At 45.2% G+C, this 230686-nt stretch carries 192 protein-coding genes, 2 pseudogenes and 3 riboswitches (2 of these 197 running past the window's edge); of the genes and pseudogenes, 53 read left to right on the forward strand and 141 right to left on the reverse strand.

What is annotated here, in order from left to right:
• The 14 genes from opp4C to ABIC22_RS24725 form a co-directional block, all read right to left on the reverse strand.
• On the reverse strand, positions 1–462 hold the 5' end (the start) of the coding sequence (gene opp4C, locus ABIC22_RS24660) for an oligopeptide ABC transporter permease (protein WP_354484510.1). 477 nt of this gene lie to the left of the window's left edge; only the first 462 of its 939 coding nucleotides appear in the window; its start codon is at positions 460–462; the stop codon falls past the left edge of the window.
• Positions 463–475: 13 nt separating this feature from the next.
• A complete protein-coding gene (locus tag ABIC22_RS24665) occupies positions 476–1432 on the reverse strand; it encodes an ABC transporter permease (RefSeq protein ID WP_127540206.1) in 957 nt (318 codons plus the stop codon).
• A gap of 74 nt (positions 1433–1506) precedes the next feature.
• Positions 1507–3234, reverse strand: a complete 1728-nt coding sequence (locus ABIC22_RS24670) for an ABC transporter substrate-binding protein (RefSeq protein ID WP_354484512.1) — start codon at positions 3232–3234, stop codon at positions 1507–1509.
• A 316-nt stretch (positions 3235–3550) separates the two neighbouring features.
• On the reverse strand, positions 3551–4117 hold the full coding sequence (locus ABIC22_RS24675) for an ArsR/SmtB family transcription factor (RefSeq protein ID WP_354484514.1): 567 nt from the start codon (positions 4115–4117) through the stop codon (positions 3551–3553).
• Between the two features lie 478 nt (positions 4118–4595).
• Positions 4596–5912 (reverse strand): hemolysin family protein, encoded by a 1317-nt coding sequence (locus ABIC22_RS24680; protein ID WP_127540212.1) that lies wholly within the window; start codon positions 5910–5912, stop codon positions 4596–4598.
• A 433-nt stretch (positions 5913–6345) separates the two neighbouring features.
• A complete protein-coding gene (locus ABIC22_RS24685) occupies positions 6346–7923 on the reverse strand; it encodes a sigma-70 family RNA polymerase sigma factor (RefSeq protein ID WP_354484517.1) in 1578 nt (525 codons plus the stop codon).
• A 185-nt stretch (positions 7924–8108) separates the two neighbouring features.
• Positions 8109–8633 (reverse strand): spore coat protein GerQ, encoded by a 525-nt coding sequence (gene gerQ / locus ABIC22_RS24690; protein ID WP_419719979.1) that lies wholly within the window; start codon positions 8631–8633, stop codon positions 8109–8111.
• An 18-nt stretch (positions 8634–8651) separates the two neighbouring features.
• Positions 8652–9074, reverse strand: coding sequence for a cell wall hydrolase (locus ABIC22_RS24695; RefSeq protein WP_095287120.1), 423 nt, complete (start codon positions 9072–9074; stop codon positions 8652–8654).
• A 159-nt stretch (positions 9075–9233) separates the two neighbouring features.
• Positions 9234–10925: a hypothetical protein gene (locus ABIC22_RS24700; protein WP_354484519.1), complete on the reverse strand. Its 1692-nt coding sequence runs from the start codon at positions 10923–10925 to the stop codon at positions 9234–9236.
• Between the two features lie 204 nt (positions 10926–11129).
• Positions 11130–11879: an SDR family NAD(P)-dependent oxidoreductase gene (locus ABIC22_RS24705; protein ID WP_110822147.1), complete on the reverse strand. Its 750-nt coding sequence runs from the start codon at positions 11877–11879 to the stop codon at positions 11130–11132.
• Positions 11880–12059: 180 nt separating this feature from the next.
• Positions 12060–12452 carry a DUF2500 domain-containing protein gene (locus tag ABIC22_RS24710; RefSeq protein ID WP_095287123.1) on the reverse strand — a complete coding sequence of 131 codons (393 nt, stop codon included), beginning with the start codon at positions 12450–12452 and terminating at the stop codon, positions 12060–12062.
• Positions 12453–12930: 478 nt separating this feature from the next.
• Positions 12931–14196, reverse strand: coding sequence for a collagen-like protein (locus tag ABIC22_RS24715; RefSeq protein ID WP_354484522.1), 1266 nt, complete (start codon positions 14194–14196; stop codon positions 12931–12933).
• Between the two features lie 404 nt (positions 14197–14600).
• Positions 14601–14810 (reverse strand): hypothetical protein, encoded by a 210-nt coding sequence (locus ABIC22_RS24720; protein ID WP_127535694.1) that lies wholly within the window; start codon positions 14808–14810, stop codon positions 14601–14603.
• A 136-nt stretch (positions 14811–14946) separates the two neighbouring features.
• Positions 14947–16227, reverse strand: a complete 1281-nt coding sequence (locus tag ABIC22_RS24725; protein WP_354484524.1) for a VPS10 domain-containing protein — start codon at positions 16225–16227, stop codon at positions 14947–14949.
• Positions 16228–16541: 314 nt separating this feature from the next.
• Between ABIC22_RS24725 and ABIC22_RS24730 the strand changes: the two genes are divergently transcribed.
• A complete protein-coding gene (locus ABIC22_RS24730) occupies positions 16542–17471 on the forward strand; it encodes an L-lactate dehydrogenase (RefSeq protein WP_354484526.1) in 930 nt (309 codons plus the stop codon).
• Positions 17472–17737: 266 nt separating this feature from the next.
• On the opposite strand, the gene ABIC22_RS24735 is transcribed toward ABIC22_RS24730, so the two are convergent.
• From ABIC22_RS24735 to ABIC22_RS24755, 5 genes and pseudogenes are all read right to left on the reverse strand, one after another.
• Positions 17738–18670 carry a tyrosine-type recombinase/integrase gene (locus ABIC22_RS24735; RefSeq protein ID WP_354484528.1) on the reverse strand — a complete coding sequence of 311 codons (933 nt, stop codon included), beginning with the start codon at positions 18668–18670 and terminating at the stop codon, positions 17738–17740.
• An 88-nt stretch (positions 18671–18758) separates the two neighbouring features.
• Positions 18759–19832: a hypothetical protein gene (locus ABIC22_RS24740; RefSeq protein ID WP_354484530.1), complete on the reverse strand. Its 1074-nt coding sequence runs from the start codon at positions 19830–19832 to the stop codon at positions 18759–18761.
• A gap of 263 nt (positions 19833–20095) precedes the next feature.
• Complete coding sequence (gene bcaP / locus ABIC22_RS24745) at positions 20096–21547, reverse strand: branched-chain amino acid transporter BcaP (RefSeq protein ID WP_354484532.1); 1452 nt, start codon at positions 21545–21547, stop codon at positions 20096–20098.
• A gap of 738 nt (positions 21548–22285) precedes the next feature.
• Positions 22286–23659: pseudogene (locus tag ABIC22_RS24750) on the reverse strand (amidohydrolase family protein).
• Positions 23660–23833: 174 nt separating this feature from the next.
• Entirely contained in the window at positions 23834–24406 is a 573-nt protein-coding gene (locus tag ABIC22_RS24755; RefSeq protein WP_127535701.1) for a CGNR zinc finger domain-containing protein, read from the reverse strand.
• A gap of 161 nt (positions 24407–24567) precedes the next feature.
• Here ABIC22_RS24755 and ABIC22_RS24760 point away from each other — a divergent pair, with 161 nt between their 5' ends.
• The 3 genes from ABIC22_RS24760 (at position 24568) to ABIC22_RS24770 (ending at position 28067) form a co-directional block, all read left to right on the forward strand.
• Positions 24568–25071, forward strand: coding sequence for a DinB family protein (locus ABIC22_RS24760; RefSeq protein ID WP_354484535.1), 504 nt, complete (start codon positions 24568–24570; stop codon positions 25069–25071).
• A gap of 82 nt (positions 25072–25153) precedes the next feature.
• A riboswitch (FMN riboswitch) is annotated at positions 25154–25304 on the forward strand.
• Between the two features lie 144 nt (positions 25305–25448).
• Positions 25449–26429, forward strand: coding sequence for a DMT family transporter (locus ABIC22_RS24765; RefSeq protein WP_354484537.1), 981 nt, complete (start codon positions 25449–25451; stop codon positions 26427–26429).
• 141 nt (positions 26430–26570) lie between these two features.
• The gene (locus ABIC22_RS24770) at positions 26571–28067 is read left to right on the forward strand and encodes an amidase (RefSeq protein WP_354484538.1); all 1497 of its coding nucleotides are present in this window, start codon (positions 26571–26573) and stop codon (positions 28065–28067) included.
• Between the two features lie 561 nt (positions 28068–28628).
• Here ABIC22_RS24770 and ABIC22_RS24775 read toward each other — a convergent pair.
• The 5 genes from ABIC22_RS24775 to ppsA all read right to left on the reverse strand — a co-directional run bounded on the left by ABIC22_RS24775 (position 28629) and on the right by ppsA (position 36856).
• Positions 28629–29756 (reverse strand): Ger(x)C family spore germination protein, encoded by a 1128-nt coding sequence (locus tag ABIC22_RS24775; RefSeq protein WP_354484540.1) that lies wholly within the window; start codon positions 29754–29756, stop codon positions 28629–28631.
• Positions 29753–30847 (reverse strand): GerAB/ArcD/ProY family transporter, encoded by a 1095-nt coding sequence (locus ABIC22_RS24780; RefSeq protein WP_354484542.1) that lies wholly within the window; start codon positions 30845–30847, stop codon positions 29753–29755. Before ABIC22_RS24780 ends, ABIC22_RS24775 begins: the two co-directional genes overlap by 4 nt.
• A 3-nt stretch (positions 30848–30850) precedes the next feature.
• Positions 30851–32344, reverse strand: a complete 1494-nt coding sequence (locus ABIC22_RS24785; RefSeq protein WP_354484543.1) for a spore germination protein — start codon at positions 32342–32344, stop codon at positions 30851–30853.
• Positions 32345–32858: 514 nt separating this feature from the next.
• Positions 32859–33992 carry a serine hydrolase domain-containing protein gene (locus tag ABIC22_RS24790; RefSeq protein WP_354484545.1) on the reverse strand — a complete coding sequence of 378 codons (1134 nt, stop codon included), beginning with the start codon at positions 33990–33992 and terminating at the stop codon, positions 32859–32861.
• 239 nt (positions 33993–34231) lie between these two features.
• A complete protein-coding gene (ppsA, locus tag ABIC22_RS24795) occupies positions 34232–36856 on the reverse strand; it encodes a phosphoenolpyruvate synthase (RefSeq protein WP_354484547.1) in 2625 nt (874 codons plus the stop codon).
• Positions 36857–37307: 451 nt separating this feature from the next.
• On the opposite strand from ppsA, the gene ABIC22_RS24800 reads away from it, so the two are divergent.
• Positions 37308–38621: an erythromycin esterase family protein gene (locus tag ABIC22_RS24800; RefSeq protein ID WP_354484548.1), complete on the forward strand. Its 1314-nt coding sequence runs from the start codon at positions 37308–37310 to the stop codon at positions 38619–38621.
• A 99-nt stretch (positions 38622–38720) separates the two neighbouring features.
• Here the strand turns inward: ABIC22_RS24800 and ABIC22_RS24805 are convergent, their stop codons facing one another.
• The 9 genes from ABIC22_RS24805 to ABIC22_RS24845 all read right to left on the reverse strand — a co-directional run bounded on the left by ABIC22_RS24805 (position 38721) and on the right by ABIC22_RS24845 (position 53234).
• Positions 38721–40847 (reverse strand): galactose-binding domain-containing protein, encoded by a 2127-nt coding sequence (locus ABIC22_RS24805; protein ID WP_354484550.1) that lies wholly within the window; start codon positions 40845–40847, stop codon positions 38721–38723.
• Positions 40848–40925: 78 nt separating this feature from the next.
• On the reverse strand, positions 40926–43982 hold the full coding sequence (locus tag ABIC22_RS24810; RefSeq protein WP_354484552.1) for a glycosyl hydrolase: 3057 nt from the start codon (positions 43980–43982) through the stop codon (positions 40926–40928).
• A gap of 17 nt (positions 43983–43999) precedes the next feature.
• A complete protein-coding gene (locus ABIC22_RS24815) occupies positions 44000–45001 on the reverse strand; it encodes a glycoside hydrolase family 130 protein (protein WP_354484554.1) in 1002 nt (333 codons plus the stop codon).
• Between the two features lie 31 nt (positions 45002–45032).
• A complete protein-coding gene (locus ABIC22_RS24820; protein WP_095358066.1) occupies positions 45033–45860 on the reverse strand; it encodes a carbohydrate ABC transporter permease in 828 nt (275 codons plus the stop codon).
• 12 nt (positions 45861–45872) lie between these two features.
• Positions 45873–46775 carry a carbohydrate ABC transporter permease gene (locus tag ABIC22_RS24825; protein ID WP_354484556.1) on the reverse strand — a complete coding sequence of 301 codons (903 nt, stop codon included), beginning with the start codon at positions 46773–46775 and terminating at the stop codon, positions 45873–45875.
• Between the two features lie 75 nt (positions 46776–46850).
• Positions 46851–48221, reverse strand: coding sequence for an ABC transporter substrate-binding protein (locus ABIC22_RS24830; protein ID WP_354484558.1), 1371 nt, complete (start codon positions 48219–48221; stop codon positions 46851–46853).
• A gap of 190 nt (positions 48222–48411) precedes the next feature.
• Positions 48412–50052 carry a response regulator transcription factor gene (locus ABIC22_RS24835; protein ID WP_354484560.1) on the reverse strand — a complete coding sequence of 547 codons (1641 nt, stop codon included), beginning with the start codon at positions 50050–50052 and terminating at the stop codon, positions 48412–48414.
• A complete protein-coding gene (locus ABIC22_RS24840; protein ID WP_354484562.1) occupies positions 50049–51851 on the reverse strand; it encodes a sensor histidine kinase in 1803 nt (600 codons plus the stop codon). Before ABIC22_RS24840 ends, ABIC22_RS24835 begins: the two co-directional genes overlap by 4 nt.
• 339 nt (positions 51852–52190) lie before the next feature.
• Complete coding sequence (locus tag ABIC22_RS24845; protein WP_354484564.1) at positions 52191–53234, reverse strand: NAD(P)-dependent alcohol dehydrogenase; 1044 nt, start codon at positions 53232–53234, stop codon at positions 52191–52193.
• 220 nt (positions 53235–53454) lie between these two features.
• Between ABIC22_RS24845 and ABIC22_RS24850 the strand changes: the two genes are divergently transcribed.
• Positions 53455–53988 carry a GNAT family N-acetyltransferase gene (locus tag ABIC22_RS24850; RefSeq protein ID WP_354484566.1) on the forward strand — a complete coding sequence of 178 codons (534 nt, stop codon included), beginning with the start codon at positions 53455–53457 and terminating at the stop codon, positions 53986–53988.
• A 21-nt stretch (positions 53989–54009) separates the two neighbouring features.
• Positions 54010–54828 carry a MerR family transcriptional regulator gene (locus ABIC22_RS24855; RefSeq protein ID WP_354484568.1) on the forward strand — a complete coding sequence of 273 codons (819 nt, stop codon included), beginning with the start codon at positions 54010–54012 and terminating at the stop codon, positions 54826–54828.
• A 65-nt stretch (positions 54829–54893) separates the two neighbouring features.
• Here ABIC22_RS24855 and ABIC22_RS24860 read toward each other — a convergent pair whose 3' ends face one another.
• The 3 genes from ABIC22_RS24860 to ABIC22_RS24870 form a co-directional block, all read right to left on the reverse strand.
• Positions 54894–55082, reverse strand: coding sequence for a hypothetical protein (locus tag ABIC22_RS24860; protein ID WP_110822176.1), 189 nt, complete (start codon positions 55080–55082; stop codon positions 54894–54896).
• A 37-nt stretch (positions 55083–55119) separates the two neighbouring features.
• A complete protein-coding gene (gene tlp / locus ABIC22_RS24865; protein WP_095358074.1) occupies positions 55120–55347 on the reverse strand; it encodes a small acid-soluble spore protein Tlp in 228 nt (75 codons plus the stop codon).
• Positions 55348–55434: 87 nt separating this feature from the next.
• Complete coding sequence (locus ABIC22_RS24870) at positions 55435–56271, reverse strand: AraC family transcriptional regulator (RefSeq protein ID WP_354484571.1); 837 nt, start codon at positions 56269–56271, stop codon at positions 55435–55437.
• Positions 56272–56409: 138 nt separating this feature from the next.
• Between ABIC22_RS24870 and ABIC22_RS24875 the strand changes: the two genes are divergently transcribed.
• Positions 56410–57507, forward strand: a complete 1098-nt coding sequence (locus ABIC22_RS24875) for a glycoside hydrolase family 88/105 protein (RefSeq protein WP_354484573.1) — start codon at positions 56410–56412, stop codon at positions 57505–57507.
• 83 nt (positions 57508–57590) lie between these two features.
• Here the strand turns inward: ABIC22_RS24875 and ABIC22_RS24880 are convergent, their stop codons facing one another.
• A complete protein-coding gene (locus ABIC22_RS24880) occupies positions 57591–58511 on the reverse strand; it encodes a DMT family transporter (protein ID WP_354484575.1) in 921 nt (306 codons plus the stop codon).
• A gap of 175 nt (positions 58512–58686) precedes the next feature.
• On the opposite strand from ABIC22_RS24880, the gene ABIC22_RS24885 reads away from it, so the two are divergent.
• Positions 58687–59586 (forward strand): LysR family transcriptional regulator, encoded by a 900-nt coding sequence (locus tag ABIC22_RS24885; RefSeq protein WP_354484577.1) that lies wholly within the window; start codon positions 58687–58689, stop codon positions 59584–59586.
• A gap of 92 nt (positions 59587–59678) precedes the next feature.
• Here ABIC22_RS24885 and ABIC22_RS24890 read toward each other — a convergent pair whose 3' ends face one another.
• The 4 genes from ABIC22_RS24890 to ABIC22_RS24905 all read right to left on the reverse strand — a co-directional run bounded on the left by ABIC22_RS24890 (position 59679) and on the right by ABIC22_RS24905 (position 62143).
• A complete protein-coding gene (locus tag ABIC22_RS24890; RefSeq protein ID WP_127535726.1) occupies positions 59679–60551 on the reverse strand; it encodes a YitT family protein in 873 nt (290 codons plus the stop codon).
• Between the two features lie 235 nt (positions 60552–60786).
• Positions 60787–61383 carry a YdeI/OmpD-associated family protein gene (locus tag ABIC22_RS24895; protein ID WP_127535727.1) on the reverse strand — a complete coding sequence of 199 codons (597 nt, stop codon included), beginning with the start codon at positions 61381–61383 and terminating at the stop codon, positions 60787–60789.
• A 17-nt stretch (positions 61384–61400) separates the two neighbouring features.
• Positions 61401–61817: an SRPBCC family protein gene (locus ABIC22_RS24900; RefSeq protein ID WP_154893130.1), complete on the reverse strand. Its 417-nt coding sequence runs from the start codon at positions 61815–61817 to the stop codon at positions 61401–61403.
• Positions 61814–62143, reverse strand: coding sequence for an ArsR/SmtB family transcription factor (locus tag ABIC22_RS24905; protein WP_127535729.1), 330 nt, complete (start codon positions 62141–62143; stop codon positions 61814–61816). The genes ABIC22_RS24900 and ABIC22_RS24905 overlap by 4 nt, the downstream gene beginning before the upstream one ends.
• A 510-nt stretch (positions 62144–62653) precedes the next feature.
• Between ABIC22_RS24905 and ABIC22_RS24910 the strand changes: the two genes are divergently transcribed.
• Positions 62654–63064: a collagen-like protein gene (locus ABIC22_RS24910; protein WP_354484580.1), complete on the forward strand. Its 411-nt coding sequence runs from the start codon at positions 62654–62656 to the stop codon at positions 63062–63064.
• 132 nt (positions 63065–63196) lie between these two features.
• Here the strand turns inward: ABIC22_RS24910 and ABIC22_RS24915 are convergent, their stop codons facing one another.
• The 9 genes from ABIC22_RS24915 to ABIC22_RS24955 form a co-directional block, all read right to left on the reverse strand.
• Entirely contained in the window at positions 63197–64291 is a 1095-nt protein-coding gene (locus ABIC22_RS24915; protein WP_354484582.1) for a GerAB/ArcD/ProY family transporter, read from the reverse strand.
• Between the two features lie 13 nt (positions 64292–64304).
• On the reverse strand, positions 64305–64532 hold the full coding sequence (locus tag ABIC22_RS24920; RefSeq protein WP_127535732.1) for a hypothetical protein: 228 nt from the start codon (positions 64530–64532) through the stop codon (positions 64305–64307).
• Between the two features lie 12 nt (positions 64533–64544).
• The gene (locus ABIC22_RS24925; RefSeq protein ID WP_354484583.1) at positions 64545–65747 is read right to left on the reverse strand and encodes a Ger(x)C family spore germination protein; all 1203 of its coding nucleotides are present in this window, start codon (positions 65745–65747) and stop codon (positions 64545–64547) included.
• 4 nt (positions 65748–65751) lie between these two features.
• Positions 65752–67197: a spore germination protein gene (locus ABIC22_RS24930; RefSeq protein WP_354484585.1), complete on the reverse strand. Its 1446-nt coding sequence runs from the start codon at positions 67195–67197 to the stop codon at positions 65752–65754.
• 163 nt (positions 67198–67360) lie between these two features.
• Positions 67361–68218, reverse strand: coding sequence for an aldo/keto reductase (locus ABIC22_RS24935; protein WP_354484587.1), 858 nt, complete (start codon positions 68216–68218; stop codon positions 67361–67363).
• Between the two features lie 666 nt (positions 68219–68884).
• The gene (locus ABIC22_RS24940) at positions 68885–70633 is read right to left on the reverse strand and encodes an allophanate hydrolase (RefSeq protein ID WP_354484589.1); all 1749 of its coding nucleotides are present in this window, start codon (positions 70631–70633) and stop codon (positions 68885–68887) included.
• Positions 70630–74253 (reverse strand): urea carboxylase, encoded by a 3624-nt coding sequence (uca, locus tag ABIC22_RS24945; RefSeq protein WP_354484591.1) that lies wholly within the window; start codon positions 74251–74253, stop codon positions 70630–70632. Before uca ends, ABIC22_RS24940 begins: the two co-directional genes overlap by 4 nt.
• Entirely contained in the window at positions 74246–74914 is a 669-nt protein-coding gene (locus tag ABIC22_RS24950) for an urea amidolyase associated protein UAAP2 (RefSeq protein ID WP_354484593.1), read from the reverse strand. Before ABIC22_RS24950 ends, uca begins: the two co-directional genes overlap by 8 nt.
• A 1-nt stretch (position 74915) precedes the next feature.
• Positions 74916–75638, reverse strand: a complete 723-nt coding sequence (locus tag ABIC22_RS24955) for an urea amidolyase associated protein UAAP1 (protein ID WP_354484595.1) — start codon at positions 75636–75638, stop codon at positions 74916–74918.
• 70 nt (positions 75639–75708) lie between these two features.
• A riboswitch (guanidine-I (ykkC/yxkD leader) is annotated at positions 75709–75816 on the reverse strand.
• 259 nt (positions 75817–76075) lie between these two features.
• On the opposite strand from ABIC22_RS24955, the gene ABIC22_RS24960 reads away from it, so the two are divergent.
• Positions 76076–77407 carry an APC family permease gene (locus tag ABIC22_RS24960; protein ID WP_354484597.1) on the forward strand — a complete coding sequence of 444 codons (1332 nt, stop codon included), beginning with the start codon at positions 76076–76078 and terminating at the stop codon, positions 77405–77407.
• A gap of 141 nt (positions 77408–77548) precedes the next feature.
• On the opposite strand, the gene paiA is transcribed toward ABIC22_RS24960, so the two are convergent.
• Positions 77549–78067, reverse strand: coding sequence for a spermidine/spermine N(1)-acetyltransferase (gene paiA, locus ABIC22_RS24965; RefSeq protein WP_354484599.1), 519 nt, complete (start codon positions 78065–78067; stop codon positions 77549–77551).
• Positions 78068–78230: 163 nt separating this feature from the next.
• Here paiA and ABIC22_RS24970 point away from each other — a divergent pair, with 163 nt between their 5' ends.
• The 3 genes from ABIC22_RS24970 to ABIC22_RS24980 all read left to right on the forward strand — a co-directional run bounded on the left by ABIC22_RS24970 (position 78231) and on the right by ABIC22_RS24980 (position 81232).
• Positions 78231–78851 (forward strand): YczE/YyaS/YitT family protein, encoded by a 621-nt coding sequence (locus ABIC22_RS24970; RefSeq protein WP_354484601.1) that lies wholly within the window; start codon positions 78231–78233, stop codon positions 78849–78851.
• A gap of 110 nt (positions 78852–78961) precedes the next feature.
• The gene (locus ABIC22_RS24975) at positions 78962–79843 is read left to right on the forward strand and encodes a helix-turn-helix domain-containing protein (RefSeq protein WP_354484603.1); all 882 of its coding nucleotides are present in this window, start codon (positions 78962–78964) and stop codon (positions 79841–79843) included.
• A gap of 108 nt (positions 79844–79951) precedes the next feature.
• Positions 79952–81232 (forward strand): glycoside hydrolase family 27 protein, encoded by a 1281-nt coding sequence (locus ABIC22_RS24980; protein WP_354484605.1) that lies wholly within the window; start codon positions 79952–79954, stop codon positions 81230–81232.
• Positions 81233–81782: 550 nt separating this feature from the next.
• Here the strand turns inward: ABIC22_RS24980 and ABIC22_RS24985 are convergent.
• Both ABIC22_RS24985 and ABIC22_RS24990 read right to left on the reverse strand, forming a co-directional pair.
• A complete protein-coding gene (locus ABIC22_RS24985) occupies positions 81783–82253 on the reverse strand; it encodes a GNAT family N-acetyltransferase (protein ID WP_127535750.1) in 471 nt (156 codons plus the stop codon).
• 90 nt (positions 82254–82343) lie between these two features.
• Entirely contained in the window at positions 82344–84605 is a 2262-nt protein-coding gene (locus ABIC22_RS24990) for an ATP-binding cassette domain-containing protein (protein ID WP_354484607.1), read from the reverse strand.
• A 272-nt stretch (positions 84606–84877) separates the two neighbouring features.
• Here ABIC22_RS24990 and ABIC22_RS24995 point away from each other — a divergent pair.
• Positions 84878–85745: pseudogene (locus ABIC22_RS24995) on the forward strand (amino acid permease); the annotation flags it as partial.
• Between the two features lie 101 nt (positions 85746–85846).
• Here ABIC22_RS24995 and csaA read toward each other — a convergent pair.
• Together csaA and ABIC22_RS25005 are read right to left on the reverse strand one after the other, a co-directional pair.
• A complete protein-coding gene (gene csaA, locus ABIC22_RS25000; protein ID WP_354484609.1) occupies positions 85847–86179 on the reverse strand; it encodes a chaperone CsaA in 333 nt (110 codons plus the stop codon).
• A gap of 43 nt (positions 86180–86222) precedes the next feature.
• Complete coding sequence (locus ABIC22_RS25005; RefSeq protein WP_354486086.1) at positions 86223–87128, reverse strand: DMT family transporter; 906 nt, start codon at positions 87126–87128, stop codon at positions 86223–86225.
• 162 nt (positions 87129–87290) lie between these two features.
• Between ABIC22_RS25005 and ABIC22_RS25010 the strand changes: the two genes are divergently transcribed.
• Together ABIC22_RS25010 and ABIC22_RS25015 are read left to right on the forward strand one after the other, a co-directional pair.
• On the forward strand, positions 87291–88175 hold the full coding sequence (locus tag ABIC22_RS25010) for an AraC family transcriptional regulator (protein ID WP_354484611.1): 885 nt from the start codon (positions 87291–87293) through the stop codon (positions 88173–88175).
• Positions 88172–89050 carry an aminoglycoside phosphotransferase family protein gene (locus tag ABIC22_RS25015; protein ID WP_354484613.1) on the forward strand — a complete coding sequence of 293 codons (879 nt, stop codon included), beginning with the start codon at positions 88172–88174 and terminating at the stop codon, positions 89048–89050. Before ABIC22_RS25010 ends, ABIC22_RS25015 begins: the two co-directional genes overlap by 4 nt.
• A gap of 98 nt (positions 89051–89148) precedes the next feature.
• Here the strand turns inward: ABIC22_RS25015 and nspC are convergent, their stop codons facing one another.
• The 6 genes from nspC to ABIC22_RS25045 form a co-directional block, all read right to left on the reverse strand.
• Positions 89149–90276 carry a carboxynorspermidine decarboxylase gene (nspC, locus tag ABIC22_RS25020; protein WP_354484614.1) on the reverse strand — a complete coding sequence of 376 codons (1128 nt, stop codon included), beginning with the start codon at positions 90274–90276 and terminating at the stop codon, positions 89149–89151.
• Position 90277: 1 nt separating this feature from the next.
• Positions 90278–91516, reverse strand: a complete 1239-nt coding sequence (locus ABIC22_RS25025; protein WP_127535759.1) for a saccharopine dehydrogenase family protein — start codon at positions 91514–91516, stop codon at positions 90278–90280.
• A gap of 939 nt (positions 91517–92455) precedes the next feature.
• On the reverse strand, positions 92456–92806 hold the full coding sequence (locus ABIC22_RS25030) for a DUF3221 domain-containing protein (protein WP_354484616.1): 351 nt from the start codon (positions 92804–92806) through the stop codon (positions 92456–92458).
• Between the two features lie 118 nt (positions 92807–92924).
• Positions 92925–93638 carry an SDR family oxidoreductase gene (locus tag ABIC22_RS25035; RefSeq protein WP_354484618.1) on the reverse strand — a complete coding sequence of 238 codons (714 nt, stop codon included), beginning with the start codon at positions 93636–93638 and terminating at the stop codon, positions 92925–92927.
• A gap of 26 nt (positions 93639–93664) precedes the next feature.
• Positions 93665–93835, reverse strand: a complete 171-nt coding sequence (locus ABIC22_RS25040) for an NADPH-dependent FMN reductase family protein (RefSeq protein ID WP_246058048.1) — start codon at positions 93833–93835, stop codon at positions 93665–93667.
• A 199-nt stretch (positions 93836–94034) separates the two neighbouring features.
• A complete protein-coding gene (locus ABIC22_RS25045) occupies positions 94035–94613 on the reverse strand; it encodes a TetR/AcrR family transcriptional regulator (protein ID WP_127535762.1) in 579 nt (192 codons plus the stop codon).
• A gap of 309 nt (positions 94614–94922) precedes the next feature.
• Here ABIC22_RS25045 and ABIC22_RS25050 point away from each other — a divergent pair, with 309 nt between their 5' ends.
• Positions 94923–95474: an alpha/beta fold hydrolase gene (locus ABIC22_RS25050; RefSeq protein WP_354484620.1), complete on the forward strand. Its 552-nt coding sequence runs from the start codon at positions 94923–94925 to the stop codon at positions 95472–95474.
• 767 nt (positions 95475–96241) lie between these two features.
• Here the strand turns inward: ABIC22_RS25050 and ABIC22_RS25055 are convergent.
• Together ABIC22_RS25055 and ABIC22_RS25060 are read right to left on the reverse strand one after the other, a co-directional pair.
• On the reverse strand, positions 96242–96859 hold the full coding sequence (locus ABIC22_RS25055; protein ID WP_354484622.1) for a hypothetical protein: 618 nt from the start codon (positions 96857–96859) through the stop codon (positions 96242–96244).
• A 178-nt stretch (positions 96860–97037) separates the two neighbouring features.
• Positions 97038–97787 carry a gamma-glutamyl-gamma-aminobutyrate hydrolase family protein gene (locus ABIC22_RS25060; RefSeq protein WP_354484623.1) on the reverse strand — a complete coding sequence of 250 codons (750 nt, stop codon included), beginning with the start codon at positions 97785–97787 and terminating at the stop codon, positions 97038–97040.
• A 247-nt stretch (positions 97788–98034) separates the two neighbouring features.
• Here ABIC22_RS25060 and ABIC22_RS25065 point away from each other — a divergent pair, with 247 nt between their 5' ends.
• On the forward strand, positions 98035–98724 hold the full coding sequence (locus ABIC22_RS25065) for a DUF421 domain-containing protein (protein WP_354484625.1): 690 nt from the start codon (positions 98035–98037) through the stop codon (positions 98722–98724).
• Positions 98725–98808: 84 nt separating this feature from the next.
• Here ABIC22_RS25065 and ABIC22_RS25070 read toward each other — a convergent pair whose 3' ends face one another.
• Positions 98809–100008 (reverse strand): MFS transporter, encoded by a 1200-nt coding sequence (locus tag ABIC22_RS25070; protein ID WP_354484627.1) that lies wholly within the window; start codon positions 100006–100008, stop codon positions 98809–98811.
• A 234-nt stretch (positions 100009–100242) separates the two neighbouring features.
• Between ABIC22_RS25070 and ABIC22_RS25075 the strand changes: the two genes are divergently transcribed.
• The gene (locus tag ABIC22_RS25075) at positions 100243–101112 is read left to right on the forward strand and encodes a helix-turn-helix domain-containing protein (protein WP_354484629.1); all 870 of its coding nucleotides are present in this window, start codon (positions 100243–100245) and stop codon (positions 101110–101112) included.
• 121 nt (positions 101113–101233) lie between these two features.
• Here the strand turns inward: ABIC22_RS25075 and ABIC22_RS25080 are convergent, their stop codons facing one another.
• A complete protein-coding gene (locus tag ABIC22_RS25080) occupies positions 101234–103285 on the reverse strand; it encodes a methyl-accepting chemotaxis protein (RefSeq protein WP_354484631.1) in 2052 nt (683 codons plus the stop codon).
• A 300-nt stretch (positions 103286–103585) separates the two neighbouring features.
• Positions 103586–104509 carry an ArsR/SmtB family transcription factor gene (locus ABIC22_RS25085; protein WP_354484633.1) on the reverse strand — a complete coding sequence of 308 codons (924 nt, stop codon included), beginning with the start codon at positions 104507–104509 and terminating at the stop codon, positions 103586–103588.
• Positions 104510–104683: 174 nt separating this feature from the next.
• On the opposite strand from ABIC22_RS25085, the gene ABIC22_RS25090 reads away from it, so the two are divergent.
• Positions 104684–106174, forward strand: a complete 1491-nt coding sequence (locus ABIC22_RS25090; RefSeq protein WP_354484635.1) for a glycoside hydrolase family 43 protein — start codon at positions 104684–104686, stop codon at positions 106172–106174.
• 145 nt (positions 106175–106319) lie between these two features.
• Here ABIC22_RS25090 and ABIC22_RS25095 read toward each other — a convergent pair whose 3' ends face one another.
• The gene (locus tag ABIC22_RS25095; protein ID WP_127535770.1) at positions 106320–107360 is read right to left on the reverse strand and encodes an NAD(P)-dependent alcohol dehydrogenase; all 1041 of its coding nucleotides are present in this window, start codon (positions 107358–107360) and stop codon (positions 106320–106322) included.
• A 296-nt stretch (positions 107361–107656) separates the two neighbouring features.
• Between ABIC22_RS25095 and ABIC22_RS25100 the strand changes: the two genes are divergently transcribed.
• The gene (locus tag ABIC22_RS25100; RefSeq protein WP_127535771.1) at positions 107657–108070 is read left to right on the forward strand and encodes a MerR family transcriptional regulator; all 414 of its coding nucleotides are present in this window, start codon (positions 107657–107659) and stop codon (positions 108068–108070) included.
• A gap of 97 nt (positions 108071–108167) precedes the next feature.
• Here ABIC22_RS25100 and ABIC22_RS25105 read toward each other — a convergent pair whose 3' ends face one another.
• A complete protein-coding gene (locus ABIC22_RS25105) occupies positions 108168–109691 on the reverse strand; it encodes a response regulator (protein ID WP_354484638.1) in 1524 nt (507 codons plus the stop codon).
• An 18-nt stretch (positions 109692–109709) separates the two neighbouring features.
• A complete protein-coding gene (locus tag ABIC22_RS25110) occupies positions 109710–111473 on the reverse strand; it encodes a cache domain-containing sensor histidine kinase (RefSeq protein WP_354484640.1) in 1764 nt (587 codons plus the stop codon).
• A 209-nt stretch (positions 111474–111682) separates the two neighbouring features.
• Between ABIC22_RS25110 and ABIC22_RS25115 the strand changes: the two genes are divergently transcribed.
• The 3 genes from ABIC22_RS25115 (at position 111683) to ABIC22_RS25125 (ending at position 114770) form a co-directional block, all read left to right on the forward strand.
• On the forward strand, positions 111683–112996 hold the full coding sequence (locus tag ABIC22_RS25115) for an ABC transporter substrate-binding protein (protein ID WP_354484642.1): 1314 nt from the start codon (positions 111683–111685) through the stop codon (positions 112994–112996).
• Between the two features lie 69 nt (positions 112997–113065).
• A complete protein-coding gene (locus ABIC22_RS25120) occupies positions 113066–113938 on the forward strand; it encodes a carbohydrate ABC transporter permease (protein ID WP_095287215.1) in 873 nt (290 codons plus the stop codon).
• A 1-nt stretch (position 113939) separates the two neighbouring features.
• On the forward strand, positions 113940–114770 hold the full coding sequence (locus tag ABIC22_RS25125; protein ID WP_095287216.1) for a carbohydrate ABC transporter permease: 831 nt from the start codon (positions 113940–113942) through the stop codon (positions 114768–114770).
• Positions 114771–114889: 119 nt separating this feature from the next.
• Here ABIC22_RS25125 and ABIC22_RS25130 read toward each other — a convergent pair whose 3' ends face one another.
• From ABIC22_RS25130 to ABIC22_RS25145, 4 genes are all read right to left on the reverse strand, one after another.
• Complete coding sequence (locus ABIC22_RS25130; RefSeq protein WP_354484644.1) at positions 114890–115243, reverse strand: MmcQ/YjbR family DNA-binding protein; 354 nt, start codon at positions 115241–115243, stop codon at positions 114890–114892.
• A 209-nt stretch (positions 115244–115452) separates the two neighbouring features.
• On the reverse strand, positions 115453–116706 hold the full coding sequence (locus ABIC22_RS25135; RefSeq protein ID WP_127535776.1) for an MFS transporter: 1254 nt from the start codon (positions 116704–116706) through the stop codon (positions 115453–115455).
• Between the two features lie 158 nt (positions 116707–116864).
• Positions 116865–117974 carry a threonine aldolase family protein gene (locus tag ABIC22_RS25140; protein WP_354486088.1) on the reverse strand — a complete coding sequence of 370 codons (1110 nt, stop codon included), beginning with the start codon at positions 117972–117974 and terminating at the stop codon, positions 116865–116867.
• 150 nt (positions 117975–118124) lie between these two features.
• Positions 118125–118466, reverse strand: coding sequence for an iron chaperone (locus tag ABIC22_RS25145; protein WP_371859914.1), 342 nt, complete (start codon positions 118464–118466; stop codon positions 118125–118127).
• A gap of 248 nt (positions 118467–118714) precedes the next feature.
• Here ABIC22_RS25145 and ABIC22_RS25150 point away from each other — a divergent pair, with 248 nt between their 5' ends.
• Both ABIC22_RS25150 and ABIC22_RS25155 read left to right on the forward strand, forming a co-directional pair.
• Positions 118715–119161, forward strand: coding sequence for a hypothetical protein (locus ABIC22_RS25150; RefSeq protein WP_354484646.1), 447 nt, complete (start codon positions 118715–118717; stop codon positions 119159–119161).
• Positions 119162–119208: 47 nt separating this feature from the next.
• A complete protein-coding gene (locus tag ABIC22_RS25155; RefSeq protein ID WP_127535780.1) occupies positions 119209–119664 on the forward strand; it encodes a hypothetical protein in 456 nt (151 codons plus the stop codon).
• Positions 119665–119797: 133 nt separating this feature from the next.
• Here the strand turns inward: ABIC22_RS25155 and ABIC22_RS25160 are convergent, their stop codons facing one another.
• The gene (locus ABIC22_RS25160) at positions 119798–120214 is read right to left on the reverse strand and encodes an Lrp/AsnC family transcriptional regulator (protein ID WP_127535781.1); all 417 of its coding nucleotides are present in this window, start codon (positions 120212–120214) and stop codon (positions 119798–119800) included.
• A 214-nt stretch (positions 120215–120428) separates the two neighbouring features.
• On the opposite strand from ABIC22_RS25160, the gene ABIC22_RS25165 reads away from it, so the two are divergent.
• Complete coding sequence (locus ABIC22_RS25165; protein ID WP_154893195.1) at positions 120429–121190, forward strand: MBL fold metallo-hydrolase; 762 nt, start codon at positions 120429–120431, stop codon at positions 121188–121190.
• A gap of 63 nt (positions 121191–121253) precedes the next feature.
• On the opposite strand, the gene ABIC22_RS25170 is transcribed toward ABIC22_RS25165, so the two are convergent.
• The 4 genes from ABIC22_RS25170 to ABIC22_RS25185 all read right to left on the reverse strand — a co-directional run bounded on the left by ABIC22_RS25170 (position 121254) and on the right by ABIC22_RS25185 (position 123784).
• Positions 121254–122267: an ABC transporter substrate-binding protein gene (locus tag ABIC22_RS25170; protein ID WP_354484649.1), complete on the reverse strand. Its 1014-nt coding sequence runs from the start codon at positions 122265–122267 to the stop codon at positions 121254–121256.
• 228 nt (positions 122268–122495) lie between these two features.
• Positions 122496–122768: a hypothetical protein gene (locus tag ABIC22_RS25175; RefSeq protein ID WP_354484651.1), complete on the reverse strand. Its 273-nt coding sequence runs from the start codon at positions 122766–122768 to the stop codon at positions 122496–122498.
• Between the two features lie 334 nt (positions 122769–123102).
• Positions 123103–123378 carry a barstar family protein gene (locus ABIC22_RS25180; protein ID WP_154893198.1) on the reverse strand — a complete coding sequence of 92 codons (276 nt, stop codon included), beginning with the start codon at positions 123376–123378 and terminating at the stop codon, positions 123103–123105.
• Positions 123379–123394: 16 nt separating this feature from the next.
• The gene (locus tag ABIC22_RS25185) at positions 123395–123784 is read right to left on the reverse strand and encodes a ribonuclease (RefSeq protein WP_354486090.1); all 390 of its coding nucleotides are present in this window, start codon (positions 123782–123784) and stop codon (positions 123395–123397) included.
• A 174-nt stretch (positions 123785–123958) separates the two neighbouring features.
• Positions 123959–124040: riboswitch (ZMP/ZTP riboswitch) on the forward strand.
• A 51-nt stretch (positions 124041–124091) separates the two neighbouring features.
• Here ABIC22_RS25185 and ABIC22_RS25190 point away from each other — a divergent pair.
• Positions 124092–124946, forward strand: coding sequence for a bifunctional 5,10-methylenetetrahydrofolate dehydrogenase/5,10-methenyltetrahydrofolate cyclohydrolase (locus ABIC22_RS25190; RefSeq protein ID WP_354484653.1), 855 nt, complete (start codon positions 124092–124094; stop codon positions 124944–124946).
• Between the two features lie 143 nt (positions 124947–125089).
• Here the strand turns inward: ABIC22_RS25190 and ABIC22_RS25195 are convergent, their stop codons facing one another.
• Together ABIC22_RS25195 and ABIC22_RS25200 are read right to left on the reverse strand one after the other, a co-directional pair.
• On the reverse strand, positions 125090–125713 hold the full coding sequence (locus ABIC22_RS25195; RefSeq protein ID WP_354484655.1) for a hypothetical protein: 624 nt from the start codon (positions 125711–125713) through the stop codon (positions 125090–125092).
• 101 nt (positions 125714–125814) lie between these two features.
• Entirely contained in the window at positions 125815–126660 is an 846-nt protein-coding gene (locus tag ABIC22_RS25200) for a helix-turn-helix domain-containing protein (RefSeq protein WP_354484657.1), read from the reverse strand.
• 120 nt (positions 126661–126780) lie between these two features.
• On the opposite strand from ABIC22_RS25200, the gene ABIC22_RS25205 reads away from it, so the two are divergent.
• Entirely contained in the window at positions 126781–129144 is a 2364-nt protein-coding gene (locus ABIC22_RS25205; protein WP_354484659.1) for a beta-galactosidase, read from the forward strand.
• Positions 129145–129393: 249 nt separating this feature from the next.
• Positions 129394–130443: a Gfo/Idh/MocA family protein gene (locus tag ABIC22_RS25210; RefSeq protein ID WP_354484661.1), complete on the forward strand. Its 1050-nt coding sequence runs from the start codon at positions 129394–129396 to the stop codon at positions 130441–130443.
• A 419-nt stretch (positions 130444–130862) separates the two neighbouring features.
• Here ABIC22_RS25210 and ABIC22_RS25215 read toward each other — a convergent pair whose 3' ends face one another.
• The 3 genes from ABIC22_RS25215 to ABIC22_RS25225 form a co-directional block, all read right to left on the reverse strand.
• Complete coding sequence (locus tag ABIC22_RS25215) at positions 130863–132338, reverse strand: DUF4179 domain-containing protein (protein WP_354484663.1); 1476 nt, start codon at positions 132336–132338, stop codon at positions 130863–130865.
• Positions 132325–132852, reverse strand: a complete 528-nt coding sequence (locus tag ABIC22_RS25220; protein WP_154893204.1) for a sigma-70 family RNA polymerase sigma factor — start codon at positions 132850–132852, stop codon at positions 132325–132327. Before ABIC22_RS25220 ends, ABIC22_RS25215 begins: the two co-directional genes overlap by 14 nt.
• Positions 132853–133009: 157 nt before the next feature.
• A complete protein-coding gene (locus tag ABIC22_RS25225) occupies positions 133010–135076 on the reverse strand; it encodes a beta-galactosidase (RefSeq protein WP_354484665.1) in 2067 nt (688 codons plus the stop codon).
• Positions 135077–135255: 179 nt separating this feature from the next.
• Between ABIC22_RS25225 and ABIC22_RS25230 the strand changes: the two genes are divergently transcribed.
• Entirely contained in the window at positions 135256–136122 is an 867-nt protein-coding gene (locus tag ABIC22_RS25230) for a helix-turn-helix transcriptional regulator (protein ID WP_354484667.1), read from the forward strand.
• Positions 136123–136165: 43 nt separating this feature from the next.
• On the opposite strand, the gene ABIC22_RS25235 is transcribed toward ABIC22_RS25230, so the two are convergent.
• Positions 136166–136399, reverse strand: a complete 234-nt coding sequence (locus tag ABIC22_RS25235) for a helix-turn-helix domain-containing protein (RefSeq protein ID WP_154893207.1) — start codon at positions 136397–136399, stop codon at positions 136166–136168.
• 9 nt (positions 136400–136408) lie between these two features.
• Entirely contained in the window at positions 136409–136885 is a 477-nt protein-coding gene (locus ABIC22_RS25240) for a DUF2975 domain-containing protein (RefSeq protein ID WP_354484669.1), read from the reverse strand.
• 167 nt (positions 136886–137052) lie between these two features.
• Here ABIC22_RS25240 and ABIC22_RS25245 point away from each other — a divergent pair, with 167 nt between their 5' ends.
• From ABIC22_RS25245 to ABIC22_RS25280, 8 genes are all read left to right on the forward strand, one after another.
• Positions 137053–137970: a helix-turn-helix transcriptional regulator gene (locus ABIC22_RS25245; protein WP_354484671.1), complete on the forward strand. Its 918-nt coding sequence runs from the start codon at positions 137053–137055 to the stop codon at positions 137968–137970.
• 83 nt (positions 137971–138053) lie between these two features.
• Positions 138054–138569: a DinB family protein gene (locus ABIC22_RS25250; protein ID WP_354484673.1), complete on the forward strand. Its 516-nt coding sequence runs from the start codon at positions 138054–138056 to the stop codon at positions 138567–138569.
• Between the two features lie 43 nt (positions 138570–138612).
• Positions 138613–139182, forward strand: a complete 570-nt coding sequence (locus ABIC22_RS25255) for a YdeI/OmpD-associated family protein (RefSeq protein WP_354484675.1) — start codon at positions 138613–138615, stop codon at positions 139180–139182.
• Positions 139183–139273: 91 nt separating this feature from the next.
• On the forward strand, positions 139274–140023 hold the full coding sequence (locus ABIC22_RS25260; RefSeq protein ID WP_354484677.1) for a YqcI/YcgG family protein: 750 nt from the start codon (positions 139274–139276) through the stop codon (positions 140021–140023).
• A 112-nt stretch (positions 140024–140135) separates the two neighbouring features.
• Positions 140136–140780 (forward strand): LysE family translocator, encoded by a 645-nt coding sequence (locus ABIC22_RS25265; RefSeq protein ID WP_354486092.1) that lies wholly within the window; start codon positions 140136–140138, stop codon positions 140778–140780.
• A 339-nt stretch (positions 140781–141119) separates the two neighbouring features.
• Entirely contained in the window at positions 141120–142043 is a 924-nt protein-coding gene (locus ABIC22_RS25270; protein WP_127536573.1) for an ABC transporter permease, read from the forward strand.
• Between the two features lie 19 nt (positions 142044–142062).
• On the forward strand, positions 142063–142944 hold the full coding sequence (locus ABIC22_RS25275) for a carbohydrate ABC transporter permease (protein ID WP_154893213.1): 882 nt from the start codon (positions 142063–142065) through the stop codon (positions 142942–142944).
• A gap of 42 nt (positions 142945–142986) precedes the next feature.
• Entirely contained in the window at positions 142987–144498 is a 1512-nt protein-coding gene (locus ABIC22_RS25280; RefSeq protein WP_354484679.1) for an extracellular solute-binding protein, read from the forward strand.
• Between the two features lie 100 nt (positions 144499–144598).
• Here the strand turns inward: ABIC22_RS25280 and ABIC22_RS25285 are convergent, their stop codons facing one another.
• The 3 genes from ABIC22_RS25285 to ABIC22_RS25295 all read right to left on the reverse strand — a co-directional run bounded on the left by ABIC22_RS25285 (position 144599) and on the right by ABIC22_RS25295 (position 149668).
• Positions 144599–146872 (reverse strand): helix-turn-helix domain-containing protein, encoded by a 2274-nt coding sequence (locus ABIC22_RS25285; RefSeq protein ID WP_354484681.1) that lies wholly within the window; start codon positions 146870–146872, stop codon positions 144599–144601.
• 514 nt (positions 146873–147386) lie between these two features.
• On the reverse strand, positions 147387–148679 hold the full coding sequence (locus tag ABIC22_RS25290) for a UDP-glucose dehydrogenase family protein (protein ID WP_354484683.1): 1293 nt from the start codon (positions 148677–148679) through the stop codon (positions 147387–147389).
• Positions 148676–149668 (reverse strand): sugar phosphate nucleotidyltransferase, encoded by a 993-nt coding sequence (locus tag ABIC22_RS25295; RefSeq protein ID WP_354484685.1) that lies wholly within the window; start codon positions 149666–149668, stop codon positions 148676–148678. Before ABIC22_RS25295 ends, ABIC22_RS25290 begins: the two co-directional genes overlap by 4 nt.
• A 265-nt stretch (positions 149669–149933) precedes the next feature.
• Between ABIC22_RS25295 and ABIC22_RS25300 the strand changes: the two genes are divergently transcribed.
• Both ABIC22_RS25300 and ABIC22_RS25305 read left to right on the forward strand, forming a co-directional pair.
• The gene (locus ABIC22_RS25300) at positions 149934–150944 is read left to right on the forward strand and encodes a glycosyltransferase family 4 protein (RefSeq protein WP_354484687.1); all 1011 of its coding nucleotides are present in this window, start codon (positions 149934–149936) and stop codon (positions 150942–150944) included.
• A gap of 5 nt (positions 150945–150949) precedes the next feature.
• Positions 150950–151696, forward strand: a complete 747-nt coding sequence (locus ABIC22_RS25305) for a glycosyltransferase family 2 protein (RefSeq protein ID WP_354484689.1) — start codon at positions 150950–150952, stop codon at positions 151694–151696.
• Positions 151697–151810: 114 nt separating this feature from the next.
• Here ABIC22_RS25305 and ABIC22_RS25310 read toward each other — a convergent pair whose 3' ends face one another.
• From ABIC22_RS25310 to ABIC22_RS25355, 10 genes are all read right to left on the reverse strand, one after another.
• Complete coding sequence (locus tag ABIC22_RS25310; protein WP_354484691.1) at positions 151811–152311, reverse strand: PIG-L family deacetylase; 501 nt, start codon at positions 152309–152311, stop codon at positions 151811–151813.
• Between the two features lie 19 nt (positions 152312–152330).
• The gene (locus ABIC22_RS25315) at positions 152331–153407 is read right to left on the reverse strand and encodes a glycosyltransferase (RefSeq protein ID WP_354484693.1); all 1077 of its coding nucleotides are present in this window, start codon (positions 153405–153407) and stop codon (positions 152331–152333) included.
• Between the two features lie 341 nt (positions 153408–153748).
• Complete coding sequence (locus ABIC22_RS25320) at positions 153749–154885, reverse strand: glycoside hydrolase family 76 protein (RefSeq protein ID WP_354484695.1); 1137 nt, start codon at positions 154883–154885, stop codon at positions 153749–153751.
• Positions 154886–154918: 33 nt separating this feature from the next.
• Positions 154919–155806 carry a carbohydrate ABC transporter permease gene (locus ABIC22_RS25325; RefSeq protein WP_354484697.1) on the reverse strand — a complete coding sequence of 296 codons (888 nt, stop codon included), beginning with the start codon at positions 155804–155806 and terminating at the stop codon, positions 154919–154921.
• A gap of 10 nt (positions 155807–155816) precedes the next feature.
• Complete coding sequence (locus ABIC22_RS25330; RefSeq protein WP_483312566.1) at positions 155817–156764, reverse strand: ABC transporter permease; 948 nt, start codon at positions 156762–156764, stop codon at positions 155817–155819.
• Positions 156765–156879: 115 nt separating this feature from the next.
• Positions 156880–158517: an extracellular solute-binding protein gene (locus tag ABIC22_RS25335; RefSeq protein ID WP_354484699.1), complete on the reverse strand. Its 1638-nt coding sequence runs from the start codon at positions 158515–158517 to the stop codon at positions 156880–156882.
• Positions 158518–158729: 212 nt separating this feature from the next.
• On the reverse strand, positions 158730–160385 hold the full coding sequence (locus tag ABIC22_RS25340; protein ID WP_354484701.1) for a sensor histidine kinase: 1656 nt from the start codon (positions 160383–160385) through the stop codon (positions 158730–158732).
• On the reverse strand, positions 160354–161106 hold the full coding sequence (locus ABIC22_RS25345; protein WP_354484703.1) for a response regulator transcription factor: 753 nt from the start codon (positions 161104–161106) through the stop codon (positions 160354–160356). The genes ABIC22_RS25340 and ABIC22_RS25345 overlap by 32 nt, the downstream gene beginning before the upstream one ends.
• A gap of 248 nt (positions 161107–161354) precedes the next feature.
• Complete coding sequence (locus ABIC22_RS25350; RefSeq protein WP_354484705.1) at positions 161355–161861, reverse strand: GNAT family N-acetyltransferase; 507 nt, start codon at positions 161859–161861, stop codon at positions 161355–161357.
• Between the two features lie 107 nt (positions 161862–161968).
• Positions 161969–162883, reverse strand: coding sequence for an arginase family protein (locus ABIC22_RS25355; RefSeq protein ID WP_336780005.1), 915 nt, complete (start codon positions 162881–162883; stop codon positions 161969–161971).
• A 105-nt stretch (positions 162884–162988) separates the two neighbouring features.
• Here ABIC22_RS25355 and ABIC22_RS25360 point away from each other — a divergent pair, with 105 nt between their 5' ends.
• Positions 162989–163327, forward strand: coding sequence for a winged helix-turn-helix transcriptional regulator (locus tag ABIC22_RS25360; protein ID WP_153978407.1), 339 nt, complete (start codon positions 162989–162991; stop codon positions 163325–163327).
• A gap of 38 nt (positions 163328–163365) precedes the next feature.
• Here ABIC22_RS25360 and ABIC22_RS25365 read toward each other — a convergent pair whose 3' ends face one another.
• From ABIC22_RS25365 to ABIC22_RS25410, 10 genes are all read right to left on the reverse strand, one after another.
• Entirely contained in the window at positions 163366–164397 is a 1032-nt protein-coding gene (locus ABIC22_RS25365; RefSeq protein ID WP_354484708.1) for a phosphotransferase enzyme family protein, read from the reverse strand.
• Between the two features lie 197 nt (positions 164398–164594).
• Positions 164595–165071 carry a GNAT family N-acetyltransferase gene (locus ABIC22_RS25370; RefSeq protein ID WP_354484710.1) on the reverse strand — a complete coding sequence of 159 codons (477 nt, stop codon included), beginning with the start codon at positions 165069–165071 and terminating at the stop codon, positions 164595–164597.
• Between the two features lie 59 nt (positions 165072–165130).
• Positions 165131–165454 (reverse strand): hypothetical protein, encoded by a 324-nt coding sequence (locus ABIC22_RS25375; protein WP_354484712.1) that lies wholly within the window; start codon positions 165452–165454, stop codon positions 165131–165133.
• An 82-nt stretch (positions 165455–165536) separates the two neighbouring features.
• Positions 165537–166052, reverse strand: coding sequence for a nucleoside deaminase (locus tag ABIC22_RS25380; protein ID WP_354484713.1), 516 nt, complete (start codon positions 166050–166052; stop codon positions 165537–165539).
• A 799-nt stretch (positions 166053–166851) separates the two neighbouring features.
• Complete coding sequence (locus ABIC22_RS25385; protein WP_354484715.1) at positions 166852–167553, reverse strand: ankyrin repeat domain-containing protein; 702 nt, start codon at positions 167551–167553, stop codon at positions 166852–166854.
• Positions 167554–167562: 9 nt separating this feature from the next.
• Entirely contained in the window at positions 167563–169071 is a 1509-nt protein-coding gene (locus ABIC22_RS25390; RefSeq protein WP_354484717.1) for an S-layer homology domain-containing protein, read from the reverse strand.
• Positions 169072–169190: 119 nt separating this feature from the next.
• A complete protein-coding gene (locus tag ABIC22_RS25395) occupies positions 169191–169883 on the reverse strand; it encodes a response regulator transcription factor (protein ID WP_354484719.1) in 693 nt (230 codons plus the stop codon).
• Positions 169884–169888: 5 nt separating this feature from the next.
• Positions 169889–171358 (reverse strand): sensor histidine kinase, encoded by a 1470-nt coding sequence (locus tag ABIC22_RS25400; protein WP_354484721.1) that lies wholly within the window; start codon positions 171356–171358, stop codon positions 169889–169891.
• A 208-nt stretch (positions 171359–171566) separates the two neighbouring features.
• Positions 171567–172154 carry a sugar O-acetyltransferase gene (locus ABIC22_RS25405; protein WP_354484723.1) on the reverse strand — a complete coding sequence of 196 codons (588 nt, stop codon included), beginning with the start codon at positions 172152–172154 and terminating at the stop codon, positions 171567–171569.
• 37 nt (positions 172155–172191) lie between these two features.
• Positions 172192–173190 carry an ROK family protein gene (locus ABIC22_RS25410; protein WP_354484725.1) on the reverse strand — a complete coding sequence of 333 codons (999 nt, stop codon included), beginning with the start codon at positions 173188–173190 and terminating at the stop codon, positions 172192–172194.
• 261 nt (positions 173191–173451) lie between these two features.
• Between ABIC22_RS25410 and ABIC22_RS25415 the strand changes: the two genes are divergently transcribed.
• On the forward strand, positions 173452–174063 hold the full coding sequence (locus tag ABIC22_RS25415; RefSeq protein WP_354484727.1) for a TetR/AcrR family transcriptional regulator: 612 nt from the start codon (positions 173452–173454) through the stop codon (positions 174061–174063).
• Between the two features lie 41 nt (positions 174064–174104).
• Positions 174105–176420 carry an MMPL family transporter gene (locus ABIC22_RS25420; protein WP_354484729.1) on the forward strand — a complete coding sequence of 772 codons (2316 nt, stop codon included), beginning with the start codon at positions 174105–174107 and terminating at the stop codon, positions 176418–176420.
• Between the two features lie 177 nt (positions 176421–176597).
• On the opposite strand, the gene ABIC22_RS25425 is transcribed toward ABIC22_RS25420, so the two are convergent.
• Both ABIC22_RS25425 and ABIC22_RS25430 read right to left on the reverse strand, forming a co-directional pair.
• Positions 176598–177071, reverse strand: a complete 474-nt coding sequence (locus tag ABIC22_RS25425; protein ID WP_354484731.1) for a GNAT family N-acetyltransferase — start codon at positions 177069–177071, stop codon at positions 176598–176600.
• Positions 177072–177188: 117 nt separating this feature from the next.
• Positions 177189–177392 (reverse strand): DUF6366 family protein, encoded by a 204-nt coding sequence (locus tag ABIC22_RS25430; RefSeq protein WP_127535831.1) that lies wholly within the window; start codon positions 177390–177392, stop codon positions 177189–177191.
• A 229-nt stretch (positions 177393–177621) separates the two neighbouring features.
• Here ABIC22_RS25430 and metE point away from each other — a divergent pair, with 229 nt between their 5' ends.
• On the forward strand, positions 177622–179916 hold the full coding sequence (metE, locus tag ABIC22_RS25435) for a 5-methyltetrahydropteroyltriglutamate--homocysteine S-methyltransferase (RefSeq protein ID WP_354484733.1): 2295 nt from the start codon (positions 177622–177624) through the stop codon (positions 179914–179916).
• Between the two features lie 92 nt (positions 179917–180008).
• Here metE and ABIC22_RS25440 read toward each other — a convergent pair whose 3' ends face one another.
• From ABIC22_RS25440 to ABIC22_RS25475, 8 genes are all read right to left on the reverse strand, one after another.
• Positions 180009–180845, reverse strand: coding sequence for an alpha/beta fold hydrolase (locus tag ABIC22_RS25440; protein ID WP_127535833.1), 837 nt, complete (start codon positions 180843–180845; stop codon positions 180009–180011).
• A 232-nt stretch (positions 180846–181077) separates the two neighbouring features.
• On the reverse strand, positions 181078–182163 hold the full coding sequence (locus tag ABIC22_RS25445) for a YhgE/Pip domain-containing protein (protein WP_127535834.1): 1086 nt from the start codon (positions 182161–182163) through the stop codon (positions 181078–181080).
• 99 nt (positions 182164–182262) lie between these two features.
• Positions 182263–182694 carry a MarR family winged helix-turn-helix transcriptional regulator gene (locus ABIC22_RS25450; protein ID WP_181429953.1) on the reverse strand — a complete coding sequence of 144 codons (432 nt, stop codon included), beginning with the start codon at positions 182692–182694 and terminating at the stop codon, positions 182263–182265.
• Between the two features lie 176 nt (positions 182695–182870).
• Positions 182871–183545 (reverse strand): bacillithiol biosynthesis deacetylase BshB2, encoded by a 675-nt coding sequence (bshB2, locus tag ABIC22_RS25455; protein WP_127535836.1) that lies wholly within the window; start codon positions 183543–183545, stop codon positions 182871–182873.
• 23 nt (positions 183546–183568) lie between these two features.
• On the reverse strand, positions 183569–183913 hold the full coding sequence (locus ABIC22_RS25460) for a YojF family protein (protein ID WP_354484736.1): 345 nt from the start codon (positions 183911–183913) through the stop codon (positions 183569–183571).
• A 162-nt stretch (positions 183914–184075) separates the two neighbouring features.
• Positions 184076–185461, reverse strand: coding sequence for an ATP-binding protein (locus tag ABIC22_RS25465; protein WP_354484738.1), 1386 nt, complete (start codon positions 185459–185461; stop codon positions 184076–184078).
• A gap of 195 nt (positions 185462–185656) precedes the next feature.
• Positions 185657–186343 carry a hypothetical protein gene (locus tag ABIC22_RS25470; RefSeq protein ID WP_354484740.1) on the reverse strand — a complete coding sequence of 229 codons (687 nt, stop codon included), beginning with the start codon at positions 186341–186343 and terminating at the stop codon, positions 185657–185659.
• Between the two features lie 92 nt (positions 186344–186435).
• On the reverse strand, positions 186436–186690 hold the full coding sequence (locus tag ABIC22_RS25475) for a hypothetical protein (protein ID WP_354484742.1): 255 nt from the start codon (positions 186688–186690) through the stop codon (positions 186436–186438).
• A 241-nt stretch (positions 186691–186931) separates the two neighbouring features.
• On the opposite strand from ABIC22_RS25475, the gene ABIC22_RS25480 reads away from it, so the two are divergent.
• Together ABIC22_RS25480 and ABIC22_RS25485 are read left to right on the forward strand one after the other, a co-directional pair.
• Entirely contained in the window at positions 186932–187711 is a 780-nt protein-coding gene (locus ABIC22_RS25480; RefSeq protein WP_354484744.1) for a DUF817 domain-containing protein, read from the forward strand.
• 129 nt (positions 187712–187840) lie between these two features.
• Positions 187841–188395 (forward strand): hypothetical protein, encoded by a 555-nt coding sequence (locus tag ABIC22_RS25485; RefSeq protein WP_354484746.1) that lies wholly within the window; start codon positions 187841–187843, stop codon positions 188393–188395.
• A 111-nt stretch (positions 188396–188506) separates the two neighbouring features.
• Here the strand turns inward: ABIC22_RS25485 and ABIC22_RS25490 are convergent, their stop codons facing one another.
• The 5 genes from ABIC22_RS25490 to ABIC22_RS25510 form a co-directional block, all read right to left on the reverse strand.
• A complete protein-coding gene (locus ABIC22_RS25490) occupies positions 188507–190390 on the reverse strand; it encodes a pectinesterase family protein (RefSeq protein ID WP_354484748.1) in 1884 nt (627 codons plus the stop codon).
• The gene (locus ABIC22_RS25495) at positions 190341–194201 is read right to left on the reverse strand and encodes an Ig-like domain-containing protein (RefSeq protein ID WP_354484749.1); all 3861 of its coding nucleotides are present in this window, start codon (positions 194199–194201) and stop codon (positions 190341–190343) included. The genes ABIC22_RS25490 and ABIC22_RS25495 overlap by 50 nt, the downstream gene beginning before the upstream one ends.
• A gap of 229 nt (positions 194202–194430) precedes the next feature.
• A complete protein-coding gene (locus ABIC22_RS25500; protein WP_354484751.1) occupies positions 194431–195576 on the reverse strand; it encodes a glycoside hydrolase family 88/105 protein in 1146 nt (381 codons plus the stop codon).
• Between the two features lie 32 nt (positions 195577–195608).
• Positions 195609–197108, reverse strand: a complete 1500-nt coding sequence (locus ABIC22_RS25505) for an extracellular solute-binding protein (RefSeq protein ID WP_354484753.1) — start codon at positions 197106–197108, stop codon at positions 195609–195611.
• 64 nt (positions 197109–197172) lie between these two features.
• Entirely contained in the window at positions 197173–198030 is an 858-nt protein-coding gene (locus ABIC22_RS25510; RefSeq protein ID WP_246058089.1) for an ABC transporter permease, read from the reverse strand.
• A gap of 414 nt (positions 198031–198444) precedes the next feature.
• On the opposite strand from ABIC22_RS25510, the gene ABIC22_RS25515 reads away from it, so the two are divergent.
• Positions 198445–199329: a carbohydrate ABC transporter permease gene (locus ABIC22_RS25515; RefSeq protein WP_095358198.1), complete on the forward strand. Its 885-nt coding sequence runs from the start codon at positions 198445–198447 to the stop codon at positions 199327–199329.
• A 112-nt stretch (positions 199330–199441) separates the two neighbouring features.
• Here the strand turns inward: ABIC22_RS25515 and ABIC22_RS25520 are convergent, their stop codons facing one another.
• Positions 199442–201685 (reverse strand): helix-turn-helix domain-containing protein, encoded by a 2244-nt coding sequence (locus tag ABIC22_RS25520; RefSeq protein ID WP_127535843.1) that lies wholly within the window; start codon positions 201683–201685, stop codon positions 199442–199444.
• Between the two features lie 171 nt (positions 201686–201856).
• Between ABIC22_RS25520 and ABIC22_RS25525 the strand changes: the two genes are divergently transcribed.
• On the forward strand, positions 201857–202651 hold the full coding sequence (locus tag ABIC22_RS25525; RefSeq protein WP_127535844.1) for a helix-turn-helix transcriptional regulator: 795 nt from the start codon (positions 201857–201859) through the stop codon (positions 202649–202651).
• A gap of 62 nt (positions 202652–202713) precedes the next feature.
• Here ABIC22_RS25525 and ABIC22_RS25530 read toward each other — a convergent pair whose 3' ends face one another.
• Positions 202714–203460, reverse strand: coding sequence for an SDR family NAD(P)-dependent oxidoreductase (locus ABIC22_RS25530; RefSeq protein WP_127535845.1), 747 nt, complete (start codon positions 203458–203460; stop codon positions 202714–202716).
• Positions 203461–203786: 326 nt separating this feature from the next.
• Between ABIC22_RS25530 and ABIC22_RS25535 the strand changes: the two genes are divergently transcribed.
• On the forward strand, positions 203787–204233 hold the full coding sequence (locus ABIC22_RS25535; RefSeq protein ID WP_127535846.1) for an Lrp/AsnC family transcriptional regulator: 447 nt from the start codon (positions 203787–203789) through the stop codon (positions 204231–204233).
• A gap of 77 nt (positions 204234–204310) precedes the next feature.
• Here ABIC22_RS25535 and ABIC22_RS25540 read toward each other — a convergent pair whose 3' ends face one another.
• From ABIC22_RS25540 to ABIC22_RS25600, 13 genes are all read right to left on the reverse strand, one after another.
• The gene (locus tag ABIC22_RS25540; RefSeq protein ID WP_354484756.1) at positions 204311–205864 is read right to left on the reverse strand and encodes an acetamidase/formamidase family protein; all 1554 of its coding nucleotides are present in this window, start codon (positions 205862–205864) and stop codon (positions 204311–204313) included.
• A 237-nt stretch (positions 205865–206101) separates the two neighbouring features.
• Positions 206102–208672 carry a glycosyl hydrolase family 95 catalytic domain-containing protein gene (locus ABIC22_RS25545; RefSeq protein WP_354484758.1) on the reverse strand — a complete coding sequence of 857 codons (2571 nt, stop codon included), beginning with the start codon at positions 208670–208672 and terminating at the stop codon, positions 206102–206104.
• Positions 208669–209772, reverse strand: coding sequence for a glycoside hydrolase family 88/105 protein (locus tag ABIC22_RS25550; RefSeq protein ID WP_354486095.1), 1104 nt, complete (start codon positions 209770–209772; stop codon positions 208669–208671). Before ABIC22_RS25550 ends, ABIC22_RS25545 begins: the two co-directional genes overlap by 4 nt.
• 127 nt (positions 209773–209899) lie before the next feature.
• Positions 209900–211957: a glycoside hydrolase family 65 gene (locus tag ABIC22_RS25555; RefSeq protein WP_354484760.1), complete on the reverse strand. Its 2058-nt coding sequence runs from the start codon at positions 211955–211957 to the stop codon at positions 209900–209902.
• 37 nt (positions 211958–211994) lie between these two features.
• Positions 211995–214286 carry a helix-turn-helix domain-containing protein gene (locus tag ABIC22_RS25560; RefSeq protein ID WP_354484762.1) on the reverse strand — a complete coding sequence of 764 codons (2292 nt, stop codon included), beginning with the start codon at positions 214284–214286 and terminating at the stop codon, positions 211995–211997.
• 160 nt (positions 214287–214446) lie between these two features.
• A complete protein-coding gene (locus tag ABIC22_RS25565) occupies positions 214447–215772 on the reverse strand; it encodes a Gfo/Idh/MocA family protein (RefSeq protein WP_354484764.1) in 1326 nt (441 codons plus the stop codon).
• Positions 215769–217301, reverse strand: coding sequence for an extracellular solute-binding protein (locus tag ABIC22_RS25570; RefSeq protein WP_354484765.1), 1533 nt, complete (start codon positions 217299–217301; stop codon positions 215769–215771). The genes ABIC22_RS25565 and ABIC22_RS25570 overlap by 4 nt, the downstream gene beginning before the upstream one ends.
• 23 nt (positions 217302–217324) lie before the next feature.
• Positions 217325–218194 carry a carbohydrate ABC transporter permease gene (locus ABIC22_RS25575; RefSeq protein WP_095287290.1) on the reverse strand — a complete coding sequence of 290 codons (870 nt, stop codon included), beginning with the start codon at positions 218192–218194 and terminating at the stop codon, positions 217325–217327.
• Positions 218194–219072, reverse strand: coding sequence for an ABC transporter permease (locus ABIC22_RS25580; protein ID WP_354486096.1), 879 nt, complete (start codon positions 219070–219072; stop codon positions 218194–218196). Before ABIC22_RS25580 ends, ABIC22_RS25575 begins: the two co-directional genes overlap by 1 nt.
• A 354-nt stretch (positions 219073–219426) precedes the next feature.
• Positions 219427–220119 (reverse strand): hypothetical protein, encoded by a 693-nt coding sequence (locus ABIC22_RS25585; protein ID WP_354484767.1) that lies wholly within the window; start codon positions 220117–220119, stop codon positions 219427–219429.
• A 145-nt stretch (positions 220120–220264) separates the two neighbouring features.
• Positions 220265–220993, reverse strand: a complete 729-nt coding sequence (locus ABIC22_RS25590) for an amino acid ABC transporter ATP-binding protein (RefSeq protein ID WP_127535854.1) — start codon at positions 220991–220993, stop codon at positions 220265–220267.
• Positions 220986–222434, reverse strand: a complete 1449-nt coding sequence (locus ABIC22_RS25595; protein WP_154893257.1) for an amino acid ABC transporter substrate-binding protein/permease — start codon at positions 222432–222434, stop codon at positions 220986–220988. The genes ABIC22_RS25590 and ABIC22_RS25595 overlap by 8 nt, the downstream gene beginning before the upstream one ends.
• A 380-nt stretch (positions 222435–222814) precedes the next feature.
• Positions 222815–224050, reverse strand: coding sequence for an MDR family MFS transporter (locus ABIC22_RS25600; RefSeq protein ID WP_127535856.1), 1236 nt, complete (start codon positions 224048–224050; stop codon positions 222815–222817).
• A gap of 140 nt (positions 224051–224190) precedes the next feature.
• Between ABIC22_RS25600 and ABIC22_RS25605 the strand changes: the two genes are divergently transcribed.
• Positions 224191–225963: an ABC transporter substrate-binding protein gene (locus ABIC22_RS25605; protein WP_354484769.1), complete on the forward strand. Its 1773-nt coding sequence runs from the start codon at positions 224191–224193 to the stop codon at positions 225961–225963.
• Between the two features lie 114 nt (positions 225964–226077).
• On the opposite strand, the gene ABIC22_RS25610 is transcribed toward ABIC22_RS25605, so the two are convergent.
• The gene (locus tag ABIC22_RS25610; protein ID WP_354484771.1) at positions 226078–227799 is read right to left on the reverse strand and encodes an ABC transporter ATP-binding protein; all 1722 of its coding nucleotides are present in this window, start codon (positions 227797–227799) and stop codon (positions 226078–226080) included.
• Between the two features lie 452 nt (positions 227800–228251).
• Between ABIC22_RS25610 and ABIC22_RS25615 the strand changes: the two genes are divergently transcribed.
• Positions 228252–229064, forward strand: a complete 813-nt coding sequence (locus ABIC22_RS25615; protein ID WP_127535859.1) for an undecaprenyl-diphosphate phosphatase — start codon at positions 228252–228254, stop codon at positions 229062–229064.
• A gap of 186 nt (positions 229065–229250) precedes the next feature.
• Here the strand turns inward: ABIC22_RS25615 and ABIC22_RS25620 are convergent, their stop codons facing one another.
• Both ABIC22_RS25620 and ABIC22_RS25625 read right to left on the reverse strand, forming a co-directional pair.
• The gene (locus tag ABIC22_RS25620) at positions 229251–229877 is read right to left on the reverse strand and encodes a spore coat protein (protein WP_127535860.1); all 627 of its coding nucleotides are present in this window, start codon (positions 229875–229877) and stop codon (positions 229251–229253) included.
• A 161-nt stretch (positions 229878–230038) separates the two neighbouring features.
• Positions 230039–230686 carry the 3' end of a glycoside hydrolase family 2 TIM barrel-domain containing protein gene (locus tag ABIC22_RS25625; protein ID WP_354484774.1) on the reverse strand. It continues 2187 nt past the right edge of the window, so 648 of the gene's 2835 nt are visible here — the last part of the coding sequence; the start codon falls outside the window, past its right edge; its stop codon occupies positions 230039–230041.

Below are 230686 nucleotides of genomic sequence, written 5' to 3' on the forward strand. Positions count from 1 at the left end.
AATAAACAACAACGGCAATCCCGGAATTGTGAGCAACAAGTCTGCGATCCGCATGATAACTTGATCCACAATCCCGCGGTAGTAGCCCGCAATAGCTCCGAGTAAAGAACCAATAAATACGGACAGGACCATCGATGCCAATCCGACCGTCAGCGAGATTCGACCAGCCATTAATACACGGGTCAACACATCTCTGCCCAAAGCGTCTGTTCCCAGCCAGTGATGAATATTCGGTCCTTGTTTCATGGCTGCCATATTAATCTTGTTATCAGTATAAGGAGAGAACAAGGGTCCAATAAAACAGGCGATAAACATGAACAAAACGACAACAAACCCACCGACGGCAAGTTTATTTTTGAGAAGGCGTTTAATCGATAACCTCCACAAAGATGATCTGGGTGCAACCCGAACAGGCACGACGGCTTCTGCGGCGTTTCTAGTAACAGATGTTGAAGATGTCATGGTTACAGCCTCCCTATTGCAGACGGACACGCGGATCTGCAATGTGATACAGCACATCGGACAGAAGCGTTCCAATAACGGTCAGAATTGCGATAAACATCGTGAAACCCATAAGAAGCGGATAATCCCGCAGTGAAAAAGATTGCATGTATAGTTGACCGATTCCGGGCCAGCTGAATATCTTCTCAATAATCAATGATCCCCCGAATAGAGATGGAAGCTCAAATCCGATCAGAGTGATTGCAGGCAGCAGAGCATTACGCAGAGCATGGGTGTAAAGGACCTTGCTTTCCTTTAATCCCTTGGCCCTTGCCGTGCGAATGTAATCCTGCTTAATGACATCAATCATGTTGCTGCGGAAATAACGGGTAAGTGATCCTACACCGAGCAGAGTCATGACGATCACAGGCAGGGTCATGTGCTGAATCACCTCTTTGACATAAGCCAGACCGGTTGCGTTGCTGCCCGTGGTGATCATTCCGCCTGGCGGGAGCCACTTCAGGTCAACGGCCAGCATTTTGATCAGGAATAGTCCGATAAAAAATGAAGGCACAGACATGGCGGCAAATATGCCAATCATCACTAAGGTATCAAACCACGAATATTGCTTGTATGCGGCAATGACGCCGACGATTACGGCGATAAACCAGGTGAGGAAAGTGGTTACTGCAGCAAGCAGGAACGAGTTCCAGATGTATTCATTGAACAATGCCAGCACCGGCTTCTGCTGTGCCAGGGAATAACCAAAGTCCCCGTGGAGCGCATTTTTCATCCAGATGAGATAGCGCTCTATAACAGGCTTGTCCAATCCGTACAGTTCCCGCAGCTCGGCTTTCCGTTCAGGACTCAGTTTGATATTGCTGGAGATATAGTCACCCGGTGTGAGAGCGTACAGACTGAAGATTAAGACGGATGCTGCCAGCAAAATGACGACCATGTACGTCATCCGTTTCACAATATAAGTACTCATATCTGTCTCCTTATCAATGCGTCCCCTGTATCTGCGATTTCGCAAACACAAGGGACGATTTGTTTAGTTCCTATTTACTTCAGAGACCATTCCGGCAAGCTGGTTGCAATGCCTCGGTAAGGACTGACAGACAGCCCATCAATCCGGCCGTTATAGGCGTAGACTGTCTTTTTGTAACTTGTGAAAATGACGGGCAGCTCATCATTCAGCATTTGATATAATTCTTGGTATACCGCCTTGCGTTCTTCAATGTCCGTTGTCGCCAGGCCTTTGTTGTATAGTTCTTTTACCTTGGGATTGTCATATCCCTTCAGTTCTCCATCGACGAATTGTTGAAGTCCATCTGAAGGGTCTGTCAGCATCGGTGTGGAGAATGAAGCAACATCATAATCACCGCTCTCTACTTTGGACACAAGCGAGTTAAAATCGGCGAATACTTCAGGCTGGAACTCAACTCCAATTGCTTCAAAGTTCTCCTTGGCTACAGCGATGAAGATATCGGTGGCAGGGCTCTTGGTTCCGAGAAAATGAAGAGAGAGCTTCTTCCCGTTTTTCTCACGAATACCATCGGCACCCTTGGCCCATCCTGCTTCGTCCAGTATTTGATTGGCTTTGTCTGGATCATATGCATATGGATTAATGCCCTCTTCTGTATAGGACCAGGAGATTGGCGAAGCGGGAATGTTAGCTACGGCACCTGCACCCTGATTGGCATCCACATAGATGGATTGTCGATCAAGACCATAAGTAATGGCTTGCCGAACTTCTTTTTCCTGCAATTGTTCATGTTCCAGATTAAGCTGTAAGTAGCCATATGTGCTAGGTGTGTAAGGCAGCAGATTAAGGTAAGGGATATTTTTAAGCTTGTCGATGTTTTCCTGGGTAGCCGTAAAAGAAGTGAAGTCGATCTCTCCCGTTTCGATAAACTGCCAGGTATCCCCTTCGGATGTTTTGTAGATAAACTGCTCTGTTTTCGGCTTGCCTTTGTAGTAATATTCATTGGCTACGAAACGAACCTCTTGACCTGGAATGAACTTTTCCAGTTTATAAGGACCGGTGCCTACCGGATTGGAGTGAAGATTTTTGATATAATCCAGCTTCCCGAATTGATAGTCCTTGCCGTAATAGGCTTTGGAAAGCACTTCAGAACCAAGGGTAAGCAGCGCAGTAGCGTTGGGCTTCTCCAGTGTCACGGAAATGGTCTGTGGATCAATCACCTTGATGCCCTCAATATGGTCCGATTTTCCTTCGGTATACGCTTTGCCACCTTTAACCTGTGAAGAGAAAATATCGAATCCGCCGTCATAGGACTTGTCATGCAGAATCGTCCACGTAAAGGCAACATCGTCAGCCGTAAGCGGTGAACCATCACTGAATTTGGAATCCGGTCTCAGGTGAAACGTGTATGTAAGCTCATCATCAGATACATCCCAGCTTTCGGCCAGATCTGCGATAGGCAATCCCTTCTCATCCACTGTAACAAGCGAAGCAAATAACAATGATGCGACATTGCCGTCATAGCCACTCTGATGAAAATAAGGTGTGAAGGCGCCGCTTGGATCTGTAAGCCCCACAATAATCGTATCGGTTCTCTTCTTCGCTGTGTCGGGCAGTTGATTCAGATCTGTTGCCTGAAATGGTGCATCCAAAGCAGACGCTGCGACTGGTGTTGCCTGTGAGCCTAAAGGCGTTGTTCCGCTTGCGGAAGATGTTGTCTCTGTACCCGCACCGCCGGAGCATGCAGACAACAATAGTGTGCTGCTGATTACCAACGATGCCCAAGATAATACTTTTAATCTCATAATGCCCTCCCTAATTGTCATCACTCATATATTTCTCACTCAGCCGATCCTAATTTCAGAACCATTTAAATATGTATAATTCCTATGAAATTAGTAAGGTATAAGTTCGATAAGCCCTATTATAAGAACGCGAATTAGTTCTGTAAATAGAGAACCACAAAAAAATATTTATATTAAACCCATTAATATCCACTTTAAAGCAATAAAATAGCCGTATGATTGCGCGGAAAACCTGAAAAATGTTCAGGCTCATTGCAGCAATCTTACGGCTTTTTGAAAAGCTAATTTTTTTGCAAAAACCACATTTTGATAAAGGTCATTGCTTCAAATAATTCATGACATTAGGCAGAATTTGCTCAAGTGCACGAGGTCGAAGCGTATATTCGACCAGACTTTCACCTTCGAAGTGTGCATACACCAATCCGGCCCCGCGTAGTTTCGAGAGATGATCATGGGTGATTCCTTTAGACAGTTTCAAATGACGAACAATTTCAATGAATGTGCGAGGTCCCTGGTACAGATAACGCATGATTTTCAACCTGTTTTTCTCTCCCAAACTGCGAATTACCCGCAATTGATGGGTAGGAATATACTCCTGATCTCCGGTATACATTCTCGCAGAATAATGGCATACGATTGTATCTCCAAAAGACAAAATGACATTAAGTGGTTGAAAATGAAATTGCGGCACAAGCAGTAATTTCTCGAGTCCATTAAATGGGCGAAACATCAAACCGTTCGTTGCGTCGTCCAGCACCTCATCTTGAGGAGAATGATTCAATTGCTCTCTTCGATGTTGAGCCTCCTGCTGCAAATGTTCCAAAATTGAAAGGTCAACCGAACGGAAATATTGCTGATTCCACTCCGTTAATACATAGGTCATCCTGTTCCTATATGCACTCAAGTCTTCTGGAAAAGGAAAAGGATACCGACCAAGAATAGTTTCTAACTCATCTTCTGTAAGACCGCTGAACCAGTCTATAAACGCTTCTGGCTGTTCAGCCTGTGACTGTAAACAAACAAGTAAATAGGTCCATTTCCAATCATCATCCACTTTCATGTCTTGTAGAACAGTTATAAGATCGGATGATAGCTTCTCTTCTGTTTCCTGCGCCCAGCTTGATGTTAGATCGATCTTTTTATGTGATTTCCGGCATATGTATGTATGCAAACTGGCCATGAACTCAAATACGGGTGTGAATCCCACTTCAATGTGATAGCTAATGATGGTCCCTCCTCACTTGCAAAGTTGCTTTATTATACCCTGTTTCCAGTCATGCACGCCAATGATAGACAGATAAAGGGCCGTACAGTTATTTACTGCACAGCCCTTTACAAAGACCTAAACTTTTATATTGGCTTTAAGCCCCTTCTTCCTCAACCAACATTTCAAGCTTAATGACATTTACCCGTGAAATCCGCTTATGCTCCGTCTCCTGAATGACGAATACATATCCTCCATATTCAACGGATTGACCGACTTCAGGCGGAATCGTCTCCACTCTGGAGTACAGCCAGCCACCAATCGTGTCATAGTCGCTCCGATCCATATCCAGTTCGAATCGCTCACTGACTTCTTCAATCAGCATCATGCCATCAATGGAGTATTCCATCTCATCCACTTTCTCTATGGCAGGACGCTCATGATCGAACTCATCCTGAATCTCGCCCACGATCTCTTCCATAATATCCTCCAGCGTTACCATTCCAGAAGTTCCGCCGTATTCATCAATCAGAATGGCAATCTGTGTCTTGCTACGCTGCATACGCTTCAGCAGATCACTGATTGGCGTCGAATCTGGAACAGCAAGAATTGGTCGGATTACAGAAATGGTATCTGTGAGCTGGGACCGCATCAGATCTTTAATATGAATAAAGCCGATAATGTGGTCCTTGTCACCGTTATAAACCGGATAGCGGGTTCGCATGCTTTCACTGGCGATTTCCAGATTTTCTAGCATGGACTGATTGGCGTTCAGACAGATCATTTCCGTCCGCGGAATCATAATTTCACGGGCAGTTGTTGCCGTAAAATCAAATATATTATCAACAAGCGCCAATTCAGTGTTGTCAATTAAACCGCTCTTATTGCTTTCTTTCATCAGAATGCGTATTTCATCTTCACTATGTGCCGAGTCATGCTCCGAAGCAGGTGCCATTCGAAACAATCTCAGCAGGCTGTTCGCCATACCATTCAAAGCCCAGATAAAGGGATACATCAATTTGTAAAAGAACGTAAGCAGTACCGCAGACCATAACGTGACCGTCTCCGATTTGCGGATTGCCATCGTCTTGGGAGCAAGTTCCCCGAGTACAATATGCAAAATCGTAATAATAACAAATGCAATCACAATCGAAATTCCGTGTACATATACCGGGCCGAGTCCAAACGCAGTAAACATGGGCTCAAGCAAGTGTGCAATGGCAGGCTCTCCGAGCCATCCGAGTCCCAGGGAAGCCAGCGTTATGCCCAATTGGCACGCAGACAGATAGGCATCCAGGTTACGTACAATATTAGAAGCATAGATGGCTCTTTTGTTACCTGCTTCCACCAAAGCCTCAATTCGGCTGCCGCGAACTTTTACCATCGCGAATTCTGCCGAGACAAAAAAACCGTTCATCAATACAAGCAAAGCAATTAAAAATAAATTTAATATACTCGGTAAGGGGTCACTCAAATTGTCATCCTATTCGCCGTCATTCTTCGGCAAATAGGTCCACCTCCTTCGAAAATGTAGGATATTAGCCATTCTGCCGCTCATATGCAGGTTCAACTTCCCAATGCTTCCACCTCCTTCTGGATTGTGTCGAATAAAAGGATATGCTTCTTTTATTATATAACTCTAAACTACACAGTCAATCCGTGTCCTATGACAACGAAATGATGCTAACCAGCAAATTACTTTACAAAGGTAGCGAATACGCCGTCTTATTTACATTTGCTAACTGACTATGTTGAACAGATCCCAAACGGGTTTATTGTTTATATCTCGTGCTCGTTGGGTGTCAAAATTGAATTCCAAGTAAAATGTAAAACGTAAAAAGAGTATTCCCGTTGATATCCAAATTCAGGAATACTCTTTGATGGTAATTCGAGATAAGGACATAACCTTATGTGCTTATTTTGACAGGGAAACGGGACTCCGTATCCCATCGCCATTGCGGTTCTTCGCCTTGTGCGTTCCACAAACCTCCAATCCACATTTCGTCTCTTCGTAATTCCGCATAGTCTGCTTCTTCAGCGAGTACCTGGATACCGAGCTCAGTCAGAGACAAGACTGCATTACGGAAATGTTCATGGTGCTGGGTGAAATCAGGGAACGTATCTGCTCCGCTAATCTGTAGTAGGGCATAGGGCTTCATGGTCATTCTTCTCAGATGTGCCCAATATTCCAAGTCTCCCATTCCCAAAACATGCAGCCGCTCACTCACATGTTTAAAGAGTTGATATGGATGATCGACACCTTGACTCACAGCTTCCAGAGTCGCTTGTTCAATTACACCCAGACCATTCGACTGTGAAGGCAGACGGGTCAAGTGAGCCTCAAATGCAGCATGCGCAAATGGGAGAACCGTACTGTTTTGTTTTAAATAATCCATGTGATCCTGAATATCGGAAGAGGTATACGCTTGCCAGAACTGACTTCCCGCCTGAAGCTCCTCCGTTCCCATTACATGCCACGTACCAGACAAACGTCCGATCTGTCCGGGTGTAAGCTGTCCCAGCCCCCGAAAGTTCTCTATTTCCGGATACGCATCAATACATAACAGATTCAGCTTGGTATCCCCAAGCGATTGACCATTAAAATAGTGCAGCAGATAAGACAACATCGCCTGATCATAGAGATCATATTCAAACCAGAGTACAATCTCCTTGTACTGATGAAACGCATGCAGTTTTCGCTCCAGCTCCGCAATTTGCAGATATTCCGTCTGGGGAATCCCTAATTGCTGTTCCAGATAGGCAGCGCGCTTCCTTCTCTCCAACTCGTTCCCCATATCTTGGACAACAGGACCAAAGGTGTAAAGTTCCCGCCAGACCATAACCTCTCCTTCGACCCCGCTTTGCCGTAAACGATCTGCAGCATGATCTCCATTGGTAATATGCAGCATGCCTTTGCCTCCTTCATAAAGTTCATTAATTACGGTTATAACGTCCGCTACAGGTAATGTACGCCTCAGCTTCGCCCTGGCATCGAACAGCCTTTTCTTCAATGCCGGAACAGATACGCTAAGGAAATCGGAAATTTCCTTAAGCGAATATCCCTGAAAGTAGAACATGTCCACTACATGCTGCATGGATAACGGCAGATTGGATATGGAATCGCGAAGAATCCGATACCGTTCCTTTTGCAAAACAAGCTGTTCAGGGCTATCCCCCTCTTCGCTCGAATCGATGTTGTACAGTAACTCCTGTTCAGGGGAAGTGCTGTGCTGCTTGCGCCTTAACCAACGATAGCACTGTCGTTCAACAATTACTTTAAACCATCCTGGAAAGGCTTCGGCTGTCTCCAGCTTCGACAGATTAGCAAATGCTTCTGTAAACGCCTCCTGTACAATATCTTCAGCCCAGAAACCGCCCTCCAGTTTGTTATAAGCTACAGCAAGCGCCATTCCGCGGAACTGTTTCATTAACTGCTCATATGCCTCAGGCTCGCCCCGGATGGCTCCCTCAATCCACTCGTTCAATGATGTAAACTCCTCTCTGTGAGCGTCTTGCTCAGCTTGTATATGTATAAGTGCCATGATTGCGAGTAAAGGTTACTACAATCTCCATTATAACGAAAAAAACTGTCCCACTTGCGGATTTGATTCCACATGCGGGACAGCCTAGTTAAACATTCTTTCTACAGAAACCCCCGTCTAATAACGAATTAGAATCTGCTTGGAGCTTGAGGATAGTTTCCGACAACGCCCGGATATTGGTACAACAATGGCTCATCAAACGTAGCATAATCGAAGTTAACCATTAACAGCATAATACGTCTTCCTGTCTTAGGATCGCTGATAATGATGTGATCACGACCTGCAGCTTCAATAATTCCTTGGAAAATGCGAGCATTCCATTCTTTGTTACCTTCATATGTCATGTAGAATGTACCAAATTTGCCGAGGTTCAGGCGCAGGATATTTTCGATGTATGATTGTTCAAACTGCGGCGCAGTTGTCGTTACAACTCCACCTGTTGGTGTCATTGGACTGCCGCTGGATACAAGCGGTGGTACGCTTGTGGAGCTTGGTGATACCATGCTTGGAGAAACCATGCTAGGTGATACCATGCCTGGTGTAGGCGACGTCGTAGGCATGCCATTACCGATTTTATAGGATGTTCCTTGAACTTGCGAGTTGGCCTGTTGACCCAGTGCCTGTGTTGTTGGTTGATATGGTTGATTAATCATTGTAATTCCTCCTAAAATTTAATAAACTTCCGGACAATCTTCACCTGTCGGACTGAAGAAACAGTGCGCTTTGAAACGGCCCGTATTTTGCTGGTTATACCAGGTTGGAGGACAATCGCCCACGGGCCTGAAAAACCATAGGGAATTGCTGGCCGGCCAGATCCGTTCTCCATTAATTACACGTTGTGCCAAGCGAATCTCGGATTGTCTCGCCCGCTGATAGAAATAGCCTTTTTGGGTCGATTCGAACCCACCGGGATTCTGGAATACCATACGGTTAATGTCACGAATGTCCCCAAAATCCAAACAGTCCACCAGCACACGGTTCACACCCACATTACCTACGAGCAGCATGCCCTGTTCGCCGTCACCTTCAGCCTCTGCCCTCATCAGTCTTGCCAGCAGCTTGACGTCTTCTGAGTTGGCTTTAATAACAGCCATATTCTGTTTCCTCCCTTGCTTCAGCTCTTCATCACCGTACATCGTATTGTGCAGGAGCCTATTCGGTGACACGAATCCAGCTTTTTTCCACAAAAAAATCCCGGAACCTCACCCCATGTGAAGTCCCGAGATAAAACATTTCCTATATAACCAGCCTAATTAAGGCTTGGCATTAATCCAGTAATCGTAAGCATGTACCATGTTACCTTGGTAGGCTTCATAATCCTTCAGCAGTTCAGGCAGCTTCGCAAGCTGCTGTTCCATCTCGGCAGCACCTTTTTCATAAAATGAGATATGGGCGCCTTCGTGATTCTCTTTCATTTCTACCGAAATCAGCAGCGGCTTGCCCAAACGGTCGGCGATCTCCATCTCCTGTCTGACCACTGCGGCTATGCCATTGGACCCTTCGGCCGAGTTACGGAAAGCCATGAGAGAGACATGATCCAATGTGCGGATCATAAATTCAGTAACAGACATGTCCTGTCCTGGCAAAGGGAAGCTATCCAGCCATACAGCGAGATCGGCACTGGTCTCCAAACTGCTGTCCTTTTTCGTTTCTTCCTGGAAAAAGGAGATATTGGAAGCCCATTCTGTCAAAAGTGCATCCCGGTCGGAATTCCATTCCGGCAGTGTGTAGGGCTCGATATCCAGGTGAATGCCTTTGAATCGTTCTTCGGGTTCAACTTCAGCATTATAATTTTTCACATAATTGATCAGTCGCTCGATCCGTGGTCTGTTCTCGGATCTACCCCAGATGGGATGACCGCCCATGGCGTGAATTTGAATCCCTTGTGCCTGGGCTCGTTTAACAAAACTGCGATAACTTGAATAGGGTTGGTCCAGATCAAGCCGGACATATAAAAAGTTAATATGCTGTTCTGCGGCGAATTCAAGAATATGCTGACCGCCATCATTCGTTACCTGCGAGGCCTCCCAGATGTAAGTTCCGCGAATCTCAGGCTGAGGGGCTGGTTTCTCCGGGGCAATCTCTCCATCCGGTTCAAGCTGTCCCCAATACACGATATCATGTACGGCAGAACCGGCATATGAAGCATGATTACGTAAGGATTCCGCAACCTCTGCCAAGACACTCTCCAGCTGCGCTGCTCCCTTTCCGGCAAAAGTCGTAAATTCTTCACCAGGCATCGGCTTCGTATTCACCCCAACGGTGACTGAAGCACCGCTGGTATCAGCCCAATTCATTTCCTGTTCAATGAGTTGAATAATGCCGTTATTCCCTTGTGCGTTATCGCGGTAAGCCAGTAAAGTAACATGATTAAACTGTTCCATGAACCAGCGTGATAACGGCAGGTTATCTGTATCATCTGTTGTTTTTGTACCTGCGATCGTATAAGAATCCAGCCAAAATGGCAGATCCACATTAATGTCGATGGCACCATTCGCCTCGACCTGTTCAAGCAACAATTTCATATTCGCTACCCATGACTGAACCAAAGGCTCTGAATCGTCTTTCCATGCAGGCAAAACGTAAGGTTTGACATCCAGATGGATGGCATCAAATCGTTCTTCTGCAGCAGCTCCCTGATTATAGTCAGAAACCCACGCAGCCAAACGGAGCATTGGGGCCTCCCGGTCACGAACAGCCCAGGACGGGTCCCCTCCTAGTGCTTCAACAGCAATACCCGCTTTACTGGCTTTGGATATGAACGTGCGATATACCTCATCGGATAAATTCATATCCACGTTGACATAGAGTCTGTTGATCTTATGTTTAGCTGCGTTAGCCAGCAGCTCGTCTCCTCCATCATCTTGGACAGACTTGGCCTGCCATACCCAGGCTGCCCGTATGTCGCCCGTGTCTGCCTCCACAGGCGAAGCCATTCCTGTCATTATGATCCCTCCAATCAGCAGTAATAGGCCAAAGATCTTCCGGGATGAATTCCCGAACATATACTCCCTCCATTCTTGTTCTGTTGTAAAATCACATTCATTATAGCAACCGATTTCTGAATTTCAAATAAGCCCAAGTGCTTAACTTGGGCTTACGGATGCTGGAGCATTCAATTTGTACAACAGAAAGAGGGAATCCCGGTTCTAGTCCTCATATATCATTTTTCGAGTCATGCCCCCATCAATCATCAGATTGGTCCCAGTGACAAAGGTATTGCTTGGATCCGACAAATATAAACATGCGCGGGAGATATCCGAAGGGACGCCTACGCGTCCTGCAGGATGCTGTTCATGATCTTCCGGCTTCAATTCGTCCACATTGCCTGTCTCAATCCATCCCGGACTGATACAATTGACCCGAATACCGTCCTTGCCAAGTGAGACCGCCATCGCATGTGTCAGGGCCACAATGGCACCCTTGGACGCTGCATAGGCCTCTGTCTCAGGTTCAGACATAAACGCACGTGTCGATGCCATATTGACGATAGCGCCTCCATGTTCATTTTGTTTCATATGTTTGGCCGCTTCACGGCTCGCGAGAAAGCAGCTTCTTACATTCGTATTAAGCACATCGTCCCATTCCTCCAAGGTCAGCTCGTAAGGAGACTTCCACCTGGCTACGCCGGCATTGTTCACCAGGATGTTGATCTGTTTGAATTCTTCGATGGTTGTGCGAATCAAATTCGTAATATCCTGCTCCTTGCGAACATCGCACTGAACGAAGATGGCTTCGCCGCCTTCATTGCGAATCGAAGCAGCAGCAGCGGCGCCTTCTGCCTCTTGGTAATCGGCAAGTACAACTTTGGCACCAGCAACCGCGTAAGCTTCGGCTACGCTGCGTCCGATCCCCTGAGCTGCTCCCGTAACAACAACGACTTGATCTGTAAATGACATCATGAACTCCTCCTCTATTAATACGCTTCTGTCATCACATACGAATATGTCGAATCAAGAAACCTTATTGTTATAAAGACCCTCTCCTTATATAAAAACACGATACCACCTTTAAGAAACGCTTGTCCAAGAAAATTAACATTAAAAAAAGCTTACGCACTATGGCGCAAGCCAGCCGGATTATCCGCGTACACGTTCTGAATACAGGCGGTTGTAGCGCTCGAAGCCTATATACCGTGTTCCCTTGAAAGAAAGACGGCCTTCATCTCCTTCGGAGCACAATCCGTACTCTTCTCCGTTCACCTTGAACTCGAGCCGATCTCCGCTCTCTACTTCAAAGGTAATGTAATACAGCGTACGGGCTGAACTGCCTGGTTCAGCTTGCGACTGACTGATCTGCATCCTTCTGCCCGTTATTCGCGAAGGTACGGTAAGCAGTGGCTCGGCGTTGTTGCGCCCCCATCTCCATACTTCTTTCCCCACAGACAGAAGAACAATACCTATAATCAGAACAAATACGACTGGAAAGACGGTTCCGAAAAAGTCAAACATCCAGGATGATTCAATGCCCATGTCTCTCCCCTCCGTTCTTACACCTAGGACAGCCAGAGTCTTGACCCGTCTCCTGTACATGTATATGCGCGAGTAATATGGAACTTGTTATCCGATTCAAAATCCCAAAGCAATGTGTGGGAACACCGCCCGGAATAGGATCCTTGAACGTTATTGCTAAACAGAAGATGACCCTATGTAACGAAAACTTCGTTTTCCGCGTGCAGTGTTTTCACATCCAGGAATGTTCTCTTCTTCATTTTATAGATGTGGACCATATCCTGATTACATTACTATATGCCGAAATCATGATCTCCTCGAAACAAAATCAGCTCCACAACGCGTGTACATCTACCTTTTCTCCTAATATGAATACACGGCTCCAACTGAGATAGCACTCTCAAACGTGGGTGCTATCCCAGTTAAAGATACCTTGCTTCACCTTTTTATTTTTAGGTATTGAAACCCAAAAAGGTGAAAGATGAGATTTCATTTCTTGTTAGGCCAATTGTGTGATTACAAGATGTGCCGAAACAGGTCTTGTTCCACCAGCAAGAGGTGTAATCGTTAATGCAGTAGCATTACCAGCCGGATTTCGCACGGTTAGGATTGAATTAATGACAGTCGTTTGTACCAAGGCTACCCCTACAATCTGAGACGTTCCTGTTGCCCTCCCAACTACGGTCGGAGCCAAATCAGCACCATTGAGAGTTAAAATAAGTTGGCCTGCTTCATTGATGCTCACTTGAAACAGCACTTGATACGTGCCTATTGCTGCCAGATTGAATGAACTGGGTCCTGTTCGACTTATAGTTGTTCCGCTAGTTGGTCCATTTTGTGGAAAACTTACATCAGTGCCCGGAGCAACAGTAGCTGCATTATCAGGAGGCATCAGAGCAAAAAAATCGGCGAATCCCAGGACCCCGCCGGCAGCACCAGTGGCACCCGTCGGGCCCGCTACTCCGGCTGGACCTGCTGCTCCAGTGGCACCCGCCGGGCCTGCTACTCCGGCTGGACCTGCTGCTCCAGTGGCACCGGCCGGGCCTGCTACTCCGGCTGGACCTGCTGCACCAGTAGGACCCGCCGGGCCTGCTGCACCCGCTGGACCTACTGCACCGGCTGGACCTACTGCACCGGCTGGACCTACTGCACCGGCTGGACCTGCTGCTCCAGTGGGACCCACCGGGCCTGCTATACCAGCTGGTCCAGGGAAACCTTGTGGTCCAATGGCTCCCGCTGGTCCAGGCTCGCCTTGCGGTCCTTGAGGTCCTATTAGCCCTTGTGGTCCGGGGATGCCCTGTGGTCCCATCGGACCTGCCGGACCAGCCTCACCCCGAAGGCCTTGTGCACCGGCTGGGCCAGGCTCGCCTTGAAGGCCTTGAGGTCCAATGAGGCCTTGCTCTCCAGGGGTACCCTGTGGCCCCATCGGCCCTGCAGGGCCAGCTTCGCCTTGTGGACCTCTTGCACCAGCTGGGCCAGGTTGCCCTTGAGCTCCTTGCGGACCTGAAGGTCCTCCTGCTGGTCCCGTTGGTCCAGGTGGTCCTTCAATACCTTGTTTCCCTTGAATTCCCTGCACACCCTGAGGACCAGGTTGCCCCTTAGGACCAACAACAGTTGGAGTAGAAACATTAACTTCAGGTGGAGGACATGTTACTCGTACTACTTTTTTAACAACTTTTACTCTCCGTTCTTTTCTTTTTCCTTTTGGCTGACATACAGATATGACTTTTTTCTTGCGCCTCTTTTTCTCTTCCGGACTACCCAAGTGTGGACACCTCCCTATGAACATAGATTACTGTACGTAGGTAGTTAGTTTGACGTATGGACGAACATCTATATTTAGCTAAACGGGAACCTAACTTTAAGAAAAAGGGCTACTTCACATGGAGGCTCTGTTCGTGAAATGCTGGAAAAGCCTTTATGAAGTAACCGATCTCCTGCCTTGGTAATACCTAAGTGTACACAAATAGACTCGAAAGATTGATTTGTAAGAAACACTACAGCAAATAGGATTGATACTCTCCTAAATAAATATTGCTTTTGGATTCAAATTGAAGTTCAAATCGTATTAGGTACTTGGAGTGCGTTAAGTATAATTATTTCAAATAAAAATCGCCCCCAATCGGGGGCGATCCGTTGATCTACCTACTTTTTCAGCTTGTTTGTTATTTATGCATACATCAGGTTCATGAAACCGCGAGTTGCTTCTGCTCCCTCCGCTTGTTCGGGTTCTTCTGGCTGTGCGTATTGTGCCATGCAGGCCTTCACTTCTTCTTCGGTTGTGCAACGGTTGGCATCATCGCAATTGTAGCATAAGTGAAGCATGTATCTCGTTAATTCGTCCGCCTGCGTGAATTGAGTTTGTTCATTGGTTCTCATCTTCATCACTCCCATCTCTTCTTGAATTCAATATAACATCATTTAATATAAGTTATTGTGATTTATTTCACAAAGTAGATAAAAAGAAAAGAAACACGACGGTTTCTCTTCTAAATAACGTCTATATTTAGCTTACCTACAGCACTTTCCACTGCATACCACCATCCACAGTCTGCAGGAGCAAGGATCTCTTGGTATCCGTATTCTCTACCAGAATCCAGCCCAGTTTCGAGGAAACCATCTGCAGCTTCACGATCTCCGGATAATCCTCCAGAATACCGTCCAGGACTTTACTGCCCGGAAGTGCCTTCCAGCTTTTTCCCGAATCCTTGGTCTGGTATGTTGTGCCCGACTGAACTACCCATCCTTCTGATGCATTCAGGAAAGCGGGAGTCAGATTACGATTGATTCCCTTCTGCTTATTCAGGCCGAAGGTCGATAATGTCCAGCTCTTACCTCCGTCATCAGTGAAGTATCCGTTGAACTTGGTATAATCTCCGCTGGAACAGGTTAAAGGCATCCAGGCCCCTTTCGCTTCCCGACCAAAAAACTGAGGTGAACCAATGTTGAAATTGCCACACCCATTGAAGTCGTTCCGGTCAAAAAATGTTGGTCCGGTCTTCCAATTCTCTCCGCCATCTGTTGTGACATACAGCTTCGGAGTTCCAAATTCAAGGGCTGTCAAGAAGCCGTGTTTCGGATCAGAAAAAGTCAAGCCCGTTGTATATCCACGTGTCGGAATCTCGGCCGAAGCCGGCTGAACGTCCTCATCACTGGATGACATCTCCTTCCAGGTGATGCCTCCATCCTCGGTAACATACAGCTTTTTATCTTGCTTCCCGATGGAGGTATCCACCGTAGTCAGAATCCAGCCTTTCTCCGGGGATACAAAGGATATGGCAGTGACTTTGTCCGTCTGGGACAAGGAAGACAAGCTCCAGCTCACTCCCCCATTATTGGTGCGCAAGACCATCGTATCGGTTCCGCCCAGCCCTTCACGAACGATCCATCCATGGGTACGATCCACAAAATAAATACTTTGCCCATACTGCGGGTTGGCCGGAAATTGCACGTTCTCTGAAGGAGAAATATTCGTCCAGGTTACGCCCTGATCCTGAGTGTAGTATAAACGCAGTGCGTTTCTCGTAACACCCCACGCCAATCCTCCGTTGTCATTAAGCAGCTGGAAGTCGGTCAGACGTGTCTGGATCTGGTATTCCGCCGTATCCGTAGTCGCTTGCGTACTGTTATCAGGAGGAACAACCGTTAATGTCTGTCCGGTATTTCCGATCTCTTCCTGCTCTTGGGGCGGTTCTGCCACCGGGGTCTGACCTGTGTCGGTGCAGGCAGCCAGTAGGGCAGCTATTCCTATAGACAGCAATGCTGTCTGCGCGATTTTGGTCCATTGCAAACGCAAGTGGAGTTCACCTCTCTCATCCAATAGCAGGCGCGCATGCCTGTCCGATCGGTATACATTTTACGATTCATTCGAATCCACTTCTCCCATTCTACCACAAACCATGTCGAAAAGGCTCATCTTGGGTAACAGGGTGTCAAAAGGGAACCCGTATCAAGTACTCGTTCCATAGTTGGATGCCCATGCCATACTTTCGACTCAATCTTCCTTAAACAGACAACGAAAGTGAAATATTTTATAGACATCGCTTTCTTTTCAAACATTTATACCTTAATATGGATGGAAGTCTACCCCAAAAAGGAGAGGATATGAACATGGTAAACAGTGCTTTGCTCAAGCCGAGTCGCGTAGTCATTATTGGCATGGGCGCGGTGGGAACAACAACGGGATATACGCTGATGTTAAGACAGCGCTCATCCGAGTTGGTATTTGTGGATGTGAATCATGATAAGGCTACAGGCGAAATGCTGGATATGAACCACGGGCTTCCATTTACCGGAGGCGTCAAAGTATGGGCTGGTGACTACTCGGACTGCAAAGACGCGGACATCATTATTATTACAGCCGGGGCCTCCCAGAAGCCTGGTGAAACCCGCATTGATCTGCTGAAGAAAAATGCCAGCATATTCAAAGATATCATTGAACGTATTACCGAAGTGAACTCTCATGGTATTTTGCTCATAGCCACCAATCCTGTAGACATCTTATCTTATACGTCCTGGAAACAGAGCGGCTGGCCTGCTTCACGGGTGATTGGCTCCGGTACCTTGCTCGACAGCGCCCGCTTCCGCTACCTGATTGGTAAAAACAAAGGCATTGATCCCCGCAGTATTCATGCACACATCATTGGGGAACATGGTGATTCCGAAGTACCTGTATGGAGTTTAGCCAACGTGGCGGGAATAGATCTGGATCTCGACGAGGAAACGCAGCGGGATATCTTTGATCGCACCAAAAATGCGGCTTATGAGATTATTAATGCCAAAGGAGCCACTTCCTATGCAATCGCACTTGCTTTGGATCGTATTGTAGCAGCCATTTTGGGCAATGAAGGATCGGTCCTAAACGTATCTACATTGCTGGAGGACTACAATGGCGTTTCCGATGTTTATCTCGGAGTTCCATGTGTGGTGGATCGCAACGGAGTACGTGAAATATTACCGCTTCCACTGAATGAGACAGAGAAAGTCGCTTTCCAGGCTTCAGCAAACAAATTAAAGGAACAGATTGCAGGATTGGAATAATGTCATTATTTTAATATAACCAAAGGACCATCTGGATCGCATATCATGCTGATTCGGATGGTTCTTTCGTATGAAATCTATAATCGGTGGGCATATGATATGGTTCATTATCAATCGGTTTACATAACATTAGTTTCGTTAACCAAATGGATGTATTTGTCTTTAACCACACCCCGAACGAATACTGCGATTCATTGAATTGTTGATGTTGCACTCCTCGAAAATAAAAAAACCTGCCCTCATGGACAGGTCTGGATTGATACACGTTACTTTTCACTTGCAAACTCCGGAAGTTTGACGTCCAGCAGAGCCATCGCCTCTTCCTTCTCCCGACTGGTAACGTGCGTATAAACGGTTGTGGTTTGAATCGATGCGTGACCGAGCAATTCCTGAACCGTACGCAGATCGGCGCCGCGCCGCAGCATCATGGTTGCGAATGAGTGTCGCAGCTTATGGCTTGAATAGTGCAGACGCTGATGAGTCGGAGACTCCAGTTGAAAACGTTCGAAGGTTTCCGTCGATATGAGCTGAATACTGCGAATGGATAATCGCTTCCCTTTTTGCGAAACAAACAAAGCTTCTTCCTTCGCCCGCCATGGAGATAATCTCTCTTCTACCGCTAAGGTTAACAGCTCAGCAACCATCTCCGGAACAGGGAGTGTACGCCATTTACGGCCTTTACCGAAGACGTCCAGCGTGCGCCGCTCCGCATTATAGTCTTTACAGTTTAGCGCATGGACTTCACCAACCCGCAATCCCATATAACCCATTAACAGAAAGATCGCAAGATTGCGTGTACGGTACTTTCCTTCTACCGATTGCAGGAATCGTTCCAGACCGCTCTCATCCAGAAAGACGGGGGCCCGATTTTTCTCGGTTTTGGATTTTTTGATTCCTGACGCAGGATTATTCGTTAACACTTCCAATTCAATGAGCGACTTGAAGAAGCAATTTACCGCTGCATGTTTACGATTTCTCGTCGCATCACTAACTCCACGTTCGCGGGCACGTGACAGAAATGATAAGACATGCAGCTTCTTCACCTGCTCCAGTGACTTTCCTAGAATAGAAGAGAGAAATTCGGCGACGTCACCCGTATATGATTTTACAGTGTGTCCCGTGTAACCGGCGTCTTTCATCCATATGTGAAAAGCTTCAAGCTCATCAGCGTATTGCTCCTGAATTTCCTCGCTTATCATCGGTATTCGTCACCACAATTCATTCTAGTGTATAAGTAAGGCGAGCCATTTCGCTCACTTTATGTTCCTGAAATAAACTTTGTTTCATTTAATCAACAATGACGACATCAATGAGTGGGCTGATCTCCTTCGGACGACCTTCGCTGCGCGTTAGCACAAAGGATGGCAGCGGATTTTCATACAAACCGTTAACCGATTCGCAGATCTGTACATACAGGTCCATATGCAACGTCTCCCCTTCCCCTGATACATCGATCACGGGCCAATCCTTCGTGGTACATGCTGGCCAGTTGGCCAGTTCATGAGCAGGTACGATGCTTAACTGCTGTACAGCCGGTGCAATCCGGTAAACGCCTCTGAACTCAGGCTCCTCACCAAGCTTGTCCACTGCAAGTATGGAAGCCGCTTGCTTGTCGGGTGCTGAGTATATTGAGTAACACCACGGAGATACGCCCCACGCCATAGCCATGAGTCCTTCCTCCAATAAAGTGTCCGAGAGGTCACCCTCTCCGAATTGTTCAATTAAATTGTGATTACCAGAACCAATCAGCTCTTCCACTCGTTTTGACATGTGCGGCAGATCTGCCAATATAAATCCACCACTGCCATACCCGTCAAATACATGATGATCTCTGCTCCATGTGGATGAAACGGCAGATGAATGCCGATTTGCTTCTGCTGGAAATAAATTCATTAATACCGTAAGGACCTGAGCGTATTTTACCATAGCTTCTTGTTCAGGTTCCAGAGGACCTTCGGCAATCCGGGGCGTCTTCAGGTGCAAGGAAATCCGAAGCTCGTAATTACCTTCTGCAAAATCGGTCCATCCCCACTGTATAGGCTGCTGGATCCCATCTATGGTGTCTAAGAAAATCGTGCTTTCAGGTTTCAAAGAAACAGGATATTGAACGTAACCCAGTTCCTGACCATATATGATCGCAGCGTCATCCCGGTGAATCGGCGCATCAAGCTGCTGTGCAATAACGGATACTTTGCGTCCATCTTTCAACTTGCGATCCGGGTCAATTTCCAGCTGAGAGGCATCCTTCCCCTCAGGATGTGAGATATTCACTTTTGCCTCTGCAAGTACGACAGAGTCTGCTAGTGCAAACCCGAAATTCGGATTCAGGTGAAGCTGATTCGTATGTATTGGTGTGTTCATGATACATCCCCTCTCCTATGTCTGATGGCATGTCACATCCCTCAATATATGTCATATTTGGACTGGCCGCAACCCCGAGCTGGGTATGGTCGAGTATGGACATGTACTTTAATAGATACCCGAATATAGGTCTTAAGCCAACTTTCTTTTTTTATTTCTACCTTCGCTTTATATAGAAAACCCCATATTGCTCTAGTCTAAGCTAGGCAGTATGGGGTAGTGAGTGCATCAGGAATATCTAGTGATACAAAGCCATTTATTTATTATTTATTTCCCTTTGGCTTGACCGGCTGTTGATCAACGGTTTTTGATCCCCGCCGCAGAGGATTCAGGTGACTGTAGTGACGTCCATACATGAAATAAATGATCAAACCGATAACCAGCCAAGCGAAAAACGTGATCCATGTCAAAGCAGCTAGGCGGGTCATCAGATATACACAACCAATTGCACTCAGTATCGGAATCCATGGAACAAAAGGCACCTTGAAGCCGCGTTTGAGATCAGGGTTGTTTTTTCGCAGAACGATAATGCCCAGACTTACGACTGCGAATGCAAACAATGTACCGATGTTGGTAAGCTCAGCCAAATGACCGAGTGAGATGAACCCTGAGAATAGCGCAATGATGATACCTGCCACCCATGTACCTGTCGCTGGCGTTTGACTTTTACCACTGATTTTTGAGAATACCGGGGAGAGCAATCCGTCACGTGACATGGAATACAATAGACGGGTCTGCCCATACATCATAACGAGCAGAACGGTTGTTATCCCGGTGATTGCACCAAGAGCCACAATCCAGGACAGCCCATGCAGATTCACGAATTCAAACGCAAAAGCAACCGGATCACTAACATTCAGCATGTGGAAAGGCACGATGCCTGTCAAAATCAAGGATACAACGATATACAGCACGGTGCAGATCGCCAAGGAAGCAATAATACCAATCGGCAAGTCCCGCTGAGGTCGCTTCACTTCCTCCGCTGCCGTGGAAACCGCGTCAAAACCAATATAGGCAAAAAAGACCGTCGCCGCACCAGCGGTTACTCCTGAGATGCCAAACGGCAAAAACGGCTGCCAATTGGAAGGCTGTACATAAAACACGCCCACTCCGATAAAAATCAGCACAACAATAATTTTGATCGCCACCATAATGCCATTGGCACGGGCTGCCTCCTTGACTCCACGGGTGAGCAGAAAGGTGATCAGTAACGTGATGGCTGCTGCGGTAACATCGAAATAGGTCCCCTTTTCAGGATTGTATGCACTGCTGAGTGCATGCGGCAGCTGTAATCCGAAGCCTGACAGCAGCGACTGAAAATAACCGGACCACCCGCTGGCCACGGCCGCACTGGCGAATCCATACTCCAGAATCAGATCCCAGCCTAGAATCCAGGCAATGACTTCACCAAAGGCAGTGTAACTATACGTGTATGCACTCCCTGAAGCAGGTACGCTGGATGCGAATTCGGAATAGCATAGTGCAGCGAATGCACAGATGATGCCTGCAAGCAAAAAAGAGAGCACCAATCCAGGACCAGCATAATTTGCCGCTGCGACTCCTGTTAATACAAAAATCCCTGTACCGATAATTGCTCCTACTCCAAGCGTTGTTAAGTCCAAAGGACCTAGCGCTCTTTTTAACGCACTATTTTCTTCTCCGAAGGCAATTGGTTTTTTCCGAAGCAGCGAAGATTGTTTCTGATTCTCTGACATAGACATGTTCCTCTCATTACAAATGTAGAATGAAGTATACCTTCCAAGCTGCTTCATCTCGATCTGTTCTATAAAAAAGTCGTTTGTTCTATATTACCGATCACCTACAAAAATCTATCGTATTCTACACGTTGTCGCGTTGCTATACTAAATTTATTTTTGATCACTGTACTATTTTGTGCTTTCTAGGCGAATAATATCATGAACTGATGGATTGGTCGCATAATGAAAATCGATTTAAAACAAAACTGCGTATAATTTATATTATGCGCAGTTTTTTGAGTGCTTTTACAAAGGCATAAACCACTTTAACTCGTTGTTATAAGCACTTTCGTAAATAAAGGGTTTTTTCGTCTTTTTCTGCTGTCACTTCGCGCCATAATTCGTCTGAGGGCTACGTCTCCATCCCCCTGCTCTCGTCTATAGTTAACTTCTTTTTGTTTAGATATAGAAAAAAGCCGCTACATTTAGCGGCTCCTTTCAATACAATTTATTCTTGTGTCAGACAGGTGTCTCTCGACAAATGATTTGGCTATACGATTTATATCATCTTTACTCCCAGCTTAAATCTTGCCCATTGGTTTCAATCACCTTTTTATACCAGTAGAAACTGTTTTTGTTATTTGTCAACAACCCTTGCTTTAACACCGATTGGTTCTGTAAATACGACGAAATGGATTCAACAAAAATGAGCCGTGCTTAAGTAACGGCTCTTTTACTTTACTTCTGCCCGATCCTTTAAGAAAATACAATCCGATCCGCATCAGACATCCGATACTGTGTTAATAAATATTCCTTACTTTCCATCGCTTTGCTTCGAATGTCGTCCAGGTTCACATGCAGCAGCTTACCATTTTGCTTCACAAGTTTTCCTGCAACAAAGACCGTGTCCACATTGGATGGATTGGCGAATTGCACAACAGCACCGATTGGATCGTGAACGGGGAACAAATTCAGATCGGTTGTACGAATCATAATTAAATCCGCTTCTTTTCCCGGTGTGACTGAGCCTGTTTTTCGCTCCAGCCCTAAAGCCTGTGCACCAGCCGAAGTTGCAAACCGCAGTACCTGACTCGCTTGCAAACTCAGCTCTCCCGGCATTTCACCTTGCGCCAGCAATAACTCGTTCGTTCTGGAACGCTCAGCTTGCAACGCAAATTTCATCTGTGAAAACATGTCTCCACCTGTCGAAGTCACCACATCCACTCCAAGCGTTGGCGTGCCACCATGTTCCAGAAAATATCCTGTAGCAGGATAACCATGTCCCATCATCATCTCTACTTCAGGCGTAACTGACAAAGATGCTCCAGTGTCTGCCAGCATTTTGAATTCATCCATGCCCATCGTATTGCCGTGAACGACATTAATTCGCGGGGTAAGCAGCCCTGCCTCGTACATTCGGTTAATGGAACGATCTGCAGATCCCCAGCTGCCAAACCCGACATGCATCGAACAAATTGCGTCCAGTTCTTCTGCGAGCTGAATGTCCTGCACCGTTGTATCCCAGTGGCTAAACTCTGGGCCGCGAATAGCAAGTCCATACGTGACCAATTGGTCACTAGAGGAGAAATAACGCTCCTTCACCCCTCTGATATTCTCCGGGTATGAAAGGGTACTTTCTCGATTCCAATAGTCGGTTTCCCCTGGAACACCGTGAGCAAAGACAGCCCGGATCCCTGCATCCTGCAGCCCACGAATAAGTCCATCGGTATGATCAGGTGAATATGGCATACTCCAATCAAGTACCGTCGTCACACCCGCGTTAAGCGCTTCCAAAGAACCCAGAAGATTGGCAATGTAGCTGTCCTGTGGTCGAAGCTTGCTTCCCATGGCACCATAGTACAGATTTTACAGATACACGGGCAGCGACCAGTTCGTTCCAGCCGTTTTCACAAGAGATTCCCACATATGCCGGTGTGTATCCACGAGTCCAGGCATGACAATCATGTCTGATGCGTTGATCACCTCAACATCTGCATCTGACACCTCGATATTCGGTTGCACGGCTGCAATCAACGAATCCTGAATAAGTACATCTGCCCTATTAAACTGACCAATACGAGCATCCATCGATAATACACAACCGTTTTTCAATAGATAACCTGTCCCCATGAGACACCTCTCCAATCGTAATGGTTTGTAAAATGATCTGATCCGCATTGCTTGTCCTTACATATAATTTATGACTATATTTTCGCTAGTATATATATATTATATATCAGGTGTTAATATTTATCAAATCTGGACACCAAACTCCTATCTATAGTGATAACTAGTCTTACATCGTTAAACTTCATTCTTATCTCCGTTGGATTCCAGCTTACGTTTCGCTCGAAAACGTCTCACCTTCATTAGATTACCGCACATTTTATCATCGCAATATTTCTGTGTCCTACTGCGAGTATCGTCATAGAAGATCCAGCGGCAGTCCGGGTTGTCACAGCATCGAATTCTCTTTCCATCGCCCTCCACCAGTGTAGTTGCAAAGTCAGCAGCGACTTCTGCCATCACCTGAAACCAATGCGCATGGATGGGAACCAGCTTAACATCCAGTCTTTGATCCTCTGAAATTAGTTGTCTGATTACCCCACCACACCGCATAGAGTCATTTAACCATGCTTGATCCTTCTCCGTTAGGGGCGTTCCCGCTGACAAACGGATAGCCAGAAACTGTAACTCATCTCTAAAGCTTCTCATGGCGGATTCCTCTTCAGTCGATGCCGGAACTTGTGCTTCTAATTGCCAACGATTCAAGAAATCCTGCTGCCAGCCTGCTTTTCCCAGTCTGTCTTCAGATCGATCCCCGCCACGCCAATCATGATAGTCGCTATTTACAAAATCTGTCCATAATCTATCCATCTATACCTCCGGCATTGTAACTATCTAATTTTAAAAAAGATGGTTACTTTCTTTTGAATTGTGTTATATTAATTGTAACCATTTCAAACCATATTAGCTAGTTACAAGCATGAAGACGCAAGTCATGAGATGAGTTCCACAAGAGAGGAATGAACTTAAAGATGACGTCTGTTACAACTGCATTAGATGTGTTGGTTATTCAAAAAGAAGACACCTGGGATCAATGTAACTGGATCGTCCCATTGTCAAAGGCGATTGAAGGGCTGACCGCAGAGCAAGCAGGTTGGATCCCTCCTTCAGGAGGACTAAGCATATGGCAGCTGGTCAATCATATGTATTATTACAACGAGCGGATCTTAGAGCGTCTTCAAGGTCATGCTCCATCTGTACCCGCAGCCGAATCGAATGAAGCTACGTTTGGCAAACCGGGTGACCCCTTGGACCAAATTGGCTGGAGCCAACTAGTGGAGCGAACCACTAAGCTGGCAGAGCAGTTGCACGATAACCTGGTTACGTTACAGGTTTCCAGACTTGAAGAAGCCTATTTGGATTCCGAACAAAATTGGGCTCAAACGCTTGCCCGCTGGGTTCTTCACGACGCTTATCACGCGGGTCAGATTGTACTTCTTCGCAGGCAGCAAGGAAGCTGGAACATCATTTTCTAAAAAAATGCTTGAACTGCTAGCGCTTACAGGAATAAGATGAACTTATTAATGTTACAACTTGTACTATAACCTATAAATTGAATAGGATCTTCGGGGTAGGGTGCAATTCCCGACCGGCGGTGATGTTCCAATTGGAACCAGCCCGCGACTCGCTGTTGACTGCTTAGGACAACAGCGACTGACTTGGTGTGACTCCAAGGCCGACGGTACAGTCCGGATGAGAGAAGATCAACACATGACATACCGCCTATGGGAAGGTTTCTTTCCTGACGATATGTTCATGGATGAGCCCCCGTTTATTTGGTGTATGCCAAAACGGGGGCTTTTGTCGATTTTGCCAACTGAAGATTCCGTGTTCTGACGAAGGAGTCCTGAATATGGAAAAGACACAGCATGCATCAACCGTTTATCGCAAGGAACGAAGCAATACCGGATTTTGGCTCGTTGTTCTCGGTGCAGCCCTATGGGGCGTAGATCCATTGTTCCGCATCATTTTGCTGCAAACGATGACCTCTACTCAAATTGTACTGGTGGAACATATTATCGTGAGCTTAGTCGCTATACCTGTCTTATGGAAATTCCGCGCCGACCTGAAAAACCTTCGAGCCCGTCACTGGATCGCCGTTATCTTTATCTCATGGGGCGGCTCTGCACTGGCAACGGTATTATTCACGCTCGCACTGACACACAATGATCCGAATACCGTTTTGTTGCTGCAAAAAATGCAGCCCATCTTCGCGATTGTTTTAGCTAAGTTCTTACTGAAGGAAACACTGCCCCGCCGCTTCGGCTGGTTATTCGTTGTTGCTCTTATCGGAACTTATCTGCTTACATTTGGGTTTACGCTTCCGCTTGGAAACTGGAACAATTGGATTCATGCGGGCAGCCTGTTGTCACTTGGCGCTGCTGCCTTATGGGGCGGTTCTACGGTGATGGGCCGACTGATGCTGGGGCAAACCCGTTATGAGACGGTCACCTCCCTTCGTTTCGTCGTAGCTCTGCCCTTGCTGATCTTCATGACCTGGAACGAAGGTGCAGCGTGGACCTTGCCATCCGGTGCAGGAGAACAGGCAGCTGTTGCGCTCAACATTCTGGGGCAGGCGCTACTGCCAGGTTTACTGAGTCTATTGTTATACTATAAAGGTCTCTCGACCACCAAAGCTTCCGTAGCCACACTGGCTGAGCTGAGCTTCCCAATGGCGGGTGTGCTTGTGAACTGGATTGCATTCCGAACGCTCATCACATGGGAACAGCTGCTTGGATTCATTCTCATCTGGATTGCTTTGTTCGCTATATCCAAACAGCAGGAACGATCTACCACAGCTGCTGACGCAGCTCCTAAGCTTCGGACAGAGTAAGAAAGATCTTATTTATATCTTAAAGGCATTGCACATCCTTCTGGATCGGCAGTGCCTTTTGTCTTTTTATAATTCCAGTGGTACGATGACATATGGACAGGTATTTATACTATTTCATATTTTCGGAGAGGAACGATCGTCATGTCTTCATTTTCATATACGTCCTATGATGCCATAGGTCTGGCTGAACTGGTTCGCTCACGGGAAGTTTCCCCCGTTGAATTGCTGGAAGCGGCTTACGCTCGCCTAGAAGAAGTTAATCCGCTGCTTAATGCGGTCATTCGTACATATGAAACACGCGCACGCGAGGAAGCCGGCTATGTTCGTCCTGGGGAACAGCCTTTTGCAGGCGTTCCATTGCTCCTCAAAGACATCTCGCAATCGCTGGAGGGGGAAATTCTGACTTCCGGCTCCCGCCTTCTCAAGGATCATCGAGCTTTGCGCAATTCTAACTTTGTATCCAGACTTCGGGATGCAGGCTTCGTTATTATCGGACATACGAACACACCGGAATTTGGCCTCAAAAATATTACCGAGCCACGTCTTCATGGTCCGAGTCGCAATCCATGGAATACGAATCATTCACCCGGGGGTTCAAGCGGCGGTGCAGCTGCAGCTGTTGCTTCGGGTATCGTACCCATGGCCGGAGCCAGTGATGGTGGGGGATCGATCCGGATCCCCGCCTCCTTCAGTGGACTATTCGGACTAAAACCTACTCGGGGACGGACTCCTGTTGGACCAGGTGTAGGCCGTCAATGGCAAGGTGCATCCATCGACTTCGCGCTGTCCCGGACTGTGCGAGACAGTGCCGCCTTACTGGATACCCTGCAGGTCATTCAGCCTGAAGCCGCGTTTCATGCCCCGCTCTTTCCGGGCAGTTACTTGGCCGATATGAACTATCCGCACCAACGCAAACTAAAGATCGCTTATACCACGGACTCACCAGTAGGCACCCCTGTTAGTGATGATGCGAAGGAAGCAGTGTACAAGCTGGTTCGGTGGCTGGAGGAACAAGGTCATCACGTGGAGGAAAAATTGAGTCCGGTGAACGGTGTTCGGTTGATGGAGAATTATTATATGATGAACAGCGGTGAAATGGCGGCGATGATCGCCTCCATGGAGCATGCTATGGGCCGATCTTTGACTTCGGGCGATATGGAGATTGAATCCTGGGTGCTGGCTGAGGCAGGCAAAAAGGTATCGGCTGCAGAATTCGTTCACAGTCTTGCCGAATGGGACGTGGCTGCCGCACAGATGTCTACGCTCTTCGAACGATACGACTTCTATATCACACCCGTTAATGCCTTTCCTGCACCAAAGGTTGGAGAGCTAACTCCTCATGAGGAGCAAATTCAGCATCTGATGCAGATTAGCGAATTGGATAAGGTGCATCAGCAGCAATTGATTTATGAAATGTTTGAACCAAGTCTCACCTACACTCCCTTCACCCAACTCGCCAACCTGACAGGCCAGCCTGCAATGAGTGTTCCGCTGCACCTCACAGCTGATGGCTTGCCGATGGGCGTGCAAGTTATGGCAACCAAAGGGCGTGAAGACTGGCTGCTCCATCTGGCTGGCCAGTTGGAAGCATCCGGACTGTGGATCGGAATGAATGGAAACCCTCTTTTCCCTGCCTAAGTTAAAGAAAAAGGACAACGATCTAACTCCGTGACCACTTGAGTATATCAAGAGTCACGGAGTTAGTTGTGTGTTCGCTTTTATGGTAACAATAACATTGCGTTATGGATGTGTGTTCAATTTTCAGTTCCGAATTACGCACACCTATTCAGGGTATCCATTTTAGTATCCAATTGGTTTACATAATATATATTACGTAACAAAATGAGAATTTCTTAAATTTCAATGTCACATCCGTCAAAAGGTACATCTCGTTCAATGAGCTTAACGGCATTATCGATTGCGTTTAGTTGTTCCTCTGAAAGTAGATTTTCATCTCCATCCCAATCACCTAACCACCAGAAGAACGAGCTAATATTGCGGTATTCCATAAACATAGGAATAGTCTTGATCCATCGTTAGCGAGAGCATGTATATGCTGTGTAAGTACCAAGCCTCTTGGATGAGGGTTCTCGATATCATATTTCCCTGTGCACCAAGCCTTAACCGAAACATGTAAATCTACTAATCAGAACATTATTTATAGTGGTTATTACCGCGCACTAGCAAGTTATTATTAGATTACTCTACTGCCCCGGTGGCGGCGATCCGAAGATCAACTTCGACATCAAACTGGGCACGGGATAGCTCTTTTCCCCAATTGTCCTGCACTTCCTTGTACAACGGGTACTGATATGCCCGTGCATAGAACCCGAAACCGACAGGGTCTATTTCATGCTGCTGGAATTTTTCAATGAGCTTCTCAATCGCTACTTTCATTCCCTCGCTCAATTTTTTTTCCATGCCATCGAAATCATCCCGGAGTTCAAATTCAAGAAACTTTTCCGTGATGGCAATAATTGATTTTACTTTTACCTTGTATCGGAATTTCCCGTTCTCATAAGAAGATTTAATCTTTACTGAGGTGCCTCCTAGAGTAAAACTTACTTTATCTATGTTATACGGAACCGTTTGTTGTAGTTTATCCACTGGAAAAGTGAGACTGATTCCGGGTACCGCCTCCTTTTTCAAAATTTGAAGGAGCGACGTTTCCTGATAGGTTAGGGACGTTCGGTACTGGCCTTTCCGGGAAAGGAGAGTCGTTCCTTTAAGTAGGATCTTGTTATTCTCAATCTTGATTTCCGAGATGGCAGGGGTCATCGCCCGGTCATACAATTGTCGATGCAGCTCTTGCGCAGTTGTTGAGACCGTAGTCGAAATTTTGCTTCCTGATTCGACAATCGCTTTTAAAAAGAGGAGTATTGGCGGCTGATCCTTCGATTGGAAGTTAAAAATATCCGAAACTGGACCATCAACTGCGATGATCTTGTCGGTAATTGTATTTCGCGGATCACGGAAAGTAACATCCAATACTTTAAACCAATCCTTGTATTTAAGTAGTTCTTTCCCTACAATAATAACCTGAAAATTCCGTCCTCCTACCGAACCTGGAAATTGAGCATCCTGCTGATTCTTGGACGATCTTAATCCCTCAGCTAACCCTTCCGCTTCGCGGCTTTTCTTTTGAATGTCTTTGCTGAATACAGGCGCGGAGACATAATAATGGAGCTTTTGGTCTTCGACATCCAAGCCCAATGCCAATGGAACGGTAGCATCTTCCAAATTGGTTTTGCCACTTCCGCACCCTGTGATTGAACACAGCCATATGCAAAGTACAATAGAAATACCGGTTTTTTTAATCCATTTCATGTTCGTTTCCCTCCCTTCCATTTGTTGAAAATAACGACGTACAAAAGAATGGCTGCAGGCAATACGAATTCCATCACAAATCCGATAAGATTGAGTGAATTGTTGATTTGTGCAGCTGCCATAAAACTCGGGCGATAGATGAAAAAACTGACCTGTATGACAATACACCATATAGCAAGGTGAATATTGTCCTTACCTTTTCCCAGCAACGAGGCAGAGCATCTGGAAACAATGTGCATGGAGGGAATCCAAATACATGAGAAGATAAACAAATAAAATGCAATAAACAACACTTCGACCCGTTCGATAAATTGAAATTCAATAGACTTCAAAATACTGATCACCGGATCATTGTATTCTCCGATCTCATCAGGACTAAAATAAACAAAGCAAATAATGGTGATCCCCAAATATGCCAGGCAAGTAAGGGAATTGGAGATTACCATAGCCGTCATAGCCTTTTCCTTTTTCACTAAATGAGGGTACAGAAACAAAACTAGTACAATGCCAAGCAAGGGATAGATCATGATTTTTATGGAAGTAAATATGGGAAGCCAACCCTCTTTAAATAGTGGAAGCAAATAAAGCCAATGAGCACGATTCAGCGTTGAAACATAAACCAGGGGAATCCACATGGAGAGCATCGAAACAATTTCGGTGTACCGCCCGATCACCTGAAACCCATGCTGCGCAATCTGATAGGTGGGAATCAGAAGCAGAAAGGCCAGAATATAAATTAACGTCGTCGGCAGCAACCAGAGTTTAATGACCAGCGTAGCAACCGCGTAACCGTCATATGCGAGCAGCAAAAAATAAATCATAAATAGAAAAGTAACCAGTTTTGCCGCCCATCGGCCCATATAACGCTGAACTAATTCAAGTATTGTACTGTCCGGATTATGTTTCATTAATTTCACCATTGCCATAGAGGCTAACATCGCGAGCCCCCATCCTAAAAAGACCGTCATCCAACCATCCGTTCCAGCATGTCTTGCAAGCTCTTTTGGAAGAGCCAGGAAGGCAACACTGATCTGGAAAGTAGAAATGATAAGGATGAATTGCAGCGTCGTTATCGGGCGATATGTCTTCATGTATTACTTCTTCTCCTTCCATTCCCTGCTATTTCCTTGTCGTCTTGTCTGGCGTGACCGCGTACTGATCGGGCGCGTGTTCATCATCCATAACGGCAACCGGAGTAAGGTATCCTTCCAATCTACAGGTCTGAATGGAGCAATAGGCGTACTATACGAAGTGTTAAGCGAGTTTATCGTTATTAATCTGCCAATTATGGTCATCATGCCGACTACCAGTCCAATGAACCCGAACCAGGTGGCGAAAACCATCATCATAAAACGCATTAATCGTACAGCAGCAACCATATCCTGATTCGGAATAATAAATGAGGAGATCGCCGTAAACGCAACAACGATAACCATGACATTGCTGATCAAACCAGCCTGTACAACCGCTTGACCAATGACAATACCCCCGACAATGCCCACCGTCTGACCAATTGGAGCCGGAAGTCGAACCCCTGCTTCCCTTAGCATTTCAAGAGTCAGTTCCATGATGATCGCTTCCACGAAAGGAGGAAACGGAACCTGACCCCTTGATTCACCAAGCGTTAACAACAGCTTCATGGGTATAATTTCATAATGAAATGAAATAACGGATATGAAAAAGCCCGGCAGAAAAATGGCGATAAAAAAAGCAAAAATTCGCAATGTTCTAAGAAATGAGGAGATGGACCATCGGGAACTGTAATCATCAACCGTTTGAAAAAAGGACATAAACGTAACTGGAGCTACCACTACACTCGGCGAACCATCAACGACAACGACACACCGACCTTGCAGTATTTGCGAGGCAGCAGTATCCGGTCTTTCTGTCGTGATGATCTGAGGAAGCAAAGCTAGCGGTTGGTCTTCAATAAACTCAACTAATTCGCCCGTGTTAATAATGGCGTCTACATCAATGGATTGAATGCGTTCTTCAAGAACTTTTACGACCTCAGGGTCAATCACATCCTCCAAATAAAGCAGGGATACGGCCGTCTGTCCTCGTGTTCCAACGATATACCGTTTCAACTTTAGTTCTTTGTCTGCGACATAACGTCGAATCATGGCTATATTTTGAGAACCGTTTTCTATAAATCCCTGATGTGCTCCTTTCAATGAAGGCTCTTGCTGAGGGTCTTCAATTGCACGCTGAGGAATACCTTTGGTATCCAGTACATAGGCTTCACTTCGCCCTTCAATAAAAAGCACACTATAGCCGATCATAATGGAAAGTTTGAGATCCTCCCATTTGGAATAAGGCTTTACATACCCGACTGTTGTGATGAAGTCTTCAGACGGGTTACCGGACTCTAGCTGAAGTGGAGCAAGGACATCATGATTAAGTATCGTTTTGTCAGTCATTTCGTCCATGTATATGATGGCAGCTTGTTCACCGGTTTGTTTAATGTACAGCTTCCGAATGATCAAGTCGGGAGTATTCGTAAAGATTTCTTGAATTCTGGCGGTGGATTCGTTCAAACTTGGTGTGATGTTATCATCTTTCGAGATTGTTCCAGATGGTTCCTTCATTTTTTCACTTCACTCCCTTCTTCAAGCAGCATTTCCTTATTATGACGATTATTCTCGTGTATATGCATTTTGCTTTGGAATAAAGACACACTCCAAAGTTGAAACAAAAAAGCCGCTAAACATAGCGACTTGTAATTGTGTACATTATTTCCTGGTCTGGCCGCTTCACCCGGATGATTAGTGCAAGCAAATTAGTTTGCCTTGAGATGTCGGTGATCACTTTAATGATCTGTCCCATCTCTTGCGAGATCCGAACCAGATGATTGATGCCATCCTACACATGGTTGACGTACTGATGGATGGTGCTCATTGGAGACCAACTTCAGATTCAATTCCAATGTAGATGCTAACTACAGTTACCAATTAGACAATAAAATAAGAAACAGGGACACGTCATTACACGCGTCCCTGTTTCTTTCGTTATAGGGAAATATCTAAAATACGATGATTTTGTAGAATTACACTTTCCAGTAAACTTGATTTGATTACTGATGCCCTGCCTTCGCCGTTCAAATTATAGGCAGGAGTACACAACATTGCGCAAACGTCTCTGAACGTAAGGCTCTTGGCTATTAAGCAGATGCTGCGCATACATGACGGTGAGCCCGGAGTCGGGATCAATAATCGCCATGCATCCGGCAGCTCCGCTCCAGCCAAATTCGCCATGAGGGCTTAGTGAACCGCTCTCTGACTTGGATATATGCGTACGGACACCGAGTCCAAAACCATATCCGCCCATATGATCCCAAGAGTAATCAGGGCGCGTCATCTCATTCAGATGATCTGTCCGCATCAATTCCACGGATGCCTGCGACAAAATCCGAACACCTTCAGGACTGGTACCACGACCAGTGAGTGCGTTCAGGAACAACGCATAATCACGTACGGTAGATAACAGTCCTGCACCCCCACTCTCCAATTCCGAACCAACACGGAACCCGTTACCGTCCATGCGGATGGCTTTTTCGAGTTCATCATTGTATGCGTATTGCGGAATCAGACGTGACTGCTGCTCGTCGTTCAGATCGAAAGCTGTGTCGTTCATGCCGAGTGGTCCGGTGATTTCTTCCTGCAGATATGTCCCGAAACGTCTGCCGCTTACCACCTCAATTAATGCTCCCAGCACATCGTGACACATGCTATAGTTCCAATGCGTGCCTGGCTCAAACAGAAGCGGTTCCTTCGCGAGCGCTTTCGCAAACTCGCGAGTTGGCAGTTTTCCATCGGTGCTCTGTACGGCTTCCTTGATAGATGGCGCACCAACGTCATACGAGAAGCCCGCGGTCATTGTAAACAAATCTCGTACCGTAATGGCTCTTGTGGCTTTCTCCAATCTGATCTCACCATTCGGCATTATTTTCTTCACATTCATCTCTGCAAACTCCGGCAGATAGTCGGACACTGGATCACTGAGCAGCATATGCCCTCTTTCTACAAGTTGAAGTGCTGCAACGCAGGTCATGATTTTGGTCATGGAATAGAGATTGAAGATGGCCCCATCGGCGATTGGTGTGTTCTCCTCCAGATTAGCGTAACCATTACGATAGTGGAAAACGGTATCATTTTGATGGATGACCATCACCTCAGCCCATGGAATTCTCCAGGATGTGATTCGATCAATAAATGAAGCAAGCGGTTTAAAGTCCATGTTTATCCGTCCTTCTATGTAGAATCTTTTATTATTGCACACTGTGAACCATGGTCACGCCACGAATCACATATTACTACTATACGACCATTTGTAAGCGTTGACTACCTTCCGAAATAACTTGTTCCACAAAAACAAAAAAAGCCGCTAAACTAGCGGCTTGAAGGTAACATACATGTCTCTAACTGCAACTAACTCTGTCTTAAACTCAATCTCATGCTGCCTTTTTGATGTTGTAATTACAACGATAAGATTTCAATATATCCTTCTGTTCCATGCACACGAATTCGCTGCCCGTCTTTTATACGTTTCGTTGCGTTCTCCACGCCAACCACTGCTGGCAAGCCGTACTCACGTGCAATAACGGCTCCATGGGTCATCAGTCCACCTACTTCGGTGACTAGCCCTTTGATGGACACAAATAGTGGTGTCCAGCTAGGGTCTGTAAAAGCAGTAACGAGAATATCTCCATCTTCCAGCTCAGCTTCCTCCATGTCCAGAATCACACGTGCACGCCCTTCGATAACACCGGAAGAGACAGCGAGACCCACTAATGCTTCGGCTGGGAGGTTATCTCTTTTATACTTACCTGAAATGATTTCGCCATCTGACGTGATCACACGTGGAGGAGTCAATTTTTCATATAGTTTATATTCGTCTTTTCGCCTGCGGATCATCTGGTCATCCACTTTACGGGTACTCACCACTTCACGAAGTTCTTCAAAAGTAAGATCATATATATCTTCTTTTTCCCGCAAAACACCCGCTTGAACTAGTCGCTCGGCTTCCTTGAGCAAAGCTTTCTTATAAATGAAGTAACGATGAACCATGCCGTATTTGGGGTACTCTCTGTACCCACTCAAATTACGAATGATGTCGATCTTTTCTTTTGTTTCTTGTGCTTTCTGCTCTCCATCAGGCAGCTGCTTCAATCGCTCTAATAATTCCTCTTCTTTTCTCAAAGCCTCCTGTCGCCCTTGCTCAAACTTGCGGCTCCCTTCATTTGGTTTAAAGTTTTTAATATTACCCAGAATCAGTGGAACAAGTGTCAAAGGTTTTTCAATCCAGCGAGTTCGGGTTAGATCAATCTCTCCGGCACAGCGCATTCCATATCGCTCTAGATAGGCAATGATCGCTTCTTGTACTTCCTGGCCACCAGTGAACTGAACAAGATCATCCAGGAATTGATCCTTTTGTACATGTTGTAAGTATTGAACGACCTCAGGATAAGGACGAATCACATCTGCGACATCCAATAAGGCGAGCCCCATTTCGGAAGTGATATTGTTTGGAACAGACTGGGAGATCGCATCTGCTGCGTTTTTTTCACCTAACCATTCGTTCATCTTGTCATTGAGACAGAATGAAGCATTCATACCCGTTGTTATTACAGCTGAACTTCGCGGGTCAAATAATATCTTTCTAAGTTCCTGGATATCTTCCTGAATAAAATCAATCAGGTCAGATCCTGATTTTGTTTGAATCTTTTGTTTCAATTCTTCTATAGATGCTTCATTGTTCTTGATCAAATCCCCAACGATGGACGGATCTTGTTCATCGACTGGTATTTGAGTGCCTGCTGGGGGCAAACCTCTATTACCTTTATCGGAATTCTCTACTGGATTGTCGTTCGGTATTGATTTCACAAAATCTCCTCGCTCAATTACCGTCATTAAAGCGTCTTTGATAAGCGGATCGGATTTCCCAAGGGCATTCACAATGTTTTCTCTGGTGACAGGTGAGGCTAGCATAGGCGTTACATCCACGAACAACCTCCCGCCAGCTACACGCATGGGTGCAGGAGTTGTCATGAGATAAAATGAAAGTCCGAGTGGTTTGATGGGATCAGTCATCATTTGTTGATGGGCAACAGAAACATACACATGATTTTCTTGATCATTCACTTCAGGGATCGGAAATAACGTTGTAATTGGTCGGCTCTGGACAATGTAGAAGGTGCCATCGGACAAGCACCACTCAATATCCTGCGGGCAACCAAAGTAAGCTTCAATCTGTCTTCCTATTCGAGCTAACTCCAAAATGTGATGATCCGCGAGTGTTTGAGCTTTTTGCTGATCAGATTGAATTGTCCGCGTCTCAGTCCCGCCTTCTTTTCGAGCATAGATTGCGAGTTTTTTGGTTGCAATTCTTTTATCGACAATTTCTTCTTCCCTTACCTTATAACCATCAGCAGATACCAAGCCGGAAACCAGTGCTTCTCCCAAACCATAGCTGGCATCGATCGATAAGAGTTTTCGGCTGGACGTCATGGGATCGGCAGTAAATAAAATTCCTGAAGCCTGCGGGAAAATCATCTTCTGAATAATAACAGCCAAGTATACCTGGTTATGATCGAATCCGTTCTGCATACGGTAGATTACAGCACGATCCGTGAAAAGGGACGCCCAACATTTGCGAATATGCTCCAGTATGGCTTCCTTGCCGATGATGTTCAAATAAGTATCCTGCTGACCTGCAAAAGAAGCATGTGGCAAATCCTCGGCAGTTGCACTGGAACGCACCGCATATGCATGTTCATCTCCATACTGGCTGAGGTAGCGGCTTACTGCCTCGACAACCTCATAAGGAATTTCTGAATTCATAATGATCTGCCGAATCTCTCTGCTTAATTCACCAATTTGATCTCGCTCTTCTACATGAAGCATGGTTAGTCGACTGAGCAAAGAGTGGTATGTCATGTTTTGTTCGATGGCTTTCTGGTATCCCAACGTTGTCACACAAAATCCCTCAGGAACCCGAATCCCTTCCCTCTTGGATAATGCTCCTAGATTCAAACCCTTCCCACCCACAAGCCAAAGCTGTGACTTTTCGATCTCCTGGAAACTGAGAACCATAGAACTCATTCAACATCTCTCCTAATCATCAAATTGAGAAAAAAATCCTTTGACAAGATATCAGCGGCATGCTAAAATAAAAATATAAGATAGACTATCTATGCGTAAATACATAAATATACTCGTGAACTGATCATACCATCGTGTTACTTTATATGCAATAATTTTAAAAGGACCTGACTAAATGTCAGGTCCTTTTTTTTGCTATTTCGTTCAATTGTTCCTTCTTCATTTCCTTCCCCATGTGCCCCCTCTCAGACCTTTTTCAATACTCCCGAAAAACCTCACTCGACTTATTCAGTCTATATCAACAACCGCTTATATTTCGCGTTTAGAATCATTCCTCGTTTAGGGCGGTGAACAATTATGTCTTCAATTCTTTTCAAGCAGCTTGATTCGGTTATTCATTGAACAATTCGGAAATAATTTTCTCATACCGCCTATAGGAAGGAAGGACTTCATGAATTCCAACTCTCAATCAGAGAATGATGCTTATTTAAAAGAACTGGGTGCCTTATTTATCCCTTTGGACGAAATGGAGAATCTGGATCGAATGGTTGATGCAATCGGGGATGCAGATATTGTGCTCCTTGGGGAATCAAGTCATGGGACAGCCGACTTCTATCGATACAGGGCTGAACTTTCGAAAAAGCTGATTACAAACAAAGGATTTAACATCATCGGTGTTGAAGGAGATTGGCCCGCTGCTTATCGGTTGAATCGGTATATAAAAAGAGCACCGGGTGCCGATTCTTCGGCAGCAGACGCACTGGGTGATTTTACTCGCTGGCCGAATTGGATGTGGGCGAATACAGAAATTCGTAATTTTGCCGAGTGGCTAAAAGAATATAATGCAGCTGAAATCAGTGGCAGCTGTGAGCGTTCTAAGGTCGGATTTTATGGGATCGATATGTACTCCTTATGGGAATCGATGGAGGCCATTATTGGGTATTTGGAGAAAACCAAATCTCCTCAATTGGAACAGGCCCGCCGCACCTATGCATGCTTCGATCCATACAACAAGGATCATCAGAGTTATGGTATTGCAGCAGGGTTACTCTCCGAGAGCTGTGAGAATGAAGTGGTCGGACTACTAAAGCAGATGCAGAAACAGCATGTGGTGCACCCGGGTAGTGAAGAAGAATTGAACGCAGAGGTTAACATGCTGGTAACTTCCAGCTCAGAAGCCTATTATCGAACGATGGTCCGCGGTGGCCCGGATTCCTGGAATGTACGTGACAGGCATATGGTGGAATCACTGAAGCGTATCATGTCATATTACGGGTCCTCTGCCAAAGCCATTGTCTGGGAGCATAATACACACATTGGAGATGCGCGAGCAACAGACATGCTGGAAGATGGCATGGTGAATGTTGGTCAGCTGCTGCGTGAGGATGCACAGCATCAGGTGTTTGCCGTTGGCTTCGGAACCTATAAAGGAGAAGTCCTTGCAGGAAGAGGCTGGGGAGATCCTGTTGAGAAAATGGTCGTTCCACCCGGGCAGCCGGGAAGCTGGGAGGATTACATGCATCAGGCAGGAGGTGGCCGTAATGGCATGGTCATGCTCTCCGAAGCGTCCTCGTTACTGCATAAAGTCATTGGTCACCGCGCCATCGGTGTGGTATATGATCCGAAGCTTGAACGCTACGGCAATTATGTACCTTCCAGCATGGCGGACCGTTATGATGCGTTTGTCCATATTGATCAATCAACCGCCCTTCAGCCACTCCCGATCCATAAGCCAGTTGCAACAGAAGCACTTTTTTCGTCGTAACTCTGCTTGGATAAAGATCACATCTCAAAATAATATAAAAAGCGGCAGTCTCTGAATGCATCGATTCAATGATAGAGACTGCCGAAATGCTATTGGATTCTACTCGGGACCGTAAACCTCAAACTCCCAGATCGAATATCCGTATATGGTTGCCCGAACGGTTCCATACATTCGAACATACCGTGCTTGAACTTCGTCAAAGGTTATGGTCTCAATACCACCCTGACCTGTTGTGGTACTGTAAACATCTCGCCAATTCCCTTCATGACTCGGATCTTCGGTAACCTGTATTCGATAACTTTTGCCATAAGCAGTTTCCCAATACAACCTCACTTCATCTATCGTTTTACTCTCGCCTAAATCCACATATACCCAACCTGGATCCACTCCCCGTTTTGAACCAAAGCGTGTAGAAAAATTCCCATCATTTACGTATGGGGCGGTATCTTCAACTCCATCACGAGATGAAGCTACTGCGGGACGATGAAGCGCTAAGTTGGTTCTGGGAAGTGGTTCCTCATCTTGAACTGGCCTGATTGTAATATCATCGTAATGTTCCTTGCTCAAAAAGTTCATCTCGTGAAGTGTAGTGGCCGGCTGGCTTGCTCCAGGCATATATATATTATCAAAGGTCACATCCGTGATCTTCGCACCTTCCATGCCTTTCATTTTCGCAAAACTTTCGCCAGCGTCACGTACCGTAATATCCTTAATCTTGATATCACTGATGGGCCCAACACCGTTATTGCCAGCATTCACCGTAAATAGGGTCATCCAGGCACTATTGTCTTCGTTCTTCCCGCTAATGTCTTCCACATCCATGGATTCAAAGCGAACATCGCTCACCGTACCGGTGCCGTACTTGTGATGGATTGCGAACCCGACTGCTGCTTTATAAACAACGCCATTGCGAAATACGATATTGGACTGATTTTGCATAACACCTTGGCCTACCTTGTATCCATAGCATAACGTCCATGCAATCGTGTCCTCGAATAGCACATCGCGAACAGGCTCAGGACTACCCGGCCATGGCACTCTTCCGGAAGCGATATCCGTATCCGATTTCCATGATTTTGTGGAGAATGGATCATCAAGCGAGATACCAATGCTATTCTGTACAATGACATCTTGAGATTCACAAATATCGATACCATCGTTCTCCCCCATACCCAAACTGTTAAAGAGCTTTAGATTTCGGAAGACAAGATCATCTGAACGCACCGTAACCACAGCCCAGCCCGCTGATTCTCGGATGACAATGCCTTCCATCTCAAAGTGGGTCGTATCGATCGGAACAACCAGGTTATTAATCATTCCTTTTCCATTGGTACTTTTGTCATCATGCAGTGCTTGCCCATTGCCATCAATTGTACCTCGTCCATATATTTTAATGTTCTCGGATTGGAAGGCAGTAGAGATCCACCAGGTTGCCGGTCGTCCCATCGAATCCTTGAACCAGTGCTCCGTATAATCTGAAGTTTTGCCCGTACCTACCAGGGTGGCTCCGGGTGCCATATAGATCGCCGTATTACTTTTTAAGACCAGGTTGCCAATCAAATAAGTTCCTGCAGGTACATAAACTATCCCTTGAGCCCCTCCGCCTTTTAAAGTTCCGTAATGGCTGGCATCTTCTATGGCCTGTTGAATGGCCTGGGTCCTTGCTGAAACTCCAGTGGCTGACGAACCTGAGGATGCCACATGATACGGCGCCGCTCCGATATTAAAGATTCCCTCGCCACTTGAAGCAGGGACATCCGTTTCGAGTGGATCTGCAGCGATGACCATGCGGGTCTTGCGATTATTCATCATTACGATAAGGTATTCATCAGATTGAGTCGTAAAAGTGATGGTTCTGCCCTCGATCTTGTCGGCTTGGATTCCGAGTTTCTTCGGACTTATCGAATACTCATGCACCTTGTCCGTGTTCAGGATCGTTAATTCGTAAGTGACGGGGCCATCTGACATCGAAAAATGCGCATAGTCATAATCGCTGAACCCCTTCACAACAGGAACAGGCACTCCGTTTGCCTTAAGCGTGTAATTCACGGAACGTGCATACCGGACCGATGGCTCGTAGGTTGTAATTGTCGCTGAACTCCCCTGAAGATGCTGTTCTTCACTCTCCAATGCGTTAACGTGAGAATTCGAATAGGGTGTCAGCAGTAAAGCAAAAACTATAGTAAGCATAATGGTTGCACGAAAATGCGTTCTAACCCATGCCATTTCATATCGCCTCCAGTCATTTCATCACCTTAGAAAGCGCATACAATAATTCTTCAGCAAAATTATCCTTAGTTCTAATCATTCAGGAATACGAACCAATCTGGGAGTGGCAGAGAGTCCAAAAGGTACAAACGCATAACGCTCCTGGTAAATAGAAGTATTCGGATCCAGATCCTTATCCGTCCATCCCGGCTTATCCTTAAAGCTGTCTGGGCCTACTTTAACTGGCTCCCCTTTTATATGATGATGTGGCCCGAGCAAGTTCCTGCAGCTTCCGGTCAATTCCAGCTCAATGTGATTTTCTCCTGGTCTAAGAAAATCCGTGATATTGGAGACATACGGCTCCCATAAGAAAAGACGAATCTCTACTCCGTTAATCCTTAACCTGGTGACTGTTGCATCTGGTTGTGAACCAAAATCCCAAAGCCAGGAATCTCCATCACCGAATTGTATTTGGATCGTCTGCGCAACTCTAATGCTTCCTGCGAAGAACGGTAAACCCTGACTTACCAAATCGTCTTCCAGCGAGCATATTTGCAGAGAATCGGCGAGTATAAATGGTCCCTCCGTACATCTCACTCCATGTTCATGACCCACATAACCAGATTGGGAAATGACAGCAAAATCACCGATAATATATATGCTTTCAAGTTCCGTATCCAGTGTAAGCTTATTCGCTTCGGATTCGAATTGGTTTGCCCGAGCCATCGCTGCATACGTTTCAGGTGAATTCCAGAAGTACAGGCTGAACCTGATCTTGTTTCGTCCTTTGAATAGGCATCCTCCGATATTTATCTTTTGGAAAGAGATATCCCTCCACCAACCACTGCTGATTGATTCAACATCTATTTCATTCACTACAATTTGCAGTTTTTCCGGGTTTTCCACGACTAAATACATCTCTTGCCCGTCATCAGGTTCGAATGCAAGGTTAATGCTGAATTCCAACTCGATATGAACGGGGGAACCGATCTGCAGCAGCTTTTCCTGAATAAAAATAAGGGGCATTTCCGTAGACCATTCCCCATTCTTTACGCGATACCTGCAGGTATCCAGCGTGATGCTATTCACATCGATTTGCTCGATTTGCCACTGGTTATCCAGATGATAAATATGACTATTGCTTAGGTCCGTTTGAAGCAGATTTATTGGATCGGAGTGACTTTTCACATCATGCTGTGTAAGCAGGAACATATAGGACTGAACAGGATAGAGCGTCAATGCAACCCGCGTACCGCCATCAACCGTTCTTTGGTTCACTGATTTGAGGTCACCGCTTTCCAAATCAATAAGACAAAGCTTCCCCTTTTGATGAATGGTTATTTCAATATCAGAATATGACTCGTCACCTGAATTCACCAAATAGTATAGGTAAGAGTCGTCAAGCTTAAGTATCTGGACGTTAACCATATCAGATGCAATGGAGTTTCCCCACCTGTCATGTAATGAGATCGACGGCGCAACCTGACCGGATATCATCTCGGCTATGGATAAACGGGTATTGGCGGGTTTTAGGGCAGTATGGATCAAACGATTGATATCTTCATTCTGTTCTCCATCAATCAACCGTGGGTAGGGTTCAAGTGCAATTAACATCCCCCCCTGGAGGATAAACTGATGAAGCAAATGGACTGTCCTGCTGCTTAATGTGACGCATGGAGGTATGACTACAACCGAGTAGCGGGCTTCCCCTACAACGAACTGTCCACCATCAATATTTCCATGTCGCTCCAACATCCCTTCACTTCCGTAATCATGTTCAATGAACGATTGACACAACCAGCGAGACAGCTGCGCAAACGATTGATGATACGGCTCTATCCCTGCTGAATCTGAACCCTGTTGTTCCACCCAAGCGGTGCTGATGGGATGCAGCAACAATACCTCCGCTTGCCTGGAGCCTTCGACCAGAAGCATCGATAACCGGGCAAAGTAATCGTTAAAGCGATGATAGTGTTCCCACCAAGGCTGCTGATAGAAGAGAGAAGGCGGATAATCCCGCTTTCGCAGACCTCTTAGCGAATATGCCTGCAAGTGCTGGCACATGAGATTCATTCCATGAACAAATTGCCACTCGCCGATTCGTTTCAGATCCCGAAAGCTGATATTCCACCCCGTACAACCGTAACTTTCAGTGATGGCCTTTTTTTGGCCGAGTTGACGTACAACAGAGCTGACCTGCTTGGGAACCAGCGGATCTTCGCCAACAGATCGGCCCAGCCAGTCACACCCTGGAATATGCAGGTACTCATAAAAGCAAAGAGGGTCGCCTACCGAGGTAACTTGACTCATAAGCGTTTGTTCGTCTACGACATGACCAACAGACATCCACCCTCTCTCACCGCACCACGTACCCACCTGCTTGGCATAGGCTTCTGTGAACATAGTAGTAACGCAAGACCAATAATCATACCTCATTTTGCGACAGTTATCCGTATCCAGAAACAGTCCTGGAAGAGCTTCAAGAATCGAATAACCGTAACGGCTCTCGAAGACATCCGCTAGCTCCAGTGACCACGGTAGATCACCTCGACCAAACTGCGGTTCATCCGTGAATATTCCCTTGATTGCAGAACCATATTTTGGCCCAAGCCTTAGCCAGTAAGCATCGTAAATCATCTCAATAAATGTGCTCACTACACGCTTGCTTAGCGTATCAATATAATACGGATTGACCTCGTAATACACGCGGAAGTCAGGTCTGCGTGGATCATCTTGTTTAAGGAGATGCAGCTGATCTTCAATCTGAATATAGCTGGCAATCGTCACTTTTTCTTCTTGATTAAAGGGTGTCCACTCGTACGACAGACGCTTTTGCTGATAGGAATGACCGAGGGCAGGCAGCTTTCCGTCTGCGTAACCGCTGGGCCAGCCATTTTCATCATACAGCCACACCTCCATCCCGAGTTCTTGGCACTTCTCGATACAGTATTGGTTTAAATCCATCCACTCCTCACCCATGTATGGTACCGTTAAGCCTCCTCGGGCGTGAATAAAAAAACCCCCAATGCCTGCCTCATGCATTGCTTCGATCTGCCTTAATAGCTCGTGCTTATTTAGATCGTCATTCCATGACCAGAATGGTTTTGTTCGATAACGAGCAGGCGGATCCTTTAGCAGGTTCCATACTGTCATAGTTTATCCACCTCGTTTTAATCGTTTAGGCATAGCTTGATCAGATCATCGATATGTGCCGTGGCCAAACATTCCACCGTATCTGCTGAGCCGTAATAGATTTTCACTTCACCATCAGATTCAAGGATCATCCCGCCAGGAAAGATCACGTTATTCCGGAACCCTCCCTCGATCTCGTAACTTACTTCAGGCGCCATTAAGGGTTCCTTGGCCCTGCCAATGATTTTCTTCGGATTATTTAAGTCAAGCAGCATCAAGCCAGCCGAATACCGCTTCTTCCAGGATGATTCCCATCCATTCTTCCCCCTTGCTGGATCAATATCTACGACATGGAATGTGGTAAGCCACCCATGCTTCGTCTTGATTGGTGGAGCGGCAGGGCCGATCTTGTCATTGGCAAAAGCAACGTCTTCAACAGCCAGCAGCAAGTCGGAATTGCCCCAATATTTCAAATCCGGAGATTCGGATATCCACATATCAAACCGGTCCATTCCTCCTCGGCTGTACACGGTGAATGGCCGTTCAAGTCTCACGTAGTTTCCTCCGATTTTCTCGGGAAATAATACCATGTTGCGCAAATCCGGCGTGGATAGACTCAAAATTTCAAAGTTCTCAAAATCGTCCGTAACAGCAACTCCACCGCGAATACCATGCTTCGTATCCACGGCGAAACACATATAACAACGACCGTCTAGCACCGTAAGTCTCGGGTCATATGCCCGAATGATCTCTTGATCGCACAGCTTAAAACAAGGCTTAGGCCGTACTTCCCAATGGATACCGTCTCTACTGAAAGCGACTCCAAGGTCCGTGGTATGATGTGGTTCAAGTGTCATCTGTTCGGTGGAGCCGTAATCGTTGCGAAACACCATCACATACAACCCGTTGAATTTAGTTACGCCTGCATTAAACACAAGTGCAGTCGGATACGGAACCCGGGATGCATCCAGAACCGGGTTATCCGGATAACGTTGAATGACAGAACTTGAGGTCAAATCTCCGATATGAAGTGAATTCATGGCATATGCCTCCTCGTTAGATCGATTCCTGCTACCCCTTCAAGGAACCGGCGGTCATTTGCATAAAGGATTTGTTAGCAAAAATATACGCGATTAGAATCGGCAGAATAGAGAGGCACGCCCCGGCCATCATGAAGTGTGTCTGTGAAGCGGCGGCGACCCCGTATTTCAGATTGGCCAAACCGACGGTCAACGTCTGCAATTCAGGCTTGCTAAGCGTAAATACAAACGGGAGCAGATACTCGTTCCACGCGCCTCGGAAGGCAAACAATGCGCATACACCCAGCCCTGGCGTAAGCAAGGGAATGATGATTCTCCAAAATGTCCTTCCCGGTGAGCAGCCGTCGATCCGAGCTGCTTCGTCCAGCTCCCTGGGAATCCCGTTCATGAAACTAAGCAGGATAAAAAAGGCTGAAGCATGGGCGCTGATCAGAATCAGAATGACTCCCCACAGCGAGTCATGTAGATGAAGCTTAACCATAAGGTCAAATTGGGGTCGAAGCACAACAGCGCCAATGGCTACAAACATCGTGAATGCCTGAAGGCTGACGTAGATCTTTTTACCGATAAAATCCATGCGGTTCACGACATACGCTGCCATGGAAGCCACGAGTAATGTCCCGAGCGTCGAGGCACTTGCAACGAAGAGGCTATTCAGCGTGTACGTTGAAAAATTGGCCTGTTTCCATGCCTCAAGGTAGTTGGAGAACTGCCAATCAGCCGGCAGAAATGTGGCCCCGGCCGTTAGCTCGGCATTGGTTTTGAAAGAACCGAGAAAGGTGATTGCCACAGGAAACAGGGTCAGGAATGCAACGACGATCAGAAACGTCCATAGTGCGGTATTCCAGGCGATCTTCATGAACGTTCCTCCTTAATCGTTCTGACTCATTCTACGAGAGCCGTAGAAATAAAGTATTGTAATCACGCCGACAATCAAGGCCGTAACAAAGGCTACGGCGCTCCCATACCCAAACTCCTGAATTTGCGTCGCCGCGGCCCCGCCAGCCGGCGGGAAAAATAATTTGTACACGTAGAGGAACATGACATTCGTTTTCCCGATCGGACCTCCATCGGTCATGACCATGATGCTTTCATAACCTTTGAGTGCATTAATGATGGCGAGCATGATAATCATCTGCATGACAGGACCAAGCATTGGAATGGTGATGTATCTGAACTGCTGGAATTTGTTAGCCCCATCCAGTGCAGAGCTCTCGTACACATCTTGGGGAATGTTTTGGAGACCCGCCAGAAATAAAAGCATGTAATTTCCAATCGCTCCCCATACCGCCACAAGAATAACGGTCAGCATCGCATAATCCACGCCGAGCCAGTCGACGGCATTTTGAATAAAAAGATACTTCATCAGAAATTGATTCAGAATGCCATTATACGAGTTGAAGATTGTAAAAAAGACGACTGCCATGACCGCCGTACTTATAATCGTCGGCATGAAGAAAATGGCTCTAAGCAGATTCTTTCCTTTGATATTCCAGTTCAGAATCACAGCTAGGATCAAGGCAAGCGGAATCGATAGCAGAATTTTGCCTCCGGCGTAAATAAACGTATTGGCAGCGGACTCCCAGAACTGCTGATCTCCCATAATGCGTTTGAAATTGGCCAAACCAACAAATCGCTCGGTGCCAAATCCTTTGTAGTCGTAGAACATATATCTCAGCGCCCATACCATCGGGTAAATGCCTAAAACCATGGTCAGAATAAAGCTAGGCAAAAGAAAACTGTATGAGAAGGCAGCATTCTTCGCTTTATTCATATCCTCTCAACTCCCTGTATTTCTTTCACTTTTTTTAATGGTAAAGATGGTATAAGCACCATCCCCGGTCTGCTTCTACTTAGCATATTGCCCCGCAAGATCAAGAGGATTAAAATCTGCTATTGGTTCCGCCTTCACATCCCCGCTTGCGATGGCAGCATCCAATGCGGCGTTATAACGAGTGTTCAAATCGCTAATGATGGAATCCAGATCGCCACCACTCAGCATATAACTGAAAAACGCATCATCCGACTTCATGCCTTGAACTGCTACAGACGGATATACTGGCCAGACACCGTCGTATTGATTTGGAAGGAATCCGTCAATCCCTTTCACTTCCGGCTTGGCGGCGACCGCACTAACGGAAGGAACCATGGATATGCCAAATCCTTTTTCCTGGTACTGTTTCAGGATGGATTCGTCGTACATGTACGTGAGAAATTTCCAGGCAGCTTCTTTATGTTCAGACTGAGAGCTGATGGCCAACCACTGGCCACCCAAGAAACCAGAGGCGCCATTGAATTGTCCATTAATGGATGGTACGGGTGCTGCGGCCCAGTCAATCTTCGCCGGGAATTGCGATTGATAAACTCCTGCCTCTGCGGAAAAGGATAAATACATGCCAATTTTACCTTCTGCGAATTGTGCGCGCAGTGGGTCAATATCCAGCGACTCCACACCCGGCAGCATGCTGCCATCATCTTTGATTTTTTTGAAAGCCTCTATAATGGGCTTAAAACTACTGAAATCGTAGCGTGCGGTCTTAAAATCATATCCAAATCCCCCGTACCCGCTAACCTCTGCGATCACTCGCGCGGAGCGACCAAATGCACTCGAAGGACTCTTGAAATTCTGAGCGAATCCATAGGCTCCGCTGGCCTTCCCCACTTCGGTTATTTTCTTAGCTGTTTCGACCAGCTCATCCAAAGTGGTGGGGGGTTGCTTAATGCCTGCTTTGTCAAAAAGTTCTTTGTTATAGATCAATCGCATCGTCGTACCATAGTTAGGCAGGCTATAGCGTTTACCTTCAAAACTGTTCAAGTCCTCCATGACCGGGAACTTCTCCTTCATCTCGTCCGTCAAAAACTCATCAATGGGGGCAAGAAATCCTTTTTTATAGAACGTCTGGATGGTATTTTCCTTCACGCGAATAATATCCGGCGGCTCTGAGGTCTGATAGGACATATCCAGTGCCTGATCGAAATCGTCTCCCTTGATGACCAGCTCAACCTCGATGTTGTCTTTATTCGTTTGGTTGAATGTATTAATCGTTTCTTTGACATACTCGGAATCATGGCGATCTCCCGTCCAGTATGTGATTTTTGTCTTGGCATCCGCTTCTGTTCCCGAGCCTTGTTCCGAAGGTTTTGGGCTGCTGCAAGCTGCCAAACTCCCTGTAAGCACCAAAAACATCACCGAGATGAGAAATTTTTTGCTTATTTTCATCTACCTAACCTCCTCATCATATCTGCAATCTCGTTCTTTCTCCTTTAGTATAGGGGGTGCACTTCACTTACATAATGCGGGTAACCACACATCAAGGGCAGGTTTCTTCATCAATGTGCCATCATTCAAAAAAATAAGCCCTGCATCCAAATATCGTTCGGAAACAAGGCTTAATCTATAATGAGCAACTCTAGACCAGATCGGCAGGCGTACTGATTTTCCCAGTACTATATAGCTTGAACTCGGATGGAGTCATATTAGTATGCTTCTTAAACATTTCACTGAAATAGCGGCGATGCTCGTAACCAAGGCTTTGAGCGATCTCCTGAACCTGATAATCGTCGATCAGCATCTCTTTGGCCCTCTCCATCCGCTGGTGAACAACGAATTGTTGGAAGGATATATTCAGTACTTTTTTGAATAGATTTGAAAAATATCCGGGGCTGATATTAAACTCCTTGGCACAAATATCAAGGGATAGATTCGTATGCAGATTTGCACATATATATTCTTTTGCCTGATAGATCAGTTTCGTGGATTCGTCGGATCGTTCATGTTCAATCCATGAACAAGCTTCAAGGCATATTCCCTTTACCGTCTCCCTCATCAATTGAAATGAAACATGACCTGAACGCCTTACTGCATTCCATTGATCTTCAAGCTTTTTTACCCGATCCGGTGGATAGTGCTCCGACATCACCCTACAGATTTTGGAGGACAGCTCATAGCATATGTTTTCGACTTGCTGCGGTTTCAGGAGGGGATCCCGCTGTAATAGATCATTAAAAATCTGCTCCAATATGAGCCGGCACTTTTCGCGGTGCCCCGAACGCAAGGAGAATAGCAATTCCTGTTCCGTCGAAACCGTATAATTCAAGAGCGATTTCTCATCCTCCGAAGTGCTTATATAACTATTCATACCATGGGTATAGAATTGATACTCCAGCGCATTTAAGGCCTTTTGGTACGAATCAGGCAGTTCATCAATCGTATCCACACAGGTTCCAACCCCAATGGAAATCGTTGAATGCGTGAATTGATACATGTTTGTTCGGCACGCTTCCGATATCCGTTCAGCCAGCTCGATGTCCCTGCAATTGATAAGACATACAAAACGGTTTAATGCCTCGCCAAAAACGACACCACGAGTGAAACCTCGAATCGTTTCCTCCAGAACATTTCGCAGACTGAAGCGAATGAGCTCCACTTCCCGCGCAGGCTGCTGTTTATATTTGTCCATGAAACGATCCAATTCCACGATAAAGAGATTGAAGTCCCTAGAATCAAGCTGAATGCCGAGAGTTTGCCATCGGAGATAGGCAGTCGTTGCATTAGTTCGATGATGAATCAGGAGAGACAGGTGCTCTTGTTGCAGAGCGGGCATGCTTTGCATCATATTTTGCTTCAGTTCCAACACTTTGCTATGTTCCTGCCGTTCCTCTATATAAGCCTTCTTCGCCTTCAATACGACTTGCACAATCTCGTCGATCGAGAACGGCTTCTTCACGAAGTCAAATGCACCTAAACGAATGGCCTGTCTCGTAAATGAAAAATCCGTATATGCACTTAGGATAATGATCTTGGTGGAAGGAGATTTTTCGAGGATTTCTTGAGTCATGGCGAGACCATCCTTTTTGGGCATGCGGATATCGGTTAGCACAATTTCGGGCCTCTTTTCTTGCACAAGGCGAATACCTTCCTCACCATCCAGTGCTGTACCAACCACCTCAATGTGATGCTCCTCCCAAGGGGGCTTTCGTGCGATCATATCGACCACGCTTCGAATGTCATCGATGATGCATAACTTTATAACAGGACCTTTATCGGTCATGCTTCCACCTCTCCTTCAACAATCGGCATCCATATTTCCGTTTTTGATCCCTTCCCGGGCAGGCTGCTCAATTTAATTCCAGCGTCTTCCCCATAAAAAAGGTTAAGACGGTTCACAATGTTGTGCAGCGCAAAACCTTTGTTGGAGACACGGGGTTGCAGCATGCCTCTGGTTACTTGTTCTACGTCCATGCCTTTCCCATTATCCTCAATGGTCAAATGCAGGAGATGATCTCGGATGGTGACATGCAATTGAATTCGACCACCTGAGCCCATATCCTTGAAGCCATGTAAAATGCTATTTTCCACAATTGGTTGAAGCAAAATTTTTGGCAGTAGTGATGCCAGCAACGAATCGTTTGTCACCGTGACATCAAAGTCAAACAAATCCTCGTAACATTTTTGCTGAAGGAGGCAATATTGCTTAACATGAAGAAGCTCCTCGTCCAGTGTGTTCCAGTCTTTCCCTCCGCTTAAACCTAACTGGAACATGGTGGACAAGGACATAATCATCTCGCTGACCTCATCATTTTCACCAAGTATGGATTTGCAATATATTGTGTTAAGGGTGTTGTATAAAAAGTGAGGTTCCATCTGTGCGGTTAACGCTCGCATCTCAGCCTTCCTTTTCCCGGATTCGCTGAGTTTCACATCATCGATGAGACGATTGATCTCATCCAGCATTCGGTTAAATTGATAGCCCACCTGGGCTACTTCATCGGTAGAACGACTTATGAAGCGGACATTCAAACGGTTCTGCTCCACCTCCTTCATAAGCTGCTGCAGTTTATACAGCGGATTTAATAGGAGTGCTGTTAATTTCGTGGAAAGAAACCAAGTCAGGAGTAAAAAGAAAATCATAATGAAAAAGGTGGTTCGTTTGACATTATTCATTTGCTCAAGCAGTTTATCCTTTTGCTGAATACCGAACAAACTCCAGTCATCCATAACGGAAGAACGGGTATAGTTCACCAGATAATCGGTATTGTCGAATGAATGAAAAAAGGAGCCCTGTGTGTCTTCGGATAAATTCATCAAAAGCATGCTGTCCTTCATCAGATTATGGCTGGAGGACCAAGCGGTTCGAATTACTTCCTCCCCTTTTGAATCAATGACAAAATAGTCACTGTCATCATTCAAGGAATGTTTGTTGACCGTACCAATCAATCCGCTCTCGTTCACGTTTACGACGATAAACACATTCGTATTGGAATTGTTATCTAGTGTTCCCTTCGTCACAAAGGATAGTGCGCGACTGTTACCAGTAAAAAACTTGTCAATGTGCCCCTTGATCCATATCCCCCCGTAGTTTTCCTTTACATCGTAATACATGCTGGACTCATAGAAGGAATGGTTTGGCGTACGCCGCTGCGATATTGGATAAAAGTCTCCGATGGGTGTAGCAATAAGGATGCTGTCGATTAGTGGTTCATTAAAGGAAACTTGGGAGAATACATACTGAAGTTCGGACAAGTGCACATAATAGTTCGATATATCTTTGCTCTGAACATCCAGCATCATGTCCTTAAAAGCGTAACTGAACATAAGAGAACGAACCGAATCGGAGATTCCCGACAGCTTATCGTCTAAGATTTGGTTCGTTTTGTTTACCGTCTCTTGGCTGGATTCAAACGCGTTCTTTTGAATTTCTTTGGAAGCAATCCAATACGTCGTCATGCCAACCGAACCTATTGCAAGCGTTATCATAATTATGAAGGCGAATCGAACTCTTTGTTTAAATGAGATGCCGTGAAGCCACCGGCTGAACGTTCCGGGTTCGAATTGAATTCGTTTAATCAAACTTCATCAACCTCTCCTGATCTACAAGACTTACCTTTCACCTTAAACTAATCGTTGCGAAAATATTGTACAATAGAATGCCATTTTAGCAACAGGTAAGTTTCCTCCAGAGCAACTTGGCCCCATGAACCTCCCATACAGCTAAAATCCTCCCAACATAGGATTTTTTTTGTTTGTACATGGTCATTCATTCGAACCAGTACCTCAAAATTAAAAAAAGTCGCAGAAATCGCGACTTGGTCATCCTACTCTGCTTAACTATGACGAAAAAATCTCTAATAACATAAAATGCGTGTTTCCTGTCTTTTGAAAAAACGTTGTGACAGCATATTGCCATCATCAATCATCACTTTTAGCTTTCTTCAAGCAGACAACGGCTTTTCCGTTTACCCGACCTTCTCCCAGGTCACGAAGGGCCTGAGATGTTTCACTTAAAGTATATTCCCGACCAATACGTGGAGTAACCTGGCCTGATTCAACAAGCTCCTTCCAGATCATCTGGTCTCTATGGTTCGGTTTATGGATTAGAAGGCTTAATTTCTTCTTTTCCAGCCAAGAAACGAATGGACTCCCTACTAAGTTCAGCAAAATGTGCGGCATCAGTCCCCCGATCATGACATAGGTGCCTCCCTTCACTAACGCCCGCTTTAGTGCGAACGCAGAACGGTTGCCGACGACATCAAGAATCAGATTATAGCTTGGTCCGCTTGCCGCGAAGTCTTCTTTGGTATAATCCAGCACATGATCGGCACCTATTTCAAGCAGCATATCCAGTTTCTCACCACGATCAACCGCGGTCACTTCTGCTCCCAGCAATTTAGCATATTGAATGGCAAACGTCCCAACTCCGCCCCCTGCACCATTAATCAGAACATGTTCTCCCTTTTGCAGATTCCCCTGATTTCTCAGTCCTTGCAGAGCCAAAACGGCTGCCTGTGGAATGGATGCAGCTTGCACATATGTGATCCCCGCTGGCTTGGGAGTCAGCGCATCTTCGCTCGCGCACACATACTCTGCGAATCCGCCCCAGCCGCAGCCGGACAGATCTCCGAACACTTCGTCACCCGGTTTGAATCGTTTGACACCCGATCCCACCGAGATCACTTTCCCTGCGATGTCTGCACCGAGAATCCGGTAACGCGGGTGACGAAAGGCACCTATCCGGTTAACAAACGGTTTCCCGCGAAGGAGATCCCAATCCCAGGAATTAACCGAAGTCGCATGGACTTCAATTAATACTTCGTTGTCCATCGGCGCCGGAATGTCTACCTTTTCTACTCGCAGGACCTCTGGCGTTCCGTAGGTATCATAGACCACCGCATTCATTACTGTCGCGTTTAACTTTTCGGATATTCCGGTGTCAGTTAACCTCATTCCACTCATGGGCATTCTCCATTCAATAGAGATATCTTAGGCCTTCCAACAACTGATACGCTCGGAAAAAAGTGTCGTTTCATTTTGTGGATGCAGATGCCGATTTCATGTATAGATTTGAATGGTCCGGTTTAGAACAGCTATTCCAGCCGGCTTGACTCTGGTATTGTACCAGGGTTTATCGTAATCCATAGCAGATATGTTTTTTTACGAATCAGGAGGAATAATAATGTTTATCGATCCATTTGATCAAATATTTGAAATGATGAAGCAGTCATTTCCTGAATCAGAATACCGGGAATACGCGCAGCAGAAGAGATTGCTGGCTAATTCGCGTTATCAACTACTTATTGAGAAGAACGAGCAGAATGAAGTGATTGGCTTCCTCGCAGGATGGGAGTTCGAAAAATTCAGGTATATTGAGAATGTAGCTGTCTCCCCAGCTATTCGCGGTGGTGGCATCGGCAGACGGATGATGGAACGATTCATCAAGCAGTCCGACAAACTCGTTATATTGGAAGTTGAGTTGCCAGAGGATGAACTGAAACGCAGAAGAATCGGTTTTTATACACGACTGGGATTCCACTTGGAAGACTATGCATATGTTCAGCCGGCACTCCGTGAAGGGCAGCGGTCCTTTCCTCTTCAGATCATGAGTTATCCGGACCCTTTGACTTCAAGTGAGTTTGAAACGGTTCGAGACATATTGTATAAGGAAGTGTACGGCGTCTATGATTCTTACACGTACGTATTGAATAGATAAGTGCAGATAGAAGGGAAAACCATGAAAACCGATTATAAAATTAATGAAATTGCAAAGCTCTACGGCATAGGTGTTGATGCGCTTCGTTATTATGAGAAATTGGGGTTACTGTCTCCTGCGCGAGATAGCAACGGATATCGCCTGTATCGTCTTCAGGATATGTATAAACTGAACATCATCCGTGACCTGCGTCAGCTGGACTTCACCATGCAGCAGATCAAAGCGTATCTGGATGATCAAAGTGTTGAAAATACGCTTGAATTGTTGTTCAAGGAACAAGAGTTGATCCTGGCGCAGATTGCTAAGCTTGAAACGACGCAGCAGATCATCCAGAGCCGAATCAAGGTACTGACCGAAGCGATGCAGATCAAGACGGGCGTTTTTACCATCAAAACCTACTCCGATAGACCATGCTTGCAATTGAATACACGGATCACCAGAGATGAGGAGATGGATTATGCGGTTAAGAAGCTGCACCAGAAGCATAAAATTCATGTCTTGAATTTTGGTAATCAGTTGTACGGGGCATCAGTTTCTCTTGAGGACTTGAAGCATGGTATAAAAGATGTATTTAATTCAGTCTTCTTCATATTCAATTCAGATGAAGCAGAACGGATTGATTCTGATTATACGCTGCCTGCTGGTGATTATTTATCACTCTACTATCGGGGTCATTATCGTCAAAGTCACGAGAAAATGCTGGACTTGATTACGTATGCAAGCGAACAAGGGCTGAACATATCCGGAGATCCTTTTGAAATTTATGAAATTGATAATCGGGATACCATCGTTTCCGATCAATTCTTGACGGAAATCCAGGTGAGAGTCACAACCGGATAAAATTAAGGTGAAGAGACAAATAAGCCGATCCAATAATGGATCGGCTTATTTGCGGGTTTCATCCGTTAAGCACGCTTGTTCTCAACAGATTTCATGCGGTTTTGATCGTCATCCTGCCGGTCATGACTGAATTCTTGCCCGGCTTCTACTTCGCCTTGACCTGAAACGCTTCGGGCAAAATTGGTGAACTGCCTTTTATGCTCATCCAGCTCGTGTTTTTGTTTAAGAAGTTCTTGTGGATCCTGATTCGTCATCTGCTAACCCTCCTACAAAATCAAAATGATCTCCACATTATGAGTTTTGCTGATGCTTGGATTCATCTTGAATTTCTTCACGGAATCCGGAAATGCTATGTTTACGGCGCTCATTCTTTTCCTCAATCTGACCTTTTTCCCGAGCTGGAATTTCATCTCCGAATTCTTCGAGATAATCCTCTGCTTCCCGGTAATTTTCGATTGTGTTTTGAACCGCATTTTGCAAATGCTGCACGTTGTCTTCACGGTTATCCGGTTTGCTCATACATCTCACCTCCCCAAAAATGGAATCCGTGCTGTTTAGTCGCACTACAGAAGTGTTCCATAAGAGAGCGAAGCTTATGCATGAAATTCAGTCTCCTATCCTTCGATAATGCAATGGCGAATGACCAGTGACTGCTTTGAATACCCGACCGAAATGGGTTACACTCCCGAATCCTACCTTCCTCGCAATCAAATTGACCTTGAGATTTGAGCTCTCAAGCTGCTTTTTTGCCTCCTTGATTCGCACACTATTGACGTATTCTACAAAAGCGAATCCTGTCGCTTCTTTGAACGATCGACTTAAATAAAAAGGACTGATATAGAACTGATCTGCCAGCAAATGAAGCGACAGTTCCTCCATGTAATGGTCGTTAATATAACGGACAATCTCTGAAATACGTTCATGCATGGGACTTGGAGATACCAGCTGTTCCGCATCATGCTGCCTGAATTGTCTACAGCACATGATAAGCAGCTGCACGGCAAGTGTCTGGACATACAATTCGAAGCCGCTTCCGCGCTCCTTCATCTCCTGCATAATGGCTCTTGTGTGCATTTCAATCAGCTCTCTACTGCGCAGGGAACCTTTCAAAATCAAATAATCCCGCTGAAGTAGAGGTTGAAGCACTTCTTCATGGGAACCGTCCACCGAAAAATACTGTGCATGCATATTAATAATAAGCCGCTCATGCTTTGGCCGTTCCGCATTGGTCGTGCGATGCAGAACGTTGGGAGCAATAATAACCACGTCGCCTTCCGCGATGGTAATGGTCCGGTCCTGGATGAAAAATTCCCGCTGCCCAGACATCAACACATAGATTTCATACGTGCTGTGAAAATGGCTTACCGGCATATGATGGCTTAATGCTTTTCGGTGGGATACCAGAAATGTACTCTCTGAATTTTCAAAGTAAAGATTCCCCATAAAGTCATGCTCCCTTCCGTTCCGTCCTTGATGTTTATATTATATCGCAAGAAATAAGAAGAAATAGGCAATTTCCGCAAATCATGTACATAATCTGTTGGTAAAATGGGAGTACAACCAACCAAGGAGGAAGGAACCATGCAAACCACTTCATCTACCATGACGCCAATTCAATGGGCGTTAAAAGCTTGTGAGGCAATTATGGATACATTCGAGCCGGAGCATCTCCCGCCAGACCGATTCCATTATCATCAGGGTGTCTTTTTATCCGGGATGGAGAAATGTTGGCGACAAACCGGAGAACAAAAGCTCTATGATTACATGAAAGGCTGGGTCGATAGTCAGATTCTGGAGGATGGCAGCATCAAAAAGTATAAGTCTGACGAACTCGACGACATCCAGCCCGGTGTTCTTCTCTTCACTCTCTACGAGCAGACGGGAGATGAACGGTACAAAAAGGCGCTTCACACCTTAGTTCCTCTGCTAAAATCCTGGCCCACAAATGCATCAGGCGGATTCTGGCATAAGGGACATTATCCGAACCAAATGTGGTTGGACGGCTTATATATGGCTGGACCTATCGCGGTGCAATTCGCCAAAACATTTGGTGAGAGAGATTACATCGATATGATGACCTATCAGGCGCTGCTTATGGAAAAGCATACAAAAGACCCTGTCACTGGCCTGCTCTACCACGGATGGGATGAGACAAAAGAAGCCAAATGGGCTGACCCTGTTACGGGTCTTGCTCCGGAATTCTGGGGCCGGGCCATTGGCTGGTATCCGGTAGCACTACTTGAAATGTTCGAATACATGCCTGAGGATCATCCGGACAAAGATAAACTCGTAACGATCGTACAGGATCTGCTGATCGCTCTGACAAATTACCAGGATCCTGCCACCGGATTATGGTATCAAGTCATCGACAAAGGTGATCATCCGGATAACTGGCATGAGAATTCCTGTACGGCACTCTTTGCACATGCCATTGCCAAAGCCGTTCGATTCGGCTATCTGGACCCAAAATATTTGCAGTATGCATGGAAAGGTTACCAAGGCGTTATTGATACATTACACTTTGACGAGAACGGGAAGGTTATCATCGGTAATATCTGTATTGGCACAGGAATTGGCGACTATGATCACTATATTGCTCGGCCAACCAGTGAAAACGATCTACACGGGGCAGGTGCCTTCATACTCATGTGCGTCGAGATGAATTTGGCAGCAAAATAGGCTAAAACGCAAAGAAGACAGGGACAACAGTCTCTGTCTTCTTTATTTTCTTTTGTGTCTGAAGAAGGTAAACCATGACTATATTAAGCGGTCCTTCCTGTGCGTTTCCAAAATGCTCTGGACGTTGCTTTCCGGCGCATCAAGTTTGCTGATAACAACATTCCCGCAATGACGATAATACCACCAACCATTTGGGAAATCAGCAGCTCCTGACCAACCATAACGGATAGAATGGCAGTGAAGATGGGCATCAAATTCATTGTTATACTGGCTTTCCCCGGCCCTAGCTCCTTGACGCCCTGGTTCCAGAACAGAAATGAGCCGATGGAAGGGAATAAGCCCAGATATATAATACCGGTCATGCCAAAGGTCGTGATGTTATCCATACGCAGCGGCTGGAAAAATAACAACGGAATCATACATATAACACCGATAAAAGCTGTAAAGGCAACGAACGTAATTGGCGGGAGATGCTGTCCTCTTTTGCCCACTATCGAATAGATCGCCCATAAAAATACGGCCACCAGCATAATACCGTCTCCTTGGTTATAATGCGTATTGAATAACCCGAGTAAATGGCCTTTCGTTAGCACAGTCAGGACACCGAGGAACGATAATACCAACCCTGCGCCCTGCCATCCTGTTATTTTTTCTTTCAGGAAAACCAGGGACAACACGATCATCACGGCTGGAGTTAGACTGTTAATCAAGCTCCCGTTTGTAGATGATGTGTGCTGCAATGCCGTGTATGTGAGAAGTGTATAGGACACAACGCCTACCAGGGATAAGAATAGCAGAATGCCCCAGTTATTCTTCCATACTTTCAGCCAGTTTGGTTTCTCCACCAGCTGCGCGAGCGGAATCAATACAATTGCCGCAATCACCCATCTTAGAAAAGACGCCCAGATCGGTGGAAAGTCGGACGTAACGGCCTTTCCAAACATCAGGTTTCCCGCCCAAAATAAATTAGCCAAGATCAAAAACAACCAGGCTCTTACTTTCATATCATCTTCCTCCTATCCGCTTGTATTCCAGATTCCGGATCTTTAGTGTGATGTGTCAGTGGAATCCGATACGTTTAGTTACTGCCTCTCTTTTCTGCTTTGCTATAAACATGATACAATACACTCGAATATAAATAAAATGAATATAACTTATGAGGGAGTTACCAAATTTGATATGAACAAATCTCTTCTGCAGTTAATCGTCACGATATCGGAGACCCGCAGTTTTACACTCGCCAGTGAAAAAATGAACATGACACAGCCCGCAGTCAGCCGTGCAGTCACAACTCTGGAGCGTGATCTCGGAGTTACACTACTTATCCGTGACCGTCGTCGCGGTGTTGCACTCACGCCGATCGGTGAACGTATCGTCCGGATCTTCCGGGAAATTCTGCAAGGTTATGAGAAGATTGATCAAGAAATCTCGAGTGAAAAAGGATTGGAGATTGGCTCTGTCCGGATTGGTGCCTTCCCGGTAGCTTCGTCCTACTTTGTCCCAAAACTGATCCGTTACATGAAGCAGCAATACCCTAACCTGGAGTTCAGTATCGTGGAAGGCACGATTGCGGAGGTGCAGGATTGGTTGGATAATCGACAGATTGATGTTGGCCTGCTCATTCCTTCCGAAGAGACGACAGATTCGTTCCCCCTGTATCGTGAAGGCATATATGCTGTCATGAGAGAGGATCATCCTTTAACATCTAAAGACATCATTCACCCTGAAGATTTGCGGGAGGAGCCCATGCTTCTCTGGAAAGCCGGATACGAGCCGCCTGTCCTGAAGTGGTTTGAAAGTGCCGGAGTCACGCCACAAGTCGAATACATTCTATACAACTACAGAACGTCACTTCAGATGATTCTTGCCGGTGAAGGATTGGCTGTCATGTCCGAGTTGTCCCTTCTGGATTTGCCGCCGGGCATTTGTCTGAAACGCCTGTCACCTGAAGCCTATCGGGATATTCATGTTGCCACGAGTCCTGAGAATGAACGTACCCTTGCAGTAAATGCCTTTATTGAGGCTGCACAAGCCTTATTTCCATTTGAAGCGAATCGGAAGCCTTTGATTGACGTTTGAAAATACAAAATATAAAGAGCATTAAAAAAGGCCGCTATATTTAGCGACCTTTTGTTGTACCTATGTTTATGTCTTTCCATCATGCTTAAGTATTAGTGAATATCTTTCTTTTTGAAGCTGCCGCCCTTCACTTCTGCTACATCATACACAACTACAAAAGCATTCGGGTCAATTTCATGAATGATCTCTTTAATTTTGCTCTCTTCCATACGGTTGATTACACAAGTGATTTCTTTGAACTGTTCATTGGAGTATCCGCCATATGCATCCGTATAGGTTGCTCCACGACCTAATCGGTCACGAATGGTTTCGACCATGATTTCGGGTTGATTGGTGATGATTTTAAACGTTTTGGAACCGCTCAAGCCTTCTTCAACGATATGAATAACTTTGGAAGCAATGAAATAAGCTAGCCCCGACAAGATGGCGCCTTGCAGACCAAACACAGATGAAACGACGATAAATACAAACATGTTTAGGAACAAGATTAGATCACTGGTACCAAAAGGAACCTTTCGTGAAAGCAGTACTGCGAGCATATCTATTCCGTCCAACGCCCCGCCATTACGAAGTGCCAGACCCATACCGAAACCGATGATAATCCCGCCGACAACGGTAACCAGCAAGGTGTCCCCTTCAATAATTGTAGGTACATGGTGCATCAGACTGGTACTTACTGCGAGTGAAGCAATACCGATAATGGAATAGAGAGCGAAGCTTTTACCTATTTGCTTATATCCCAGCCACACAAAAGGAATGTTGATTATACCGATCAGCATCCCCAGTGGCAATCCAAACAATTGTGAACCAACGATACTCAGTCCTGTCACACCACCGTCCGAGACATTGTTGGGAATCAAAATGGCTTCAAGACCATATGCCGTAATAAAAGCCCCGATGATGATCAATATAACTTTTGAAAAAATTCTTGCCTTATTCGATTTTGGTTTCTTTCTTTGATGCATTCAATTTCCTCCTTGGATAAGAACTCATAAAATATAGTTTATATTAATAATCACCATCTTGACAAATTTTTCGCATTAGTTATGACTGTTAGTATTGCTTTTTTTCGTTCTTGTTACCCGTTGTATCCCCTGACAAACCTTAAAAGTACGGTCATGAAATTTTCTAAAAAAACACAAACAAGCCGCTATATCAGCGACTTAAGGTGTGACGCATTTTATACCCACAAACACGCAATTACTTGTCATTAAGCCCCTTCCCATCAAGAATATGCGGGATGTACTTTTCAACTCTCGACTCTCGGGTCTTGGATTGTTTGGGTGAAGAAAAATGCATAATATATGCTCTCTGGCGTCCTGGTGTCAGTCCTTCGAAAGCTGTTTTCAGATCGGGTATTTCAACAAATTTGTTGGCTAATTCCTCAGGCAGGGTATACTCGTCATGCTTTTTAAGTTCAACTTGCAGACCCGCTTTCTCAATCTGAACGGCTTCCTCGATATAATCCTGGATGATCAGCTGCATTTCTTGAATCGTCTGAGCATTGGTGAACCGAAGCTGACGTGCTGCCTGTACATTCTCCGTTTGCTGAATCAGGATTCCATGAGGGTCTTTTAGCAGCGCCCCTTTGTGAAACAACAGGGCACAATACTCCTTAAAACCATGGATCAGAACGATATTTTTACCGTCCAAAGTATAACAGGGATGCATCCACTTAAAATCTTCTGTCAGCCCGCAATCCAGAACGATCTCCCGCAGCAGCTCGAATTCTTCTTTCCAATTCTTCAGCTTGTTGAAATAGGGATCAATTTTTGTATTTCTTTCACCTTTTAGCATCGATGTCCCTCCTTAGATTATGCCAAAAGCTTCTCAAGCTCATCGCACCATTTACTCCAGCCATACTTGGCACCAGCCAGTGCTTGAGGATTGGAAATTCCGGTTTGTTCAAGGTGAAGGTTTACTTTACCGTTTCCTAAATCTTGTAATGTCCATGTAACCGTATGTTTCTCTCCGCTTTCCCAGGTATAGGACAGGCGATGTGGTTCTTCTACGATCAGGACTTCTCCTTTAATAATTCCGTCCCAGTACTCCGTTGCCTGCGTTCGAAATTGAAAACGGTGACCAACGACTGGTTTGAAATCATTCTCCATCCCTTGACCGGTATGAATATTGGCTACCCACTTGGCAAGCTTGCTTGAATCCGTTAAGGCTGACCAGAGCTTCTCGACCGACGTCGTATACTGATAGTCCAATTCCAATGTTAAACTCATTCTTCTTCCTCCTTTAATAGTTGGTCCAGGCGCATCAGATTTATACTCCAGAACTTGCTGTAGAAAGCCACCCAATCTTGAACTTCTTGTAATGGTGAAGCATTGAGCCTATACCTCGTTTCCCTGCCGACTTTTCGGTCAACGACCAGATTCGCCTCTTTAAGAATGGTAAGATGCTTGGATACCGCTGTACGCCCCATTTCAAATTGTGAGGTTAATTCATGAAGCGGTACCTCCTCTGCTTCGGTTAACATCTGCATGAGTCGACGTCTGGTTGGATCTGCAATGGCATCAAATACATCACGTGATCTTTGGTTCTCACTCACACCACTTCCCTCCAATCTGCTGTATCGGAACATGGATGATACGGAGGATTTGTTTTTAATGTCACTTTATATTTTTTGATTATTTTATTAAGACACCATTTGGTGTCGAATTGATTATATGACACCAAATGGTGTCGTGTCAACACATTTGAAAATTAGTCTATGAAGAGACTTCCTTCTCTGCCAACACCAAATCTTAAATAAAAAACACCTCGTACGAGGTGTTTTTACGTGTTCTCAGTTAGCCAGTAGTTTTTTTATGAACCGGAAGATCCCAACCTGATTTGAACAGCTCCTAAAATTGTCTTATTCAGCGGGCATGCGTAATGCCTCTGTCTCATAGGCTTGAAAAGCATTTTCCAAACCCAATCATGTATTATACTCTTACATTCTTTTGTATCCATAGAACGAACAGCCTACAAAATTTCCGCATCTATGGGCTTCAACCCATTCCCCCTGTTTAAGTGCCTACATACAATACCCTAGACTAATGAACAGGAGTGATGATGTATGACATTTTTACCTCCCTTTGGACCTGGTGGCGGGTTTGGTGGTCCAGGCGGACCAGGCGGTCCTGGTGGAATTTTCGGGCCGGGTGGTCCAGGAGGTCCTGGAGGACAATCAGGTCCACCTTCGTTCCCCGGAGGTGGGGGCGGTGGACCGCAAGGCGTGCAACCTCCTCCCGGACCGCCGCCTTCTTTTGTTCCACAGCAGTCGCCTTCATTGTATGCTGTAGATCCAAGAGCAATATCCGGTTGTCTGTTCCGGTACACGTATATTTGGCCGAATCAAGGTCCTGGCTTCTGGATGTACCCCGTATTTGTCGGCAGAAATTCGGTAGCTGGCTTCCGCTGGACTGGATTCTTCTGGGTGTACAGCGGCATTGACCTGCAGCGGATTAGCTCATTCAGCTGTTTCTAATACTTAAACACCCTGATTGTGGTTATTTGCACAATCGGGGTGTTTTACATTGAATCCAGACCATTGAGATTGCAAGTGACTCTTCAATAAAAACAATCCTTCTCATTACATGTTCTTGAAGCCAGAAGTTTTCTACTTGTGATTGGAATCCATTGAACCCTTCAATTTACTCATCGACCAGAGCACGATCGGAAACCCAATGCCAAAGATCATGGCGTAGTAAGGCCAAACCTGATTTATTTCAATGATATATGAAACGTTGGGCCAGATAAAATTGGCCATGGCCAACATAATCAGTATCAAAGGAACGAATAGTGAATTTATGCTTCGAAGACGAAAAGATTCTGCAAGACCTTGTGCTGAAACATATAGAAGCAATGCAAGACGAAAAAAAATCGTGACGAACCAGACAATGGCAAGGATGATTTCAAACCGCTGAAGAAACTCCCCAATACTGATGGTCCGATCAATAAAAAAAGTAGGAAACGTCAAGTCCGCTACGACACCAGCGCTGATTACAGTGATGATCTGCATAACCATGAAAAAGTACATGGCTCCGCTAATCAGAGCACTTGTAATCACCGATTTTCTCCACTTTTTCGGATCCGGGAAGTGATGTGCAAAGAAAAGAAACAAAACTGCCTCCAGATATGGAAATGCAAAGAGATTGATGGATGCGAGAATAACAGGCTTCAATCCGTTCTCCAACATCGGCAGCAGGTTTTTGATATCTGCCTCTGAAAAAAGAGTAATCCTGACTAAGAAGTATAGGGCCAGAAGAAAAAAGATAAGAATCTCCGCACAACGCCCGATTACAACCGGACCCGAGCGAACAGCAAAATAAACGGCCAGGAGCATAATAAAATATACTGCATCATAGGGAGTTTCGGGCATAATTGAGGTCGTCACAAAGTCTCCCAGATTTCGAAGTGTCATGATGCACTCCAGAAAGGGAAAGGCAAGTATAAAGAGGATGCTAATCGTCCCGCCCAAGGGACCAAACACGCTTCGGAGATACGCAACAAAGGATCTGCCTTTCATTTGCCTGACGATAGAAGTATATAACGGTATCAAAAGCAAATGAAAAGCCAGGGAAATGGGAATGGAAAGCCAGGCATCCTGTTTAGCAACAGAACTTATGGCAGCTGGAAGCACCAAATACGCACTTCCAATCTGATACAATACAAACCAAGTGATGGCTTGTCGAACAGTTAATTTGCTCCCCACTTCCGTCCCCCCTTTAAGATAAAATACGTGCAATGTACTGGCTTACCGGTTGGAAAACCCACCGAATACCTGTTAATGGACTCGGAAGTTCAACGTGTACTAGCTCCAGAATGATCAACGTCGTCCCTACGGTGAACAATGTTAAACTAACCACCATTTCACGCACACGATGCTTCTCCTTCAATTGACGAAACTCATAGAACATGGTCAGAATCGAGATGATTAGTACCGCATACAGCATATACATTCACTCCTAATGTTGCGGTTCAGAGTCGATAGGATTGGTAATTTTCCCAACCCGGTTTAAATGGAAACGGATATCCAGCTTTACCTCAAGCTTTTGAAATTTTTGCTTCCAATCCCCTCTCCATTGGTGCCATTGTCGAGGGAACCTTTGATGAAAGGCTTCTCCGAATCCGAATATGTCGGAACCGATCTGCTGCGCCTTTTCAATACCCTCCTTCAGGATCTGGTCTTGTTCTTCTCTGGCTGCTGCCTGAAACTCATTAAATGTCTTGTCATCCTTCAGGTCAGCATCACATCCAACCTCGCCGATGTTGGCTTCAGTTTCCACGACAAGAGAGACAATCGGTTCATTGTTTTTTATGCCTGGTTTCATTTTGACGTTGTTACGTATGACTTCAAAAGCAAATTCCCCTTCTGAATTCGGACACGTGACGGAAGCTACAGAACTGGAAACACGGTTTGATATATAGGTAAACGCCTTGCTTTTGGATTCTTCTATCCAGCCGATCAGACGATCTCCCTGAAAGACACCAATGCCGGTAAATAAATAGTTCGCGTGTTGTGGCGATTTAGTCACATTATCCACCTTTAATCCTTTGTCTAGATTGTTCAGCCGAATGCCAGTCAAGACCGGCTCAATGCCATCCTTCTTTAAACGCTGCAGAAGGTCTTTGACATTGACCGCGGAAGTGGGCGCCCATGTCTTTTCAGACACATTCAGTGCTTTATACATATCCATTGCAGGCAAAACCTCGGTTGGTGCCACAAACGTAACAGCATCCTTTGCTGAACTGCCTCTGACAACAGCCAAATGAAAATCAGGACGAACTTCATGATCACGAAACAAGAAATCCAGCGGCTTCTTGATTCCTTTTTTTGCTGTTTCTTCGTCAAAGATGACAAACTTTAGGTGAGACAGATACATCTTCCTTGATGATTCCGTGGTGAGTTTTCGAAGAGCTTCAAACAGCGTGTTTGCTCTGCTGGAAAAAACGATTGTAGGTGACCGTTCCATCGCTCGATTACGAGACATCTGAGACGGGTCAACCACTTGCAGACTAATCTCATACTGGTCATCTACGGTATCAATGCCCATAGCCATCACGACGGATATTTCGTTTAACTCCTTACTACTCCAACAACCCGTTACAATGACCATAAGCAAAATGTACACTATCAATGTAGACATGATGGATCGGTACGAGTTCATCGGCTTACTCCCTTGGTTTGTTGTGATGATTTGCTTTGTTCTTAAAAGGAAACCGCAGTAAGGCATCGCTTTGTTTCGACGATTGAAAATTGGCTACTGGACTCATATATGGCACACCGAATGAATGAAGACTATTCAAATGCACAAGGAGTATGAGTATGCCTACCGTCAATCCGTATACGCCAAACATGGCGGCCATTCCAATAAAAGCAAACCGTAATATCCTGATGGGAATAGCCATGGTGTAGGACGGGATGACAAAGCTTGAAATCGCTGTAATCGCAACAACTATGACCATAACTGGCGAAACGATGTTAGCTTCTACAGCGGCCTGGCCGATGACAATGGATCCAACAATCGAAACGGCCTGACCGACCGTTCGCGGCATTCGTAGACCAGCTTCTCTCAGGATCTCGAATATGATCTCCATAATCATTGCCTCAACAAATGCAGGAAAGGGCACACCCTCACGTTGCGCAGATAAACTCAGTAATAGAACCGTTGGGATCATGTTCTGATGAAATGTAGTTAGTGCCACATATATAGCTGGAGCCAGCAAACATATTGCCAGGGAGATGTACCTTAAGACTCGAATGATGCTGCTGTAAATAAAAGATTGATAATAATCCTCCGCGGATTGAATGAAATCAACAAATACTGCTGGCGCAAGTATGACAAAGGGAGTTCCGTCGATAAATATCGCGATTTTTCCTTCCATCACACCTGCTGCAATAGAGTCTGGGCGATCCGAATTATAAAATATAGGGAAAATGGTCAATTGCTTGTTCTCCACTAAACATTCTTCGAGGTACTCCCCTTCAAGCACGCGATCTACTTTCATATTTTTCAGTCTAGATATCACGTTTCGTACCAATTCATCATCAGCAACTCCATGCATATACATAACCGATATGTCTGTCTTTGTTTTTTCGCCAACCTTGACGTTTGTTAGGCGAACTCTTGTGTCCTTCACTCTGCGACGGACCATCGTTGTATTGGTACGAAGATTCTCCGTAAACGATTCTTGAGGACCTCGGATCACAGGCTGCGTCTTCGATTCCGTTATACTGCGTTCTTCCCAACCAGGTATGGAAACGACTAACCCTTCCCCCATCCCGTCGATTAGCAGGAGCAGTCCGCCTGATAGAATCTGATCCAACGCATCTTCATAGTTTTGAACCAAACTTGCTTCTCCGACATCTAGTATGCTATTTTTCAAAAATGGCAAAGACAACTCATTGGAATCGGAAAAGGTGAATTCATGCAATGGACGAATCACGCTGTCCTGAACCTTTTGCAAGTCAACCATTCCATCCAAATAAAACAGAGCCGCTTGATTCCTCCCAATTGTGATCTCACGAACAACAAAATCAGAACTGTTTCCCATGAAGTCACAAATGAGATCGATATTCTCGCGAATTTGTTTAGAAAATTCAGGTTGTAACTTCATTTCCACAATCCCCCTTGGATATGTAGTATTGGTACTAATTCAAATATTAAAACAAAACGTTCTAAACTTCGTGCTGGTAGCTTTACTGGTGCAATCATAGTGACAACAAAAAAGACCGTCCTGTTGGACGGTCTTTTTTGTTGTCACTATTCGTTTTTGAGGTTCATTCCAACCCTTTTTTGCCGTAGTCTGTCAGGAATTCAACGGTTTGCGGATCATAGTGGGAGAAAAATGCACTTTGCTCTGTATCAAGAGCAGTTATTTTTTCCATATCCTGAGCAGTTAATTGAAAATCAAAAACGTTTAAGTTCTGTTCCATCCGATCTTTATTGACCGTCTTCGGAATTACGACCACACCGCGTTGAATGAGGAAACGCAGAGCGACTTGTGCAGTCGACTTATTGTATTGATTTCCAATCTCTTGCAAAGTAGCGTTCGTGAACAGGTCATTTCTTCCTTCTGCAAAAGGACCCCACGATTCCATCTGCGTATTGTATTTCTTCATAATCTCATGTGCTTTAGCTTGCTGGTTAAAAACATGCGTCTCGACCTGATTGACTGCAGGTACTATTTCACTGAACTGTACCAGGTCGATATATCTGTCCGGATAGAAATTGCTGACCCCGATGGCTCTAATCTTACCGGCCTTATAGTATTCTTCCATTGCCCGGTATGTCCCATAGTAATCATTGAATGGCTGATGGATCAGGAGCAAATCCAAATAATCAAGCTGGAGTTTTCTCAGTGATTCCTCAATTGAAGCTTTCGCTTTTTCATAACCTGCATTGGATATCCAGACTTTTGTCGTGATGAAGAACTCCTCTCTCGGCACTCCACTTTTCTTGATGGCACGTCCTACAGCTTCTTCATTACGATACGCCTGTGCAGTATCAATGGAACGGTATCCAACACTTATCGCATCTAGCACACATTTTTCACATTCGTCCTGATCTGGAATTTGATAAACTCCATATCCGAGAATCGGCATCTGTACCCCATTATTTAATGTTAAATATTCCATTCTTCATTCCTCCTATTCAAGCTATAGATAATCCACGAAACGCCTAATCCTATTATGCAACAAATGAAATAATATCAGTTATCTCATTTGTCTCATATGTTTGCCTATTCCTCTTACGCAGATGGAAAAGTGTTGTTATCTCTATTACAGAAGAGACCGCTGTCCTTATGTTTAATGTGTATACTTCTATTCATTTTGTGAATGATCGTATAAATTTTTTGGAAAATGAGGCTGCTAGGTCACTTGATTTAGATACCATCTCAAGGGTCTTAAACTATTTGAATTTGATTATTCAACAATTCAATAAGGCGCAGACATGTTAATCGTTCAAAATGTACAGAGATGAATATATCCCCCAGTGTATTTATCAAATCCATTGATGGGGATCTACCAGCTGTAGAATTTATAGAATCAGTTATCAATATAAATATAAATATAAATAATAAAGGTTTACATAATAAATACTATGAATACTCCTTGATTTGAAGATGTGTTTTCTAAATAAAGTCACTCTCTCTTGTCTATACTAATATCCCTATAATGTTCAAACAAAAAAAGAAAGCTATACAAAAAAAGCCGCTAAAAATAGCGACTCTAATGTGAGATGTGACCCATGAATGATTAATCAACATTTTAGCCTTACTTATCCTCCGTAAAGAAAAACAACTATTTCGTGCCTACTGCATCACCAGCAACGATGTTTCTCCACCCTCCGAGATGAGACATATCCACCGCATTCTGAGCAGCCGAAGCTTCGCATATGAATCCGGATACCACCCTGCCGTCCTGCAGCTTAATCTTCCCTATACCTAATGGAGCAGGTATGGTTGCAGTGAATGAACCAAAGGAGGATAGCGGCATGCTCCACAATTCCAGATCAATGGATGTCCCCTCTTCAAGAGAGTGCACTAACCCCGGTTTTGCAGGATTTGTGTTCAGTTTGTACAGACGATATTCTGGAGCGGTTCGGGTTTCCTCCACAAAAAAGGCTCCTAACCCGGTCATCTGGGGTTCCAGTGACATGCCTCTCATATGCAGTCCGCAGACAGCAACCAAAAGACGTTTGTGATGCGGCTCAAGTATTCTTGCTGCTTCAACCATGGAAGCTTCCTGCTCAGGCAATGTGAACAGGGTTATTCCAAAAGGCATATCCTCTGCAGCCTTGCCTGCCGGAACAGCAATGGCACTCAAATCAAGCAAATTGCAATGATTCGTGTACATTCCCATGTGGCTGTTGGTTTGAATCGGATCCTGCTGCACTTGTTCTCTTGTCCATGTTCCTCCGCAGGTTGGCAATACAAGAACGGCGTTATGCAGCCATTCTGCCGTGCTTCGCCGAATTTCGGCTAGTCGGTGCTGTGCCCGGAATAGTGCAGCAGCCGTAAATGTTTCCTTGCTGCCTGTTCGGAGCACTTTCTCCGTTACAGGAAACAACGCTCCTGGATGCTGCAGGGCGAACATCTCCAGATCCGCCCATCGTTCTGCAACAAGCGGTCCTTCATACAGAAGTGCTGCGGCCTCTTGCAGCATGGATATATCGACCTCTTCGACATGTACTCCTGACTGCAGCAAGGTTTGTTTGGCGGCTTGCCAAGCCGTCTCGTATGCTTCTGTAAAGGGACCAAAGAAAGTTAACTCTCCCTTAGGTAACAACCATTTGGCAGGTGCACTGGTTGGTCCCAAAGGACGGGTTTTGGAGAAAGCATCTTCGTCATGTGGGCCTCGTACGATCCGGTCAACGGAAACAGCATCTTCGAGCTCATGGGTAAACACGGTAATGCAATCAATGCTGCGGCATGCAGGCACCAAACCAGCGGAAGGCCATGCGCCTACTGCAGGTTTGTAACCAACCAGACCATGCAGTGCAGCCGGAATTCGGCCCGACCCGGCGGTATCTGTCCCAAGTGAGAACGCTGCTTGCCCAAGTGCCACCGCTACGGCCGAGCCTGAACTGGATCCTCCGCTGATCAGTTCGGGCCGCAATGCGTTCCGTGTCTCCCCATAAGGACTTCTCGTACCGACCAATCCTGTGGCGAATTGGTCCAGATTGGTTTTACCGACAGGTATGGCACCTGCAGCTATAAGTCGCTCCACAACAATAGCATGTTTTTCCGAAACCGATGAGAACTCAGGACAACCAGCCGTTACCGGCCACCCTTGAACCTCGATGTTGTCTTTGATGGCAAAAGGAATGCCCCACAGCGGATATTCGGTAATGGACAAGTGCTGAAGTTTCTCCAGGTACGGCGTAATTCGTTCCCTAGACGGCGGCGTGATCCAGACATGGTAATCCTCCGTATCCTTTGCCCGCTCGATGATGCTCTCCACCACTTCCGCAGGTGTGAAGCTTCCTCGTAGATATCCTGTACGCAGAGCACTGATCGACATCAATTCCGGGATGGCATTTACCGTCATTGTGCAACCTCCTCCTTAATTGTTGGAATAATGGCAGCAATCCAGTCTCCCGACTTGATCTGATCACCCGGCGAGACGTAAATGGAAGCAATTATTCCATCCGTTGGAGCGAGCTGCGGAAACTCCATTTTCATACTTTCTTCTATTATAATAGTGTCTCCCTTTCGCACTTCCTGGCCGGGCTCAACCAGTACCTTCCATACACTGCCCGACATAGAACTGCTCATGGCCTGACTCCCTTCCGGCATCTCCACCTCTTCCAGCGCTGCCGCGGCTTCAGGTTCGGATACATACTCCGCAATACCGAGTTCCTTCCAGTAATTTCGTTCAGCCTGGAATGCACTCTGCTGCTGCTGACGAAAAGTTCCGGACTCGTTCTCAATCGTTTTCAACCAGTTCAGATAGGACCCCAGATGGAATGTGGTTTCCTCTACTTGAAGTTCAAATCCTCCTCGCGGGAATTCTTCACGCATGTTCAGCAGTTCAGCTTCCGAAACAGGATAAAATTGAAGCTGATCAAAGAACTGCAGCAGCCAAGGTTTTCCTGCCTCGAAATTGCTTGTTTCCCTGAACGAGTTCCACATTTGCACTGTACGACCAACAAATTGATACCCACCCGGGCCTTCCATGCCATACACGCAGAGGTACGCGCCGCCTATGCCTACGGCATTTTCCGGAGTCCATGTCCGTGCAGGATTATATTTGGTGGTTACGAGCCGGTGGCGCGGATCCAGTGGTACGGCAACTGGTGCTCCCAGGTACACGTCACCAAGTCCCATGACGAGATACGAGGCGTTGAATACAATTTCCGCTACCTCCTCCAGCGAACCGAGTCCATTCATACGCCGGATAAATTCCAGGTTGCTGGGACACCAAGGTGCATCAGGTCTAACGTTTTGCTGATATCGCTCAATGGCGAGCTGCGTCGCTGGGTCATCCCACGACAATGGTAATTTGACAATTCGCGAGGGTACCTCAATCGTTTCCAGCTCAGGAAGCTGCAGGTCCAGCTCCATGATTCGTGCTGCCGCTTCTTTTACCGTCATGCGGGTAGCATCCAGGTGGATCTGCAGAGAGCGAATGCCTGGTGTCAATTCGATATAAGGAATGCTTCCATTCTCCTTGATTGCTTCCATAAGTACGTATGCCTGGAATCGGTATAACAAGTTCAATTCGCGTTCTCCGTATTCGACCAGAATATTTTCATCACCAGAGCAGCGTACAGTAATGGAGAAACGTCTGCCTTCCACCGCTTGGGCCAGAATCGGCATATACTCACCAGTTGATGTTTCGACTAAAACCGGTAACTCATGCGGAACGTCCAGTTCCCGCAAGTACAACTCTTGTTCTGCTCTTAACTGCTCGGCTTCCTCAACGGTAATGAGTCTGAAACGGACTTTATCACCAGGGCTGAGTTGACCCAGCTTCCATAATTCAGCGGTGGCCGTTGTCACCGGACAGACAAAACCACCAAGACTGGGACCATCCGGACCGAGCAGGATCGGCATATCGCCTGTCAGATCCAGTGCACCGACGGCATAGGCGTTGTCATGAATGTTGGAAGGGTGAAGTCCTGCATCTCCACCGTCGGTTCTTGCCCACAGCGGAGCCGGACCGATCAATCGGACACCTGTTCGGGAACTGTTGAAATGCACTTCCCATGTCGTCTCCGTCAGCTGATTCAGATAAGCCGGAAGAACATATTCGTCCGTACAATGAGGTCCCGGTATCACACCAATCGTCCATTCATTGTTGTATTGTGGTCTGCGTTCTGTACTGAGAGGAGCAAGCAGAGCCGGAGCATTTCCTCCTTTTTCATGCACGCGGAGAACTGCACCCGTTCGCAGCGCACTCCCACGGTGCCCACCGAATCCCCCCAATGTGAAGGTTGCTGAGCTGCCAAGTGTGATCGGCATATCGAGCCCCCCGGATACGAGCAGGTACGTTCGCATTCCCTGTTTGGCTTCACCCAGAGTCAGCACTGCACCAGGAGATGCATTTGTCGGTGTGTAGGGTTCCACGTGAACGCCATCCAGTTCGGCTTTCATATCTGCTCCTGTCAGGCAGAAGGTCATTTCATCCCGGAAGCGATAAGTTCCCCCACGCAGCGTCATTTCCAGTCCGGCCGCTTGTACGTCATTGCCGAGCAGTCTGTTGCCAATGCGGAAGGCAAGCTGATCCATCGGGCCGGACGGCGGTACGCCGATATCCCAGTAGCCGATCCTGCCGGGACTATCCTGTACAGTCGTTTGAACACCTCCGTCCAGAACTTCAATCGCATGCTCCATTGGTTTAAAGCCCGAAAGCATTCGGGTATATACTTCTCCATTAGCGAAAGCATCGTTATCCAGAAATGCTTCGATATAAGCCTGATTGGTGGTGACACCGTATACCCGGAGTTCACGAAGAGCACTCTTCATTTTGTTTATAGCTTCCATGCGCGTGCTCGCGTGCACAATTAATTTTGCCAGCATCGGATCATACAAGGTAGTTACGTTTAATCCAGGCTGAATCCAGCTTTCAACACGCACGTCATCAGGCCAGTGAATGGCATCAATGCGTCCATCGCTCGGCCGAAAATCATTCATGCAATCCTCAGCATACAGACGTACCTGGAGACTGTGTCCTGTTGGTTCGGGAACCGTAACGTTCAATGAATCGCTCTCGTGAGCTGCCTCCTTGACCATCCATTCCACCAAATCAATGCCAAGTACCTCTTCTGTCACCCCATGCTCCACTTGAAGTCTGGTGTTCACCTCGAGAAAATAAAACCGCTGCTCATCAGGGTCGTACAGAAACTCAACCGTTCCCGCGTTACGGTAACCTGCCGAAATCGCCAGTCTGCGGGCACACTCATGCATCTCTTGCCGGATTACATCCGGCAGGCATGGCGCAGGGGTCTCTTCAATGATTTTCTGATTACGCCGTTGCACCGAACAATCACGCTCTCCCAAAGCGACTGCTTCACCGTTACCTGTGCCAAAAATCTGAACCTCGACATGACGTGCACGTGCAATATACTTTTCAATGAACACGCCCCCGTCATTAAAATTGGCGGATGCCAAACGTGTTACGGATTCAGATGCCTCCCTAAGCACATCCTCGTGTTCACAGACCCGCATGCCGATTCCACCACCACCGGCAGTGGATTTCAACATGACGGGATAACCGATGATTTCAGCTTGTTTAACCGCATCATCCAGAGACTGTATCAGGCTTGTGCCTGGCAGTAAGGGTACTCCAGCTTCTGCAGCCATTGCTCGTGCCGTATGCTTCAAGCCGAAGAGCTCAATATGTTCAGGAGAGGGACCGATAAACGTAATACCTCGCTCAGCACACGTTCTGGCAAAAGCCGCGTTCTCACTCAGAAATCCGTACCCGGGATGAATCGCATCTGCCCCTGTCTCTGCTGCTGTCTGGAGTACCAATTCGGCGTTGACGTAACTCTCTCTGGCGGTCCCTTCTCCGATCAGTACTGCTTCGTCGGCAAGCTCAACATGTAGGCTGTCTCGGTCTGCTGTAGTGTAGATGGCTACACTGGAGATACCCATCAAACGCAAAGTCCGAATAATGCGTACCGCAATGGCACCCCGATTCGCAATCAGTACCTTTTTAAACATTGGCGCTCACTCCTTCTGCATCCCATATAAGGACTTTGGCTGGTGTTGGGTTGTAGGCATTACATGGATTGTTTAACTGCGGGCAGTTACTGATCAGCACGGTTACCGGTGCCAAAGCAAGGAGTTCAACATAGCGACCCGGTGCAGATAGACCATCGGCGAAGGTTAACTCTCCTTCCGGTGTCACTGGCACGTTCATGAAAAAGTTGACGTTTGGGGCGAGATCCCGCTTGGTATATTCATCTCGCTGAGAGAGCATTAACATAAAGGTGTCACGACAGTTGTGCATGGGCAATTTATCATGAGCATAGCGGACGGTATTGCTCTGAGCTGAGCAAGCGCCACCGATTGTGTCATGCCTTCCGCAGGTATCGGCTGTTATCCGCAACAACTCTCGGCCTGATTCAGCGAGCAGCGTTGAACCTGTTGTCAAATACAGATTGCCCTGGCGGGTAATCGTTCTCACTGCACTATAATGATCTGACGGATCCTCCGTGGAATAAAACAGCGTATCAACAGCTTGATTGCCTTCCATATCAACAATGCGAAGAACCTGGCCTGGGAGCAAATCATGTATCCAGCCATCACCCGCAGCGATGACTTGCTCATACGAAGCTTTTTCGGTCAGTAATGGACTCTGGACAGGTTGAAATGTACTCATATTAGTTGGCTCCCTTCAGCAAAGCATATGCGTTCCACGTATTTTCAAAGGCTCTCCGATTCTCATCACAGTGCAGTACACACGGGTCCATGTCAGTGACAGGTTCAGCATCTGCAACGGAAACAACGATGGATGCGTCCGGGTATTGTCCCGAAGGATCAAGTGGATGAGGTGTGTTCGATAACACGAGCAGCATATCCATTTCTGTGCGGATGGTCACTGAGCGTTCTGCCGTTTCCTGCAGCGAGTAATTCATCGTTCCGTCCAGCTCACAAACGACTTTGGAGAAAAAGTTGACCGTAACCCCGATATCGCGTGGTGACAGATTGTTCCGGAACAGTTCAACCTTTAAGTTCTCTTCCCCGCTTCTAAGCCAGTCATTGCGGTGATCCTGATATGTGGTCTTCCCATACTTTTCATCCGTACCCTCTCGGGTTGTATATCCCGATAAAGGATCATGCCAGCCTACCGAATCCTCCGTAATGGAAGCAAGCGCCTTTCCCTGATCCGTCATCAATATATTGCCTCTTGTCAAAAAAGCGGTGTGTTGGGCTTTGAGCGTATCGGGCATGTTGTACCGTTCCGCTGGATCATGTGCATGGAAGAACAATGCCGACACATTGGCTCGATCCCCTGTTGCCTTTAATGTAATGGATTTTCCTCTTCCTACATGAGCAGACCATTTGCTTCCAGGCTGCATCGTCATTGTAAATAAGGCTGTCATTGTTCATTCCTCCTGTAGAAAAGTATAGAAAAAAGCCCGGGAGAAACATCAAAGATTGCTCTTTGATCGATTCTCCCGGGCTTTTATCCCGCCGTGTACATCAGGTTTTAATCTCCCAATGCGTTTTCTCTCGGACCAGTCAGCCAGTGGACGGCTCGGAACCCTAGAAAACATTTTATTTAATTGATGTTATGAATACTAACACGTAAAATTACATTTCACAATACTTTTAAAAAAATATGCGATAAAAAACCAATTACACTTGCACTTTTTTCATATTCTTCGCAAAAAAACGAAATACCTACTATTAAAAATGAACTAATGTTCGTGTATCTCTAAAAAAATAACTTGATTTTTGATAAAACCCCTGTAAAAATGTGAAGTGTCATGACATAGCATTACGATGTATCATTCTCGATTCTGAAGGAGGTTTTATAATGTCACAAAATATAACACTAAAAAGAAATCTCTCCTTGAGCCATGTGGTGACCTTGGGGCTGGCCTGGATGTCTCCCATGATTTTTTTCACAAGTTTCGGCGTGCTGCATGAGGGTTCACATGGTATGCTCCTGGCTGCCTATGTTCTTGCTTTTGTAGCCATTCTATTTACAGCTGGCAGCTACGGGCAGATGGCCAAAGCTTTTCCAGTGTCTGGTTCGGCGTATACCTATGTAAGCCAGGCCATGAATCCGTTTATCGGTTTTCTGGTGGGCTGGGTGATTCTGCTTGATTATCTGTTTTCCTGCATTGTAGCTGTCCTCATGTTTGGCATTAATCTACATGCTCAGTTTCCCTCCATCCCTTCTCCTGTCTGGATTGTGCTTCTAACCCTAATTGTGATGACTATCAACATCATCGGCATCAAAACGTCAGCAAACGTCAACAAAATCTTTGTTCTGATGCAGATCATTTTTATAGCAGGCTTCTGTGCATTTCTCGTATACAAAGCAGTGACACAAGGAGTATCCGCAGGATTTAATCCTCTTCATTCCGTAGATGGAGTTCCTTTCTCCGCCGTAATGGCGGGTGCATCTCTTGTTTGTTTCTCTTTCCTTGGTTTTGACTCCATTACAACGATGGCGGAAGAAACGCGAAAACCCGAAAAAACGATACCTCGGGCCATCCTCATTATCGTTAGCGTCGCCGGGATCATGTATTTTGCAACAGCATATTTAATTCAACAAATGTATCCCTCGTTCACTTTTACACATATGGACGCTGCAGGATTCGAATTAATGCAGGTTATAGGCGGAGGAACGCTTGCATCCATCTTCACCTTTGTCGTTATTTTCTCCGTTCTCGCACAGGGCATGTCCTCCATGACTACCGTTTCAAGGCTGCTGTTTGTCATGGGTAGATCCTCCTTGCTTCCTCGGAAATTCAGTTCTGTTCACCCCAAATTCCGTACACCTGTGTTCAACATTGTGCTGGTCAGCATCATCTCCCTGGCTGCCTTATTCATTAGTCTGGAGACCGCCATCATGTTTGTCAGTTTCGGTGCGCTAACGGCCTTCCTGTTCGTTAATCTTTCCGTCATCTGTCACTACATCATTCGCGAGAAAAAACGCAGTGTGCAGGACTGGATTGTGAGAATGGTCTTTCCCTTGTTAGGCGCCTTGTTCATTCTATATCTCATCACTCAACTTGAAGCTTCCTCTTTGCTTCTTGGTACGGGTTGGATCGCTCTTGGCCTCGTTCTGTATGTGAATCAACGAATGAGATCCTCTTATGTATCCAAGGCATTGCCAGAGATTGAAGAGGCCATGTGAGTGAAATCAATCATTCATTTATCAGTAAGCTTTCTCTCCCTGCGTGTACCATAAAAAAGAACCTGAATGCAGTATTCAGGTTCTTTTTTTCTGTACTCATCTTTTGATTTCACAATGCATGAACTGCGATGTATTGCTATGCTATACGAGAGTTTTACTCATCATAAAATCGGTCTGCTCTTCATCCCCCATATAAAAGGAATGGGCTCCTGTCTGGATAAATCCCATCTTGTAATAAAAATCAATGGCCTTCCTGTTTTTCTCCCATACCCCTAGCCAAACTTTGCTTTTGTTCTTGTCCATCGCTATTTCGATTGCTTTATTCAATAAATGCTTACCCAGCCCATGGTTTTGGAACTGGCTTCTAATATAGATCCTCTCAACCTCAAGGAACTCTTCCCCCATTTTCTCGGATTGTGCATCATCGACATTGACCTTTAAATAGCCAGCTAGTTCTTCGTTGAAATATACAAAATAAATGTCTGAAGATGGATTAGCCAACTCCCTTTCCAGTTGTTCCGAGTAGAATGCTTTTGCCAAATATGCCTCCATATTCTCAGGCGTATTCTGATCTTTAAATGTATCATGAAACGTGTCTATACTGATTTTTTGGAGTGTCTGCAGATCTTCACGACTGCACTTTGTAATTTTTATTGTCATGTTAAGATATCGCCCCTTTATGAAATAAACAGTTTTTTCGTAGTTCTATTTCCGCTTTGAACCCTCACTTTTTTGTTGCAAATGCAATAAAAAGTGGTTATATTAAACCTACTCCAAACATGTTGTATTTGCAACAAAAAAACATAAAAAGAGGTGGATTAAGTTGAAATATGTATTTTTTTGCGTTGGAATCTTGATATTGACTCTTGGTATCTCACTCACAATCCATTCCGATCTAGGGACATCCCCGTTTGACGCTCTTTTGGTAGGTTTATCTGTTCAGGTGGGGCTCTCTGTAGGCAGCTGGGAGATTATCATAGCGTTACTTCTGTTATGTTGTAATTCGCTCATACGGAGAAGCAGACCGGAAGTTTTAGGATTGTTGACCGCATTCGTTACGGGAATTGGCATCGATATTTGGCTATTTCTATTGCATAGCTGGACTGTACCTGAGTTATGGCTAACTAAATGGGCATACATGGTCATCGGCCTGATCCTCATCGGAATAGGAACTGCCACATACTTATTGACCCATTTTGCACCGATCCCTTTGGACCGATTAACATTAATTGTACAGGAACTTATGCGAACGAATCTCTTTGTAGCCAGAACGTGCATTTATCTTATTTTTCTTGGATTAGCGTTGATCCTAAAAGGACCCATCGGGATGGGAACGATCCTAACCGTTTGTTTAGGCGGATTCATATTGAATATCTTCATGCCTTTGACCAAAAGAATTTTGGAACGTTTCATCTATCAGTCCAGCTCATGGTCAGATTCATGAAATACTCCCGTGCGAACAGTAAACATAACAAACGGCCACGATTTTTATTATAATCATACTTATTCCACAAGCTAGATCGCATATATTCTTAGACCCATAAGGAGATATTCATGGACATACCAAAAGGTACATATGGCTTTCGATTCGTTGAAGATCCGGAACTGCAACTATGTATATTATATGCCGCAGGCTCTGATAGCATCAGCAATCCTTCCTATCATTGGGATGGATTGACACGAAGCGATGGGCCTCTCCTTCTTTTCCAGTACACGCTTTCTGGTCAGGGAGTATACGAATCAAGAGAACAGCAGCACCGTGTCTCTGCCGGACAGGCTTTTCTTGCCGAAATCCCTGGACCCCATCGCTACTACTATCACCCTGAATCCAGAGAACCGTGGGAATTTCTGTTTTTGCTTTTCCGGCCGAATCTAATTCTGCCTCACTGGCGTAAATTTTTGCGCGAAGCAGGGGAAGTCCCCTATCTCCCTGCAGACTGTGCACCAGTTAAGTTGTTGCGAATGATTGTAAATGATGCAGCAGCAGGCCGAATCTCCGATCCCTTGATCGCATCCTCTTCGGTATATCAATTCATGACGGAGCTGGCCAGATTACAGGTTACGACTCTGCGGAACAAGCATACATGGCCGGATAACGTCAAGCGTGCAGCTGAATTTATAGAGCAGCATTATTCACAAATGATTAGTATCGATCAGTTAGCCGAACATGTCTCTTTGTCCAAATATCATCTGATTCGGCGCTTCTCGGCCAGCACGGGACTTACTCCCGTAGCTTATTTAACTCGCATTCGCATTGATAAAGCCATGGAACTGCTTCGGGGAACCGAGCATAGCATTGACATGATTGCCGAGCGTATCGGGTATTCCAGCGGAAGTTATTTTATTAAAGCATTTCGTACCATGACCGGACTTACACCAGGGGAGTTCCGCAGCGGAGGCGAGAGCCTTGCTTATCGTAAACTGTTCTATGATTAACAGCAATATAGTACTATTCAGCTTCCAAGATTACCATAGATATTGCTAGTCTCCTTGATTAATATGAACTTAACCAGAGCAATAATTAATCAGTAAAGGAGATTTCCCATGAATCACAAGCATGCAGCACCCAAACCACCGCTTGGTTGGAACAGCTGGGATTGTTACGGTGCGGCCGTAACGGAAGAAGAAATTCGCGGGAACGCGGAATACATGGCTGAACATCTCAAACCCTTCGGCTGGAACTACATTACCGTCGACATCCAATGGTATGAACCTTATGCAAATTCCTCTCAATACCGGGCTTTTGTTCCTTTGGTGATGGACGAATATTCCCGGCTTATGCCTGCTGAGAACCGCTTTCCTTCTGCTGAAGGCGGTCAAGGATTCAAGCCATTAGCCGATTACGTACATAGTCTTGGATTAAAATTCGGCATTCACATTATGCGCGGGATTCCAAGGCAGGCTGCACATGCAGCTACCCCTATTCTGAATACCACCGTTACAGCACGTGATATTGCACATACCAATTCGATCTGTCCATGGAATACGGACATGTATGGTGTTGACGCATCGAAGGAAGGTGCGCAGGCCTATTACGACTCTCTTTTTGAACTCTACGCCGAATGGGGCGTGGACTTGGTCAAGGTAGACGACATCGCTGCATCCAGGCTGTATGATACCCATCAGCCTGAGATCGAGCTAATCTCCAAAGCCATCGAACGCTGCGGCCGGCCTATGGTACTGAGTCTCTCTCCTGGTCCAGCTCCTGTGGAATACTCCGCGTTCTTCGCTGAACATGCCAATATGTGGCGGGTCACGGATGACTTCTGGGATCAATGGCCTCTGCTGCTGGATATGTTTGATCGCTGCCGAACCTGGCAAGGTATCCCTGAGGCGGGATGCTGGCCGGACTGCGACATGCTCCCGCTCGGCCATATCGGCATCCGGTCCGTTGACGGAGGTGGCGCGGATCGCTGGACTCGTTTCACACGGGATGAGCAGCTGACCATGATGTCGCTCTGGAGCATCTTCCGCTCTCCGCTCATTTTCGGCGGTGAGCTTCGCGACTGTGACGAATGGACCCTATCCCTGTTAACCAACAAGGAAGTGCTGCGTTTGAATCAGGATAGCCATGGAGCCAAGGAAAGGCTGCGTCAAGGCAATCTCATTGTCTGGACAGCAGAAGCCGCTGATCAATCCCGTTATGCTGCATTATTCAATGTAGGTGATTCAGAGCTCCCGGTAAGTCTGTCTGTTGATGACATCGGTCTTACGGGCTTCACCTCGGGCACCGAGCTGTGGAATGAAACGCCAGCCGAACTTACTGAAGACGTTCTACAGATGAATATTCCTTCGCACGGCGTACGACTCTATCAATTCTATTGATCATGGGTTACCTGGTTTAGAGCATCTCCATACCTAAATGAGCCAGTCGCGTGAATTATTTTGGCAACTGGCTCAATTTAGTATTTTCATCAGTTTTTATTGCCCTATAGTTAGTTAATAAATTCTTATAAAACATCCTCTTACTATGTAGCAATTCTAGACTGACGCAGCTACTTTATTGACATGATAAGAGTTGCAGAGCCCTTTGCATTCGGGTTCACTGCAATCTACTCTCATTACTCCGTTTTTTGATCCAAGACCTCAACTATTCTTTCAAGCTTCATATAGATCGCACGCAAGTACACAACAATAAAGAGCAAACCCAAAATTAAGATGATAGCGAGCATATATTCCCTCCTCCATTAAATTCTTAATTATTAGTTACAAGCTCATGGATAAACCATTTCACACTCTGATTATACATAAAAAGGTAAATGTATGCAGGTAGCTATTGTTGACCTGCCTGCAGTGGTTTATAAAGATAAAAAACCGATAAACCCTATCCCTCAGAGTCTATCGGTAAAGCACATATCCGAGCTAATCAGATCACTTATAATGTTTTCAAATACCAAGTATCACATGCATAATGTTCAGATCCATTCAAGGGCTTGTCTAATGCAATAAATCCATTTTTGGCATAGAACTTGTTGGCTGCCGTCATATTGCTCAGGGTTTCCAGGTAACATTGTTCATAATGATCTTTCGCATAATCAAGGACAACCTGCAGTAATTCACTTGAGATCCCTGTACCTCTGGTTTCTTGGAATGCATACATCTTTTGCAGCTCACAAATCTGAGGATAACCGTCAATCGGACCAATACCGCAGCCCGCTACGACCACAGCATCTTGCTCAACTACCCAATATTTAGACCCCGCATTCTGGTACAGATTATAGAAGTCTCCCAAATGTGGATCTGTCCAGGCTGTCCCTGGTTTGTTCGCACCAAATTCGATCAAACACGTTCTGATCAGATGTTCCACCTGTTGATTATCTCTTTCTTCAATCTCTCTGATCAACATAGAAGTAAACCTCCGTAAGTATGTTTCTGTTCCATTAAGTAAACAGTCATTAGACGTTCTCAATCATATGGCTGGACAGCCAATAATGTTTCAATTCATAGACAAGTATCGCCCAGTAATCGACTGTTCTGCACGGATGATCTGTGAAGGAATACCTTCATATACAACTTGTCCCCCCTTGCTTCCTCCATCCGGTCCCATATCGATAATCCAATCGGCCTGGCTGATCACATCGAGATTATGCTCAATCACAATAACCGTGTTGCCTGCATCCACGAGACGGTTCATGATCTCCAGAAGATGACCGATATCCGACATATGAAGACCTGTCGTTGGTTCGTCCATTACATAAATACTACCTTTTTTGTGCAGTTCACTTGCGAGTTTGATTCTTTGGCATTCCCCGCCTGAGAGTGTGCTTAACGGCTGGCCAAGTGTAATATAGTTCAATCCGACATCGCTCATCGCCTGAAGCTTGCGTACCACTTCTTTTAATTGAAAAAACTCGAGTGCTTGCTCAACGGTCATCTCCAGCACTTCAGCAATCGACTTGCCACCAAGTTTGTATTCCAACACTTCGTCTTTGAACCTTCTGCCTTCGCATACATCGCATGGCAGCTTCACGCTGTCCAGAAAGGAAAGGTCTGTATATAAGACACCAAGTCCTTGGCAGTTGTCACACGCTCCCTTGGAATTGAAGCTGAACAAGCCCTGATTCACCTTATTTTCCTTGGCAAACGCTTTGCGCACGTCATCCATAATGCCCGTGTACGTTGCCGGGTTCGACCGTGTGGATACACCGACTGCTGACTGGTCGATTACTATTGCATCTGCATGCTGACTGAGAAACACCTCGTTGATAAGCGTACTTTTTCCCGATCCGGCAACACCTGTGACGACAGTAAGCACTCCGGTCGGAATATCAACACTTACATTCTGCAAGTTATGCAAAGTTGCATCTTTAATATGCAGTTTGCCAGATGGCTGCCTGCAGTCGTGTTTTAATTGCAAAGGCCGCTTCATGTGTCTGCCAGTCAGAGTGCCAGATTCCAGCAATCCACTGAAACTTCCTTCATATATAATGGTACCACCGCGTTTACCAGCGTAAGGTCCGACGTCCACGATATGGTCCGCAACCTTGATGACATCCGGATCGTGCTCAACAACAATCACGGTGTTACCTTTGTTGCGCAGCTTTTGAAGCAATTCATTCAATCGGTGTACGTCACGAGGGTGCAAGCCAACACTGGGCTCATCGAAGATATAGGTGACATCGACAAGGCTGCCGCTTAGGTGCTTCACCATTTTGACACGCTGCGACTCGCCGCCGGATAACGTATCTGTCTCACGATCCAATGTCAGGTAGTCCAGTCCGATATCCACTAGATGCTGCAGTCGTTCCAACAAAGACTTAATGATCGGTGCTGCAACTGCATCATTCATTTCCCGGATGGTGCGAATAAGCTGGCCCACTTCCATGGCAGACATCTCCGCAATATTCAGTCCATGAATTCTGCAACTGAGTGCTGCCTGACTAAGTCGCGCACCGTTACAGCTGGAGCAAGGACCTTCAGAGATAAACGGCATAACCGCTTTTTGAGTACGTTCCGATTTCGTCTTCACATCCTGCTTGATGTACTTGTTCGTGAATTTCTCAATAACACCTTCTACGGTAATATTCGTTGCTTTACCAGCGAAATCCATCTTTACTTTTCTTGCCTTACCATATAAAAGAAGGTCCAATTCCGCTTCCGAGTATTCACTTAACTTCTTATTGGGATCAAAGTCTCCTGATTGCAGCACCATGTTCCAATCCCAGCCATCCACGGCATAATCCGGGAGCATCAGCGCCCCTTCGTTTAGAGATTTCTCCATGTCCACAGCCTTGCTCATATCCACGCCAAGTCTGCGTCCGATTCCGTTGCACTCAGGACACATGCCTTGCGGATCATTAAACGAGAACATGTTTACTGGCCCGACATAAGGCTGTCCAACGCGAGAGAATAGAAGACGAAGGATAGGTGAAATATCGGTGATTGTTCCCATTGTGGAGTGAGATCCGCCGCCGAGCCGCTTCTGATCCACAATCACCGCCATGCTCAGATTTTCAATGGCATCGGTATCTGGCTGGGGAACACGAGGCAGAAACGTACGAACGAACATACTGAAGTTTTCGTTCAACAATCGAGTGGATTCTGCCGCAATTGTATCAAAGACAATCGATGACTTGCCGGATCCGGATACTCCGGTGAAGATCGTAATTTTACGCTTGGGGATGCGCAAAGAAACGTTCTTGAGGTTGTTCTCCCTTGCACCAGTGAGTACGATGTACTCCTGATTAGATTCGCTCATGCGTTAGAACCCTCCGATTTATTTATTCATAGAATACAGCCATAACTTGGACATTCAAGTTCAACTTTTATTGAGACGGATCCATCTTGATTTTCTATGGGGGTAGACGGTTGTGGGATTAGACACCATGTAATGACGTTTAGATTGTAAGACACCATTTAGAGCTGTGTCAACGAACCCGTATTCTTTTCCCGAAAAAGCGTACGTAACAAGTTGAGGCATATTTTATCTCCTATTGGTTCACCTTATCTGAGAAGAGAGGTGTACCTACTTTGACGGATTTAAGTTGTGCTGCACAAGATGCTTCCTCTTCATCTGAAGGTAAGGAGAAGGGAAACTTAAAATGGTGGCAGCTATCCCTGCTTGGCATCGGCTGTACGATTGGTACCGGATACTTTCTGGGTTCGGGAATAGGGATCAACAGACCGGACCTTCAATGGTGTTATCCTTTTTGATCGCCGCTCTGGGTACCTACATTGTGTTTCACTTCCTGGCCAAAATGACGACTGCAGATCCTCAGGAAGGTTCGTTCTGTTATTATGCAGGCAAAGCCTTTGGACGTTGGGCTCGCTTTGGCTGTGGATGGAACTATTGGAGTACCAAAATTTTAATTATGGGAAGCCAGCTGACGGCTTTGTCCATTCTCTCCCGATTTTGGTTTCCTAATGTTCCACTCTGGGTTTTTGCGGCGGGGTATGCCGTACTCTCCATTTTTGTTGTCCTACTTGGGACACAATGGTTTGACAAGATAGAGAATGTTCTCGCTGTGGTCAAAACCGCAGCTATTGTCATGTTTATTCTGCTAGTTGCAGCAGCACTATTAGGCTGGATCCATGGGGGAAGCAATGAACGGCCAGGCATGCCAAGTTCAGCCGCAGAACTGTTCCCAGGCAAGTTTCCAGCCTTCTGGTCTTCACTTCTCTACGCGTTTTATGCATATGGCGGTGTAGAGACCATTGGACTCATGTCCATCCAGTTACAGGATAAAAAGGATGCCCCAAAAGCCGGAAAGGTGATGTTAACCGGCCTTTCCATCCTTTACATGTTATCGATTGGCATGGCAGTGTTCATGGTGCACTATACGAAGATGAATGAAAGGAAAGCCCGTTTGTTACGGCTCTATCGTCGTATCATTTTTCACAGACAGATAAACATGTCTAGAAATAGCCTCTATATAACGTCGTTATTTGATGCTTCTACTTCGTACGATTTTTAGTTTGATCGATAAACCAAAAATCTTTTTACGCTATAGGTGTTCCTGGTGGTAATTCAGTATCCGGTTTTAACAACACGACATCCCCTTTTTCGGGTACCCCTCCTAGAACCAATACCTCCGACTTGAATCCGGCGATCCGGCGCGGAGGGAAATTAACAACAGCAATAACTTGTTTCCCTATGACCACTTCCGCTTCATATCTTTTCGTAATTTGTGCACTCGATTTCTTGATACCAATCTCTTCTCCAAAATCAATCTCCAGCTTGATCGCCGGCACTTTTGCCTCTGCAAAAAACTCAGCATGAAGTATTGTTCCAATGCGGATATCCAGCTTCATAAAATCATCAATGGTTGCCATGTATATAATCTCCTCATCTTTTGTTTTATTCCAATATCATACACTAAATCCATTCTTGTTTAGCTGCGAAATGACTTGAGGAGCGGATCCAAAAGTACATGCCCATGCCGAACAATGTAATCAATCCGCCTGTTAATTGAAATGCAGATATCGTTTCTCCCAAAAATAGATAAGCCAGAAGAATTGCCAGAACAGGTTCCCCAATAATCCCTACAGAAACTGTCGTAGCGCCGATCGTTTTTAATAGCAGGTTAAAAATATTCTGACCAAAAATGGTTGGAATTACGGCGAGCAACAAGAAATAGGTCCAATCCGAAGAGCGGTATCCCACTATAGGGATTTGATTGAACAAGCAATAAACCAGCATCACGGTCCCGCCCAGGAAAAAAACAAGGATACTATATAAATTCGAATCTATTTTACGACTGACCTTCTGTCCTGCAAGCATATAAGCAGAAACCAAAATGGTTCCCAACAAGGATAGTCCGTCTCCTAATATCGCCTCTCGCGAAATCCCCAGATCCCCCCAAGCTATAATGATTGAACCAATGAGGGCAGCAATTAAACTAAAGATCGTTAGCATGCTGTTTTGTTCTCTAAACATAAAATAAGAGCCCATCATTACGAATAAAGGCTGCAATGACAAGATGACCATAGAACTCGCCACCGAAGTATGGACCAAGGATTCCATCCAAAATAAAAAATGTAATCCAAGAAATAGCCCTGCTACCCCTACGGTAACCCAGTCTTTCTTGTTCATCTTAGAGATCAGAAGGGCTTTCCAGGGTACAAAAGGAAGCATAATGATTACGGATATGTACAATCTGTACATTCCAGCCACAGCGGTTGCCGTATCTGATGATTTGATCATAATCGATGAGATCGAAACAGACAGGATGCTGATCAAAAGCAATATATACGGATGGAGCGGTAACGACGATTGTTTCATTTTCACATGTAAATCCTCCAGGATGTTTTATCCAATCGTCTGTGCACAGGATGTATTGATAACCTTAAGATCTGATATAATAATATCACCGCTTATCGATCATTAGTGCAATAATATCTTTCATTTATATCGATATATCGTCAATTGAAAGGAATCAACTCCATGGAGAAACCCTTGCATGAGACCATCCAATATCCCGATACTTCCTTCCCTTATTTCATGTACACGCATACGGTCCACGATAGCATCCCTGAAGGAAGAGGGTTCAACGACCTGCATTGGCATGAAGATCTACAGATCACATTGGTTACCAAAGGAACACTGGTGATCCAGGTTAACGGGATGGATCATGAATTACATACAGGTCAGGCCATTCTGATCAATAAAAGCATTCTTCATGTTACGACCCATTTGACGCATAACGGACAGTATGTCAGTTTTAATTTTCCGGAGAAACTGCTGGCTTTCTACTCTGATAGTGCCATGGAGAAAAACTATGTCCTCCCCTATACCAACTCGTCCTTTGTATCCCTTGTAATCAAAGGCGAAGTTACATGGGAAATTCAAGTACTTGAAATGCTTTGGGATATGAAAACAAAATTTGAGATGACCAAACAATGGGGCTGGGAGTACGAGGTTTCCATTCAGACGGTACAGCTGTGGCTGACTATAATCTCCAATTTTTCGCTATCGACAGAGGAAGCATCAGTGAACGTGAAGCGTCAACAGGAGAGACTTCAATTCATGCTCAGTTTCATCCACCGTCATTATGCAGATCCGATTACATTACAAGAGATCGCCGATGCATCTCATCTGAGTGTTTCGGAATGCACCCGAAGTTTTAAGCGTACAATTCATATGACCCCTTATGCCTACTTGATTAAGTATCGAATTAAAAAAAGCTGTGAGTTATTAAGCTCGACCGACTATACTATAACGGAGATAGCCCATAGAGTGGGCTTCAATCATGTGAATCACTTTATTCAGTCTTTCAAAAAACAGCATCAACAAACACCTAACGACTTCCGCAGGGGGCGAGTGAAATGATTGAAATTACGACTGAACTGGTACGTCAGCTGATCCAGAGTCAATTTCCCGAGTGGAAACACCTAACCATAGCACCCGTGGACAAAAGTGGACACGATAATCGGACCTATCGATTAGGAAATGAGATGACTGTTCGTTTACCGAGTCATGAGCGATATGCCTCTGCTGTTCAAAAAGAATTGACGTGGCTGCCCATTTTCAAGCCTTATCTCTCCTTGCCGATTCCGGCACCGATTGCAAAAGGTGAGCCTACGGCAGCATATCCTCTTCCCTGGTCTGTTAACCAATGGATTGAAGGCAGCACAGTCACAGTTGAAAATATAACGGATCTGAACACATTTGCTGAGGATCTCGCTGGTTTTCTAATTGAACTGGAAGCGATTGATGCAAGCCAAGGTATTCCCGCAGGCATCCAAAATTTTCATCGCGGCGGAAACCTGGCTGTTTATGACCAGGACACCAGATCCGTCATTGACGTTTTACCCAGTCCGTACGATCCAAAGCTGTTATTGGAAATATGGGAGCTTGCCCTTGCCACAAAATATGATGCCACACCACTCTGGCTGCACGGTGACGTTGCTGTAGGAAATCTGCTCGTACAAGACGGCCGATTGTGCGGCATCATTGATTTCGGAACGATGGGCGTAGGTGATCCTTCCAGCGACCTGGTGATGGCATGGAACTTTTTTGATGATAGGAGTCGTGATATTTTCCTCCGCCGAATGAATGCTGACCAAGATATGATTAACCGTGCGAGAGGATGGGCATTATGGAAAGCACTTATCACTTATGCCTGCAATGAACCAGGTTCGGAGTCATCCAACTGGGGAAAACGGGTTATAGATGTGATCATCCGAGATTATAAATCACTATAGTTCATATCGTCCTTGTAGTACTCCTAAGATAAAACATAAAAACCGGATTCCTATTCGTGGAATCCGGTTTTATTATTAATGATATACATAATAGCTAACTAAGCCAGTCTCATTTTGAAATCCTGATATCCGAATTCACGGACAACTTCACAATCGCCATCTTTGCGTTTTACAGCGATGGCTGGCAATGGCATTCCGTTGAATGTATTCGTTTTGACCATGGAATAGATCGCCATATCTTCAAAGACCAGACGATCGCCTTCTTGCAAAGGCTCATCAAACGAATAATCTCCAATGACATCACCAGACAAACAAGTTTGACCGCCAAGACGGTACAGGTGAGGCTTCTCTCCTGCTTCTCCGGAGCCAACGAGCGGCGGACGATATGGCATTTCCAGTACGTCTGGCATGTGACAAGTGGCCGACGTATCCAGAATGGCAATATCCATTCCGTTTTTGTGGAAATCCAGCACAGAAGTCACCAGATAACCCGCGTTAAGCGCAACAGCTTCCCCTGGCTCCAGATAAACTTCCAGGCCATATTTGTCCTGCATGCGTTTGATGCATGCTTCCAGTCTTGGAATGTCATAATCCTCACGTGTAATGTGGTGTCCACCACCGAAGTTAATCCACTCCATTTGAGGCAGCCATTGTCCGAACTTCTCTTCCACTGCGTTCAGCGTCGTTTCCAGATCGTCGGAATTTTGTTGACATAGTGTATGGAAATGCAAACCGGAGACGCCTTCCAGCAGCTCTGCACGGAAATCCTCCTGTTTGGCACCGAAACGTGAACCTGGAGAGCACGGATCATAAATCTCGTGCCCTTCTTGGGTCGAACATTCAGGATTGATACGCAAGCCAATCTTGCGGCCAGCCTGAAGTGCTTTATCCTTAAATTTCGCAAGCTGCGAAAAAGAGTTGAAAATAATGTGATCGCAGATTGAAATAATCTCATCGATCTCGTCTTCACGGTAGGCTGGTGCAAATACATGATTCTCTTTGCCCATTTCCTCGTGGCCCAGACGGGCTTCATATAACCCGCTTGCCGTTGCCCCGCTCAAATATTGTCCGATTAGTGGATACATCGCTGTCATGGAAAATGCCTTTTGAGCCAGCACGATTTTGGCACCTGTACGCTGCATGACACCGTTAAGGATCTTCACATTTTTCTCAATAAGCGCCTCATCAACAACAAAGCATGGTGTCGGTAATTGCTCAAACCGCATCTTAACGAACGAGCTCCGATTCTTTCACTTCTTCTGGCAGTTCGTCAACAAGAACCGGGTTGAAGTCTTCTACCCATGGAAGTCCCCATTTGTTCAGCTCTTCCATGAACGGATCCGGGTTGAACTCTTCCACGTTGTATACGCCTGGTTTATTCCATTTGCCTGTCATAACCATAGCTGCGCCGATCATTGCTGGAACGCCTGTTGTATACGAGATAGCTTGGGAACCAACCTCTTTGTAGCACTCTTGGTGATCACAGATGTTGTAAACGTAGTACGTTTTGTCCTTGCCGTCTTTTTTGCCTTTGAAAATGCAGCCGATGTTCGTTTTGCCCACAGTACGTGGTCCAAGGGATGCCGGGTCAGGCAGTACCGCCTTCAGGAACTGCAGCGGGATGATTTGTTTGCCTTCGAATTCGATAGGTTCGATGGAAGTCATGCCCACATTCTCAAGTGCTTTCAGGTGAGTCAGGTAGCTTTGGCCAAATGTCATGAAGAAACGAATCCGTTTCAAGCCAGGAATGTTTTTCGCCAAAGATTCCAGCTCTTCATGGTACAACAGGTACATGTCTTTTTCGCCAACTTCTTTGAAGTCGTAGACACGTTTGATTTCCATCGGTTTAGTTTCGATCCATTCACCATTTTCCCAGTATCTTCCGTTTGCCGAAACTTCGCGGATGTTGATTTCCGGGTTAAAGTTGGTTGCGAACGGATAGCCGTGATCGCCGCCGTTGCAGTCCAGGATGTCGATGTACTCGATTTCGTCAAAGTAGTGCTTCAGGGCATAGGCAGAGAATACCCCAGTTACGCCTGGGTCAAAACCGCTGCCCAGCAGTGCAGTGATTCCTGCTTTTTCAAAACGCTCTTTGTAATCCCATTGCCAGCTGTATTCGAATTTTGCAGTATCTTCTGGCTCATAGTTAGCTGTATCCATGTAGTGCGTTTTGGTTGCAAGGCACGCATCCATGATCGTCAGATCTTGATAAGGCAAAGCCAGGTTCATAACGATATCCGGTTTAACTTCGTTGATCAAAGCAATCAATTCGTCTACATTATCCGCGTCCACTTGTGCTGTAGTGATTTTTGTTTTGCCACCGTCCAGCTTCGCTTTGAGATCATCACATTTGGATTTGGTACGACTCGCAATACAGATTTCCTCAAAAACTTCGCTATTTTGAACGCATTTGTGTACTGCCACAGAAGCCACGCCGCCGGCGCCGATGATTAGTGCTTTTCCCATTTTTACATTCTCCTATCCCATATGTAGATTTTTTTGGTTTTTGATTCAAATGTCCGTTTCAAGGTCTTCTCATTGTTCAACTTCCGTCAATTCCTGACAACAAAAAAAGCAAGGTGAATAAATGCCGCAACCCGCGCATCATCACACTTGCTTGTCGATATACATCGTGAAAAAACGTAAAGTCTCCATAACCAAAAAAGTTCAAAGAACTCCTCTGGTGGAAAGCTCCCTCATGTATATCAATATCAGATCAGAGTCTATATAGCAAATAATTCGCCTTTACCACTCTTATTGACCGTTTCACAAGTTGATGTGCAATTGCACTGGTTGTAAAGTAACCAACTTATAAAATTTGAGCTTTTAACTCAATCAATAAGGCAACATAAGTTGCCAATCGGCGTTTGACCCGGCTGTCCGTATGGCCTTGACTCCCTCATGGAAGTGGTCAAAAATTATCTGCTGGAAAGTGCTCGTTCCAATTGATATAACTGCTTTCCAAAATCACAGGTTAAACAATAACAAACACTTTTAAAAAAATCAAGGGATAACTCAAAAAAACTTTTTTCCTCATTCTGGTCCAGACATTCCTTTAATCAGATATAGCTTTTCCGTTTAGCTTTCCGAGCTGGTTCATGACATTCATTATGGTTTCACTTCTGCTCCGATGCTTACTTGTAGTTTGCACAATGTAACAGTAACATATGAGTGATCATCTTTTTCACTGAGGAAAGAACATTTTTATAAGGTCACGAACCATTTTCGCAAGAATTGCAAGTCCTTTCTGCATTCCCAGATACAATAAGTTATTTATGGAATCAAGATTATCAACAGACATTAGTATAGTTACTAAAGTTATTGAAACTTTACACCTTTACCCATTTATATTGTTCTCCCTTTTCTTTGTACTTATTTACTTTAGGATTCATTGAAGATTATGGTTCATTCTTCTCTCTCAATCTTGCCCGCTATAATCTGAGGTGGATCAGATTGTCTGACATGATAGAACCCCTCTTCATTCACTTTGGGAGTAATTTTAACTTTGTCCCCTACTTCTAGCTGCTCAAGGAGCTCAGAATCTTCAACAAAATAATGGATTAGGGTGACCTTTTTTTCTCTAAGATCGCCAAAAGGTTGATTCGCATCTTCTCTAGATATATTTTCCGCTACAAGAATTCGATCTTCTTCCTTCTGAAGGATGTAATCCCCAACTTCACTTGTCGAGAATACTTGGCATCCATTAAGAGTACATAGAAGAACGAGTAGCGTCACACCTATGACCGATTTTCTCAATTATATTCCTCCTCACAACACAGCTACCTCCTATATTAGACGTTTGGATTAAAACGTTTGTTGCTTCTTCATCTAACATCCATCAACAAAAAAAGCCGCAATATGCGGCTTTAATGAGTTACCAAGGAAGCTGACTATCCATATAGTAGAAGCTGCCTGTTGGACCGTCTTCAGACAAGGTAGCCAGACGCACAGCCGTTTTGGCACCTTCCTCTGGGGATAGCTCTGCCTTTTCACCGCCCATTTGTGTTTTAACCAAACCGGGATGTACGGAATTCACTTTAAGATTCGTTACTTGCGCTTTTTGAGCCCAATATGCTGTCAGCATGTTTAATGCTGCCTTGGATGCAGAATATGCAGGTGTGGCAATCCGCTGCGCAAGCTCATTGGTCAGCAGAAATTGTATGGAACCGAGAGCACTGCTCTGATTAACAATTCGACCAGCCTCACTTTTCAGAAGCAGAGGCATTAATGATTCTGTGAGATGATAAGGACCGAATGTATTGACCTCAAACGTATCACGCAGTGCATCGCCTTCGTAATCCTCTTTTTCAGCCCACACCCCTGCATTATTGACCAGGATATCCAATCGACCATACGTGTCACTAATCCATCTGGTTACCTTCGCAATATGCTCCGGGTTTGTCACATTCAGCTCCACACCCACGGCTTCGATGCCTTTCTTGCTTAGTTGGTTTGCTGTTTCATCAGCTATTGCTTGATTGCGTGCGGCTACCAAAACCGTAATGCCTAATTCCCCGAGCTGTCTTGCAACCTCATACCCAATTCCTTTATTTGCTCCAGTTATCAATGCAATTTTATTGTTTGTCATTTTTTGTTCCTCCTCAGATTTTATGATTATTTGTTAATGGTGATCAAACCTGATGTTTGCACATGTTTTACACTTCTTAGATGATCCACGTAAGCCTCTTGGCTAATGGCGATCTGCTCATCCGTGATATGATTGGTGTTATGGATAGCAACTGGCGGCAGATAATGGGCACCGACGTAGTTGGCGAGCGCCTCCATTGGTTTTGCAATATCCCGAATTGTAAACAGAATTAAACACTCCTTAATTTTTATATGAGAATGATCGTTCTAAAAACGGTGCACAAGAATGCTCTGTATTTGGTTAAGGCAGGAGCTGGCTCCTGCACTTAACTATCCGCCATTGCTTTTATTGAGTATGACCATTCTAAATATCACGTCAAGACGACACCACTTCATCTTATTTTTCTAACAAAAGCATGCTCATTGTGGAAATACGCTCTAGCTTTTCCTTAGGCACTGATGTCCGGGCCATTACCCTGATCCCGATTAAAGCATTATGCAAGTACTCCGCTAATTCTTGCGCGCCATACTGGCTTGAGAACTCCCCATTTTCTTGCCCCCAGGTGACGATCTCCACAAGAAGATGCTCCATTTTTTCAAAGGCCCCAACCGCTTTGGCATCTACAGCTTCATCCCGGCAAGCCATTTCCACTGCAGAATTGACAAACATGCATCCAGATGGCTCGCCCTCTTCAGTGCTGCTCATATAATCAAAGATAAAATGAAGAGCTTCCTTGGCTGTTTTGGCTTGCTTGACGCCTGCTGACATTTTGGCATCGGTACGATTACCGAACCGTTCCATTGCTTTGAAGAACAAGGTACGTTTATCGGTGAACGTATCATAAATGCTTCTGCGATGAATACCCATGTGCTCAACGAGATCACTCATTGACGTTTTCTCATATCCCTGCTCCCAGAACAGCTTCATGGCTTTATCTAAAACTTCATTTTCCTCAAATTCTTTGCTTCTCGCCATCTCAGGTTCCCCCCTTCACCAATTGTAATGTGTTTATAACGATTTAAAGAATATTCTACAGATGCTCATAGGTTTTTTCCTGTAAAATCATCCTAACAGAATGAGAACGATCAGTAAAGAATTATTTTTACCAATCGTTCTCATATTTCGTTTTCGCTTATTCCCTTGTCTTTTCAAGCCATTTATAGATTAATCGCCCTGATCACAATTTCATTTATTTGCTGCTCATTAACATTCATGAAGATGTTACTTTATGGTTTGCCCAAACAGACATGCGTTTAATAGTGATCAAAACTAGCATCTCGGTATATGTCACGTCATAACGGCCACGGTATTAAGAGACTTCTTCTGGCAGGAGCAGCTACTCCCGTTTTTACCCGCCGGTCTGGTATGGAGTATGGGATGGAGCCTGACGAAGTAACAGCGCAGTTAATACATGCTACCTATGAGAACAGACCTGCCATGCTCAACAAATTCGGTTTGAAATTTACCAAAACAAAATCAAATCCGGGTATGCTGGTGTGGCTGGAATCGCTCTGTTATCAGGCATCACATCATGGTACGATTAAAGCTGCGGCTTCATTACGAGATGAGGATCTTCGTGAAGACCTGGCTGCAATACAAATCCCAACGGTTGTGTTCCACGGACAAAAAGACAAAATTGTTGAGCCTGAGTTGGGAGAACTAACCTCACAGAGCATTGCGGGTTCCCGCATCGTGAGATTTGAAGATAGTGGTCATGCCATGCTATTCGATGAACCGGAGAAATTCAACGAAGAATTGTTAACCTTCCTTGATGGAATGAAAATGGAGTATGATCTGTTGAATTCTGTAGAACCGCAGCGCAGCTTGTATCGATGACATCGAAGGAGCCTCATTTAGAACCTTTTGGTTGAGTACAACCAAGGGGTTCTTTCTTTTTCTAATGTATGGCTATACAAAGCTTAACTCTTATCACATGATTAATTCATTATTACTACATAGATGATAGCTGATTTTTTTCCACATTAATTTCAGAGGATTCAACTGCGAATCATTCAACTTCTCAGAAAAAGTGCTTGTGTTTTTCTTAAGGATCGTGAATTTTTTTAAACAACGAGGGTGAGTAGATATGAACACTTAGGAAGGTAGAATCAAAGTACGTAGAAAGCTTTTTCTATTGTGAATTTTTCATATGTTTAAATATTGTAATTAGGGATAAATTTAAACCTTTACTTCGTGGTTTCAAACCTTTTGCCATGAATTTAGTTCATTCATTGAAATAGTTGATTGTTCGAAAAAATTAGAAATTGGAGGCTCTCTCTAATGAATAGACGTTATTATGGCATTTTATCTGTTGTGATGACTGGCTCTTGCTTCAATCTGCTTGTACAGCATCCGATAGAGAATCGATGAATGAAATTAACCAAACAAATCATTCAAGCAGCAAGCCATAACGTATTTCTTCACAAAGAACAAAGAAGGTAATTGGCTTATCGAAAACATTGATTAGATTAGCACTTGATTAGGAAGTTCATATAAATTTGAATAAAAACATGAAGCAACTGCCACTGCAGCTGCTTCATGTCCGAAATGAACTTTAATTTGTTAAAATAATTTATATTCAAACGCTACCTTTTCACAGTCTTCTATTCGTCAAAGCGCAAAGTGAACACAAGAGCCCATTCGGTTTTGCTTAAACTTTCCTCTGAGAAGTCTCCTGCGAATACCTGGTTTGAACTTGTTGCGTGCATAGCAAACGTATGAACTGGATGATTTGGTGTAAAGGTTAAAGTTTCGGTGTTTTGAATCAATCCTCGTCCTTTCAACTCCGAATTCCAAGGAAGCGTAAACGTAGCTAAGCCTGACCCTGTACTGATTTTAACAATGCATACTTCTTTGTCTTCTTCTGTTCTTACCGTATCGATTGATATAATGACTTCAATTTCATTACTCTTATTCTCCTGCCCTTCCGGACTGAAGAACAGGTCCCCTAGAGATCCCGCAGAATCTACCTTCACTCCATTCTCCCATATATCCATATCCAAATTAGCGCTCGGTTTCACTCCCTCGTATCTTAACTTAAATGCACCAGACATGGTGCCGAGGAAAGGTATCAATTTTGCCGTTTCTCCTTGAGCCAGATCCACCGGAGTTAATTTGATGCTGTCAGTTATCGATTGGTCAGGTTTAATAGCCTCTGCGCTTTCTGCTGAACAGCCTGTTAGTACAAACAAGAAGAGAATTATGTAATGTCTTATTCGCAAATTTTTCACCTCCAATCTGGATAAAGATCAAAGTTCAAGGCGCTTGTTTTATTGTATCATACATTTTTTACATATTTATCTATAATCATGAATCAGCACCTTCCATAATGTATATACCTGGGTATCCCTATAAAATATAAAAGCAGCCGATCGCACGGATCGACTGCTTTTACTATTTTTATGCTGTTATCTCGTCGATATTGATATCATAGCCAACGAATGTACAAGAACGAACAAAGGCTGAAAATAACTTTTGGCTAGATGAATCTACTGCGTAGCTGTATTCCGGATGCCATTGCACTGCCAGTACAAATTTTTGGTTGGGCATAACCACAGATTCAACAATTCCATCCTCAGCGACTGCAGCTGCTTGTAACTTATCCGAGAGCGTCTTAATTCCTTGATGATGGTAACTGTTCACTTTCATCGTATCTGCTTGAATAATGTCATGCAGCAAATTACCTTTTTCAATATGTACATCGTGTACCAGATTCGTATAGGGTGGGCTTTGCTTATGATTAACGGTATTGCTTACTTGAAGCTGTGTAGGAATATCCTGATACAAAGATCCACCCAGTATCACGTTAAACAGCTGTAATCCCCGGCATATGCCGAAGGCGGGCTTATCAAGTTCGATTACTTTCTGAAATAGCAAGGACTCCATCATATCGCGTTCCATACATAACTCCCCGCAGGTATCCTCTGCATTTTCATGATAAAGCTCCGGATTAATGTCATGTCCGCCCGTGAACAAGAACCCATCAAACTTATTCGCCAAAGTTGCAACTATTTCGAGATTCGTTGTCATCGGCAGCATCACTGGAATTCCGCCTGCACTCTCGATTGCGTCCATATAATCTGGAAGCATCCAGTAACTTTTTTTGTTGGAATCATACAGCGGCAGGACTCCGATCATGGGCTTCTTCATTGGTTTACCTCCTAATGGGGTCATTTTCATGTTAATCGCTATGTGAGAAAACGTAAATCTTTTCATTCATTTTATCATTTCTCCTGATATACAAACTCACCAAATTATTGCATTTTCCTACCCTTTGCCTATCTTAATCCTGCACACCTTATACAGATTTAGTTTCACTGGTAAACAATCCAATATGTTATTTATAGAATATCCCGGGTAATGATTAATCAAGATTCCGAACTTGGGAGGGATAGGCATGTTCTTGGAGTTAAGCATCAAACTAGTCATTAGCTTTTTCGGCCTGTGGGCCATCGCCTTTATTACCGGCAGAAAAACGCTAAGCCAACTTACACCGCTCGATTTCCTATCCTCGTTGGTGCTCAGTGAGATTGTGGGAAATACGCTGTATGATGATGAGATCAAGGTATCTCATCTATTATTCGCATTAGCACTCTGGACTGCACTCTCCTACCTTTTCGAGAAAGCCACAACAAGATTTGTGAAGTTCGGATATGTCGCGGAAGGACGAGTCGTGCTCTTAATTGATAATGGTGAAGTCAATCAAGGCTTGTTAAAAAAATACGATATTGAATTTAAGCAGCTGCTTTCCATGCTTCGTAAACAGAATGTATTTTCTATTCAGGAAGTGAAATACGCCATCCTCGAAACGGATGGATCGTTATCCGTGCTTCGCAAGCCCGAGTACGAACCACCTACCGCAGAAGATATGGGTATGGAAACATCACCTGATCGTTTTGCGGTAACCGTAATTGATAAAGGAGAGCTGCTTAAGAAGTCCATGAAAGGTAAAAATATCGATATGGAGATGGTCAGGGTAGAAATTCAGAAGCAAGGCTATGACAATATAAAGGATATCGCCTATGCAGAATATGGTGACGACGGAGAACTATACATTATTCCGAAAAGTAAAAACGGAAAAGGTTAATTCAAGCAATCTTTGGTCCATTATAAATAAAAAGACCAGGTAAATGGTACGCCCATTACCTGGTCTTATTTGGTACTCGTGGATCTACGCAGCGTTTGAAGTGGTCGCTTCATCCGCATTCAATTGAATGGCACGCTGGCATATTCTTGTAATTGCAAAGGCCAGCAAAGCTAATACCACGGCTACCGGCGGCACCCATGCCACACCGCCAAGGTTAACGGCAAGTCCACCGACCCCAGAACCGAGAGCAATGCCCACATTGGCCGCCACAGGCAGCAGTGTGGATGCAAAAGCTTTGGATTCCGGTGCAATCGTTCCAGATACATCAAACAGATATAACTGAGATGCTGCACTCATGGACGAAGACAAACAGCCGATCAGAAGCAGGAACGTCAAACCAAGCCAGAGATTGGATACAGCGAAACTCAGTCCGAGGAAAATAACCGCTTGAATGACGAAAAGCCACTTAAGTTTGGGTAGAAAATCACCCTTTGCTATTTTGGCACCGATCCAATTGCTCAGAATACTGCATGCCCCATAGATCAGGAGTATAGCGCTAATCCAACGTACGGGCACCCCCATAGACTCGCTAAGGAGCGGTGTAATATAAGTGAAAGTGACGAAGATACAGCTGTTGCCCAGCACGGGGATTAGGCAGGCTAACAAAATGCGAGGCTTCATAAAGAGAGCCATCTGATCACCAAATGAACCAGTAACGGTAGTCGTGCGACGTGGTAGGATTCGGAACATGAATACAAACGGCACGACACCGATGCAAGCAGTAACTACGAATGTCATGGACCAGGACAGATGCTGTCCAATAAAAGTACCAAGCGGCACACCTAGAACATTCGCGATGGAAAACCCGCCCAAAATCCAAGCGATAGCTTCCCCTCTCCGCTCCCGATGAACGGCGTCGTTTGCGATAGAGATCGAAAGCGATATCGTAAGTCCGCAAGCAACGGCCGAAACGATGCGAATAGCCATCAAGGAAGGGAACGTTGTTGAGAACACGGTTAATACATTCAACACAAGCACAATGGCGAATCCAATTAAGATGGAGCTTCTTCTGGATATTTTGGCCAAGGATGCCACGGCGAATGGTGTCCCCACGGCATAAGCAATAGCGAATCCGGACACTAGGGCACCTGCAGCAGCGAGAGATACTTTCATATAACTCTCAATTTCTTTCAACACACCCACAATGACATACTCGGTTGTTCCGAGTACAAAGCTGACGAGCGTAAGCGTTAAAATAAGTAGATTTTCTCTAGTTCTGGTCATCAATTTAATTTCACTAATCCTTTCTAATGTTGCAAGCGCTTCAATTCTTAAGACAGCTCTTACGCTATGTATTTTCTGCTTTCCCATCCCTTCGATTTCGATATATAGTACATATTGGATAGTGAAATTGTACTGTCAGACGTGTCAGACGACAATCAAGGTTGTTGTGGATTTGATTCAAAACATGATGTATGTTGTCATTTTTCATCATAGAACCTCGAAGGGAAGACATAGATGGATACACGCCACGAACAAGGCCAACGATATGAAGATCAGGATTGTATCATTATTTATGTCGGGAAGCTGGCCGGCAATCCCCAGTGGAGTTTTCCGACGCATAAGCATGACGATCTGCACGAGATTATTTATGTTAATGAAGGCAAAGGATCATTCACCATTGATGGTGCGAAGCACTGGGCCCAAAAGGGAGACCTGCTCATATACAATAGAGGAACACTTCACGAAGAAAAGTCTGATCCGGAATATCCGTTATCCACCTTTTATTGTGGCTTTCGTTTCAGAGAGGATATTCAGAGCGACGCCGATTGGGTCGTACCTCCAGGTAGTGAACCAATCATTCGCGCAAACCGGTATTCGGAAGAGCTGCATTCGTTAATGCAGACCTTATTCAGTGAATTCTCCATTCGTGAGGATGGATACGAGCGCATCTCCCAGCATGTGTTGAAAGCCGTACTACTGATCATCGAACGTATGTCCGGCCTTCAACAGTCTTCTGGACAGATTATACGGAGCAACACCCTTGCTGAGAGTATTAAGGACTATCTGGATACCAACTACCGGCAAAACATTAAACTGAAGGAACTCGCTGAACAGTTTCATATCGATTTTTATTACCTCATTCATATGTATAAAAATCGCTACGGCACCTCCCCCTATCATTACTTGATCCAACGACGAATGGGTGAAGCAACCCGGCTATTAGTCTCGACCAAGAAGAAAATATGGGAGATTTCCAAGCTGGTTGGGTATGATAACCCCAATTACTTCACCATTCTTTTTACCAAAACGGTCGGTGAATCGCCGCGAAGCTTTCGCAAGCGAAATCAAAAAGATATGTTCGGGGATACTGCCTCCCATTTATAAAAGAGATATCTCCCTGATCTAGTCAACCCTTAACACACCATCACGGCTACTAAGATAACATGCAATAAGACGCTCCTGATAAGGAGCGCCTTTGTCATTCAAACCTAAACTTATATTTAACCTAGAGCGTGAATCGACGGACCAAGTTTTGCATATTTTCAGCCGTTTTGGATAATTGCACGGATGATGCAGCAATCTCCTCCATGGCCGCCATTTGCTCTTGGGCTGCTGCCGAAGTGGTCTGGGCACTGTCAGCAGACACTTTGGAGATATTGGCCATTTCTGCCACCGAAGCAGAGACTTGCTCCGTACTTGCTGCCAGCTGCTCTGATACAGCAGATACATCCTGAATTTGGTCCACAATATGAGCCGTATATTGTTCAATGTTCGATATGGTTGCAGAAGCCTCCCGGCTAATCCGCATCCCTTCGCCAACTTGATTTCGAACGTTATCATTCATTAATGAAGTGGATTTCTCGATCAAGTCAAACATTTTGCTGATGGTTGCGCCAATTTCTTCCGCACTTTGTTTGGATTGCAAGGACAGCATGCGTACTTCACCTGCAACGACAGCAAAACCTTTACCATGTTCTCCTGCTCTCGCCGCTTCAATTGATGCATTAAGTGATAGAAGATTCGTTTGGCGAGAGATATCCGCAATCGCCTCGTTCATTCTGTTGGCTTCTGCTGATAGATTAGACAGCTCGTTAATCAATGCTGAGGTTTCCTGGACGGCCACTAGGATGTGCTCCATTTGGTCGCCAACCTGGTTGATGGTTTTCCCACCGTTCGCGACAGCACGCTCTGTCTCCTCAGCCGAATCTACAATGGCACTGGCAGATTCAGCTATGGTACCAATCCCTCTGGCCATCTCTTCCACTGCGTTCGCTGTTTGTTCAGAACTTTCTGCACCGGCGACTGCCCTTTCAGCGGTCTGCTGGATCGTTTCAGCAACATGCTGAACAGAAGCGTTCGTTTGTTCGGTGCTTTCCTGTATCATTTGCGAGGTATGGTTTAGAAGCGACGATGTCTGATTAAGTTCTGTCACGACAGATTGTAATGATATGGTCATTTGGTCAAAGTCATTGGCCAATATGCCGAATTCATCTTTATTCCTAAGATCAACCCGTTCTGTCAAATTTCCTTCTCGAACACGACGGGTTGCCGTTCGTAATTTTTGCATAGGAACCATGAAGGATCTCAAAATAAAGAAAATGATCATTCCAGCCAGCAATGTAGAAATGATAATTACGGTAAGACTAGTGACCAATATTGGTTTCGCTGCTGCAATGAAATCTTCATGCCCCATCAAAGCGATGACATTCCAGCCTGTTAACGCATTAACGCCGTTGTATACCTCCAAATCATATTCCAGGTCCGTTCGGACAAATTGGGAGAATGCCATGGGTTCATCAGGACTAGATGCTGTATTCGGATGGACAGGTATCCCGTCAATAAGCGCCCCGCCAAGCTCTCCTCCACCACCTTCAACAATAGCACCAGCCCAGGCGGCGATGGTTCGATTGGAGTCCACTACAATTAAACTTCCGTTCCCCCCAACATCCACGTAGGAGATCTCTTCTGCTAATGGTGCCAGATCAAGTTTTATGCTTGCTACGCCTTGTTCACTTGAGAGAGCCTGGGATATCTCCACATAAATCTCCCCGGAATCGGAGTCTTTCATAATGTTAGAAAAATAGACCGATCCGTTATTATTTTTACCATGGGTGTACCATTCCGTACTGCGTGGATCATATGTTGTCTCTCCGATCTCTGGAGATGTAATAAAGCTGCCCTGATCGTTACCTACAGTAATTGCGAGAATATCAGGATATGTATCTGCTAACTGGTTTAATTCTGCTTGCACTGCTTCAATGTTCACCTGACTGGCATCAGCACTTAACAACCCATCTATATAACTTAATAGTTCTGCTTTTGTCCCTACCAGATTATTAATATGCTGCCCTGCCATGGTTAGTATCGTATTCATCGGATCGGTCATGCTTTTTTGAACCTGTTCTTGTGCACTGTGATAAGAGAAATATCCGATAAGTGCTGTTGGAATGATAAGAACCGTTAGGAAAGCGGCTATGAGTCTGGTACTCATCAAACGTAAAACAGATGCTAGTCTCGTGAATAATGACCCTTTTTTCTTTTTCTTCTTTTCGTTCAAATGGATCTCCCTCTCTTGTTTAAATTATGAACAAAACTATATATCGGTATATCTAGTAAATAATTTAATTAATGGTATATATTTAATTTTATTAATAGCTAATAATTGCTCTGTAAACGACGTCACATCAGTGATGTAATTCCTGTAATTGTTAATGTATTACCGTATGTAAACGCAAAAAAACCCATATATATGCACACTCAAAGAAACGTTGAGCATACATATACACAGGTATTGCCTGATTAAAATCAGTAACAAGCCTTATTTGTTTTGTATTATAGCATAAATAGAACGGATATGTTAACCATAATTTGGTTTGTCATCGACATATACTCGGATCACAATGTCCTGATCATGGTTACCGAAACCGGCTCCGTACAACGTCAATCCCCCGACATGATCCGCTTGTTCTTCAACCGCAAACCTGAGTGTCCAGAACGGTTCACCCAGCTTCACATCATACAGCGTCACGTCTGACATCCAGTCTCCATCTATCGTTGTCCCCGAAGCATCCACTCGAATCGTCTTTAATAATCCATATTGATTCACGTTGCGATGCCACCATTCCGGTGTGTATTTGCCTCGTGCCGCCCTGCCGAAATCCGCCGGACTGGTCCAGGTTCCAAGCTTAATGCCATTAAAGGTGAAGGTAATATCTGATGGCCAATCATCTCTTAGACCTGGTGCTTCAGAAGCGATCTCCATGGAAATTTCCACAGCATCCGCACCGGGATTGGGATATAGATAGTTAGGCGTCTTATACTCCACATAACCTCTCCCGAACCACAGGATGGAAGCTTGGACCCGTTCAGGATCCAGGAAGTAGCGCGGATCGTCCCATACCCCGATTTCCTTTTCCCTTGTACCCAGACCACAAGTCGGATGAATATCAAACGCAGTATAATGACCAACCGAAATGGTCTGTTCCCTCATGTTGGTAACTCTGCTGGCTGCGGGCAGCTCAATTTCAATCTTTTTTTGTTTGAGAAAACACATTTTGTGTGTTCCTCCATTACGCCGGACTCTGCGGCTTCCGATTAATTCGGCTTGTTCCAATTTTCGAATATGCATTGTGACAATGGAAGGGCTAAGTTTGATCTGTGCAGCAATATCCTTAACGCTCATCTCCTGATTGGCTATCAACTCCATAATCCGCCAGCGTACTTCACTAGCCAGCGCATCGTATAAAGGCATAAACCGGGACTCCCCATTCGATTTAATCATTTTTTCACTCTCCTGATCACTCAGTGAAATCACATTTATATAAATTTAAAGAATATAAATTGAAATTACAAGTCCCTTCTATTGAAATAGACAGTGGGTTGGTGTTTAATTTCAGTAGCTTCCTATTATTAGAATTCTTATTTTTATGAATTTATCATCGAGGTGAAAGAACGAATGCAGTTTAACAATCCCGTCATCAAAGGGTTCTATCCAGATCCGAGCGTATGCAGAGTAGACGATACGTATTATCTGATATGCAGTTCATTTCAATACTTCCCCGGAGTACCCATTTTCGAGAGCAAAGATCTGATTAACTGGGAACAGATTGGTCATTGTCTAACCAAAACGAGTCAGGTACAGCTTGCACATGTAAACAGTTCAGGAGGCGTATTTGCTCCTACCCTTCGGCATCATAACGGGCGATTCTACATGACGACCACGAATGATACGACCCGCCAGAACTTCTATGTGTGGACAGACGATATCTATGGCGAGTGGTCTGAGCCCATATTCGTGGACCAGGGCGGAATCGATCCGGACTTGTATTTCGAAGACCAAAAAGCGTACTTTATGAGTAACGGTTCTGACGATTTTGCTGTCTCGGGGATCGTTCAATGTGAGATTGAGATTGAAACCGGCAAAAAGCTTACGCCGAGCCAGACCATATGGCAAGGTACTGGTGGACGTTACCTGGAAAGTCCTCATATGTATAAGATCAACGGTCTTTATTATCTGCTGGCTGCTGAAGGAGGCACCGAATACGGTCACATGGAAACGTATGCACGCGGATCCGCTGTCTCCGGTCCTTTCGAAGCCTATCCTCACAATCCGGTGTTAACTAACCGTAACCTGGGCGGTTATGAGCTGCAAGGTGTTGGGCATGGCGATCTGGTTCAGGATGTTGAGGGAAATTGGTGGCTCTTCCACTTGGGATTCCGGCAGATCGGACAATGGCAGACGTTTCACCATCTGGGCCGCGAAGTTTTTGTAGCACCTGTAACATTTGATGAAGACGGCTGGTTTACAGCAGGTCACCATGGAACGACTCTATTAACTTTTGAAACAGACCGGATATCCGAATCTGTCGTTCAGGTGGAGAAGAAGTCCTTTACTTTTGACAACACGGAATGGGACAAGGATTGGTGTTATTTCAGACATCCTCATACAGAGAATTATATGCTGCAATCCAACAAGCTAACGCTTAAAGGAACAGACGTCTCACTCGATCAACCGGGCACTCCAACCTTCATCGGTATACGGCAAAAGGACTTCAATGCCAATATTTCTTGTGATGTTAATCTTACAGATGGAGAGGCAGGCATCACCCTGTATATGGATGAGCACCATCATTATGATCTGGCTATAAGGAAAGACGCTGAAGGTTACAAGGTAATCGAGCGCCTTAATATTGGAGATATCAAATCAGTTGAAAACGAAGTGGATCTCGGAAGCCGTAATCACGCCACATTGAAGATCCGGGCAACCAATGATCGTTATACCTTTAGCTTGGATACCCAGGGCGAGGAGATTGAATTAGGTCGCGCACATACGAAATACCTATCCTCCGAGGTAGCCGGCGGGTTTACTGGCGTAGTTATTGGTTTATATGCCTATGGCGAAGGAGCTCAAGCAGAATTCTCTGATTTCAAGTGCGACTATATATAAAAGAAAACCTACGAGTTAAACAATAGAACTATACATTTCTAACTTAAAACTAACTGCCAGTAAAAAAAACAGGATGTCCTCAAAGTTAACACTTTGGAGACATCCTCACAGTCTTTTTATATGAAGTTTAATTTCAATTCAGCACTTACATCGTGCTTGTATCAATAACGAATCTGTACTTCACATCCGAAGCAAGAACGCGTTTGTAAGCTTCGTCGATTTGATCAGCCGAGATCACTTCGATTTGAGGTGTGATATCATGTTCCGCACAGAAGTCCATCATTTCCTGGGTCTCACGTATGCCACCAATCATGGATCCGGCAAATGAACGACGGTGGCCGATTAATGACATGACGTTTACTGCGAGAGGCTCACCAGGTGCACCTACGTTTACAAGTGTGCCATCCAGCGTGAGCAATCCGAAATAAGCATTAATGTCGATATTGGCACTTACCGTGTTAATGATCAGATCAAAAGAACCCGCAAGCTTCTCGAACGTTTCAGCTTCACTTGTGGCGTAATAGTGGTTTGCACCAAACTGCAAACCATCTTCCTTTTTACTCAGGGATTGGGACAGAACAGTCACCTCAGCACCCATAGCATGTGCAATTTTGACAGCCATATGGCCGAGACCGCCCATACCTACAATCGCTACTTTTTTCCCTGGAGCTGCTCCCCAATGTTGAAGCGGAGAGTATGTCGTGATACCTGCGCAAAGTAACGGTGCAGCGGCTTCGAGTGCAATGTTATCCGGAATCCGAATAACGAAATTTTCGGTTACAACGATGTGAGTCGAATATCCACCTTGTGTGGGTTCACCGTATTTATCAACCCCACCGTACGTTTGAATATTGCCTTTGAGGCAATACTGCTCTTCGCCTCGGCGACAATTTTCGCATTCCCCACAGGAGTCAACCATACAGCCTACGCCTACTCGATCACCGACTTTATATTTGGAAACTTCGCTTCCTACTTCCGTCACAATTCCTGCAATTTCATGACCAGGAACAAGCGGATAATTCACAGGACCCCACTCACCGTGAGCCGTATGAATGTCAGAGTGACAAATGCCGGCATATTTGATTTCAATCAGGACATCATGTGTGTCCAGATCGCGTCGTTTAATTTCAGCTGACCGGAACGATTGATCCGGTCCGTCCACAGCACGTGCTTTAGCAGTTATCATCATTAAAACCTCCTAAGATGTTCATTTTCCAAGAGAACACACCCATCCAGGGGCAAGAATCACAATTGATACATTGACCAATCATTCCTTCTTTTTCTCTCGCAAAATTATCTTAATCCCTCTAGTTAACTCTAGGTCAAATATCTTTTCTAAATTTTTTTATAGAAATAGATAAAGATATTTCTAAATCCCCATTATGTCTTTGCTGACTTTGACATCCTGTATTTACCGTGATAAGATTCCCCACAGAAGCTAGAGTTAACTCGAAGTCTATGCCGTAAGTAAAGGAGACCTGTATGACATACTCAATTAGCGAAGTTGCCAAAGAATTGAATCTCACCGTATATACATTGCGTTATTATGATAAGGAAGGACTTATGCCTTTTGTCGAACGTACCCCAAGCGGAGTGCGCAAGTTTAAAGAATCGGACATTGATTTTCTGAAAATTATTCAGTGCCTGAAACTCACTGGTATGCCAATTAAGGATATCAAGGATTTCATTGAATGGTGTTCCGAAGGCGACTCCACACTGCAGGAGAGATACGACATGTTCATTGAACGTAAAGCCAGTGTGGAAGCACAAATGGAAGAACTGAGAAAGACCATGGAAGTCATTGAACACAAATGCGCCTATTATAAAACCGCCATCGCAGCAGGGACGGAAGATATCCATAAAATGAATAAGATGGGGCAATCGGTGACCAACTAAAGAAACAACAAAAACCTAGTTTCCTTTCGGAGCTAGGTTTTTTGCTATTTTTTACTGCAAAATTACAGATTCCATTATATTTCTTTCGTACATGAATTTAATTATGATAGCCATTGGTAGGTATCAATTCTTTGTATTCCGTAGGGCTGTATCCTGTATACTCCTTGAACACCTTAGAGAAATAATGCTGATCACTGAAGGATAGAAGGTCCGATAATTCCTTAAACTTCATATCAGGTTGCTGTTCCATCAGCCTGCAGGCTTCCTGAATTCTCAGCCGGGTATAATACTGAACAAAAGTGGCTTGCGTTACGTTTTTGATCACTCTGCTAACATAAGATGGACTGACGTGAAACTTCAAAGCAATGTCGCTGATGGATAAATGGGAATATTTATTAAGCTTGATGTACTCATCCATCTGCTCGAATAAGAGCTCCTTGCTTTTTCGGATATGCGACTGCAGCATATCAAAACACTGCCCTGTCCATTCCTGTAGTTCCTGGCAGAAGTCTGCATATGTCGGTGCTTCCAAGAGCTGTTTGGCCCGATGCTCAAGACCAAGCCTGATCCCCGATCCTTGTTCTTCGTACAAATGAGCGAATGTATCCACCAATAATCCAATGAAACGTTCCACCTCTCTCACATGCACATGCTGCTCCGACCATCGGTCCAGCAGCTCGGAGAGCTTCAGAGCAAACCGATCTTTCTGATAAGCCTGTATCATTTGCACAAATGTGGATTCCAAGGTGGAATCCAGACACCCTGATTCCAGCCTGGCCGTCGAAACTGGATTTCCAGTATCAAGTGCCAATCCTTGGTTCAACCGCTGCTGTGCAGACAGTATCGACGTTATTTGATGGTAGACTTCTGGCAGATGTCCCGAATCAGTGGAGAGCAGCTGCCCTCCAATCATCACATCCATTTGATACGTAACCAAATGCCTCCGTAATGATTCCAGACATTCATGCATGGAGGAATAAGCAGCAAGTGCTCCCTTGTTTACGAAAACGATAAATTGATTCGGCGTTCGACTCTGTAACACATGACAAGGCTGCGGGGCAAAGAGAACCTCCACGAAGCCAAGAAGCGTCTGCTGTGTCCATAGTTCCTTCCCTGGTGTAAATGGCTGCTTACGCAAAATGATCATCATCTGAGAAAACAGCGATAAATCCTCCCCCTTTTGCACTTCAGCATAACACTGAGGGTCGACAATCTCTTGCAAGTCATTCAGTTTTTTGGATTTCTGTTGATCAAGCTGGTTAATCACCCGTCTCATGACCTCTTCTAACGCTTCTTGCTCCACCGGTTTCAGCAAATAGTCGAACACCTGCAGGTTGAGCGCTTTTCGTGTGTATTCAAAGTCGCTATAACCACTAATCAGAATCACTTTCAAGTCCGGGTTCACCCTCTTCGCTTGCTCAATCAACGATAACCCATCCATCTTCGGCATCCGAATATCGGTCAGTAGCAGATCAATGGGTTCAAGCTGAATTGCAGCCAGGGCATCCTCTCCATTCGTTGCCGTAGCCACCACATGAATGGGCAGGTTAAGCGCATCCAAAAGCATTTTTATATTACGCAGTATTGGTTTGCTGTCCTCTACAATCATGATGTTATACATCACATGTCTCCCCTTTGCCTAGTAAAAATCCTTTGTCAGCGAGCCGATGATTTGAATGGTGGCTCCGTTGTCGCCATGTGCGTGATTGTTGAAAATGTTGAAAAAAAGCCGATTGCTATACATCAGTTTAAGCCTGTTGATGCTATTGAGCATCCCCATATTACCAAGGGACGTTGGATGATTGAGAAGATGGTTCTCTCCAGCAGCGGATTCCTGAACCTTCGCGAGGATTTCCTGAATTTTATCAAGTGTGAAGCCTTCTCCGTTATCTTTAATCTCCAGAGCCCATAGTCCGTTATACTGTTTCACCGTAATTTGAATGCGCCAAGGCGGTGCCGTATTGGAAAAGGCATGTTCAATGCAATTCTCTACAAAAGGTTGAATGACCAGCCTCGGAAGTCGAATTTCACTCGCCAAAGCGTCGGCATGAATCTCCCACTCCAGATCTTCTTCATACTTCTGCTGTACAAGTGATAAGTAATGTCTGGTATGCTCCAGCTCATCTGCCAAAGTCACATGTGCGTAAGGCGAGGAGACAATATAGCGCAGACTGTCCGAGAGATGTTTGCACATATCCGATACAACCTTGGTCTTTCCCTCCTGTGCTGCGATGCTGATGAGATACAGGACGTTGTGTATAAAATGAGGAGCAATCTGAGCTTGCAAAGCCGAATTGCGCGCCATGACTTCTTCATGCAAGGCTGCCTTTTCCCGGTCTATGGATTGCTGCAATCGTTCCATCAAATCCTGAAAAGCTTCATTCAGCAGCAGCAAGTCATTGTTCTTCGGTCTCTCATCCACCTTCAGATTCATGTTGCTGTAATTGATACGCCAGATCTGACTGCGAAGCTTGCGGATCGGAAGCAGCAAATTGCGTGTGGTCAAGAGGATGTACACAAAAGACACCAACATCAAGGCTGTAATCAATAGGATCGACATGCTTTGTACCGAATGGATCGAGCCTAGTACCGACTGTTTCGGTGTAACGATATAGGTAATCCATCCCGTGCTGGGGGAGGTCGAATGCGTGACATAGTTGTTCTGTTTGTCCACGTCCAATCCTTCGTCGGATAACGGCTTGGTCCATTTCGACAACGTGGTTCCTGATTCCGATCCGGTCATTTGATTACCTTGCTGATTCAGAATATACACCTCGCCTGCAGCAATTCCTTCAGTGAGTTTTTGGATATAAGCCTGATCCATTTGAATACTCAGATAACCGTACACCTTCCCGTTCTGATCATTGATTGTGCGGACAAAGGAGATCGTATCCTCTTGGCGCACCAGAATGAATCCGTTCCCTTCCCACTCTCGTCCATCACCGCTGTTAGCCATCATGCTGCTGAGCATGGCGGGAAGATCTCCACTTCCCAGGTACGAGGTGAGCAGCACCCCTTCCTTGTCATAGATCGTCATGTCCTTCATATTCATGCTGGGTCCGATGGCCTGAAACATGATGTCTTTCAGCTTCCGGATCTGATTCAGCCTCTCGTAATTACTGTGAGCCGAGGAACTCTTCTCCATCGTTGCAAAGATATCCTTGCTGGCCAAAATTCGCTGGGACAACTGGTTCTGCTGCTCAACATAGAGATCAACCTGCTCTCTGACTTTAGTCGCTGTCACTAGCATATCCTGCTCCGTTTTTAGTTTCAGCGGGCGGATAACGATAACGTTTACATAAACGATAAAACAGCCCAGCACGAACATTAGCAGGGCCAGAAATGTCAAGAATACCTTCGTTTGCAAACTGAATTGAGTTGCCCGATGTATCAGCTTTATCATCCTTCCAAATGTCCTCCTGTTCCCCCAACATGATGCGTCTCTCAACCATTTATGTCCTACTGTATCATGTGAACGTTTGAAATGATAGCGATTTCAAGTTCAGAATATTACACATGAACGTTCAAGCACAGACATGTACCGGGAACAGATAAAAACTTATAATCGAGTTTGTAAACGGATTCATTAAACGTTTTAGAGGGGGATTTGCATTGAAGAATCATAAAAGAAAAAAAGCAGCATCCATCGTTTTGGCCAGTTTGTTATCCATATCATTAACCGCATGCGGATCTGGAGGAAGTGATTCCGGAACAGCTGCTGGCGGAGACAGCAAAGGTTCCAAGGTCACATTGGAACTCGCCATCTCCAAAAGCTCGCAGGACTCTGCCTTTATTCAGCAGGACATTCTGGATGAGTTTGAAAAACAGACAAATGTACGTGTGAATCTGCAGCTTATTCCAGCAGAACAGACCACGACCGTACTGCAAACCAAGCTGGCTGTTGATGAAACGCCTGATATCATTCAATACAACCTGGCGAGTGCTGTGACGGACCTGAACCTGGAACGTAATTTTGAAATTCTGGATAACGAGCCTTGGGCGAGCAGAATTGTGAACAAGGACGTCCTTTCTTCCGGGGGTCATCTCTACAGTTTCCATGTCAGCCAGGATACAGGCATGCAAGGGGTTGTTTACAACAAACAGATCTTTGAAGACCTTGGTTTGTCCATTCCGACAAACTACGAAGAGTTTCTGGCTATATGCGAAAAAATCAAGGCGAGCGGCATCACACCCGTGTTTATGCCTTACAAAGATGCCTGGGCAGCCAACATCTGGCCTGCAGCAGCTTTTGCTGACTTTGTAGCCAAGAATGATCCTACGTTTTTTGATGACCTGAACAGCAATAAGAAAAAATGGTCCGATATTCCGGAGTTCAAAACCTTTCTGGAGCAGCAGTACGAAGTATACACCAAAGGCTACACCAACACAGACGTGCTTAGTGACAGCTACGATATGGCCGTGGGTAAATTCCTGAACAAGGAAGTCGCCATGATGTTTATGGGTGACTGGTTGATCGAAGGTGTGGCCGAGCAGGATCCTAGCATGGAACTCGGCGTCTTCCCAATTCCGTCTTCCCAGGATGCGAGTCTGGGTGCGAGTCCACTCGGCGGGCAACTGTTCATTCCGAAGAAATCCAAACATCTGGAAGAAGCCAAACAGTTCCTGGACTTTATTGCTTCGAAGGACGTTGCTCAGCAGATCGTTGATTCGAAAGGTTATGTATCCAATTTCAGTGACGTAACAACGCCTGAGCTGCCTGCCTATAAACAGGATATCGTAGACAATTACATTACGCCTAAGAAAACGGTGCTAACTACTGATGCTTATATGCTCGTTGACCGCAGTGAACTGTACAGATTGCTGCAGGATCAATTTGCAGGCGGATTGACACCGGAAGAAGTACTGAAGGCGTGGGGCGAGAAGTTCAGCCAGCTGATGCAAGACAAAGGTGTAGCCGGTTTCTAAGAAGATAAAAAACCGGGCAGCATAGAATCTTGTTATCTATGCTGCCCGAGCTATAACGGAGCGTGAGACATGAAAAGGGCTAAAAATCTGTATTCGTACTACATGATCTATCCGGCATTGCTGATCTACTCCATCTTTTTCGTCATCCCTGCCATCGCAGGATTCTACTATTCATTTACGGATTGGCGGCTGGATCGACTGGAACTTCAGTTCATTGGCTGGGACAATTTCAAGAAGATCTTCTCTGACAAAACGCTGATTCTGGCACTGCAAAATACGGCGATCTTCGCGATTGTCACTGTCGTTGGCAAAAATGTCATCGGTCTATTGCTGGCCGTAGGACTTAATATGAGATTAAGAACCAAAAATCTGCTGCGTGCCATCTTTTACTCCCCTTCCATACTGAGCATTCTCGTCATCAGTATTTTGTTTACACCGATGCTGCGAACCGAAGGCACGATTAACAACTTGCTCGAAGCTGTAGGCTTGCACTCATTAAGCCAGGCTTGGCTGACCAATCCGTCCATCGTCATCTGGACCATCGCCATCGTCTCCATTTGGCAAAGCGCCGGATTTCAAATGGCCATCTATCTGGCCGGGCTGCAATCCATTTCCCAGGAATACTACGAAGCGGCTACCATTGACGGGGCTAGCTCATGGAAAAGCTTCTTTAAAATCACGCTGCCACTGCTGCTGCCAGCCATTAATATCAACCTGATGCTGACCCTAATTGGTGGACTCAAAGTATTTTCGGAAGTCTACGTCATGACCGGCGGAGGTCCGGGTAATGCTTCTCAGGTTGTGGGTACCATTATTTTGCGCTCCTTCGGTGAAGGCAACTGGGGACTCGGTACCGCAGTCAACACACTGCTGTTCGTCGTTGTCACCATCATCGCCATTCCGCTGCTGATTTTTATGCGTCGTAAGGAGGTTACCGAATAACATGGGCTATACTCGCAAACTTGCCATCCGCAATTACATTGTGGAAGGATTTCTAATTCTGGCCTCCCTGATTGTTCTCCTGCCGCTCGTGATTCTGATCTTCGGTTCATTCAAAACAAGCGCAGAGGTACTCAGCTTCTCCCTTAGTTTACCTGATACATGGCAGTTCTCGAACTACGTGCGGGTCTTCGAAGAAGGCGGCCTATCGAGGGCTTTTCTCAACAGTATCTGGATTACTGGCGTATCCTCGGTAATCAATATTGTGGCATCTTCAGCTGCATCATTCATTCTTGCTCGCAGAGAAACGAAAGTCTCCGGAGCGATCTATATGTATTTCTTCATGGGACTCATTGCTCCAATGTCGATCATTACAACGATTCGGGTTGTACAGGGCTTGGGCTTCTATGGAAGCATTACAAGCGTTATCCTGATCTATGCCGCTCTTAATACGGCATTCAGTGTATTCTTGTACAGTGGTTTTATCAAAACCATTCCAAGAGCGCTCGACGAGGTTGCATTTCTGGAAGGTGCAAGCGTGTTCGGCGTATTCTTCCGGATCGTCACGCCACTCATTCTGCCTGTTAACGCGACGGTAGCCATCATGGTGTTCATGTCGGTATGGAATGACATCACGATTCCGGTTTACTTCCTGACAGACAGCTCCACGTGGACGATGCCGCTTTCGATCTACAATTTTTACGGCAAGTACAGCCGGGACTGGAATTTGATTTTTGCCAATCTTGTACTGACTTCGCTGCCCGTATTCATCCTGTACTTATTTGGTCAGAAATACATCGTAAGCGGCCTCACGGCTGGAGCAGTCAAAGGCTAAACAGCTTTTACAACCGGAGCTCATTTTCTTAAATGCCACCCAAAGAAACCCACCTAACAAGGTGGGTTTTTGTCTTTTAACCTTTTGACTTCAACTTAATGGGGATCTAATATCCTGCACTAAGCTTCGCTCTTCTTTTTTACCCGCTTGGGCCTTGTCAATTCGTAACTGTGCTTAATCATTCCTTGCACATCCTCTACAGGCAGATTACCTTCCACATTAACGGTGTTCCAGTGTTCCTTGTTCATATGGTAACCGGGAATCACCTCCGGGAATGCGTTTCGCAGGAAATCTGAACGTTCCAGATCACACTTCAGATTCACACTGACATGTCCGTTGTAGTTGTGCAATATGAGTGCAAATAATTTTTGGTTTCCTTGATGGCGTATCGCCGTCCATCCTTCTCCAAATGGATGATCCTCATATGAACTGGGATACGACAAGCAGTATTCCGTTAATTCTTCTAACGTCATGATCTGTTTCCTCCATTATCGTTCTCTGAGTTTACTCCATCCTCGCTGCAATGAATCAGTCGAGTCGAACGACCTCAGTATAGAAATCCTTCCATCTCATTTTGTATGAACCGTTGGTTATATGCAAGGTTACTTCATCGTGAAAGACAAAAAAGAACCGGCACTTCATGCCGATTCCTGTGAATTGCATATATGAAGCTGCTGCTGTATTACACCTCTTGGGCCACTTGCGGTAATTTATCCGGTGCTTTGTGGTTCATGATTGGAATCATGGCCAATGCACCTATGAGAAATAGAAACCCTGCTCCGCTGTAGATGGTGCTCAGTGAAAAGGTATCTTTTAACGCCCCTGCGAAGGACATGGAAATGACCATCATGCCTACAAACATCGGATTCAAGACGCCATTCACGCGGCCGACAATGGAAGCCTCCGACCATTTCAGAATCATGGTGCTGATTCCTATATGAATGCAAGGGAACACCAGTCCATTCAGAAATTGAACGGTCAGCGTGACGGGGACACTTGTCGAGTAACCCACGATGGCTGTACATACCGCACCGGCTACCATTCCAATCGCCAGCAGAATTTGTGGTGGAACCTTCTTCGCAAATGTGGCTACTATTCCCCCACCAATTAGCATAGCTGCACCATTCACCATCAGAAGATATTGCAGGAATTCCTTGCTCCTGCCAAGCTGCTCGGTAACAATGAACAGGTTGAGCGCTTGAGCTACGCCAACGGAGAGACCAGCAAGTATAAACGCTAGCCCGAGCATCCGGAGCACCTGACTTTGCCAAACGTAACGAAACCCTTCCACGAATTCTTTTCGGAACTGCCCTTTAACCGCAGCCGTTTGTGTCTGCATCTGATCCTCGGGCAGACGAACAAGAACGAGTGCGGACAGCAGGAAAACGATGCCCATAACAGCGATGGATATTTCCAGGCCAAACGTGCTGTATACGAAGGTGCCAAGCATCGGGCCAAGCACCATAAAGATGGCCATCAGCGATTGGAATAGAGCCATGCCCTGCTGCAGCTGTTCTTCTGCAACATGATACTTAAACAATCGCATGCTTGAAGGTTGGGAGAACTGCGACAGAATTGCCGAAATAAATGCAACAAGGTAGACGGAATGCCATGAGCCATAATGTATGGTCAGGAGAACTGCAAATACCGATACAGCAGATAATACATCACACCATATCATCGTTCGTTTTGGCCGCCAGCGATCAGCAAAGGTACCTCCGATGAACGAAAACACAAAAATCGGGGCAAACTCGGCCACACTAATGAGTGAAATGGCGTATGGATCATTATTCGTTGTCTCTGCCACATACAGTAGAATTGCAAAATTCCGAACCCAGATGCCGATCTGTAGGAGAACGCTGGATAACAAGATTGTCTGAAGAAACCGATTGCGAAACAGGCTTGGTGCATTAGTGCCTTGGACTTGCCTATTCAATCCCCTCAACCTCCATTTGTCGTAAAGATGTCCATACTTTAATGATCTGACGTCTCCCTTCAAATCATAATTATACGGACATCATCTTCCCACGCCTCCGACTAAAGACTGATTTTTCCAATTCGAACGTTTTCCTTAAATTTCACAATGAAGTCTACTCAGCGCTTCGGACCATCCGAACGCAGCTGTTCATCCAGCCATATCAGAGCAGATTGCAGCCTATCTTCCGGTACGGTTTCATATCGGTCTCCCAGAGAAAGTTCAAATGAACAATGCCCGGTCTCGCTGTTTTCGTTTAGATACGAAGTTAACCCTATTCCAAACTGCTGCGTCATTCTGCTGAGAATCGGTTCAGCCTCAGCTGGGGTTCGTTCGATGTACACATGAAACATATTCGACACGGGTACTTCGGGCAGCGTGCGTACTCCATAACATTGATTCAGCAATGAAGCGAGCTGCTTCGCTTGTTCATAATAGATTCCCATTCTATTGATACGTTGATCATAATAATATTGGGCACTTAGAATATAAGGATACAGACCGATCAGATCCCCGCCAAACCGGCGTTTCCAAACTCGGGACTCCTTAATCATATCCGTATCTCCAGCCAGTATGGCTCCTGCAATACCGCCAATGCCTTTGTAGAAAGACACATACACACTATCAAACAAGCTGCAGATCTCTGCTGCCGACTTCTGATAGTAAGGTGTGATCTCAAACAGTCTGGCTCCATCCAAATGCAGCTTGATTCCGCGTTCACGGCAGTAAGCCGAGATGGCTTCGAGTTCTTCATATGCAGGCAGCTGGCCGCCAATCTCCCGCTGGGGCAATTCAAGCAATAGACAGGCTATGTCGCCTTCGATAGCTTGTACATCTTCCAATCGTATCAATCGATCCTTGTCACCAAGCAGCACCGCTTCAATCTGATGAAGCTCCTTCAACGCATTCTCTTCATGAATTTCAATGTGACACAGGGGATGATAAGCTACACGCTTCAGTCCCTTTTGATCACAGTAAATCCGCAGCGCTATCTGCTGTGACATCGTTCCACTTGGGAAAAAGATGGCAGCCTCCTTGCCCAGTACATCAGCCATCTGCCGCTGGAAATGTTCAATGGTTTCTCCGCTCCCGTAATGATCGCTGTACATCTCACCATCAATGTGCTGAAATGCTTCCTGGAGAACCTTGATTTTGCGACTGCCATGACCGCCAACGATATACTCAGCCTCCATGAACGCTTCCATTAATGAATCCGGTGTATCGCTCAAGCCATATCCTGCAGTCTCTTCAGCAGATGTCTCTTCGATATCACCTTTAGTTTGATTACCCGTATGTTGCCCCATCTGGCTCACACCTTTCTAATTAAACTTTACTTAACTAGTGTCATTCGTGAAACGCCGTTATATCATGCTTTGCTTTTACTTCCGCCAAAAAGTCGAGCAGTCTGCCTTGTCTGTAATATTAAAAGCAATGATTCTCTCCAGCAGAGAAAAATCCACGGGTTGACTCCATTTGATTCGAATCAATTCCTTCGTATGATCATAGCCAGCCTCCACAATCTCATCTGAAAACTGAAGAATGCCTGCCTTCTCGGGAGCAATCGCCATATGCTGTTTGGCAACGCTGAATCCAATAATGAAGGTCTCGTGATCAGTAAACATTGGCTGATTCCATGCAATCTTGGCCTTGAGGTTAGGAAATTTCGCAGCCACCCAATTCAGCACTTCTTCGGCTCGGGCACGCTGTTCGGGGTTATCCATCCGTGCCAGAAAATCTTCAAATTCTTTCAAGTAAATTCCTCCTATATAGAATAAAGTTAGTCCGTTGGTTTAATTGGCAACTTACTCTTTTCCTCAAGTATACACGTTCGTTTCAAGTCTCCAAATAAAAATTCGTTTGATTCATGCTGTATCTCTCTGGAGCAGCTTAAAGTTCTTGCCGCTAAGCGGACAACTCCTTCCACTGAGCAACATATCATATGACAAAATGATAGATTGGAGGAATTGCTATGGTTCGTACACTTGACGCCCGTACGTCACTGGGGTCAGCAGGCATTACCCCGCTCAACGTCCCACTTGGCGCAAATACACCTACCCTGCTCGGAGTTGTTGGACTCAATATTTTCAATCCGGGGCCGATCATTCGAACGCAATTTAATGGGACCTATCGGATCTCGGTGTCCAATGTGTCTTCCTTGCCTTCTTCTATTCGTTTTGAAATATTCAGAGGGGCAACTTATACGGGCCAACCGATCTATGTGGTTTCCCAGCCTGTGTTTCCTAACGACAGTACGATTTTGGCGAGCTTTGAAGGTTCAGAATACAATGTGCCTGCACCAGCCAATGGGCAGATCATCTACTCCTGCTTTGCAACGTTCGTCCCTGTATCCGCATCAGAACAAGCCACCCGTCTTGGACCGGAGTGCTTCAATGCGGTCGCTTACAGCGACGATTAACTCTACGTTTCGATTACTCCTTAGCTTCGAAGAAAGGAGGACTTCAAATGGTTAAGACATTAGATGCAAGAACTTCTCAAGGCTCTAAAGGGGGACAGGGCGTTCTCACTCCCAGTTTCACAAACGGCGTTCCGTTATTGTTCGCCCAAGTTGGACTGCAAATAAGTAATCCGGGACCAACCATCCGCACACTTTTCTCAGGTATAGTAACGGTAACCGCCAATCAGTTATTTAACAACGGTTCTCTTGCCATTGAGGTATATCGTGGTCTGGGAGCTTCGCAGCAGCTGGTGTATCGTGCAGAAAAGACTGTCCTCGGCAACCCTTTCTTTAGCCCGTGTGTGCTCAGTTTTACGGGCTCCGATTATAACGTAACTGCACCGGGAAATGGTCAACTCGTTTATTCTGTCTATGCGACATTCTCCTATGGTCCGGATACCGGCGTAAGCAATGTCCGACTCGGACCCGAAAGTTTCAACGCAACTGTGTATTCCGATGACTAAGTCGATGATTCGGACAAAAAAGCGCTATCATGTCTCGTACGTATAGACTAATAATAAGGATGCTTGATCCAAATCCAGTGCTCTCCGATGGTCAGAGCTGGCGGGATCAGGCATCTTTATTCTTGTTTCTTATTCAATTTTGCTTGTTAATGACAATGGATAGACTATAGTTCGCATGTTCGTTTAAACGAACAAGGAATTGATCCAACACTTCATTGGATGGAAATCTGGCCTCCAGAATGTAGCATCCGTTTCCGCTCACTTTATAGTTATTTAGTACAAAATCATTTTCAGTTTTAACAAAAGACAGAAACGACTGATGATGTGGATTCGTCAGTTTGATCGTGATAAACGCATGGATTAAACAGTTTAGTTTGACTTGATTTACTTGGACGGTGTATTTTTCAATAACTCCGTTTTCCTCAAGCTTCAACACTCTCGAAGCAGCTGCTTGTCCAGTTAGATGAACTTTCTCCCCCAACTTTTTCATCGTAATGCGACTGTTCGCGGACAGCTCTTTAATAATTAATTCATCTATGTGATCGAGCACTCGTTATCCTACCCCTTTTAATTTAGTATCATCACCAATGAAAACCCAATTCATGAGATAAGTAAAGCTTACTCTATTCTACATACAAACCCATCATGAAAAGAAATACTTTCATTATTCAAGTAAATGAGAAGAAAGACTTGATTCTATGCATGTACGCAGAAATCCGGAGCGTGTAAGCTATTTATATATTCATGATCAAAGGAGAATTACAATGAAAATAACTCAAATCCGAAATGCTACGATTATCGTTGAATATGCAGGACAACACTTTTTAATTGATCCATTCCTGGCTGACAAGGGTGTGTATCCTCCATTCCCAAATTCTGCGAGGCAGGATCAGAAGAATCCATTGGTCGACCTTCCGACAACTATTGAAAATATAGTCCGTGGTATCGACGCGGTGATCGTTACCCATCTTCATTTGGACCACTTTGATGATGCCGCAAAAGAAGCGCTGCCCAAAGACATCAAAATGTTTGTACAGAACGAAGCTGATGCGTCTGAAGTTAAAAATGCTGGCTTTAACAACGTAGAGATTCTTCATGAAAATTCAGTATTTCAGGGCATTCAACTTTTTAAAACAAAAGGGGAGCATGGGAGAGGAGAAGTCTTGAAGCTTGCTGGCGAAGTATGTGGTGTAGTCTTTAAACACACTAGTGAGCAGACTTTATATGTAGCAGGGGACACCGTTTGGGTCGAATCTGTTCAAGAAGTGATCCACACTCACAAACCTGAAGTTCTTGTTGTTAATGGAGGAGATAATCAGTTTCTGGAGGGTGGTTCCTTGGTTATGGGCATAGACGATATCTATAAAGTATACCAAGCTGCACCAGACGCGAAAATCATTGTAGTCCACATGGAAGCAGTTAACCATTGGGGTCTTTCCAGAGAAGACTTAAGAAGCTTTTTGAAGGATAAAGGAATCACCAGTAACATTGCTGTTCCTGAGGATGGAGAATCCTACGTATTATAATTCAGCTATAAAAAATAACACTCCTCCGTCACTTCGTGACGGTCAGGAGTGTTCTTCTACTGCTTACTTCACAGAAAGCAAGCTGTCCGTAATAAATTTCAATTGTCCTTCCAAAGTGATAGGGTCGTTATATGTGTCCGAAGTTTTATCCAGCTGGAAGACATGTCCTTCTTTAACAGCAGGCAGATTCTCCCACAATGTATTGCTGTATACGACTTCGGCATCACTTGTATCGCCCGACCACGGGCTTGTAAAGATGATGTCACCTGCATATTCCGGCAGCACCTCCATGGAGATCGAAGCAAAGCCTGTTCCGCTGTCAATCGCTTCTGCCTGAGCCTTGGTAGGGGCCTTCAAGCCAAATTCACCATAGAGGATTTCACCGCCACGACCATAGTTATGACCAAATACGTACAATCCCTTCGCGTATGGATTCAGAATGGAGACAGTGCGGTCACCGACTGCGGCTTCTACTTTGGGTTTCCATTCGCTAATCTGCGCTTCCCAGTTTGTAACCCAGGCTTTCGCTGCATCTTCCCTATTCGTTAGCTTGCCTAGTTCAAGCATAAGATCTTTATAGTTGAGTTTGCCATATTGGATCTGCACCACAGGGGCAATTTGAGACAATTGATCAAGGCCCTCTGTGCCCGTATAAGCAATGATCAGATCCGGTTTGAGGCTTACCAGCTGTTCCGCTGTAGGCTGCTCACCCAGATCAGTTGTTCCTTCACTTATCAATTGATCCTTAATATACTTATTGCCCATTGCTCCAGACAGAGCTCCTACCACGGGAACATCCAGTGCTACAAAGTATCCTGTCGTAAACGACGTCAAATCAATGACACGCTGCGGTGTTTTGGGTACCTCAACTTCTCCCGCATCCGATTGGTATGTAACTGTCTCCCCTTCGTCAGTTGACGCTGAGTCAGCTGCTGATGCTGAGTCAGTTGTCTGCTCTGCCGTGTTTGCACTTGCATCGGTTGCTGTACTCGTCGTGGCGGTTTGACCGCATGCACTTAGTACCAGCAGCACGGTTAGTGCCAAAATAAGCAAGATCGAATTAGATCGTCTCAACAATGTAAACCCACCCTTTTTAATTGATATTGATAATCGTTATCACTTTATCATGATGCAGTCTATTTGACAAGCTAATTCTGGTTCTCTTTTTAAAATGTGTTAAATTGAATGTTTAACCCCGCAGACAGACTTCCATTCCAAGGATCAAAAAAAGCCGCCATGGGCGACTTTTAAGACAGATTGTTTAGTGTTCGGAGAACTTTATAGCCTCGCAATCCTTATCCAGTATTAGCTCTCTTTCAAGGTAACATGATCAACTACCATCCAATTGTTATCCCTATACTGCAGCGTTATTTTTACAGCGATGGAACCCTCATTCGAACGATATTTACTTACCACAAGTGTGGCCTCATTCTGCTCGTCCGCCAGCTCAAACTTTTCGATCCGCAGTAAAATTCCTCGGAGATTGCTTTCATTACTTTCATATAAACCTTGCTTAAGCAATTGTTCATAAGTTAGGTTATAAACGTCCACCTTATATTTCGTTCGTAAGAACTTCATTATATGTTGTCCATCAGAATCACTTAATGCAGGTGTCCGATCATAGTCTATTGATATATACTCCATCGATCGATTAAGAGCTGAATCTGTTGATATGACCTCTTCCAATGCTGCAAGATATAGTCCGCTTAGACTGTTATCAGCCTCTGTATTCGTAAACGTGCTTGCACAAGATGTAGTCAGACTAACCAGTGATAGAACATAAAAGAAGTACAATAACTTCCTTGGGATGACCCTCACCTCCTATGGATATTCCTAAACTCATTAACGGAAGTCTCATGAAACATGTTGCACAATAAAAAAAGCAGTCCTCAGCGGACTGCCCGTTTGATTTTTACATATTCAGATCCAATTGAAACTGATCCAGCTCTTCTTCTGCGTCACGCATTAACTCCACTAGCTGATCAGCGTATTCTCCAAGCACAGCCCTGCTGGCCTCAAAATTAACCCATTGAATGGTTAGTGGAATTGAAATGAAGCCTGTAATGACATCCCATAACGCATCGAGATTCCGCCCGTAAGAGTCATCTAACCCCAGCTTCGCCTGAAGAATATCATGCAGCTCTTCTTTTCCATGAATATCATTTCCATCAATGATTACTGTCTTCATACCATCCTACCTTTGGTCATTTGATTTGTTCAAACGTGCGATAATGATCGGTTGTCTTGTATATTAAGCCATCACTGGAATAGAGAATTCGGTCACTTCCCCGGGTTCCCCCGGAATAATTGATATCTGCCTCGTACCACGTTCTTCCCTTTTTCTTGGGTAACAAGCCTTCCCGATTCTGAAATATATCACCGCCGATACTTTTGCCTGGGGCCACATCTTGCAAATTTCCTTCACTTGGTTCCCAGCCTAAAGCTCTGGCCTCCTTCTTGGTAATATAATTATCCGGAAGTTCCTGATGCTCGGCAAGATAATTGGCAACTTCGTCAAATTGATTCAAGACAGCATGAGTCTGGGACGATTCATCTACAGATAGCGATTCTAGTGAACAACCTGCGAACAGCATCGTCGCAAGAATAATGAGTACAGCACTTAGCCATTTTTTAATATACACTACTTATAATCTCCTTTTAATCTTCTTAACTCAAAAAAGTATATACCAATCTGCACACAGTTCCAAGTATAGCTAAAAGTTAAAAGGATTGATGTACATTTCAAAATGAAGTACTATCAATTTAATATGGTCATATGTAACTGGCGAACACGGTGAACCGTGAGGGAGCATATGATGTCTAATCAAGCCGTACGCCTGGGCAGAGGTAAGGAAGTTTTATTTCCTTGCCTCTTTTTATTTGGAAAGGGCGATGATGAGCATGAGTACAGAGAAGCTAATGTTGAATGGACAAACGGTAGCGGACTTCATGAAGGAAGAGATGACTTCGAAGGTTGCCATCCTGAAGGAGCAAGGAATCACGCCTTGTCTAGCTACTATTTTGGTTGGTGATGACCCCTCTTCAGAAACGTATGTACGAATGAAAGGCAATGCATGTGCCCGAATAGGGGTACATTCCATTAAAGTGGTTTTGCCTGCAGAGACGACAACGGAACAATTAATTCAGGAAATAACCAAATTAAATGAAGATGTATCCGTACATGGCATTCTGTTGCAGCACCCGGTACCGCATCATATCGATGAAAGAGCAGCTTTTGATGCAATTAGCATAGAAAAAGACGTGGATGGAGTTACCACCCTAGGATTTGCGTTAAATGCTTTTGGAGTCGCCGCATTCCCTTCCTGCACACCACAAGCGATTATCCGTATTCTGGATTTCTATAACGTTCCAATCGAAGGCAAGCATGCTGTGGTCATAGGAAGAAGTCCAATTCTGGGTAAGCCCGTTTCAGCCATGCTGCTTAACCGAAATGCAACGGTAACTACCTGTCACTCCAAAACCGTCCATCTGGAAGAAATCGTGAAGTCGGGAGATATCGTGATTGCTGCCGTTGGCAAACCCTGTTTTGTAAAAGGAAGCTGGATTAAACCTGGTGCAGTTGTCATTGATGCAGGTTACAATAAAGGCAATATCGGTGATGTGGACTATTCATCCTGCTTGACTCCGTCATCTGCCATTACACCCGTCCCGGGTGGAGTGGGTCCCGTAACCATCGCTACGCTGATCGAACACACGATCAAATCAGCCTGCATGCAATCCAAAGAAACCTCATAATATGTACGAAAGTACGCAAAGCTCACTTTTTTCATGAGGGCTTTGCGTGCTTCTTTCTGTAAAGACATAAGGGGTAATGTGCATTGAAAGTGCGTACGTCTGCTAATTCAATTTTCGTTACTTCTTATCTGTTCAGGTTCTTTTTATTTTTTGGCATATTGTAAAATGGCCGTCGCCGCACGAATACGAAGTTCTTCATCTTCGCTCTGTAATGCATTCTTAAGTACACCTAGAGCTTCCTGTACTGTCCCGTCATCTACGCCAATCGAATGTTGAACTGCCGTTTCCGTTTCGGGAGTTCTTGTAAGCCACGGATCCAATTGAGCCTGTGAAAGTGGATACTCGAATGTTGAAATGATGGAAGCATTCGAAATCAGAGCACGTACCTTATCGTTTATCTCTGTCAGTGGAATTCGCCCCAACCACGTTACGCCTCGCCGATGACATATCGAACCTTCTCTAATACTAACGGAGTCATCGTAAAAGTAATCACCCACATCTCCAACATATACCCACTCATCGTCATGAATTAAGACATGATCTCCATCCTGTATGATGTTTATAAACGTCTGTAGGGTACCTATTACCCCGCTCAGTTCCGATTCAGGTATTACATAATGCTGCCCGATTTGCTCTTTCCATTCTTCAGCCGACAGCTGTTCCAAATCCCCTGTAGCTGGCCAATCGATCCCGATAAAGTTATCTTCCAGGAAGGCTGCAGTTCGATCAGTTCCGTGTATGGTGGATTGGATGTGAAAAAGGTTCATGCTGCACTTGTCCTCCTCTGATACTATAACCGTATTTTACATTATAAACGTTTCATTTGGTTTGCCTTCCACTTCAGCAGCTTATTAGAACAATCTAACAATCACACTTGAAGGTTATTTTTTCGTTTCCGAAATGCTGATGGTGTCTCGCCAAAGGCTTCACGGAATTTTCTTGTAAAATGTATACCGCAGTCGAATCCGACATCCGCAGCGATCTCTGCGATTTGCCGGTTCGTTCCGGCGAGAAGCTGTGCTGCCTTCTCCAACCTGAACTTGTGAACGGTATTTAGAATCGTATCCCCTACCTGCTCCTTAAATAAATGAGAGAGGCGTGAGGTGGATAAACAGCATCGGTTCGCAAGTTCCGGTATGCTTATCTTCTGCGCAGGATGCATCTGCAGATACCGCATGATCTCCGCAATTCGAGGATCTATAGTCACCGGAACATCCGGTGGATAGGTATGTTGAATGTGAATCAACGTCTCCTCCAGGGCCAGCTCGGATAATCTGCGATATTGTTCCGAACGGCCTTCCGAAAATCCGTGACGCACCAATCTTTGAAGAGCATTCTGCAAATCACGCTGTGCGTCTTCCGAAACAATCCGCTGGTAGATGAAACGAGCTGACGTTTCGGGAAGCTTCAACCAAGTACTCCAATTGGGATCGGGTATGAAGTGTACCCATATAAATTCCCAATGATCCTGCTTCGTTCTATAATGGTGCGGAAGCCCTGGCATAAGAATTGCCACATCTCCCGCTGTGCAGGTTATCGAATTCTTGCCATGCTGTATTTCCCCTTCACCGGAAAGCGTATACATTAGTAACCAGTCGATACTCCCTGTTGGTCGATGAATCTCATATCCGTTCAACTCCTTATAATGACCTGCGATCAATATTCCAAAGGACCTGTGTCCAACTATAGCATAATCCGCATGTTTTTCAGCCATTATCACACTACCTCGCTATGATCTGTTCCATTTAAAATGTAGCTGTATCGATATTTCTTTTATTTTTGAACACAGTAGAATTCATCGTAAAGAACATATCACAAGGAGGTTGTCCCAGCAATGAGCCACATCTCAAAATTATCATTAATAGATGCAGACCGTAAGAAAATCCATCCGGGAAAATTGGGTATGCATGGTGGAACCAATCCCAAAGGAGATGCCTTTGGATTCACCAATTATTATATGACTCGTAATGGCGAGCCCTTCATCCCGATCGTAGGTGAATTTCACTTCTCCAGGTTTTCATACTTGTACTGGGAAGAAGAGCTGCTGAAAATGAAGGCCGGTGGAATTCATATCGTCGCTACATATGTATTTTGGAATTTTCATGAGGAAGAAGAAGGGATTTTTGAATGGGGTGGAAATCGAAACCTGCGCCATTTCATCGATCTGTGTGCCAAACTGGATCTGCCCCTCATCCTTCGTATTGGTCCATTCTGCCACGGCGAAGTTCGCAATGGAGGAATTCCGGATTGGGTAGTTTCCAAGCCTATTGAGATCCGCTCCAATGATCCCGGATATCTGAAGCTGACACGCAGACTGTATCGGGAAATCGCCAGTCAGATGAAAGGCAGCCTGTATCAGGACGGAGGACCCGTTATAGCTGTGCAGTTGGAAAATGAATTCATGCACGCCGGAGCACCGAATGAAGCCTGGGGTTACAAAACCGGTAAGTTTCTGTCCTCCGGAACTGGAGGTACAGCTCATCTGGCTGAACTGCGCCGCATTGCCGAGGAAGCAGGCATTCGTCCTCTGTTCTTCACGGCGACCGCTTGGGGCGGGGCAGCCGTTCCTGAGGAAGGCTTTTTGCCCATGCTTGCAGGTTACGCCTATACGTCCTGGCTGCCTGACCAGCCTCCAAGCAAGGAATTTGTATATCGCGATCTTCATATTACTCCGGCGGAGCCCGTTCATTTCGACACGCCTGAATATCCCGTTGCGTATTGCGAAATGGCTGGTGGTATGCAAGTCAGTTATAATGTGAGGCCATACGTCCCGGAAAACAGTATTGAAGCCATGACCCTTGTCAAACTGGCCAGCGGCAGCAATCTGCTCGGTTATTACATGTATCATGGCGGCTCCAACCCCGTCGGCAAGAAGAGTTATCTCAATGAGCAATTCTTGCCGAAAATTACGTATGACTACCAGTCTCCCTTGGGTGAGTTCGGCAGAGTCGGTGCATCTTATGACCGCATCCGCGCCATCTCTTTGTTTCTTGAATCTTTCGGATCGGTCCTTGCTCCGATGAAAACGGTTCTGCCTGAGGGACAGTCTACCATCGATCCGACAGATACAGAGACACTACGCTGGTGTGTCAGACATCAGGACGGCTCAGGCTTTGTTTTTCTGAATAATTTTCAGGACCAGATCGACCTGCCCCGCCGTAAAATACGAATCGAATTGGAAACTTCCAAAGGCAGCGTTGCCTTCCCTGCTGAAGGTGAACTTGAGCTTCCTGAAGGAATCGGATTGATGCTGCCGTTCAATCTGGAACTTCATGGCGTGTCCCTACTTAGCGCAACGGCTCCACTGCTCACCATGATCGACACAAATCAAGACAAAACGATTTTCTTCTATGCACATGAAGGCATGACACCGGAATACGTCGTTTCCAAAACGAATCTAAAGGATGTGCAGTGCAGCGGAAGTGTAATATTGGACCACGGATCTTATTATGTGATTCAACCAAGCGTGGACACAAATAATTCAGTTAACTTCCTAACCACAGTTGGAGATACCGTACGTTTTGTGGTGCTTTCAAGAGAAGAAGCGCAAAAAGCATACACCTTTGAACTATGGGGACAACCAACGCTGGTTATCAGCGATTGTCCCGTAACGATCAGTAATCATCAGCTTATCTGCACATCGACAGGATCTTCCCATATTGCTGTTTCGCTGTACCCCAAGCCAGAGCAAGATTTGCAAACCCAAAGTTCCGGCACTGTTCATTGTCAACACGTGGGTTCCACTCTTTTCACTACCTATACAATAGACCTGCCTGAATATACACCAGAGGTATTGATTAAGAAACCAGCGGAAAAATCGGCCTTGCTGCAATTTGCCGGAGAATGGCCATCCCATGTTCACGATGTATGGCTTGAGGTCGATTATGAAGGTGATGTAGCCGAAGCGTTCCTGAATGGCAGGCTCATAACAGATCATATCTCTTATGGTAAGACCTGGTCCATAGGCTTAAAAGAATTCTACACTCAGCTTGAATTCTCTGAATTACACTTATCCATAACGCCGCAGCGTAGAGGAACGGTCCATACCTTTGTCAATCAGGCACAAATTGAGCGCTTTGAGGGAGTCGAGATCGCCGAGTTCTACCGAATCGAAGCCATTCCGCAATATCAGGTCGCGTTGTATCCGGTTAAAACTGCTGCTGCGATTGGACAACTATCCGTCCCATTCTCCAACTAAGAGCTTATTAAGCCCTGAATCTGTTCAAATCGAACAACTCAGGGCTTTTTGTCATATCGCTGTGTAGGTTAACTCCGAAATAAGATGGATTAAACGTACGTTCAGACTCTTATTGATATTTGTGTTACATATGCTTATTCCAATTCTTTCGTTGTAAATGCTTAGCTTCGTGGTATTCTTGAATAGAAAATACAGGTAAAACACATACATATTTCTTTCAGTAGAAGCATGAGAAGTGAGGAGATTTTTTTGAGTAAACCCATTCGCTTTGGGATTATAGGATTTGGCTGGAGAGCAGAAGCTTATCTGCGGATCGCGAAGCAGCTCCCCCATGTATTCAAGATCAGCGGCGTAGCTGTGCGTAATCCGTCCAAATATGTGGAGGCTGCCAAACGTTGGGGCGTCACCCTTTTCGAGTCATCTTTTGAAATGGCCCGTCATTGTGATTTTCTTCTGGTTGCTGTGTCCAAAACATCCGTTCCTGCCGTCCTTGAAGAACTTGTAACACTACAGGTTCCTCTCTTGGTTGAAACACCGCCGGCTTTTGATGTAGAAAGCTTGAGGACAATGTCCTCTTTTGCCGAGAAAAACGGTCAGATCCAAATTGCAGAACAGTATCCCCCGCTGCCGCATCAACTCGCTCGGATGTCCCTGATCCAGTCAGGGAAACTGGGGCAGGTTCATCATGTTCAAGCATCAGTAGCACACGGTTATCATGGGATCAGTCTGATACGAAACTGGCTGTCGCTCACGGATATCAGCTGCGAAATTGTCGGCCGCCGCTTCGAACTTCCCATTCTGGAAGTACCTTACCGCGGTCGACAAGTCCAGGATCGAATCGAGAATGAAGTTCAAGAGATCGCCATGTTATCTTTTCATAACGGCAAGAGTGCTGTGCTGGACTTCACCCGTTCTCAATACTTTTCGCCTCTCCGTCAAAACCGGGTTCTGATTCGCGGGTCCCATGGGGAGATACGGGATAACGAAGTCACGATCAGCTTGGGGACCGATACGTATGATACATACTCCATCCACCGAATTCAAAGCGGCATGGAAGGAAGTCTGGGACCGCTCTCCCTCCGTGAGCTACGCGCAGGACAAGAGTGCCTGTACCGTAATCCCTTCTCTTCTGTACCTTTTTCCGATGAAGAGCTGGCTATGGTTGAAATTTTGACGCGCATGTCTGCCTTTGTGAGAGAGAATATCCCTTTTTATCCCCTGACCGAAGCTCTTAAGGATGTGCGTTTGTCTCTCGCCATCGAGAAAGCAATCTCAACTCAAGAATCGGTAAGCATCTGATTTTAATTAAGTCATCTGAATGAATCGTTTAACGAAATTGCTCTTTGAAAGGTGTTCATACATGTTTGCAAGCGTAATTACAGGTTCTATATTCTTATTTCTTGGGCTGTGGTATGTCATATATCTTATATCCCAACATTCCAAGGATCCGGGCCGTTCATCGGCCCGAATCATGAGAGTGATCCTAGCCATATCCATCATTGTTCTACTGGTTCAAGATTACATATTCAAAGAAATACCTTCAAATACCATATTAATATTCGTTTTTATTGTTGTTATGATCGTCACTAGTTCATTGCCTGGTATGAACAGAAAGAAAAAATAAGTATGATGCCAGGATGGGCACAAATTTTGAACTCATTCATTAGTCACTAAAAAAAACGAACTTACTCCATCTCGGGAATAAGTTTGTTTATTTGCTAATCATTTAGTAAAACGGACCAGTTAGGGTCGTTGTATCGTTTATCAACTACTTCCCTTTCCATGGTGAGCTCCTCCGGAATATGATCTAATTCTTCAATTCGGAATTCATAAGGGGATTTCATGTTACGATCTCCCATGCTGATAAATCCCTTTCGCCACTGATCGGGCAAACTATTTTCCAGACTCGATGCACCTCTCTTACTCACGATATACTGTTTACCCTCCGAATCATATGCAGTCCACAACTCGTGACGAATTTCGTTGTCCATACTCCCATAAAATAAGACAGCCAGTTCATCTGTTTTGTCTCCTCTTTGTGATTTCTCCAACGAAGTCCCAATGACGTCTATTCTATCCTTCAAAACCTTAAATGATTTGGGCTCGGATAACTCCGCAGGTCTAAAAGAAAACTTGCTACCATCCACTTCAGCAATAGAGTATCCATCCAATACAAAACGGTAAGGTTCATTCTCAGGGAGATACTTAAAAGTATAGCTCCATCGCATTTTTCCTTTTTCAATTACACTATAATCAAATGTCATAAGGCTATCCATGTAACCAAGTTTCCTTGGATTTACTGAGTGTATTTCCTCTTTGTCTAGGTTCTCAAAGTGAAAGCTAAGTGCTTGTTTTTCCCACAAATCACCGGGAGATCTTGCCATTGCTGCATCATCCAATTCGGTCTCCAATTCGAATCGTACTCCCTGTACCATTCGTGTGATCCTTTTTAAATGGACAGTCATTCCATGTGGTGTTGTATAAGTTCCAGAGAGTTCCTCAACTCGGGTCTTGCTATTTGCCTCTTTCATATCCAGGTCAAAGCTAAAATCCCAATTCCCTTCTATAGAAGGTACATTTCTGTTACCAAGCGTATTAATATTCCCTTCGATCGTAATCTTGTCCGTCTGCAGCGGCTCACTAAAGAATTCAACCATATAATAAAAATCATTTGTATATCCCATATCATACATGCTGCCCACGGTGTTTCCTTTATCATCTTTAATCGTTATGTTGTTTTGTTCTCCAAGAATAAGCCTTTCGCGTTCATGCTTTCCCTTTTTATCAAAAAGCTGAAGTGCAACTGTCACCCGTGTAGGATCTGCTACAGCTTCCTCAATGACAAGCGTATACCCTTTGTCCTTCACTTTAATATGTGGATTATGCACCAACCCCAGTTCCTGCGCTCGAAGCAGCCCGATATCGGGGTTGTCCTTGGCAAACAAAGATCTGATCATTTCAGCAAATGTTGGTACGGTATAGATCGTAATTGCACCTATGGCAAAAAAGAGTGCTATTACTGCGGCAGCCCATCTCCACTGTATAAAGTATGATTTCTTTTTCGACTTTTGCTCAGAAAGTGAAGAAAGAGCGTCCTCCACCGCTAATTGGACTGTATCAGGGATGATTACGTCTCGTGTTTTTGACTTTAGAAATTGCTTTATCTTGTGATCAACTGGATCATGATAACTCATATTTGTCTTCTCCTTCCCCTAATACAAGCTCCGATAGCTGCTTTCTTGCCCTGAACAAACGTGACTTTACAGTACCTTCAGAAACTTCGAGCACGTTGGAAATGTCCTTGACCGACATATCCTCGATATAAAATAGCGTGACAATGGTTTGAAGCTGTACATCCAGTTCGTCAATCACCTCAAACAGCTCAATTTGCTCGTACTCATCCTTATAAGATGTCTTTCTTAAATCATAAGGAATGAGGGATACTCGCTTCTTTTTTCGATTGATCTGATTGCACTCGTTAATCAATATCCGAATAACCCATGTTTTAAAATAAGCAGGCTCTTTCAGTGTATGTACATTAGAAAATGCTTTGGCAATGGTCTCCTGCATCGCATCTGCACAATCTTCGTTGTTCTTAACAATTGATCTTGCGATAACAAAGAGGCTCTGATGTACCGCTCGTATTAATAACACAAATGCTTCCTTATCCCCTTTTCTCGCAAGTTCTGCATTCTCAATTAAATCCACGAAGATCTCCCCTCCTTCTCAAACTATCTATTCATTAGATACTCAAAGACTTCATTTGGTTCATAAAAGAATTCTAATAATTTCCCGGTAAACTATACCTTACTTATTATCCAACTAAAAAACAGCCGAACATAGTAAGTTCGGCTGTTATCTTATATCACTTATCTATCTCAAAAATGAAAACACCATATGCAGACATTTTGATTTCATTCTTATAGGATGTTCCCGTTAGTAACTCTCTCGTTTCCTTCTTGAGCTTGATGGAAACCTCCTGGTCCGAGTAGTTGAGTAAGAATAGATATGCTTTATTCTTGGCGGAACGGATGCCGATTTCAACTTCGGAAGGTACTTCTATCAGGTCATCAACCGGCGAAGACAGCCCTATTTCATCCATGAGAGCATCAACGATTGGTTCATTGTAAGCGGCCCCATAATACCATACCTCTCCTTGACCTACTGCGCGCCTCGTCATCGCAGCACTACCTGCATAGTATTCGGAAGCATATTCGGCGACCACCTGTACCTCTGGATGTTCCACATGAAGAATTTCGTTAAATCCAACCGATTCTAATCCGTGAGACCACTGCTCACTTGTACCCTTCCATTGCAACTTGGCCCCAGTCACGGTTCCTTTGACTAAGGTAAAATCCTCTACAGTTACTCCACATAACGCTGCAACAGCTCCTGGAAATGGCCTCATGTAACAATGTCCCTTGAGATCCTTATATCCGGTCCGTGCGCCGAATAACAGGGTACCTCCATGGCTGACGTAAGCTCGAAGAAGTTCTGCTGTTTCGTCTGTCATGATTGCGGGATGAGCATAGATAATCACCTTATATTTGGACAGATGTTCCAGTAGGGTCGTTGGTCGCAGAGTAACTAGATCTGTAGGGATATGGCGGTATTGCAGCTGCTTATACCAAGCGCGTGTGCTTTGGTGGTGAAGCGGACCATGCCACTCGTCTAACTCTCCGTCCCACATATTATCGTAATCCTGCAGGATGGCAACGTCAGCATGATATGTCGTACCTGCAATAACTCGTCCTATTTGGGCAAACTCTTCGCCCACTTGTGCAACTTCACGCACTCGCCTGTTGGGTTGATTGTGGTAATCATTGATACCGTGCCAATACATCTCGGTTCCAAACGTTGCCGTACGCCAGCGGAAGTATACAAGTAGGTCTGTGCCATGAAGAACGGATTGGTATGACCATAATCGGATCTGGCCCGGTCTTGGCGTGCCCATACCTATACTATCAACCCAGCCGCCTGGACCAGACTGCTGTTCCATTACGCAAAAATTCGGCGACATGTTGCGTACGTTCGACAATTTCATGCTCCAAGCCCGGTCTTGCAATGGCTTCTCGTCCTCATCAGGAAATATTGTGGCAAATTGCGGATACGAATCATAGGAAAAGAAATCAAGGAGTTCATCCGTCAATTCATGATTGTCTATATGTCCAAACGTACCGTTTGTCGTGATCCAATGTTCCGGGTCCAATTCACGAATGATATCCACCTGAAGCTTGGCAAATGAAATGGTATTCGCCGATATGAAGCGCTTTTCATCCAGCGCCAGGTGGGGATTGGGCGATGAATTGACCATGTTCCGTGTGAGATATATTTGTTCCCACGCCGTATAGGTCTGACTCCAAAATACCGTACCCCATGCCTGGTTCAGATGTTCCAGTGACCCATACCGATTTCTCAGCCACTCACGGAAAGCGACATGGTCTGCCTCAGCATAGAAAACATTGATATGGCAGTTGAGTTCGTTATCGATCTGCCATCCAATGACTGCCGGATGATCTTTATATGCCAGAACCATGTTCCGCACTATCTTTTCACATTGCTGCCGATAGATCGGACTGCTGTAATTGTTATGTCGTCGCATGCCGTGCCGATACAAGACGCCGTCCTTATTCGCATTTAACACTTCAGGATACTTTTCAGTTAACCATGCTGGCGGAGTTGCAGTCGGTGTCCCCAGAATGACACTTAAACCATATTGGTGCGCAAGATCCATCACCCGCCCAAAAAAACTAAAATCAAATCGGTCTTCTTCCGGTTCCATGATGGACCATGCGAATTCAGCCATTCGAATAACCGTAATATTCATCTCCTGCATCCTGCGGAAGTCGTCCTCCCATAATTGCTCATTCCAATGCTCGGGGTAGTAACAGACACCCAGTTTTAATTCGTCCACGTGTATTGATTTCGCCATCTCATTGTCCCCTTTAACTACGATACTGACTCCATTCTATTGGACCAATCGCGTATATTAAATGACAAGATTATGCGACTTATAATAAAATATTGTCATCAATAACTAACGATACAACGGATGACTTGCTTTATTATAATGATATACATCAAAATATTGCGTTCAACTGGAGGATACGCGTGAAAGAACACCTCTTTCTCCCTAAGCCGGTTTTTCCCCGGCATGTATGCTTTCCCGATTTTATTGGAGGCTACAGTGACTTTCCGAAGCATCGTGTAAATCGAGAGTATCGGACCAAAGAAAGTAATTTGGATCAATGCTATAATTTGCATCTTGTATATGACGGGAAAGGATTTCTGCACAGCGGGACCAATTCTTATGAGTTAACGCGTGCACAGGGATTCCTCTACGGTCCTGGTCTCAGGCAAACATATCATTCGGACTTTGATGACCCCTGGAGTATTCGTTGGATTCACTTCTACGGTATTCGTCTTGAAGAATTATTGAATGGAAAAGGAGTGGATGAGCCATGGCTGTTTCAATGTTCCAACTTTCCAATGATTACAGCTCTGATGGACCGGTTACTGGAGATAGGCAGGGGATATCAGGTTGACGATGAGCACAGTATGGCCGCAACGTTGTATGAACTTTTGACAAGATTACAGTCCGGAGCGAGCCAAATCAATGTTTCCATGAATCCAACCGCAGAGCGGATTCGTGAAGCAGCAAATTATATCCGCTCCCATAGTAATGAGCACATCACGCTAGAACAAGCAGCCGGGATCGCCGGTTATAGTACTCCATACTTTAGCCGCAAGTTCAGTAAAACGATTGGAATCTCTTTTCCGGAGTTCCTAATGGAATCCAGGTTGTTGCATGCGAAGCAATTATTAGCTACGACCAATCTTTCCATTAAGCAAATTACCTTAGAGACAGGGTTTTCCCAGTCAAGCTACTTCATTAGATGTTTTCGAAGTCAGGAAAATGTCACCCCACTGCAGTTCAGAAATATTCACAATCATATGAAAGAGGAACATTTTTCATAAAAGAAGACTCTGCACTCAACATGCAGAGTCTTCTTCATCGTTATCAAGACTGCTCAATGGAATCTTCGTCTTCATCCGCTCTATATTCCAATAGATCTCCGGGCTGACAATCCAGCGCTTTGCAGATTGCCTCTAACGTGGACAAACGTATCGCTTTTGCCTTCCCGTTCTTCAATATGGAAATATTGGCGATCGTGATTTCAACTCTCTCCGCAAGCTCGGTAACTGTCATTTTCCGCTTTGCCAACATCACATCAATATTGATTATAATGGCCATGTCTTCACCTCAAACCACTAGGTCATTTTCGGATTTAATATCAATGGCTTCCTGTAACAGTCTTTGGAGAACAGCGGAAAACACCGCAATGACCAGCGAAGCAAAAATAGGAACCATCCCAACAATAATAAGCCCAGGGGCATCATCCTTATCTGCTACAAGAAAAACGAACGGCAGCATCACGAGATATAGGCTACTGATTACAATAGCACAATATTTTATGATTTTTAAAGAACTGACCGAAATTGAAGAGAAGGCCTCGTTCTTATCGATGTAGCTCAGGAGACGGAATGACTGGAACAGAGCAATGATAAACGGTATGACAGAGAGGTACATAATGACCACAATAGGATATAGCGAACCGGCATAATTCGGATTCACCGGATGATTCGCTAACCAAGGTATGCCGAAGATGCATAAAGCTAGAATGGGAAGCCCAATAAGCAGTACAGCCATTTTTAAGAAGATCGTTGAACCTCGTTTCACAAAAAGCACCTCACTTGTTTTAATTGATTTGAATTTATCACACAATTTATCGTTTTACAATAAATAATTATTGATTTTTATTGTTTTATTATTGTTAAGCAATCACTTGTGATATAATAACGACCAACGATAACGAATAAAAACGGTGGACAAGGCGGTCCTTACTCATGAAAATGGAACGATTAATCTCTATGATCTATAAGCTGCTGAACAACGAAGTTGTCTCTGCTTCCATGCTTGCCGAAGAGTTTCAGGTATCCCAAAGAACCATATATCGGGACATCGACGTGATCTGTGCCGCCGGCTTTCCTGTGGTTTCCTATCAGGGGATGAATGGCGGGTATGGCATGATTGACGGATACAAAATGGACAAAAGCCTGCTCGGGTCGTACGATGTTCACTCTCTGATTACGGTTCTTCGCAGCCTCTCCACTGTATTTGAGGATGAGCGTGCACAGGGCACGATTGAACGTCTGCAAACGGTCGGGTCTGATCAGCAAACCCCGACCTTGGCGGTTGACTTGGAAACTCACCGTACGGATCACTATGCACTTCGCGAGCTGCGGTCGGGGATCATGAATCATATCGTTGTGCACTTCGATTACATTAACAACCAGAATGAACGCACAACCCGTGAGTTGGAACCGGTGACGCTTTATTTTAAATATCGCAATTGGTACGTATATGGTTTCTGTCGGACACGTCAGGATTACCGGGAATTTCGTCTATCCCGAATGATGAATCTCTCGCTGACCCAAGAATCATTCCTACCGCACAATGAGGTGCCAAGAGAGACTTCTTTGCAAAATGAGGAATGGCAAAATCAAATAAGTGACGTTGTCTTTCGGGTTGCTCCTGAGGCATTAGCGGAAGCGCTGGACCATTTCCATCAGGCAGAGAAGCAATTTAATGAGGACGGAAGCATGACCATGCGAATTTCCGTTTACCAACCCCTTCAGGCAAGGTGGCTTCGATCATTTCTGCTGAGTTTGGGCAGTGGAGTCGAAGTGATGAAGCCTCGAGAACTTCGAGGGATTCTGAAAGAACAGCTCCAACTAGCAATCCTGCTATACGAAGAAGTATGACACTCTGTTGTCATACTTCTTTTTTTATAATCACTACAGATTCAAAAACAAAAATCATTGTATTACAAAAGGAGACCTTTCAAATGACGAATTATCCAGTGGAGATGCTGAATTACCACACGTGGGCCAACCAAACCATCCTGGGCAGAATCAAGGAATTGCCCTCTTCTGTACTAAGTCAGGAATTAAACAGTTCGTTCCCCACCCTCGCCCATGCCCTAAGCCATATCTACGCAGTCGATCAGATGTGGTATCTCGTTTTATCAGGTATGGAAATGCGTGAATCGCTGCAAGAGTGCATGCCATTAAATGAAAAAACACTCCTTACCGTCGAAGAGTACATGGACACTTATGCGGAATTGGCAGAACGATACCATGAATGGATACAGCGTCAAACCGATTTGGAGCAAACCATCACACTTGATAATCCATACGCCGGCATATGTGAAACAACATTGTCCAACATGCTGCTTCATGTGGTGAATCACGGTACTTATCACAGGGGCAATGTATCTACCATGCTGCGTCAATTGGGGCATGCGTCCACCATGAACGACTATTGTCTGTATTGGTATCAGCAACCCGTGCAGTCCAATTAAATGAACAACGAATCAGGCTAGTAAGGATTGGAGCAGTCGAACAATGGAAATTCAGAATTTACTCTCTATAAACTCAAGAGAAGACTTAAGATCATGGTTTCAGACCCATTGCAGGACTGAAACTTCCTGCTGGGTTATTGTAAGTATGACTCCAAAGCCGGATACGCTATTTTATTTGGACGTCGTGGAAGAATCCCTTTGCTTTGGTTGGATTGATGGGCTGAAGAAGAAAATTTCTGACACAGCGCTAGCACAGAGACTGTCACCCCGAAGCCATAACAGTTCCTGGACAGAATTGAACAAAGAACGGGTAAGACGTCTTGAAAAATTGGGATTCATGAGGGATGAAGGAAGACGGGTACTGCCGAACATGGAGATTGATTCTTTTCGCATTGCTGAGGATGTTGAGATCAGGCTCAAAGAGGATACACAGACTTATGAGAATTTCATGGCTTTTCCCGCTTTATATACAAGAGTACGGATCGACACGATCCAGAGCGTTAAGAATCAACCTGCAACGTTTGATCACAGATTGGATAAATTCATTACACACACAAGAAATAACAAAATGTATGGACAATGGCATGACGGTGGGCGCCTTCTGAATTATTGAATATATTCACCCGCCTACCCTATCGAAGTGATGTGGGACAGTCACCAATTTGCCTCTGGACGATATCCTATAGGTAAAAGGAGGACTGTTCATGTCGCTTTTGTATCAACATTCTGAACTGGAGAATAACGATGCTCCTCTGGAAGAATGGAAAAAGGATGCCTACCGCTTGTTTGCCTCCAAAATGAGTGATCGGGAAGCACGTTTCCCTTGTATTCCGGCGACGCAGGCTTTCGCCATGGGTCATCTTCGGTATGGCTTTGTTTCTGGCTCAGATCACCAGCCCACCGATCGTAAACTCGCGGAGATCATTTCGGAATACGGCCGGGCCTCGCGTTCTTTTGGTGAATATTCTTCATTGATTGTCTTTCTTGAATTGAGGGATACAACAAGAACGGTTTTGGAGTATGAAACGTTTTTTTGGGGACTGTTAAGCCAGGTTAGTGATTTGGATGTAAAGCCATGGCCGGAAGATATACCGGAGAACCCGGAGAATCCCTTATGGGAGTTTTGTTATGACGATGAACGTTATTTCGTTTATTGCGGAACACCTGCTCACACGTTCAGGCAGAGCCGAAGTTTCCCATATTTTATGCTCGCTATGACACCTCGCTGGGTTCTTGACCAGTGGAATGCTCATCCCAAGAAAGCTGCTGCCATCGGGCCCAAGATTCGTGAACGACTTGCCGAATACGATGCTGTACCCGCTCATCCTGAATTAAAACAATATGGATCGCATGGGAATCTCGAATATAAGCAGTACTTTCTTAGAGATGATGATACCTCCCCTTCTCGTTGTCCTTTTCTTCGTGCTCTCCAAACGGAAAAGATTCAGGAATAGAAGTTTACCCTTCCTTGTCCTAAAAGAGGCCTCCTTCGAATAAGCTGTACTCTGCAGATATTAGGAGGAGCGTCTCATTAACCGGATTCAGGAAAGGGAAATGATTATGGACATGGAACTGTATATCAAATATGTTCTGATTGGACTAGCTATCGCCATGCCAGTCGGAGCAATCACCGTAGAGATGACCAAACAGGGCTTGAAGAATGGCTTCATTCACGGCTGGGCTGTTGGTTTGGGTGGAATGACCCTGGATACCGCATTGATCCTTGCAATGTATTTTGGATTCGCCTCCATCCTTTCGCTGCCTTATGTCCAGATTCCTCTCTGGCTTGTTGGAGCCGGTTTTCTTGCCTATCTCGGCTATGATTCAATTCGAAATGCAGACCAGGATATCACACCAGCCGACGAGAAGGTGAAGAAATCGTTTTGGAAAACGTACCGTAACGGCCTGCTTGTAGCCATTTCCCCAGGTAATCTGATCTTTTGGGTTTCCGTATTCGGAGCCGTGCTGTCTGATTCCTATCGTTCAGCCGGGAAGGAAAGCTTCGCTATTGCGGCTTGTGGTGTGCTGTGCGGTATTCTGATCCATGACCTGGGTCTGGTCTCTCTGGTTTCTATCACACGAAAAGTGATGAGCCGAAGAATGATCCATTGGGTTTCCATTGCAGCAGGCATACTTCTGCTCGGGTTTTCGTTTTATTTTTTGTATGAGTTCGTTCTTTCTCTCTGGACATATATTCAGTTATTACTTTAGCTGGTTGGACAACCCTCAAAATCTTAAAGCAGTCCGAGATAGATAAGGAGCCCGTTTTTAGGGTTCCTTTTTTTGTTGTGTCTTCATAGACATGTGCTTCCTGATGGCGTTATATCGCTGTTTACACGGAAAAAAGCAAGTAATGAACACCGGCGCAACGGATGACTACACGCTGTAACATCGCGCTATTCCGCACGCTAAGGACCATCTCCACAATCAAGGACTATCGACGGTAATTTCATCCCGCCACTATGATACAGCTATGGTTGCATCCCCATATGAGACTCTTGAGGAAAGGAATGAAGTCAGATGCAAAGAAATACAAAAGCTACCACACTCATGTTCCCCGCCTCCAGAGCACCAACGCTGTTAGGCAGAATGGTAAGAAACCGATGGTTGTACTTCATGCTTCTGCCAGGCCTGCTGTACTTTCTTATATTTAAGTACTGGCCCATGTATGGAATACTCATCGCCTTCAAGGATTACCAGCCATTCCTTGGCTTCTGGGATAGTCCTTTTGTAGGGCTCAAACATTTTGAACGTTTATTTAACGATCCTAACTTTATCGTTCTTTTCCGGAATACGCTCATGCTTGCCATGCTCAACATTCTGTTTTTCTTCCCCTTACCCATTGTTATTGCACTTATGTTAAATGAACTTCGCCACCACTTGTTTAAGCGAACTATTCAGACACTGGTGTATATTCCGCATTTTATGTCATGGGTAGTTGTCGTGGGGATTGCTTATATTTTCTTAACGACAGAAGGTGGTATCGTCAACGATCTTCTGGTGTACTTTGGCTGGGATAAGATTAATTTCCTGGCGAGCAATGAGTGGTTTCGAACCATCGTTACTGCTGAGGTGATCTGGAAGGAAACGGGCTGGGGAACGATCATTTTCCTTGCCGCGCTGTCAGGGGTCGATCCACAGTTGTATGAAGCAGCGCGGATGGATGGAGCGAACAGACTTCGCCAGCTCTGGCATATTACGCTGCCTGCCATTCGCAGCACCATCATCATTCTGTTGATTCTTCGTCTGGGGAACTTCCTAGATACTGGTTTCGAACAGATCTTCCTGATGCTCAACGCCATGAACCGTGAAGTCGGGGAAGTATTTGATACTTACGTATACTCCGTAGGGATTAGCCAAGGGCAATACAGCTTCAGTACCGCCGTTGGTTTGTTCAAGTCTTTGATTGGTTTGGTGCTCGTAGTTGTAGCCAATCATCTGGCCAAGAGGTTTGGTGAAGAAGGAATTTACTAAGGAAGGAGCTCATCAAGGAATGCCTATCAAACCTAGCGTGGGAAGTCGAGTTTTCGATGTACTGAACATACTGCTGTTGACTGTATTTGCTCTGCTCACGGTACTACCCTTCATATATGTTATTGCTGGCTCCTTCGCCACCCAGAAGGAATTATTACTACGTGGGTTCATTTTGTTTCCAACAGAGTTTACACTGGATGCATACAGGTACATCTTTTCAACCCCCACACTTGTCAAAAGCTTGCTTGTTACCATCTACATTACCGTGTTCGGCACGCTGATCAACATATTTTTGACCTGTTTAATGGCCTATCCATTGGCTCGAAGGGACATGGACTTCCGCAAACCGATTCTCATGCTGATCGTTTTTACGATGTTATTTAGTGGTGGCATGATTCCAACGTTTCTCGTGGTCAAACAGTTAGGTATGATTAATACGTACTGGTCCTTGCTTATACCTGGAGCCATCAGCGCTTTTAACTTAATCATTATCCGGAACTTCTTTCAGCAGCTTCCCGAGAGCTTGGAAGAGTCAGCCAAGATCGATGGATGCAATGATTTAAGCGTATTTTTTCGCATCGTTCTGCCTCTTTCCATGCCGGCAATCGCTACTTTCTCCCTGTTTTATGCGGTAGGCCATTGGAATACTTACTTTAGTGCTGTGCTTTATATTAACGATAACACCAAATGGCCAATTCAAGTGCTATTACGGCAGTTCGTTATTTTGGCTTCTGGTGGAATCGGGGACTCCACTGCCATGGAATCAGACTATGTTTCCCCACCGGAGCAATCTATCAAGATGGCTGTCATTGTTGTATCCACTCTACCGATCCTGCTCGTGTATCCATTTTTGCAAAAGCATTTCGCCAAAGGCGTATTACTTGGTTCTGTAAAAGGCTGATCGTAACTTAAATCATGAAATCACGATTAGGGGGATTTGAATATGAAGAAACCATATCGGAAGTCGTTGATTAGCACTGGAGCTCTTATCGCTTCATTAAGCTTAATGATTACAGCATGTGCCAGTAACAATTCCAACGAGGCTCAGGGGACAGGTACGGGCGGTGCACAAGGTACTCTCTCCTTGAGCATGATGCTGCCAACGTACAGTGCGGAACAGATGAATGCGAACAGCTCCATTTTGGCTCTGCTTGAGGAGAAAACGAACACGGATCTAACCGTGTCCTGGGTCCCCTCCTCATCCTACACGGATAAATTAAGCGCTACCGTTGCCTCCGGCGAGCTGCCCAAAACGTTCGTTGCTTTGGAGCCAAAAGCTTCTTTTATCATCAATGCTGCCCGGTCAGGCATGTTCTGGGAATTGGGACCGTATCTCGACAGTTATCCAAACCTGAGCAAGATGTCTGATGTTGTGTTAAGCAACTCATCCATTGACAACAAAATCTATGGCCTGTATCGCGAACGGGATATTGCCCGTTTCGGTCTGATGATTCGACAGGACTGGCTGAACAATCTGGGTTTGGAGGCTCCGAAAAATGTGGATGAACTTTATGACGTATTGAAAGCGTTTGCCACAAAGGATCCGGATCAAAATGGCAGACAGGATACCGTCGGTCTTGCGGTAGGCATGCAGGGAAATAATATCGCTGGATTCAAAGACATTTTGGTCTATCTGGGAGGCCCAAATGAATGGGAACTGAAAGACGGACAGTTAATCCCGGCTCACATGACCAGCGCTTATATGGATACCTTGAAGTTTTACAAGAAACTATATGATGAGAAGCTTATCAATCAGGATTTTGCGCTCGTTCAGGACGGTCGATCGGTGATGTACAAAGGTAAGGCAGGATTGTGGATTGACAACATGGTGGATGGAAAGAACATTGAAGAGAATGTCAAGAAGGTCGCCCCCGATGCCAAAATCAATCTGATTAACCGCATCTCTGGCCCGAACGGAAATGCCACGCGAGCAGGCACAGGTTATTTGGGAATGTACATGATTCCGAAAACAAGTGTCAAAACGGAAGAAGAATTGAAGCAAATTCTTGCTTATTTCGATAAGGTATCGGAGAAGGACATGCAAAACCTTTTAAAATATGGCGTTGAAGGCAAGCAGTACTCGGTTGAAAATGGAGAATACAAACAAAACCCGGATCCCAAGTTGCGGTCAGAAATGACGGATAGCAACCAGTTTATGATATTGCAGGATCAGGTGGAGAACTTCGGTACAGAATTGGAGAAGCTCAGCACAGAATTGTTCAAAGACAACGCCACTTTTGCTATTCAAAATCCTGCCTCTCCTTATATCTCTAATACTGCCATTGAGCTCGGTAATGAACTCAATAAAATCATACAGGATGCCACAGTCAAGTACATTATGGGTACCGTCAGCGAAGAGGATTGGAATCAGGCGGTGGATAAGTGGCTGCAAGGTGGCGGAAGCAAAATTATTGAAGAGATTAATGCAGATTACGCCAAATCTGCCACTAAGTAATATCGGGTATCATCTCGTAAATTCGCAAATAGCCCCTAGGACGCTGAATTTTATCTCACGACCTAGGAGCTTTTTTTGTCTAAGAGAAGTTGGCAGCACGTTATTGTTCTTCTCTGTACTTTCCGGGAGTCGTTCCAGCAATTTTCCGGAAGGAGCGAATAAAATTGGCCGAATTATTGTACTGCAGGCGCTCTGCAATTTCAGCAATTTTCATATCCGTCTCCTTCAGCCACTTCTTGGCCATATCCATTCGGTACATTGTCAGGTACTCCCCGAAGTTTACCCCCGTCTCCTGTCGAAACACCCGACTCACATAATGAGGGTGATAATTGATTCGTGCTGAGCAGCTTTCCAAGGTTAATTCCGAGTCGAACTCCCGTTGAATCATGTCGACGATGGCTTCCGATATATGTTTAAACTGCGTTTCACGGCGATGCTCCAGTTCCTTGGCGTATGGCACAACAAATAATGTCCAAAACCAGGTCTTCATCTCCGTAACGTTCCGCAGCTTAAATAATGTATCAATTAAAGAGGACTCATCTCCCTCGATGGCTTCCATTGGAATAGAAAGCTCATGACCGAATTTGAGGAAATTCACCAACAGCCTCAAAAGTGACAAATGATAGTGCTGAAATGGTGTTTGGGCCGGAAACAGTTCCTCCATAAAATGTTCCAATTCGATCTCGGATTGGGCCAGGTCTCCTGCTCGTATGGCATCGAACAGCGCCTGTTCTCGGTGATGTGGAAACCTGCCCGGATCATTTTTCTGCGGCTGCACATCCTCTATAAACAGAATGGACTCTTGCCCAAGTCCCACACTAAATTTCAGTGATGTCATGGCTTCATGCAGTGCATTCCTTGCTTGGTCAAAAACGTGAAATGGACGGCTGATTCCGATACTAACCCGGATCCCGAGATATTGGGCAACTGCTTTTTGGACGTCCACAGATAACATGAACAACTCTTCCTTAAGCTCTGCACCCTCGTTCGATGAGCCGATCAGGGTAACTTGGTAATCAGTGGCCACTACTGGTACCAACCTGTTATCACTTGGTATCAATTCACCGACCATATTACTGATTGCAAACAATAATAAGTCCCGATTCCTCTCCTCGTAGCGGGTACCTATAAGGGTGTCCATCTGGATCGCAATCAGGCTCATGGACGACCATGTTTGCTTAACGCCATACAGTCCCAATTTCTCTTCAAAATCGGTATGAGCAATCTCACCCTTCAGCAATTTATGCATGAAGAACTCTTTCAGCTGTGATTGTTGGCCCTGGAGCTCGTTCATGACAACAGAGTGGTTACGAATCAGATCGTTTACCCGTTCTCCGATCACTTGCAGTTCTCCCGAAGCTCTCTCCCTCCCTGCTTCCGGGGTGGCTACAGCTACAAGGGTCGAATAGATGGATCGAATCGGGCTGTACATTCTCTTCGAACCAAACCACGCCAGAATTAGAGTAATTAGCAAGATCAAAAAGCAAACGAGTAAGGTAATCCAGCCAATGATCTGATTCTGCTCGTTCACTTGTTCGTTAGAGGCCACTGAAACATAAACCCAGCCATTGTAGGAAGATTTACGATAGGTGACGGTTACCGTCTCCCCCTCATGCTTGGATATGTACTGCCCGGTGGTGGATTCGGTTTCTTGAAGCTGTTGAAGATAGGACTCCCCCGACATATTGCTTCCTGGTGACGCACCTTCATCACTTCGATGAATAAGATTTAAATCGCGATCCAATATGAAAGCGTTTGCTATTTTCCCGTTTTGAACGGATAACGTTCTCCTTATTACGTCGGGAGACAACGCTACACTGATCAGGCCTTTGGGATTCGCAGCGTTAAAAGGATATTTTTTGACGAAATAGACAGACTCCGACGAATCATTCAGATTATCCTGCCCTCTGCTCCAGAAAGATCCAGCCTGTTCACGAGAAAACATCTCTAGTTGTGACTTGAATTCAGGGGAGCTGTATTCATTCACACCCGTACTTGTAACCAGCCATTTCTTGTTTAAACTGTACAAATAGATCTCATTAATTCCCAGCTCGTACGTTTGAATCGTAGCAATACCCTTATACAGCTCATGAACCATTTCATAATCCTCATTCGTAATCGGCTTGCTGAATGCCTGTCTAACGATCGGGGACTGCAAGAATTGCGTCGCCGAGTTATCGACGGTTCTCAGCATTTGCTCTACACCCATCTGCGTTTGCTGCAGCAGCAATTTATTGCCTTCATTCACCTTTTCCTGAACGGACAAAGAGGAATTATAGTATGAAAAGGTACCCAGAACAATTACCGGGAGAGTTCCTATGACAATAGAGAATAACAATAGCTTCCACAAAAAAGAAAGGGAACGTAATTTCATAATGCCTCCTCGGGAATTCCGGTTCATTACATTATTACATTAGTTCCCAGATGAGGATACGTCAATCCTTTTTAACTTTACCTTACGACTACATACTCTAGCATTTAACCAAAAGGGGGTTGGTTAGTATGCTAAAAGAAACTTTGGATTACAGTTCCAATGTTGTTACACCTATTACTGGTGGAGTTAATATTCCGGTGCCCATCTCCTCAGCAGGGATGCCCACTCGTATTCACTACGACAGCCTACGGCCAGTAATTTCATTGCAGTTCATTGGATATAATCTTGCTCTTTAATCCGAGATGTAAAATCCCCTGGTCCTCAGTATCAAGGACTAGTGGATTTTTTATGAGGAGCTTAACTTCTTCATAATAGTTTTATGATTTCGAGCCGGCAGCATATCCTGCAACAATAATATCAGTCATTAAATCCAAACATCTTCTAATTAAAAACACCTCTAGGTTGATGAGTATTACAAAAATCATCAACTTAGAGGTGTTTATTCTCTCAAATATTAGTTGTAACCCACACCTTGATAATAGTAACCCAGCGATTTCATGAAGTCCGCATTTAACATGTTTCGGCCATCGAAAATGTTGGGCTGCTTCATCTGTTTCCTTAGCATACTCCAGTTAAGGTCATGATACATTTTCCACTCCGTACATATAAAAATAGCATCTGCATCTTTAAAGCCTTCCTCAGCGGTAGCCATGGTCTGAATATTTGAATTCTTCAAGTATGATGGAAGTTTGGCGACAGGGTCAAACAATTTAATTTGTGCTTGTCCCGCAGTCAGTGACTGAATGATTCGGATCGCAGGAGCTTCCCTTATGTCATCCGTATCAGGCTTGAATGCCAAGCCAAGAACCACTACTTTTTTGTTTGCAAAATCTCCTAGTCTTCTTCTAGCTGTCTCAACCATATACAAGTATTGTGTTTCATTAACTTCAACAACATTCTTCAGTACCTGCAGTTCCGTATTATTATCCTTAGCTATGCGGAGTAGAGCTGCAACGTCCTTTGGAAAACATGATCCGCCATAACCAATTCCTGCTTGCAGGAAGCTGCTGCCAATCCTTTGGTCAAGACCCATCCCAAAAGCAACCTCTTTTATATCTACACCTAGCTTGTCACATAATCTGGAAAGTTCATTAATATAAGAAATTTTTGTGGCTAGAAAAGCATTCGATGCATATTTAATGAGTTCTGCGGTCCGCGGTGTTGTTACGACAATGGGGCATTGAACTGAAGCGTAGAGGGTCTGAAGCATTTTTGCCGCTTTAGCACTCTTCGCGCCAATGATAACCCTGTCTGGATTTAGTGAATCCTGCATTGCTTTACCTTCCCGCAGAAATTCAGGATTCGATGCAACATCATAAGGATAAGAAGTTGCCTGAGACCCTAATATCCATTGAGTCACTTTTTCCTGCGTCCCTACGGGTACGGTACTTTTGTTAACGATGAGTTTATAACCGTTCATATAACGACCAATATCTTGTGAAACCCGCTTAACATAAGTTAAATCCGCATTTCCATCATCAAGTGCTGGTGTTCCCACACATATAAATATTACATCATTCTCCTGAATAGCTTTTGCTTGATTTGTAGTAAACATAACCTGACCTGTTTTAAGATGTTTTACCAGTAGTTCCTTGAGACCCGGCTCATAGAAATAAAGTTCACCTTTCATTAATTGATCGACCTTGTGTGCATCTGTATCAAGTCCTACTACTTTCCAGCCCATCTCGGCAAATACCAAGGCAGTGGTCGTACCCACGTAGCCTGTCCCAATCACGAGTATTTTCATTCTTCGTCACCCTTCCTTCTCGCTTCCAAGCCAGCCAGGGTAGAACCGATCCCCACTACCGTATTAACAACAGCGTGTGTTAGTCGCTTGATATGAACATTACTTAATAAAATGCTGTCTCTGATGTAGCAGTTTTTAATAGTGGAATCTGCACCAATAGAAACGTAAGGACCAACCACACAATCTTCTAAAATACAGCCTGCTTCTATAGAGACTGGGGCAATAATCTTGCAGTTTTTTAGAGTCACCGAAGGATGAATATCATTTTCAACCGGCATCTCCCGAAGCATTTTTTGATTGGCATCAAGCCATCTCTGTAAAGTTCCCACATCAATATTTGCTATTTCAGCTTGATGGTAAGATACCGAGTAGCCCTGTTGAATCAGCCATTGGATCGCATCTGTAATTTCATACTCTCCTCTGGCCGAAGGCTCGATCTTTTTGGCAGCTTCGAAAATAGAGGAGGTAAAACCGTATGCTCCTAATACCGCAAGATTTGATTTGGGAGCTTTCGGCTTCTCTACAAGCTTCACAATCCGGTGGTCTGCCACCTCTGCAATACCATAGTCTTGAGGGCTATCCACTTCCGATAGAAGCAGCGCAGCATGATTCCCTTGTTCTTCTATTTGCTTTTTAAGTTGAGAGAGTGAAATGGAAATTAAGTTATCTCCCAACAGTAAAATGAATGAGTCCTGACCAATAAAATGCTCTGCTTGCAATATGGCGTCTGCAATTCCTTTTGGATCTTTTTGATAAATAAACGAAATATTCGCGTTCCACCTAGTGACATTCTCTAAGCTACTTTTAATGAGTGATTCTTGGGATTTTTGGATTACTATTCCGATCTCAGAAACCTCTTGTTCGACCAATTTATCTATACAGGAGTGCAACAAGGGAGTATTGGCTACAGGAATCAATGATTTTGGATAAGAGAAAGTGAATGGATACATACGGGAACCTTTCCCAGCACAAAGAATTAGTCCTTTCAAGTCGTTTCCTCCCTTCTAATTTTCACTTCTGTATACTCTATGAAAAACAAATATATTTGGATTGGACGAACATCTGATAGATTTTATAGAAAGGCTCTAACAGCCTGGAAACGTTTCTCAGAAAACTAAGTTTTCTAATTCTTAAGAAATGGTTCGTTGACGCTTGTGAAAATTTTCTGACGCCCATTCATTCCACAGGTCATTCGCATAAGATGACGGCAAAAGAGCCGTTGGCTTCATGCTAACCAAAGGAGACTGAAATGGTATGAAAATAGTTCAAATATCTACGAATACACTTCCCGTTCCCCCAGAAGATTATGGCGGCACTCAGCGCGATATTCACTACCTGACAGAAGAGTTGGTTCGACGAGGTCATGAGGTCATTTTATTTGCTAAGAAAGGTTCGAAAACCAAGGCCACAAGGACGTACGAATATCCTACTGATGACCCGGATCAGCAGTTGGATTTCATCATTAAGCGCATTCCTTCGAATGTGGATATTATCCATGATCACTATGGCATTGTTGCGAAAACAAATCCGCCCATTCCTACGCTCCACAACTCTCATTCCAAAAAGGCAAAAGGATCACAAATCCCCGTATTTGTAAGCAAGAAAATTCGTGATAAGAACAAGAAAGGTTACTTCGTGCATAACGGGATTCGTCTTAGTGACTATACTTTCCGAACCAAGAAAAAGGGCTATCTTTTATTTTTGGGTAGAATCATGAAAGAAAAAGGAGTTCATTTAGCGATTGAAGTTGCACAAAAAACGGGGAAAGAATTAATTATTGCTGGGACAATTAACAAGCCTGCATATCAAGAGTATTTCGATAGCGAAGTCAAACCGCATCTAAATGAAAAGATACGATTTATCGGTCCTGTCGGTGGAGCAAAGAAAATTAATTTGATTTCAAGAGCGAGCTGTGTGTTATTTACCTCTACATGGAACGAACCCTTCGGACTTGTGCTTATCGAATCTTTGGCTTGTGGTACACCGGTACTCGGATTCAAAGCAGGGGCCGTTCCAGAAGTGCTAAAAGGCTTACCACAATTACTATGTAACTCTACGGATGATATGGTTCGCAAAGTGAAATACCGTAACAATTTCCCCACCGCAAGAGTTTGCCGATCCTATGTAAAAAAGCATTTTTCGGATAAAGTCATGGCTGACAACTTTCTTAAGTTGTATAAAAAAGTCATCACGAATAAGGAATATAAAATTGTCCGCCAGTCGGTGTGGAACACCAGAAAAAATATGATTCTGAAAAGGAGTTGAAATTAGTGGCTTCAATCATAGCGTGTACCATGAGACCTGAATATATGGATAACATTTTTGCGAACTATGAACGACAGGAATGGCATAACAAAGAAATGATCATTATCCTTAATAAGGATAGTATGAATCTTAAAAAATGGCGAAAGAAGGCAAAAGAATACGAAAATGTTAGAGTCTATAAGCTTCCTGAGAAATATACACTGGGAAAATGTCTTAACTGGGCCATTGCCCGGGCAAAAGGTTCGTTTATTGCCAAATTTGATGATGATGATTATTATGGTGCTCATTATTTAAAAGAATCCATCATTGCACTAAGAACACAAAAGGCACCTATAGTTGGTAAACACACAGCGTATATTTATTTTGAGTCGAAAAAAGCGCTTATGGAATACCGACCCGGACAAGAGAATGTGCCTGGTAAAAGGGTTAAAGGCGGGACATTGTTTTTTCGTAAAAGGGTATGGAAACATGTGAAATTCCCAGAGGATACTATTGGTGGATCGGATGCCAAATGGGCAAAAAAATGCCGCAGGGCTGGATACACTGTATATTATGTGTCTAAGAAAAATTACGTTTGTATTCGAAGAGAGAACATTCAGTCACATACGCAGAAACGCGGCACTGAGGAATATATGAGAAATTGTACATTAGTTGCCTACACGGATGACTTTATACCTTATACAACCGAAATTATTCCAGATGAAGGTACCCGTAGAGAAGAATCCAATTCACTCTCAAATGGCTCTAATTAGCAGATTGGACATTTGAAGCGAAGAATGGGCTGTTCCGGTAGTGTAACTACTTTAGGGACTGTCCATTCTATTCGCTGTAACAAACAACATTGCCGCACATTCGATTATTATACACTACCTTAACTTCCGAATACTTTCGTAATCAGTATATTTCTTTAGCCATTCAATGTCCTGACTTCTGTATCGTTTTAAAATTTTGTATTTTTGCTTGATCAGATCTTCAGGCAACTTATACTTAGAGCGTTTAAAGATGTACATTTTATCCTGAGCTAACTCCTTTACAATCTGATGCAGTGCTCTGTGTTGCGTATGGCCATATTCGCCCTTTTTATTGTGGGTAACAATCATCCTGATCTGAGGATTGGCTTGCAGCACCTGTGCGATATCTTTTTTCAAAGCCTTTCGGTTAAAATCTCCTCCCCATTTATCCTTATAACTCCACATTTCATATTCTGCTCCTACGTCTTTCATTGCTTTTTTAAACTCTCTTGCCCGCACTTTGTGTTTTCCATTGGTTACACAAATAACTTTCCATCCTTTTCCCTTTATAAGTTGAGCTCCTCCAAAGATTATTTCATCATCAGGATGGGCTACAATCATCAATTTATTGAACATTGTTTTCCCTCCAAATCTTCTAGATGAAGGAGTGATATAAGCTAAGCAGCTTATCGACGATGCCAGAGATATTAAATTGCTTCTTAACGAATTCACGTCCTGCTTCTCCCCAATTTTTTGAACTTTTCTTAGACCTTAATGCAGTAAGAATCAGATTTTCGATCTTGCTTATTTCAAGAGTTTCCTTGGCTCTGTGATCTCCGAAGTAATACCTCCAAGCAAGCTTGAAATTATCTGGCTTCACAATTCCAAAAATCCCCTTCGCACCGATCGCAATGACAGGCCGCTTGCAGGACATCGCTTCAAGAGCTACTCGACCTGTTCCTACAACAACGTCACTAATCGAGAAAAAGGACGATGTATCTAGGCGTTCACCCAATACATGAATACGATTACTGTGTTTTCTAGCTGCTAGTTTCTTGACACTATTCAATCCTGGTCCACCACCAACCACTACGACATGCATGTTTGGGGATGAATCCATACAGCGCTGTGCAGCTCTTAAAAAACTTTTACATATCTCTGCTTTTTCATCCTCAATACGGCTGACATACAATAGCACTTTCGACTTACTGGCAATGTTTAATTGTTCGAGCAACTGCTTGTTTCTGTTGTATCTAAAATGCTGCGTATTAATTCCATTTGGAATTAATACAGATTGGATGTTTTTCTCTTCCAGCCACTTTTTAACCGGCCAGCTAACGCTAATAACCGCGTGACGACTATAACATCTCTTCATTATTTTCGTGATAAGTGTCCGAGGATAGTATGTCCCATGTATGGTATAGACAAAAGGGATTCTTAGCTTTCTGCTGAGGGCGCTACCGATTATTCCGGTAGATTCATGGTGAGCATTAATGACGTTGATCTTATGCTTGATAATCCATTGCTCCAATCTTTGCCGGTCGTTTATTTTCGTAAATATTGGACAACCAAGCGCCCTGAACTTGGACAACAAACTCCCCCGATTACCTGCTACATAAATGGAGACCCCTCTTTTTCCCATCTCTTCGACAACAGCGGACACATATGTCTCAGTTCCTCCCACTTCAAATTTATCTATGATCATAAGCAATCGAAGAGTTGGCTTCTTCATGAATTTCCCCTCCAATAAGGTTATGAATCTCACTATCACTATTCACTCCTTATAGTATGGGATGTTAATGCATGTCGTTACCGGAATACACCCAGGAAGACAAAACGGGCGGTTTATAGTATTGCGAATGAAATCTCTTTAAAGTTTGTGCGAGCGGATGACTACTTCTCCCTCAACCGAGAAAGTTATCATTTGCCCTCTACCAAATAGGCACCATACTCATAGAAAATTTTGGTTGCTAACCGCATAGAAGCATCGAAACCCTTGACAAGGGATCCGATGCCTTTTCTACACATTGATCTATAATAGATATTTTTAAAGTTACGACGATTCAAGTGACACTATTTCCTTGACTTAACTGACTTGGAACGTTTCCCAGTTTCGAGCTTCGCAGCTGCCTCAAGCAGAAAGACACCGCTTAGCTGGGCCGTAAGATGCAGCGGATTCTGGGCCGGTTGACCCCAAGCCTGACCGAATAATCCATTTTTCCGACTGCCTTTCCATAACGCATCTGCATTCCGGAAGATCGCTTGCTTCAGAGTCTTGTTATGCCCGGCATCATACAGCTCTACCATGTAACGGATCAATATGCCTTTGAACAAGGCACCATCTCCATCCCCATCCTCTAAGAAAATTCCGGTTTTCTCATTCGTCAAGGACTTTAGGGAGCCTGCAGCTGTCTTCTCTGCATCCTGCAAATACACCTGATCTCCCGTAATCCGGTAGAGCTCCACGCCGGCACCTATGAATGTGCCCTGGTTATAGGTGAAGATCCACGCTTCATTCACATCAAGTGTACCGTCTTCACGCAGCACCAAGCCGTCTGCGACGAGTCCTGTTTGCGGATTAACGAGATAGCGTTTTTCCCATTCGTATATTTTTTGAGCCCATTCCAGATCCTGAGGATCACCAAAACGCTCATACAGCCTTGCTGCCAGAATCGAAGCCGGACCACTTGAACACGCATTACGGTTGTATCGCTGGTCCTTCTTCCAAGCCATGCCTCCCAGGTCATCTTCCCACCAGGCTGTCTTGATATCTGCCCAGAGTTCAAGCACGTAATCTTTCATTTCTACACTGCCTGTGGCATCGTAAAGACGGAGAGCAGCAAGAGCCAGCCATTCCATATCATCATAAAATTCATTATGAAGCGAACCATTGCGTTCAATAATACTGCGCACCAGCTCTTCCGCCCGTTCCGTATACGCTTCGTCTCCTGTTCGTTCGTATCCGTCTACCAGTGCATCAACAGCATGAGCCTTCCACCAATAATTCAAAGGCTCTTCACCTTCCGGAGTCGAAGGATAAGCGTTATTCATCATTTGTGCTTCATCGTTCCAGTAATATTCATCCAGTTTCTCTTGCGCCCACTGTGCTTGACTGGCATAGTGCTTTTTGCCTCCACCACTTGCACCCATCGTAGTAACCAGAATAATACTGAGAACCACCGTCAGACTTACGATTTTCATCTTTCGCATTTGCATATCCCTTCCTTTCTTAAAGTCATCAGATTATTCCTTCACTGCCCCGAGGACGATACCGTGGATCAAATAACGCTGTAGAAAAGGATAGATTAATAGTATAGGGATCATCGAGACCAGAATTTTGGCAGAATTCAATGTCGTGTTCGAAATTTTATTGTACTGCTGCAGCTGTTCAACAGAGAGATTCTGCATTTGGTCTCGCGTAAGACTAAGCCGCTGCAGGTAAGTCTGTAGTGGTATTTTAGAGCTGTCGTTAATGAGAATGATTCCGTCAAAGAAGTTATTCCAATGTCCAACGATGACAAATAACATAATAGTCGCCAAACTCGGCATGGAAATCGGAATGAAGATGTTAAGCAGAATTTTGATCGGCCCCGCTCCGTCAATAAAGGCAGCCTCTTCGAGTTCCTTGGGTATGCCTTTGAAGAAGTTCATGAGCAGGATCACATTGAATACGGGTACCGCACCCGGTAAAACCAGTGCCCAGATGCTGTTAATCAGCCCTAGCTTGCTAATCACCATGTACCAAGGAACAATACCTCCGCTGAATAACATCGTAAACACGATAATCCACATGTATGTGTTCCGGGATCTGAACTGTGAAATACTGCGTGACAAGGGGTAGGCCATAAGAATGGTCAAAATCATATTGATCGCACCACCAAGCACCACCCGTTCAACCGAGATCAGAAACGCATTCCAGAACTTCGTATCTTTCAAAATCTGTGCGTAGGATGAGAAGTTCAGCTCCACCGGGAGAAAATAAACCCGGCCTGCATTCACTGCCGTACTGCTGCTGATGGAAACCATAATCGTATTTACAATCGGTGCTAGGGACATGAATGTAATCAGGATCAACGTGAACATAATCAATAGTCGGGATAGCCTGGAACCGAGTGATTTGGATTGAATCATGCTAACCCTCCTAAAAAATTCTGTACCCCGCATACTTGGAAGCCAGTTTATACGAAATGACAATCAGAACAAAGCTGATCACCGATTTCATCAAACCAATGGCTGTTGCGAACGAATACTGCATATTGATCAGACCCATGCGGTACACAAAGGTATCAATAATATCACCCGTTTCATATACGAGCGGATTATACAGGTTGAACACCTGATCAAATCCGGCATTGAGTACGTTTCCGAGACTCAATGTACCCAGTAGGATAATGGTTGGGAACATGCCTGGCAGCGTAATGTGGAGCGTCTGCTTCCAGCGATTCGCACCATCCATTGCAGCGGACTCATACAAGGCAGGGTTAATTGCCGTTAACGCAGCCAGATAGACAATGGTTCCATAACCAAACTCCTTCCAGGTATCCGTTACGATCAGCAGCGGTCTGAACCAATCGTTGCTGGCCAGAAACATAATGCGTTCCAAGCCGAGAAGCTCAAGGAAGTTGTTAATCATGCCGTCAAAAGAAAATATCATGGTCAGCATCGTGCCCAAGACAACCCATGACATGAAATGCGGTAAGTACACAATCGTTTGAATCGAACTCTTGAACACTTTCAGACGAACCTCATTAAGCAGAAGGGCGAATACAATAGGAACAATCAATCCCAGCACAATTTTCCCGACAGCAATGACCAGCGTGTTGATAAAAATCTGCTTCGCGTCCGGCAGTTGAAACATATAGGTGAAGTTGCTAAGCCCCGCCCATTTGGAACCGAATATGCCTTTGGCAGGAATGAACTTCTGGAACGCCATGATTACGCCGAACATGGGCACAATCGAGAAAATAAACAGCATCACCATGCCAGGCAGGAGCATAAAATGATAGGTCATTTCGTCAAATCGCTTACGTTTCTTCTGGACTGAGCGTAGTTCCCTTTTGGGTGGTATCGTCGTTTCTGGTTGCGCCATTGCCTTCTCACCTCCATCTTGCTATATCTATAGGCATGTCATATCGCTAAAGGCAGTTGCGGAAGTCTGGTATCAGGCTTCCGCTATGCTACAGTCCTGCTTCGCACATTCTGTATTACCTTTGAGCCATCTCGTTCACTTCCTCCGTAATCTCATCTCCGCCTGTGCGCTTCCATGTATCGACAAACGTATCAAATTCATCAATAGGAGCTTGCCCCATAATGATCTTGAGAATTGTTTCCTCTTCCAGCTTTTGCAGGTTCGCCCATTTCAGCTTCATCGTCTCTGTCGTCCCGTAAAAGCCTGCAGGAGTCACTTCCAGATTGGGATTATTCGCTTCTCGTTGTCCTTCAATTCGAGATAGATATTCGCCATAGGTGTTGACGTCAACGGCATTGCCTTTCTCTTTGAATTCCTGATAAGCCTTGAACGAGACAACCCGGTCTTCCTGAACGGCGGAAGCATCTCCGGACTCATCGGCTTTCATGAGATCTTCGTAATAGCGCTTCAGCACATCGTCATAATCGACCTGCATTGGAATCTGAGTAGGATCGTTATTCCAGCGGCTCGCATCAGTCAACATCTCATCGGGATGTTCCTTCTTGTAGTTGATCGCATCATCCGTTAAGGAATAAAGGAAATCCGTAGTCAGATTGACCGATTTCATTATGGCTTCTGGATGGGCGAAATTCTTGTTCACAACAACGATTCCTCCCCCCACAGGATCCTGTCGAATTGTTCTGAACTTGCCGTCCTGATCCAGTGGTGCAGATACCGCGACCCATACGGCTTCGGGATTTTGCTTGATGGAATCCTTGTAATTGGTATAGCCGATCCACCATGGATTAAAAACGATTCCCGCCTGTCCGTTGATCACCAGTGCTTCCTTCTCTTCACTTGACCGGACTGCAAATTGTTTATCAATCAAGCCTTCTTTGTACATGGCGCTAACTTCAGCAAGTACCTGCTTCATCTCGGGCTGAACGGACCCATATACCACCTGACCATCCTTCTCGATCCAATTCGTTGGAAACGCGCCATGCGTCGCGAACATTGGGCTAAAATTCATCGCATTTGAATCCATGACCATACCCACCGTCTTGCCTGTGCCAGATACGTCCTTTTCCACAAATGTTCTGGCAAGATTCCACACATCTTCGGCCGTTTCCGGCAGCTTGGCACCCACTTTATCTACCCAATCCTTCCGAATCCACAGCAATTGGTGTTGATTACCGATGTTTGTCATCGGAAGCCCCATAATTTTGCCATCCACCTTCACTTGATCAAGCAGCAAATCACCGTAGGAGCCATAGATGTTCTTCACACCTTCGGATGCTGTCTTTTCATATACCTCAGTCATATCTGCGATCAGATCATTATCTACCAACTGATTAAATATCTCCCGACTGACTAACATGACGTCAGGCAATTCACCCGTGGTCATGGATAAGGACAGCTTCTGATCCATATCGTCTGTTTCCCAAGCCACCTTCGCTTTGACATTCACGCGATCTTCTACATACCGTGTGGCCAAATTGTCCTCAATGGTGTCACCAGGAGGCAGGTTATTCACATGATTGGTATTACGGCCGATCGTGAATTCGACTGGCGTCTCATATTTGCCGTAAGGTTCGTAGTCCTGCTCTGATATCTGCGGCTGTGCGGTATCACTGTTCCCCCCGCTGCAGCCACTGAATACAACGAGCACCATACAGGCCATCAGCAGTGAAGCGATCTTGCTGCGTTTGTGCATCCTGTCATCCCCTTTATGTGATTTACTTGAATAATCAAATTGTATGCGTTTTCATTTTTCGCGTATATGCAATTATTTTCGGATATGTATCACTTTTTTCATGACCTCAACGATCTTGTGGGCCTTGTAATTTCTAACTCGGAAACCAAATAAGCGGCTGCCGAAGCAACCGCCTTCAATACTTAGCATTTTATTTGAAGTATTCCTGCTGCTTACGGTGAAGATGCCGGAATCACCATGGATACTTCTGTTCCGTAACCGGGTTCACTACGAATAACGAGCCCATAGTCCTGCCCGTAATAGAGCTTCGTTCGGTCATTCACATTGCGCACACCGCATCCCCCATTTTCACTGGTTAACAGCTGTGTGATCTGTTCCGAAGTCATGCCTACGCCATTATCCGTAACGGCTAATCTGATGCCTTCACTCACTCGCTGAACTGTAATCTGAATGCCGTAATCCTTCGCTGCTGCTCCCACAAAACCATGCTTAATGGCATTTTCCACAATGGGCTGCAGCACAAAATGAATGACTTGTTCCTGCTGTACCGCTTCATCAACATCATAATCCACATCAAACAGACCATCATTCATAATTAGCTGCAAGTCCAGATATGCCTTAATATGCTGAATCTCAGCCTCAATCGTGGTCATATGCCTTCCTTGGTTCAACGTCGTTCTGTAGAAACGTGCTAATGCAGATACCATATAACTTGTTTCAATATCGGCCTTTTTCTCGGCCCTCCATCTGATAAATGAGAGTGTATTATACAGAAAATGAGGATTAATTTGACTAATCAGCCTGTTATATTCACTTTCCTTCTTGGCGATCTCAGCGCGATAGACCTGTGAGATCAGACTGTTGATCCTTCTGAGCATCTTCCCGATCCCATTCGTCAGTTCACCAAATTCATCACGGGAAGAACTCTGAATGATCACATCCAGATTGTTTCGTTCCACCTTGTCGACTTTGGTTTTGAGGCGAAGAATTCGGCGTGTAAAGTTAGTGGAGATGATATATATCAGCAGAAAGGTAATGATCAGACTGAGGATGATGACGAATAGCGTGATTTGAAAAATGCTCATTGCATTCGCGTAGGCATTGGTATTCAGCAAATTGTAATAGATCGTCCAGCCATTGCTGGCAAGGGATCGACTTAAACTCAGGTCTGTCATTTCCCTTTTCTCCAAATCAACAGCACCAATCCGCTTTCTGTTTTCCTGAAAAATGATATGTTGTTCCGGATCTTCCATATGAACGGATACGTGCTCAGACAGATTATCCAGATCTCCAAAGATGCTGTCATGCTGTATGGATATGACCATAAAGTTGCTGTCTTTTGGATTGCTGATCAGTTCCTGAACCAGGTAGAGCTTCTCTCCGTCCACAATCCAGCGTCTGCCCCGAAAACCATCGTACCACGCCTTGCTCCTCAGCTCCCCTATGGGCAAAATGTTATTGCGAATTCCGAGCAGTTCTCCCGATGTGTAGAAGGTGATCCCTTCAATATCATCGTCCATCAATTTGATGTTCGAGATCATCGGCTCCATAATGTCACGAAAATCCAGGTACATCTGATAATAATTTTCATCATAGTCTTTGGTGAATATCTGAGAGAAATCCCGATTAAGTACCATAAACTCGCTTAGCGTATTGTAACGATTGATTTTGTAATCCATAATGCTGGCTACCTGCTCCATGCTTGCTTCAGCTTCGCTTCGCAGCTCTCTCATCTGAATACGATAGGATTGAATGAAGGAGAGTAGTCCAAGCAGAAGAATGGGAATGAGGGCAATAACCAGATGAGACAGCAATAATTTGTTGCGGAACCTGATATCATTGAACCTGCTCTTGATCCACCCGATCATGAAGCACCCCGCACTCTCTGAACTGTAACGGACTAACGCCGAACTTGTTTTTGAACAGCTTGGCAAAATATGAATGGTTGTCAATGCCGACAGCCACCGCAACATCATTAATTTTCATATTGGAGTGAACAAGCAGATGGCTCGCACGGCTCAACCGGTAATCCGTGAGATATTTGGAGAAGTTCTCTCCGGTTTCTTTCTTAAACAGAATGCTTAGGTATCCTGGAGACAGATACACGTCGTGAGCTGCTTCTGTTAGTGAAATATCTTTCTGATAATGATCCTTCACATAATCCTTCACCTGCCGGATCACCTTCATTTCCATCGTTTCAGGCTCAGGCTTCCCCGCGGTCGGACTCATCTTCGTAATATCTACCATCACCTGCAAAAACTCTTCCTTCATAAGCGGTTTAAGCAAATAATTGACGACACCGAGCCTTAGGGCACTGCGTGCGTATTCAAACTCATCGTATCCACTGCAAATAACGATATCGATATTTTGCTGTGTTTTGCGTGCGATCCTGCTAAGTTCCAGTCCGTCCATGAGCGGCATTTTTACATCGGTAATCAAAATATCAATTGAATTTCGTATCAATAGCTGCTCTGCTTTCTTTCCGTTCTCCGCTTCCATGATGTGAAAAGGAAATCCATACAGGGCGATCAAATCCTTGATTCCTTCTCTTTGAACACACTCATCATCCACAACAAGAACATTAAACATTCAGACATCTCCTTTGCGCGTGAAAGTGAGAGGATAACCAGCACAAATATCTCTTCGTTATTCATGGGTTGTCAGTTACAACGTAGTATATCATAGAATGAAGAAAGGGCTTTCATTTATATGCGTAATTTCAGATCCGTGTTTCATGCAATAAAAAAAGCCGCTATTTAAGCGACTTCTCCTCTTATGCTGATCAAAAAATCATTCATTGTCTGACTCATTCTGTTGAACTGACCTGGAAGCTTCGTTTAAGAAACGTGGATTGCCTTTTCCATAACAAAATCATCCATCACAAACCCATTGCCGATATCCGCAACCTGCTCCCGGACAGTCTGGAATCCTTTTTTCTCATAGACAGCAATACTTGATTCGTTATGGCGATTGACGGTCAACCAGATCAGGTTAATGCCTCGTTCTATACATTGTTGCTCCAGAAAAGCGAACGCCAGGCTGGCGTAGCCTTGGCCTCTATGTTCCTTGCCGATGTAAAACTTACTCAGGAACATTTTGCCTTCCTCTACTTTTACAGACATGTATCCGACAGGCGTATCATCACGTTGCATGAAATAATATTCATAGCCCTGTTCTTGGATTTGTTCTGTAACAGCTGATGCCGATTGATATTGTTGAATCATGTAATCGATCTGTTCAAGCGTAATGATGGATACGTAGTACTCCTGCCAAATTTCGGCGGCCAAGCGGGACAGCGCAGCGATTTCTTCGGGTGTACTAACTTTCGGAAAGATAAGATTCATGGTCAGCCTGCCTTTCTTAGCTCTCTATCAAATTCATTCAGACTCCCTACATCGTATCAAATATTCCGATAGAATGTTAGCCACACCTATGTTCGAAGCTTTGCACCTTACGTATTTAATATCGGTATCTCGCTGAGCAGATCTCTCATATGAATCGCATCCCACGGCATATGCTCGGTTATACCCAGTCCCACGACCTCTGTTTCTTCCGACAGCTCCTTAAGCAAATGCAGAAGTTGAGGTAACTGCATGGTTCCGGCAGGTGAGAAAACATAGGGTTCGTCAGGGTTAGCAAATAGTAGAGAACGGAATTTTTTTGGGTCTAGCACATCCAGATCCACGTGAATGGCAAGATGTTTGATTCCACTTTCTCTGATCCATTTCTTAATCACTTCAGTGCTGCTCGAGAGCTCCTCTGTTCCGGCTGTTTTGATTCCCAGTCTCTGAATGACTTCTGTATCTGATTCCTCAGCGTATACACCCATTCTTTCAAATGCTTCCGAAATCACTTCCATCTCTTGTTCTGTAGGAACTGCCAATCCCGCCATAAAGATATTTTCGGGCTTCAAAGGAACCTTCACATGTCTCGAGAACTCCTCGTCTCCCTCACCCAGAAGATTCCCGAGTGGCAGCGTATGTCCGTTATCATAGCCCACATATCGAACCAGGTCACTGTGTGCATCAATCCAAATTAACCCAAGGTCCCCTCCATATCGTTCGTTAAGATAGGCAAATGGTGCTTGTTCGACCAAACAGTCGCCGCCAAACATAACAATACGATCCGGCTTGTGAGCCTGGATGATATGCTGGGCAGCCTCCAGCTGTTCCAGCAGTTGTGTTCTTCCATTCATGCCGTTCTCGTTCACAAGTGGTGTTCCATCATAAGCATGAACGGGTACCTTAATTAGGGGTTGATCATTATCTGGTGCCAGCCAGGCTAACAGTTCGGCTCCAAAAGAATAGTTAGGATTGTTGCCCCCCTGCCATTGCGGCATGAGCAAGCGTATTGTTTTTGTAGACATATGATACTCTCCTTTACTTGAAATTAAGGCTAGTATAAACTGAACGAAAATATAATCGTAGTACGCACTTTAATGATAGGTACTACCCGGAAGGATAGTGTACGTATGAGCATGGCTGATTATAAAGGTAAAGTGAAGAACATTCAGGATACCCCTTTTGGGTATACGGTGTCTGTCATCGGGGGTAAATGGAAGATGGTGATCCTCTACCTTTTGGCTGAAGGTCAAACCGTTCGATTCAATGACTTGAAGAGGCAGATTGGAGCGATAACCTATAAAATGTTAAGTTCACAACTCAAAGAATTGGAAGCCGATGGTCTGGTGAACCGGAAGGAGTACCCGCAAGTTCCACCCAAGGTCGAGTACAGTCTCACCGCCAAGGCAGAGAGCTTGCTGCCGATTATGGAAGAGTTATGTGAATGGGGAGTTAGGAATCAACCATAACGCGTGTCTAGGGATTCGATGATTTCTTTGTTTGGAATTCACTGCTGAACCTTATCTACGTCCACTGGTTCAATCGGAACAAACAAAAACGGGTTTCCGTTTAAAAATTCTCTGATTAATGCTTGAGCATAGGGTTGTTCATCCAATAAATTTGACGTTTCTTCTGGATTAGAGGCGTGATGACAGTAGTTCTCAATCATGAACATAATGAAGAAACATTCCAAGTCTCGAATATAATCTGTTCCCAGTTTTCTCACGTTCTCGTAACCTTGGATAAAAGTCATTCGCTCTCTGGGATAGAGTCCAATTAAACTGCCTGCCAGATCATATAGAAAATAACCAAAGCCACATCTTCCAAAATCGATTGGATACGGTAAACCATCCTTGAAAACGATGTTACCGGCGTGCAAATCAGCATGAATCATTCCGTAGTTTTGTTCATTGTTGTTCATATCAGCAAGTCTACTTAATATTTTCTCGACAGCATGTTGATATTCCGTCCAGGCTTGATCGGACAAAAATCGGTTATAATATCGATCAAGCTTCACCAACTCACTTCGAAAAGAGTCTGCTCCCCAGACAGGACGCACAAAGTTGGGAGGTAAGTGAATGCCCGAAACAGCTACATGAAGCTTTCCCATCATTTCTCCCATTCTAGTAACTATAGCTCCCGTAATTTCACCCTTTACATGCTCCCCTTCCACCCATTTCATCACCGTAACATACGGTCGTCTATAACCCTCAATCGTATCCATCTCTACTACAGGAGAGTCTGTAAGAGAAGTGATCCCCACTGGGACATGAATGTCATCCACTGCATCCAAGGATTGAAGAAATTGAAGTTCGGATTGTATTTCTTCCTTGCTCCAACGATCGGAATGAATCCGAAGCAAATAAGAATCTGGTGTACTTGTTTCAACTTTGTACGTGATCGTATCGGATAAGTGTATAAACTGAATGCGTTCCCATGCCAGATCATACTGCTGTAATGCAGTTAGTGCCACATTTCTGGCTCTAGCCAGCAGAGATTCTCTTTCTTCCATCGTGTCATAGCGAAAAAAATCCTTCATGTGTTTTCTTTACTCCTTTTCATTCGTTAAATTGGTCATGTTCCTCATAAGATAATTATAGGTATCCTGTTGTTTGGGATATAGGTAACGTTTCATTAGAAACTGATTTTTACCTGTCAGGGGGTTAATATATTCCTCAAACCATGAGAAAAACCATGACATTAGGACTGTCATGGTTTTATTTTTTATATAATGATTCAGAGTTCTAATACCGTTACAAGCTCGCCGTGACACACTTCACCGTTCTCGTTGAAGCCTAAGCTCTCATATAAATTCTTCGCAGCCAGATTCTCTGGGCTATAGGGAATCCAGCAAAGTTTGGCCGGACCAGCCGGAAAAGTGCGAATGAAGTCAATGACCTTCTTCAGTGCTTCACGGCCATACCCTTTATTCTGGTGCTGCTTGTCGATCATGAGCCGTAATATGCAGTAGTTATTATCAGCAATGTTGGGGAGATCATAACCGGTAATTCCATACGTAATCATTACAAACCCAACAGGTTGTTCATCTGCGTAGATTGCAAACGGAAAAGGCGAACCTCCATTGGTCGCTAAAACATAACACGAAGCTACACTTGAAAGATTCGATGCCACATATTTTTGCTGCTCTTTTGCAACTTCCAGGTTAAAGATTGCACGTCGGTTATCCAATGTAATCTTTCTGAGCGTAATCACGATTGATTTACCCCTCCTTTCCTAATTTAGATCTTCCATGACTTTATGTCGCAAACGATCTAATCGTTAGTAACCTCATGACTTTCAATTCCACCTTCTTTATTAAAATGAAGTCGTAACAAGCGATCATCTACTCCTAATCCTGCTCTTCCCAAATAGTAAACATATTGACGAGAAGGCTCGTCTACTTTTTGTGCAGGTTCTCCAAGCAAGTCAATAATCTCCGTCTCCGTCATGCCTATTAGTTCAAAATGCTTTAGCAAGCTATGCACCATGCTATTTCTTTTCTCTGGTTCGTTAAACCATGTTTCTTGATCAAAGTGATTGCTACTACATGCACAAAGAAAAAGTAGCAATAGAATAGAGAGCAGCATTTTTTTCATGAAAAATCCTTTCAACCATCTATTAGTTAAAGGTGGCAGAGGTTTATGTGTATTGTCCTGACGATTTCTTGAAGATTTTTAGTTACATCTTTTCCAAGTGCCAGTCTGTGCTTAAATAACCACGACTTGTATTGAAATCCGCCATTAGTTTTCTTTGCCTCACTTCGAGATCTTTATATGGTGCAGCTTCAATAGATATGTCTTTGAATTGATCCAACAATAAAGATTCTTCTGTAAACTTGCGCATTGCCCCCATTGCTACATCGTTGGCAGCCCACACCACTCGCTTGATTGAGAATGTCATCATTATGGTACAACTGCACATAGGGCAAGGTTCACAAGTTGTATATAACGTTAAAAAGTTATTCTGGTTGAATCTCTTGCTCTTCATATCCAACATGAATGAACCTGCTTTTCTAATTGCTTCTACTTCCGCATGAGCGGTTGTGTCACATTGAGAGAATACTTTATTTCTACCAACGCTGACGAGCTCACCATGGTTATCAACAATGACTGCGCCAATGGGAAAGGTTCCTTCAGCTCTTGCCATTTCAGCCTGTTCAAATGCTTTTAGAAGATAAATACGGTCTCGATCCATGTTGACACCTACTTCCTTGAGATTGTGCTGAATGACACTATTATCATCCGATATATTACGTCCATGTCTGAAAGAATTTCCTTTTCACTTCTATCTTATTGTGCTGTGCCCATTGGTGAAGCTGCAGTAACCCTTCGCGCTCTTCAGTCTTATCAAAATAGAAACATAATTCCATCGGCACTAACCACCGGCCATGCAGCTTGAAACCAATTCTCTGGTTATTCATGTAGATACCCTTGATTTGAGAAGCTTCGAATTTCTTTCCCTTCGAGGAAACAACGTAATCTGTTCCGAACGTAAACGTTAGTTTCGTAAATAACATTTTTAACAGCACAATGATATAAGTCAAAATGTATATGGTAAAAAACGCGAGAAAAATCGTAGACCATCGCTCATCGCTCCTGTTGAGACTAACAAAAAAATAAATTCCCAATAAGGTCATGGTTATCAAATTCCGTTTCACTCTTGAATAAACCGTATTAAATGTTCTTTCCACTTTCCCGTTCCTTTCCGCCTAAAATTCACACCACAAGATTCAATCCTCTCAAATGATAACCCATAATACACCAATAAAGATATATTTTTATAAATGAAAAGGTATATCTAACACCCATCAGCCTAACATTTGCGATTGCAAAGCCGGAAAACGAGTGGATTGGCCTGTATTCATTTCAACTTTCAAACTTCTATGTCTAAAACAAAGAAAGCCGCCATATCGGCGACTTCTTCTACAATCATATGCACAATAGATAATCCACATGCTACGTTGCTATGCTGTTTCTTTTCATCTTCATATACTCTATTTCGCACCTGCTTGAAGCAGAATCTCTTCGATTTCCTTGAAGCCCTTCTTCTTGGCATGACTTAGAGGCGATACACCATCACCATCCGCAAGATTCACATCTGCTCCATGGTCAATGAGCAGCTGGATCGTTTCCTGCTGCCGTGTATTCCCATCATTCAATAGGATCGCTTCAAGCAATGCCGTCCAGCCTAATCGATTCACATGATTCACATCTACTGACGTTTGAGTCAGAAGCTCCCGTATCACATCCACATATCCGTGCTCTGCAGCGGGAATCAGCGCGGTTCCTCCATATCGATTCGTCATCGCTGGATCGGCTCCCGCCTCAATCGTGAGCTTCAAAATATCCAAGTACCCTTCAGCGCCAGCGTACAGAAACGGGTTATTCTTCATATCGTCCTGAATGTTAATATCTGCTCCAGCCTCAATCAGCAATTGAGCCGTTGCCAGATCATTGTTGTATGTCGCAATCATGGCAGCTGTTCTTCCGCTATCATCTTGAGCATTGATATCCGCACCCTCTTGAATTAGACGTTCAATCCTCTCAGGATCTGATCCTCCTGCTGCCTCTAGAAGCTGTTCATTCAGGGAAGCTGCCTGCTCCTTCACCATGGAGTTGTTATTTACTGCCGGAGCACAGCCTTGGACGACGAAAATCGTGCTGATAAGAATAGCTATTAGGATTGACTTACTCATACTGCCTCCTTACTGTAGCGTTACGGGTACCTCCGAAGCGACACTCCAATCACCCACTGGGCTGATTTCATAGGTCGTGTCCGGATTTAATTTGCCATCGTTAACGAGGTCGAAAACTCCTGTTGCGCCTTTCCGGCTTGAATATTTATAGGTTGCCGTCAGGGTGTCACCGCTCGGGGAGGTTAACGTTACGCTTCGGCCCGAAAACAGCTCATCCCCAGGATCTTGAGCAAGTGTAACTTCAATGGAGGTTTCACTCACGGCCTGTGCACTGGCAACTTGCAGCGCATCAAATGATTGTGCCGTGAATGTTGCATTATCGATGTTTGCCCAATCCGAAGATACGGTATATTGGACACCGGATTGCAGCGTTTGTCCTTCAGGCAATCTGAACTTCGGTTCTTGTTTGCCGTCTGTTGATTGCGTAAACGGAACGTATCTGGCAACGATCGGTTCTCCGCCTTCCGGCGTAATCAGCACTTGTCTTGCCTGCATGGATGAGATAATCTGATACGTTTGGCCTCCTGCTTGTTCCTTCTCATCCAGCACAAACGCATTAGCTCCTCGACCACCGCTGTATGCCGAAATAATATAGCCATAATCAACGACACCGTTTTCCTGCAATGCTTCAATCTCGAACGTATCGTTCGTTACTTGACTAACCTTCGTCATGTTTAATTTCGTTCCACTGCCTTCGAAGGAACCCGCATCTTGTCCTTTATAAGTAAGGTTATACACCTCACCAGCTTTTTGAACAGATGTTGGAACGATGTAAGTTGCAATTGATCCTGTTTTCAGACGAGGCATATTGGTTAATGTCAATCCGCCACTTAGTGCAAAATCCGTTTGCGCTTTGGCAAATACTTCATCTGCTGCTGTAAGTGGTTTATCAAAAGTCACGATCAACGTAATGGCATTCAGTGATCGTACACTCTCGATCTTAGCCTGCTCGGAAGGAATGGCCTGGCGGGCCGTGTTCAGCAGCACCGCTGTTTCGCCGCGAGTAGACGACCCGTTTTCGGCATAGAACGTGCTCATCCAATGGTGAACGGATTTCACGTCACGCTGCATCGCTTTGGATACAACCTGCTCAAGTTCGGCAGCGGAAACTTGGCTTTGCGGATTGAATTGACCGTCATTTGCCTCCATGATTCCCAGTTCAACAAGCTTCGTTGCATAAGGAGCATACCATGCAGCCGGATTAACGTCTGTTAAATCTACGCTATCTCCCGTCTTGTCTTCCAAACTAAAGGTTTTATACACTAGTGAAGCTAGTTCTGCGCGGGTAATGGTTCTTTGTTCACCCATGGATTGATCGGCATATCCATTCATGATCCCCAGGCTGTTCAATTCCTTGATGGCCGTTTCGATCTGCTGACTGCTAAGCTGTGCCGTTGTTGCGGCAACGTTTGTAACGTATGTAGCTGCATGTACTTGGTTCGCAGCAAGCGGGAATACTGCTGTACCTAATGCAGTTATGGTCAGAAATGCAGCGATTTTTCGGGTTGTCGGATTCATGGTTGAATTCCTCCTCTATAGGTTGGTCTTGCCTGTATCTATAGAATAGAGGACAAAAAGAAACTCCCAAGGTCAAAATGATTAACAAAATATAAACTGAAGCTAATTTTTATCGAAACTTATACCGTAAACCGGTAGCCCGCACCCCATACGGTCTCAATGTAATCGGGATTTTTGGGATCTGTCTCCAGCTTACCGCGCAGCTTGCGAATATGAACCGTAACTGTTGCGATATCTCCGCTGGAATCCATGCCCCAGATCCGCTCGAACAGATCGGATTTACTGAACACACGGTTCGGATGACTCGCCAAGAACACAAGCAGATCGAATTCCTTGGTTGTAATCGCGACCTCTTCCCCGTTTAAGAAAACGCGGCGCGATCCTTTGTCGATATGCAGTCCACGAATGTGAATCTCATCCTGCTCAACCGGTTTGCTCATGCCCAGCAGTCTCTCGTAGCGGGTTAGATGAGCCTTTGCTCTAGCAACCAGCTCGCTTGGGCTGAACGGTTTGGTAATAAAATCATCGACACCCAAGTTAAAGGTTCGGATCTTGTCTATCTCTTCTTTTTTGGCAGAGACGACCAGAATCGGTACTTCCTTCACCTCACGAATACGCCTGCAGCATTCGAAGCCGTCAAGCCCCGGAAGCATCAGGTCAACAATGATCAAACTGTAATCTCCCGCCAGAGCGAGCTTCAAGCCTTCCTCTCCGTTATGACAGAGCTCCACCGTGAATCCGTTAAGCTCAAAATAATCGCGTTCCAGTTCGGCAATTGTTGTTTCGTCCTCAATGATTAATATGCTTGTCACTGCCGCTACTCCCCCTTGTCCATCAGCCTTTTCAATTGAATATAAATCGTTGTACCTTCACCAGCCATACTGTCTGCCCAGATGGATCCACCGTGTCCATCGATAATCTGACGGGCGATCGCCAGTCCTAGTCCGCTTCCTCCTGTCGAGGAATTGCGAGATTGTTCTGCACGATAGAAACGCTCGAAGATGTAAGGCAGCGCCTCTTCCGGTATCCCCTTGCCGTTATCATTAAACGCCATCGTAATCCATTCGTTATCTGCTTGAAGTGTAATGCCGAATCGCTTGTGTTCATTCTCCATGTACTTCAGTGCATTATCGACTATATTGACGACAGTCCGTTTTAGTTTGTCGAGATCCACTGAAGCCATAACTGGACCTGACGATTGGTTATCCCAATCGAGTGCGACCCCGTTATCCTCCAGATCGTATCTCAGCTCTTCAATGCTGTCTTCAAGGAAATCAACAAGGTCTACGACCTTAAAGAGGAAAGGCTCCTGATTTAAATCCAGCTTGGAATAAAGGAACAACTCGTCCACCAACTTATCCATGCTGACTGCCTTCGAGTGAATGATATTGACGTAGGTCTCCATTTTCTCGGGCGTGTTCGCCACTCCATCACGAATCCCCTCAATATAGCCTTTAATGTTGGTGATCGGTGTCCGGAGATCGTGCGAAATGTTGGAGATGAGCTCTCTGCGATTGGCTTCGTCCTGCTGTCTGAGTTCATTGGAACGCTGCAGCTGATTCCGCATGCTCTCAAACGCTTCGCTGAGCTGGCCAACCTCGTCATTGGAATGAAGCTGGAGCTTGAAGGAGAGATTCCCTTCCTTAATCTGCTCTGCTGAGTTCCTCAGCTGATTCAACGGTTTAATGAAGCTGCGAGTAATCCAGCGGAACAGCAGCAGATTTGCAATAATGAGCACCCCGATGAGCAGGATTGACATCACAGGCAGCAGCTTACGGGTCAGTTCGGCAAAAGGACTCCGTTCACGTATGACGAAGATGCTTCCTCGTTCCCCGTCCGTATACTTAAAGTCAAATTTGGCATAGGCATAGAAGCGCTCACCAATATTAAATGTACTGCGTATCTGATAGTTGTTCAGATCATAGGCAGGCAGTGCCTGCTTCAGTTCAGGCTGGTTGAAGGTCAGCGATTCGAAGATCTGGCTGTTCTCGCGTCTGACATAGAGACCTGACTTCTCGGCTCGAAGTTTCATGTCGTATTCACGCAGCAAATCTTTGTTTTGCAGCTCATCCGGTTCATTTTTGGCCATAAACTTCATCTCTTGAAAGATCGATTCTCCCTGTTCAGTCAGTGGGTTAATCTGGTAATGCACCTTATAAATATCACGAAAGCTCTGCAGATCTCCTGTTGCCGCAATCGTATACAGACTTGCCGTAAGCAGGATAAACAGCAAACTTATCACGAGCATGCCCGTGAAGGACAGCAGCATCTTTATTCGAATGGACATGGGTTCCCCTTTATAAGCATGGTATAGGATTAGCTAGTGCACATGTTAACACAAGATGGATTCAATTGCCCAGATGCAAAAAAGCCAATATGGAACGCTCTCCATATCGGCTTTGATTTATTTCTATCATCCCATCATGCAGATTTAGCTGTCTTCCACGAATCTCATATCAACAAGCAGTTACATAGATATGTGTTCTCAGCTTTCATTACAGCATAGGAGGGTACTGCGAAACTTCAATATTCTTGATCACCTTGGCTGGATTTCCCCCAACAACCACGTTGTTCGGAACATCCTTGGTTACCACGGCTCCGGATGCAATGACTACATTATTGCCAATGGTGACTCCAGGATTGATGATGGCTCGTCCGCCTACCCACACGTTATCTCCGATTGTTACCGGCTTACCATATTCGGGCCCTTCATTTCTTTCCAAAGGATCAATCGGGTGTGTCGCCGTATAAATATGAACACCTGGCCCAAATAAGCAGTGACTGCCGATTCTCACCTCACACACATCCAGGATGGTGCAATCGAAATTGGTGTAGAAGTGATCACCCACATGGATATTGTAGCCATAATCGAACCGGATGTTAGGCTCCATGCTCAAGTGCTCACCCGTTGTGCCCAGCAATTTTTTCAGGATATCTGTTCGAAGTTCCTCATCCGTTTCGGTACTCTGATTATACATACGAGTCATCCGTCTTGCGTACGCTCGATCACGCGTCAGTTCAGGGTCCCAAGCTTGATAGAGCTCTCCAGCGAGCATCTTCTGTTTTTCCGTTTTCGTATCCATATATCCAGCATCCCTCTCTGTATTGTAATAGTCTTCGTTACCTCCGTTTTTCCACAAGCTGCAGCGAATACGAGAGGCTTTCCAGAGTCATGGAAATTAATCCAAACATATAATTCTCATCCGGGTCATTCAATAGTCTCATCTGAGGCATATGCATCTCTGGTATGTACTTCAAACATTCATTCCGGATAATCTCTACATCCTCCGGCTGTACTAACGTGCCAGTCAATGCAAGGGTCTCGGGGTTCATCACAGCAATCAGACTTGACACGGCACGTGCTGCAATCGAATGGAATGTATTCCGATTATGGAGTAATCTAAACTGCTCATCATGGGAGAGACCGAATGGCAAAAAGGCGATCTCCCCGGCAAACTGGGTATTTCCCCTGTGAATATGCCCATCAATCATGATTCCTGCCCCTGGTAAGGAGCCTTCAATGAAGGTCGCCACAATGATAGACTCCTCATCTTCGTATTCCTGTTTCTGATATAGACCGTACACCGTCAGGTTCATGTCGTTCTCTACAATAACCTCGACCCCATGTCTTTCTCGGATGGAATCGGCCAGTGGAACATGGACCAGGTTGGGGATATCCGACACATTAATGATGCCTTGATGAACTGCACCTGGGACACCGATACCCACAGCTCGGATCTGCGGATGGTTATCGATGAGGCGATCAATGAGCTGAATGATGAATGCTTCATTCATTTGATCCGTTTCCGTATGCAGTTCCCCTTTTTCCACAGTTTCCCCTGTCAGATTAACCACGCCATAGGTGATGGAGTGATGGCTGATTCCTGCCTTCACGATGAGAGCAACGATGTAGGCATAGTTTTCGTTGTACTTATAGATCTGAGCAGGCCTGCCCCCGCTCGATTCCTCCATATCCAGTTCCACAAGTTCCCCTGCATTCAAGAGATCGATTAATATGCTGCGGCAAGTAGCGATACTCAACCCTGTTGCTTGTGCAACCATAGATTTGGTACCTTGTCTCATTGTCCTTAATGTTTGCCGCACCAATTCCTCATTCATCTTCTTCACTCGCATGGTGTTGTTAGTAATAGGTCCTTTTGTAATCCTTCTCGCCCCTCACACTTATGAAAATACTTTCGTTAAGTATTAACATAATTGATTTTCATATCGCTGTCCACAAATTTCATCAAGCATCGTCTTAACAAAACGATTAAATTCCTTTTGCGCAAAATTACCCTTTGGGTAAAATTGCACAATGGGCAATGAGTTGATATGATAGTACCATTCACACATTCAATGTGGAACTGGAGGTGAGACCATTTGAAACAAAGCTTGCGAGCCATTAAAAAGGAAGCGACTGCAAGTGCCCTATCTGAAGCTGCATTCCAACTCGCATTAGAGCGTGGAATGGACGGATTTGTGGTTGAGGATGTTGTGCAGCGTGCCGGATATTCGCGAAGAACGTTCGCCAATCATTTTTCCTGTAAGGAAGAAGCCGTCGTCATGGCCGGTGAGCACTTTCACAGGATGGAGGAATACTTCGATATGATCAGTCAGCTGCCTGAGGATACAACACCGCTTGAGGTGATGTATCAGTTCATTAAGATGCAGTTGACTGAAGAAGTCCTTCGTCGAATTTATCAGATTTTAGAACTGTCAAAGATCTATCCAAGCTTAATGCCTCATACGCTCACCCTGCTGAATCGCTTGCAAAACGGTGCTAAATTGATGTTAAGTGAGTTATTCGGAGATCGTTACCCGGCGGGTTATAATCACTTTCTTGCTGGCGCTGTTTGTGCGGCAATTATCCCTATGCTGGATGGGAGTGTACACGTACAACTTCCTGGGCTTCCTTCAGGAGATAAGGAGGAATCTATTTCATTCGATGAGTACATAGATTCTATGTTTACGTATTTGCGAGATGGGTTTTAGAAGAGGCGAACATTAGAGATAGAAGGAGAGAAATCATTTCGATGTCAAAATTACTCTACAGGCTGGGGAAAACGGCCTACGATAAACCGTGGTATTTCATTATGGGTTGGATTTTGGTGCTCGGCATCGTCGGAACGGCGCTTGGCATAAACGGTGTGCACGTGTCTTCAGACATCAAACTTGAAGGAACCGCATCCCAGAACGTCTTGGACAAATTGGAAAAGGAGCTTCCTCAAGCCTCTGGTGGTCAGGGAAGCGTAATCTTTAATATCCCTGAAGGCGAGCGTTTGGATACCCCTGAGAATTTGGCAGCCATCAGTAAGGCAGTAAGTGAAGTTTACAAACTGGATTATGTCATTAACCCTGCTGAGCTCGCTGCTGCAAGTGGCGCGGATGCTTCAGCTATGCAGGAACAGGCGAGTCAGAGTGCTGCTGGAGCAGGCGCGCAAAGTGCGGATCCAAGCAAACTGCCTCCTTATGGACCACTCATGATTGAAGGAATGCCAGTACCTGGCGTGTTGATCTCAAATGCTGGAGATGTTGCGCTGTTCCAGTTCCAATTCACAGTGCAGCAAAACTCCCTGCCTAAAGGTGTCACGGATTCGGTTGTGAATGCAGTAAGCGAAGCCGAACAAGGTACAAACATCTCGGTTTTGCCAAGTGATTCCCTGAAAGAAGTGGGCATACCGATTGGAACCAACGAAATCTACGGATTGGTCATTGCGGCAATTGTGTTATTCATGACACTTGGATCCGTTGTTGCCGCAGGTTTGCCGATTGTCATTGCCCTGTTTGGGGTTGCGGCTGGTGTTGGTGGAGCATTTGCTGTCTCCAACTTTGTCAGTATGACATCCTTTACACCCGTACTCGCTCTCATGATCGGGCTTGCCGTTGGTATTGACTATGCATTATTCATCGTCAATCGTCAGCGTAGACTTATTTTCGACCAGAACCTGAATGCCCGCGAAGCGGCCAGCAGAGCTGTTGGAACAGCAGGAAGTGCCGTGTTCTTTGCTGGATTAACGGTGATCATTGCACTTTGTGGAATGCTGGTTATCGGTATCACCTTCCTGAGCATGATGGCTATCGTCGCCTCGGTTACCGTACTGTTCAGCGTACTGATTGCCCTTACTCTTCTCCCGGCATTGCTCGGTCTCCTGGGTGAGCGCATCTGTTCTCGTAAAGCAAGAGAGAAAAATCAGGCCAACGCACACAAAAAATCAAACGGGTTTGCAAATCGCTGGATCTCTGGTGTCGTTAAATTCCGCTGGCTTGTCATTGTAGCTGTTATTGTCGTTCTGGGTACGGCTGCAATCCCGGTAGCCAAAATGGAACTGGGGATGCCTTCTGGCGCTACCGCTAACCTGGATACTACTGCACGGCAAAGTTACGATGCTATTACAAAAGGTTTTGGTGAAGGATTCAACGGTCCCCTGCTCATTGTTGCTGAACCTACGGACGCTTCCCAAACCGTATCATTACAAACATTGGGCGCCATCGCCCAGGATCTGCAACAATTTGAACATGTCTCTGTCGTCACACCAGCAGGTGTGAGTGAAGATGGCAAAATGGCCATTCTAAGTCTTATTCCAGATTCGGGTCCAACCGATGAGGCAACCAAACAGCTGGTTGAAGAATTGCGTTCTCCTGACTCTACCATTGCAACCAATCACGATATGAAGCTTGGCGTTACCGGACTTACTGCGGTCAATATTGATATGTCAGCCAAATTGGCTGAAGTCTTCCCGGTATATATCGGAATTATCGTTATTCTGTCTCTGGTCATCCTGCTTCTGGTCTTCCGCTCCATCCTGGTTCCGATCAAGGCAACGATTGGATTCCTGCTTAGTATTCTGGCTACATTCGGTCTGACCACTGCCGTATTCCAGTGGGGTTGGGCGAAGGCGTTGTTTGATTTTGACACGGGCGGTCCTCTGCTCAGTTTCATTCCAATCATAGTAACAGGAATTCTTTACGGTCTGGCTATGGATTATCAGGTCTTCCTTGTTTCTTCGATGAGAGAATCTTATGTACACGGAAATCGTGGTAACCAAAGCGTTATGAATGGCTATCAGATGGCCAGCCGCGTTGTGGTTGCAGCTGCCATTATCATGGTATCCGTATTTGCAGGCTTTATTTTCACGCATGATATTATGATTAAGCAGATTGGATTCGCCTTGGCCCTGGGTATTTTGATTGATGCATTCGTTGTTCGAATGGCGCTGGTTCCAGCAGTTATGTCTCTCTTTGGAGATAAAGCCTGGTGGCTGCCAAAATGGCTGGATCGTTCGCTTCCTAACCTGGATGTTGAAGGTGACAAGCTCATTGCTGAACTGAATGCTAAAGAAAAACAGTAAGACAATTAGCATAGGATTTCACCTGTCTATTGCCTCATTCCTGGGCTAATCTCGTAGGTTATTTACACTTCGTTTGTTGTATTTATTAGCAGTTTTCAAACCAAAATAAAGCACTTTCTTGGCCTCTGCTTGTCGTAAGACAAGCTAAAAGCCTTGAAGGTGCTTTATTTATATTTTTCAATTCACTCGCTGATGCACCAGGTCTTTCTGAAAAGCCAGAACCCTGTCCCAGTCGCCACTAAAAATCGGAATGCTGTAATACCCTACCCTTTCATATAGCGCTGCAGCTTCTGGCTGAAGTGGCCCTGTCTGAAGCTTCAGATTGGTATAACCAAATTCCGCAGCAAGGCGCTCGGCTTCCGCAAGTATGGCCTGAGCAACGCCTTTTCGACGATAACCGGGTCTGGTGTACATACGCTTAACTTCAACGGATTGATCATCCAGCGGCCTAATGGCTCCGCACCCAACCGGATGCCCATCCAATCTGGCTACAATAAAGGCAGAACGAGGCGTTTCGACGTCCGATGGTTGAAAGCCTGCGGTTCCATCCCCGCCGTATAACAAGCCCAGCTCACTGCTTAATTCCCGGATCAACTGCACTGAATCCTCGCTGCGTACGTCCTCAGCAGCAGCTAGTACAACCAACGACATATGTCAAATCCCCTTTACTCTATTGGTTTTATTGGTATTACGGATGTGTATAAAATAACACCTGGTGATCACAGCGTCAATCATTCCATCGATAGATCTTTTGTATAAGTAAGACAATTATTTCAACCATACAAAAACAGCTATAATCACTACGATAACCACGCCTGTACCGATCCATCCCAGACTGCTTGCCAGTTCTCCCAGATTACCAAATTGCGCACGCTCCAATCCATTCTTGAACGTACCCGCAGCATGATCGTGCTGCTCTTCTCGTTGTAGTCGCTCTCTCATCATCTCGGGAGTTTCTTGATCTTTATTCATCATTTCCCCTCCAATGGTTCAGATCAATGACTTACTCTCTTCAGAGTCAATGTTTGTGTATACGTATAGGTAATCATACCATATGGAGTAAACTTCCAATTCTTTTTTCGCCAATCCCCCTCTTCTGATATAGTCTCAGGCTATAGCTAGATATAATTTAATGGAATTACGTTATAACTTCACAACTGTGATAACTTTTCTGTAACACATTTGAAGAGGGGTTATGTAAATGACTAAAAGTAGTGTATTGGGTTACCCGCGAATTGGCGCTGATCGCGAATGGAAAAAAGCTCTGGAAGCCTTCTGGTCAGGCAAACTGGATGAACCCACGTTTCACACCCGTTTACAGGAGATCCGGTTAGATCATTTGCGCAAGCTGCATGATCAAGGAATTGATCTCATTCCAGTCAACGACTTCAGTTATTATGATCACATTCTTGATACTGCCGTGATGTTCGGTATCGTTCCCAAACGATTTACATATGATGGCGGGGCCGTTCCTTTGTCCGTGTATTATGGCATCGCACGAGGCACCAAGGACGCTGCAGCCAGCGAAATGACGAAATGGTTCAACACCAACTATCATTACATCGTCCCAGAGCTAAATGACGTAACTCCCGCACTTACCGAAAACAAACCTCTTATCGCTTACCGCGAAGCCAAAGAAAAGCTCGGGATTGAAGGCAAGCCGGTGATCGTAGGACCCTTAACCTTCCTGAAGCTCTCCAAAGGTTACGACAAATCCGAGACGGAAGCCTGGCTGGAACGTTTGCTTCCACTCTACACGCAGGTGCTTCGCGAACTTGCAGAAGAAGGTGTACAGTGGGTTCAGATTGACGAACCTGTTCTGGTTACCGAATTAAGCAAGGATGACTTACAGCTTCTGCAAAACATCTATACGACGTTTGCAGCCGCAGTCCCTCACTTGAACATTTTATTGCAGACTTACTTTGAATCTGTGGAGAATTATAGCGACATTATAAGCCTTCCGGTACAGGGAATTGGACTGGATTTCGTACAAGGGCTCTCCGGCAATCTGCAATCCATTAAAACTAAAGGCTTCCCGGCTGACAAGATTTTGGGCGCAGGCATTATTGATGGTCGTGGGATTTGGAAGGCTTCACTTCAAGAGAAACTGTCCCTACTTGATGTGCTGATTGAGCAGGTCGCACCTGAACGTTTAATTGTGCAATCGTCCTGCAGTCTGCTGCATGTGCCTGTTACAACAGAACGCGAGTCGAACCTCGACCCTGCGCTCAAGAGCTCGCTCGCCTTTGCAGATGAGAAGCTGAAGGAAATTGCTCTTCTGACAAAAGCATGCACATCAAGACATGCCGACATTCTGGAGGCGATTGATAAAGCAGATGAGGCGCTGCTGCCTCTTAAGCAGTCACAGGAACGTAATCGCATTGACGTGCAGCAGGCTGTTGCAGCATTGCGTATACAAGAGCCAGTGCGCTCTCTCCCGTTCGCTAAACGTCATATTGCACAGCAGGAAAAATGGAAGCTGCCTCTTTTTCCGACAACTACGATCGGCAGTTTTCCTCAATCTGCAGAGGTACGCAAGACCCGGCAGCTATGGCGCAAGAGTGAGTTGAGCAACGAGCAATATGCCCAGTTTATTCGCGAGCAAATTGATGCCTGGATTCAAATTCAGGAAGAGATCGGCCTGGACGTCCTCGTTCACGGAGAGTTTGAGCGTACAGATATGGTGGAATTCTTCGGTGAGAAACTCGCAGGATTTGCCTTCACTCAGTATGGCTGGGTTCAATCCTATGGTTCCCGTTGTGTAAAACCACCGATCATTTTCGGTGACGTTGCGTTCGTTCAGCCAATGACGGTTGAAGAAACCAAGTACGCTCAGTCACAGACCCAGCAACCGGTAAAAGGCATGCTGACCGGACCGATAACCATTATGAACTGGTCCTTTGTCCGGGATGATATTCCGCGTGAGCACATTGCTTATCAGCTGGCATATGCACTCAGACAGGAAGTGGAAGCCCTTGAGCAGGCGGGTATTGGCATGATCCTGGTGGATGAACCTGCTGTTCGTGAAGGCCTTCCACTCAAGCAAAATGAGCAAGCTGATTATCTGGCCTGGGCGGTCAAAGCTTTCCGCATCTCCACATGTACGGTACAAGAAACAACGCAAATTCATACCCATATGTGTTACTGTGAATTCCATGACATGATCGATTCCATTGAAGCCATGGATGCTGATGTCATCTCCATAGAAACATCACGAAGTCACGGTGAGCTCATTCACAGCTTTGAATTGAATACGTACAAACTCGGCATAGGGCTTGGTGTGTACGATATCCATAGTCCTCGTATCCCGAGCGTGGAAGAAATGACAACCATGATTGAGCGCGCCCTGCGTGTGCTGGATCCCAAGCTGTTCTGGATTAATCCCGATTGCGGCCTGAAAACCCGTGGACGTGAAGAGACGGTCGCTTCCTTGCGCAACATGGTTCAGGCGACCCTAATCGCACGCGAACAACATCATGCCATCAAAACGCTTTAAATTGAAAAAGAGCAGGAACCCCCTTCCTTCTTATGGGGTGTCCTGCTCTTTATCATTTCTTGTTTTTACTGAAATCTTCAGTCCAGTTAAGCTTAACCCTGTAAAAAATCAATCAATGCTGCATTAAATTGTTCAGGGTGAGTCGCATTAAATCCGTGTGGCCCACCTTCTACAACCACCAGACGGCTGCCAGGGATCGATTCATGTGTACGTTGTCCGCTCACTTCGAGCGGAACGATGGCATCGGAATCACCATGGATAACCAGTGTCGGAATACTGAATTTCTCCAGATCCTGACGGAAATCGGTAAGAGCAAAGGCAGCGATACAATCCAATGTCCCTTTAGGAGAAGCCAGAGCTGCAATGTCCCGGTTATAGATACGGAACGGTTCGCTCACAAGGTCCTTACGGTCTCCTGCGGCGAAAAAGTTAGTTGTGAAGCCTTCCAGGAATGCCAGACGATCCCCTTTTACGCCATTTTGGAATTCTGCAATCGTTGCATCATCCAATCCACCTTGAGGATTGTCTTCAGTTATATAGAGATAAGGAGGAACTGCTCCCGCAAATACGGCTTTGGAAACACGTTCGGTTCCGTAAGTTCCCACATAGCGAGCTACCTCGCCGCCTCCCATGGAGAACCCAACCAGTGTAACCTCATGCAGATCAAGGTGCAGAATCAATTTATGTAAATCCGAAGCAAAGGTATCATAGTCATAACCATCCCAAGGTTGGGAAGACTGACCAAAGCCACGACGGTCATACGTTATAACACGGTAGCCTGCTTCGATCAGGGAAGGTACTTGCTTCTCCCAGGATCGTCCGCTCAATGGCCATCCATGAATAAGGATGATGGGTTTTCCCGCGCCATGATCTTCATAATATAGTTCAATTGGTTGTGCATTCTCTTCGCCTACATTTACTTTAGCCAAGGAAAATCCCTCCGTTAGTTATTATATTTTTGTTTGTTACTATTTAAATGTTACATATGTAAACGTTAATTGTCAATCGTACCCAAGAATTAGATGGAGTATGCCATTTGAACTGAATACAGTGAAAAACCTTTGAAATGATACCTGTCATTCTAGCAAAAAAAGCCGCCTGCTAGGCGACTTATCATGCAAACATATTCTTATTTTTGTTCGTATATATTGCTTGTCATGTTTAATGAGCGTTAGTAGTTGCAACGCCAGGTGCTGGTGCTCTATGCAAAGCCACACGTGCACAGCTTATTCCCCATGTAACCAGCGCAATCAAAATAAGATTAATCACGATTGAAGTCACTGGTGCTCCGCTATAGATAAGTCGGACGTATCCCCGGACAGCGTTGGATGCAGGCAGGAAATCCCCGATATGACGATAGAATGGTGTGAGCATTTCGGTTGCGATAATGTTGCCTGCTGTCATGAGCTGGAAAGGAATCAAGGCTACGTTGAACAGTGCGCCCAATCCACCAAATAATACAAATGACATTTGAGTCAGGCATACGCAGGCGATGTATACGAGAATATGGAATCCCCACATTTCCCAGAAGGAAGCGACAGGTGTGACAAACAACATGGCTACAGTCGTTATAATGAGAGGCGCTACGATACACACCATCAATAACAGAAGCTGTCTGGCCCAGAAAATTTTCCATCGGTCGTACTTATGGCTAAGGATCATCGTTGAAAGATTCAATTGAATATTCATGGTCATCACTGCGATATATGTGATAAACCCAAGGATCATGGGCAGCATGCTGAGTGCAAAATTGGTGATGTTGTTAGACTTGACCACATTTGTCGTGACCACTTCTTTTTGAACGATTCCTGATAGCTGAGCACCTACGCTGGTAGATATCCCTTCAGCTGAACCTTCCAATATGGATCTGGAAACTTCCGAAGCTGCCTGATTGACATAATACGTTAATTGCCCTTCCCCTTTGTCCAGGTTCGCAGCGAATTGGGCAGGAATGCTTACGATCATACCAATATCCCCATCATTCATGACTTGCTCAGCTTCCTCAAGTGATGAATAGTTTTCTGTTTTGAAAGGGACTGTTTCCTGAATGATCTTTTCTATTCTCTGTCCATTCGCTCCGTCCGAGTTAATAATACCTATTTTAAGTTGGTCCACTCGTTCCGTTGCTCCGTTGTATCCCGTCAACCAGACAATGGTGAATATCAATGGAACGACCAAAGCAAAGACCAATCCGATCTTGGTTTGTAGAATTCTCATAAAATCTTTTAATACTGAAAAAACAGACATGTATTTCTCTCCTTCTTGGATATGGCTCCAATTTCAAATTAATAGGCTAACATATAATAGGCTATGCATGTATTTTCGCAAAAAAAGTCAGCTGACGAATCAGCTGGAGATTCCTTCATAAATTTTGTTGAGCAGTACGGCAAGTTGTTCTGCCCCTTCCGGGGTAATTAACTCCCTCAATGACTGATCCATATCATTCATCAGAGGAACTACCTGTAAATAAAGCTCTTTCCCTTCCTCGGAAAGCCGCAGCAGGATGGCTCGCCGATCAACAGGATCGGTGCTTCGAATAATAAGATCCTTATGTTCCAACCGCTCCAATGTCTTGCCGACACTCGTTTGATCTTTACCGTGGAGTTCGGATAACTTCTTCTGTGTAATGCCTTCGTTCTGATACAGTTGTTCGAGCATCCCATATTGTTCAGGTGTTATGCCGTAATCCTGCAGTAGATGGGTAACTCTTTTTTTGTGGACAAAATAAGTTCTGGATAATAGCAATCCAATGGGATCTTTCTCTTGATGAGTTGACATCAGGTTAAGCCCTCCCTGAAATACTAGCATAGCCTATTAATATTATTTAAGAAGAATATCCTTAATTTGAACCTTTGTCAATCTAATGTTTCTGAGCCATACGTCTTTCTCGTTTAAAAACGAAAAAGCCGCCTTGAAGGCGGCCCGCTATTCTTCCGTTAGTTGGGTAAGCTATTTTACTCGAAGCGATACGTCCAGAATGCTTCTCTGCCGAACCTGCGCTGGATTTCTTCATCATCCAATTTCCGGTTACCGACCAGCTCTGCTGCCTGAAATTGCGAACGGTGAGCCTGAATGGCTCCCATTTTTTGCTCCAGATATCCCCTTACATCGACATGTACATCTGGCTTTCCGATGGCTTGCTCATGGTTTTTGGAGAAGGCAACACAATATACGATGGGTCTCTCTTCTGCCGGCAGCCGGGAAATCGTCCGTATGACTGCAGCACCCGTAGCATCATGGTCGGGATGCACGCTATAACCTGGATAAAAGGTAAATACGATGGTTGGTTTGAGTTCCTCTATCAAATCCATGATGCGGCTATCGAGCAGATGTGCATCCTCGAATTCGATCATCTTGTCGTGAAAACCAAGCATTCTCAAATCATGAATACCAATTGCCTTAGCCGACTCTTCGAGCTCCACCTTGCGGATCGCAGGCAGAGTGACCCTGTTCGCAAATGGCGGAATGCCCATATTGCGCCCCATTTCGCCTAAAGTCAGGCAGGCATACGTAACGTACGCACCGCCATCAATATATTTTGCAAGCGTTCCGGCAACGGAAAAAGCCTCGTCGTCAGGATGGGGATATATCACCAAAATGCGTTCATTTTCGTATGATTTATTGTTCATGCTGTTTCGATCCTCCGCTTCCATCAGAAACTCTCCCGACTAAGTTGAAAGGCCACAACCAATTTTCCCTGGCTGTCATGACCAGCCAAAATCAGTCGATCCTTTTCATTTTCATCAATATGGGTAAGGCCTTCCGCATAAACCCAACCCGTCGTCGTTTTTAAGCCTACCCGGTATGGGTTCGTACCTGAAATTGATCCCTGTGTGTATCGAATGGCCGCATTGGAAATGAAAGCCGAAGCAGGGTGACGTGTACTATCGTAGTGATTGGCGTACGCACCTGTCGTCATTTCGAGGTGTAAGTATAGATCCTGATCAATGAAACTATTGAGCCGGGCTTGGACATCTTGAGGTTGTATAAGTTGCATAGTGATCTCCTTATGTGGTCTGAAAGATAAATACTTCATCCATTTTACCATATGTCCATAGAGAATTAACAATTCGAAATCACCTGACCACTTACTTTACATCGGTGAGCACTAATATTCCCTTCTAAATGAGCCTCTAAGTGAATAGGTTTATTGCATTCCTTATGCTGTATACGTACCGAATTCCGCAGTGAATGTAATTGCGGTCCCGCGCACAGTCGGATCTTCCGCTTCAATATCAATTTCACCATTCATTAACTGTACAATCCGATGACATATCGCTAATCCGAGACCTGTACCTTCCGTCCGGCGAGTAACACTGTTATCAACTCGGTGAAATGGAATAAACAAATGACTCCGTTTATCCTGAGGAATTCCGATCCCTGTATCCCTGACCGTACATTGAAGCCGGATCCTACCAGCATCTATGGAGAGCAGTCTGGCCTCCAAGGAAATGTCACCTTCATCCGTGAATTTCACTGCGTTTCCCAGCAAATTAAGAATCACCTGTCTGAATCTTCCATCATCCCCAATCAGAATCTCTGGAATATCCGGATCAATGGAAACGTTAACTTGCAGGTTCTTATTCAGAATTCCAACCCTAAGAATATCCAGCGTATCCGTTACGGCTTCCCTGATGCTAAAGGCTTCCTTCAGAAGCTGTTCATGATTTGAATCCAATTTGCTGTAATCCAGAATATCATTGACGATACGCAGCAGAGACTTCCCGCTTCTTTGCAGTGTGGCCACATATTCCTTCTGCTTACCGGTAAGATCGGTTGCAGCCAACAGATCCGTGATTCCCATCACGCCATTCATCGGGGTCCGAATCTCATGATTCATGGTGGTAATAAACTCGCTCTTCACCTGGTTGGCCATTTCCATGGCTTCCTTCTCGATTAAGAGATGCTTCTGTTCGTTAAGCAATCTTCTCTGTACTGAAAGTGAAGGGAATACAACCTCGTCCGAAGGCAGATGGCTATATAAGGGTGATTTCACAAATTCCACGTCAGTCATCATATACTCATGCTCTCTCATCATCTTAAGCTGCAAGGACGAAGAAATGGCGGATGCGTTATATGCGCATACAGATACCATCCCGTATTCACGGACTACGCCGCAAGTCTGTCGCTCATAATTGACCAAATTCCCCTGGATCTTGTCCTCGCTATGCTCCCCCCACGTCATTACATTGGCCCACGTACGAATGGACATGTTATTCTCTTGTACCATCCCCATTACTTGGTGAAAATGAGTGAGAATATGCTCAAAACTAAAATCTCCCCGTGATCCGTAATAATCCACGTTGTTAGCATAATGAAGATACTGAAGCTGGTCACCGGAAATAACATCGTTGAGCTTGTTATAAATATCATGATATGTGTCTGCTTCTTCTATCAATAAAATGTGATGACCTTGATCTATACCCGTTAGAATATAGGATACCGCATTATCAACATAACGATCGAAATCCTCGAACAAATAAATGATATGGCCTCCATCCGTGACACTGGTCAACGAATTTAACGGTACTGCTTGTTTGTTCATATAAGGACTCCTCGGATCTTGCTTTTATTTTCTACTATAAAGGATATAAATTCATACGTCACATCTATTATGGAAAAAATACGAAACTGTCGACGTAATCGAAAAAAAGCCGCCATATCGGCGACTTATTTCGTAGCTATCTTTGCTTCTTGTTGCTTATTGGACATCATATATCCTTCAATAACATGTCCTTGTTTATTCTCTGAACTCTGTCATGATTTTGATCAATTCCTCAAAATGAGGCTTCATTGTTCTCATAGTTAAAATCTTCAATTGCTCCGTGGTCGCAAACTGTCCCCATACCATCTCGTGTGCGGCCATTTCCTTGAACTGTAGAAGGGTGTCATCCATAGCTCGTAGCTCTTTGGCTATGGAAGCGAGCATATTTTTTGTTTTCTGCGGGATTTGCTTTGGTTTATCTTTCCAATAACTGTAACTGACTTCGTACATGATCCTGAATACATCCGCTTGCATTGCGAGGATAAACAAATCCTCCTGCTCCTTGGAAGTCATCACTGTTTGATTCACCATAAACTGAGGGGCAGTATCGTTCACATAATTATCACTAAACTCTACAAGCGTAATCAGAAATTGTGTAGCTTCGTCCGCTTGGCTCTTGGCCCGTTCGATAAGCTTCTGCACTTTAGCAGGATCTTCCTGATCGGTTACTTTGCTGATTTTCTCAAGTGTTTCGGCCAAGGGAATAACCGAATGTCCTTGTCTCAAAAGTGTCAGAAAACCACTATTATTTTTAGCTTGGTAAAGTTTCTTCAAATTTTCCGATTCTTCTCTCGCCGTATTGAGTTGATAGTTGTAGAATCCAATAAGGATTAAAATAAGGACTACGAATATCCAGACCAACTTAGAATTTTTTTTAATCAAATGATCATCTGCCGTTTCTAGAGATATTATTTACCAGAATATGAATGCAATAATTGGCACATTTGAGAATTGTAGCATACGGGGCGGCCCGTCTAATACAGGAGATTATTGCCATATGTTTTGTCCGAAAAATAACAATCCTGACAACAAGATTGCCCGGACCAGCTTTCCTTATCGTAACTGCCCTTGTCATTCATGGTCACAATCAGCGTTCGTGGTGTCCCGTTCTTAACGTCGATTGAATAGCGACCCTCATTAAATTCAAATTTCTTACTTTCCAACGTCTCCACATCAATGTCCTTATAACTCTTCAGGATTTGATTAATGATTTTCTCACTTACGTTCAACGCATGTAACACCAAATCCTAATTTTCTCTCATGAAGAAACTTTTGTATATAGATTTAAACTAGTTTAGGTCATTTGACACGTATATTGTATATGCCTAAACGAAAACAAGAAGAGATTCATCATTTAATTTCTCTTTTTTCTTCGGTTTCGTCTCTGTATGATTAACGGTAGCTCTACATATGTACTTATAGAAGGCAAATATGAATTTTAGGAATAGGCCCGGAAGGAGATCTCCCGATTTGAAAGCTTTTATTCAATTGTTGCATTTCGGCTATCATCAGGCGATGAGCTGCATTTTCCCTGTGGCCATCTTCGGAACCCTAGCCATCACCAGCGTGATCGAGGTTCCATTCTTTCATCGCTATGATGCCATTCTACTGATCTTGCTTGGTGTCCAATATCTCATGTACCGGAGTGGGTTGGAGACCTGGGATGAAATTAAAGTCATATGTGTGTTTCATATGATTGGCCTGGTACTTGAACTGTACAAAGTAAGCATGGGTTCATGGTCATATCCAGAGCCTGGTTTCACCAAAATATTTGGAGTTCCGCTGTACAGCGGCTTCATGTATGCGAGTGTGGCAAGCTTTATGTGTCAGATCTGGCGCAGATTAAGCATGGACATGACAGGATGGCCTGGTTTTGCACCCTCCTTTCTGCTCGGAGGAGCCATCTATCTCAACTTCTTCACCCACCATTTCATTCCTGATTTTCGTTGGTGGCTCACGGCTCTGGTCTTTATCGTATTTTGGAAAACATGGATCATCTACCGGGTACGGACCAAGACATATCGGATGCCTTTATCGCTCGCTTTTGTCATTGTAGGCTTCTTCATTTGGGCTGCCGAGAATATTGCTACATTCTTTAATGGCTGGAAGTACCCTGACCAGCACGATGCCTGGCAATTGGTTAGTTTCAGCAAAATCAGCTCCTGGTTCCTGCTCGTAATCATTAGTGTCATCATTGTCGCCCAGCTAAAATATGTCAAAGCCAATCGAACGAGCACTGGACCCAACTAAGTATTAAGACTGACATTAGAAATGGTCTAACCGTCCAACAATTACTCCTTTAACAAAAATTAGGAGACTCATTCCCGTCTGAAACGTATAAGATGGATAGTCATTCTAGTCGAAAGGAGATTTTAATGGATGAAGCGACATTCTTGGCTCTTTGTGTTCATGTTGTTTTCTATCATTTTAATGATGACAGGGTGTCTTCAAACCGAGGCAACGAACGAAACCGAGCAATCCGTACCTAATGAAATTGCCATCATGACACCTACACAAGAAGCCACCATTGCAGCGGAAGTCTTTAAGACAAAAGAATATACTATCGGCGATGTCCCGGAATCGCCCTTACCTGAAGATGTTGTTCTGGAGCGGTATGCTGCGATGGAGCCTTACTATGCTGAACGTTATGCAGATAAACCAGTGAATTATAGTTACGTATTGCTTGCTTTGAAGGCAGCACAGATTCAACAAGCCTCACTTCAACCCGAAAATATGAAGTTCACTGTGTATCAGGAGCTCGAAAATTATGTCGATCTGGACTACACGATGGATCTCGTGTTGGATCAGAAAAACGGAAATCTGGAACGTGTTCCATTGGAAGGGCGACTTTCCCTTATAAAAAAAGATGGTAAATGGCTAATACAAGCTGACGATTTCGATAGCAAAGCTTTCTTAAAGCTTATTCCTCAATAACATCACCAAAAGGGCGACAATGCAGGCGCCCTTTTGGTGATTGAATTATTTCCAGAAATAAATCCGTTAAGTCCAACTTCCTTTAACTCCTAAAGGTCAATTAAGCATTATTTACTTTTTCACAACGACTTTAACAGATGATCGTGATGTATTCCCTGCTTGATCTGCTGCCTCATAAGTAATTGTATACACACGGTCCTGACCTTTACCTTTTCCTGTACGTTCAGCCCGAAGCTTGAATTCGAAATCGGGAGTACCGTATGCTGCTCCCTGGATGTCAGGTGACTTGTTACCATGTCCCTTGCCTTTATCCGGTTGGTTGCTTGTAATGGATATGAGTTTGACAGAGGCTACCCCTGTTCCTTGATCGGTGGCATCCGCTGTAACACGGATAGTCTCCATTTTGTTTGCATTTTCTTTCAGAACGGGTTTATTCACTTTGAGCTGCAGTACAGGTGGCGTGGTATCTCTAACGGTTTCCGTCCGGAAGTTGATAATATAGGATTTCACGCCACCATCTTGCCCCGTAACCTTGACCACGGCCTGACCCGGTACTGCCACAGCTTGCTTCACTTCCACGACCGATTTGCCGGATAGAGCATCCGCTGAAACAAGCGGCAGCGCGCTGCCTGTATTAACTTCAACCTCATAGTTCTTCTGAGATGAGTTAAATTCTGACAGAGGCTTTCCATTCACGGATAAACTGGCCAGATCCCGATTTGCATGAACCAATGAAACGTCTAACGATGGATTCCATGCATCAGACCCTGCAAAATGCGTAGCCGGAAGGTATTTTTCCGCTTCTTCAGCAGTCAGCTGAGTGGACCAGTTACTTCTTCCTTTGGCATTGGCACCAGGTCCATAACTGGCATACTCGGCGAAACGTGCAGTCTTTTCATTATCAGGATTGCTCCAATTGTTCCATCCTGCCGGGCTGATATGATCATCCATATAACTGTTTATATAGGCAACACTCGCGTTCGGCCGCCACGGTCTACCAAGAGCCACATTGCCTGTCAATCCGGATTCGGCAGTAATTCGGCTGTTTAGAAAAACATACCCTGGCTTGCCTTCGGCTGTGGAGGCCGCAGTCACATAACCATTACTCAGACTATGAATGATGCTGTTCTCAAAGAGAGCAGCGGCGTTCCCAAATATGAAATCAACATCGCCTTCAATGTAACTGTCAACATAGTACTGTCTGCCGTCGTTGACATACAACGTGTCCTGCCAGCCCTTCAGGCTGACATCACGGAACACAAGGCGATCCCCGCGTGCAAAAAGGGCTACCGCTTGCCCGGCATTGTCACCCGCATCATTCTGTATCGTCAGATGTTCAGCTGTAAAGTCATTCGTTTGAACGCGGAAGCTGTAGCTGTTCGATGTACCAAGAGGATTGCCGTTCCCGTCTAGTGTGCTAGCCGAATCCCCGTAGACCAGGATGGTGCCTTCACGACTCTCTCCAATCATCCGTAGGTGGGTTTTACTCGAAGGCACATTCAACTTTTCACGATAGATCCCATCTTTGATTCGGATAATGGTAGGGATAGTCGCATGGTCAGGACTTGCATCTATGGCTTCCTGCACTCGCTTGAATTCCCCACTACCATCGGAAGCAACAGTCAAAGTGACCGCCGGAGTTTCGAATACGGGAACAGATGACATCCCCTCTCCAGCTTCATTATTTGCCGTAACCAAATAGTAGTACGTCCTCCCGTTGGTTAGCCCTGAATCGGTATAAGACGTTTCGGTCACCTCCGCAGCAATGGAAGCATACGGCCCATCAGGGGAGTCACTGCGTTTTACAGCATAGCTGTCTGCTCCCTGTAAGCCTTCCCAGCTCAAAGTAATTCCACCATCTTCCGGCTCTGCATGCAATCCTGTTGGAGACATGAGGGTTCCGTCATCAGCGGACGGTCTTGCTCCTGTTGGGGCAGACTCGAGACTATGCGTATCTCCGTTTACAGCAATAATTTTTGTAATAGTAAGGTACACCGTTCGTGAGCCCTGTATCTGTGTATGAAGTTTGGGACTGCGCTTCAGCTACGACTTCATATGTTCCGTTTAATTCGGTGGAGCGCTTGATCTGATAAGTTGCCGCTCCCTCAATCGGTTGCCACTCCATCTGAATTGAATTCGGCTGCGGTTTTACGACAGGCTCAGGCGTAGACAACGCTCTTGATGGCGTAACCGCAACAGGCGCTGAATCCGCTCCTTCACCACCAATACCAGTTGCCGAAACTACATAATAATAGGTGACCCCATTATCCAGTCCGCCATCTCGGAAGGATGGTTGCGTCAGTTTCGCTGCTACAGAAGCAAATGGGCCATCTGCCTGAACACTACGTTTAACCGTGTAATGGCTCGCCTGTTCAATGGGCTGCCATTCCAATTCGGCCTGTGCATCTCTGGATTTCCCCTCCAGTTTCTCTGGTGCTTCGGGTTTCACGGCATCCTCTGAAGGTGTGACTTCCACTTTGTTGGAAGGTCCGCTTTCTCCTGAAGCACCTAGTGCAGTGACGACATAATGGTACGTTGTACCATTTACAACCGTTTCGTCGATAAAGCTGGTGTCTGCGACTTCAGAAGCAATTAGTTCGTAAGCTGACTCATCCTCTGTGCTTCGTTTAATATTGTAGGTTGATGCTCCTTCGGCTTCGTCCCAATTGAGTTTAACCATACCATTACCTGGCTGTGCAGTGAGCCCTTTAGGTGCTGCCACAGGCTCAACGTAGAGATGAAGGTTATCATAATATATGGTCCCTTTGCCTGTGCCAGGTGTTTTGGCCAGAATGCGGCCAATTCCATCGGTGAGCACATCCGCCTGGAACGGAATGTTATCCGCTACTCGTACATTGTCGATATAGATATCCGCTTTTTGCATAGCTACATTGCCAGTAATCTTCAGGTTGTACCATTGATTGTTTGCTGGTGCATCCATCAGTTTGTGATCCACCCCGTCTCTCTTGTAAACGAGTGTATAGCTATCTTCTGCGGCGGGAGCAGCAGGTTTGCGTATTTCTATCGAAAGCGGCGTACGGTTTCCGGCGTTATTTTGCAGCTGCAATACATATGCTGTCCCAGGCCAGGAAGGTGACATGAGATCCGTTTCCAATACAAAGCTGCCGAGTTGAGGTTGAAAAGAACGTATAAATTGTGTTGTGCCTGGGGCATTATCATACAGTTTTAATGACTTTGTCGACGGATTACCGCTGGTTTCAGAAGGGACTTCCGCCACCTCGACCCGATGATCTGCATCCTGGGGATCAGGGAGCACGGCGTAACCAGGTGGTGTTTGGCTAATCTCAAGTCCTTCAAAGTCATCACGGATATACTCAATGGTTTCAAGCTCCCCTTCGGGTACTGCTTGCGCTTCTTCCGAGGAGAAGCTGGTTCCTTTCTCATTCACCGCTTTAATGACGTAATAATAGGTCTTTCCAACAGTCAGGTCAGAATCTGTGTACGAAGCAGATGTTATTCCGCTCTGCAGCTCCGTGTACGGACCACCGGATATCTCGGCTCGGAAAACCGAGTACGAAGCTGCATTGTTCACCTCTTCCCAGGATAATACGACTGATTTCGGTCCTGCTTCTGCGATGAGTTGGGTTGGGGCCGTAGGGAAATCAGCATCCAGTTGCTGAACAGCTGCACCGGAGAAAACAGATGTATTCAGTTTATCCACTTCGTCGTCCGGTTTGGAGGCATCTGCCGCAAGTCCGACGTAAACCGTGCTGCTCACGGGAAAATCTGTCGTACTCACCACGGACCAGTCTGCTCCGTCTTTGGACACGAGAGATGTTACCTGATCACCCAGTCGGACCAGCTTCACCCAGTAAGGAAGTGTAATGAATGTCTCTGGTTCCTGAAAGGTGACATCTGCCCCTTGGGATTCACGCGTCAAACTTACTGCTTTCTGCCCGCCTTTGACATAGGACGTCATCAGCGCGATAAATGGCGAGGAATCGCCCAAGCTCTCACGGATCATTACACCTGCTTCTGCTCCGTCATCCGTGGCGGTCACCCGATCGACCCGAGCAACGATCTCGCCATTACCCTCCAGTGTCTGGTAGGCATAATGAAAATGATCCGAAGCACCAGCAATATCACCTGCAGATTTGACGATTACATCCGTTTCTGCAGCACCCAGCTGTGTATGGCCTGCAATGCCAGGTGTTCCGACGTCTGTTGAAGTCCAGGGCGAAATACTTCCTTCTTTATTAACATGAACGGAGACATTATCCGATTGCGTGGCCGTTCCCGTATTGTCAATTGCACGAACGGTGAGATAATGTGTACCGTCCTCTACACTGTCCCAGGTCAAAGAATAAGGAGCGGTATCATCTTCGCCCAATTTAATATCGTTTTGATAAAATTCCACCTTGGAGATGGTGCCGTCCGGATCGGAGGCCGAGGCCACAATTTCAATGGAATCCTCCTCTGTCGCAATCGTATGGTTGGAAGGAGAATCAATAGAAACTACAGGGTTCAATGATCCATTGCCTGTAATGCTGTTCAGATACATTTCAAGATGGGTATAACCCGATTCGTGAATTTCATTTCGGTCTGAGGCATCGTTCGGATTCAGCCCTTGAGCGACTTCCCAGTCGTTCGGCATTCCGTCATGATCATCATCGGGCTGCGTGGATAACACCTCTTCAAACTCCACATATCCTCCCACTTCTTTTTGGGAATTGATATGCTGACCGGAACGATTTTTAACATCATTAACGATTCTTGCATCAATCGCATCCCTTCTCGGCAGGACAGCACCAGCTTCGGCAAGAACACGGTCATACGCCGTTTCCGCATCATCCATAGGCGATGGATTCGCCATGACTACCGGAGAATCAAGCTTGGATTCAGGATTCGCAAGAGTCCCGACACCGAGCCAGTTATCTGCAGTAATCTCGGGAAATCCGTCAACGATATTGCCGCCTACATGGAGACGCGTATTGGCACTCACATCAAGGAATAGCTGGTCCCTCACGGAACGATACGTATTGGGGCCGTATTTGTAATAATTGTTCATTAAATTGTAGTTGCCTTCCTCACCGCCATAGGCAGAGAAAAAACCCCAGTTGTACACGACATTGTTGTATGATTCGGTATTAAATCCGGGAGCCCCGGCAAATCTCGGGTTACGGCTTACATTGTGGGCGATGATATTATGATGGAATGAGGTATTATTTCCGCCCCAAATGCCCGCATATCCATGCCTGCCCTTTTGGTGGGTCGTCATCAGCATGCTCTCGGCAATGACGGACCACTGCACGGTTGTATTTTCGTTTACATACATGCTAAGGACTTCATCCACAGACCAAGTGAATGAACAGTGATCGATGATGATGTTTTTATGATATCGCCCTCCAAATACATCATCCTCACTTGGGTGTTTGTCTCCAAGCCTGAAGCGCATATGTCTTACGATAATGTTATCTGCCTGAAATGTGGTCCAATAATCCGAGACGGTGATCCCTTCTCCAGGCGCAGTCTGTCCAGCCAGGGTAAGATTGGAACCTGTTATAACCAGAGGAGCTTCCAGATGAATGGTTCCACCCACTTTGAATACGACGGTTGTATCATTTTGACTAACGGCTTCGCGAAGAGAGCCAGGGCCCGAGTCAGCTAGGGTAGTTACTTCGTAAACAGAACCTCCCCTGCCACCAGTCGTATACATCCCGCCGCCCTCAGCTCCAGGAAAAGCAGGCAGCATACCTGAATCTCCTGTTTCTTCCGCAGCAGCCATTCCCGGCAAAACACTGAACAGCATCGATACGATCAAGATGAGCGACACAATCCTTTTCAATAAAATCTACCTCCTCCGGTTTCGTATACTCCAATTGGCAAATGCAGTACTGAGAGGCGATTAACCTTTCAGCGGACCCAATCACCCCCTTTATTAAATGTAAGCGTTATCACAATTAATCAAATTGAATAACCATATTGTCCTGTGAACAAAAAGGTGTAAGGAGTATGTTATGCCCGTATCATTTTGATCCATTTAACGGATACGGGCAATTTACAGGTGGAATGAATTAATCCTTTCGATTTAACAAATATTCATATTCGGTGCAGGCCAGCAAGAAAGCTCCCAGCCCCTTTTGATCGTTGGTAATGATCGGTTCACTGATATAATAAGCATAGGTACCGTCCCGTCTCGGTTCTCCTCCAAGACCTGCAACCTGACAGTTTTTGTACAGATTGACCCAGCCTTCTTTGGTTTCCATGACAAATTCTGAAATTAAACCGGCGTAGGCATGCATCAGCGAGTTGAGCCAGCTTTCGTCCTGTAACCAACCCAGTCGAATGCCTTTGGCCATGGCATACACGATCATGCTGGAGGCAGAGGCTTCCAGATAATTTCCTTTTCGAGTTCCTTCATTAATCACCTGATACCATACCCCAGTAGAAGGGTCCTGGAAACTTCGAAGTGCTAACATCGACTCATTTAGAATCTCAATCAGCTTCGGGCGGTCCTGATGAGTGTCCGGAAGCAATTCCAGTACATCAACCAGCGCCATGACGAACCAACCCATGGACCGGCCCCAGAAGTTTGGCGATTGTCCGGTATTGGGGTCACTCCAAGCCTGCATACGCTTCTCATCCCAGGCATGGTAGAGCAGACCCGTTTGCCCGTCACGGTTGTGTTGTGCACAGAGAATAAATTGCCTTGTCACATCATCCAGATTTTGCTCGTCTTCCTGTTCGAACCGAAGCATATATTCAAGATAAAACGGCGCGCCCATATACAATCCGTCCAGCCAAATCTGATAAGGGTACACTTGCTTATGCCAGAACGCGCCTTCTGACGTACGGGGGTGACTGCGAAGCTGCTCCCTCAGTTGAGAGGCAGCCATCTTGTATTTTGCATCGCCAGTTAATTGGAACAATCCAAACAGCAGCTTGCCGTTATTCAGATGATCAATATTATGCTCATCCTGACGGTACCCGCGGATCGTTCCATCACTTTGTATAAAATAATCCATATTCTCGCGGATGTACGCCGCATATTTGCTTTCGCCAGTCACTTTCCACAGCAGCTCAAATCCCTTCAGAATGACCCCGTAATCATAAGACCATTTTCCATGATACCCGTTTGCCTCATACAGTCTGGGCGTACGCTCCATAATGGTTTCTGCGGTATGCACTGCCCAAAGGCATGGAGACTGAATATCAATCATGGTTTCTCTTCCTCCTTCGATAAGTCATGATATTATTTGTTCTGCACAGCTTGGTACGCTGCCTCATATTCCGTTATAATCTTGTCGCCGCCGGACTTTCTCCAAGTCTGAACCGCGTCCTGGAATCCTTGCAGATCCAGCTTGCCGAGAATGTATTTATACGTGGCATCCGTGATGATTTTTTGCAGTTCCGATCCTTGCTCCGAGAATGTCGCAGATTCAAGGGAGTACATTGGATTAAGCACTGCATATTTCGTGTTTTCCTGAATCAAACGATCGGATTCCACTCGCAATGGGTCCGAATCATGAATATCATATCCATTCTCATTCGGACGTGAGGAAGAGAAGGGCTGCACTTCCTGCTCCCAGAGCTTGGTGTCGGTGATCGTTGCCGCATTGCCCTCCAGGCTGTAATGCACACCCTCGATACCATACGTCATCAACGTGTAGACCTCTTCACTCATGAGATCGTCCATGAATTTCAAGACCTGCTTTAACTCAGCCTCGTCCTTTACTTCCGATTTGGGGAATGCCAGCAGCCCGCCTACGCCATTGGATGTGGACCAGATCGCACGATCACTTTCTTTACCTGTTGAAGTAATGTCGTTCACCATGATTAAATCCATGTCATCCTGTACACCTTTGGCCAGATTGAGCAGGTTTTTGCTATCAAACAGCGCACCAACATAGATTCCTGCTTTTCCCTGTGCAAAGCCCTCCTGCTGATCTTTTTTCGCCGTTACTGCGAAATCCTGATTGATATATCCGTTATTGTACAGCTCCTTCATATAATCCATCGCCTTAACGTAACCTTCGGATTCAAACTCGGGCGTTACCTTGCCATCCTCGCTGACTGCCCAGCCGCTCGGAGTACCGAAATATGAACCCAGCGTCTTGAAAGCACCGAAAACGAGATCGCTCCGGTCAATAAAACCGGTCGTATCTTGGCTGCCATTACCATCAGGGTCCTGCTCGGTAAATGCCTTGGCGACTTCCATCAGCTCTGCAGTTGTTTTGGGTACAGGTAATCCCACTTTATCGAGCCAGTCTTTACGAATGATGACTCCATTACGGGAAACCTGCTTCTGCATCGGAATCCCATACAACTTGCCATCGATCGAAGCCGAGTTTCTCATGTCCGCGGAGATCCCTTTCAAATTCGGGAATTCGTCCAGGTAAGGCCCCACTTCCCAGAAAACACCGGCCTTCAATGCATTTCGAACCGACGAATTCTCCAGAATGGTGAGTGAAACAATATCAGCCAGAGAGCCGGAGGCTAAAGAGGTGTTCAAACGCTCCTCTTTCGAGGCATCCGGAATCCAGGAAAATTGAATATCCGTATTCGTCAGTTCCTCGATTTTGTTCAACACGGTATCCGTCGGCGGCGAAGCAGAATGCAGAATGTTCAACCAGCTAATAATAGGCTTTCCATCCGCATTCGTTTGTGGCTCTGCATTCTCTCCTCCGCAGGCACTAAGCAGTAGACTGCCACAAATGGTAAGCGCTATCAACTTTGCATAACGGAATTTCATGTTCATATCCCCTTTTTCATGTTTTAAGTTTTGCTGTGATCTATTACAGCGATTCTAAGCCAGGTTAATAGACCCCATCTTCACCAAACTTTTTGGCAAGCTTGTTGGCTATGATCACCAGAATCAATCCAACCAGGCCTTTGAACAATCCAACAGTAGTGCTGAAGCTTAATTGTCCGTTCTTCAGGCCGGCTGTGAAGATATACGTATCAAAAATTTCTCCGACCTCCCGATTGAGCGAATTCAGCAGCAGATACATGTGCTCAAAGCCAAGCTCAAGCGTATTACCGATTTTCAGAATCAACAACGTAATAATTACAGGGCGAATGGCTGGAAGAGTCACATGCCACATTTTGCGTAACCGGCTCGCTCCGTCCATATCTGCTGCTTCGTAGAGTTGCGTGTCCACCACCGTAATGGCGGCGAGATAAATGATGGTTGACCATCCGGCCTCTTTCCAGATAATCTGCAAAATGTACATGGGACGAAGCCATTCTGGCGAGGTGAGGAAGCTGATTTTGGTTCCGCCAAAAGCAGCAATCATTTCATTAACAACTCCGCCATCCACACTCAGAAATACATAAGTTATGGATACGATGATGACCCATGACATGAAATGTGGAATGTACACGATGGTCTGAATCGAATTTTTGAACATCTTATGCCTGACCTCATTCAGCATAAGGGCGAGAATAATGGGAATTGGGAAAAAAAGAATCAATTCAAGTGCAAATAACAGTAGTGTATTGCTGAGCAGCATGGCAAAGGTTGGTTCGGTAAACAGCCGTATGAAATGCTTGAAACCGACCCATGGACTATCCTTGATGCCGAGATACGGCTGATAGTCCTGGAATGAAATGATCAGTCCACCCATCGGAAAATACTTGAAGATTACGAAGTAGACAAACCCCGGAAGAATCATCAGATATAGAAGTTTGTTGGTGGCTACACTCCTTAATTGATGACCGATTCCCGTTTTTCGGTGCAGTTTGCCTTGTAACGAAACAACTGGGGAATTGGAATCTTTCACTGCTCGCTGACCTCCTTGATCGGTTAACATGTGTTCGAAGTCAAGCATATCCCCTACAGTTCATTCCGTACATAATCATTAGCTATCATGCTTCCGGTAATCGTGACATAAGTGCTTGTGACAAGGCTTTTTCCCGTGTGGATTGTAGCTTATGATTATTAACTCGGTTAATGATTATCCGTTTGATTCTCCTTGAATTTCCCTCTCATACCTGCTGCAGCAAGGTCTTAGGATATGATTATATACGTTATCCTTCACCCTTGATATGGTGGGAAGAGACCAATTATTAAGGAGGAACTCATCGACATGTCAAAAGCCGCACTCAAGAAGGAAACGCTCGGAAGCGTCATATTTAACGTAGTGAACTATACACTTCTGCTCCTCTTTGCCCTTGCCTGCCTCTTGCCTTTCATTAACGTGGTTGCCAGCTCGTTTGCCTCAACCCAGGAGATCGTGCAGAAGAAATTCATATTGTTTCCAACGTCATTTTCGCTCGACGCCTATCGGTATATCCTGTCCACTCCGACCATCTTTAAAGGGCTCGGCGTTTCCATCTTCATCACCCTCGTCGGCACCGCAGTCAGCATGACACTTACAGCACTCATGGCATACGGATTATCCCGACGTTATCTTCTTGGGAGAAACGTCATCAACTTTATCGTCGTATTTTCCATGTTATTCAGTGGGGGCATGATTCCCACCTTTTTAATCGTCAAAGCAGCCGGGTTGATCGACTCCTACTGGTCCATGATTATACCTACAGCAATTAACGCATTTAACCTGATTATCATGCGCAACTTTTTCCAAGCCCTACCGGACAGTCTGGAGGAATCGGCCAAAATTGACGGTGCAAATGACTTTCGCATATTGTGGCAGATCATGCTTCCACTAGCCCTCCCATCGATTGCCACATTATCTCTTTTTTACGGAGTCTCCTACTGGAATACTTATATGAATGCCATTCTGTATCTCAATGAATCCAAAATGTGGCCGCTGCAGGTTCTTCTTCGTCAAATCGTCATTGTATCAAGCGGAATGGAAGGCAATAGTTCAGCCGTTGATATTGTCCCTCCGTCCCAGACCATTAAGATGAGTGTGATCGTCGTGGCAACCGTCCCGATGCTCATTGCCTATCCTTTTGTACAGAAGCACTTTACAAAAGGAGCTTTGCTCGGATCGGTAAAAGGTTAATCGACGTGTTCATTTTGACATAAAACCAATCCCCTTAGGTCCTTGACCTAAGGGGATTCTTTTGCTGCATTGCCGCAATATGAAGCGGCAGGTTAGCAGAGCTCCCTTACCCTCACAGCTCGAGCTTCATCTTCCGATAGGCACCCGGCGTGACATGTTCTTGTTTGCGGAACGAACGAATAAAGTTCTGCGAATTCTGATAACCGAGACGTTCTGCGATGTCCTTGATGGGCATGTCTGTATCGATCAGCCATTTTCTTGCCACGTCAAGCCGGAATCCCATCAAATAATCACTGAAGGTCATACCGTATTCCTTGCGGAATATGCTGCTTAGATAGTTGGGCGTATAATGCAAACGTTCACTGATCGACTCAAGCGATAGCTCCTGATCATACTCGGTGCGCACAATCGATGCAATCTGATCAGCAACCGAACGAAATTGATGATTTGCCTTCTCCTGCATACTGACAACCATTGGATAGATAACTTCATGAACGAGAATATGTTCGATTTCCTCCGGGTTAAGTGTATTGAGGAGCCTTTGGTAGAGCGTTGCGTTGCTTTGAGTAAGCAGCACTTCTGCTCCAATCAGCTGCTCCAAATGGATCAGATTGTTCACAAAACGAATCAGAATAATTTCCAGATTCATCGGGTTCTGACTATGCTTCATCATGTCGGCGAGCAGAGGGTATAATGTTCGGGTTGCCTCATCCTTGTCACCAAGTCGGATGGCGTCAAACAGCTGCGATTCCAACTCCTTGGGATAACGCAGTAACATTGGCCCGCTACTTCCACGAGAGATATCTTCATAAAATATAACGGATTCCTTGCCCAGTTTCAGGCGTTGATATAATGCTTCAAGACTCATTGAACATGCTTCACGGCTCTGCAGCAGATCCTCATATGGTGCACTGACCCCTACACTCACGGAGGCATTCCAATAATCTCTGGAAGAGAGGATTATATTCTTGGCATATTTTGCGATCAGATTCTGTATCTCCGCCACCTTGTCAGTGCTGCAAAACAATAACGTCGCTTGTGTACGCTCATTCAATACGACAGGAAGCATGCGTTCGGTTGCGGGAATAATCTCTTGCACCAACTGGTTCACGGTGAGTAAAAGCACATCTTTATCCGACCATGACCCCTCACCGCATCGGTCCACTTGGATCAGCATGGTGATGAAGACCGTGCTGCTGTCGATGTCATATCCAAACCGCTCCAGATTTTTCTCTACTTCTTCTCTGGTCAGACGGTTTTGCAGCAAATTAAGAACAAATTGGGCTTCGAGCTTTGGTTTTTCAAGCTGAATAAGCTGTTCCAGATCCTTTTTTTCGGATACGATTGAATCGATCGATTGAATAATCCAATCAACTTCGTCCTTGACCATTGGCTTAGAAGTATCTGCCAGCCTCTTTTGTATCTTGCGAAAAGGCTTAGTCAGATAGACGGAAAGGATATAGGCTATAATGACCATAAGCGCCATAATCACGATTCCCATCACAATAAGACCTATCCGGATCGGTGTTAAGGCTCCGCTGACTTCTTTTGCATCAAGCAGCGTAACATACGTCCAGCCATTGTAATCAGATCGTGCGTATAGGGCGATGATTTTATCTCCCGATGAACTTGGCAGTTCCAATTGTCCAGTCTGCGCTTGCTTGACGGTTCGCTCGCTGATGAGTTTCATTTGCTGGTTGGATAAGTGCTCTTGATCCGACTTCGTTGTGTACAATGGCTCGCCTTGTTTGTTTAAAATATAGATGGATGTATTTGGTTTAACCAGCAACGAACGATTAAGTGTTTGGAGGGAGATATCCGACAAGGCAACAGCTTGTTTTTTCTTGGAATGCACCGGAAGTCCTTGCAGCAGCCGGATACCATCAGACGTTTTCGTCCAGTACAAGCCGCTACCTTCCTGATCTGCAAACTGATTCTGTAAAAGCTCCGTCTCTTCGGAGGTCATTCGGGACACCGTACCGTTGGACAAACTCCACTTTTGCTGAAGGCTGACTAACGTATATTGAACCCCCTCAAGACCCATGGTCGCGATATAACCCAATTGAGATTTCAATTCCCGATAGGCTTCAAATTCCTGTTCCGTCATCGGGCTGTCGATGACCGAGCGAAATGAAGGCGTCGTGCTATAAGTCGCGAACGCATATTCAATGGTTTGAATTTTCTGCTCGAGCGTATTTCGGATCTGTGTAATGAGGCTCTGCTGACCGTCCCCAACCCGGTCCACGACTGAGTTGGTCGTTGAGATGTATATATAACTTCCAAAGCCGATAACAATTCCAACGCTAAGGAGCAGAACCGGAATAAAAATGTTGTAGAACGTTTTACTTTTTCTCAAAGCACAATTCTCTCCTTTCATATTTGTAAGCGATTACAACTGAAAGAGTTAAAACCCTTAGTTTCTTCCTCCATTTGGTAATATTTACTTGAATTTTAACACAGCAAATGATATGAGTTTAGACATAACGTATTAGAAATCAGCCAAATATTGCACAGGAGGGTTTGAATCATGCTGCCATTTTACGAGATCCGCAAAGATGATTTTACAATTAGCCGCAATGCAAGACAGATCGCTTTTCCCACGCATATGCACAGTGAAATTGAGGTATTATACGTCTACTCTGGCACGCAATCCGTCGAGATTAACGATGTCTCATATGAATTGCATCCCGGTGACGCAGCATTGATTTTTCCGGATATGATTCATCGATATTTCAAAAGTGGTCAACAAACTGCAAATGCCGTTCTGCTTATTATCAATCCGAAAGTATTTGAAGGCTTGTTCCCCGATTTCCTTCAACTTCAGCCGGTGTCTCCATGGATTTTGAAGAAATATGTACATAAGGATGCGGTATATGCATTCAAAAAAATAAAAAAAGAAGATAATTACGCCATTAAGCTTGGTTGGGCTCATATCATCATCTCGCACCTGTTATCTCAGGTCGAGTTGGAGCAGCGACAGCGCCCCCCGATCGTGGATATGCCTCAGAAAATTATGAAATACATGGCTAATCATTTTACGGAACCTCTCTCCCTGGACACTATAGCAGCCGAGTTTAATGTGAGCAAATATTATATTTCCCACATCTTTTCCACACGGATACAGATGAACTTTCGCAATTACCTCTCCATGCTGCGAGTCGAATATGCAGCAAAATTAATCCGTACTACGAATGTTTCCTTAACCACTGTAAGCAGCAGCGCAGGCTTCGAGAGCCAGCGAACATTTAACCGCGTTTTTCAAGCCATGTATGGGATTACACCCAGGGAATTTCGAAATAATGTGAGCAGCTATTTAAAATGACAACACAACAAAACAGAAATTAAAAAAGGCTCCCTTTAAGGGAGCCTCTTCTTATTAGAATCTTATTTAGCCAGGTATCCGCCATCTACGAAGACGGTTGTTCCTGTAACGAAATCATTTTCAGCCAGGAATACAACTGCATGTGCAATTTCTTCCGGTTTACCCAGACGTCCAAGTGGATGTTTGGCAACCAGGCTATCATAGAACTCACCAAGAGCTTCTTTGTTGACCATGCCACTTTCCACAAATCCAGGAGCAACTGCGTTGACGCGGATGTTACGGTCAGCATACTCCAGAGCGAGTGATTTCGTAATTTGGTTGACCGCACCTTTACTAGCAGCATAAGGCATGGAAGTTGGTTCACCAACAGATCCCAGGATCGAGGAAGTGCTGATTACAGATCCTCCGCCCGTTTTCAGCATTTCACGGATCGCATATTTCGCACCGTAGAATACACCGTCCTGATTGATTGCAATGACACGTTTGTATTCTTCGTCCGTTAATTCATGCGAAGGCTTTTGAACACCAATGCCTGCATTATTGAAAATGACATCCAGTTTACCAAACTGCTTCACTGTCTCTGCTACCAGGTTTTCAACTTGTTTTTCGTCGGCAACATTAACTTTGATGAACACTACATCATCATTATATGTTTGTTTTAATTCCTGCTCGGCAGCTTTGCCGTGCTCTTCATTATAATCTGCAATAACAACCTTCGATCCTTTATCCAAGAAGGCTTTTACTGTGGCCAAACCAATTCCGGAAGCTCCGCCTGTAATGATAGCTACTTTGTCTTTAAGATTAGTCATGGTGATTCCTCCAGTAATTGTTGAATTTTAGACAAAACTAACGTGATTTTATATGTAACCATAATCATATGATTTAGTCATAACGTAAGTTTTGTCGTTTATTTGACACAATTAATCGTACTCCTTTTAATGAGTATTGTCAAGCTACTATATATTTACCAGTTAACATGCCGAGTAATATTAAGCGGAAATATTGAAGCAACTCAGCAGAGACACTTCATCCCACTACGGTTGTTAGTGTGTTCCAAATCTCAGGGATTATGTACCCCGCACGGGCGTGTGGTCTTTTTTTCTGTTACAATATGAAGCGGAAAGGAGTGAAGCTCATGTTAGATTCAATTGATAGTCATATTTTACGAAGACTGGCTCAAAACAGCCGGATATCCTATACCGATTTGGCTAAAGAGGTTGGATTGTCTGGTGTTGCCGTCAAAGAGCGCATAGACCGGCTTGTCAATCAAGGAATCATTGAACAGTTCTCCATTGTAATTAGCGCCGAAAAGCTCGGCAAAAAGATATCTGCCTATTTGGAGCTTGAAGTGGAGCCAGCACATTTGAATGAGATCATAGAGGCGTTGAAACATAACGATAAAGTTGCTGTGTTATACGAAATGACTGGTCCCTGTATCCTCCATATACATATTCTTGTCGAGAGTATTGAAGAGATGGAACAATTCATGAACGAATCCATATATTCGCTGAAAGGTATCGTCCGCGCTGAAACGCAGATTCTGATGAAACGACACAAAAATCAGGATGGATTGAATATATAAAAAAACAAGAACCGTCAGGCGTTAAGACCAACGGTTCTTGTTTTTTATATTAAGGAATTATTGCTTTATGAAATGGGTTAGTTCGTCTTGGAAAGCTTGGCTTGATAGAAATCGACGAAGTACTCGCTTACCTCTGCTGACTTCTGGGCATTTAATTGAATAGGAGCAATCAGTCTAACGGTTTCTCCATTGAATGAAGCCTTCGTTTCTCCAAGTTTCGCTGTTAGTGTATTGCCATTATACAGGATTGAAACCATTTTCGTTTTTGGCTCCCATTCAATCTTGGCACCAAATTGTTCAAAGCTGCTGCGTAATGGAGTCATATTCCGTTCAGCGTCCCCAAACAACTTCTTGTCAACAATTGCATGAACTCCCCAGTTCCCATCGACTACCTGTGTAACCCCAAAATCGGTGGTTACCGACATTAAAGAGTAAGCCTCGTCTTCGGTTAGTTCCATGCCTCTCATTAGAAAAGCCTTAGTTTTATGCGCAGCATCTTTCATCGCCTTGTCGAGGGAAGATTTATCGAAGATTTCCTTCTGGGCATCCTCACCCAGTTCTTCAAGATAGTTCGCGTAGCTGAAACCATGGACCACCCACTCGTTCTCATTTTCCAGCAATGGGAAGTTTAATGACTTTAATTTGTTATCCAGCTTATCTTTTTTATGAAGAATAATCTGAACATCTCCAGTTACTGAAGTTTCAATGGCTGTTCCATTTAATTCAGAGTCTCCTTGCCCTGCGTGTGGATCACCGATTGACAGCAGCGCTCCCGGGACAGAAACCGGATAATACATGGTTGCTCCTTCCGTAACACGCCAGTCATCGATATTTCCGCCATAATAGGAAGGTGGAACCGAATCAACGATATCCGCTTCCTTCGGAGCTACGCTCATGGTACCGAAATGGAGTCGAACAGGCACTCGAACATCTTTCAGGACATTGTGATTTTCCTTCACCGTTGTATGATCGACGACCACACCAGGATAATCTATTGTAGGATGCACATTTCCATCCGGATCGGTTTGAGGAGTCCATCTATAGCTATATAGTGCCTTAGCGTAATCCGTACCGCCTTCAGAATCCATTTCGTAAATCGTCACAACCTCACGTGTCACCGGTTCTTCTTCCATCTCTCCATATAGAAACCCCCAGTTTGCAGCCACGTTGGAACCATATGTTTTCCCTGCATATTCGCCGTTACCATTAGGACGAAGTTTCATATCCAAAATCTTCACTTCCAGTACATCTCCCGGTTCCGCTCCTTCAACCGCGATTGGGCCTGTCATGATATGTACTCCCGGACCACGATCTGCTTCCGTCTTCTCGGATTCGGTCCAATGAAAAATATCTTCGACGCCAGCGTCACCTTTGATCATTCGTTCATAGTCATCGCCGGAATGGTGAGTAATCGCATCCACCGTAACGATATCTCCGGAGTTGACGGTGAGCACTGCTTCACCCTTGCCTATATTGCCCCACCGGACATTTTCGGAATTCGCCTTCAGAACATGCGTCTTTGGCTTCACGGACGCTTGATCGATGTCAGCATTGACTACATTCACACCTGGTATTAACAGTGAACTAATGGATAAAGCAGCGAAAACCTTCCATATTAATCGATTTCCCATTCATAACTCCTCCTGTCATCTTCTCATGTCATATTAGTTAACTTGTTATGAACCGAAGTATAACAGACAATCTAAAAGTTAACAATATAAAGTTTTAATTACTTTTTGATTTATTTTCTTAATATAAATAATAGAAATATATTAGTAATATTAACTTTTACAAATCCACCCGAGATTCTATGATTTATAAAAACAATAAAGAAGCCGCCACTTGGGCGACTTCTTAAGTGTCTCATATTACTCCGTGTTCAGTTCCACCGACCACTTTTCCCCTTCTTCTAAATGAAGCAGGAATGTACCATTCTCCATGGGGAGTGGTTTATATTTCTTCTTGCCAAACTGTCTACATAAAGAGATGTCGACCCAGTCTGGGAGCTGAAGTTTCAAGAACAATCGCCGAACGGCGGCTAACTCGGCTAGAAATACTCCTGATTTGCGGTCCCATGCAAGCGACAGAACGCCTCCGGGTATACGCCAATTCTGCAGCTCCCCCCGCAGCATTCTGGCAGGAAGTGCCGGAAGCAGCTTGATCCGTTGAGGCGAGACCAGCAGCAGCATTTCCTGTACGGCATTAACCCAGCCCATATTGGCATCCAGCTGAACTGGAGCTGCATCTAATGTCAGGCAAATTCCCATACTGCGCCAATCGTTATGGAGTGTGAATCCATTAGATAGAACACAGGACCGGGCAAGATGATCCAGGCTGTCCAAAGCCCGTTCTCCGTCGCCCAGCCGGGCATAGATCGATGACATGTGAGCCAGGGACCACCCACTCTGTGCTCCAAGTTTCCGCTGGTGTACTGCTTTCTCGAAGGCTTTGAAAAGCAGTGGGTCGTCTTCCCGACTGACTTCCTGTCCTGGAAAAACAGGATATAGATGGGACAGATGACGATGATCTTGCCGATCCTCAAACGCAGGATGAAGCCATTCCTTGACAGCCCCCTCCTCATTCAACATGTAGGAAGGCAGACGTGTAAGCATATCTTCCCACTCTGGTATTTTGCTGCTATTAACACCGATTATCCGACTCGCTTGTATGGTATGCTGCAATAATTCCTTGATGATGGCGACGTCCATTGTGGCATTAATGGCTGTAGGCATGGGATGTGCGAGCTGTTTACCATCCTGAGGCATGAAATTCTGCGGTGTGTTCTCGGGTGAAACGGATGGGTATACCATATACCATCCCTCTTCGTCCAGCACCAGAAAGTCTTCATAAAACTGTAACGCCTCTCTCATAAAGGGCAGCGCCTGCTCGCGCAGAAATTGCATATCACCGGTATACCAAAAATGCTCATAATAATGTCTGGCCAGCCACCCGGCTGCTCCGGTCCAGTTCATGATGACAGGAACAACCTGATTTGGGATGCCCATGCCTGGCGTAGTTCCAGCAGGGATGTAGATCCCGCGACAGCCATAGAGCTTGCGTGCATTTTCCTTGAAGACATCCATCAAACCGGTGTAATACCGAAACAAAGACAGGTTCATGCAGGTTAAACCGCCAACAGCCGAATGCCAATACATCATCTGAACATTTTCATTAGCCATGTGATGACCCCAGATTAACCGGTAATCTCCGCCCCATAGCCCATAAAGACCAAAAGGCATATTGCCTTCCTCAGAGGTTCCGCTAATGAATAAATATCGACCGAATGCCCACATCTTGCAAATCAACCCCAAGGGAGCTTCGCCTTCATAGGCATCTAACAGAAGCTCTTCATTACTGCGCCCGTCATCAGCCGCATCATCTAGATCAAGCTCTGCGGAGTGAAAGAGGGGCTGATGTAGCTCCGTATGTCTGGATAGCATTGAATTATAATCAGTCTCCAGCCCTGCAAGCTCCTGCTTCAGTCGTAACCATTCCTCTTCCCGCTTGCCTGTAACAAACATTTTAACGAGAAAAAGCACATCGCCCGACGTTTCGAACGGGAGCTCTGCGTGAATGGCTTGTTTTCCGCTGTCATCTCGCTGATCCTTGTCTGGAATGGTACCCCCTTTTCCCGGGAAATGTAATGCTCTATGGGAAGGCATTACTCTAGCCCCAGGTTCCTCTCCCCCACGGATTAGACGCAAGACAGCACCATAATCCTGTCCATCATCATTTATGCCACCATAAAATACGTATTGCTCATCTTCATCCGTTCTGACCGTAACGGATATTTTCAGTTCCTTAAATTCTTCATCATCCCGCTCACGGTCACCCGGCGGAAATTGAAGACCCACACTTCCCGATATCACTGGCGTACTTCCTGATTCCCTAACCTGTACCGAATCGCTCGTGCTCAGTACTTCAGCGTTTATTCTGAACACCACACAATCATCTGCACGAGAGACAAAAAGACTTCTTGAAATCTTTCGTTCCCCTTCCTCCCAGCAGACATGAACTTCTCCCGTTTCCATATCCAGTTCCCTGCGATAATGGCGAAAAGCATTGTCACAATTCATGGTGAGTGTCAATTCAGCCAAAGGAAAACGGGAGGATAGTTTGGAAGCATATCCTTCTGCTTGCACGGCACGGGTCAGATGCCAGCTGGCCTTCGAAAATTCCCCAGCGTCCATAAGTCGCCGGGTCTCCTGCAATGTGTGACTGACGTCGGGGAGTTCATCCTTTCTTCCCCAATGCCATAGTTCACCATGCTGCAGTAAAATAACTTCTTGATGTATACCACCTCGCACAGAGGCACCAATTATCCCATTACCGGAAGGAAGTGCCTCCCGCCACATCCCCTTCCACCATGAAGCGGGATACTTTAGAATCATCTTGTTTTTATCGGGTCTGCCCGCTTGAGATCCGTTTAATTTCTTCACGCACCTTCTGCTCCCCGCATCTCCATTTCAATACTGGCCAGCAGGAATGGTGCTACTCCCATCTGAGCATCGCTGACGATCTGTTCGCTAATATAGTAGGCATAAGAACCGTCACGATATTTCTTTCCTCCGAGTCCAGCCCCATGACAAATGCGGTGCAGGTGTACCCCCTGTTCATCCTCCGTAACAAAGTGACTGAGAATACCGGCATACGCCAGTTCAACAACTTTGCGATCCAGTTCAGCCAAATAATGCAGACGCTGACCCTTGGCAAGGGCGTAGGTCAGCATGCAGGAAGCCGACGCTTCCAAATAGTTGCCTTCCCTGCCGTTCTGGTCCATAACTTGATACCACAGTCCGCTCTCCTGGTCCTGGGCATGGGCGATTGCATAGGCCATTCTCTCGAAGATGCCCATGATCTGACCGCGCTGAGGATGATCAATTGGAAAAAACTCCAATGCATCCACTACCGCCATCGCATACCACCCCATCGCTCTGCCCCAGACGTGGAACGATTGACCCGTGTCTTTGTCGCACCAGCGCTGTTCCCTGCTCTCATCCCATGCATGGTGCAGCAGACCGGTTCGCGGATCCCGGGTCTTCCGCTCAATCAGCAGAATTTGACGCGCGACTTCATTGAAGCTCTCAGGGTGATCAAACATATGGCCATACTCTGCCAGAAACGGAGAAGACATATAGATCCCGTCAAGCCACATCTGGAAAGGATATATTTTTTTGTGCCAGAATCCGCCCTCACTGGTTCGAGGCTGTCCTTTCAGCTGGGCGACCAGTCGCAAGATGGCTTGATGGTATTTCTCTTCCCCAGTAAGCTTCCACATAGAAAAGAGATTTTTGCCTTCATTGATCATGTCCAGGTTATAATCCTCAAGTTGATAGTTCCTGATGGTGCCGTCTTTATCGATCAGGCCATCCATATGATGGAGAACCAGTTCACTATATCGAGGTTCACTATTCCAAACGGCAGCACGTTCGAGGGCCAGAAGCGTCATTCCGGCAACGTACCCCCATTTCCCGGCAATTTTGGGGTGATTCCCATCCCGGCATTCGGAAACTAGCGTATCCGCAATTTTGGCAGACATTCTGCGATTCTGAGTAGAGACCTTTGTTAACGTTTCAACCAACGTAATCGCTCCTTTTTCGCTCGCGTATTATTGCTCAAGCCAATCCCGACTACTCAAAGTGTGAACACACGATCACCTAATCGGATCAAGTCAGGGGGTGCAGCCCCTCCCATAGAACTGACCAACTCCCATCCTGCGGAAATCCCGGATTGTTCCCGCCTTCCTCACCGCTCCATCCGGCAGCCATCATTGCTACTGCAGTTAACAGTCCACCATTCCCAGGCAGATACGCCCATAATCCTGGCCTTTGATAATTGTGTCCATTGGGCAAATAGGTGTTTTTGGTGGCATCCATCAATAAAAAGTCAACGGCCAGCTCAGGTTCTCCCAGCCTTGCCGCTGTCATCGCACACATCGGAAAGTCCCACCCCCATGCGGATTCCCAATCCCAGCATTCTTTCACTTTGAGAAGTGTATTTTTCATGATTTTGTCGTCGATCAGCGTGCCGGGAAGCAGGCCGAGCGCTCCGAGCATGGAAGGATGATCATGGTTCTTGGCAGTAAATGTGTCTGGACAATTCTCGTGCGCAAGATACACTCCATTCTCATGCACAGGACTTGCCATATGAGCCGCAACCTTTTTCCATTCCGGATTCACAGGCCGCTCCAGCCGCTCCGCCCACATAGCGGCGATTTCCAAGCCAAATTTCCAGTATTCCAGTTCATATGGCGGATTCAGACTTTCATTCATGGCATGATTCTCCTGAGCTGGAATCAACGGCGGCCCAAGTACATATGCCTCTTTTTCAGCATCCCAGTGGGCAAAGGAAACCATAAAATCAGCTGCCTCGAATACGATGTCCTTATACCGTTCCAATACAGACCTCTCAGGCCGGGCCAAGTAACACATCTCGGCAAGTGCCATCGGATGAGGCTGCTGCCAGATTAACCCTGGTGCTACTGGTGACGGGCTCTGCCCACCGTTATATCCAACCATTTTGGGCCAGCGCGCACCAGCATATCCCTGTGAACGCGCCAGTTCACGAGCCTTGGGCAAAATTTTGATATACCAATCCATACTTTTGCGAAGCAGATCTGTACGATCCCACAGGGGAAAATGTGCAGCATGCCACCAGTGCATTTCCAGGTGCATTTTACCGAACCAGCTATTATACATGTAACCCGTTTCCTGAGGCGGCATGGAGCCGCCACTGTGTACAGCACATAGGAACTGGGACAGCACAATTCGTCGCTCCAATTCTACTGCTCGGGGATCTTTACTGCCGGATAGATCCATGGCTGCTCCACTGTTCCAGAACTGCTCCCAGTAGACCGAGCTGGCGTGGAATACGGCCTCAGCTGGTTGAACTGATGGGTTCGACGCAGCAAAAGCAACACTGCAAGACCAGCTATCTGAAAGCTCCAATACTTCAGGAATAAGCGTAAACTCATGTGCTCCGGTCTGCTCCAGACGCCCCTTGTCCCAGATCCACCTCACACCATATTCGTCTTCATCCAAAATCCGTTTCAGTGAAGCTGAAACCGAATCGTTCGCCATTAGCTCGGTGCGATGTCTGCTGTCCTGTTCCCAATCGGGAAAAACGGACTTGGACCAGCTCCGATGTGTCATATCCGGACAGGGGAAAACAAGGAACAAATGCAGACGCCCCTTGCGGATTAATTCTGAATGTACACGAATGCCGATGCCATCGTTCTCCGGATCACAGGCAGTCTCCACCTGAACCCTGAACCCATCTACGGTGAACTCACTGTGAAGTGTACCTGTCCACAGATTTAATTCCTGTCGTACCGGATTCACATGTGACGTATCTGCTTCTTCTCCATCTTCTTTCAGTATGCGAAACGCGAGGCGCCCCAGTTGAAGACGATGCGGATTCTGCCGCAGCCAGTGATAGGCTTCTTCTCGGTTCTCAGGTTTCATGGGATACGCCACCTTCCGTCCATACGTTTCAAACGACTGGTAGACGATATCCTGATCGCCGAAAACCTCATGCCCTCCGGTATAATGCCACCCCCAATTGGACTGTGTGCCAAGAGGGATTTCGTATGCTTCCGGAAAGGTCTGAAGGCCGGTGAAATCAGCACTAAATGCAAATTCGCCGTTGCCGACAGACAAAGGAGACCTGGGCTCAAGCTGGGTCAATACCGGATGGTTTCGAGTGACTATCGTTTTACGGTTCATGTAAGCTGTTCCTCCTTCTCTTCATTCGAATGGGGGACTAGGATTCCAATAAGGAATCCCTGCGGGCCCGCATCATCTCCCTGTATTTCCCGGGTGTAATATCCTTGGTTTTGCGATATACACGGATAAAACTATTCTCATGCTGATACCCCACCATGGAAGCGATTTCAGATATTCTGTAGTTGGTATCCCGCAGGAGTTCACAAGCCCGGTCCATACGGAGCTTCGTAAAGTAACCAAGAATGGTGTCGTTCATTTCTTGCTTGAACAGCTGACTTGCCAAACTGGAACCGATACCCGCATGCTCAGCAATGTCCTGAATGCTAACCGGGTCTTCCAAATGGTCACTCATGAATGCAATCATCGTTTGGCAAACGATATAATCCTTCCTGAGCAGCATGCTGTCATACCATGCTGCGAGCGCTTCTGCCTCATTGCGCAGCAGTGACCACGCAGACTCCAGATTCATCGTCCGCAAACCGGAAACTCGGAACCCGCATGCTTCAGGATCCTGTTTCATGCGGATTCGTTCCAGCGTCTCCGCTACAGACTCGAGATAAGATATCGCCGAGGACGGGTGCCACCGTTCACTCTTCATGCGGCTAAATGTTTTATCCATGATCCTGATTGCCTCTTCACCAATGCCGGCTTCGATCGTTTCGGTCAATTGGGACATGAGTTCATTTTCCTCTGCACGTCCAGGTTCTTGGTGACCGGAAATGTCCTCAAACCGAATCACTTGTTCATATCCATGGTACAATCTGAAACCCAGAGCGCTGTCAGCTTCCTGCATCGCCTGTTGAAGTTCCTTGAATCCGTCGCGGTCCTCGCTTACGCCTGCGGAGACCTGGAACTTAAGCAGTTTCGGAATCATCCTCAGTGCTTCACCAATCGAATTGGCTGCATCCATATCTCTGCTGGGACCAAGCGGTTGTAACATGACTAGCAATCGATCCCTGCCGAGATCTGCAGGAATGAGACGCCACTCTCCTGACAGAAGCTCTGCAATGATATTGGCAATGGCAAATTTTAAAAGGGATTGATCCGACTTCTTAAACCTTTCACACCATGCGTGATAATCATCAATAGACAACATTGCAACGGTCAACGGACTATCACTCCATTCCTTGAAGTATCGGTTCCACTTTTCACCAATTTCCCGGTAACCCGTCATGTGTCCCGCATAGATATCGGTCAGAAATTTGGAGGATGCCTCAGGAAGTGTTTGTCTGAGATTGATGGCTTGCTGTGCATGATCTGTCAGCAGCTGTCCTGTTATTTTCTCGAGATCAATCAGCTCTGGACTGATACGTTGACGGTCATACCCGCTAAGCAGTTGTCTCATCCGTTTCACCGGTTTAAAGGCTGCCCTGTTATAAAAAGCAATCGTGGCGGCTCCTGCGGCAAGTGCCAACAGTGAAACGAAGAACACAATGTCTCTAATCTTCTGGGCATTGGACAGTAAACTTTCCTGGGAAATAATTGAAAGATAACGCCAACCTGTATACGGGGACATTGTCTGTGAAGCGAGCAGCACTTGGCCCTCGTGTTTGAACTCACCAAGCTTTTCTCCTTCCAGAGTCGCGAGGACCTGGTCCACTGCTTCCTCTCCTACTGGATAATTACCAAGATCATACAACGGCTTATTGTCGGCATCCAGAATGAAACGATGATTATCGAGATCAGAGACGGAAGTAAGAAGCATGTGCTTGAACATTTGATCCGTTTTAAAATTGATGGCAATGATCCCTCTAAGTTGACCCGCCAGCATAATCTTGCGATAAAGTGTAATCTGGGAGGCAGGAACTCCTGAACCTGCAGCAATCTCCCGCCGCTTCACCAGCATGGGACGGTCATCTAATTCAGCAGCCACATCCACCCAGCCCGAATCGGGAAAATTGACTTTGCTTGAACTATACCCCTGAGGAAAAGCGACCATGCTCTCCCTTTCCACATCATAAATGTAAGCGCTCTTAATAAAGGGAGTACTACTAGTCAAGGTTTCAAGAAACTGTACCAATTCGGTGACATTGCGGTATGACCCCTGTACCTCACTCGTGAGAAATTTATACACATGGTTATTCAGTGCAATTTTCACAGCGATCTGGTCGCTTTCCCGAATGACTTCATCAATATCATTCATGCTGATGCGCAGCATCTGGTGCTGCGGTTCACTGAGCTCCTGCTGTAATACCGACTTGGCTGAATAATACGTAGTCATGCCTACTGCGATAATAATCATGAAGACAACAATGGTCAAAATAAGCAGCAGCCGGGTCTGGGTATTGGTGAAATTGAATTTTAACCACTTCAAAAAGGAAAGGGTCACAGTTATCTCCCACCTTATGTGCAATATACCGCAATTATACAGTTTCGACCTGCCCGGTGCGACCCGGCCTTACAGCCTATTTTGACTTCTTCGAGCAGCATGATCTCACACTTGCCCGATGTTTTGGCTGTTTTCACCATCATTTAATGTAATTAAATATTCACTCACTTCTCGGATTCTGCATAGACACCATATTCCCCCATCCGCCTAGCACCGCTTCTATGGATATGGGACGATGCTCGGAGACCGAACGCCATACGGCTTCCCCCGCAGCAACGGAGTACGCTCCATCCACGGCTCCGGACAGAATCCGGAAAGGACGGTGTTGATCTTCTCCAAGAAAGATATCCTCTAGAAGTAATGGATCACCTCCACCATGTCCGCCTTCCCGATGTACGACATGTATGGTCTCTTTGGAACCAAACAGGGGGAAATAGTCGATGGTCTGAACCGGCGTCGGAAAAGGAGTACGTGCCGGCATATGGTATTCAAGTGTTTCCAGGCGCCCCTTCGTACCGTTCACAGCCAGCCGATAGCCTTCATAAGGAAGGGAAAAATTGACCGAATAACTCATGAGTGCCCCGCCACTATATCTCACAGATGCTGTATACGTATCTTCGATCTCAATGGTAGAATCAAAAATGCATTGATCCGGACGGTATGCTGTGTATGGAAAGTCCGCAGCTGCCGAGCCTAGCAGGTTCAGATGATCATCCGGAACGCGGATCTGCCGACTGCGCGGTGTCCAACGGGAGTAGTACGCACAATCTTCCGAGACATTGCACGTCCGACAATTCCGCCCATCTTCCCGTGCCGGATTCCACTCTCCATCTGCACCATAATAATTGAGCGCTCCATAAGCAAAGACTTCCACCGGCTTTTGGTTAATCCACCACTGGACCAGGTCAAAATGATGGGTGCTTTTATGAACGGACAGTCCACCCGAATAAGCCCGCTCACGATTCCAGCCCTTGAAATAGCTGGACCCGTGATGCGTATCAATATACCAGTTGAGATCGATGGAAGTGACTCGGCCAATCTTACCTTCCTGTATCATTTCCTTGATCCGCATGTGAATGGGCATATATCGATAGTTGAATGTTACGATGACTTTACCTTGACTCACCGCTTCAGCATCCAGTATTCGCCTGGCGTCCGCTCCGGTTGTCGCCATTGGTTTCTCGGTAATTACGTCCAAATCCCGCTTCAGTGCGGCGGTTATATAGTGGACATGGGTATCATCCCTGCCGGCGACAATAATGCAGTCTGGCTTGGTATCCTCCACCATGGACGCAAAATCAGAAGCTCCATACACAGGAACTTCGGAGTGATGCGGAAAGCGCGCTCGATAAGCTTCAAATCGCGCGGGATCCGTATCCAGCAGTGCCACGATCTCCGAATTGTGAGTGAACAACTCATGTATAGGTTTGGCGAACTGCCCCAAAGCTCTGCCGCTCACTCCGCATATAGCGTATCTTTTTTTCACTTCTTCACCTTCTCATACCACTCCTGGACCCGCTGGGTGACCACTTCGCCTCCTGAGGCATTCCATTTTTTCACGTATTCATCATAAGCCTCCAGAGGCAGCTCTCCGATAACAATCTTGGTCAATACTTCCTGAAACAGCTTGTGTGACTGGATATCAGGAAACCCTTCATACACGGAAGCCGGGAGACCGTCACCTGCAATTTGCCGGGCATCGGCTGTGCTCACAACAAACATGTCTTTCACCATCTGCTGTTGGTCCTCCGGATAAGTCTCTTCAATACGTTTGTTCATGTCCTCTGCAGTAGTCAGGTTCTTCATTCCCAAGGCAAGCGGTTTGTTGTCGGCAGGCGGAAGAATGACTTTTCGTCCGTCTTTGACTTCATGCTGTTCTCCTTCCAGGCCGAAACGGACAAATTCATCATTTTCAGGGTTGTAGAAGAAATCAAGCAGCTTCAATGCATTGGGCGCATTATCCTGCTTCACGGCTGGAATCATCCATTCCGGCTCACCCATGCTCTTCTGCGTCACGAACGCTTCGAAGCCTTCGGCTTTGGGCAGTGGCATCGCTGCGATATAAGCATCCGGTGCCTGTGTCAGCATAGCGTTAAGACGATCGCGAACATTCGCCGGCAAGTGGTACCAGCTGCCCACCAGGTTATTGTTAATTTTGGCTTGCCATACTTCCCCTTTGTTCAAAAACGTTTCATTATCGAGCAGTTTTTCTTCATATAACATCCGAATGAATTTAATTGCTTCTCTCATGTTATCCGTTGTCCCGGCATACTGAATCTTGCCGTTGTATTCATCCCATTCCGGATATCCTTCCCACATGGCAACTCCGTACATGGCAAATAGATGGTCCATCCACCTTCCAAATTCCCTTCCGCTTGTGGGCAGTTCATCTGCTTTGCCATTGCCGTTCGGGTCCTTGTCACGGAAGGCTTTGAGCACTTCAACATAATCGTCAACGGTTGCTGGCATTTCCATGCCTACCTTATCCAGCCAATCCTTGCGGATCAGTGGTGCCCGTTCCGGGACAAGGAATACTTTGGGGACATAATAAATTTTGCCGTCAGGAGAAGCTGAGCGAACAATATCCCAGGCTTCCTGGGGAATACTTTCCCAGACATGCGGAGCGTACTCAGGGAGCAGATCATCCAGCGGCAGCGCTCCGCCTTGTTGGATCAACGTTTGTTCAACGCCTCCGATCGGGCGCAGAATATCCGGCAGCTCATCCGAAGCGATCATCAGATTCAGATATTCCGATGGTTCCGAGCCTGGTGGCGTCGTAATCAGCTCATATTGGACACCTGTCTTATCTGCCACATATTTTACATGCGGATCATCAGCTGCGGGCATGCTCCCGATGCCCATATGACTCTTGAAAACTTTCACGATTGGGATACCGGAGTTCCCTTCAGCTGAACCGCTCCCTGAATCGCTGGTGTTGGAACTGCAGCCGGCGACTACCAGCATGGTCACACTGAGCACTATCGATACAAACTTTTGGGTCAGTCGTCTTCTCATCGAATCATCCCCTTGATCATGATTTATTCTTTCAGCGATCCAAGCAGCGAACCTTTGACAAAATATTTCTGTAAATAAGGATACACCAATATAATGGGAACGCTTGCAAAAAGAATCGTTGCTGCTTTCAATGTGGTAGTGTTGAAGTCGTAATCATCAAGGAACATATTGACCTGAGCCAGTTCTTCCGGACTGGTCAAATAGGCACGCAGTTTCATCTGAAGCGGCCATAGATCAGGATCCCGAACGAAGAGTACGGCGCGTTGGAACGTATTCCAGTATCCTACGGCATAGAACAGGCTGACTGTGGCAAGAACCGGTTTGGATAGCGGCAGATAGATCTGGAACAGGATTCGAAAATCATGGCAGCCATCAATCCGGGCAGTATCATCCAATTCCTTTGGCAAGTTCATGAAGAAGGTGCGCAAAATGACCATGTTGAACGTACCGATGACCCCCGGTATTATCAGTGCCCATATGGAATTCATCATCCCCAGCTCTCTGACCGTCAGGAAGAAGGGAATCATCGGCGCATTGAAGATCATCGTGATGACTATCCCGAGCATGACCTGTTTGCGAATTAGAAACTCTTTGCGTGATAACGGAAAGGCGGTCAGCACGGAAAAGAGCATACTCAGCGCTGTTCCAGCGACCGTTATGAATACGGTTACGCCAAACGATTGCCATAAGCCTGAGCTCTGTAAAATATGTTTCCAGGAAGCCATGGTAAAGCCGACCGGCCACAGAAAAACTTCCTTGGAATCGGCGGCAACCGGGGAACTTAAGGAAACAGCGAGCAGGTGAAGCAATGGCAGGATCATGGTTAATGCCGCAGCTGTCAAGAACACATAGTTGGCGACTTGAAAGCACTTTTCACCAAAGGTTTGCTTCATCACCACAACCCCTCTCCTGTCTTTTTGGCCAATCGATTGAAGACCCAGAGCAGGATAAACCCGATGACGGATTGGAACAGTCCAATCGCCGTGGTGACACTATACTGCCCTTGCAGAACACCTGAACGGTATACATAAGTTTCAATAATATCTCCTACCGAGTAGGTCATCGGGGTCAGCAGGTTATAAACCTGATCGAAACCAAGCTCCAGGAAATTGCCGATATTCAGCAGGAACAGAATCAGGATCGTTGGGAACAGCGCGGGCAGCGTAATATAAATCGCCTGTTTCCACTTATTAGCTCCGTCCATGACAGCAGCTTCATACTGGGTTGGATCAACGCCGCTGATGGCTGCGAGATAAATAATGGTCCCCCACCCCACTTCCTTCCATATGGAAGACAAGACAACAATTGGCCGGAAATATTGCTCCTGCTGCATGTACAGAATGGGCTCGAAGCCGAACCATCCACGGATAGCGTTTACAAAACCACCCGAGGCAAGAACTTCAAAGACGATTCCACCCACAACGACCCAGGAGAGGAAATGCGGCAAATAGAACAGACTTTGCAGGAAACGTTTGGCGAGCATCTTCCTTACCTCATTAAACAGCAGCGCAAGCAGGATGGGAGCTGGAAATCCGACGACCAGCTTGTAAAACGCAATCAGAGCTGTGTTCCGAAGTACATGATAGAAGTCCTGATACGTAAAAATAAACTTAAAATTATCCAGGCCCACCCATGGGCTGCTCCAGATCCCTTTCATAATCTGAAAATTCTGAAAGGCAATGACGCTTCCTCCCAGAGGGATATACTTAAAAATAATGTAAAACAAAATGCCGGGCAGGATCATGACATACAACATCCAATGTTTCCTCATGTTTCGCAAATATCCTTTTTTGGCACGTTTGACGACTGTAACTCCGGGTTGCCGGGCAGGTGTTTCCGTCAGTTCAGCCATACGATCTCGGGCCCCCTTTAGCATTTAATAGTGTGAATGATGAGCAGGATCCTCTGTTCACATCATATGGGCGAGCAGCATGATCAACAATCGTGCAATCGGCCAAACAATGAACCAATCGCTTACACAGCAAGTTTCTGCAGGATCGGTTCATTCGCTGGAGAATCGGTTGGTACGGGTAATATCATCAAAAAGGCCGCCATGTGGCGACCAAAGATACGCAGCAGTATGCTCTTTGTTCCGGGATTGCATTTCTTAATAGGCTGAATGTAATCAATCCTTTATCATTAGAGACCCGATGTCGTTTGGATCCTCAATCTCCTTACTCGCAATAAGAATTCCTTCCTCGTTCAATGCCTTTATGTTGAATGGAGTGCTTGCAGTCGAGGGAAGCAATACAAACCATATGTTTCTTTCAGCCCCCACCTCAACCAATTTAGCTTCAGTAGAAATCTGTGTTCCATTTTCCTTCGTTTCGACCGTTATCCGCTTGATTGCAGGGTTCAGTACATTTCCGAATATGATGGGAAAAGGAGATTCGATATGTTCCAAGCGAGGCATACTCATATAGTCCATTGCGGACGGATTCGATGAAGATTTACTAATCCCGTATCCTCCTCCCCATCCCCATTTCCAACCCAATATTCTCTTTCGTGCATACTCCATCTGAAGATTACTGGATTCCGAGCTTGCTCTTTGTGTAAATAAAATCATGCCGCCTTCCACTGGCTCTTCATGGATAATTTGTGATGATAACTGTTCTGTTCTAAACTTTTGAATCGCGCTTTCGGGAGTCTTCCCGATAGGGATGTGTATGGTCTCATCCACTCCCAACAATTTGGACATCCGTTGATCTGAGAACCCGCCAGGTCTATCGTTAAGATAGACATAAGTTAACAATGCGGAGATCAAGAGAATAACCACAGCTAAACATATCCCGATCAGCCGTTTTATTTGTAGTTTCAATATCTTCGAACCCCCTTGTTATTTAAAACAACTTATCAAAAAATAAAACCGTTCTAATATTACCATATTTAACCTCCTATTTTCTGATTTATATATAACAAAAAAACCTTCAAGAACAGTGTCTTGAAGGTTTTTCCGTTGAATATTAAAGCACTTTTTCCAAAAAGCTGATGGTGCGCTCATGCTTCGGATTACCAAATATTTCGGCAGGCGTGCCCTGCTCTACAATGTATCCGCCATCCATGAAGATTACCCGATCGGCAACTTCACGAGCAAATCCCATCTCGTGGGTAACGATCATCATCGTCATTCCTTCGCTGGCGAGGTCCTTCATTACGCCCAGCACCTCACCAACCATCTCAGGATCAAGCGCGGAAGTCGGTTCATCAAACAACATGACGTCTGGATTCATCGCAAGCGCACGGGCAATCGCCACACGCTGTTTCTGACCCCCTGAAAGTTTGTTAGGATAGCTATCCGCTTTGTCTGACAAACCTACCCGATCAAGTAAACGAAGAGCCGTTTCTCTAGCTTGCTGCTCGTTTAACTTACCAAGCTCTCTTGGTGCAAACATGATATTTTTAAGCACGCTGAAGTGAGGAAACAGGTTAAAATGCTGAAATACCATGCCGATATTTTCACGTGCTTTATTGATATTGGTTTTCGGATCATTCAGATCCTGGTCATCCACGATAACCCGGCCTGCCGTGATCTCTTCCAATTGGTTAATGCAGCGCAGAAATGTACTTTTCCCTGAACCGGACGGGCCGATGACACAGACCACTTCGCCCTCGGCGACCGTCATATCGATCCCTTTCAGAACCTGATTCGAGCCAAAACTTTTCTTCAATCCTTCAACCTTAATTTTACCCACGGCGAACCTTCACCTCCAGATGGTCAGCGATTTTAGTCAATGTGATGATGACAATCAGATACATGATCGCAACCGTTAACCAGATGTCAAAAGAGGCAAACGTTCTTGCGATGACAATTTTACCCGATTGCGTCAGCTCTACCAGACCAATAACGGACAAGATCGACGTATCTTTCAGTGTAATGACCATCTGATTAATGAATGAAGGAATCATAACCCGGATGGCCTGAGGGATAACGATCTTCATCATCGCTTTGCGATAAGGAATACCCAGTGAACGGGCAGCTTCCATCTGTCCACGATCAATCGATTGAATCCCCCCGCGAATAATTTCGGTTACGTATGCTCCGGCATTCAGACTTAGCGTCAGAATAGCTGCCAGGAACAACGGCATGGTAAAGCCAAGCGCCTGCGGAATCCCGAAATATATAAAGAAGGCAAGGACGATCAATGGAATCCCGCGGAATACATCCACAAATACCGTGGCTACACCGCGAAGGAATTTATTTTGTCCCACTTTCATAAATCCGAAGATCAGACCCAGAATAAAGGCAAAGAACAAAGAAACAATGGTGTATAAGAGCGTGTTACCCAGACCTTTAATCAGGGATGGTAGGGATTTCTGAACCAACTCCCAGCGTCCCATATTGGCAGTTGTCGAAGCATTTTCACCAACATAGGTCTCAGTAATACGTTTATACTCCCCGTTTGCCTTGATATTTGTTAGTCCATCATTGAACATTTGCAGAAGTTCCTGATTCTTGCCTTTGCTTACGGCGAACCCATAAGAGCCTCCTATTTCGGGTTCTGTAACCGTTTTAAGACCGTTATTCTGCTTTACCCCGTAAGCAAGTACAGGATAATCTTCAAAACAGGCTACGGAGTTTCCGGTTTTGACATCATCATACATTTGTGATGAATCATCAAACGGTACAATGGTAAAGCCATACTTCGAGGCAATAGACTCTGCAAAAGTATAACCCTCTGTTCCCGTTTTAACGGCAACTTTTTTGCCTCGAAGATCCTCATAACTTTTCACGGTATCGTTATTTGCGCTTACGCCCATAACTACGCCTGAATCGAAATAAGAATCTGAGAAATCGAATTTTTGTTTTCTCTCATCGGTAATACTCATCCCCGCAATAACGCCATCCACCTGGTTTGATTCCAGTGCCTGCACGGCGGCGTTAAATCCGAGCGCTTTAATTTCATATTTGAAATTTTGATCTTTGGCAATGGCATCAAGTAAATCCATGTCGATGCCAACAAAATCACCATTTACATCCTGAAACTCAAACGGAGCAAAGGTAATGTCTGTGCCGATGACATAGGTTTTACTGGTGTTGGATTCTGCATCAGCAGCCCCCGCCCAACCGGATAGTCCGGTCACCAAGAGCAGCACTAGCGAAAGTACAAAAAACGAGACCTTTGTTGTTTTCATATGTCCTCCCCTTCTCGGTCTACTACGTTACTGTGTTACATTTTTTTCAGACGTATTGCTCATTATACAGTCATAATCTTTTTGTGAAAATAAACAATTTTAAATTTTAAGTATTGATTTCTTTTCCAATGATGACGCTCACGGTGTCACTACATAAGTATGCTTTGCCTTCACTCTTTATTTACCGTTGTAAAGCGCACTCGTCATATCTTTCATTCCTTAACCCAAACCATTTTTTGGTGAAAGGTGAGTATGTGTTTTTTCATGCTGGATTCTTCCGCAATATGTTTATCATTTACAATAATCCCTCTTTCAATCAAAAATGTTTTGTCTCAACCATGTACTTATAACTGTCAACAGCCGCACCTTCCATTACCTTATTAAGCACTCGCTTGAAACATTTTTTCTTTACGTTCTCTCGATAATTGATGCTGCCGTGCCTTCCATAGAAAAGGGAGCCCCAGCACTGTTGCGAGTGCCAGCGGAACAAAGACGGAAACCCCATTCGCTGCCCCAAAATGGCCAAGAAGCAAACCTCCAAACACAGGTGCTATCACACTGCCCAAATGATTAAAGCCAATGGTTCCAAAATAGATCCCTTTGTTCTCCGGTTTAGCAATCCGGTCAATGAACAAGTCCATCATGGTAAACAGCAGCACTTCTCCAATGGTAAACAGGACGACGCTAATGAATAACAGCACCAGACCGTCCGCCCAACCGAACAGCAGCAAGCTTCCAGCGATAAGAATATTACCAAGAATAAGAGAGGAAATTGGGGAATAATGCCTGGCTGTCCGAACAATCGGGTATTGCACGAGGAGCACGGTCATGGCGTTAAGAGAGAACATGTAGGAGAAAATTCGGCTTCCGTCCTCTACATTCGGATTCAGGGTCAGATACTGAGCTAATGTTGAACCGAAATGTCCAAAGCCCAGTTCGCAGAACGTTGTTCCAATGAGGACCATCAGGAATACCCGGTCTCTGGTGGTTGTACTCAGAGCAGCCCTCAGGCTTGGTGCAAGCGTGTTGACTGGCTTAGAGAGATTGGTATGCCTAACACTAAACTGAAACAACAAGACCATGCCGTACATCACATATACCATGCCTGCTATGATAAACGGAAACGTCGATTCAGCCGATCCAAGGTAAAGTCCGATAATCGGGCCAAAAACAACACCAAGATTAACCGCAGCATAGCGCAGATTATAAACGAGCAGCTTGTGCTGTGAAGGAGTAATATCCGACAACAACGCGCGTGAAGTCGGTTCAAAAAAAGCACGGCATAAGCCATTTAGTGTGTTGGCAATGAAAAATACCCATAAATGCTGCGCCGATGAAAAGATAAAAAAAACGCCTGCCCAGCTAAACACCGAGACCAGCATAACAATTGGACGACCAATCCGATCCGAGATGTATCCTCCGTAGAAGCTAATTAGTACGCCAGCCAGCGAGCTTACTGCAACGGTTAGACCCGTTTCTGTCGGCGAAGCCTCCAATACGCGAGTTAAATAGATGGATAAGAACGGAATGCTCATGGATGTCACCAGACGTCCGAACATGGTACCGATAATGATGGTCCACGCCAAAGGGTGTATTTGCCTGAGAAGATGCTTCATAAGGTATATCTCCTATTCCGGGTGATTAAAAAAGGACTGCGCATGTCACTTTCATTAGTTATAATTGTAAGGATCAAAGGGGGAAATAAAAGTGTAAGCAATTCATTTTGCATTTCACCTTTTTTTAAAGGAGCAGACCTATGGATACATACATCACACACTACCTTCGGCTTGTCACATCAGAGCAGCTGTCGCTTAAAGTGAATGAACCTGCTGCAATAACCATAGAAAATCTCTCGACCGCGCTATTCTGTACTCCACGGAATGTCAAATTCATATTGCGTAAGCTGGAGGCAGCTGGTTTCATTGTTTGGCGGCCGGGAATCGGCAGGGGACATCATTCCAAATTGACACTTCTAAAGAGTATGGACGAAGTAATGGAAGATCACTTTCTTGGCTTAATAAGCAATGGCAAAATGAAGGAAGCTGTCGAACTCATCGGTTCGCTGGAATCTTGGGACCTGAATGGCGTGGTCAGGCAGAGATTGCTGCGTTTGTTGAACCAGCAGATGGGTTTTCACAGCCATTTGGAAACAAGCTCGGGTCAGGATGTACTTCGAATGATGCGTTCGCGCCGTCTGGGGAACCTGGATCCGGCTTCTGTCTACACGGCATTTGAGACTTATCTGCTTGGTCAGATCTGCAATACATTACTTACCTTCGATGCTCAGTCAGGAACATTTCAGCCAAGTCTTGCACATTCGTGGGAATGCAGTGAGGACCATAAGATGTGGGTCTTTTATCTGCGTAAGGGTGTCCGGTTTCATCACGGACGCATCATGACTTCAGCAGATGTGCAGTCAACGTGGCAGCGTCTGCACGAGGTCCAAAGTCCTTCGCTATGGCTGTTCCGGGATATTGAGTACACCGAATTAGATGGTGATTACTGCATTCGTTTTTATCTCCATCGGCCCAATCGTTTTTTTCTGCACCTGTTCAGCTGCATTCCCATGACGATTCTCCCCTATGATGTTGACCATTCCAAACAACTGATCGGTACAGGTCCATTCCAGATTAGTGAACTAAATAATGAAGTGCTCGTACTTCGTGCATTTGACAGCTATTATGGGCTCCGTCCCCTCCTCGATCAGGTATATATCTGGTTTGTACCGGACTTGGGCAGCGAGCACCGGTATTACGAATTGCAAGGAACCGATCGCTTGAAGAAGTCTTCAAACGACGAAACGACAAAAGATATTGACTATCCTGCACTCGGATGCCAGTATTTGCTGTTTAACTTCCAGAAGCCTGGCATTCACCATCATCCCCATTTTCGGCAAGCACTGAGAATGGTGTATGACTCTGCTGCTCTGGTCGCTGAACTGGGAGAGAATCTGATTACACCCGCTAGCAGCTTTCTCCCATGGAGAAGTGCGCAGCAGCACTGGTCCGAAGCATCGCTTGATCATGCACATGAATTGCTGGACAGCAGCGGTTATCAGGGCGAAACCTTGATTCTGTCTTGTACCGTTAACAAGGATATGCGTGTTGCACATTGGATACAGCAACGTGCAGCAGCAATTGGACTGCACATTGAGATGGCTGCTTCCATCGACAACCTCCAGCCTCAAGAGACATCATTTGCGGATTTGATCATGGCGGAGGAGATTCTGGAGCAGGATTGGCAGTACGGCATGATTCATTATTTCAAGACGTCGTCCAATCAGTTCAATGCCTGCATGTCACCTGAGCAGATGTGCATATTGGATGATAAGCTGGAGCCTTTTGCACAGTTGGATGAACCTGATCGGATAAGCCTGCTGAATGAAACAGAGGATATCTTACGCCGTAATTGCTGGATATTGCACGGAGCCCATGTGAACAAAAGGGCTCAGCTTAATCAGAGCCTTTCGGGCCTGCAGACGTCGGACTTCGGTTTTATGGACATTTCTAAGATATGGATTAAGCAGTAAAATAAAAAGAGGACTTCCGTCCAATGACGGAAATCCTTTTTTATTGTTATCTTCTCATCTGTTCTGGAACAATTCGAACCTAAGCTATATAAGAAATGGATCTACCCACCACCATCATTCAATCGGCTGCAAAGCTTGCTCTACGTCCTTTCTTAGCCACAGTTCCCGGAATGGTTCACAGTTCTGAATCAATTTATCGAAAGGTCCGTGACCTGCAATTTTTCCTTGGTCCATAACCACGATCTGATCAACCTGCCGGATGAAGTTCAATCGATGTGCGACAATAATGACCGTTTTGCCGCTGAACTCTTTCAGGATCGTCTCCATGATGCTTTTCTCAGTAATATTGTCCAGAGCCGACACTGGTTCGTCCAGAATCAACACGTTTCTGCGCTGTAACAGGATTCGGGCGAAGGCAAGCCGCTGACGTTCCCCGCCGGACAACTTCAACCCTCTCTCGCCAACAAGCGTGTTTGATCCGTCCGGCCATTTTAGAATTGTATTTTTCAGATGAACTTTATCCAACAAATCGTAGAGAACTTCATCCGAAACCGATTGATCAAAACAAATATTGTCCCGGATGGTCGCATCGAAGATTGGCGTCTCCTGTGATAAGTATGAGATATGGTCATAGTAGCTATTCAACTTCAGCTCGTCGATATCCACGCCATCCACCAGCAGCTTGCCGCTGTTCTTTTTTAACAGTCCGGTTAACAGCTTGATCAACGTTGATTTTCCGCTCCCACTCATGCCAACCAATGCTACGGAAGACCCTTGAGGAATGGTCAGCGAGATATCATGTAAGATACTATCCCCACCATAACCGAATGACACGTCGCGAAACTCCATCTTCCCCTTGAGCCCCATCACTTCATGACCACGATCCAAGTTGCGGTCCTCCGGAGCTTGAAGGAACGCTTCAAACCGCTTATAGGTCACTTGATTCAGCCGATAATCCACGAACAGCACATTGAATATGGCGATAGGTGAGTAAATCTTCTCTATAAAAAGAAACAATGCCACAATAACGCCAATGGAGGAGTCTCCTGTAATAACACTGTTAACCCCAAAGAACAGGATGACAAGCTTAATGACGGTGATAAACACCTCAAATATCGCAAAAAAAGCTTCATGAATCATCCGCAGCTGCGCGCTTTTGTTAATCATTAGCCGTGCTGATGCGCTGAGTTTCGCCATTTCCTTCTCATATCGCTTGTTTGTCCGAAATACAACCAGTTCCATGAATCCGCGTATAGAGTATCTGGAAATGGACTCCTGTTCGTTCAATATCGTTGATTTCATTCGGTACAGAAATTTCAAGATCAGGTTCGTTACTCCAAAAACGACGACATAACCAGCCGCAATAATAATCATAATCCGTGGATCGTAGAAGCTGATAAATAGCAGACTGAACAAAATCGTTGGCAGCAGTTCATGCAATGTTTTGAGGTAAAAACCATAAATGATCTCATTTCCTGCCTCTGCACCATTTTCGATGACTTTGATCATTTGTCCAGTTCCCACGTTTTGATATGCCTGATAATCGATTTTTGCTATTTTGGCTAGTGCCATGATCTTCAATTGCTCAGTCAACCGCTTGGACAGATAAACACTTGGATACTCATCCACGTAATTCAGAATGACAGTCCCCACCAGAAGTGCTCCGTAGATCATGATCAAATGGATCATCTCGTCCATCCGATTAACCAAAATTGCCGTATCCAATATCTTCTGGAAGAGGAATATCCCCAGGCTGCTGAATAGCTGAATGGCCCAGCCTAAGGCAATGTATAGGAAAATCCACCATTTTAATTGGAATAAACATTGTTTTAACACCGTTCTCCTGCCCCTTTATCTTTTAAAATGAGAAAAAGGCCAGGACGAGTTCAGTCACGGACCTGTGCAAGTCCTTCTCTATGAGAAGGTCATTGTAGGTTCCATAGATCTGATGTGTCCTGGCCTGCGAACAAAATGATTGCCTGGGCACCATCCAAAGTTTCCAGTTTCATGCGATCAAATGGGCAGACGTCCCCCTTGATAGCCGGTACGCGTTTTGATCCGGCCCGAAAACTAGTTACTTCGAACGATACGGTAAGACATTCATTTCACCTCAATTCAAAAGATATGGTCTAGTATAGCCGCTCATCTCCCTAAGAATCAACCAATGATTTCAAGTGAATCTTGCATGACTTATATTAAAACTTGCAACCCAACAAGGGAACAAGCTATGATCATGAGAGAATGAAAACCTATGTATATTTTCTGGAAACAACGTCAAGGAGGAGAAGATGGAAGACATTATTTTGTGGTTGAAGTATTTGTTCTTGGGTGTGGTCCAAGGAGTAACGGAGCCAATCCCAGTTTCTTCTAGCGGACACCTGATCATTGCACAGCGGCTGATGGGCATGAAACAAAACGGATTATCGTTTGAAATTCTAACCAACACAGCTTCACTAATAGCTATTGTTTTTATCTTTCGTGAAGATATCAAAAAGCTGATGGTTGGCGCAGTTCAATACCTTCGTACACGTGACCAACAATACAGGGCAGAATTTATGTTTGTGTTATACATTGTTATCGGCACGATTCCTGCAGCACTCGCTGCAGTGCTGTTCAAGGATCGTATTGAAGAAGTATTCGCTTCCGTACATACCGTTTCCATTGCTCTATTAGTTACCGGTGTTGCCTTATGGCTCATTCGCAATCTGCGCGGCCGTAAACGTGATGGAGATCTGTCTACCAAAGATGCGATTCTCGTTGGATTGGCTCAAGCCGTAGCCCTGATTCCGGGGATCAGCCGTTCCGGAGCAACCGTAATAGCTTCCATAGCGGTCGGCATGAAGCAGGAAACGGCCCTGAGATTCTCCTTTATGCTCTATATCCCAATTAGCTTGGGTGGTCTGGTCTTGGGAGCATCCGACATCGCAAACGATCCCAATCGGTCAGAGCTTGCCATTCCTTATCTGATTGCCTTCATAACGACACTCGTAGTCACGTATTTCTCAATGAGATGGTTCATGGGCATTATGGCCAAAGGAAATTTGAAATATTTCTCGTACTACTGTTTTATTGCGGGAACATTATTGCTTATCTTTTTGTAACTTTAAGATCTGTACCCTACAAAGGAACATCTGGCGTTCAGCCGGGTGTTCTTTTGTATAGATCACCTCGGATCAAAAACTGCTTAAGTTAATATCTAATATTTAAGTATATGAACAAAGCGCATGACAAACCCCATAGTAGACATGAGCATGTCCTCTATGGGGTCTGGTTCTACACGTTACAGATTAGTGCTGCAAGTTTCCACCTATTTGTGATGCAATCATGGATGGCGCGAACCCGTTCAGCATTTGCTGCATGTCCTGCTGAGGCAGTTGCGGCACCTGATAGAAACCATTTTTATTCTGATAAATGGAGATCTCATATGCCATCTCGATACAGTTTGGCAGCGAATCTGCCAGTACACGACGCACCACCGGGTTTGTCGATTCAAGCGCAGCCGTTGTTTTCATTACTGCTCCCGATTTCACTGCATTCAACATGCTCAAAGAGATGCTTTGATCACAAATTTCAGTTGCAGAGAGCATTGGCTTCTTCGGTTGGCTTGGTTTCATGCCATATGTGAAGTCGTTGTCTTGTGACATCTTATAGCTTTGCGTCGGTTTGGATGGATCTTGTCCTGTTCTGAAGCATTCCAGCGTTATGTTGTATTCTTCGGACATGAATTGCTTTTGACGCAGCAAAATATCGCGCAGTTCCGGATCTTGGACATGTTGACTCAGCATCGTATAGGTATTTAACGTATTGATGGCTCCAGCAAGCACCTCATGGACATCAAACATCTCATGACCGCCATGGTTGAGTTGTGGTGGGATCGTTCCTGTTTCAATGTTTTGATGATTTTGCAATTGCATGTTGAATTACCTCCAATTAATCTGTTATTTTTGGCTGTCCCATTACGCAGACTAATGTATTATGAAGTTTCGTTCCTCAAGATATTCGGCATAATTTTTGGTTAATGTGTGCGGCAAAAAAAGAAAGACCGTCACAAGAGACGGTCTTTCCTATATCCATTTTATTTAAACAACAGCTGATTCAATGCATTAACAGTCATCTCGTGCGTCGGGTGAAAATCATCACTTTCCATATATTGCAGCAGACTGTGAATAAATTGTCGCCCTTCGATCTGACTAAGCAGCTGTTCATAATCCAGTGCCCCAACTAACACTTTGCCGCTGCCTACTTTGCACTCAAATAACAGTCCGAGCTTATGATTACGCTCAAAGTTATCGATCGTTTGCACAATCGGCTGTAAATCAGCCGGAAGGTCGTCCAAAATGATGGAGCTTGAATGGGTGACAATATTCCACCATGGGTAAGTGGAGTGCATCTCGCTCGGGAAATGCTGAAGAGCCGGATGATCATTCTGAATCAGCAAACCAAGCGTACCCACCGGAACAGGTTTATTCATGCTTTCCGAGATGGACCGGAACATGGGATAACACCAGAAATCAGTACTATATAAGCCCTCAATAGCGTTGCTAACCTGTCCGGGAGAAGCCAGCAGAAGAACTGAGCCTCCCTCTTCCAACCTCTGCAGCGCTGCATCTGTCAGCTCCTTGTACACAGGCGCATCAGCAAACTGACGATCCTCTTGCTCAGGGTAGACCCAAATGTTATAGGATTTATAAATGTCCGTATTCGATATGGACAACTTTAACGT

The sequence above is a fragment of the Paenibacillus sp. PvP094 genome (assembly GCF_040546835.1).
Lineage (GTDB): Bacteria > Bacillota > Bacilli > Paenibacillales > Paenibacillaceae > Paenibacillus > Paenibacillus illinoisensis.

Excerpts from the sequence above, each read along its gene's own strand:
- ABIC22_RS25125 (WP_095287216.1), top strand. The coding sequence starts at position 113,940 with ATGGGCTATACTCGCAAACTTGCCATCCGCAATTACATTGTGGAAGGA.
- ABIC22_RS25420 (WP_354484729.1), top strand. The coding sequence starts at position 174,105 with ATGTCAAAATTACTCTACAGGCTGGGGAAAACGGCCTACGATAAACCG.
- ABIC22_RS25110 (WP_354484640.1), bottom strand. The coding sequence starts at position 111,473 with ATGATAAAGCTGATACATCGGGCAACTCAATTCAGTTTGCAAACGAAG.
- ABIC22_RS24875 (WP_354484573.1), top strand. The coding sequence starts at position 56,410 with ATGCAAACCACTTCATCTACCATGACGCCAATTCAATGGGCGTTAAAA.
- ABIC22_RS25390 (WP_354484717.1), bottom strand. The coding sequence starts at position 169,071 with ATGAATCCGACAACCCGAAAAATCGCTGCATTTCTGACCATAACTGCA.
- ABIC22_RS25015 (WP_354484613.1), top strand. The coding sequence starts at position 88,172 with ATGATTGAAATTACGACTGAACTGGTACGTCAGCTGATCCAGAGTCAA.
- ABIC22_RS25400 (WP_354484721.1), bottom strand. The coding sequence starts at position 171,358 with ATGTCCATTCGAATAAAGATGCTGCTGTCCTTCACGGGCATGCTCGTG.
- ABIC22_RS25195 (WP_354484655.1), bottom strand. The coding sequence starts at position 125,713 with ATGAACCTTTTTCACATCCAATCCACCATACACGGAACTGATCGAACT.
- ABIC22_RS25325 (WP_354484697.1), bottom strand. The coding sequence starts at position 155,806 with ATGATTCAATCCAAATCACTCGGTTCCAGGCTATCCCGACTATTGATT.
- ABIC22_RS25050 (WP_354484620.1), top strand. The coding sequence starts at position 94,923 with ATGTCACGTCATAACGGCCACGGTATTAAGAGACTTCTTCTGGCAGGA.
- ABIC22_RS25155 (WP_127535780.1), top strand. The coding sequence starts at position 119,209 with ATGGTTAAGACATTAGATGCAAGAACTTCTCAAGGCTCTAAAGGGGGA.
- ABIC22_RS24870 (WP_354484571.1), bottom strand. The coding sequence starts at position 56,271 with ATGGGGAATCTTTACTTTGAAAATTCAGAGAGTACATTTCTGGTATCC.
- ABIC22_RS25200 (WP_354484657.1), bottom strand. The coding sequence starts at position 126,660 with ATGGCTGAAAAACATGCGGATTATGCTATAGTTGGACACAGGTCCTTT.
- ABIC22_RS25530 (WP_127535845.1), bottom strand. The coding sequence starts at position 203,460 with ATGACTAATCTTAAAGACAAAGTAGCTATCATTACAGGCGGAGCTTCC.
- ABIC22_RS25040 (WP_246058048.1), bottom strand. The coding sequence starts at position 93,835 with ATGGAGGCGCTCGCCAACTACGTCGGTGCCCATTATCTGCCGCCAGTT.
- ABIC22_RS24830 (WP_354484558.1), bottom strand. The coding sequence starts at position 48,221 with ATGAAAATAAGCAAAAAATTTCTCATCTCGGTGATGTTTTTGGTGCTT.
- ppsA (WP_354484547.1), bottom strand. The coding sequence starts at position 36,856 with ATGAGTTCTATGGTTCTCAGTTTCCAGGAGATCGAAAAGTCACAGCTT.
- ABIC22_RS24675 (WP_354484514.1), bottom strand. The coding sequence starts at position 4,117 with ATGACCTATGTATTAACGGAGTGGAATCAGCAATATTTCCGTTCGGTT.
- ABIC22_RS24955 (WP_354484595.1), bottom strand. The coding sequence starts at position 75,638 with ATGACAGCCTTATTTACAATGACGATGCAGCCTGGAAGCAAATGGTCT.
- ABIC22_RS25380 (WP_354484713.1), bottom strand. The coding sequence starts at position 166,052 with ATGGATCGAGACCGTATTTATCTTCTAAAAGCATTTGAACAGGCTGAA.
- ABIC22_RS24670 (WP_354484512.1), bottom strand. The coding sequence starts at position 3,234 with ATGAGATTAAAAGTATTATCTTGGGCATCGTTGGTAATCAGCAGCACA.
- ABIC22_RS25505 (WP_354484753.1), bottom strand. The coding sequence starts at position 197,108 with ATGAAATTCCGTTATGCAAAGTTGATAGCGCTTACCATTTGTGGCAGT.
- ABIC22_RS25425 (WP_354484731.1), bottom strand. The coding sequence starts at position 177,071 with ATGTCGTTGGTTGTACTAGCTGCTGCTGAGGACGTACGCAGCGAGGAT.
- ABIC22_RS25095 (WP_127535770.1), bottom strand. The coding sequence starts at position 107,360 with ATGATAACTGCTAAAGCACGTGCTGTGGACGGACCGGATCAATCGTTC.
- ABIC22_RS25205 (WP_354484659.1), top strand. The coding sequence starts at position 126,781 with ATGAGCCACATCTCAAAATTATCATTAATAGATGCAGACCGTAAGAAA.
- ABIC22_RS25340 (WP_354484701.1), bottom strand. The coding sequence starts at position 160,385 with ATGATCGGGTGGATCAAGAGCAGGTTCAATGATATCAGGTTCCGCAAC.
- ABIC22_RS25005 (WP_354486086.1), bottom strand. The coding sequence starts at position 87,128 with ATGAAACAATCGTCGTTACCGCTCCATCCGTATATATTGCTTTTGATC.
- ABIC22_RS25010 (WP_354484611.1), top strand. The coding sequence starts at position 87,291 with ATGGAGAAACCCTTGCATGAGACCATCCAATATCCCGATACTTCCTTC.
- ABIC22_RS25245 (WP_354484671.1), top strand. The coding sequence starts at position 137,053 with ATGAAAATGGAACGATTAATCTCTATGATCTATAAGCTGCTGAACAAC.
- ABIC22_RS25045 (WP_127535762.1), bottom strand. The coding sequence starts at position 94,613 with ATGGCGAGAAGCAAAGAATTTGAGGAAAATGAAGTTTTAGATAAAGCC.
- ABIC22_RS24815 (WP_354484554.1), bottom strand. The coding sequence starts at position 45,001 with ATGAATTCACTTCATATCGGAGATTTGACCTCAAGTTCTGTCATTCAA.
- ABIC22_RS25085 (WP_354484633.1), bottom strand. The coding sequence starts at position 104,509 with ATGATTAAATCGAATGGGGAGTCCCGGTTTATGCCTTTATACGATGCG.
- ABIC22_RS25270 (WP_127536573.1), top strand. The coding sequence starts at position 141,120 with ATGTTCCCCGCCTCCAGAGCACCAACGCTGTTAGGCAGAATGGTAAGA.
- ABIC22_RS24935 (WP_354484587.1), bottom strand. The coding sequence starts at position 68,218 with ATGGAATATTTAACATTAAATAATGGGGTACAGATGCCGATTCTCGGA.
- ABIC22_RS25445 (WP_127535834.1), bottom strand. The coding sequence starts at position 182,163 with ATGTCTGTTTTTTCAGTATTAAAAGATTTTATGAGAATTCTACAAACC.
- ABIC22_RS25615 (WP_127535859.1), top strand. The coding sequence starts at position 228,252 with ATGGAAGACATTATTTTGTGGTTGAAGTATTTGTTCTTGGGTGTGGTC.
- ABIC22_RS25510 (WP_246058089.1), bottom strand. The coding sequence starts at position 198,030 with ATGATTCTTCCGGGGTTTGTCTACTTCGTAATCTTCAAGTATTTTCCG.
- ABIC22_RS25150 (WP_354484646.1), top strand. The coding sequence starts at position 118,715 with ATGGTTCGTACACTTGACGCCCGTACGTCACTGGGGTCAGCAGGCATT.
- ABIC22_RS25450 (WP_181429953.1), bottom strand. The coding sequence starts at position 182,694 with ATGTCAACTCATCAAGAGAAAGATCCCATTGGATTGCTATTATCCAGA.
- ABIC22_RS25375 (WP_354484712.1), bottom strand. The coding sequence starts at position 165,454 with ATGAAAAAAATGCTGCTCTCTATTCTATTGCTACTTTTTCTTTGTGCA.
- paiA (WP_354484599.1), bottom strand. The coding sequence starts at position 78,067 with ATGACAATAAAAATTACAAAGTGCAGTCGTGAAGATCTGCAGACACTC.
- ABIC22_RS25550 (WP_354486095.1), bottom strand. The coding sequence starts at position 209,772 with ATGTCTGCCAAAATTGCGGATACGCTAGTTTCCGAATGCCGGGATGGG.
- ABIC22_RS25100 (WP_127535771.1), top strand. The coding sequence starts at position 107,657 with ATGACATACTCAATTAGCGAAGTTGCCAAAGAATTGAATCTCACCGTA.
- ABIC22_RS24960 (WP_354484597.1), top strand. The coding sequence starts at position 76,076 with ATGTCACAAAATATAACACTAAAAAGAAATCTCTCCTTGAGCCATGTG.
- ABIC22_RS24710 (WP_095287123.1), bottom strand. The coding sequence starts at position 12,452 with ATGGGCATTGAATCATCCTGGATGTTTGACTTTTTCGGAACCGTCTTT.
- ABIC22_RS24985 (WP_127535750.1), bottom strand. The coding sequence starts at position 82,253 with ATGTTGATCAGAGAGATTGAAGAAAGAGATAATCAACAGGTGGAACAT.
- ABIC22_RS25300 (WP_354484687.1), top strand. The coding sequence starts at position 149,934 with ATGAAAATAGTTCAAATATCTACGAATACACTTCCCGTTCCCCCAGAA.
- ABIC22_RS25105 (WP_354484638.1), bottom strand. The coding sequence starts at position 109,691 with ATGTATAACATCATGATTGTAGAGGACAGCAAACCAATACTGCGTAAT.
- ABIC22_RS24800 (WP_354484548.1), top strand. The coding sequence starts at position 37,308 with ATGAATTCCAACTCTCAATCAGAGAATGATGCTTATTTAAAAGAACTG.
- ABIC22_RS25145 (WP_371859914.1), bottom strand. The coding sequence starts at position 118,466 with ATGGATAACCCCGAACAGCGTGCCCGAGCCGAAGAAGTGCTGAATTGG.
- ABIC22_RS25410 (WP_354484725.1), bottom strand. The coding sequence starts at position 173,190 with ATGAATGAGGAATTGGTGCGGCAAACATTAAGGACAATGAGACAAGGT.
- ABIC22_RS24820 (WP_095358066.1), bottom strand. The coding sequence starts at position 45,860 with ATGAAGATCGCCTGGAATACCGCACTATGGACGTTTCTGATCGTCGTT.
- ABIC22_RS24880 (WP_354484575.1), bottom strand. The coding sequence starts at position 58,511 with ATGAAAGTAAGAGCCTGGTTGTTTTTGATCTTGGCTAATTTATTTTGG.
- bcaP (WP_354484532.1), bottom strand. The coding sequence starts at position 21,547 with ATGTCAGAGAATCAGAAACAATCTTCGCTGCTTCGGAAAAAACCAATT.
- ABIC22_RS25120 (WP_095287215.1), top strand. The coding sequence starts at position 113,066 with ATGAAAAGGGCTAAAAATCTGTATTCGTACTACATGATCTATCCGGCA.
- ABIC22_RS24825 (WP_354484556.1), bottom strand. The coding sequence starts at position 46,775 with ATGAATAAAGCGAAGAATGCTGCCTTCTCATACAGTTTTCTTTTGCCT.
- ABIC22_RS25250 (WP_354484673.1), top strand. The coding sequence starts at position 138,054 with ATGACGAATTATCCAGTGGAGATGCTGAATTACCACACGTGGGCCAAC.
- ABIC22_RS25090 (WP_354484635.1), top strand. The coding sequence starts at position 104,684 with ATGCAGTTTAACAATCCCGTCATCAAAGGGTTCTATCCAGATCCGAGC.
- ABIC22_RS25620 (WP_127535860.1), bottom strand. The coding sequence starts at position 229,877 with ATGCAATTGCAAAATCATCAAAACATTGAAACAGGAACGATCCCACCA.
- ABIC22_RS25255 (WP_354484675.1), top strand. The coding sequence starts at position 138,613 with ATGGAAATTCAGAATTTACTCTCTATAAACTCAAGAGAAGACTTAAGA.
- ABIC22_RS24845 (WP_354484564.1), bottom strand. The coding sequence starts at position 53,234 with ATGAGTGGAATGAGGTTAACTGACACCGGAATATCCGAAAAGTTAAAC.
- csaA (WP_354484609.1), bottom strand. The coding sequence starts at position 86,179 with ATGGCAACCATTGATGATTTTATGAAGCTGGATATCCGCATTGGAACA.
- ABIC22_RS25405 (WP_354484723.1), bottom strand. The coding sequence starts at position 172,154 with ATGGATACGAAAACGGAAAAACAGAAGATGCTCGCTGGAGAGCTCTAT.
- ABIC22_RS24975 (WP_354484603.1), top strand. The coding sequence starts at position 78,962 with ATGGACATACCAAAAGGTACATATGGCTTTCGATTCGTTGAAGATCCG.
- gerQ (WP_419719979.1), bottom strand. The coding sequence starts at position 8,633 with ATGATTAATCAACCATATCAACCAACAACACAGGCACTGGGTCAACAG.
- ABIC22_RS25275 (WP_154893213.1), top strand. The coding sequence starts at position 142,063 with ATGCCTATCAAACCTAGCGTGGGAAGTCGAGTTTTCGATGTACTGAAC.
- ABIC22_RS25035 (WP_354484618.1), bottom strand. The coding sequence starts at position 93,638 with ATGACAAACAATAAAATTGCATTGATAACTGGAGCAAATAAAGGAATT.
- ABIC22_RS25515 (WP_095358198.1), top strand. The coding sequence starts at position 198,445 with ATGTCAAAAGCCGCACTCAAGAAGGAAACGCTCGGAAGCGTCATATTT.
- ABIC22_RS24885 (WP_354484577.1), top strand. The coding sequence starts at position 58,687 with ATGAACAAATCTCTTCTGCAGTTAATCGTCACGATATCGGAGACCCGC.
- ABIC22_RS24765 (WP_354484537.1), top strand. The coding sequence starts at position 25,449 with ATGGAAAAGACACAGCATGCATCAACCGTTTATCGCAAGGAACGAAGC.
- ABIC22_RS25185 (WP_354486090.1), bottom strand. The coding sequence starts at position 123,784 with ATGCTGTTCGCAGGTTGTTCACTAGAATCGCTATCTGTAGATGAATCG.
- ABIC22_RS25535 (WP_127535846.1), top strand. The coding sequence starts at position 203,787 with ATGTTAGATTCAATTGATAGTCATATTTTACGAAGACTGGCTCAAAAC.
- ABIC22_RS25235 (WP_154893207.1), bottom strand. The coding sequence starts at position 136,399 with ATGGCCATTATAATCAATATTGATGTGATGTTGGCAAAGCGGAAAATG.
- bshB2 (WP_127535836.1), bottom strand. The coding sequence starts at position 183,545 with ATGAACAATAAATCATACGAAAATGAACGCATTTTGGTGATATATCCC.
- ABIC22_RS25555 (WP_354484760.1), bottom strand. The coding sequence starts at position 211,957 with ATGAACCGTAAAACGATAGTCACTCGAAACCATCCGGTATTGACCCAG.
- ABIC22_RS25130 (WP_354484644.1), bottom strand. The coding sequence starts at position 115,243 with ATGACGTTAGAAGAATTAACGGAATACTGCTTGTCGTATCCCAGTTCA.
- ABIC22_RS24980 (WP_354484605.1), top strand. The coding sequence starts at position 79,952 with ATGAATCACAAGCATGCAGCACCCAAACCACCGCTTGGTTGGAACAGC.
- ABIC22_RS25265 (WP_354486092.1), top strand. The coding sequence starts at position 140,136 with ATGGAACTGTATATCAAATATGTTCTGATTGGACTAGCTATCGCCATG.
- ABIC22_RS25180 (WP_154893198.1), bottom strand. The coding sequence starts at position 123,378 with ATGAAGACAGTAATCATTGATGGAAATGATATTCATGGAAAAGAAGAG.
- ABIC22_RS24805 (WP_354484550.1), bottom strand. The coding sequence starts at position 40,847 with ATGGCATGGGTTAGAACGCATTTTCGTGCAACCATTATGCTTACTATA.
- ABIC22_RS25350 (WP_354484705.1), bottom strand. The coding sequence starts at position 161,861 with ATGAATCTTATCTTTCCGAAAGTTAGTACACCCGAAGAAATCGCTGCG.
- ABIC22_RS24695 (WP_095287120.1), bottom strand. The coding sequence starts at position 9,074 with ATGGCTGTTATTAAAGCCAACTCAGAAGACGTCAAGCTGCTGGCAAGA.
- ABIC22_RS25165 (WP_154893195.1), top strand. The coding sequence starts at position 120,429 with ATGAAAATAACTCAAATCCGAAATGCTACGATTATCGTTGAATATGCA.
- ABIC22_RS24940 (WP_354484589.1), bottom strand. The coding sequence starts at position 70,633 with ATGACGGTAAATGCCATCCCGGAATTGATGTCGATCAGTGCTCTGCGT.
- uca (WP_354484591.1), bottom strand. The coding sequence starts at position 74,253 with ATGTTTAAAAAGGTACTGATTGCGAATCGGGGTGCCATTGCGGTACGC.
- ABIC22_RS24950 (WP_354484593.1), bottom strand. The coding sequence starts at position 74,914 with ATGAGTACATTTCAACCTGTCCAGAGTCCATTACTGACCGAAAAAGCT.
- tlp (WP_095358074.1), bottom strand. The coding sequence starts at position 55,347 with ATGAGCAAACCGGATAACCGTGAAGACAACGTGCAGCATTTGCAAAAT.
- ABIC22_RS24705 (WP_110822147.1), bottom strand. The coding sequence starts at position 11,879 with ATGTCATTTACAGATCAAGTCGTTGTTGTTACGGGAGCAGCTCAGGGG.
- ABIC22_RS25215 (WP_354484663.1), bottom strand. The coding sequence starts at position 132,338 with ATGAGTTATCATGATCCAGTTGATCACAAGATAAAGCAATTTCTAAAG.
- ABIC22_RS25360 (WP_153978407.1), top strand. The coding sequence starts at position 162,989 with ATGAGCATGGCTGATTATAAAGGTAAAGTGAAGAACATTCAGGATACC.
- ABIC22_RS25430 (WP_127535831.1), bottom strand. The coding sequence starts at position 177,392 with ATGAATAAAGATCAAGAAACTCCCGAGATGATGAGAGAGCGACTACAA.
- ABIC22_RS25075 (WP_354484629.1), top strand. The coding sequence starts at position 100,243 with ATGGATACACGCCACGAACAAGGCCAACGATATGAAGATCAGGATTGT.
- ABIC22_RS24775 (WP_354484540.1), bottom strand. The coding sequence starts at position 29,756 with ATGAAATGGATTAAAAAAACCGGTATTTCTATTGTACTTTGCATATGG.
- ABIC22_RS25025 (WP_127535759.1), bottom strand. The coding sequence starts at position 91,516 with ATGGGAAAAGCACTAATCATCGGCGCCGGCGGCGTGGCTTCTGTGGCA.
- ABIC22_RS24735 (WP_354484528.1), bottom strand. The coding sequence starts at position 18,670 with ATGATAAGCGAGGAAATTCAGGAGCAATACGCTGATGAGCTTGAAGCT.
- ABIC22_RS25260 (WP_354484677.1), top strand. The coding sequence starts at position 139,274 with ATGTCGCTTTTGTATCAACATTCTGAACTGGAGAATAACGATGCTCCT.
- ABIC22_RS25575 (WP_095287290.1), bottom strand. The coding sequence starts at position 218,194 with ATGAAGCAAACCTTTGGTGAAAAGTGCTTTCAAGTCGCCAACTATGTG.
- ABIC22_RS25485 (WP_354484746.1), top strand. The coding sequence starts at position 187,841 with ATGAAGCGACATTCTTGGCTCTTTGTGTTCATGTTGTTTTCTATCATT.
- ABIC22_RS24925 (WP_354484583.1), bottom strand. The coding sequence starts at position 65,747 with ATGAACTCGTACCGATCCATCATGTCTACATTGATAGTGTACATTTTG.
- ABIC22_RS25290 (WP_354484683.1), bottom strand. The coding sequence starts at position 148,679 with ATGAAAATACTCGTGATTGGGACAGGCTACGTGGGTACGACCACTGCC.
- ABIC22_RS24665 (WP_127540206.1), bottom strand. The coding sequence starts at position 1,432 with ATGAGTACTTATATTGTGAAACGGATGACGTACATGGTCGTCATTTTG.
- ABIC22_RS24760 (WP_354484535.1), top strand. The coding sequence starts at position 24,568 with ATGACGTCTGTTACAACTGCATTAGATGTGTTGGTTATTCAAAAAGAA.
- ABIC22_RS25460 (WP_354484736.1), bottom strand. The coding sequence starts at position 183,913 with ATGCAACTTATACAACCTCAAGATGTCCAAGCCCGGCTCAATAGTTTC.
- ABIC22_RS25070 (WP_354484627.1), bottom strand. The coding sequence starts at position 100,008 with ATGACCAGAACTAGAGAAAATCTACTTATTTTAACGCTTACGCTCGTC.
- ABIC22_RS24855 (WP_354484568.1), top strand. The coding sequence starts at position 54,010 with ATGAAAACCGATTATAAAATTAATGAAATTGCAAAGCTCTACGGCATA.
- ABIC22_RS24910 (WP_354484580.1), top strand. The coding sequence starts at position 62,654 with ATGACATTTTTACCTCCCTTTGGACCTGGTGGCGGGTTTGGTGGTCCA.
- ABIC22_RS25285 (WP_354484681.1), bottom strand. The coding sequence starts at position 146,872 with ATGAAATTACGTTCCCTTTCTTTTTTGTGGAAGCTATTGTTATTCTCT.
- ABIC22_RS25605 (WP_354484769.1), top strand. The coding sequence starts at position 224,191 with ATGGATACATACATCACACACTACCTTCGGCTTGTCACATCAGAGCAG.
- ABIC22_RS25570 (WP_354484765.1), bottom strand. The coding sequence starts at position 217,301 with ATGAGAAGACGACTGACCCAAAAGTTTGTATCGATAGTGCTCAGTGTG.
- ABIC22_RS25060 (WP_354484623.1), bottom strand. The coding sequence starts at position 97,787 with ATGAAGAAGCCCATGATCGGAGTCCTGCCGCTGTATGATTCCAACAAA.
- ABIC22_RS24810 (WP_354484552.1), bottom strand. The coding sequence starts at position 43,982 with ATGACAGTATGGAACCTGCTAAAGGATCCGCCTGCTCGTTATCGAACA.
- ABIC22_RS25385 (WP_354484715.1), bottom strand. The coding sequence starts at position 167,553 with ATGAGTAAGTCAATCCTAATAGCTATTCTTATCAGCACGATTTTCGTC.
- ABIC22_RS24785 (WP_354484543.1), bottom strand. The coding sequence starts at position 32,344 with ATGAAGGAACCATCTGGAACAATCTCGAAAGATGATAACATCACACCA.
- ABIC22_RS25065 (WP_354484625.1), top strand. The coding sequence starts at position 98,035 with ATGTTCTTGGAGTTAAGCATCAAACTAGTCATTAGCTTTTTCGGCCTG.
- ABIC22_RS24780 (WP_354484542.1), bottom strand. The coding sequence starts at position 30,847 with ATGAAGACATATCGCCCGATAACGACGCTGCAATTCATCCTTATCATT.
- ABIC22_RS25330 (WP_483312566.1), bottom strand. The coding sequence starts at position 156,764 with ATGGCGCAACCAGAAACGACGATACCACCCAAAAGGGAACTACGCTCA.
- ABIC22_RS25280 (WP_354484679.1), top strand. The coding sequence starts at position 142,987 with ATGAAGAAACCATATCGGAAGTCGTTGATTAGCACTGGAGCTCTTATC.
- ABIC22_RS24790 (WP_354484545.1), bottom strand. The coding sequence starts at position 33,992 with ATGGACTTTAAACCGCTTGCTTCATTTATTGATCGAATCACATCCTGG.
- ABIC22_RS24860 (WP_110822176.1), bottom strand. The coding sequence starts at position 55,082 with ATGACGAATCAGGATCCACAAGAACTTCTTAAACAAAAACACGAGCTG.
- ABIC22_RS25225 (WP_354484665.1), bottom strand. The coding sequence starts at position 135,076 with ATGGCGAAATCAATACACGTGGACGAATTAAAACTGGGTGTCTGTTAC.
- ABIC22_RS24700 (WP_354484519.1), bottom strand. The coding sequence starts at position 10,925 with ATGACAGGAATGGCTTCGCCTGTGGAGGCAGACACGGGCGACATACGG.
- ABIC22_RS24900 (WP_154893130.1), bottom strand. The coding sequence starts at position 61,817 with ATGAGTTTAACATTGGAATTGGACTATCAGTATACGACGTCGGTCGAG.
- ABIC22_RS25320 (WP_354484695.1), bottom strand. The coding sequence starts at position 154,885 with ATGCGAAAGATGAAAATCGTAAGTCTGACGGTGGTTCTCAGTATTATT.
- ABIC22_RS24755 (WP_127535701.1), bottom strand. The coding sequence starts at position 24,406 with ATGGATAGATTATGGACAGATTTTGTAAATAGCGACTATCATGATTGG.
- nspC (WP_354484614.1), bottom strand. The coding sequence starts at position 90,276 with ATGCGGTTTGAGCAATTACCGACACCATGCTTTGTTGTTGATGAGGCG.
- ABIC22_RS24990 (WP_354484607.1), bottom strand. The coding sequence starts at position 84,605 with ATGAGCGAATCTAATCAGGAGTACATCGTACTCACTGGTGCAAGGGAG.
- ABIC22_RS25525 (WP_127535844.1), top strand. The coding sequence starts at position 201,857 with ATGCTGCCATTTTACGAGATCCGCAAAGATGATTTTACAATTAGCCGC.
- ABIC22_RS25335 (WP_354484699.1), bottom strand. The coding sequence starts at position 158,517 with ATGCACAAACGCAGCAAGATCGCTTCACTGCTGATGGCCTGTATGGTG.
- ABIC22_RS25315 (WP_354484693.1), bottom strand. The coding sequence starts at position 153,407 with ATGAAGAAGCCAACTCTTCGATTGCTTATGATCATAGATAAATTTGAA.
- ABIC22_RS24895 (WP_127535727.1), bottom strand. The coding sequence starts at position 61,383 with ATGCTAAAAGGTGAAAGAAATACAAAAATTGATCCCTATTTCAACAAG.
- ABIC22_RS25580 (WP_354486096.1), bottom strand. The coding sequence starts at position 219,072 with ATGAGGAAACATTGGATGTTGTATGTCATGATCCTGCCCGGCATTTTG.
- ABIC22_RS25600 (WP_127535856.1), bottom strand. The coding sequence starts at position 224,050 with ATGAAGCATCTTCTCAGGCAAATACACCCTTTGGCGTGGACCATCATT.
- ABIC22_RS25465 (WP_354484738.1), bottom strand. The coding sequence starts at position 185,461 with ATGAACAAACAAGCAGTACCGTTAAATTCGTTGACCAGTGTCACGGAT.
- ABIC22_RS25595 (WP_154893257.1), bottom strand. The coding sequence starts at position 222,434 with ATGAAAACAACAAAGGTCTCGTTTTTTGTACTTTCGCTAGTGCTGCTC.
- ABIC22_RS24720 (WP_127535694.1), bottom strand. The coding sequence starts at position 14,810 with ATGAGAACCAATGAACAAACTCAATTCACGCAGGCGGACGAATTAACG.
- ABIC22_RS25500 (WP_354484751.1), bottom strand. The coding sequence starts at position 195,576 with ATGATTGATATTCAGTCTCCATGCCTTTGGGCAGTGCATACCGCAGAA.
- ABIC22_RS24890 (WP_127535726.1), bottom strand. The coding sequence starts at position 60,551 with ATGCATCAAAGAAAGAAACCAAAATCGAATAAGGCAAGAATTTTTTCA.
- ABIC22_RS25540 (WP_354484756.1), bottom strand. The coding sequence starts at position 205,864 with ATGGGAAATCGATTAATATGGAAGGTTTTCGCTGCTTTATCCATTAGT.
- metE (WP_354484733.1), top strand. The coding sequence starts at position 177,622 with ATGACTAAAAGTAGTGTATTGGGTTACCCGCGAATTGGCGCTGATCGC.
- ABIC22_RS24920 (WP_127535732.1), bottom strand. The coding sequence starts at position 64,532 with ATGCTGTATGCGGTACTAATCATCTCGATTCTGACCATGTTCTATGAG.
- ABIC22_RS24835 (WP_354484560.1), bottom strand. The coding sequence starts at position 50,052 with ATGACCGATAAAGGTCCTGTTATAAAGTTATGCATCATCGATGACATT.
- ABIC22_RS24930 (WP_354484585.1), bottom strand. The coding sequence starts at position 67,197 with ATGAAGTTACAACCTGAATTTTCTAAACAAATTCGCGAGAATATCGAT.
- ABIC22_RS25345 (WP_354484703.1), bottom strand. The coding sequence starts at position 161,106 with ATGTTTAATGTTCTTGTTGTGGATGATGAGTGTGTTCAAAGAGAAGGA.
- ABIC22_RS24850 (WP_354484566.1), top strand. The coding sequence starts at position 53,455 with ATGTTTATCGATCCATTTGATCAAATATTTGAAATGATGAAGCAGTCA.
- ABIC22_RS25365 (WP_354484708.1), bottom strand. The coding sequence starts at position 164,397 with ATGAAGGATTTTTTTCGCTATGACACGATGGAAGAAAGAGAATCTCTG.
- ABIC22_RS25190 (WP_354484653.1), top strand. The coding sequence starts at position 124,092 with ATGAGTACAGAGAAGCTAATGTTGAATGGACAAACGGTAGCGGACTTC.
- ABIC22_RS24740 (WP_354484530.1), bottom strand. The coding sequence starts at position 19,832 with ATGAACACACCAATACATACGAATCAGCTTCACCTGAATCCGAATTTC.
- ABIC22_RS25355 (WP_336780005.1), bottom strand. The coding sequence starts at position 162,883 with ATGTCTACAAAAACAATACGCTTGCTCATGCCGCAATGGCAGGGGGGC.
- ABIC22_RS24770 (WP_354484538.1), top strand. The coding sequence starts at position 26,571 with ATGTCTTCATTTTCATATACGTCCTATGATGCCATAGGTCTGGCTGAA.
- ABIC22_RS25175 (WP_354484651.1), bottom strand. The coding sequence starts at position 122,768 with ATGAAGTTCTTACGAACGAAATATAAGGTGGACGTTTATAACCTAACT.
- ABIC22_RS24730 (WP_354484526.1), top strand. The coding sequence starts at position 16,542 with ATGGTAAACAGTGCTTTGCTCAAGCCGAGTCGCGTAGTCATTATTGGC.
- ABIC22_RS25310 (WP_354484691.1), bottom strand. The coding sequence starts at position 152,311 with ATGTTCAATAAATTGATGATTGTAGCCCATCCTGATGATGAAATAATC.